General features: G+C 71.8%; 160 protein-coding genes, 5 tRNA genes, 1 pseudogene and 1 riboswitch (1 of these 167 cut by a window edge). Of the genes and pseudogenes, 88 read left to right on the top strand and 78 right to left on the bottom strand.

Features of this window, described 5'->3' with window-relative positions; all coding sequences use genetic code 11:
• Together ACIRGB_RS18350 and ACIRGB_RS18355 are read left to right on the top strand one after the other, a co-directional pair.
• Positions 1-955: the 3' portion of a LacI family DNA-binding transcriptional regulator gene (locus ACIRGB_RS18350; protein ID WP_403865583.1), read on the top strand. The gene continues 92 nt to the left of window position 1, outside the view; 955 of the gene's 1,047 nt are visible here — the last part of the coding sequence; its start codon lies beyond the left edge, outside the window; it ends in the stop codon at positions 953-955.
• 191 nt (positions 956-1,146) lie between these two features.
• Complete coding sequence (locus tag ACIRGB_RS18355; protein WP_403865586.1) at positions 1,147-1,947, top strand: sugar phosphate isomerase/epimerase family protein; 801 nt, start codon at positions 1,147-1,149, stop codon at positions 1,945-1,947.
• On the opposite strand, the gene ACIRGB_RS18360 is transcribed toward ACIRGB_RS18355, so the two are convergent.
• Together ACIRGB_RS18360 and ACIRGB_RS18365 are read right to left on the bottom strand one after the other, a co-directional pair.
• Positions 1,898-2,578: a GNAT family N-acetyltransferase gene (locus ACIRGB_RS18360; RefSeq protein WP_403865589.1), complete on the bottom strand. Its 681-nt coding sequence runs from the start codon at positions 2,576-2,578 to the stop codon at positions 1,898-1,900. The genes ACIRGB_RS18355 and ACIRGB_RS18360 overlap by 50 nt on opposite strands.
• A complete protein-coding gene (locus ACIRGB_RS18365; RefSeq protein WP_403865592.1) occupies positions 2,575-3,513 on the bottom strand; it encodes an EamA family transporter in 939 nt (312 codons plus the stop codon). The genes ACIRGB_RS18360 and ACIRGB_RS18365 overlap by 4 nt, the downstream gene beginning before the upstream one ends.
• 109 nt (positions 3,514-3,622) lie before the next feature.
• Between ACIRGB_RS18365 and ACIRGB_RS18370 the strand changes: the two genes are divergently transcribed.
• Both ACIRGB_RS18370 and ACIRGB_RS18375 read left to right on the top strand, forming a co-directional pair.
• Positions 3,623-4,564 carry a LysR family transcriptional regulator gene (locus ACIRGB_RS18370; protein WP_403865596.1) on the top strand — a complete coding sequence of 314 codons (942 nt, stop codon included), beginning with the start codon at positions 3,623-3,625 and terminating at the stop codon, positions 4,562-4,564.
• A 127-nt stretch (positions 4,565-4,691) separates the two neighbouring features.
• Positions 4,692-6,539, top strand: coding sequence for a glycoside hydrolase family 3 protein (locus ACIRGB_RS18375; protein WP_403865599.1), 1,848 nt, complete (start codon positions 4,692-4,694; stop codon positions 6,537-6,539).
• Positions 6,540-6,780: 241 nt separating this feature from the next.
• Here ACIRGB_RS18375 and ACIRGB_RS18380 read toward each other — a convergent pair whose 3' ends face one another.
• Positions 6,781-8,205: a S28 family serine protease gene (locus tag ACIRGB_RS18380; RefSeq protein ID WP_403865602.1), complete on the bottom strand. Its 1,425-nt coding sequence runs from the start codon at positions 8,203-8,205 to the stop codon at positions 6,781-6,783.
• Positions 8,206-8,445: 240 nt separating this feature from the next.
• Between ACIRGB_RS18380 and ACIRGB_RS18385 the strand changes: the two genes are divergently transcribed.
• Complete coding sequence (locus ACIRGB_RS18385; protein ID WP_403866046.1) at positions 8,446-10,074, top strand: IS200/IS605 family accessory protein TnpB-related protein; 1,629 nt, start codon at positions 8,446-8,448, stop codon at positions 10,072-10,074.
• A gap of 6 nt (positions 10,075-10,080) precedes the next feature.
• On the opposite strand, the gene ACIRGB_RS18390 is transcribed toward ACIRGB_RS18385, so the two are convergent.
• The 3 genes from ACIRGB_RS18390 to ACIRGB_RS18400 all read right to left on the bottom strand — a co-directional run bounded on the left by ACIRGB_RS18390 (position 10,081) and on the right by ACIRGB_RS18400 (position 15,447).
• Positions 10,081-10,473: a hypothetical protein gene (locus ACIRGB_RS18390; RefSeq protein ID WP_403865605.1), complete on the bottom strand. Its 393-nt coding sequence runs from the start codon at positions 10,471-10,473 to the stop codon at positions 10,081-10,083.
• 96 nt (positions 10,474-10,569) lie between these two features.
• Positions 10,570-14,301: an ABC transporter ATP-binding protein gene (locus tag ACIRGB_RS18395; RefSeq protein WP_403866049.1), complete on the bottom strand. Its 3,732-nt coding sequence runs from the start codon at positions 14,299-14,301 to the stop codon at positions 10,570-10,572.
• Positions 14,302-14,424: 123 nt separating this feature from the next.
• The gene (locus ACIRGB_RS18400; RefSeq protein WP_403865608.1) at positions 14,425-15,447 is read right to left on the bottom strand and encodes an esterase-like activity of phytase family protein; all 1,023 of its coding nucleotides are present in this window, start codon (positions 15,445-15,447) and stop codon (positions 14,425-14,427) included.
• A 90-nt stretch (positions 15,448-15,537) separates the two neighbouring features.
• Between ACIRGB_RS18400 and ACIRGB_RS18405 the strand changes: the two genes are divergently transcribed.
• The 4 genes from ACIRGB_RS18405 to ACIRGB_RS18420 all read left to right on the top strand — a co-directional run bounded on the left by ACIRGB_RS18405 (position 15,538) and on the right by ACIRGB_RS18420 (position 18,776).
• On the top strand, positions 15,538-15,912 hold the full coding sequence (locus ACIRGB_RS18405; protein WP_403865611.1) for a hypothetical protein: 375 nt from the start codon (positions 15,538-15,540) through the stop codon (positions 15,910-15,912).
• Between the two features lie 133 nt (positions 15,913-16,045).
• Positions 16,046-16,852, top strand: coding sequence for an SDR family oxidoreductase (locus ACIRGB_RS18410; RefSeq protein ID WP_403865614.1), 807 nt, complete (start codon positions 16,046-16,048; stop codon positions 16,850-16,852).
• Positions 16,853-16,878: 26 nt separating this feature from the next.
• Positions 16,879-17,739, top strand: coding sequence for a helix-turn-helix transcriptional regulator (locus ACIRGB_RS18415; protein WP_403865617.1), 861 nt, complete (start codon positions 16,879-16,881; stop codon positions 17,737-17,739).
• 206 nt (positions 17,740-17,945) lie between these two features.
• Entirely contained in the window at positions 17,946-18,776 is an 831-nt protein-coding gene (locus ACIRGB_RS18420) for an endonuclease I family protein (protein ID WP_403865620.1), read from the top strand.
• A 16-nt stretch (positions 18,777-18,792) separates the two neighbouring features.
• On the opposite strand, the gene ACIRGB_RS18425 is transcribed toward ACIRGB_RS18420, so the two are convergent.
• Positions 18,793-20,484 carry a thiamine pyrophosphate-binding protein gene (locus tag ACIRGB_RS18425; protein WP_403865623.1) on the bottom strand — a complete coding sequence of 564 codons (1,692 nt, stop codon included), beginning with the start codon at positions 20,482-20,484 and terminating at the stop codon, positions 18,793-18,795.
• The gene (gene speB, locus ACIRGB_RS18430; RefSeq protein ID WP_403865626.1) at positions 20,481-21,449 is read right to left on the bottom strand and encodes an agmatinase; all 969 of its coding nucleotides are present in this window, start codon (positions 21,447-21,449) and stop codon (positions 20,481-20,483) included. Before speB ends, ACIRGB_RS18425 begins: the two co-directional genes overlap by 4 nt.
• A 209-nt stretch (positions 21,450-21,658) precedes the next feature.
• On the opposite strand from speB, the gene ACIRGB_RS18435 reads away from it, so the two are divergent.
• Positions 21,659-22,456: a phosphatase gene (locus ACIRGB_RS18435; protein WP_403865630.1), complete on the top strand. Its 798-nt coding sequence runs from the start codon at positions 21,659-21,661 to the stop codon at positions 22,454-22,456.
• Positions 22,457-22,472: 16 nt separating this feature from the next.
• Here ACIRGB_RS18435 and ACIRGB_RS18440 read toward each other — a convergent pair whose 3' ends face one another.
• The 4 genes from ACIRGB_RS18440 to ACIRGB_RS18455 all read right to left on the bottom strand — a co-directional run bounded on the left by ACIRGB_RS18440 (position 22,473) and on the right by ACIRGB_RS18455 (position 26,224).
• Positions 22,473-23,453: a cation diffusion facilitator family transporter gene (locus ACIRGB_RS18440; RefSeq protein ID WP_403865633.1), complete on the bottom strand. Its 981-nt coding sequence runs from the start codon at positions 23,451-23,453 to the stop codon at positions 22,473-22,475.
• 5 nt (positions 23,454-23,458) lie between these two features.
• On the bottom strand, positions 23,459-24,331 hold the full coding sequence (locus ACIRGB_RS18445) for an acyl-CoA thioesterase (protein ID WP_403865636.1): 873 nt from the start codon (positions 24,329-24,331) through the stop codon (positions 23,459-23,461).
• 10 nt (positions 24,332-24,341) lie between these two features.
• Entirely contained in the window at positions 24,342-25,499 is a 1,158-nt protein-coding gene (locus ACIRGB_RS18450; RefSeq protein WP_403865639.1) for an acyl-CoA dehydrogenase family protein, read from the bottom strand.
• 98 nt (positions 25,500-25,597) lie between these two features.
• A complete protein-coding gene (locus tag ACIRGB_RS18455) occupies positions 25,598-26,224 on the bottom strand; it encodes a TetR/AcrR family transcriptional regulator (protein WP_403865642.1) in 627 nt (208 codons plus the stop codon).
• A 105-nt stretch (positions 26,225-26,329) separates the two neighbouring features.
• Here ACIRGB_RS18455 and ACIRGB_RS18460 point away from each other — a divergent pair, with 105 nt between their 5' ends.
• The 10 genes from ACIRGB_RS18460 (at position 26,330) to desD (ending at position 39,319) form a co-directional block, all read left to right on the top strand.
• Positions 26,330-27,946: a carboxyl transferase domain-containing protein gene (locus ACIRGB_RS18460; protein ID WP_403865645.1), complete on the top strand. Its 1,617-nt coding sequence runs from the start codon at positions 26,330-26,332 to the stop codon at positions 27,944-27,946.
• Between the two features lie 53 nt (positions 27,947-27,999).
• Positions 28,000-29,955, top strand: a complete 1,956-nt coding sequence (locus ACIRGB_RS18465) for an acetyl-CoA carboxylase biotin carboxylase subunit (protein ID WP_403866052.1) — start codon at positions 28,000-28,002, stop codon at positions 29,953-29,955.
• The gene (locus tag ACIRGB_RS18470; protein ID WP_403865648.1) at positions 29,952-30,899 is read left to right on the top strand and encodes a hydroxymethylglutaryl-CoA lyase; all 948 of its coding nucleotides are present in this window, start codon (positions 29,952-29,954) and stop codon (positions 30,897-30,899) included. The genes ACIRGB_RS18465 and ACIRGB_RS18470 overlap by 4 nt, the downstream gene beginning before the upstream one ends.
• 5 nt (positions 30,900-30,904) lie before the next feature.
• The gene (locus ACIRGB_RS18475; RefSeq protein ID WP_403866055.1) at positions 30,905-32,065 is read left to right on the top strand and encodes an acyl-CoA dehydrogenase family protein; all 1,161 of its coding nucleotides are present in this window, start codon (positions 30,905-30,907) and stop codon (positions 32,063-32,065) included.
• Positions 32,066-32,194: 129 nt separating this feature from the next.
• Positions 32,195-33,235, top strand: a complete 1,041-nt coding sequence (desE, locus tag ACIRGB_RS18480) for a siderophore-binding protein DesE (RefSeq protein WP_403865651.1) — start codon at positions 32,195-32,197, stop codon at positions 33,233-33,235.
• Between the two features lie 26 nt (positions 33,236-33,261).
• Positions 33,262-34,122 carry a siderophore-interacting protein gene (locus ACIRGB_RS18485; RefSeq protein WP_403865654.1) on the top strand — a complete coding sequence of 287 codons (861 nt, stop codon included), beginning with the start codon at positions 33,262-33,264 and terminating at the stop codon, positions 34,120-34,122.
• 149 nt (positions 34,123-34,271) lie between these two features.
• Positions 34,272-35,714: a lysine decarboxylase DesA gene (gene desA / locus ACIRGB_RS18490; protein WP_403865657.1), complete on the top strand. Its 1,443-nt coding sequence runs from the start codon at positions 34,272-34,274 to the stop codon at positions 35,712-35,714.
• On the top strand, positions 35,698-36,978 hold the full coding sequence (locus tag ACIRGB_RS18495) for a lysine N(6)-hydroxylase/L-ornithine N(5)-oxygenase family protein (RefSeq protein WP_403865660.1): 1,281 nt from the start codon (positions 35,698-35,700) through the stop codon (positions 36,976-36,978). Before desA ends, ACIRGB_RS18495 begins: the two co-directional genes overlap by 17 nt.
• Entirely contained in the window at positions 36,975-37,550 is a 576-nt protein-coding gene (locus tag ACIRGB_RS18500) for a GNAT family N-acetyltransferase (protein ID WP_403865662.1), read from the top strand. The genes ACIRGB_RS18495 and ACIRGB_RS18500 overlap by 4 nt, the downstream gene beginning before the upstream one ends.
• Positions 37,547-39,319 carry a desferrioxamine E synthetase DesD gene (gene desD, locus ACIRGB_RS18505; RefSeq protein ID WP_403865665.1) on the top strand — a complete coding sequence of 591 codons (1,773 nt, stop codon included), beginning with the start codon at positions 37,547-37,549 and terminating at the stop codon, positions 39,317-39,319. Before ACIRGB_RS18500 ends, desD begins: the two co-directional genes overlap by 4 nt.
• 78 nt (positions 39,320-39,397) lie before the next feature.
• Here the strand turns inward: desD and ACIRGB_RS18510 are convergent, their stop codons facing one another.
• Positions 39,398-41,005, bottom strand: a complete 1,608-nt coding sequence (locus ACIRGB_RS18510; protein WP_403865668.1) for a beta-N-acetylhexosaminidase — start codon at positions 41,003-41,005, stop codon at positions 39,398-39,400.
• A 113-nt stretch (positions 41,006-41,118) separates the two neighbouring features.
• Here ACIRGB_RS18510 and ACIRGB_RS18515 point away from each other — a divergent pair, with 113 nt between their 5' ends.
• The 3 genes from ACIRGB_RS18515 to glmS all read left to right on the top strand — a co-directional run bounded on the left by ACIRGB_RS18515 (position 41,119) and on the right by glmS (position 44,220).
• Complete coding sequence (locus ACIRGB_RS18515) at positions 41,119-42,006, top strand: DUF4429 domain-containing protein (RefSeq protein WP_403865672.1); 888 nt, start codon at positions 41,119-41,121, stop codon at positions 42,004-42,006.
• Positions 42,007-42,093: 87 nt separating this feature from the next.
• Complete coding sequence (locus ACIRGB_RS18520; RefSeq protein ID WP_003976012.1) at positions 42,094-42,351, top strand: hypothetical protein; 258 nt, start codon at positions 42,094-42,096, stop codon at positions 42,349-42,351.
• A gap of 51 nt (positions 42,352-42,402) precedes the next feature.
• The gene (glmS, locus tag ACIRGB_RS18525; RefSeq protein ID WP_403865675.1) at positions 42,403-44,220 is read left to right on the top strand and encodes a glutamine--fructose-6-phosphate transaminase (isomerizing); all 1,818 of its coding nucleotides are present in this window, start codon (positions 42,403-42,405) and stop codon (positions 44,218-44,220) included.
• An 81-nt stretch (positions 44,221-44,301) separates the two neighbouring features.
• On the opposite strand, the gene ACIRGB_RS18530 is transcribed toward glmS, so the two are convergent.
• On the bottom strand, positions 44,302-44,829 hold the full coding sequence (locus ACIRGB_RS18530; RefSeq protein ID WP_403865678.1) for a universal stress protein: 528 nt from the start codon (positions 44,827-44,829) through the stop codon (positions 44,302-44,304).
• Positions 44,830-45,131: 302 nt separating this feature from the next.
• On the opposite strand from ACIRGB_RS18530, the gene ACIRGB_RS18535 reads away from it, so the two are divergent.
• The 4 genes from ACIRGB_RS18535 (at position 45,132) to ACIRGB_RS18550 (ending at position 48,012) form a co-directional block, all read left to right on the top strand.
• Positions 45,132-45,422 (top strand): hypothetical protein, encoded by a 291-nt coding sequence (locus tag ACIRGB_RS18535; protein ID WP_403865681.1) that lies wholly within the window; start codon positions 45,132-45,134, stop codon positions 45,420-45,422.
• 386 nt (positions 45,423-45,808) lie between these two features.
• Positions 45,809-46,999 (top strand): helix-turn-helix domain-containing protein, encoded by a 1,191-nt coding sequence (locus tag ACIRGB_RS18540; protein ID WP_403865684.1) that lies wholly within the window; start codon positions 45,809-45,811, stop codon positions 46,997-46,999.
• Between the two features lie 214 nt (positions 47,000-47,213).
• On the top strand, positions 47,214-47,816 hold the full coding sequence (gene orn / locus ACIRGB_RS18545) for an oligoribonuclease (protein ID WP_059300531.1): 603 nt from the start codon (positions 47,214-47,216) through the stop codon (positions 47,814-47,816).
• 123 nt (positions 47,817-47,939) lie between these two features.
• A tRNA-His gene (locus ACIRGB_RS18550) sits at positions 47,940-48,012 on the top strand.
• 129 nt (positions 48,013-48,141) lie between these two features.
• On the opposite strand, the gene ACIRGB_RS18555 is transcribed toward ACIRGB_RS18550, so the two are convergent.
• Positions 48,142-49,197 (bottom strand): LacI family DNA-binding transcriptional regulator, encoded by a 1,056-nt coding sequence (locus ACIRGB_RS18555; RefSeq protein WP_403865688.1) that lies wholly within the window; start codon positions 49,195-49,197, stop codon positions 48,142-48,144.
• A 364-nt stretch (positions 49,198-49,561) separates the two neighbouring features.
• Between ACIRGB_RS18555 and ACIRGB_RS18560 the strand changes: the two genes are divergently transcribed.
• The 4 genes from ACIRGB_RS18560 (at position 49,562) to ACIRGB_RS18575 (ending at position 54,384) form a co-directional block, all read left to right on the top strand.
• Positions 49,562-50,887 carry an ABC transporter substrate-binding protein gene (locus ACIRGB_RS18560; protein WP_403865691.1) on the top strand — a complete coding sequence of 442 codons (1,326 nt, stop codon included), beginning with the start codon at positions 49,562-49,564 and terminating at the stop codon, positions 50,885-50,887.
• Positions 50,888-50,892: 5 nt separating this feature from the next.
• The gene (locus tag ACIRGB_RS18565) at positions 50,893-51,906 is read left to right on the top strand and encodes a carbohydrate ABC transporter permease (protein WP_403866058.1); all 1,014 of its coding nucleotides are present in this window, start codon (positions 50,893-50,895) and stop codon (positions 51,904-51,906) included.
• 12 nt (positions 51,907-51,918) lie between these two features.
• Positions 51,919-52,830 carry a carbohydrate ABC transporter permease gene (locus ACIRGB_RS18570; RefSeq protein ID WP_403865694.1) on the top strand — a complete coding sequence of 304 codons (912 nt, stop codon included), beginning with the start codon at positions 51,919-51,921 and terminating at the stop codon, positions 52,828-52,830.
• A 114-nt stretch (positions 52,831-52,944) separates the two neighbouring features.
• The gene (locus ACIRGB_RS18575; RefSeq protein WP_403865697.1) at positions 52,945-54,384 is read left to right on the top strand and encodes a GH1 family beta-glucosidase; all 1,440 of its coding nucleotides are present in this window, start codon (positions 52,945-52,947) and stop codon (positions 54,382-54,384) included.
• A gap of 54 nt (positions 54,385-54,438) precedes the next feature.
• Here ACIRGB_RS18575 and ACIRGB_RS18580 read toward each other — a convergent pair whose 3' ends face one another.
• The 3 genes from ACIRGB_RS18580 to ACIRGB_RS18590 all read right to left on the bottom strand — a co-directional run bounded on the left by ACIRGB_RS18580 (position 54,439) and on the right by ACIRGB_RS18590 (position 58,220).
• The gene (locus ACIRGB_RS18580; protein WP_403865700.1) at positions 54,439-55,896 is read right to left on the bottom strand and encodes a cellulose binding domain-containing protein; all 1,458 of its coding nucleotides are present in this window, start codon (positions 55,894-55,896) and stop codon (positions 54,439-54,441) included.
• Positions 55,897-56,085: 189 nt separating this feature from the next.
• Positions 56,086-57,519 carry a sensor histidine kinase gene (locus ACIRGB_RS18585; protein ID WP_403865703.1) on the bottom strand — a complete coding sequence of 478 codons (1,434 nt, stop codon included), beginning with the start codon at positions 57,517-57,519 and terminating at the stop codon, positions 56,086-56,088.
• Positions 57,516-58,220 carry a response regulator transcription factor gene (locus ACIRGB_RS18590; protein WP_403865706.1) on the bottom strand — a complete coding sequence of 235 codons (705 nt, stop codon included), beginning with the start codon at positions 58,218-58,220 and terminating at the stop codon, positions 57,516-57,518. The genes ACIRGB_RS18585 and ACIRGB_RS18590 overlap by 4 nt, the downstream gene beginning before the upstream one ends.
• A 119-nt stretch (positions 58,221-58,339) precedes the next feature.
• Between ACIRGB_RS18590 and ACIRGB_RS18595 the strand changes: the two genes are divergently transcribed.
• On the top strand, positions 58,340-58,909 hold the full coding sequence (locus ACIRGB_RS18595) for a hypothetical protein (protein WP_403865709.1): 570 nt from the start codon (positions 58,340-58,342) through the stop codon (positions 58,907-58,909).
• 22 nt (positions 58,910-58,931) lie between these two features.
• Here the strand turns inward: ACIRGB_RS18595 and ACIRGB_RS18600 are convergent, their stop codons facing one another.
• Both ACIRGB_RS18600 and ACIRGB_RS18605 read right to left on the bottom strand, forming a co-directional pair.
• Positions 58,932-59,798: a spermidine synthase gene (locus tag ACIRGB_RS18600; protein WP_403865712.1), complete on the bottom strand. Its 867-nt coding sequence runs from the start codon at positions 59,796-59,798 to the stop codon at positions 58,932-58,934.
• 44 nt (positions 59,799-59,842) lie between these two features.
• Complete coding sequence (locus ACIRGB_RS18605) at positions 59,843-60,223, bottom strand: hypothetical protein (protein ID WP_403865715.1); 381 nt, start codon at positions 60,221-60,223, stop codon at positions 59,843-59,845.
• 284 nt (positions 60,224-60,507) lie between these two features.
• On the opposite strand from ACIRGB_RS18605, the gene ACIRGB_RS18610 reads away from it, so the two are divergent.
• Entirely contained in the window at positions 60,508-61,929 is a 1,422-nt protein-coding gene (locus ACIRGB_RS18610; protein ID WP_403865718.1) for a hypothetical protein, read from the top strand.
• A 148-nt stretch (positions 61,930-62,077) separates the two neighbouring features.
• On the opposite strand, the gene ACIRGB_RS18615 is transcribed toward ACIRGB_RS18610, so the two are convergent.
• Entirely contained in the window at positions 62,078-62,674 is a 597-nt protein-coding gene (locus tag ACIRGB_RS18615; RefSeq protein WP_403865721.1) for a histidine phosphatase family protein, read from the bottom strand.
• A gap of 212 nt (positions 62,675-62,886) precedes the next feature.
• On the opposite strand from ACIRGB_RS18615, the gene ACIRGB_RS18620 reads away from it, so the two are divergent.
• From ACIRGB_RS18620 to ACIRGB_RS18640, 5 genes are all read left to right on the top strand, one after another.
• The gene (locus ACIRGB_RS18620; RefSeq protein ID WP_403865724.1) at positions 62,887-63,876 is read left to right on the top strand and encodes a phosphatase PAP2 family protein; all 990 of its coding nucleotides are present in this window, start codon (positions 62,887-62,889) and stop codon (positions 63,874-63,876) included.
• The gene (locus tag ACIRGB_RS18625; protein ID WP_403865727.1) at positions 63,773-65,011 is read left to right on the top strand and encodes a hypothetical protein; all 1,239 of its coding nucleotides are present in this window, start codon (positions 63,773-63,775) and stop codon (positions 65,009-65,011) included. The genes ACIRGB_RS18620 and ACIRGB_RS18625 overlap by 104 nt, the downstream gene beginning before the upstream one ends.
• Complete coding sequence (locus tag ACIRGB_RS18630; protein ID WP_403865730.1) at positions 65,002-66,663, top strand: hypothetical protein; 1,662 nt, start codon at positions 65,002-65,004, stop codon at positions 66,661-66,663. The genes ACIRGB_RS18625 and ACIRGB_RS18630 overlap by 10 nt, the downstream gene beginning before the upstream one ends.
• The gene (locus ACIRGB_RS18635) at positions 66,660-68,021 is read left to right on the top strand and encodes an AAA domain-containing protein (protein ID WP_403865733.1); all 1,362 of its coding nucleotides are present in this window, start codon (positions 66,660-66,662) and stop codon (positions 68,019-68,021) included. The genes ACIRGB_RS18630 and ACIRGB_RS18635 overlap by 4 nt, the downstream gene beginning before the upstream one ends.
• A gap of 102 nt (positions 68,022-68,123) precedes the next feature.
• The gene (locus tag ACIRGB_RS18640) at positions 68,124-69,152 is read left to right on the top strand and encodes a S66 peptidase family protein (protein WP_403865736.1); all 1,029 of its coding nucleotides are present in this window, start codon (positions 68,124-68,126) and stop codon (positions 69,150-69,152) included.
• A 94-nt stretch (positions 69,153-69,246) separates the two neighbouring features.
• On the opposite strand, the gene ACIRGB_RS18645 is transcribed toward ACIRGB_RS18640, so the two are convergent.
• Positions 69,247-69,573 (bottom strand): ArsR/SmtB family transcription factor, encoded by a 327-nt coding sequence (locus ACIRGB_RS18645; protein ID WP_403865738.1) that lies wholly within the window; start codon positions 69,571-69,573, stop codon positions 69,247-69,249.
• 91 nt (positions 69,574-69,664) lie between these two features.
• Between ACIRGB_RS18645 and ACIRGB_RS18650 the strand changes: the two genes are divergently transcribed.
• From ACIRGB_RS18650 to ACIRGB_RS18660, 3 genes are all read left to right on the top strand, one after another.
• A complete protein-coding gene (locus ACIRGB_RS18650) occupies positions 69,665-70,915 on the top strand; it encodes an MFS transporter (protein ID WP_403865741.1) in 1,251 nt (416 codons plus the stop codon).
• 115 nt (positions 70,916-71,030) lie between these two features.
• The gene (locus tag ACIRGB_RS18655) at positions 71,031-71,597 is read left to right on the top strand and encodes a dihydrofolate reductase family protein (protein WP_403865744.1); all 567 of its coding nucleotides are present in this window, start codon (positions 71,031-71,033) and stop codon (positions 71,595-71,597) included.
• Between the two features lie 104 nt (positions 71,598-71,701).
• Positions 71,702-72,802, top strand: a complete 1,101-nt coding sequence (locus ACIRGB_RS18660) for an LLM class flavin-dependent oxidoreductase (protein WP_403865746.1) — start codon at positions 71,702-71,704, stop codon at positions 72,800-72,802.
• Here ACIRGB_RS18660 and ACIRGB_RS18665 read toward each other — a convergent pair.
• Positions 72,778-74,679: a putative bifunctional diguanylate cyclase/phosphodiesterase gene (locus ACIRGB_RS18665; RefSeq protein ID WP_403865749.1), complete on the bottom strand. Its 1,902-nt coding sequence runs from the start codon at positions 74,677-74,679 to the stop codon at positions 72,778-72,780. The genes ACIRGB_RS18660 and ACIRGB_RS18665 overlap by 25 nt on opposite strands.
• A 284-nt stretch (positions 74,680-74,963) precedes the next feature.
• Between ACIRGB_RS18665 and ACIRGB_RS18670 the strand changes: the two genes are divergently transcribed.
• Positions 74,964-76,316, top strand: coding sequence for a M6 family metalloprotease domain-containing protein (locus ACIRGB_RS18670; protein ID WP_403865752.1), 1,353 nt, complete (start codon positions 74,964-74,966; stop codon positions 76,314-76,316).
• Between the two features lie 293 nt (positions 76,317-76,609).
• On the opposite strand, the gene ACIRGB_RS18675 is transcribed toward ACIRGB_RS18670, so the two are convergent.
• From ACIRGB_RS18675 to ACIRGB_RS18690, 4 genes are all read right to left on the bottom strand, one after another.
• Positions 76,610-76,683, bottom strand: a tRNA-Lys gene (locus ACIRGB_RS18675).
• Positions 76,674-77,270, bottom strand: a complete 597-nt coding sequence (locus tag ACIRGB_RS18680; RefSeq protein ID WP_403865755.1) for a bifunctional DNA primase/polymerase — start codon at positions 77,268-77,270, stop codon at positions 76,674-76,676. Before ACIRGB_RS18680 ends, ACIRGB_RS18675 begins: the two co-directional genes overlap by 10 nt.
• A 112-nt stretch (positions 77,271-77,382) precedes the next feature.
• A complete protein-coding gene (locus tag ACIRGB_RS18685) occupies positions 77,383-77,730 on the bottom strand; it encodes a hypothetical protein (protein WP_403865757.1) in 348 nt (115 codons plus the stop codon).
• 150 nt (positions 77,731-77,880) lie between these two features.
• Positions 77,881-79,446 carry a polysaccharide lyase family 1 protein gene (locus ACIRGB_RS18690; RefSeq protein WP_403865760.1) on the bottom strand — a complete coding sequence of 522 codons (1,566 nt, stop codon included), beginning with the start codon at positions 79,444-79,446 and terminating at the stop codon, positions 77,881-77,883.
• Positions 79,447-79,977: 531 nt separating this feature from the next.
• On the opposite strand from ACIRGB_RS18690, the gene ACIRGB_RS18695 reads away from it, so the two are divergent.
• Positions 79,978-80,361 (top strand): peptidoglycan-binding protein, encoded by a 384-nt coding sequence (locus ACIRGB_RS18695; RefSeq protein WP_403865763.1) that lies wholly within the window; start codon positions 79,978-79,980, stop codon positions 80,359-80,361.
• Positions 80,362-80,443: 82 nt separating this feature from the next.
• Here ACIRGB_RS18695 and ACIRGB_RS18700 read toward each other — a convergent pair whose 3' ends face one another.
• Both ACIRGB_RS18700 and ACIRGB_RS18705 read right to left on the bottom strand, forming a co-directional pair.
• Positions 80,444-81,175 (bottom strand): aspartate/glutamate racemase family protein, encoded by a 732-nt coding sequence (locus tag ACIRGB_RS18700; protein WP_403865766.1) that lies wholly within the window; start codon positions 81,173-81,175, stop codon positions 80,444-80,446.
• On the bottom strand, positions 81,172-82,074 hold the full coding sequence (locus tag ACIRGB_RS18705; protein ID WP_403865770.1) for a decarboxylase: 903 nt from the start codon (positions 82,072-82,074) through the stop codon (positions 81,172-81,174). Before ACIRGB_RS18705 ends, ACIRGB_RS18700 begins: the two co-directional genes overlap by 4 nt.
• A gap of 186 nt (positions 82,075-82,260) precedes the next feature.
• On the opposite strand from ACIRGB_RS18705, the gene ACIRGB_RS18710 reads away from it, so the two are divergent.
• From ACIRGB_RS18710 to ACIRGB_RS18720, 3 genes are read left to right on the top strand one after another with little or no spacing between them, the layout of a single operon-like run.
• A complete protein-coding gene (locus ACIRGB_RS18710) occupies positions 82,261-83,232 on the top strand; it encodes a D-2-hydroxyacid dehydrogenase (protein ID WP_403865774.1) in 972 nt (323 codons plus the stop codon).
• Positions 83,233-83,268: 36 nt separating this feature from the next.
• Complete coding sequence (locus ACIRGB_RS18715; RefSeq protein WP_403865776.1) at positions 83,269-84,651, top strand: amidase; 1,383 nt, start codon at positions 83,269-83,271, stop codon at positions 84,649-84,651.
• A gap of 16 nt (positions 84,652-84,667) precedes the next feature.
• Positions 84,668-85,165 carry a hypothetical protein gene (locus tag ACIRGB_RS18720; RefSeq protein WP_403865779.1) on the top strand — a complete coding sequence of 166 codons (498 nt, stop codon included), beginning with the start codon at positions 84,668-84,670 and terminating at the stop codon, positions 85,163-85,165.
• Here ACIRGB_RS18720 and ACIRGB_RS18725 read toward each other — a convergent pair.
• Positions 85,146-85,640 carry a DUF3830 family protein gene (locus ACIRGB_RS18725; protein WP_403865782.1) on the bottom strand — a complete coding sequence of 165 codons (495 nt, stop codon included), beginning with the start codon at positions 85,638-85,640 and terminating at the stop codon, positions 85,146-85,148. The two genes, ACIRGB_RS18720 and ACIRGB_RS18725, sit on opposite strands and share 20 nt — an antisense overlap.
• Before the next feature lie 107 nt (positions 85,641-85,747).
• Between ACIRGB_RS18725 and ehuB the strand changes: the two genes are divergently transcribed.
• From ehuB to ACIRGB_RS18755, 6 genes are all read left to right on the top strand, one after another.
• A complete protein-coding gene (ehuB, locus tag ACIRGB_RS18730) occupies positions 85,748-86,677 on the top strand; it encodes an ectoine/hydroxyectoine ABC transporter substrate-binding protein EhuB (protein WP_403865785.1) in 930 nt (309 codons plus the stop codon).
• Positions 86,674-87,375 carry an ectoine/hydroxyectoine ABC transporter permease subunit EhuC gene (ehuC, locus tag ACIRGB_RS18735; RefSeq protein WP_403865788.1) on the top strand — a complete coding sequence of 234 codons (702 nt, stop codon included), beginning with the start codon at positions 86,674-86,676 and terminating at the stop codon, positions 87,373-87,375. The genes ehuB and ehuC overlap by 4 nt, the downstream gene beginning before the upstream one ends.
• Positions 87,372-88,022, top strand: coding sequence for an ectoine/hydroxyectoine ABC transporter permease subunit EhuD (gene ehuD / locus ACIRGB_RS18740; RefSeq protein WP_403865791.1), 651 nt, complete (start codon positions 87,372-87,374; stop codon positions 88,020-88,022). Before ehuC ends, ehuD begins: the two co-directional genes overlap by 4 nt.
• A complete protein-coding gene (gene ehuA, locus ACIRGB_RS18745; protein WP_403865794.1) occupies positions 88,012-88,797 on the top strand; it encodes an ectoine/hydroxyectoine ABC transporter ATP-binding protein EhuA in 786 nt (261 codons plus the stop codon). The genes ehuD and ehuA overlap by 11 nt, the downstream gene beginning before the upstream one ends.
• A gap of 181 nt (positions 88,798-88,978) precedes the next feature.
• On the top strand, positions 88,979-89,737 hold the full coding sequence (locus ACIRGB_RS18750) for an IclR family transcriptional regulator (protein ID WP_403865797.1): 759 nt from the start codon (positions 88,979-88,981) through the stop codon (positions 89,735-89,737).
• A gap of 100 nt (positions 89,738-89,837) precedes the next feature.
• A tRNA-Lys gene (locus ACIRGB_RS18755) sits at positions 89,838-89,911 on the top strand.
• Positions 89,912-89,969: 58 nt separating this feature from the next.
• Here ACIRGB_RS18755 and ACIRGB_RS18760 read toward each other — a convergent pair.
• From ACIRGB_RS18760 to ACIRGB_RS18770, 3 genes are all read right to left on the bottom strand, one after another.
• Entirely contained in the window at positions 89,970-90,575 is a 606-nt protein-coding gene (locus ACIRGB_RS18760; RefSeq protein ID WP_159327752.1) for a lytic polysaccharide monooxygenase, read from the bottom strand.
• Between the two features lie 138 nt (positions 90,576-90,713).
• Positions 90,714-91,892, bottom strand: coding sequence for an SPFH domain-containing protein (locus ACIRGB_RS18765; protein WP_403865800.1), 1,179 nt, complete (start codon positions 91,890-91,892; stop codon positions 90,714-90,716).
• A gap of 56 nt (positions 91,893-91,948) precedes the next feature.
• The gene (locus ACIRGB_RS18770) at positions 91,949-93,001 is read right to left on the bottom strand and encodes a peptidoglycan-binding protein (protein ID WP_403865803.1); all 1,053 of its coding nucleotides are present in this window, start codon (positions 92,999-93,001) and stop codon (positions 91,949-91,951) included.
• A gap of 197 nt (positions 93,002-93,198) precedes the next feature.
• On the opposite strand from ACIRGB_RS18770, the gene ACIRGB_RS18775 reads away from it, so the two are divergent.
• The 3 genes from ACIRGB_RS18775 (at position 93,199) to ACIRGB_RS18785 (ending at position 97,472) form a co-directional block, all read left to right on the top strand.
• Positions 93,199-93,272 (top strand) — tRNA-Lys (locus ACIRGB_RS18775).
• 298 nt (positions 93,273-93,570) lie between these two features.
• Entirely contained in the window at positions 93,571-95,538 is a 1,968-nt protein-coding gene (locus ACIRGB_RS18780; RefSeq protein ID WP_403865806.1) for a glycosyltransferase family 2 protein, read from the top strand.
• Positions 95,535-97,472 (top strand): galactose oxidase-like domain-containing protein, encoded by a 1,938-nt coding sequence (locus ACIRGB_RS18785; RefSeq protein WP_403865809.1) that lies wholly within the window; start codon positions 95,535-95,537, stop codon positions 97,470-97,472. The genes ACIRGB_RS18780 and ACIRGB_RS18785 overlap by 4 nt, the downstream gene beginning before the upstream one ends.
• Before the next feature lie 39 nt (positions 97,473-97,511).
• On the opposite strand, the gene ACIRGB_RS18790 is transcribed toward ACIRGB_RS18785, so the two are convergent.
• From ACIRGB_RS18790 to ACIRGB_RS18820, 7 genes and pseudogenes are all read right to left on the bottom strand, one after another.
• Positions 97,512-98,543: a glycoside hydrolase family 6 protein gene (locus ACIRGB_RS18790; protein ID WP_403865812.1), complete on the bottom strand. Its 1,032-nt coding sequence runs from the start codon at positions 98,541-98,543 to the stop codon at positions 97,512-97,514.
• 91 nt (positions 98,544-98,634) lie between these two features.
• The gene (locus ACIRGB_RS18795) at positions 98,635-99,318 is read right to left on the bottom strand and encodes a class F sortase (protein WP_403865815.1); all 684 of its coding nucleotides are present in this window, start codon (positions 99,316-99,318) and stop codon (positions 98,635-98,637) included.
• Positions 99,319-99,320: 2 nt separating this feature from the next.
• Positions 99,321-99,884 (bottom strand): hypothetical protein, encoded by a 564-nt coding sequence (locus ACIRGB_RS18800; protein WP_403865818.1) that lies wholly within the window; start codon positions 99,882-99,884, stop codon positions 99,321-99,323.
• Between the two features lie 103 nt (positions 99,885-99,987).
• A complete protein-coding gene (locus ACIRGB_RS18805; protein WP_403865820.1) occupies positions 99,988-100,767 on the bottom strand; it encodes an HAD-IIA family hydrolase in 780 nt (259 codons plus the stop codon).
• A 108-nt stretch (positions 100,768-100,875) separates the two neighbouring features.
• Entirely contained in the window at positions 100,876-101,931 is a 1,056-nt protein-coding gene (locus ACIRGB_RS18810) for a 2-aminoethylphosphonate ABC transporter substrate-binding protein (protein ID WP_403865823.1), read from the bottom strand.
• A gap of 55 nt (positions 101,932-101,986) precedes the next feature.
• Positions 101,987-102,217 (bottom strand): annotated as a pseudogene (locus ACIRGB_RS18815) (ABC transporter permease); the annotation flags it as partial.
• 120 nt (positions 102,218-102,337) lie between these two features.
• Positions 102,338-103,549: an ROK family protein gene (locus ACIRGB_RS18820; protein ID WP_403865826.1), complete on the bottom strand. Its 1,212-nt coding sequence runs from the start codon at positions 103,547-103,549 to the stop codon at positions 102,338-102,340.
• A gap of 56 nt (positions 103,550-103,605) precedes the next feature.
• On the opposite strand from ACIRGB_RS18820, the gene ACIRGB_RS18825 reads away from it, so the two are divergent.
• The 3 genes from ACIRGB_RS18825 to ACIRGB_RS18835 all read left to right on the top strand — a co-directional run bounded on the left by ACIRGB_RS18825 (position 103,606) and on the right by ACIRGB_RS18835 (position 106,141).
• A complete protein-coding gene (locus ACIRGB_RS18825; RefSeq protein WP_403865829.1) occupies positions 103,606-104,688 on the top strand; it encodes a Gfo/Idh/MocA family oxidoreductase in 1,083 nt (360 codons plus the stop codon).
• Positions 104,685-105,161, top strand: coding sequence for a heme-degrading domain-containing protein (locus ACIRGB_RS18830; RefSeq protein ID WP_403865832.1), 477 nt, complete (start codon positions 104,685-104,687; stop codon positions 105,159-105,161). Before ACIRGB_RS18825 ends, ACIRGB_RS18830 begins: the two co-directional genes overlap by 4 nt.
• A gap of 107 nt (positions 105,162-105,268) precedes the next feature.
• On the top strand, positions 105,269-106,141 hold the full coding sequence (locus tag ACIRGB_RS18835) for an LLM class F420-dependent oxidoreductase (RefSeq protein ID WP_403865835.1): 873 nt from the start codon (positions 105,269-105,271) through the stop codon (positions 106,139-106,141).
• A gap of 134 nt (positions 106,142-106,275) precedes the next feature.
• Here ACIRGB_RS18835 and ACIRGB_RS18840 read toward each other — a convergent pair whose 3' ends face one another.
• From ACIRGB_RS18840 to ACIRGB_RS18855, 4 genes are all read right to left on the bottom strand, one after another.
• Positions 106,276-107,133, bottom strand: coding sequence for a fumarylacetoacetate hydrolase family protein (locus ACIRGB_RS18840; protein ID WP_403865838.1), 858 nt, complete (start codon positions 107,131-107,133; stop codon positions 106,276-106,278).
• A gap of 176 nt (positions 107,134-107,309) precedes the next feature.
• On the bottom strand, positions 107,310-108,023 hold the full coding sequence (locus ACIRGB_RS18845) for a YidC/Oxa1 family membrane protein insertase (protein WP_403865841.1): 714 nt from the start codon (positions 108,021-108,023) through the stop codon (positions 107,310-107,312).
• Positions 108,024-108,142: 119 nt separating this feature from the next.
• On the bottom strand, positions 108,143-108,505 hold the full coding sequence (locus tag ACIRGB_RS18850; protein WP_403865844.1) for a DUF6412 domain-containing protein: 363 nt from the start codon (positions 108,503-108,505) through the stop codon (positions 108,143-108,145).
• Positions 108,506-108,541: 36 nt separating this feature from the next.
• Positions 108,542-109,090: a winged helix-turn-helix transcriptional regulator gene (locus ACIRGB_RS18855; RefSeq protein WP_403865847.1), complete on the bottom strand. Its 549-nt coding sequence runs from the start codon at positions 109,088-109,090 to the stop codon at positions 108,542-108,544.
• A gap of 165 nt (positions 109,091-109,255) precedes the next feature.
• On the opposite strand from ACIRGB_RS18855, the gene ACIRGB_RS18860 reads away from it, so the two are divergent.
• Both ACIRGB_RS18860 and ACIRGB_RS18865 read left to right on the top strand, forming a co-directional pair.
• Positions 109,256-110,671 (top strand): MFS transporter, encoded by a 1,416-nt coding sequence (locus ACIRGB_RS18860; RefSeq protein ID WP_403865850.1) that lies wholly within the window; start codon positions 109,256-109,258, stop codon positions 110,669-110,671.
• A 110-nt stretch (positions 110,672-110,781) separates the two neighbouring features.
• Positions 110,782-111,816 (top strand): SEC-C domain-containing protein, encoded by a 1,035-nt coding sequence (locus ACIRGB_RS18865; protein WP_403865852.1) that lies wholly within the window; start codon positions 110,782-110,784, stop codon positions 111,814-111,816.
• Positions 111,817-111,975: 159 nt separating this feature from the next.
• Here ACIRGB_RS18865 and arr read toward each other — a convergent pair whose 3' ends face one another.
• Positions 111,976-112,386, bottom strand: coding sequence for an NAD(+)--rifampin ADP-ribosyltransferase (gene arr, locus ACIRGB_RS18870; RefSeq protein WP_403865855.1), 411 nt, complete (start codon positions 112,384-112,386; stop codon positions 111,976-111,978).
• A 156-nt stretch (positions 112,387-112,542) separates the two neighbouring features.
• Here arr and ACIRGB_RS18875 point away from each other — a divergent pair, with 156 nt between their 5' ends.
• Entirely contained in the window at positions 112,543-115,692 is a 3,150-nt protein-coding gene (locus tag ACIRGB_RS18875) for a DUF3427 domain-containing protein (RefSeq protein WP_403865858.1), read from the top strand.
• A gap of 417 nt (positions 115,693-116,109) precedes the next feature.
• Here ACIRGB_RS18875 and ACIRGB_RS18880 read toward each other — a convergent pair whose 3' ends face one another.
• Positions 116,110-117,387 carry a hypothetical protein gene (locus ACIRGB_RS18880; RefSeq protein ID WP_403865860.1) on the bottom strand — a complete coding sequence of 426 codons (1,278 nt, stop codon included), beginning with the start codon at positions 117,385-117,387 and terminating at the stop codon, positions 116,110-116,112.
• 186 nt (positions 117,388-117,573) lie between these two features.
• On the opposite strand from ACIRGB_RS18880, the gene ACIRGB_RS18885 reads away from it, so the two are divergent.
• The 9 genes from ACIRGB_RS18885 (at position 117,574) to ACIRGB_RS18925 (ending at position 128,442) form a co-directional block, all read left to right on the top strand.
• Complete coding sequence (locus ACIRGB_RS18885; protein WP_403865862.1) at positions 117,574-118,137, top strand: GNAT family N-acetyltransferase; 564 nt, start codon at positions 117,574-117,576, stop codon at positions 118,135-118,137.
• Positions 118,138-118,338: 201 nt separating this feature from the next.
• The gene (locus ACIRGB_RS18890; RefSeq protein WP_403865865.1) at positions 118,339-119,604 is read left to right on the top strand and encodes a serine hydrolase domain-containing protein; all 1,266 of its coding nucleotides are present in this window, start codon (positions 118,339-118,341) and stop codon (positions 119,602-119,604) included.
• Between the two features lie 186 nt (positions 119,605-119,790).
• Positions 119,791-122,439 carry a hypothetical protein gene (locus ACIRGB_RS18895; protein WP_403865868.1) on the top strand — a complete coding sequence of 883 codons (2,649 nt, stop codon included), beginning with the start codon at positions 119,791-119,793 and terminating at the stop codon, positions 122,437-122,439.
• A 513-nt stretch (positions 122,440-122,952) separates the two neighbouring features.
• On the top strand, positions 122,953-124,521 hold the full coding sequence (locus ACIRGB_RS18900) for an ATP-binding protein (protein WP_403865871.1): 1,569 nt from the start codon (positions 122,953-122,955) through the stop codon (positions 124,519-124,521).
• A 2-nt stretch (positions 124,522-124,523) separates the two neighbouring features.
• Positions 124,524-124,946, top strand: a complete 423-nt coding sequence (locus ACIRGB_RS18905) for a roadblock/LC7 domain-containing protein (protein WP_030180075.1) — start codon at positions 124,524-124,526, stop codon at positions 124,944-124,946.
• Complete coding sequence (locus ACIRGB_RS18910) at positions 124,943-125,296, top strand: DUF742 domain-containing protein (protein WP_403865874.1); 354 nt, start codon at positions 124,943-124,945, stop codon at positions 125,294-125,296. Before ACIRGB_RS18905 ends, ACIRGB_RS18910 begins: the two co-directional genes overlap by 4 nt.
• Entirely contained in the window at positions 125,274-125,975 is a 702-nt protein-coding gene (locus ACIRGB_RS18915) for a GTP-binding protein (RefSeq protein ID WP_403865877.1), read from the top strand. Before ACIRGB_RS18910 ends, ACIRGB_RS18915 begins: the two co-directional genes overlap by 23 nt.
• Positions 125,972-127,204, top strand: coding sequence for a cytochrome P450 (locus ACIRGB_RS18920; RefSeq protein ID WP_403865880.1), 1,233 nt, complete (start codon positions 125,972-125,974; stop codon positions 127,202-127,204). The genes ACIRGB_RS18915 and ACIRGB_RS18920 overlap by 4 nt, the downstream gene beginning before the upstream one ends.
• A gap of 11 nt (positions 127,205-127,215) precedes the next feature.
• Positions 127,216-128,442, top strand: coding sequence for a cytochrome P450 (locus ACIRGB_RS18925; protein WP_403865883.1), 1,227 nt, complete (start codon positions 127,216-127,218; stop codon positions 128,440-128,442).
• 74 nt (positions 128,443-128,516) lie between these two features.
• On the opposite strand, the gene ACIRGB_RS18930 is transcribed toward ACIRGB_RS18925, so the two are convergent.
• Both ACIRGB_RS18930 and ACIRGB_RS18935 read right to left on the bottom strand, forming a co-directional pair.
• Positions 128,517-128,990: a carboxymuconolactone decarboxylase family protein gene (locus tag ACIRGB_RS18930; protein WP_403865886.1), complete on the bottom strand. Its 474-nt coding sequence runs from the start codon at positions 128,988-128,990 to the stop codon at positions 128,517-128,519.
• 102 nt (positions 128,991-129,092) lie between these two features.
• Positions 129,093-129,977: an alpha/beta fold hydrolase gene (locus ACIRGB_RS18935; RefSeq protein WP_403865889.1), complete on the bottom strand. Its 885-nt coding sequence runs from the start codon at positions 129,975-129,977 to the stop codon at positions 129,093-129,095.
• 151 nt (positions 129,978-130,128) lie between these two features.
• Between ACIRGB_RS18935 and ACIRGB_RS18940 the strand changes: the two genes are divergently transcribed.
• Positions 130,129-130,431, top strand: a complete 303-nt coding sequence (locus tag ACIRGB_RS18940) for a hypothetical protein (RefSeq protein WP_403865892.1) — start codon at positions 130,129-130,131, stop codon at positions 130,429-130,431.
• Positions 130,432-130,447: 16 nt separating this feature from the next.
• Here the strand turns inward: ACIRGB_RS18940 and ACIRGB_RS18945 are convergent, their stop codons facing one another.
• The 3 genes from ACIRGB_RS18945 to ACIRGB_RS18955 form a co-directional block, all read right to left on the bottom strand.
• Positions 130,448-130,807, bottom strand: coding sequence for a VOC family protein (locus tag ACIRGB_RS18945; protein ID WP_403865895.1), 360 nt, complete (start codon positions 130,805-130,807; stop codon positions 130,448-130,450).
• 50 nt (positions 130,808-130,857) lie between these two features.
• Positions 130,858-132,372 carry an MFS transporter gene (locus tag ACIRGB_RS18950; protein WP_403865898.1) on the bottom strand — a complete coding sequence of 505 codons (1,515 nt, stop codon included), beginning with the start codon at positions 132,370-132,372 and terminating at the stop codon, positions 130,858-130,860.
• Positions 132,373-132,444: 72 nt separating this feature from the next.
• Positions 132,445-133,815 (bottom strand): DUF445 domain-containing protein, encoded by a 1,371-nt coding sequence (locus ACIRGB_RS18955; RefSeq protein ID WP_403865901.1) that lies wholly within the window; start codon positions 133,813-133,815, stop codon positions 132,445-132,447.
• A gap of 199 nt (positions 133,816-134,014) precedes the next feature.
• On the opposite strand from ACIRGB_RS18955, the gene ACIRGB_RS18960 reads away from it, so the two are divergent.
• Positions 134,015-135,379 carry an SGNH/GDSL hydrolase family protein gene (locus tag ACIRGB_RS18960; protein WP_403865904.1) on the top strand — a complete coding sequence of 455 codons (1,365 nt, stop codon included), beginning with the start codon at positions 134,015-134,017 and terminating at the stop codon, positions 135,377-135,379.
• Positions 135,380-135,446: 67 nt separating this feature from the next.
• Here the strand turns inward: ACIRGB_RS18960 and ACIRGB_RS18965 are convergent, their stop codons facing one another.
• Genes ACIRGB_RS18965 through ACIRGB_RS18980 form a run of 4 tightly spaced genes read right to left on the bottom strand, consistent with a single transcriptional unit; the run spans position 135,447 to position 138,980 of the window.
• A complete protein-coding gene (locus ACIRGB_RS18965; RefSeq protein ID WP_403865907.1) occupies positions 135,447-136,250 on the bottom strand; it encodes a DUF1707 domain-containing protein in 804 nt (267 codons plus the stop codon).
• Between the two features lie 33 nt (positions 136,251-136,283).
• Positions 136,284-137,306, bottom strand: a complete 1,023-nt coding sequence (locus ACIRGB_RS18970; RefSeq protein ID WP_403865910.1) for an ATP-binding cassette domain-containing protein — start codon at positions 137,304-137,306, stop codon at positions 136,284-136,286.
• A gap of 14 nt (positions 137,307-137,320) precedes the next feature.
• Positions 137,321-138,181, bottom strand: coding sequence for an ABC transporter permease (locus ACIRGB_RS18975; protein ID WP_403865913.1), 861 nt, complete (start codon positions 138,179-138,181; stop codon positions 137,321-137,323).
• Positions 138,174-138,980, bottom strand: coding sequence for an ABC transporter permease (locus ACIRGB_RS18980; RefSeq protein WP_403865916.1), 807 nt, complete (start codon positions 138,978-138,980; stop codon positions 138,174-138,176). The genes ACIRGB_RS18975 and ACIRGB_RS18980 overlap by 8 nt, the downstream gene beginning before the upstream one ends.
• A gap of 194 nt (positions 138,981-139,174) precedes the next feature.
• On the opposite strand from ACIRGB_RS18980, the gene ACIRGB_RS18985 reads away from it, so the two are divergent.
• Positions 139,175-141,652 (top strand): transglycosylase domain-containing protein, encoded by a 2,478-nt coding sequence (locus ACIRGB_RS18985; RefSeq protein ID WP_403865919.1) that lies wholly within the window; start codon positions 139,175-139,177, stop codon positions 141,650-141,652.
• Here ACIRGB_RS18985 and ACIRGB_RS18990 read toward each other — a convergent pair.
• The 3 genes from ACIRGB_RS18990 to ACIRGB_RS19000 all read right to left on the bottom strand — a co-directional run bounded on the left by ACIRGB_RS18990 (position 141,646) and on the right by ACIRGB_RS19000 (position 142,867).
• A complete protein-coding gene (locus ACIRGB_RS18990; RefSeq protein ID WP_019325643.1) occupies positions 141,646-141,966 on the bottom strand; it encodes a multidrug efflux SMR transporter in 321 nt (106 codons plus the stop codon). The two genes, ACIRGB_RS18985 and ACIRGB_RS18990, sit on opposite strands and share 7 nt — an antisense overlap.
• Before the next feature lie 31 nt (positions 141,967-141,997).
• A riboswitch (guanidine-III (ykkC-III) riboswitch) is annotated at positions 141,998-142,070 on the bottom strand.
• Between the two features lie 84 nt (positions 142,071-142,154).
• A complete protein-coding gene (locus tag ACIRGB_RS18995) occupies positions 142,155-142,511 on the bottom strand; it encodes a co-chaperone GroES (RefSeq protein WP_003975911.1) in 357 nt (118 codons plus the stop codon).
• Positions 142,512-142,534: 23 nt separating this feature from the next.
• On the bottom strand, positions 142,535-142,867 hold the full coding sequence (locus tag ACIRGB_RS19000; RefSeq protein ID WP_403865923.1) for a DUF3618 domain-containing protein: 333 nt from the start codon (positions 142,865-142,867) through the stop codon (positions 142,535-142,537).
• A gap of 94 nt (positions 142,868-142,961) precedes the next feature.
• Here ACIRGB_RS19000 and bcp point away from each other — a divergent pair, with 94 nt between their 5' ends.
• Both bcp and ACIRGB_RS19010 read left to right on the top strand, forming a co-directional pair.
• Positions 142,962-143,429 carry a thioredoxin-dependent thiol peroxidase gene (bcp, locus tag ACIRGB_RS19005; RefSeq protein ID WP_403865925.1) on the top strand — a complete coding sequence of 156 codons (468 nt, stop codon included), beginning with the start codon at positions 142,962-142,964 and terminating at the stop codon, positions 143,427-143,429.
• A 42-nt stretch (positions 143,430-143,471) separates the two neighbouring features.
• Positions 143,472-143,558 (top strand) — tRNA-Leu (locus ACIRGB_RS19010).
• Positions 143,559-143,574: 16 nt separating this feature from the next.
• Here ACIRGB_RS19010 and rdgB read toward each other — a convergent pair.
• The 4 genes from rdgB to ACIRGB_RS19030 form a co-directional block, all read right to left on the bottom strand.
• The gene (gene rdgB / locus ACIRGB_RS19015) at positions 143,575-144,177 is read right to left on the bottom strand and encodes an RdgB/HAM1 family non-canonical purine NTP pyrophosphatase (protein WP_403865928.1); all 603 of its coding nucleotides are present in this window, start codon (positions 144,175-144,177) and stop codon (positions 143,575-143,577) included.
• A gap of 53 nt (positions 144,178-144,230) precedes the next feature.
• Positions 144,231-144,635, bottom strand: a complete 405-nt coding sequence (locus ACIRGB_RS19020) for a hypothetical protein (RefSeq protein ID WP_403865931.1) — start codon at positions 144,633-144,635, stop codon at positions 144,231-144,233.
• Between the two features lie 194 nt (positions 144,636-144,829).
• Entirely contained in the window at positions 144,830-145,567 is a 738-nt protein-coding gene (gene rph, locus ACIRGB_RS19025) for a ribonuclease PH (protein WP_403865934.1), read from the bottom strand.
• Positions 145,568-145,657: 90 nt separating this feature from the next.
• Complete coding sequence (locus ACIRGB_RS19030; RefSeq protein ID WP_003975905.1) at positions 145,658-145,891, bottom strand: glucose PTS transporter subunit EIIB; 234 nt, start codon at positions 145,889-145,891, stop codon at positions 145,658-145,660.
• Positions 145,892-146,049: 158 nt separating this feature from the next.
• On the opposite strand from ACIRGB_RS19030, the gene ACIRGB_RS19035 reads away from it, so the two are divergent.
• Entirely contained in the window at positions 146,050-147,345 is a 1,296-nt protein-coding gene (locus ACIRGB_RS19035; protein WP_356361527.1) for a PTS transporter subunit EIIC, read from the top strand.
• Between the two features lie 227 nt (positions 147,346-147,572).
• The gene (locus tag ACIRGB_RS19040) at positions 147,573-148,823 is read left to right on the top strand and encodes a PTS transporter subunit EIIC (protein ID WP_403865937.1); all 1,251 of its coding nucleotides are present in this window, start codon (positions 147,573-147,575) and stop codon (positions 148,821-148,823) included.
• Between the two features lie 82 nt (positions 148,824-148,905).
• Here the strand turns inward: ACIRGB_RS19040 and ACIRGB_RS19045 are convergent, their stop codons facing one another.
• The gene (locus ACIRGB_RS19045) at positions 148,906-149,658 is read right to left on the bottom strand and encodes an MBL fold metallo-hydrolase (RefSeq protein ID WP_403865940.1); all 753 of its coding nucleotides are present in this window, start codon (positions 149,656-149,658) and stop codon (positions 148,906-148,908) included.
• A 204-nt stretch (positions 149,659-149,862) separates the two neighbouring features.
• Between ACIRGB_RS19045 and ACIRGB_RS19050 the strand changes: the two genes are divergently transcribed.
• Positions 149,863-150,327 carry a type II toxin-antitoxin system PemK/MazF family toxin gene (locus ACIRGB_RS19050; protein WP_403865943.1) on the top strand — a complete coding sequence of 155 codons (465 nt, stop codon included), beginning with the start codon at positions 149,863-149,865 and terminating at the stop codon, positions 150,325-150,327.
• Positions 150,328-150,334: 7 nt separating this feature from the next.
• On the opposite strand, the gene ACIRGB_RS19055 is transcribed toward ACIRGB_RS19050, so the two are convergent.
• The 7 genes from ACIRGB_RS19055 to clpS all read right to left on the bottom strand — a co-directional run bounded on the left by ACIRGB_RS19055 (position 150,335) and on the right by clpS (position 155,108).
• Entirely contained in the window at positions 150,335-151,285 is a 951-nt protein-coding gene (locus ACIRGB_RS19055) for a PLP-dependent cysteine synthase family protein (RefSeq protein WP_403865946.1), read from the bottom strand.
• A gap of 5 nt (positions 151,286-151,290) precedes the next feature.
• Entirely contained in the window at positions 151,291-151,569 is a 279-nt protein-coding gene (locus tag ACIRGB_RS19060) for a MoaD/ThiS family protein (protein WP_403865949.1), read from the bottom strand.
• 99 nt (positions 151,570-151,668) lie between these two features.
• Positions 151,669-151,764 (bottom strand): putative leader peptide, encoded by a 96-nt coding sequence (locus ACIRGB_RS19065; RefSeq protein ID WP_328657635.1) that lies wholly within the window; start codon positions 151,762-151,764, stop codon positions 151,669-151,671.
• 79 nt (positions 151,765-151,843) lie between these two features.
• Entirely contained in the window at positions 151,844-152,266 is a 423-nt protein-coding gene (locus tag ACIRGB_RS19070; RefSeq protein WP_403865953.1) for a Mov34/MPN/PAD-1 family protein, read from the bottom strand.
• Between the two features lie 95 nt (positions 152,267-152,361).
• Positions 152,362-153,789 carry an amino acid permease gene (locus ACIRGB_RS19075; RefSeq protein ID WP_403865956.1) on the bottom strand — a complete coding sequence of 476 codons (1,428 nt, stop codon included), beginning with the start codon at positions 153,787-153,789 and terminating at the stop codon, positions 152,362-152,364.
• A gap of 351 nt (positions 153,790-154,140) precedes the next feature.
• Positions 154,141-154,749 carry a DUF2017 domain-containing protein gene (locus tag ACIRGB_RS19080; protein WP_403865959.1) on the bottom strand — a complete coding sequence of 203 codons (609 nt, stop codon included), beginning with the start codon at positions 154,747-154,749 and terminating at the stop codon, positions 154,141-154,143.
• Between the two features lie 41 nt (positions 154,750-154,790).
• Complete coding sequence (clpS, locus tag ACIRGB_RS19085) at positions 154,791-155,108, bottom strand: ATP-dependent Clp protease adapter ClpS (protein ID WP_403865962.1); 318 nt, start codon at positions 155,106-155,108, stop codon at positions 154,791-154,793.
• Positions 155,109-155,217: 109 nt separating this feature from the next.
• Here clpS and ACIRGB_RS19090 point away from each other — a divergent pair, with 109 nt between their 5' ends.
• Both ACIRGB_RS19090 and ACIRGB_RS19095 read left to right on the top strand, forming a co-directional pair.
• Positions 155,218-156,564, top strand: coding sequence for a nicotinate phosphoribosyltransferase (locus tag ACIRGB_RS19090; protein WP_403865965.1), 1,347 nt, complete (start codon positions 155,218-155,220; stop codon positions 156,562-156,564).
• 49 nt (positions 156,565-156,613) lie between these two features.
• Positions 156,614-157,201 carry a nicotinamidase gene (locus ACIRGB_RS19095; protein ID WP_159328824.1) on the top strand — a complete coding sequence of 196 codons (588 nt, stop codon included), beginning with the start codon at positions 156,614-156,616 and terminating at the stop codon, positions 157,199-157,201.
• Positions 157,202-157,220: 19 nt separating this feature from the next.
• Here the strand turns inward: ACIRGB_RS19095 and ACIRGB_RS19100 are convergent, their stop codons facing one another.
• Both ACIRGB_RS19100 and ACIRGB_RS19105 read right to left on the bottom strand, forming a co-directional pair.
• Positions 157,221-157,565, bottom strand: coding sequence for a hypothetical protein (locus ACIRGB_RS19100; RefSeq protein WP_403865968.1), 345 nt, complete (start codon positions 157,563-157,565; stop codon positions 157,221-157,223).
• Between the two features lie 146 nt (positions 157,566-157,711).
• On the bottom strand, positions 157,712-160,057 hold the full coding sequence (locus tag ACIRGB_RS19105; protein ID WP_403865971.1) for an immune inhibitor A domain-containing protein: 2,346 nt from the start codon (positions 160,055-160,057) through the stop codon (positions 157,712-157,714).
• Between the two features lie 437 nt (positions 160,058-160,494).
• Here ACIRGB_RS19105 and ACIRGB_RS19110 point away from each other — a divergent pair, with 437 nt between their 5' ends.
• Entirely contained in the window at positions 160,495-160,788 is a 294-nt protein-coding gene (locus ACIRGB_RS19110; protein WP_403865974.1) for a hypothetical protein, read from the top strand.
• Positions 160,789-160,801: 13 nt separating this feature from the next.
• On the opposite strand, the gene ACIRGB_RS19115 is transcribed toward ACIRGB_RS19110, so the two are convergent.
• Positions 160,802-161,443, bottom strand: a complete 642-nt coding sequence (locus ACIRGB_RS19115; protein ID WP_403865976.1) for an RDD family protein — start codon at positions 161,441-161,443, stop codon at positions 160,802-160,804.
• A gap of 387 nt (positions 161,444-161,830) precedes the next feature.
• Positions 161,831-163,210 (bottom strand): RDD family protein, encoded by a 1,380-nt coding sequence (locus ACIRGB_RS19120; RefSeq protein ID WP_403865979.1) that lies wholly within the window; start codon positions 163,208-163,210, stop codon positions 161,831-161,833.
• A 246-nt stretch (positions 163,211-163,456) separates the two neighbouring features.
• Between ACIRGB_RS19120 and ACIRGB_RS19125 the strand changes: the two genes are divergently transcribed.
• On the top strand, positions 163,457-163,885 hold the full coding sequence (locus ACIRGB_RS19125; RefSeq protein WP_403865981.1) for an SsgA family sporulation/cell division regulator: 429 nt from the start codon (positions 163,457-163,459) through the stop codon (positions 163,883-163,885).
• Between the two features lie 13 nt (positions 163,886-163,898).
• Here ACIRGB_RS19125 and ACIRGB_RS19130 read toward each other — a convergent pair whose 3' ends face one another.
• Positions 163,899-165,341, bottom strand: a complete 1,443-nt coding sequence (locus tag ACIRGB_RS19130; protein ID WP_403865984.1) for an FAD-binding oxidoreductase — start codon at positions 165,339-165,341, stop codon at positions 163,899-163,901.
• Positions 165,342-165,433: 92 nt separating this feature from the next.
• Here ACIRGB_RS19130 and ACIRGB_RS19135 point away from each other — a divergent pair, with 92 nt between their 5' ends.
• Positions 165,434-166,846 carry a tetratricopeptide repeat protein gene (locus tag ACIRGB_RS19135; protein ID WP_403865987.1) on the top strand — a complete coding sequence of 471 codons (1,413 nt, stop codon included), beginning with the start codon at positions 165,434-165,436 and terminating at the stop codon, positions 166,844-166,846.
• 23 nt (positions 166,847-166,869) lie between these two features.
• On the opposite strand, the gene hppD is transcribed toward ACIRGB_RS19135, so the two are convergent.
• Positions 166,870-168,015: a 4-hydroxyphenylpyruvate dioxygenase gene (hppD, locus tag ACIRGB_RS19140; RefSeq protein WP_403865990.1), complete on the bottom strand. Its 1,146-nt coding sequence runs from the start codon at positions 168,013-168,015 to the stop codon at positions 166,870-166,872.
• Between the two features lie 126 nt (positions 168,016-168,141).
• Here hppD and ACIRGB_RS19145 point away from each other — a divergent pair, with 126 nt between their 5' ends.
• Genes ACIRGB_RS19145 through ACIRGB_RS19165 form a run of 5 tightly spaced genes read left to right on the top strand, consistent with a single transcriptional unit; the run spans position 168,142 to position 172,408 of the window.
• Entirely contained in the window at positions 168,142-168,633 is a 492-nt protein-coding gene (locus tag ACIRGB_RS19145; protein ID WP_403865993.1) for an Lrp/AsnC family transcriptional regulator, read from the top strand.
• A gap of 29 nt (positions 168,634-168,662) precedes the next feature.
• A complete protein-coding gene (locus tag ACIRGB_RS19150) occupies positions 168,663-169,310 on the top strand; it encodes an ABC transporter permease (protein WP_360999653.1) in 648 nt (215 codons plus the stop codon).
• Positions 169,303-170,574, top strand: coding sequence for a betaine/proline/choline family ABC transporter ATP-binding protein (locus ACIRGB_RS19155; RefSeq protein WP_403865997.1), 1,272 nt, complete (start codon positions 169,303-169,305; stop codon positions 170,572-170,574). Before ACIRGB_RS19150 ends, ACIRGB_RS19155 begins: the two co-directional genes overlap by 8 nt.
• Positions 170,571-171,443: an ABC transporter permease gene (locus ACIRGB_RS19160; RefSeq protein WP_403866000.1), complete on the top strand. Its 873-nt coding sequence runs from the start codon at positions 170,571-170,573 to the stop codon at positions 171,441-171,443. The genes ACIRGB_RS19155 and ACIRGB_RS19160 overlap by 4 nt, the downstream gene beginning before the upstream one ends.
• Positions 171,440-172,408: a glycine betaine ABC transporter substrate-binding protein gene (locus ACIRGB_RS19165; protein WP_403866003.1), complete on the top strand. Its 969-nt coding sequence runs from the start codon at positions 171,440-171,442 to the stop codon at positions 172,406-172,408. The genes ACIRGB_RS19160 and ACIRGB_RS19165 overlap by 4 nt, the downstream gene beginning before the upstream one ends.
• Before the next feature lie 12 nt (positions 172,409-172,420).
• On the opposite strand, the gene ACIRGB_RS19170 is transcribed toward ACIRGB_RS19165, so the two are convergent.
• Positions 172,421-173,200 (bottom strand): S16 family serine protease, encoded by a 780-nt coding sequence (locus ACIRGB_RS19170; protein WP_403866006.1) that lies wholly within the window; start codon positions 173,198-173,200, stop codon positions 172,421-172,423.
• 937 nt (positions 173,201-174,137) lie between these two features.
• Positions 174,138-177,794, bottom strand: a complete 3,657-nt coding sequence (locus ACIRGB_RS19175; RefSeq protein WP_403866009.1) for a DUF6531 domain-containing protein — start codon at positions 177,792-177,794, stop codon at positions 174,138-174,140.
• Positions 177,795-177,854 lie beyond the last annotated feature (60 nt).

Genomic DNA, 177,854 nt, shown 5'->3' on the forward strand with positions numbered 1-177,854 from the left:
CTCCACCCGGGAGCGGGTGCTCAAGGCCGTCGACGAGCTGGACTACGTGCTCAACGGCCCCGCGAGCGCGCTGGCGGCGGCCACGTCCGACCTGGTGGGCATCCTCGTCAACGACATCGCCGACCCCTTCTTCGGCATCATGGCCGGCGCCGTCCAGTCCGAGATCGGCGGCCCTGGCGGCCGAGCGGGCGGCGAGAGACTCGCCGTGGTCTGCAACACCGGCGGCACCCCGGAGCGCGAGCTGACCTACCTCACGCTGCTGCAACGCCAGCGGGCGGCGGCGGTCGTGCTGACCGGCGGCGCGATGGAGGACGCGGCCCACCAGGCGGCCGTGGCGGCGAAGCTGCGCAAGCTCGCGGAGGCCGGGACCCGGGTGGTGCTGTGCGGGCGGCCCCCGGCGCCGGACACCGGGGCGATCGCGCTCACCTTCGACAACCGCGGGGGCGGCCGGGAGCTGACCGAGCACCTGATCGGGCTCGGGCACCGGCGGCTCGGCTACATCGCGGGCCCGGAGGAACGGACCACGACCCGGCACCGGCTTGAGGGCCACCGCACCGCGCTCGCCGCGCACGGCATCGAGGAGGACCCCCGCTGGACGGTCCACGGCCGCTACGACCGGCAGGCCGGCTACGAGGCCACGCTGGAGCTGCTGCGCAGGGACCCGACGCTGACCGCGGTCGTCGCCGCCAACGACACCGTCGCACTGGGCGCGTGCGCGGCGCTGCGCGACTCGGGGCTGCGGATCCCGGACGACGTGTCGGTGGCCGGCTTCGACGACCTGCCGTTCAGCATCGACGCGGTGCCCGCGCTGACGACGGTGCGGCTGCCGCTGGCGGAGGCGGGGGCGCGGGCGGGGCGGGTCGCGATGGGGCGGGAGGAGGCGCCGGCGGGCGGGATCGCGGTGGTGCGGGGGGAGTTGATGGTGCGGGGGTCCTCCGGAGGGCCGCGGGGGTGAGACGGACCGTTGGTTTCACGGGTGCCCGTGTGGGTGCGGGCGTCGCTGGGGGCTGCCGCCCCCAGGCCCCCGCTTCGGCCTGGACGGCCTCGTCCTCAAACGCCGGACGGGCTGGAACAGCCGACGGCGTCACAGAATGTGCCGTAAGTGTCCCCATGTAAAACGCGTGATCGCGGGTACGCTCCGTGGGCATGAAGCTGGCGTTCTCCACTCTCGGTGTTCCCGGACTGCCCCTGCGCGACGTGCTGGGGCTCGCTACCGCGCACGGTTACCACGGTGTCGAGTTGCGCGCCCACCCGGAGGAACCGGTCCACCCGGGCCTGGGCCCGGTCGAACGGGCCGCGGTGGCCGCCGAGTTCAAGGCGGCCGGTATCGAGCCGCTGGCGATCGCGGGGTACGCGCGGGTCGCCGCGCCCGGTGACGACGAGGCCGTGATCGGCGAGCTGCGGGGCCTGCTCGACCTGGCCCGCGACCTGGGCGCCCCGTACGTCCGGGTCTTCCCCGGCGGCGGCACCGAGCAGAGCGCGGACGAGGCCGACGCGGTGGCCGCGCGACGGCTGGGCACGGCCGCCGAGTACGCCACCGAGCTGGGCGTACGCATCCTCCTGGAGACCCACGACTCGCACCGCACGGGCGCCGACGCGATGCGCGTCCTCGGACTGGTCGGACACCGGCAGGTGGGCGCCCTGTGGGACGTGATGCACACCTGGCTGGGCGGGGAGCAGCCCTCCGACACCTACGCGGCGCTCTCCCCGCACCTGGGCTACGTCCAGGTCAAGGACATCGCCTCGGCCGACGACACCACCCCGCTGCCGCTGGGCGCCGGGGTGCTGCCGCTCACCGAAGTGGTGGACGTGCTGTCCCGGCACAGCTGGGACGGCTGGCTGTGCTGGGAGTACGAGAAGCGGTGGTACGAGTCGGCGGCGCCGCTGCCCGAGCTGCTCACGCGGGGCCGCGAGCACCTGGCCCGGCTGCTCGCGGACGCGGCGTGAGCGCGGGCGGTGCCGGTGCCGAGCGCACCCTCTCCTCCAGCCGCTCCCGGCAGCCCGGCCACTCCGCCGCCGTGATCGAGTAGATCGCGGAGTCGCGCAGCCGCCCCTCCTCGCCCGGCGCCGAGGAGCGGGACCAGTTGCGCAGGACGCCCTCGAAGCGGGCGCCCGTCTTCTCGATCGCGGCGCGGGAGCGCTCGTTGCGGGCGTCGGTCTTGAGGTCGACGCGGGCCACGCCCCAGACCTCGAAGGCGTGCCGGAACAGCAGCAGCTTGGCCTCGGCGTTCACGCCCGTGCCCTGCGCGGAGCGGGCCAGCCAGGTGAAGCCGACCTCGACCGCGTCGAGCGCGTCGTCGGTGCGCCAGGAGCGGGGCTCCCAGTAGGCGGTGGTGCCGACCGCGCGGCCGGTGGCGCGGGAGACCTGCGCGTAGGGCGCCAGCCGTCCGGTGGCCGCCCTGGCCAGCTGGGCGTCGAGGTAGGCGCCGACCTCGTCGGGGTCCGGGACCCACGTGAACGCGTAGGTGCCGCGGTCCTCCGCCGCCGCCGTCGCCAGGTCGGCCGCGTGCCGATGGCCCAGCGGCTCCAGGCGTACCAGCGTGCCTTCGAGGACCGGGGCCCGCAGAGTGAATGTCACCGGACGGATTCTTCAGCCGGGGCGGGGAGCCGTCCAGCGAATTCCGGGGAGGTGCGGACGGTGATTCCGGGCCTGCGCCTGCGGCCGGGGGTGAGCGTGGTCAGCGCCACCCCGCCCACCAGCAGGGCCGCCGCGCACCAGCGCAGGGGCGTCACCGACTCGCCCAGGAAGAGCGCCGCCGACGACATGCCGAAGACCGGGACCAGGAGGGAGAACGGCGCGACCGTCGAGGCGGGGTGACGGCGCAGCAGCCAGCCCCAGGCGCCGAAGCCGAAGACGGTCGAGACCCAGGCCACGAAGAGGATCGTGCCCGCCCCCTGCCAGTCCAGGGCGCGCAGGGCCGCGAGGTCCTCGGCGGGGCCCTCGGTGAGCAGGGAGAGGGCCAGCAGCGGGAGCACGGGGACGGTGGAGACCCACACCATGAAGTTCAGCGCGTCGGGCGGGGACGCCTTGCGGGTCAGGACGTTGGACACGCCCCAGGCCGCCGCCGCGCCGACGACCATCAGGAACGCGCCCAGCGGTCCCGAGGTGCCCTCGTCGAGCGCCGCCACCCCGATGCCGGCCACCGCGACCAGCATGCCGAGGGCCTGGACGCGGGAGGGGCGTTCGGCGAGGACCGCGGCGGCGATCACCGCGGTGAACACCGCCTGGATCTGGAGCACCAGGGACGACAGGCCGGCCGGCATGCCCGCGTCCATGCCCACGAAGACCAGGCCGAACTTGGCCACGCCCAGCACCAGCCCCACCGCCACGATCCACTTCCAGGCCACCTTCGGGCGGCCCACCAGGAAGACGGCGGGCAGCGCGGCCGCCAGGAAGCGCAGGGCGGAGAAGAGGAGCGGCGGGAAGTGGTCCAGGCCGATCTCGATGACCGTGAAGTTCACGCCCCAGACGGCGGCGACGAGCACGGCGAGGAAGAGGTGGGAAGGTCGCATGCGTCGAGGATCGACCGGAAGGACCGTGTAGCACCAGCGATGATTGCTGCATGGTTGGATGAAGCATTGCTGTTCATTCAGTCCTCCGTTCCGTTCCTCGGGAGCCGTCATGCTCGACCTCCAGCGCCTGCGCGCCCTGCACGCCGTGTCCGTGCACGGGACCGTCGGGGCGGCCGCCGCCGCGCTCGGTTTCACCCCGTCCGCCGTGTCGCAGCAGATCGCCAAGCTGGAGCGGGAGACCAGGACGGTGCTCCTGGAGCGGGAGGGGCGCGGGGTGCGGCTGACCGACGAGGCCTGGCATCTGGTCGGCGTGGCGGGTGAGTTGCTGGCCCTGGTGGAGCGGGCGGAGACCCGGCTGGAGGAGCGGCGCGGAGTGCCGTCGGGGCGGCTGACCATCGCCGCGTTCGCGTCGGCGGCGCGCGGGCTGCTGCCGTCCGTCCTGGCCGACCTGGCGGTACGCCACCCCGCGCTGGACGCGCGGCTCAGCGAGGTCGACCCGCACCTGTCCGTGGACCTGGTGGCCAAGGGGGCCGTCGACCTGGTGGTGGCGCACGACTGGGACATCGCCCCGCTGCCGGCACCGGCCGGGGTCGAGCAGGCGCCGATCGGGGAGGATCTGTGCGACCTGCTGGTGCCCGAAGGGCACCGCTTCGCGGGCCGGACGGCCGTGCGGCGAGACGAGCTGGGCGGGCAGCGGTGGATCTGCCAGCCGCCCGGACGGGTCTGCCACGACTGGCTGCTGCGGACGCTGCGGGGTGCCGGGCACGAGCCGGACATCGTCCACCAGGCCGACGAGAACCCGACGCTCGTCGCGCTGGTCGCGGCCGGTCTCGGCGTCGCCCTCATCCCCCGGCTGGGGCGCGGCCCGCTGCCGCCAGGGGTGGTGGAGGTCCCGCTCGACCCGATGCCGGTACGGCGGCTGTACGCGCTGTGGCGCACGGGCGCGGCCCGCCGCCCGGCCATCGCGGAAACGGTCCGCACCCTCCGCGCCCACTGGCCGAACGCCGCGGCCCACACCACCCCGCCGCTCCGGACCGCCGACCGGGCCTGACCCGCGCCGAGCGCTTGGCCCGCGCCGCTTGGGGCGACTCGTGTGCGGTCCCTTGACTGGCAGAAACTTCCCGGATATTGGTGACTCCTTGGCAGTTTCCTTCACCAGCCCTCCGGAAGGAGCGCACGTGCACCACAGCAGCACGGCCGGCACGGGAAGCACCGCACAGCCCTCCAGACGTACCGTCCTCACCGCCACGGCGGTCGTCACCGCGGCCCTCGCGGCCGGGGGCGGCACGGCGTACGCCGACGCCCGCAGGCCCGACGACGACAAGCTCCGCGGCCTGATCTCCCGCATGACGCTGGAGGAGAAGGTCGGCCAGCTCTTCGTCATGCGGGTCTACGGCCACTCCGCCACCGACCCCGACCAGGCCGACATCGACGCCAACCTGAAGGAGATCGGCGTCCGCACCGCGGCCGAGCTGGTCGCCGAGTACCGGGTCGGCGGCATCATCTACTTCGCCTGGGCGCACAACACCCGCGACCCGCACCAGATCGCCGATCTGTCCAACGGCATCCAGAAGGCCTCCCTGGAGCAGCCGCGCGGCCTGCCGGTGCTCATCTCCACCGACCAGGAGCACGGGATAGTGGCTCGCGTGGGCGAGCCCGCCACCCTCTTCCCGGGCGCGATGGCCGTCGGGGCGGGCGGGTCGCGCTCCGACGCCCGTACGCTCGGCCGGATCGCGGGCGCCGAGCTGCACGCCATGGGCATCCGCCAGGACTACGCCCCCGACGCCGACGTGAACGTCAACCCGGCCAACCCCGTGATCGGCGTACGGTCCTTCGGCGCCGACCCGCAGGCCGTGGCGGGGCTGGTGGCCGCCGAGGTGGCGGGCTTCCAGCGGTCCGGGGTCGCCGCGTGCGCCAAGCACTTCCCCGGGCACGGCGACACCGCCACCGACAGCCACACCGGCCTCCCGGTGATCACGCACAGCCGCGAGCAGTGGGAGAAGCTGGACGCGCCGCCGTTCCGCGCCGCGATCGAGGCGGGCATCGACGCGATCATGACTGCCCACCTGGTGGTCCCGGCCCTCGACGGCTCCGGCGACCCGGCCACCCTCTCCCGCCCCATCCTCACCGGCATCCTGCGCGAGGAGCTGGGCTACGACGGCGTCGTGGTCACCGACTCCCTCGGCATGCAGGGCGTACGGACGAAGTACGGCGACGCGCGGGTGCCGGTGCTGGCGCTGAAGGCCGGGGTCGACCAGCTGCTCAACCCGCCGGACCTGCCGCTGGCCTGGAACGCCGTCCTGACGGCCGTACGGGAGGGTGAACTCACCGAGGCGCGGCTCGACGAATCGATCCTGCGCGTGCTGCGGCTGAAGGCCAAGCTGGGGCTGTTCCGGGACGCGTACACCAGCCGCCGGGACGTCGACCGGACCGTCGGCACCCGGGCGCACCTGGCCGCGGCCGACCGGATCGCCGAGCGGAGCACCACGCTGCTGGTCAACGAGGGGCAGTTGCTGCCGCTTTCACGCCGGGAGCACCGCAGGCTGCTGGTCGTGGGCGCCGACCCCGCCTCGCCGTCGGGCACGACCGGGCCGCCCACCGGCGTCCTCGCGGGCGCGCTGACGGAGCTGGGCTTCACGGCCACCGCCCTGTCCACCGGCACCGCGCCGTCGGCCGCCGTGATCGACCGTGCCGTCGCGGCGGCCGAGGACGCCGACGCGGTGGTGGTCGCCACGTACAACGTGACCGCGGGCAGCAGCCAGCGCACCCTGGTCACGCGGCTGCTGGAGACCGGGAAGCCGGTCGTCGCGGTCGCCGTCCGCAATCCGTACGACGTCGCCCAACTGCCCGGCGTCCCCGCCTTCCTCGCCGCCTACTCCTGGACCGACGTGGAGGTACGGGCGGCGGCCCGGGTGATCGCCGGGCGGGTGCGACCGCGCGGGAAGCTGCCGGTGCCGGTGGTGCGGGCGGACGATCCGGACACGGTGCTCCTCCCGCTCGGGCACGGGCTGACCTACCGGTCGTAGCGCGGCCCGCGACGGGCGCCGGGGGCGCTCCCGGCGCCCGCGCCCGAAGCCTCCCGCGCGTCCGGCGTGCGCCCGCTCCGGCGGGCCACGCTGGACCGGGGCATCCGGGGGGACGACGTTGGTGCCCCGCCTCGACCGGTCCGTACGTCCGGCTCGGCGGCGCCCGCCCGATGGGCCGTGCCCGGCCGCTGTGAAACGACCGGGCACGGTCACCGTCGGAGACGGGGCGTCCTTACGGGCGTTACGGACGCAGCGCCGGCTCGCGCTCGACGTCCCGCTTGTCCAGCTTGGCGTCGAACGCCGCCAGCGGCCTGGCCGCCGACGGGTTCTCCCGGACCTTGGCGGGGGCGACGTCCGCCCAGTCCAGGATGCGGGCCGTGGCCAGGGCCTTCTGGTCGGGCACCAGACCGGCCACGTTCGCACCGTGGTTCATGCCGGGCGCGGTCATGACGTAGGAGTCACGGGCGCCGTGGCCGAGACGGAAGGGCTCGGCTCCCCACGGGTCGTTCTGGCCGTACACGAACAGCATCTGCCGGGCGTTGTGCTTCACCCAGGTGTCGACGTCCCGCATCGCCCACGGCTCGAACTTCATCGGGATCGAGCGGGGCACGAAGTTGCGCGGCGGCTGGTAGCCGTAGCGGATGTACTTCTTCTCGATGTGCGGGAAGTGGATCGTCGGCGCGCCCAGCTGGGTGCCCGCCTGGTAGTAGTACGGCGTGTACGTCTCCAGGCCCTGGTCCGTGTAGGCGGAGAAGCCGGAGATCGTGTCGACGGAGTCCCAGATCGCCTCGTCGGTGGCGTTCTTGGCGTCGGCCGGGATGTCCGCGCAGTCGGCGAGGGTGCTGTACTGCCAGAAGCCCCACACGTAGTCGAGGACGACGGCCTCGTAGGCGCGGTCGAGGCTGCCGATGGTGTCGAAGGTGTAGCCGTTCTCGGCCGCGTACGCCGCGTACTTCTTCTCCAGCGGCGCCCGGCGCACCAGAGCCTCGCGCTGCACGCCGTTCAGCTTGTCGCGGCACTCGTCGGTGCCGACGCGGGCGAAGAAGCGGTCATAGGCCGAGTCCTCCTTGTTCACCACGTCGTTGGGGGCGACGTAGGCGACGACGCCGTCCATGTCACGCGGGTAGAAGCGCTCGTAGTAGGTGGCGGTCATGCCGCCCTTGGAACCGCCGGTGGAGATCCAGTTCTCCGAGTAGACCGGCTTCAGGGCCTCGAAGATACGGTGCTGGTCGCTGGCGGCCTGCCAGATGTCCAGCTTGGACCAGTCGGCCGGGGCGGGCCGGGACGGCGTGAAGTAGCGGTACTCCATGGAGACCTGGTTGCCGTCCACGATCTGGGTCGGCTCGCGCCGGCTCGGGTTCGTGGAGACGTTGTAGCCGCCGGTGTAGAAGACCGTCGGCCGGTTCACGTCCTTGTGCAGCACGGTGATCCGCTGCTGGAACGTGCCCTTGGACGGGTGCCGGTGGTCCACCGGCTGGGTGTAGTTGAGGACGAAGAAGCGGTAACCGGTGTACGGCTTCTCCTCGATCAGGCTCATGCCCGGTATGGACAGCAGCCGGTCCTTGATGTCGACGGCCTTCGGCTCGGCGGCGGTGGCCGCCCCCGCCGTGCTGACGGTGCCTATGAGCACCACGAGCGCCAACAGCCATCTGAGCGCCTTGCGCATGCACCCTCCCAGTGAAACCGATGTCCGCCGGAAGCTATCGGAGCAAGTCGCGCGAGCACCAGGGTCAGGAACTGCTGCTCGTTGCCTGCACGTGAGTGTGCTCTGGCGCGAATGGGTGAGCACAGTGGCTCGGTTGAGAGGTTCCCAGGTTCGTGGGAACGAGAATCCGCCTGTCGAATACGTGACCTCGGACGAGGATGTTCGTTGAGTGGGGTGGACGGATCGTCACGGCTGGGCGGGGTGGGTGGTGTGCGGAAGATTGCGGCGCCGTTCGTCGTGCCGGGCCCCTCGGGGGTGGCGGTGCGCGCCAGGCTTGGGCAGCTCACCGGTATGGACGTGGACGTACTGCGACAGGTGGGTGCGCATCTGGGCGCGCTGGCTTCCCGTGATCTCAAGGCGCGTTGCCGTGACGGGCTGGGGCATGACGCCGGGGCGTGGGCAGTGCGCAAGCGGGAGTTGACGCCGTTGTCGTCGGCGCGGTGGGCGGGCGCGATCACCAAGGCCTCGCATGATCAGTGGGCGTTGGCCCGCCGTGGGGCCCACGCCCACATCCAGTCGTTGGAGGCGGGGGTGCGGACGCTGCGGCACCGGCTGTCGCTGCCCCTCGGTGAGAAGGGCTCGAAGCACGCTCCGGGTGGGTATCGCAATCGGCGGGAGTGGCGTGCCAAGGCCCGGCGCCTGCACATGCTGGAGGACCGGCTGCAGCGGGCACGCGCGGACTGGGAGGCCGGTCGGGTGCGCGTGGTCCGGGGCGGCAAGCGCCTCGCCCGCGCGCGGCACCATCTGACGGATGCCGGACTGACTGAGGCCGGGTGGCGTGAGCGGTGGGAGGCAGAACGGTGGTTTGTGCAGGCGGACGGGGAGTCCGGAAAGCGCTTCGGGAACGAGACGATCCGCATCAGCCCGGACGGCGAGGTCAGCATCCGCCTCCCGGCTCCGCTCGCCCATCTCGCCAACGCGGCGCACAGCCGGTACATCCTCACCGGCCGGATCCGCTTCGCGCACCGGGGGCAGGAGTGGGCCGACCGCGTCGCGGCCAACCTGGCCGTCGCCTACCGCATCCACCACGACACGAGACGTAGCCGCTGGTACCTGACCGCGTCCTGGAAGAAGTCCGATACCCGCGCCATGCCCCTGGCTGCGGCGCTGGCGCAGGGGGTGATCGGGGTCGACATGAACGCCGATCACCTCGCCGCCTGGCGCCTCGACACCCACGGCAATCCCGTTGCACACCCACGCCGGTTCTTCTACGACCTCACCGGGTCGGCAGACCATCGCGATGCTCAGGTCCGCCACGCCCTGACCCGACTGCTGCACTGGGCCACTTCATGCGGCGTAAAGGCCATCGCCGTCGAGGGCCTGGACTTCACCGCCGAGAAGACCCGTGAGAAGCACGGCCGCAAGAGGCGGTTCCGGCAGTTGATCTCCGGCATGCCCACCGGGCGGCTCCGCGCCCGCCTCGTCTCCATGGCCGACGCCGCCGGCATCTGCGTCATTGCCGTCGACCCCGCCTACACCTCCCGCTGGGGCGCCCAGCACTGGCAGAAACCACTCACCAGCACCACCCGTAGGACGACCCGACACGATGCGGCAAGCATCGCGATCGGGCGACGCGCCCAGGGCTATCCCATCCGGCGTCGGACGGCACCGCCCCACACCCACCAGAGCGATGGATGTGGGCATCGGACCGCCCAGGCCGGACCGGACAGCCCAGAGCGTGAGGGACCCCGCCCCCGTATCCCCGGACCACGGACACGATCCGTGCCACCGGACACGGCGCGAACGCGGGCGACCAGGGCACCCAACACCGCTCGGGGTGCCCGCAGTGCACAGGAATGGGTCCAAGACTCACTCCTGCTCACTGAATAGGAACGGTCAGCAGAGGATCCAGCCGGAGCTGACCGAGGACTTGGCCACCTTGCCGGTCACCCAGACGCAGCGCTTTCCGGCGTGCACGGTCACCGGCCCGGCGCGGTAGGAGAAGCGGCCGGAGTCCACCACCGCCCGGCCGCCGCGGGCCCGCACGCCGACGGACATCTGCTGCTTCTTGCCGGTCTTCTCGGGGACGGTGACGGCGCAGACATAACCGCCGCGTCGGTGGACGAGGACGGAGCCGGTGGCGAAGTGGAGGGTGCGCACCGTGCGGCCGGCGCACCCCGTGGCGGCCTGTGCCTCCTGCGGCATCGCGACGGCGAGCAGCGCGGTGGCGCTCAGCACGGCGATGCCGAGCGCCAGCCGACGGCGAGTTGCGGCACCGGCCCGGCCCACTGCGGTCCTCCTCCGTAGGGCGATCACTGACGACGTACGGATGCGACGTACGGATGTACGGACGCAGGACATGTGTCGCACGGTTGCGCGCCCGCGTCAGTGCAGTGCGCCGACCGGCTCCTCGGGTTCGGACGCGCCGACGAAGGTCCGCCACAGTCGCGCGTAGCGCCCGTCGAGGGCCAGCAGTTCGTCGTGCGTGCCGTCCTCGGCGACCCGCCCGCCGTCCATGACGACGACCCGGTCCGCGCGGGCGGCCGTGGTCAGCCGGTGCGCGACGACGAGCGTGGTACGGCGTCCCGCGACGCGGTCGGTGGCCTGGTTGACCTGGGCCTCGGTGGCCAGATCCAGGGCCGCCGTGGCCTCGTCGAGCAGCAGCACGTCCGGGTCGACGAGTTCGGCGCGGGCCAGCGCGATCAGCTGCCGCTGCCCGGCGGAGAGGTTGCGGCCCCGCTCGGCGACCTCGTGGAGGTAGCCGCCGGTGAGCGTGGCGATCATCTCGTGCGCGCCGACCGCCCGTGCCGCCGCCTCCACCTCGGCGTCGGTGGCGTCCGGACGGCCGTAGGCGATGGCGTCCCGGACGGTGCCGGGGAAGAGGTACGCCTCCTGCGGGACGACGCCCAGGCGGTGCCGGTAGGAGGTGAGGTCGAGGGCGCGCAGGTCCTGTCCGTCGACGGTGACCCGGCCGCCGGTCGGGTCGTAGAACCGGGCCACCAGCTTCACCAGCGTCGACTTGCCCGCGCCGGTCTCGCCGACGAAGGCGACGGTCTGCCCGGCCGGGATGCGCAGGTCGATGCCGGTGAGCGCTTCTTCGTCGTCCCCGTACGTGAAGTGCACGTCCTCGAACGTGATCTCGCCGCGCAGGGACGCCACGTCGAGCGGCTTCTCGGGGGCCTTGGTCGAGGTCGGCTCGCGCAGCAGTTCCTGGATGCGGCCCAGTGAGACGGACGCCTGCTGGTAGCCGTCGAAGACCTGGGAGAGCTGCTGGACGGGTGCGAAGAACAGGTCGATGTAGAGCAGGTAGGCGACCAGCGCGCCGGTCGTCAGCGTGGCGTCGTCGATCCGCCCGCCGCCCACGACCAGGACGGCCGCGGCGGCGGCCGAGGACAGCAGCTGCACGAACGGGAAGTAGATCGAGATCAGCCACTGTCCGCGGATGCGGGCCCGGCGGTAGCTGTCGCTGCGTTCGGCGAACCGCCGCCCGCCGTCGTGCTCGCGCCGGAAGGCCTGCACGATCCTGAGGCCCGCCACCGACTCCTGGAGGTCGGCGTTGACCGTGGAGACCCGCTCACGGGCCAGTTCGTACGCCTTCACGCTGGCCCTGCGGAAGAAGTAGGTGGCGATGATCAGCGGCGGCAGGGTCGCGAAGACGATCAGCGCGAGTTCCACGTCGATCACCAGCAGGGCGACCATGATGCCGAAGAACGTGACGACCGAGACGAAGGCGGTGACGAGTCCGGTTTGCAGGAACGTCGACAGCGCGTCCACGTCCGTCGTCATCCGGGTCATGATCCGGCCGGTCAGCTCGCGCTCGTAGTAGTCGAGGCCGAGCCGCTGGAGCTGGGCGAAGATCTTCAGGCGGAGCGCGTACAGGATGCGCTCGCCGGTCCGCCCCGTCATACGGATCTCACCGGTCTGCGCCCCCCACTGGGCGAGTACGGCGAGCAGTCCGAGCAGCGAGGACGCCCACACCGCGCCGAGGGCGACCTGGGTGACGCCGTCGTCGATGCCGTTGCGGATCAGCACCGGCAGCAGCAGGCCCATGCCCGCGTCCACGGCCACCAGGGCCAGGCTGATCAGCAGCGGGGTGCGGAAACCGCGCAGCAGACGCCGCAGGCCGTACGACGACTCGGGGCGCACCGCCTGTGCCTCGTCGATGTCCGGGGTGCCGTCCGCCGGGGGCAGCGCGTCGACCTGGGCGAGCAGCTCGGGGGTGGCCGGGGTGCCGGCCAGCGCGGTGTCCTTGGGCGCCCGGTCGCCGGTCCACAGCCGGGGCGTGACCCCGCGCTCGGCGTCGAACTCGGCGTCCAGCTCGTCCCGTACGGAGGTGTCCTCGGCCTTTTCGGCCGGGCGGGTGTGGCCGGGCGAGACGCCGCCCAGCTCGTCGGGGTCGGTGAGCAGGCGCCGGTAGAGGGCGGAGCGCTCCTGGAGTTCCTCGTGGGTGCCGAGGTCGGCGAGGCGGCCCCGGTCGAGGACGGCGATGCGGTCGGCGAGGCCGAGGGTGGAGCGGCGGTGCGCGATGAGGAGGGTGGTGCGGCCCCGCATGACCTCCTTCAGCGCCTCGTGGATCTCGTGCTCCACGCGGGCGTCCACGGCGGAGGTGGCGTCGTCCAGGACCAGCAGCCGGGGGTCGGTGAGGATCGCCCGGGCGAGTGCGACGCGCTGGCGCTGGCCGCCGGAGAGGGTCAGCCCGTGCTCGCCGACGGTCGTGTCGTAGCCGTCGGGCAGCTGCGTGATGAATCCGTGCGCCTGCGCGGCCCGCGCGGCGGCCTCGATCTCCTCGTCGGTGGCGTCCGGGCGGCCGTAGGCGATGTTGGCGCGGACGGTGTCGGAGAAGAGGAAGGAGTCCTCGGGCACCAGCCCGACGGCGGCCCGCAGCGAGTCGAGGGTCAGCTCGCGCACGTCGTGGCCGCCGACCAGGACGGCGCCGCGCGTCACGTCGTAGAAGCGCGGCAGGAGCAGCGAGACGGTGGACTTGCCGGAGCCGGAGGAGCCGACGACGGCGAGGGTCTCACCGGCGCGGATCTCGAACGAGAGCCCGTCCAGGACGGGCCGCGGCTCCCCGTCGCCCGTGTCGTAGCCGAAGGCGACGTCGTCGAACTCGACGGTGGCGGGCGCGTCGGCCGGCAGGGTCTTCGTGCCGTCCCGCAGGACCGGCTCGGTGTCGATCAGCTCCAGGACGCGCTCGGTGCCGGCGCGGGCCTGCTGGCCGACGGTGAGCACCATGGCGAGCATCCGGACCGGGCCGACCAGCTGGGCGAGGTAGGTGGAGAAGGCGACGAAGGTGCCGAGGGTGATGTGCCCGCGGACGGCCAGCCAGCCGCCGAGGGCGAGCATGGCGACCTGCCCGAGCGCGGGGACGGCCTGGAGGGCCGGGGTGTAGGTCGCGTTCAGCCTGATCGTGCGCAGCCGCCCGGCGAAAAGCCTGCGCCCGACCTCCCGGAGCTTGCCGGTCTCCTGCTCCTCCTGCCCGAAGCCCTTCACCACGCGGACGCCGCTCACCGAGCCGTCGACCACCCCGGCGACGGCGGCGGCCTGCGCCTGCGCGTACCAGGTGGCGGGGTGCAGCCGGGTGCGGCTGCGGCGGGCGATGAACCACAGGGCGGGGGCGACGGCCAGCGCGACCAGGGTGAGCGGCAGGGACAGCCACGCCATGATCACCAGGGAGATCAGGAAGAGCAGGACGTTCCCGATGGTCATCGGGAGCATGAAGAGCAGGCCCTGGATCAGCTGGAGGTCGCTGGTGGCCCGTCCGATCACCTGTCCGGTGGACAGCTCGTCCTGCCGCCGGCCGTCGAGCCGGGTGATCGCCCCGTACATGTCGGTGCGCAGGTCGTGCTGGACGTCGAGGGCGAGCCGGCCGCCGTAGTAGCGGCGGATGTAGGTCAGGACGTAGACGACGAGCGCGGCGCCGATCAGGAGACCGGCCCAGACGGCCATGTCCCTGGTCTTGTCGCCGATCACGTCGTCGATGATCACCTTGGTGATCAGCGGGACGAAGGCCATGACGGCCATGCCGCCCAGCGAGGCCCCGAGCGCGAGGACGACGTCCTTGGGATTCCGCCAGGCGTACCCCGCCAGTCGTCGCACCCAGCCCCGTTGCGCGTCCACGCCGTGCCCTCCGGTCGTCGTCCTGCTCACCTGATCTACCGGAAGGCACCAACACGGGCGGGCGGGGATTTCATCCCCCCGCAACAATCGGGGGCTGTTTCGGGTGCTGTTTCAGGGGGCGTGTCAGGCGCGTACGCGGAGCCTGAGGAAGCGGGTGGTCTGTACGTCGTTCCGGTTGTCGTCGCTGACGACCAGGACCTCCAGGCGGCCCCCGGAGCGGCCGGTCACGGCCATCCCCTCGAAGTTGTCGAGGAGCGGGTTGGGCTGGGGCTGCTCGGCGGTGGCGCCGAGGGAGGGGCAGTCGGCGAGGTCGGCGAGGAGCCGCTTGTGCAGCGCGGTGCCGCGGCCGGGCCGGTCGGTGAGCTGGAGGCGGACGGTGTTGCCGACTCCGGAGGTGAAGCCGCGCTCCAGGACGAGGAGGCGCCCGTCGGGAGTGGCGGTGACCTCGGAGACGCCGAGGCCGGGGTCGGTCCGGTAGGTGTACCGGGCGCCCGGCCGGAAGTCGCCGTGCCGCGTCCGCTGCCAGGTCTGGAAGCGGACCAGGTCGGCGGGGTCGCCGTCGAGCGGGTACTCCATCGAGGCGAGCAGGGTCCGGCCGCCGGGGAGGAGCGTGAGCCCCTCGAAGCTGCCGTTGGCCCTGGCCCGTCCCGCGGGGGCCGTACGGAGGTCGTCCGGCACGGGCAGGCGGCCGAGCAGCTCGCCGGTGCGGGAGTAGCGGCGGACGGACGGCTCGGTCTCGGAGGTGACCAGGTACGTGCCGTCCCGGTCCGCGACCAGGCCCTCGGAGTCGAGCACGGCGCCGTTCTCGTCGGCGAGGGTGACCACACCGCGCGGCTGAAGGGTCCGCGCGTCCAGCCGGAACAGCTCCGAGCGGTCGGAGAGGGCGGAGAGGTCCGCCAGGGAGCCGCGCCGGCCGGGGGCGAGGGCGGAGAGGTTGCCGACGTAGGTGCCGTCGTAGGTCGTCTTGTCGAGGGCGTCGGTGAAGCCGGTGAGGGAGACGGCGGGCGAGCAGGCGTTCGCCGGGGGCCGCTCCGGCGCGGCGGCGGCCGGTGCGGCGGTGGCCGGTGCGGCGGCGGTCAGGAAGCCGGCCGCGGCGAGGCTCGCGGTGAGGGCGGCGAGGGCGGTACGGAGGGTTTTCGGGCGCATGGCGGTCACCCTAGGGCGAGCGGATGGACGGAAGTTGACCGCTTTTCGAAAGCGGGGATGCGGGGGCTCCGGGATGGCAAGTAATGCTTCATGCCAGAGCAGAGGGAAAGCGGCCAGAGGCTGGCCGGGCGGCTGTACGCCACGCTGCGGGTGCTCAAGTTCATCGCGGATCCCGGCGGCAGCCCCAAACCGACCGTGCGCGACGAGTTCAAGGACAAGGACAGTCCGCGGCAGCGGATCCAGGCCCTGAAGCTGGACCTCTTCGAGGACCTGGTGACCGCCGTCCAGCGGGGCCGGCACGCCAAGGCGATGGCCGAGGTGTTCCGCGCGATGCCCGCAGTGGTGCCGCTGAAGCAGGGCGCCCTCAAGGACAACCTCGGCACCCCCGAACTGGCCGAGTTCAACGCGGGCTACCGCGCCCAGCTCACGACGCTCAAGGGGGCCCTGCCCACACTGCTCGACTGACCTCCGCGTCAGGGAAGGGGGACCTCCCAGTACCCGTATCACCAGGATCTCCCGGACGCCCGAAACCGCTGCCAGCCTGGTCGAGTCGGAAACGCCGGCAAACACTCCACGGACAGGCGAGGTACGGAGACCCATGGCGGACAACCGATTCACCACTCACCCGGAACTCTTCGATCTGAGTGGGAAGCACGCCCTCGTCACCGGCGGCACCAAGGGCATCGGGATGATGATCGCGCGGGGCCTTCTCCAGGCGGGCGCCCGCGTCGTCATCAGCTCACGCAAGGCGGACACCTGCGCGGAGGCACAGCGTCTGCTGTCCGCGTTCGGCGACGTCCAAGCGATCCCCGCCGACCTGTCCAGGCACGAGGAGTGTCAGCGCCTGGCCGATCTCGTCACGGCCGACTCGGACCGCCTGGACATCCTGGTCAACAAAGCGGGAGCGATGTGGCGCGAGCCGCTGGCGACGTTCCCGGACGAGGCCTGGGACACGGTGCTCGACCTCAACCTCAAGTCGCCGTTCTGGCTGGTGCAGGCGCTGCTCCCGGCGCTTCGCAGGGCGGGCACCGTCGATGATCCCGCGCGGATCATCAACATCGGCAGTATCGCCGCCATCCACGTCGCCCAGTCGCCCAACTACTCGTACGCCAGCAGCAAGGCGGCGCTCCATCAGCTCACCCGAGTGCTCGCCCGAGAGCTGGGCCCCCAGCACGTCACGGTGAACGCTGTGGCGCCGGGAGTGTTCCCGTCGCACATGATGGCGGCCACGCTCGATGCCGTCGGGGACACGCTCGCGGCGGCGACCCCGCTGCGCCGGCTCGGCCGCGACGACGACATGGCGGGCACCGCCGTGTTTCTCGCCAGTCGGGCCGGGGCCTACCTCAACGGCACCGTCATCCCGGTGGACGGCGGCATCGCGACGACCGCGTCCGGTACCCCCTGACCGTGACACGGGCTTACGGTGAGCGGATGGCCACGAGAGACCCGCGCACCGAGATCCGGGAGTTCCTCAGCTCGCGCCGCGCCCGCATCGCACCCGAGAAGGCGGGCCTGCCCGCGTACGGCGGCAACCGCCGGGTCAAAGGTCTGCGCCGCGAGGAAGTGGCACTGCTGGCGGGGGTGTCGGTCGACTACTACGTACGCATGGAGCGCGGCGGCCTCGCCGGTGCCTCCGACGGCGTGCTCGACGCGTTGGCCTCCGCCTTGCAGCTCGACGAGGCCGAGCGCGACCACCTGTTCCACCTCGCCCGCCGGTCCAGGACGCCCGGCGGCCCGCACCGGCGCGGACCCGCCGTGACGGTGCGCTCGACACTGCAACAGGTGCTCGACGCGATCTCCCATGCGCCGGCCTGGATCGGCAACGGCCGTTATGACGTGCTCGCCACGAACCGACTCGCCCGCGCGCTGTACGCACCGGTGCTGGCCGACCCGCGACGGCCCGCGAACACGGCGCGGTTCGTCTATCTGAACCCCGAGGCGGCCAGGGACTTCTTCGTCGACTACGACCGGATCGCCGTCGACGTGGCCGCCAAGCTCCGCATGGAAGCCGGCCGCACTCCGCACGACGACGAACTGATCGCCCTGGTCGGCGAACTGTCGTCGCACAGTGAGCTGTTCCGGCAGCGGTGGGCCTCTCAGGACGTGCGGCTGCACCGGTCCGGCCGCAAGCGGCTGCGCCATCCGGTCGTGGGCCGGCTCGACCTGGACGTCGAGTCCCTGGAACTGCCCGCCGAACCCGGCCTGCACCTCAACGTCTACACCGCGGCCGCGGGCACACCGGCCGCCGACGGTCTGGCGCTCCTGGCGTCGTGGGCGGCCGCCCCCGAGTGACCCCGGCGGGACGCACAGCCCGTCCCCGGGCCGACCACGGCCCGTGCGTCGACCGACCCACGGCACACCCGCCCCGGTGGCCCCCGCCCCTCACGGCCGGGGGCCACCGTCACGCAATCGGCACTCTCCGTACACCCCGTCTCCAACATGTCCATGTCACGCTCGTCCTACGACTCCGTTCGACACGCGTAGATCGGACACCCCACATGCTCGCGATACGCACCCGGCGCCGGAAGGCGGCGACCCTCGCCACGGCCGCCGTGCTCGCCTCACTCGCCGCCCCCTCCCTCACGGCGAGCCCGGCCACGGCGACCACGACGGCGAACACGACCACGACGACCAGCACGGACTACGACGCGACGTACTACAAGGACGCGATCGGCAAGACGGGCACGAGCCTCAAGTCGTCCCTCCACACGATCATCAGCGACCAGACGAAGCTGTCGTACTCGGCGGTCTGGGACGCCCTGAAGGCCACCGACGAGGACCCGGCCAACACCGCCAACGTGATCCTGCTCTACTCGGGCGTCTCCCGCGGCAAGTCGCTCAACGGCGGCGACACCGGCGACTGGAACCGCGAGCACGTGTGGGCCAAGTCCCACGGCGACTTCGGCACCGCCACCGGCCCCGGCACCGACCTGCACCACCTGCGGCCCGAGGACGTCCGGATCAACAGCGTCCGGGGCAACAAGGACTTCGACGACGGCGGCAGCGCCGTCGGCGAGGGCGGCGGCAGCCTCACCGACTCCGACTCCTTCGAACCCCGCGACGCGGTCAAGGGCGACGTGGCCCGCATGATCTTCTACATGGCGGTCCGCTACGAGGGCGGCGACGGCTTCGCCGACCTGGAGGTCAACGGCCAGGTCGACAACGGCAGCAACCCGTACATCGGCAAGCTCTCCGTGCTGAAGGCGTGGAACGACGAGGACCCGCCGGACGCCTTCGAGGAGCACCGCAACCAGGTCGTCTACGACGACTACCAGCACAACCGCAACCCGTTCATCGACCACCCGGAGTGGGTGGAGTCGATCTGGTAGGCGCCGCCCCGCCGCGTCAGCCCAGGTGCGTCGGCGCGAACATCCGCAGGGCGGCCGGGAGGACGACCACGGACGGCCCCGGTGCGGCCAGGGCCTTCGCGAGGTCCGTCTCCAGGGCCTCTGGGGACGTGCGTACGCCCGGCACCCCGAACGACTCGGCCAGGGCGACGAAGTCGGGTCCCGGCAGGTCCGTCGCCGCGGCCGTCGGCGTGCCGAAGGCGTCGGTCATGTACGCGCGCAGGATGCCGTAGCCGCCGTCGTCGACGACGAGCCAGGTGACGTTCAGGCCGTACTGGCGGGCGGTGGCCAGCTCGGCGATCGAGTACAGGGCGCCGCCGTCGCCGGAGACGGCCAGCACCGGGTGGGTGGGGTCGGCGGCAGCGGCGCCGAGGGCCGCCGGGAAGGCGTAGCCGAGGCCGCCGGAGCCCTGGGCGGAGAGCAGGGTGCCCGGGGCCTTGGCGTCGAAGGCGGACCAGGCCCAGTAGGCCAGGACGGTCATGTCCCAGAAGGAGGGGGCGCGGGGCGGGAGGGCCTTGCGTACGGCGGCCAGGACGTCCTGCTCCAGGGTGAGTCCCTGGGCGGCGATGCGTGCGCGGACCCGGTTCAGTACCTCGCGGACGCGCTCGGGGGCGGCCGGGTCGGTGCGCTCCCCCGCCGTCTCCAGCAGGGCCTGGAGGGCGAGGCGGGCGTCGGCGTGGATGCCGAGGGCCGGGTGGTTGGACTCCAGTTTGCCGAGGTCGGCCTCGATCTGGATCACCCGGCCGCGGGGCGCGAACGTGTGGTAGTTCGAGGAGAGTTCGCCGAGGCCCGAGCCGATCACGAGCAGGACGTCGGCGTCCTCCAGGAAGTCCGTCGTGTGGCGGTCCTCCAGCCAGGACTGGAGGGAGAGGGGATGCGTCCAGGGGAAGGCGCCCTTGCCGCCGAAGGTGGTGACGACGGGGGCCGCGAGCCGCTCCGCGAGCTGCCTCAGCTTGCCCGAGGCGTCCGCGCGGACCACTCCCCCGCCCGCGATGATCGCCGGGCGCTCGGCGCGGGTGAGCAGGTCGGCGGCCACCGCCGTCAGCTCGGGGCGCGGGGGCAGTTCCTCGGGGAAGGTGTCGCCGCCCGTCACCACGGGGACCGTGGTCTCGGCCAGCAGGACGTCCTGCGGGATCTCCACCCACACCGGGCCGTGCGGGACGGTCAGCGCCGAGACCCACGCCTCCGCGATGGCGGACGGGATCTGGGACTGGCTGCGGGCGGTGTGCACGGACTTGACCACGCCCCGGAAGGAGGCTGCCTGGTCGGGGAGTTCGTGCAGGTAGCCGCGGCGTCCGCCGCCGAGGCCGGCCGTGGGGACCTGGCTGCTGATCGCCAGGACCGGCGCGGAGGCCGCCCGCGCCTCCTGGAGCGCGGCCAGGGAGGTGAGCGCGCCGGGGCCGGTCGACAGCAGCAGCGGGGCCGCCTCGCCGGTGATCCGGCCGTAGGCGTCCGCCGCGAAACCGGCGTTGTTCTCCACCCGCAGGCCGAGGTAGCGCAGGTCGGAGCGGCGCAGGGCGTCGAACACGGCGAGGGCGTGCTGGCCGGGCACGCCGAAGACGGTGGTCGCGCCGAGGGCGGCCAGCGACTCCACGACCAGGTCCCCGCCGGTGCGCCCCGGGGGCGGGTTCAGTGCGGCCTGGGTCTGGGCGGCGGTCGGTCGGAGTACCAGGTCGTGGTCGTGGGTCACTGCGAACGGGCCTCGGCGATCTGGCGGGACATGATCGTGGTCAGTTCGTAGGCGGTGTGGGACGCGGCCACCGACGTGATCTCCGCGTGGTCGTAGGCCGGGGCGACCTCGACGACGTCGGCGGAGACCAGGTTGCAGGAGGCCAGGCCGCGCAGGATCTCCAGCAGCTCGCGGGAGGTCATGCCGCCGGCCTCGGGGGTGCCGGTGCCGGGGGCGTGGGCGGGGTCGAGGCAGTCGATGTCGATGGAGATGTACAGCGGGCGGTCCCCGATGCGCTGGCGCAGCTGGTCGGCGATCTCGTCGGCGCCGCGGCGGTAGACGTCCGCCGACGTCACGATGCCGAAGCCCATCTTCTCGTCGTCGGTGAGGTCCTTCTTGCCGTACAGGGGGCCGCGGGTGCCGACGTGGGAGAGCGCGGAGGTGTCGAGGACGCCCTCCTCCACCGCGCGCCGGAAGGGGGTGCCGTGCGTGTACTCGGCGCCGAAGTAGGTGTCCCAGGTGTCCAGGTGGGCGTCGAAGTGCAGCAGGGCGACGGGGCCGTGCTTCTTGGCGACCGAGCGGAGCAGCGGCAGGGCGATGGTGTGGTCGCCGCCCAGGGTCATCAGGCGGGCACCGGTGCCGAGGAGGTCGTCGGCGGCGGCCTCGATCGTCTCGACGGCCTCGTGGATGTTGAACGGGTTCACGGCGATGTCGCCGCCGTCCGCGACCTGGGCGAGGGCGAAGGGGGCGGCGTCCTGCGCCGGGTTGTAGGGGCGCAGCAGGCGGGAGGCCTCGCGGATGGCGTTGCCGCCGAAGCGGGCGCCGGGCCGGTAGGAGACGCCCGAGTCGAACGGCACGCCCACGACGGCGACGTCGGCGGTGCCGACCTCGTCCAGGCGCGGGAGCCGGGCGAAGGTCGCGGGCCCGGCGTACCGCGGGACCCGGGAGGAGTCGACGGGACCGCGGGGCGTCTCGTTGCTGCTCATGTACTGCCTTCCTTCTTACGCTTCGTCGCGTATGTACTGCTGCCGTCCGACTGTACTGGTGAGCGGGGCAGCCGGTCGTCGCAGACTAGATGGCCCAATTGCCGCCGCGACATGTACATTCCGTCCATACCCGCGCCGGGGACTGGTGGAATCGGCTAGCCCGCCGGGACCGGCTGCTGTCCGGACCGGGGCTGCCTCACAATGGAGCCATGCCGATACTCGGGACACCCAGCCGCGCCGAACTCGCCGAGCACCTCGTCAGGACGCGTATCGCGGGCGACGTCGCCACGCCCCGCGAGAACAACCTCTCCCACTACCGGAAACTGGCCAACGGCGACCGGGGCTTCTGGCTCGGTCTGGAGCTGGGCGACCGCTGGAACGACGAGCAGGACGTGCTCGCGGTGATGGCGGAGCGGGTCGGCGTCAACGACGACCCCGAGCACCGGTACGGCCAGGACACCATCGACCCGGAGCTGACGATCTCCGCCCTGGAGCGGATGGCGGGGCGGCTGCGCAAGGCGGCCGACGGCGGGCAGCGGGTGCTGTTCGCGACCGGTCACCCCGGCGGGCTGCTCGACGTGCACCGCGCCACGGCCGCCGCGCTGCGGGCCGCGGGCTGCGAGATCGTGGTGATCCCGGAGGGGCTGACCACGGAGGAGGGGTACGTCCAGCAGTTCGCGGACGTCTCGGTGCTGGAGCACGGGGCCTCGCTGTGGCACACCCACTCGGGGGAGCCGATGAAGGCGATCCTGACCGGTCTGGAGCGCGCGGGCCGTCCGCTGCCCGACCTGGTGGTCGCCGACCACGGCTGGGCCGGGTACGCGGCCCAGCACGGCGTGGACTCGGTCGGCTACGCGGACTGCAACGACCCGGCCCTCTTCCTCGCCGAGTCCGAGGGCACCCTCCAGGTGGCGGTGCCGCTGGACGACCACGTGGTCAGCCCGCGCCACTACGACCCGATGACGGCGTACCTGCTCACCGAGGCCGGGCTGGCCGGGCGGGAGTAGCCCGCGCCCCGGGCCCCTACGGCCAGGGGTTCAGCCCCTCCGAGCGGCGCTGCGCGAAGCCCGGCGTCGGGTCCAGGTAGACCCGGCGCACCATCGGGAACTCCTCCCGCAGCCGCTGCTCGGCCCGCTCGCAGGCCCACTCGATCTGCGCCGCCGTCGACACGTCCCGGAAATCGACCTTGGCGGCGACCAGCGCCTCCCGCGGCCCCTGCACGAGGGTGGTCAGCTCCAGTACGGCCTCGATGTGCTCGACGGCCACCAGCTCCGCCCTGATCCGGTCCCGGACGGTGCGCGGCAGCGGGCGGCCGACGAGGAACTCGGCGTTGGAGCGGCCCAGCACCCAGGCGACGTACAGCAGCAGGGCGCCGATGCACAGCGAGGCGGCGCCGTCCCAGACGCCGGAGCCGGTGAGCTGTCCGCCGAGCAGCCCGCCCGCGGCCAGCAGCAGGCCGGCCAGGGCGGCGGAGTCCTCCATGACGACGGCCTTGACGGCGGTGTCGGGGGTGCGGCGCAGATAGCGGCCGAAGGTCACCCGGTGGCGGTCGGCCTCGCCGCGGACCTGCCGCAGGCCGGTGCGCAGCGAGTAGCCCTCCAGGAGGAAGGCCACGGCCAGGACGAGGTACGACACCAGCGGGTCGCCGAGGTCCTCGCCGTGGGTGAGCGTGTGGATGCCGTCGTAGAGGGAGAAGACGGCGCCGCCGACGAAGGTGGCGACGGCGGCGAGCAGGGCCCAGATGTAGCGCTCGGGGCCGTGGCCGAGGGGGTGGTCCTCGTCGGCGGGGCGGACGCTGCGTTTGAGCGAGGTCAGCAGCAGTACCTCGGTGACGGTGTCGGCGACCGAGTGCGCGGCCTCGGACAGCATGGCGCTGGAGCCGCTGATCACACCGGCCACCGCCTTGGCGACGGCGATGCCCAGATTGGCGAAGGCGGCGACGAGCACCGTGAAGGTGCTGTCGCCGTTCCGGTCCGCCGCTGCCGTGTCCCCGGTGTCCGCCATGCCCCTCAGTGTTCCCGAGGGACGCGGACCACGCCTTCCTGGACGACCGATACGGCGAGCTGCCCGTCCTGGGTGTGGATGCGGGCCTGGCCGAGGCCCCGGCCGCCGGACGCGGACGGCGACTGCTGGTCGTACAGAAGCCATTCGTCGGCGCGGAAGGGCCGGTGGAACCACATGGCGTGGTCCAGGGAGGCCCCGACGACGTCGCCGACGGCCCAGCCGCCGCGGCCGTGCGCGAGCAGGACCGAGTCGAGCAGGGTCATGTCGGAGACGTAGGTGGCGAGGACGACGTGCAGCAGCGGGTCGTCCGCGAGTTTGCCGTTGGTGCGGAACCACACCTGGGAGTGCGGTTCGCGCGGGGTGCCGAAGTCGCCGAAGGGCGGGTCGTCGACGTAGCGCAGGTCGACGGCCGCGCGCGCCTCCAGGAAGCGCTCGACGGTCTCGACGGGCAGGTGCGGGTAGCTCCGCAGCCGCTCCTCGCCGGTGGGGAGGGTCGCCGGGTCCGGTGCGGGCGGCATCGGGGCCTGGTGGTCGAGCCCCTCCTCGTACGTCTGGAAGGACGCCGACAGCGTGAAGATCGGCTTGCCGTGCTGGACGGCGACGACGCGGCGGGTGGTGAAGGAACGGCCGTCGCGCAGGCGGTCCACGTTGTAGACGATGGGGGCGCCGGGGTCGCCGGGGCGCAGGAAGTACGCGTGCAGGGAGTGCGCGTGCCGGTCCGCGGGGACCGTGCGGCCGGCGGCGACCATGGCCTGGGCCGCCACCTGGCCGCCGAAGACCCGGGGGACGACGGCGGACCGGGAGCTACCGCGGTAGATGTCCTCCTCGATCCGCTCGAGGTCGAGCAGGTCGAGGAGGGACTGGAGTGCTTCGCTCATGTCCTGGGGTCTACAGGCCCATGTTCTTCGCGATGATCGACTTCATGATCTCGCTGGTGCCGCCGTAGATGCGGTTGACGCGGTTGTCCGCGTACAGGCGGGCGATCGGGTACTCGTTCATGTAGCCGTAGCCGCCGTGCAGCTGGAGGCAGCGGTCGATGACGCGGTGGGCGACCTCGGTGCAGAACAGCTTGGCGCTGGCGGCCTCGGCGGGGGTCAGCTCACCGGCGTCCAGGGCCTCGGTGGCGCGGTCGACGACGGCCTCGGCGGCGTCCACCTCGGCCTGGCAGGCGGCCAGCTCGAACTTGGTGTTCTGGAAGTGGGCGACCGGCTTGCCGAAGACGGTGCGGTCCTGCACGTACTGCTTGGCGAACCGGACGGCGGCCTTGGCCTGGGCGTAGGCGCCGAAGGCGATGCCCCAGCGCTCGGAGGCCAGGTTGTGGCCGAGGTAGGAGAAGCCCTTGTTCTCCTCGCCGAGCAGGTCCTCGACGGGGACCTTGACGTCGACGAAGGCCAGCTCGGCGGTGTCGGAGGTGCGCAGGCCCAGCTTGTCCAGCTTGCGGCCCACCGAGTAGCCCTCGGACTTGGTGTCCACGGCGAACAGGGAGATGCCGTGGCGGCGGTCCTCGGCCGTGGGGGCGGCGGTGCGGGCGCAGACGATGACCCGGTCGGCGTGGACGCCGCCGGTGATGAAGGTCTTGGCGCCGTTGAGGACGTAGTGGGTGCCGTCCTCGGAGAGCTTGGCGGTGGACTTCATGCCCGCGAGGTCGGAGCCGGTGCCGGGCTCCGTCATCGCGATGGCCCACATCTCCTCGCCGGTGACGAACTTCGGCAGGTAGCGCTTCTTCTGCTCGTCGGTGGCCAGCATGTTGATGTAGGGCAGGGCGAGCAGCACGTGGACGCCGGAGCCGCCGAACTGGACGCCCGCGCGGGCGGTCTCCTCGTAGAGGACGGCCTCGAACTTGTGGCTGTCCATGCCGGCGCCGCCGAACTCCTCGGGCACGTTGATGCCGAAGATGCCCAGCTCGCCGAGCTTGTAGTAGAACTCGCGCGGCGCCTGGCCCGCGGCGAACCAGTCGTCGTAGACGGGGACGACCTCGGCCTCGATGAAGGCGCGGAGGGTCTCCCGGAACGCCTCGTGGTCCTCGTTGAACACCGTACGGCGCACCGCGCCACCTCCAGGGTACGAAATCTAAGCGCTTGCTCAGACTTCACGGTACCGGTGAGTAGGGAGGAGCGTCCAGACCGGGGCGCGGGTAACCCTCGTCACTCCCCCGCCGCCGGCGGGACCCCCTGCGCCTCGCCCACCGCCGCGAACGCCCCCCGGGCCATCCGGTGCAGCAGGGACGCCGTCACCGCGCGGCCCGGGAGGGAGCCGGCGCGACCCAGGTGGGGGGTGGAGTTCAGGAGGCCGAAGACGGAGTGGACGGCGGAGCGGGCGGCGGGCTCGGGGACCGCCGGGTAGACCTCCCGGAGCACCCCGACCCACAGCTCGACGTACTGCCGCTGCAACTGGCGCACCATCTTGCGGTCGGCGTCCCGGAGGCGGTCCAGCTCGCGGTCGTGCAGGGTGATGAGCGGGCGGTCGTCGAGCGCGAAGTCGATGTGCCCCTCGATCAGCGAGTCGAGGACCGCCTCGGAGCCGGCCGCCCCGTCCGCCTCCGCCAGCCGGCGCTTCGCCCCGGTCAGCAGCGAGTCGCTGATCCCCACCAGCAGCTCGGCGAGCATCGCGTCCTTGCCGGGGAAGTGCCGGTACAGGCCGGGACCGCTGATGCCGACCGCGGCGCCTATCTCGTCGACGCCCACCCCGTGGAAGCCGCGCTCGGCGAAGAGCCGGGCGGCCTCCTTGAGGATCTGCTCGCGGCGGGTGGGGGCGTCGGTTCTGGTGGCCATGGGACCAATTCTAGACAGGGCGGTTAGCGGTCGTTAACCTGAGGGAAATGCGTTAACGCTCATTAACCGATCGACCGATCGACCATCGGGTGAGGGGACCGCAGGATGCACGAGGCACCGGAGCTGACGACGACGGCCGATCCCGCGTCGGAGGCATTTCGGGCCAACGAGGAGGCGCACGCCGCCCTCGTTCAGGAACTGCGCGCCAAGCTCGTGGCGGCCCGGCTGGGCGGCGGCGAGCGGGCGCGGGCCCGGCACACCGCGCGGGGCAAGCTGCTGCCGCGCGACCGCGTGGACACGCTGCTCGACCCGGGCTCGCCGTTCCTGGAGCTGGCGCCGCTCGCGGCCGACGGGCTCTACGACGGAGCGGCCCCGGCCGCCGGCGTCATCGCCGGCATCGGCCGGGTCAGCGGCCGGGAGTGCGTGATCGTCGCCAACGACGCCACCGTCAAGGGCGGCACGTACTACCCGATGACCGTGAAGAAGCACCTGCGGGCGCAGGAGGTGGCGCTGGAGAACCGGCTGCCGTGCCTGTACCTGGTGGACTCGGGGGGTGCCTTCCTGCCGATGCAGGACGAGGTCTTCCCCGACCGCGAGCACTTCGGGCGGATCTTCTACAACCAGGCCCGGATGTCCGGCGCCGGCATCCCGCAGATCGCCGCGGTCCTCGGCTCCTGCACGGCGGGCGGCGCGTACGTCCCGGCGATGAGCGACGAGGCCGTGATCGTCCGCGACCAGGGCACGATCTTCCTGGGCGGCCCGCCGCTGGTGAAGGCGGCCACCGGTGAGGTGGTCACGGCGGAGGAGCTGGGCGGCGGCGAGGTCCACGCGCGGGTGTCCGGCGTGACCGACCACCTCGCGGAGGACGACCCGCACGCCCTGCGCATCGTGCGGCAGATCGTCGCCACCCTGCCGGAACGCGGCGCGCTCCCCTGGGGTGTTCGGCCCGCGGTCGAGCCGAAGGTGGACCCGCAGGGGCTGTACGGCGTGGTGCCGGTCGACTCGCGCACCCCCTACGACGTGCGCGAGGTCATCGCGCGCGTGGTGGACGGCTCCCGGTTCGCCGAGTTCAAGTCGGAGTACGGGCAGACCCTGGTCACCGGCTTCGCCCGCATCCACGGCCACCCGGTGGGGATCGTCGCCAACAACGGCATCCTGTTCTCCGAGTCGGCCCAGAAGGGCGCCCACTTCATCGAGCTGTGCGACCAGCGCGGCATCCCGCTGGTGTTCCTCCAGAACATCTCCGGGTTCATGGTGGGCCGGGACTACGAGGCCGGTGGCATCGCCAAGCACGGCGCCAAGATGGTGACGGCGGTGGCGTGCACGCGGGTGCCGAAACTGACGGTGGTCGTCGGCGGGTCGTACGGCGCGGGGAACTACTCGATGTGCGGGCGGGCCTATTCGCCGCGCTTCCTGTGGATGTGGCCCAACGCCAAGATCTCCGTGATGGGCGGCGAGCAGGCCGCCTCCGTGCTGGCCACGGTCAAGCGGGACCAGCTGGAGGCGCGCGGGGAGGAGTGGCCGGCCGAGGAGGAGGAGTCCTTCAAGGCGCCGGTCCGCGCCCAGTACGAGCGGCAGGGCAACGCCTACTACGCGACCGCCCGCCTGTGGGACGACGGCGTGATCGAGCCCGCCGACACCCGGCAGGTGCTGGGCCTGGCCCTGACCGCGTGTGCCAACGCGCCGCTGGGCGAGCCCCAGTTCGGCGTCTTCCGGATGTGAGGAGGGGACCCATGCAGAACACGAACGGGACACCGGGCGACGGGACGCCGCGCATGTTCGACACCGTGCTCGTCGCCAACCGGGGCGAGATCGCCGTCCGCGTCGTGCGGACCCTGCGCGCGATGGGCGTGCGCTCGGTGGCGGTCTTCTCCGACGCCGACGCGGACGCGCGGCACGTGCGGGAGGCCGACGAGGCGGTACGGATCGGCCCGGCACCGGCGACCGAGAGCTATCTGTCCGTCGAGCGGCTGCTGGAGGCGGCGGCCCGCACGGGGGCGCAGGCGGTCCACCCGGGGTACGGCTTCCTCGCGGAGAACGCGGGTTTCGCGCGGGCCTGCGAGGCGGCGGGGCTGGTCTTCATCGGGCCGTCGGCCGACGCCATCGCCCTGATGGGCGACAAGATCCGGGCCAAGGAGACGGTGCGGGCGGCCGGGGTGCCGGTCGTCCCCGGCTCCAGCGGCAGCGGGCTCACCGACGCGCAGCTCGCCGACGCCGCCCGCGAGATCGGCACCCCGGTGCTGCTCAAGCCGTCGGCGGGCGGTGGCGGCAAGGGCATGCGGCTGGTGCGGGACGCGGCCGTGCTGGCCGACGAGATCGCCGCTGCCCGCCGCGAGGCCCGCGCCTCCTTCGGTGACGACACGCTGCTGGTGGAGCGGTGGATCGACCGGCCCCGGCACATCGAGATCCAGGTGCTGGCCGACGGCCACGGCAACGTGGTGCACCTGGGCGAGCGCGAGTGCTCGCTCCAGCGCCGGCACCAGAAGGTGATCGAGGAGGCGCCGAGCGTCCTGCTGGACGAGGCGACACGGGCGGCGATGGGCGAGGCGGCCGTGCAGGCGGCCCGCTCCTGCGGCTACCGGGGCGCGGGCACGGTGGAGTTCATCGTCCCCGGCGGCGACCCCTCCCAGTACTACTTCATGGAGATGAACACCCGTCTCCAGGTCGAGCACCCGGTGACCGAGCTGGTGACCGGCCTGGACCTGGTGGAGTGGCAGCTGCGGGTGGCGGCCGGTGAGCGGCTCGGGTTCGCGCAGCAGGACGTACGGCTGACCGGGCACGCCGTCGAGGCCCGGCTGTGCGCGGAGGACCCGGCGCGCGGCTTCCTGCCCTCCGGCGGCACGGTGCTGCGGCTGCGCGAGCCGGAGGGCGACGGCGTGCGCACCGACTCGGGGCTCAGCGAGGGCACCGAGGTCGGCAGCCTGTACGACCCGATGCTGTCCAAGGTGATCGCCTACGGCCCCGACCGGGAGACCGCGCTGCGCAGGCTCCGGGCGGCCCTCGCCTCGACGGTCACCCTGGGCGTGCAGACCAACGCCGGTTTCCTGCGGCGGCTGCTGGCGCACCCGGCGGTGGTGGCGGGCGAGCTGGACACGGGTCTGGTGGAGCGCGAGGTCGACGGCCTGGTCGCCACCGGCGTACCGGAGGAGGTGTACGAGGCGGCGGCGGCCGTACGGCTGGAGGCGCTGCGCCCCGGCGGCGACGGCTGGACGGACCCGTTCTCGGTGCCCAGCGGCTGGCGCACCGGCGGCGAGCCGAAGCCGGTCTCCTTCCCGCTGCGCGCGCCGGGACTCGAACCCGTCACGCACACCCCGCGCGGCACCCACACCGTCACCGAGGACCGGGTCGCCGTCACCCTGGACGGCGTCCGGCACACCTTCCACCGCGCCGCCGACTGGCTGGGCCGCGACGGCGACGCCTGGCAGGTGCGCGACCACGACCCGGTCGCCGCGTCCCTCGACCGGGCCGCCCACGCGGGCGCCGACTCGCTGACCGCGCCGATGCCGGGCACGGTGACGGTGGTGAAGGTCGCCGTCGGCGACGAGGTGAGCGCCGGGCAGAGCCTGCTGGTGGTGGAGGCGATGAAGATGGAGCACGTCGTCTCCGCGCCGCACGCGGGCACCGTCGCCGAGCTGGACGTGGCGCCGGGCACGACCGTCGCCATGGACCAGGTGCTCGCGGTCATCGCGCCCGTCGACGACCCGGCGGACGCGAAGGAGGAGACGGCATGAACGCCCCGGAACTGGGCCTGCCGATGGCCGTACCGGCCGAAGGGCTGCCCGCCCGCGTCCGCGTCCACGAGGTCGGCGCGCGCGACGGACTCCAGAACGAGAAGGCGACCGTGCCGACGGCCGTCAAGGCGGAGTTCATCCGGCGCCTGGCCGGCACCGGCCTGACCACCATCGAGGCGACGAGCTTCGTCCACCCCAAATGGGTCCCCCAGCTGGCGGACGCGGAGGAGCTGTTCCCGGCGGTGGCGGACCTGCCCGTCGAACTGCCGGTGCTGGTGCCGAACGAACGCGGCCTGGAGCGGGCCCTCGCGCTCGGCGCGCGCCGCGTCGCGGTCTTCGCCAGCGCCACGGAGTCCTTCGCCAAGGCCAACCTCAACCGCACGGTGGACGAGGCGCTGGCCATGTTCGAGCCGGTGGTGGCCCGGGCGAGGGCGGGCGGCGTCCACGTCCGCGGCTATCTCTCCATGTGCTTCGGCGACCCTTGGGAGGGCCCGGTCCCGGTCCCCCAGGTGGTGAAGGTCTGCCGGGCCCTGCTGGAGATGGGCTGCGACGAGCTGAGCCTGGGCGACACCATCGGCGTGGCGACCCCGGGCCATGTGACGGCCCTGCTCACCGCGCTGGCCGGGGCGGGCGTGCCGGTCTCCGCGCTGGGCGTGCACTTCCACGACACCTACGGCCAGGCCCTGGCCAACACGCTGGCCGCGCTCCAGCAGGGCGTCACCACGGTCGACGCCTCCGCCGGCGGTCTCGGCGGCTGTCCCTTCGCCAAGTCCGCCACCGGCAATCTCGCCACCGAGGACCTCGTGTGGATGCTGCGGGGCCTCGGCATCGACACCGGAGTCGACCTCGGCCGTCTGGTCGCCACCAGCGTCTGGATGGCCGCGCACCTGGGCCGACCGAGCCCGTCCCGCACCGTTCGAGCCCTCTCCCACCAGGAGTCGTGAACACCATGGACCACAAGCTCTCCCCCGAACTGGAAGAACTGCGCCGCACGGTCGAGGCGTTCGCGCACGACGTGGTGGCGCCGAAGATCGGCGACTTCTACGAGCGGCACGAGTTCCCCTACGAGATCGTCCGCGAGATGGGCCGCATGGGCCTGTTCGGGCTGCCGTTCCCGGAGGAGTACGGCGGCATGGGCGGCGACTACTTCGCCCTCGGCGTGGCCCTGGAGGAGCTGGCCCGGGTCGACTCGTCGGTGGCGATCACGCTGGAGGCGGGCGTCTCGCTGGGCGCGATGCCGCTGCACCTGTTCGGCACCGAGGAGCAGAAGCGCCAGTGGCTGCCCCGGCTGTGCTCGGGCGAGATCCTGGGCGCCTTCGGCCTCACCGAGCCGGACGGCGGCAGCGACGCGGGCGCCACCCGTACGACGGCCCGCCTGGACGAGGACACCGACGAGTGGGTGATCAACGGCACTAAGTGCTTCATCACCAACTCCGGTACGGACATCACGGGTCTGGTGACGGTCACGGCGGTCACCGGCCGCAAGCCGGACGGACGGCCCCTGATCTCGTCGATCATCGTCCCCTCGGGCACCCCGGGCTTCACGGTGGCCGCCCCGTACTCGAAGGTCGGCTGGAACGCCTCGGACACCCGTGAGCTGTCCTTCGCCGACGTCCGGGTCCCGGCGGCGAACCTGCTGGGCGAACGGGGGCGCGGCTACGCGCAGTTCCTGCGCATCCTGGACGAGGGCCGGGTCGCCATCGCGGCGCTGGGCACGGGGCTCGCGCAGGGCTGTGTGGACGAGTCGGTCGCCTACGCGAAGGAACGTCACGCCTTCGGCAAGCCCATCGGCGCCAACCAGGCCATCCAGTTCAAGATCGCCGACATGGAGATGAAGGCCCACACGGCCCGCCTCGCCTGGCGGGACGCGGCCTCGCGCCTGGTGGCGGGCGAGCCGTTCAAGAAGGAGGCGGCGCTGGCGAAGCTGTACTCGTCGACGGTCGCGGTGGACAACGCCCGGGACGCCACCCAGATCCACGGCGGCTACGGCTTCATGAACGAGTACCCGGTGGCCCGCATGTGGCGGGACGCGAAGATCCTGGAGATCGGCGAGGGCACCAGCGAGGTCCAGCGGATGCTGATCGCACGGGAGTTGGGGCTGGTGAGCTGAGCCCCGGACGGCCGGGGGCGGGGCAGCGCGGGGGCCCCGCCCCTGGACAAGATCTGAGGTTAGGCTAACCTACCTTCGAATTGTCCCGCGGGGCACGACGCTCCGCACCGTTCGAAGGCAGCCACCACCATGTCCCACGCCAGCGCCACCCACCCGACCCGCCGCGGAATCCTCGCCGCCGGCGGCGCCCTCGGCCTCGGCGCCGTGCTCGCGGCCTGCGGGGACGGCGACAAGGACAGCGGCGGGACCAGCGAGGGCGCCGCCACGTCCGGCCCCTGGTCCTTCAAGGACGACCGCGGCACGACCGTGAAGCTGGACAAGGTGCCGGCGAACATCGTCGCCTTCACCGGCGTCGCCGCCGCCCTCTTCGACTACGGCGTCCAGGTCAAGGGCGTCTTCGGCCCGACCACCACCAAGGACGGCAAGCCCGACGTGCAGGCCGGCGACCTGGACGTGGACAAGGTCACCGTGCTCGGCAACGAGTGGGGCAAGCTCAACGTCGAGAAGTACGCCTCCCTCGCCCCCGACGTGCTCATCACCACGACGTTCGACACCGCGGGCACCCTGTGGTCCGTCCCGGAGGAGTCGAAGGACAAGATCGCCAAGCTCGCCCCGAGCGTGGCGATCTCCGTCTTCGACCGTCAGCTCACCCAGCCGCTCCAGCGCATGTGGGAGCTGGCCGGGTCGCTCGGCGCCGACATGAAGGCCAAGAAGGTCACCGACGCCAAGGCCGCCTTCGACAAGGCCGCCGCCCGGCTGCGCGCCGCCGCCAAGGCCAAGCCCGAGATCCGGGTGCTGGCCGGCTCCGCGAGCCCCGACCTGTTCTACGTCTCCGGCACCAACCTCTCGGTGGACCTGGAGTACTTCAAGGCCCTCGGCGTGAACTTCGTCGAGCCCTCCGAGGCGGCCAAGAAGGCGACCGGCGGCTGGTTCGAGTCCCTGAGCTGGGAGAACGTCGACAAGTACCCGGCCGACGTCATCATCATGGACGACCGCGCCTCGACCATCCAGCCCGCCGACATCACCGAGGGCACCTGGAAGAAGCTCCCCGCGGTCAAGGCCGGCCAGGTCATCGCCCGCTCCCCCGAGCCGATCCTGTCCTACGACAAGTGCACGCCCCTGCTGGACAACCTGGCCGAGGCGATCGAGAACGCCAAGAAGGTCGGCTGACCCACCCCCCTTCTCCGGAGCCCCTCATGACGACGGCCGTTGCCGCCCCGTTCCGTTTCTTCTCCCTCCAGGTCGTACGGACGCGGCGGCTCGGCCCGTCCCTGGCCCGGGTCACCTTCGCGGGGCCCGACCTGCACGCCTTCCGCTCCGACGGCCTGGACCAGTCGCTGTCGCTGTTCCTGCCGCACCCGGGGCAGGCGGAGCCCGCGGTCCCGGTCGAGCTGGGCGAGGGCTGGTGGCAGGGCTGGCGCGAACTGCCGGACGACGCGCGGGCGGTGATGCGCTCGTACACGCTGCGGGCGCTGCGCCGGGACACGTACGGGCACACCGCCGAGATCGACGTCGACTTCGTCCTGCACGGCGTCGCACCGGGGTCGGGACCCGAAGCCGGTCCCGCCGCCCGCTGGGCCGCCGGCGCCGCCTCCGGTGACCGCGTGCTGCTGCTCGGCCCGGCGGTCGCCGACAACCGGGCGATCCGCTTCCGGCCGCCCGGGGACACCGACCTGGTGGTGATCTGGGGCGACGAGACCGCCGTACCGGCCGCCTGCGCGATCGTGGAGGCACTGCCGGCCGGCACCCGTGCCCGGGTGTGGCTGGAGGTGCCGCACGCCGAGGACGCGCAGCACCTCAGGACGGCCGCGGACGCCGAGGTCACCTGGCTGGCCAGGGACACCGGCGGCGGGCCCGGAACGGCCCTCGCCACCCTCAGGGCCGCCCGGCTGCCGTCCGCCGAGCGCCCCTACGTCTGGATCGCGGGCGAGTCGGGGTGCGTCAAGGAGCTGCGGCGGCACTTCGTGGGCGAGCGCGGCATCGACCGCCGGCGCGTCACCTTCGTCGGCTACTGGCGCCGCGGCCTGACGGAGGAACAACTCCGCGAGCAGGGCTGACGCCCCGGCCCCGTGAGGCCGCAGTGACAGCGGTCACCCACAGGTACGCGTTTGATCGACTCAACTTAGGTTAGGCTAACCTAAGTCGAAGCGAGGGCTCTCCGCCCTCTTCCGCCCCTCTCGGACCGTCCCCACCGGAGGACCCCCACATGCGCTCGCACCTGCTCAACGACGCCACCGCGGAGCAGTACCGCCGCTCCGTGACCGAAGGAGTCGAGCGGGTGGCCGCCAGAATCGCCACCACGGACCGGCCGTTCACCGGTGTCACGGTCGACGCCCTCGCCCCCCGCATCGACGGGATCGACCTGGACCGGCCGCTGCACGACACGGCCGCGGTCCTCGACGAGCTGGAGGACGTCTACCTGCGCGACGCCGTCTACTTCCACCACCCCCGCTACCTCGCCCACCTCAACTGCCCGGTCGTCATACCGGCGGTGCTCGGCGAGGCGGTCCTGTCCGCCGTCAACTCCTCCCTGGACACCTGGGACCAGTCGGCGGGCGGCACACTCATCGAGCGCAAGCTGATCGACTGGACCTGCGCCCGCATCGGCCTCGGCCCGGCGGCCGACGGCGTATTCACCTCCGGCGGCACCCAGTCCAACCTCCAGGCGCTGCTGCTCGCCCGCGAGGAGGCGAAGGCCGAGTCCTTCGCCGACCTGCGGATCTTCGCCTCCGAGGCCAGCCACTTCAGCGTGAAGAAGTCGGCGAAACTGCTCGGCCTCGGCCCCGACGCGGTCGTGTCGGTCCCCGTCGACCACGACCAGCGCATGCAGACCGTCGCCCTCGCCCGCGAGCTGGAGCGCTGCGCCGAGGACGGCCTGGTCCCCATGGCCGTCGTCGCCACCGGCGGCACCACCGACTTCGGCTCCATCGACCCGCTGCCGGAGATCGCCGAACTGTGCGAGCAGTACGGCGTGTGGATGCACGTGGACGCGGCCTACGGCTGCGGGCTGCTCGCCTCCCTGAAGTACCGGCACCGCATCGACGGCATCGAGCGGGCCGACTCGGTCACCGTGGACTACCACAAGTCCTTCTTCCAGCCGGTGAGTTCGTCCGCCGTGCTGGTCCGCGACGCGGCCACCCTGCGCCACGCCACCTACCACGCGGAGTACCTCAACCCGCGCCGCATGGTGCAGGAACGTATCCCCAACCAGGTGGACAAGTCCCTCCAGACCACCCGCCGCTTCGACGCGCTCAAGCTGTGGATGACGCTGCGCGTGATGGGCGCCGACGGCATCGGCGAACTTTTCGACGAGGTCTGCGACCTGGCCGCCGAGGGCTGGAAACTGCTCGCCGCCGACCCGCGCTTCGACGTCGTGGTCCAGCCGTCGCTGTCCACCCTGGTCTTCCGCTGCATCCCGGCGGCCGTTACCGACCCCGCCGAGATCGACCGCGCCAACCTGTACGCCCGCAAGGCCCTGTTCGCCTCCGGCGACGCCGTGGTCGCGGGCACCAAGGTGGCCGGTCGCCACTACCTGAAGTTCACCCTGCTCAACCCCGAGACGACCACGGCCGACATCGCCGCCGTCCTCGACCTGATCGCCGGCCACGCCGAGCAGTACCTGGGAGACTCCCTTGACCGCGCTTCCTGAAGCCAGCGCCCCGTACGACTTCGTGGGGATCGGCCTCGGCCCCTTCAACCTCGGCCTGGCCTGCCTCACCGAGCCCATCGCCGAGCTGAACGGCGTCTTCCTGGAGTCCAAGCCGGACTTCGAGTGGCACGCCGGGATGTTCCTGGACGGCGCGCACCTCCAGACCCCGTTCATGTCGGACCTGGTCACCCTCGCCGACCCGACCTCGCCGTACTCCTTCCTCAACTACCTGAAGGAGAAGGGCCGGCTGTACTCGTTCTACATCCGGGAGAACTTCTACCCCCTGCGCGTCGAGTACGACGACTACTGCCGCTGGGCCGCGCACAGACTCAGCAGCGTCCGCTTCTCGACGACGGTCACCGAGGTGACCTACGACGAGAGCGAGGAGCTGTACGCCGTCGCCACCACCTCCGGCGACACCTACCGCGCCCGCCGCCTGGTCCTCGGCACCGGCACCCCGCCGCACATCCCGGACGCCTGCCGGGGCCTGGCCGGCGACTTCCTCCACAACTCCCGGTACGTCCAGCGGCGGGCGGAGCTGGTGAAGAAGAAGTCGATCACGCTGGTCGGCAGCGGCCAGTCCGCCGCGGAGATCTACCAGGACCTGCTGGGCGAGATCGACGTCCACGGCTACCAGCTCAACTGGGTGACCCGCTCCCCGCGCTTCTTCCCCCTCGAATACACCAAGCTGACGCTGGAGATGACGTCCCCGGAGTACGTGGACTACTACCACGCGCTGCCCGAGGACACCCGCTACCGCCTCACGGCCGAGCAGAAGGGCCTCTTCAAGGGCATCGACGGCGACCTGATCAACGAGATCTTCGACCTGCTCTACCAGAAGAAGCTCGCCGGCCCTGTCCCCACCCGCCTGCTCACCAACTCGGCGCTGACCGAGGCCCGGTACGCGGACGGCACCTACACGCTCGGCTTCCGCCAGGAGGAGCAGGGCGAGGACTTCGAGATCGAGACCGAGGGCCTGATCCTCGCCACCGGCTACCGGTACGCCGAGCCGGAGTTCCTCAAGCCCGTGCGCGACCGGCTGCGCTACGACTCCCGGGGCAACTTCGACATCGGCCGCAACTACGCCGTGGACGTCACCGGAGGCGGCGTGTTCCTGCAGAACGCGGGGGTCCACGCGCACAGCGTCACCAGCCCCGACCTGGGCATGGGCGCCTACCGCAACAGCTGCATCGTCCGGGAGCTGCTCGGCCGCGAGTACTACCCGGTCGAGAAGACGATCGCGTTCCAGGAGTTCGCAGTATGAGCCGCATGAGCACCACCAGCACCACCAGCACCACCAGCACCGCCGTCGGGGCGCTGACCCTGCGCCCCGTCGACCCGCTGAAGGACGCCGTCCTGCTGCACGACTGGCTCACCCACCCCAAGTCCGCGTTCTGGATGATGCAGGACGCCACACTGGTGGACGTGGAGCGGGCCTACATGGAGGTGGCCGCCGACGAGCACCAGCAGGCCCACCTCGGTCTGCACGACGGGGTCCCGGCCTTCCTGATGGAGCGCTACGACCCCGCCCACCGCGAGCTGGTCGGGCTGTACGAGCCGGAGCCGGGCGACGTCGGCATGCACTTCCTGGTCGCGCCGACCGACCGGCCCGTGCACGGCTTCACCCGGGCCGTGATCACCACCGTCATGGCCGAGCTGTTCGCCGACCCGGCGACCCGGCGGGTCGTCGTCGAGCCGGACGTCGCCAACACCGCCGTCCACGCCCTGAACGCAGCCGTCGGATTCGTGCCCGAGCGCGAGATCCAGAAGCCGGAGAAGAAGGCGTTGCTGAGCTTCTGCACCCGCGAGCAGTTCGAGAAGGCGGTGTCCGCATGAGCCTCGCCGACGCCGTCGCCCACCTGACCCCCGACCACTGGGAGCGGGCCAACCGCCTCCTGGTCCGCAAGGCACTGGCCGAGTTCACCCACGAGCGGCTGCTGGCCCCCGAGCCCGACGGGGAGGGGGCATACGCCGTCCGCAGCGACGACGGCCAGACCGTCTACCGCTTCACCGCCACCGTCCGCGCCCTGGACCACTGGCAGGTGGACGCCGACTCCGTCACCCGCCACCGCGACGGCGCCGAACTGCCCCTCGCCGCCCTGGACTTCTTCATCGAGCTGAAGCAGACCCTGGGCCTGAGCGACGAGATCCTCCCGGTCTACCTGGAGGAGATCTCCTCCACCCTCTCCGGGACCTGCTACAAGCTGACCAAGCCGCGGCTCACCTCCGCCGAGCTGGCCCGGAGCGACTTCCAGGCCGTCGAGACCGGCATGACCGAGGGCCACCCCTGCTTCGTCGCCAACAACGGCCGACTCGGCTTCGGCATCCACGAGTACCTGTCGTACGCGCCCGAGACCGCGAGCCCGGTCCGGCTGGTGTGGCTGGCCGCGCACCGCTCGCGGGCGGCGTTCACGGCGGGCGTGGGCATCGAGTACGAGTCCTTCGTCCGGGACGAGCTGGGCGCGGCCACCGTCGACCGCTTCCACGGCGTGCTGCGCGAGCGCGGCCTGGACCCGGCCGACTACCTGCTCATCCCGGTCCACCCCTGGCAGTGGTGGAACAAGCTCACCGTCACCTTCGCCGCCGAGGTCGCCCGCGGGCACCTGGTCTGCCTCGGCGAGGGCGACGACGAGTACCTGGCCCAGCAGTCCATCCGCACCTTCTTCAACGCCTCGCACCCCGAGAAGCACTATGTGAAGACGGCCCTGTCCGTCCTCAACATGGGCTTCATGCGCGGTCTGTCGGCGGCGTACATGGAGGCCACCCCGGCCATCAACGACTGGCTCGCCCGGCTGATCGAGGGCGACCCGGTGCTGAAGGCGACGGGGCTGAGCATCATCCGGGAGCGGGCGGCCGTCGGCTACCGGCACCTGGAGTACGAGCAGGCCACCGACCGCTACTCGCCGTACCGCAAGATGCTGGCGGCGCTGTGGCGGGAGAGCCCGGTGCCGTCCCTCCAGGACGGCGAGACGCTCGCCACCATGGCCTCCCTGGTCCACGTGGACCACGAGGGCGCCTCCTTCGCGGGCGCGCTGATCGAGCGGTCCGGGCTCGCGCCCACCGAGTGGCTGCGGCACTACCTGCGCGCCTACTACGTGCCGCTGCTGCACAGCTTCTACGCCTACGACCTGGTGTACATGCCGCACGGCGAGAACGTCATCCTGGTCCTGGCGGACGGGGTGGTGCGGCGGGCGATCTACAAGGACATCGCCGAGGAGATCGCGGTGATGGACCCGGACGCGGTGCTGCCGCCGGAGGTCTCCCGCATCGCGGTGGACGTGCCGGAGGACAAGAAGCTCCTGTCGATCTTCACGGACGTCTTCGACTGCTTCTTCCGCTTCCTCGCCGCGAACCTCGCGGACGAGGGGTTCCTGGAGGAGGACGCGTTCTGGCGGACGGTCGCGGAGGTCACCCGGGAGTACCAGGAGTCGGTGCCGGAGCTGGCCGGCAAGTTCGAGCGGTACAACATGTTCGCGCCCGAGTTCGCGCTGTCCTGCCTCAACCGGCTCCAGCTGCGCGACAACCGGCAGATGGTGGACCTCGCGGACCCGTCCGGCGCGCTCCAGCTGATCGGGACCCTGAAGAACCCGATAGCGGGCCGGTAGACGCGGGCGGCCAGGGCCCGCACGGACGGACGGGCACCCCGGAGACGGTCCTCCGCGGTGCCCGTCGTGCCGTCCGGGTCAGGTCCAGGGCACCTGCGGCGAGCGGTAGTAGTCGATCCCCATCGCCTCCCAGCGCGGTGCCTGCTCGGCGAGCCGCACCTTGTAGGTCTCCCAGTCGTGCGTCGACGCCGGGGACCAGCCCAGCTCGGCGACGCCCGGCAGCCTCGGGAAGGCCATGAAGTCCAGCTGGTCCGGGTCGGACAGGGTCTCCGTCCACAGCGGGGCCTCGACCCCGCGGACCGCCTCGGCCGGGGCGCCCGGCAGATAGGCCGCCGGGTCCCAGTCGTAGGACCGCTGCACCTCCACGTAGCCCGCCCAGGACAGGCCCAGCGGGGTGTCCTTGGTGTACTTCATGTCCAGGTACGTCCGGTCGGCCGGGGAGAGGATCAGCCCGGTGCCGTTCCGCGCGGCCTCGGCGACCTCGGCCTTCTCCGCACCGCTGGTGCGGTCCAGGCCCCAGTACTGGAGGAGCGCGCCCTCGGCCGGTTCGGCGGCGGCCAGCTGGTGCCAGCCGACGACCGTCTTGCCGTACTTGGCGACGATCGGCTGCACCCGCTTCATGAACGTCACGAAGTCGGCCTTCGGCGTGGAGTGCGCCTCGTCGCCGCCGATGTGCAGGTAGCGGCCGGGGGTGAGCGCGGCGAGTTCGCCCAGGACGTCGTCCACGAAGTCGTAGGTGACGTCCTTGCCCACGCACAGGCTGCTGAAGCCGACCTTGGTGCCGGTGTAGAGCGGGGGTGCCACGCCGTCGCAGTTCAGCTCGGCGTAGGAGGCGAGGGCGGCGTTGGTGTGGCCGGGCATGTCGATCTCGGGCACGACCTCCAGGTGCCGGGAGGCCGCGTAGCGGAGGATCTCCTGGTAGTCCGCCTTGGTGTAGTAGCCCCCGGGGCCGCCGCCGACCTCGGTGGAGCCGCCGTAGGTGGCCAGGCGCGGCCAGGAGTCGATGGCGATGCGCCAGCCCTGGTCGTCGCTGAGGTGCAGATGGAGCTTGTTGTACTTGTAGAGGGCGACGCGGTCGATGTAGCGCTTGACCTCGTCGACGCTGAAGAAGTGCCGGGAGACGTCGAGCATGGCGCCGCGCCAGGCGTAGCGCGGGGTGTCCTCGACGGTGCCGCCCGCGACCAGCCAGGGGCCGGGCTGCGCGGTGTCCTTCTCGACGGCAGCGGGCAGCAGCTGACGCAGGGTCTGGACGCCGTGGAAGAGCCCGGCGGCCTTGCGGGCGGTGATGGTGAGGCCCGAGCGCTTGCTGTCGAGGCGGTAGCCCTCGTCGCCGTACGGGCCCTCCGCCAGGCGCAGCCGTATGCCGCCGTGGCCGTGGGAGGTGACGGGGAGTCGGTAACCGGTGGAGGGCCGCAGGAGGTCCGCGAGGTAGTCGCCGACGCGGCGGGCCTCGCGCGAGTCGTCGACGCGGATGCGGGTGCCGGGGGTGATGCGGTACGGGGCGCCGCCGGGGTCGACCGAGGCGGGGGCCGGGATCACCCGGTCCAGCGGGGTCGGTTCCGCGGCCGCCTTCGGGTCCGGGGCGGCGCCGGTGGTCATGGCGCCGACCGCCGCCACCAGCAGCAGCGATCCCAGCAGCCGGGTGATGCGGGGAGTCGTTCTGTGGTGCCGTCGATGAGGTCTCACGTGCGCTCCCTTCGCGAGCCGTGCAATCAGGCGTTCCGAGACGGGGGTTGGGACGGGTGCAGACCACTCTCCCGCACCATCACCGCCCACGGGGGCGGTGAAACAATCCCCGCATGGCGGAAATCATCCAGAAGGACGGAACGTGGGTCTTCGACGGCGACGCCCTGCGGCTGACACCCGGGCGGGACAAGAACGTCAGTCTGCTCCGCAGGGAACTGGGTGAACTGCTCGTACCGCTGGACGCGTTGGCGGGCATATCGTTCGAGCAGGGGAAGAAGTCGGGGCGGCTCAGGCTGCGGCTGCGGGACGGCGCCGACCCCCTGCTGCACGCGACGGGCGGCCGGCTGACCGAGCCGCACGACCCGTACCAGCTCCTGGTGGAGCCCGACCGGTACGGGGTGGCCGAGTACGTCGTGGACGAGGTGCGCAACGCCCTGCTCCTCGACCAGGTCCCGTCCGGCCCGGTGGACGCCTATCTGCTGCCGGGGCCCTCGGTGCCGCTGTCGGTGTCGGCCGGGGACGGGGTCGCGAGCTTCGACGGGGAGCGGGTGCGGCTGGAGTGGAAGTGGCAGGCGGAGGACGCCAAGTCGGCCGCCGGACCGCGCACCCTGCCCCTCGCCGACATCGTCGCCGTGGAGTGGCAGCCGACGGTCGGCCTGGAGAACGGCCACCTCCGGTTCACCGTGCGGGCGGCGCCGAGCAAGGTGCCGCCGAAGTACGACCCCAACGCCGTGGAGCTGTGGGGCTTCAGGAAGGACCCGCTGATGGCCCTGGTGGCCGCGGCCGTACAGGCCCGCCTGCCGCACCCGGCCGCCCGCGCGGCCCTGGAGGAGGCCCGCGCGGCCGAGGAGACCCCCGCACCCGCACCGGCACCGGCCGCCGAGGACGACCACGACGCCCTGCTGCGCAGGCTGCGGGAGCTGGGCGAGCTGCACCGCTCCGGGGTGCTGACGGACGAGGAGTTCACCCTGGCGAAGCAGGCGGTGCTGAAGCGCATGTAGTCACCGCGCCCCACAGCTTCCCCCACTCCTGCCCGATATCGGGCAGGATTCTTGCGCGGACGTCTCTCTTACCCCAGGATCTACCGGGTGCACGACGAACTCGTTGATCATCTGACGCGGTCCACCCCCCTGAGCCGGGGCGAGGCACTGCGCGTGGTCCAGGACGTGCTCGCCTACTTCGACGAGACGACCGAGGAGTACGTCCGTCGCCGCCACCGCGAGCTCCAGGCCCAGGGCCTGGTGAACGCGACGATCTTCGAGCGGATCGAGGCGGAACTGAAATACCGGGCGGTCGCGCCCCCGGAGCTGTCGCTCCGTCAGCTGCGCCGCATCGTCTACGGCTGAGAAGCCGGCTACGGCCGAGAGGCCGAAGAGAGACACGAGGTTTACGGATACATGTGCGGAATCGTCGGATACATCGGCAAGCGTGACGTCGCGCCCCTGCTCCTGGAGGGCCTCCAGCGCCTGGAGTACCGCGGGTACGACTCGGCGGGCATCGTCGTGACCTCCCCGAAGGCGGCCGGCCTCAGGATGGTCAAGGCCAAGGGCCGGGTGCGCGACCTGGAGGCCAAGGTCCCGGCGCGCTTCAAGGGCACCACCGGCATCGCCCACACCCGCTGGGCCACCCACGGCGCCCCCTCCGACGTGAACGCCCACCCGCACATGTCGGCCGACAACAAGGTCGCCGTCGTCCACAACGGCATCATCGACAACGCCGCCGACCTGCGCCGCAAGCTGGAGGCGGACGGCGTCGAGTTCCTCTCCGAGACCGACACCGAGGTCCTCGTCCACCTCATCGCCCGCTCCGAGGCCGAGAAGCTGGAGGACAAGGTCCGCGAGACCCTGCGGGTCATCGAGGGCACGTACGGCATCGCCGTGATGCACGCCGACTTCCCCGAGCGCATCGTCGTGGCCCGCAACGGCTCGCCGGTCGTCCTCGGCATCGGCGAGAAGGAGATGTTCGTCGCCTCCGACATCGCCGCGCTGGTCACCCACACCCGGCAGATAGTCACGCTCGACGACGGCGAGATGGCCACCCTCAAGGCCGACGACTTCCGCACCTACACCACCGAGGGCACCCGGACGACGTCCGAGCCGACCACCGTGGAGTGGGAGGCCGCCTCCTACGACATGGGCGGCCACGACACCTACATGCACAAGGAGATCCACGAGCAGGCCGAGGCCGTGGACCGCGTGCTGCGCGGCCGGATCGACGACCGCTTCTCCACCGTGCACCTCGGCGGCCTCAACCTGGACGCCCGCGACGCGCGCGCCGTGCGCCGCGTGAAGATCCTCGGCTGCGGCACCTCGTACCACGCGGGCCAGATCGGCGCCCAGATGATCGAGGAGCTGGCCCGCATCCCCGCGGACGCCGAGCCGGCCTCCGAGTTCCGCTACCGCAACGCGGTCGTCGACCCCGACACCCTGTACATCGCCGTCTCCCAGTCCGGTGAGACGTACGACGTGCTGGCCGCGGTGCAGGAGCTGAAGCGCAAGGGCGCCCGGGTCCTCGGCATCGTCAACGTGGTCGGTTCGGCGATCGCCCGAGAGGCCGACGGCGGCATGTACGTGCACGCCGGCCCGGAGGTCTGCGTCGTCTCCACCAAGTGCTTCACCAACACCTGCGTCGCCTTCGCGCTGCTCGCCCTGCACCTGGGCCGCACCCGCGACCTGTCCGTGCGCGACGGCAAGCGGATCATCGAGGGCCTGCGCAAGCTGCCCGCGCAGATCTCCGAGATGCTGGAGCAGGAGGAGGACATCAAGAAGCTGGCCGCGCAGTACGCCGACGCCCGCTCGATGCTCTTCATCGGCCGCGTGCGGGGCTACCCGGTGGCCCGCGAGGCCTCCCTGAAGCTCAAGGAGGTCTCCTACATCCACGCCGAGGCGTACCCGGCCTCCGAGCTGAAGCACGGCCCGCTCGCCCTGATCGAGCCCGCCCTGCCGACGGTCGCGATCGTGCCGGACGACGACCTGCTGGAGAAGAACCGCGCGGCGATGGAGGAGATCAAGGCCCGCAGCGGCCAGATCCTCGCCGTCGCCCACCAGGAGCAGGAGAAGGCCGACCACACGATCCTCGTCCCGAAGAACGAGGACGAGCTGGACCCGATCCTCATGGGCATCCCGCTCCAGCTCCTCGCGTACCACACGGCCCTGGCCCTGGGGCGGGACATCGACAAGCCCCGCAACCTCGCCAAGTCGGTGACGGTGGAGTAGGCGCCCGCCTCCTGCCGGAACGGCCCCCGCCCGTGGTGACACGGGCGGGGGCCGTCGGGTCTCCCGGCTTCGTCCGGTCCGTCAGGGGATGACCACCACGGGCCGCTTCGCCCGCTTGGCGAGCCGGCCGGCGACGGAGCCGAAGATCCGGCCGACCAGGCCGTGACTGGAGCCGACGACGATGGCGTCCGCCTCGTACTCCCGCCCCACCTCTTCGAGTTCGTGGCAGATGTCGCCGCCGCGCTCGACGAGGACCCAGGGCACTTCGGCGAGGTAGTCCGCGCACGCCAGCTCCAGGCCGAGCACCTCGGTGCGGTGGTCGGGCACGTCGACGAAGACCGGGGGTTCGCAGCCGGCCCACACCGTGGTGGGCAGCCGGTTGGCGACATGCACGATGACCAGGCCGGAACCCAGCCTGGAAGCCATGCCGATGGCGTAGGCGAGAGCGCGCTCGCTCGAGGTGGAGCCGTCGAAGCCGACGACGACGCCGTGCTGGAAGGCTGGGTCGCACGACTGGCGTGGCTCGTCGGCCGCCAGGGGCTCGGCCGCCGTAGGTTCGGCGACGGGCCGCTTGCGGTCCGCGGGTTCGAAGAATTCGTGACCGGCCATGGCTGTCTCGGCGTTTTTATCCTCTATGGGGGACAACAGTGTGCGGCGGAGCTGTGTCCGGGAATGGTCTTCCCAACCCCATACCCCCAAGGGTACGGCGCCACGCCTCCTTCGCCCAGATCTCGCAGGGGGTCCCCGCGGGATTCACCGGAGCATGCCCGAGAGGGCGCCCGTAACGCAATGGTTGCTGCCCTGTACAGGCGCTTTGCACGGGATTCAACTGTCCGTGACCGTCCGTGACCGGACGTGACCGACGCACCGCGCGGACGTTGATCCCGATGCCGCCACCCCAGGGAGCACCCGTGTCAGGACCGCACCGCACCGCCGACCCGACGTCCGGGCCGTCCGACCGGCCGTCCGACCGGGACGGCGTCACCGATCTCGTCCGCTGGGCGGCGTTCAGTTGCTTTCTCGTCCCCGTCGCGCTCCTCTGGTACGGCGCCTCGTTCGCGGGCGCCGCCGGCACGGCCTTCGGGCTGGCCGCCGTCACCGGCGTCTGCCGGCTGCTGCTGCGGCGTTCCGAGCGCGTCGCGGCCCGCCCGCGGGCCCGCAGGGGCGGTCGGCACACGGGGAAAAACACACCGGTCGACTGACCGGTTTCCGCGCACCGTTCCGCTTCTTTTCAGCCAACTTCCACAGGTGGCGCATCTGCACCCCTCAGCACCCCCAAACCCCCGTTCCACCTGCACGGAAAGGGTCTCGGGACCCCTCCGCACCCTACGTGGATTGGCCACTGACACAAGGCGCACTTCCCAGGGGCGCCCCGGAGTGCAACGCTTCGTGATCGACTGCTTCACGCCAAGTTGCCATGTCGACAATGTCCCAAGTGCCGAACCAGCCACCTCGGCGCGACGGGACACAGTAGATTCGATCTTGACTGTCCAAGGCGGGGGACTCGTGCAGGACCGAGGGGAAACGTGTTGGAGCGACAGACCCGAAGGGTGAAGGGTGCCGCGACCACCGAGGGGGGCTTAGCAGTATGAGCCACGACTCCGCTGCCGCGCCGGAAGCCGCGGCCCGGAAGCTTTCCGGGCGACGCCGCAAGGAGATCGTCGCGGTGCTGCTGTTCAGCGGCGGCCCCATCTTCGAGAGTTCCATACCGCTGTCGGTGTTCGGGATCGACCGCCAGGACGCCGGCGTGCCGCGCTATCGCTTGCTGGTGTGCGCCGGCGAGGAGGGCCCGCTGCGGACCACAGGGGGCCTGGAACTCACCGCACCGCAGGGGCTGGAGGCGATCTCGCGCGCGGGCACCGTCGTCGTACCGGCCTGGCGGTCGATCACCTCGCCGCCGCCGGAGGAAGCGCTCGACGCGCTGCGCCGGGCGCACGAGGAGGGGGCCCGCATCGTCGGACTGTGCACGGGCGCCTTCGTCCTCGCGGCGGCCGGCCTGCTGGACGGCCGCCCCGCCACCACGCACTGGATGTACGCGCCGACGCTGGCCAAGCGCTATCCGTCGGTGCACGTCGATCCGCGCGAACTGTTCGTGGACGACGGCGACGTGCTGACGTCCGCGGGCACCGCGGCCGGGATCGACCTGTGCCTGCACATCGTGCGCACGGACCACGGCAACGAGGCGGCCGGCGCGCTGGCCCGCCGGCTGGTGGTCCCGCCGCGCCGCAGCGGCGGCCAGGAGCGCTACCTCGACCGGTCTTTACCGGAGGAGATCGGCGCCGACCCGCTCGCCGAGGTCGTCGCCTGGGCGCTGGAGCACCTCCACGAGCAGTTCGACGTGGAGACGCTGGCCGCGCGCGCCTACATGAGCCGCCGCACCTTCGACCGCCGGTTCCGCTCACTGACGGGCAGCGCCCCGCTCCAGTGGCTGATCACCCAGCGGGTCCTCCAGGCGCAGCGGCTGCTGGAGACGTCGGACTACTCGGTGGACGAGGTCGCGGGCCGCTGCGGCTTCCGCTCGCCGGTCGCCCTGCGCGGTCACTTCCGCCGCCAGCTGGGCTCGTCCCCGGCCGCCTACCGGGCGGCCTACCGGGCCCGCCGCCCCCAGGGCGACCGCCAGCCCGACCCGGACACCGCGGGCGCCTCCCGGCCCCTGCCCCCGTCCGACCCGCCGGCCGCCCTCCCCCCGGAGAACGCGGTCCCGTTCCAGACCCGCCGCACCGCGCCCCCCATGCCGGCAGGCGCGGCAAGCGTCCCGGGCCAGCGCAGCGCACCGTGAGCCGAGAAGCCGACCGCTCCCTCTGAACGCCGGACGGGCCCTCCCAGCCCGTCCGGCGCCCACGTCCGATGCCGGGCAGGGCACCTCAGCCCGTCCGGCGTTTGAGGACGAGGCCCGTTCAGGGCCGAAGCGGGGGTCTGGGGGCGGCAGCCCCCAGCGACCCCAGCACGGACGCCGGGGACCAAGAGACAGACGCCCCCCGTACAGTGGCCGCATGAACGATCGCATGGTGTGGATCGACTGCGAGATGACCGGCCTCTCGCTGTCCGACGACGCGCTCATCGAGGTGGCCGCCCTCGTCACCGACTCCGAGCTGAACATCCTCGGCGAGGGCGTCGACATCGTCATCCGCCCGCCGGACCGGGCCCTGGAGACGATGCCGGAGGTGGTGCGCGAGATGCACACCGCGTCCGGACTGCTCGCGGAGCTGGACGGCGGCACGACCCTCGCGGACGCCGAGGCCCAGGTCCTGGCGTACGTACGGGAGCACGTGAAGGAGCCGGGCAAGGCCCCCCTGTGCGGCAACTCAGTCGGCACCGACCGCGGCTTCCTGCTGCGCGACATGGCGACGCTGGAGGGCTACCTCCACTACCGGATCGTCGACGTCTCCTCGATCAAGGAGCTGGCCCGCCGCTGGTACCCGCGGGCGTACTTCAACAGCCCCGAGAAGAACGGCAACCACCGGGCACTCGCCGACATCCGCGAGTCCATCGCCGAACTGCGCTACTACCGGGAGGCGGTCTTCGTCCCGCAGCCCGGCCCCGACTCCGACACGGCCAGGGCGATCGCCGCGAAGCACGTCGTGTCCGCCGGTTAGGGGCGCGGGTCCGCCGGGCGGCGGCCTCCGGAAAGCCGGGCGCGAGCACCCCTTCGGACCCTGTACACTTTTTCTCAGCCGGTCGGGAAACCCCGCCACACGGGATTTCGAGCACCGGCCTTGGTGGGTGTAGCTCAGCTGGTAGAGCACCTGGTTGTGGTCCAGGATGCCGCGGGTTCAAGTCCCGTCACTCACCCTGAGTAATCAGCCGGTGGCTCTCACGAGAGCCACCGGCTGATTGCGTGTCAGCCCTCACCCCGCGCGCCGGAGGGCGCCTGGCGCCGACCGGGGCCGCGCACCCCGGCGCGCGGCCCGGCGTACGGCCTCAGGACGACCTGCGCTCCACCAGCTCCGTCGCCAGAACCACCTGGTGCCGTTCCAGGCCCCGCGAGGCGGCCGGGCGGCGGTCGGCGATCTCGGTCAGCAGCAGGTCGATCATCGCGCGGCCCATCTCCTCGATGGGCTGGCGCACGCTGGTCAGCGGCGGCTCCATGTGGCGGGCGATGGCCGAGTCGTCGTAGCCGACCAGCGCCACGTCGTCGGGGATGCGCCGGCCCGCCTCGCGCAGCACCTGGCTCGCGCCCGCCGCGGTGACGTCCGAGGCGGCGAAGACCGCGTCCACGTCGGGCCGGCGGCGCAGCAGCTCCGCCATCGCGCGGCGCCCGCCCTCCTCGGTGAAGTCGCCCGGTTCGATCAGCCCCTCGTCCACCTCGTGGCCCGCCTCCCGCAGAGCGTCGCGGTAGCCGTCGACGCGTCGCTGGGCGCCGTAGACGGCGAGATGGCCGGTGATGTGGGCGACGCGGCCGCGGCCCCGGGACAGCAGGTGCTCGACGGCCGAGCGGGCGCCGCCGTAGTTGTCCGAGTCCACCGACGCCAGCGGTTCCGCGGCCGAGCGCGGGCCGCTGATCACCGCGGGGATCTCCAGCTGGGTCAGCAGGTCGGGCAGCGGGTCGTCGGCGTGCACCGAGACCAGCAGGACGCCGTCCACCCGGTGCGCCGCGAGGTACTGGGCGAGCCGCTCCCGCTCCCGGTCGCTGCCCGCGAATATCAGCAGCAGCTGCATCTCGGTCTCGGACAGCTCGGAGCCGACGCCCTTCAGCATGTCCGAGAAGTACGGCTCGGCGAAGAACCGGGTCTCCGGTTCCGGCACCACCAGGGCGATCGCGTCCGTGCGGTTGGCCGCCAGCGCGCGGGCCGCCGTGTTCGGGACGTAACCGAGCTCCGCGACCGCCGCCTCGACGGCCGCCCGGGTCGCGTCGCTGACCCGCGGCGAGCCGTTGATCACGCGGGAGACCGTGCCGCGGCCGACGCCCGCGCGGGCCGCCACCTCTTCGAGGGTGGGCCGGCCACCGCTCCGACCACGCACTCCGTGGCTTGCCATCGGCTCCGCCTCCCGTCGTCACCCCCGCACTCTGCGGCTGGCCTGGAATTTAACAGGCCGGTCGGGTGTAATGACCGACTCCGGTCCCTCCCCGGCGGTACGGGGGTGTCTCCGCGCCGTTCGCAACGTCCAGTTAACAGGCCGATAACTGAACGCAATTCGCCGCGTCCGCTCCCTTGACACCCCCGCCCGGACCGACGACTCTTCAACACATCACTTGTGGGAGCGCTCCCACACTACCTGGCACATACACATCCCGCACGTTCCCCGCCCGAGCCGCAGCGACGAACGAAACACATGAAGCAGCGGGTCCAACCATGTAGTTGGCCGGGGGGTCGGCACGTCAGGGCAACAGGAGGACGCAATGCGAGCAGCACGCAGAGGATCGGCCCGCAGGGTGGTGGTCATGGCGGCCATCGCGTCGCTGGGCGCCGGGCTGCTGGCCGGCTGTGCCGACGACGGGAACGACGAGGACAACTCGTCGTCGGGCGACAGCAGCGGCAAGACCACCATCACCCTCGGTCTGTTCGGGACGATGGGCTTCAAGGAAGCCGGTCTCTACGACGAGTACGAGAAGCTCAACCCGGACATCAACATCGAGGAGAACGTCACCGAGCGGAACGAGAACTACTACCCCGCCCTGGTGAACCACCTCACCACCAACAGCGGCCTCCAGGACGTGCAGGCGATAGAGGTCGGCAACATCGCCGAGGTCGTCGCCACCCAGGCGGACAAGTTCGAGGACATGTCCAAGGCCGCGGGGGTCCAGAAGAGCAACTGGCTCGACTGGAAGTGGCAGCAGGCCACCGCCAAGGACGGCGCCACGATCGGCCTGGGCACCGACATCGGCCCGATGGCGATCTGCTACCGCAAGGACCTGTTCGAGAAGGCCGGCCTGCCGACCGACCGCGAAGAGGTCTCCAAGCTGTGGGCCGGGGACTGGAACAAGTTCATCGAGGCCGGCGAGAAGTACAAGAAGGGTGCCGGCAAGGACACCTACTTCATGGACTCCCCCGGCGGCCTGATCAACGCCGTCCTCAGCAGTGAGGACGAGAAGTTCTACGACTCCTCCGGCAAGGTGATCTACAAGACCAACCCGGCCGTCAAGGACGCCTTCGACCTGACCGCCGAGGCGGCCGAGAAGGGGCTGGTCCAGTCGCAGACCCAGTTCCAGCCGGCCTGGGACCAGACCATTTCCAACAGCCTGTTCGCCACCGTCGCCTGCCCGCCGTGGATGCTCGGCACCATCAAGGCCAAGTCCCAGCCGGACTCCGCCGGCAAGTGGGACGTCGCCCAGGCCCCGAAGGCCGGCAACTGGGGCGGCACCTTCCTGGGCGTGCCCAAGGGCGGCAAGCACGTGAAGGAGGCGCAGAAGCTGGTCACCTGGCTGACCGCGCCCGAGCAGCAGGCCAAGCTCTTCTCCAAGATGGGCAGCTTCCCGAGCGCGCCCGCCGCGTACAAGCTCCCCCAGGTGACCGGCGGCAAGAACGACATGACCGGTGACGCGCCGATCGGCGAGCTGTTCGCCAAGGCCGCCGAGCAGATCCCGACCCAGGTGATCGGCCCGAAGGACCAGATCGTCCAGCAGGGTCTGACGGACAACGGCGTCATCCTCGTCACCCAGGGCAAGTCCGCGAAGGACGCCTGGGAGAACGCCGTGAAGACCATCGACAACAACCTGGAGAAGTGACCGGAATGACCACCCGGCACGACACCGCCGCGTCCCCCGTCAAGGGGGGCGCGGCCCCGGGCCGCCCGCCCGGCACCAGGGAGTCCGCCGAGGCGGACCGCAAGAGGCGGGCCAGACTCTCCCGCCGCTGGCAGCGGGACATGCGCTGGAGCCCGTACGCGTTCGTCTCGCCGTTCTTCCTGCTCTTCCTCGCCTTCGGCCTGTTCCCGCTGATCTACACCGGCTGGGCCTCGCTGCACACGGTGGAGCTGACCGCGCCCACCGACATGAAGTGGACCGGGCTGGACAACTACACCCGCATCTTCGACGACGAGTTCTTCTGGAACGCCGCGAAGAACACGCTGTGGATCGGCATCATCTCCACGGTGCCGCAGCTGCTGATGGCGATGGGCCTGGCGCACATCCTCAACTACAAGCTGCGCGCCTCGACCTTCTACCGGGTCGTCATGCTGGCCCCGTACGCGACCTCGATCGCCGCGGCCTCGCTGGTCTTCGTGCTGCTCTTCGGCCGTGACTACGGCATGATCAACTGGGTCCTCGACCTGGTGGGCCTGGACAAGATCGACTGGCAGAACGGCTCGTGGGCGTCCAAGTTCGCCGTGTCCACCATCGTCATCTGGCGCTGGACCGGCTACAACGCGCTGATCTACCTGGCCGCGATGCAGGCGATCCCGCAGGACCTGTACGAGTCGGCGGCGCTGGACGGCGCCAGCCGCTGGCGGCAGTTCATCCACGTCACGCTGCCCTCGCTGCGCCCGACGATCCTGTTCACCGTCGTCGTGTCGACCATCGGCGCCTCGCAGGTCTTCGGCGAGCCGCTGCTGTTCGACGCGAACAAGGGTGCCTCGGGCGGCTCCCAGCACCAGTTCCAGACGCTCGGCCTGTACCTGTACGAGCAGGGCTGGGTCAACCAGCACCTGGGCCGCGCCTCCGCCATCGCCTGGGCGATGTTCCTGATCCTCATCGTGATCGGGATCCTCAACGCCGTCATCTCGCGCCGGCTGCGCGCCAGTAGTTAAGGAGAACCGGCCGTGACGACGACCATGACGAAACCCCCGGCCGACGCGGCTCCCGAGCCGTCCCGGCGGGGCCGACGACGTTCCAAGGCGGCACGGGCGGGCGGCACGCTGCACGCCGGGCCGATCGCCTACCTCATCCTCGCCCTGTTCACCATCGGCTCGCTCTTCCCCCTGGTGTGGACGGCGATCGCCGCCTCGCGCGACAACCAGCGGCTCGCCCAGACGCCGCCGCCGTTGTGGTTCGGCGGCAACCTGTTCGACAAGCTCGAGATCGCCTGGACCGACGCCAACCTCGGCGAGGCGTTCCTCAACACCACCATCGTGGCCGGGATCTCGGCGTTCACCATCGTCTTCCTGTCGACGATCGCCGGGTTCGCCTTCGCCAAGCTGCGCTTCCGCGGCCGCAACGCGCTGATGCTGATCGTCATCGGCACGATGATGGTGCCGCCGCAGCTGAGCATCATCCCGCTGTACATGCTGGTCGCGCAGCTGGACTGGTCCGACCAGCTCCAGGCGGTGATCCTGCCGTCCCTGGTGAACGCGTTCGGCGTGTTCTTCATGCGGCAGTACCTGCTCCAGGCGCTGCCCGACGAGATCATCGAGGCCGCGCGCGTGGACGGCGCCAGCAGCTGGCGCGTGATCTGGCACGTGGTGTTCCCGGCGGCGCGGCCCGCGATGGCCGTGCTCGGCATGCTGATGTTCGTGCAGTCCTGGAACGACTTCCTGTGGCCGTTCCTGGTGCTGACCCAGAACGGCAGTCCGACCGTGCAGGTCGCCCTCGCCGGACTGGGCCGCGGCTACACCCCGGACCAGTCCCTGATCATGGCCGGCGCGCTGCTCGGCACGCTGCCGCTGCTCCTGGTGTTCGCGATCTTCGGCAAGCAGATCGTGGGCGGCATCATGCAGGGCGCCGTCAAGGGATGACCCCCGTCCCGGGGGCCGGGCCACCGCCGTCCCGGCCCCGCCTTCCCCCCTCGTACTTCCCCGCGTCGGTCCTCCACGACCCGACCCGCCATGACCCGCATTGGGAGCGCTTCCATGCCTGAGACCGCAACGCCGGTGACCCCGGTGACCTTCCCCCCGGCCTTCCTCTGGGGCGCCGCCACCTCGGCGTACCAGATCGAGGGCGCGGTGCGGGAGGACGGCCGTACCCCCTCGATCTGGGACACCTTCAGCCACACCCCCGGGAAGACGGCCGGCGGGGACACCGGGGACGTCGCGGTCGACCACTACCACCGCTACCGCGACGACGTGGCGCTGATGAAGGACCTGGGCCTGGGCGCCTACCGCTTCTCGGTCTCCTGGACCCGGGTGCAGCCGACCGGCCGCGGCCCCGCGGTCCAGCGCGGCCTGGACTTCTACCGCCGCCTGGTGGACGAGCTGCTGGCCGCCGGGATCAAGCCGGCCGTCACCCTCTACCACTGGGACCTGCCGCAGGAGCTGGAGGACGCGGGCGGCTGGCCCGAGCGGGACACGGCGTACCGGTTCGCCGAGTACGCGCGGATCGTCGGCGAGGCGCTCGGCGACCGGGTGGAGCAGTGGATCACGCTGAACGAGCCGTGGTGCGCCGCCTTCCTGGGCTACGCCTCGGGTGTGCACGCCCCCGGCCGCACCGACCCCGCGGCCTCGCTGCGCGCCGCGCACCACCTGAACCTGGCGCACGGCCTGGGCACGGACGCGCTGCGCTCGGTGATGCCGGCCCGCAACTCGGTGGCGATCAGCCTCAACACGTCCGTCGTGCGGCCGCTGTCGCAGACCCCGGCGGACCTGGCGGCGGCCCGGAAGATCGATGACCTGTCCGGTGGGATCTTCCACGGCCCGATCCTGCACGGCGCCTACCCGCAGACGCTCCTGGAGGCCACCGCGCCGGTGACGGACTGGTCGTTCGTCCAGGACGGCGACCTGGACCTGATCCGCCGGCCGATCGACGCGATCTGCCTCAACTACTACACGCCGACGGTGGTGTCGGCGGCCGACGCCGACTCGCGCGCGCCGCGCGCCGACGGCCACGGCGCGAGCGACCACTCGCCGTGGCCCGCCGCGGAGGACGTGGCGTTCCACCAGCCGCCGGGCGAGCGCACGGAGATGGGCTGGACCGTCGACCCGACCGGTCTGCACGAGCTGATCATGCGGTACAGCCGGGAGGCCCCGGGCCTGCCGCTGTACATCAGCGAGAACGGCGCGGCCTACGACGACAAGCCCGGCGCGGACGGCTCGGTGCACGATCCCGACCGCGTCGCCTACCTGAACGGCCACCTCACCGCGGTCCGGCAGGCCATCGCCGACGGCGCCGACGTCCGCGGCTACTACCTGTGGTCCCTGCTGGACAACTTCGAGTGGGCCTACGGCTACGAGAAGCGCTTCGGCGCGGTGTACGTCGACTACGCCTCCCAGCAGCGCACCCCGAAGTCGAGTGCCCTGTGGTACGGCCGGGCGGCCCGCACGGGGACGCTGCCGCCGCTGGACGCGATCGGCTAGCCCTCCCGGGGGGGGCCGGTGCGGGGGCCCGGCCCTACGGGAAGGAGCCCGGCCCTACCGGTAGGCGGCGAACGCCTTGGCGAAGGCGTTCGGCTCCTGGTCCACGGAGCTGCACGTGGCGTCGGCCGAGGGCTTCGGGCCGCCGGGGCAGGCCTTGTCCCGGGTCGCGGACCACATGGACAGTCCCCCCAGGCCCTTGGCCTCGGCGAACTCCACCAGCTGGGCGGCGTCGCCGACCGTGAAGACCTCACTGGCGACGTCGTTGACGCCGATCATCGGGGTGACGGCGACGGTCTTCCAGGCGTCCGCGTCGGAGCGGCCGAGGACGCCCTTGACCTGGGCCTGGGTGGCGGTGGCGGCCTGCTCGGCGTAGGTGCCCATGTCGCCGCCGTACGCGGGGCCGTAGTCCATCGCCATGATGTTGACGGTGTCGATGTCCACGCCGTTCTTCTTCGCGTCGGCCAGGAGGTCGACGCCCGCCTGGGTGAGGCCCTCGGGCATCACCGGGAGGGTGAAGGAGACGTCCAGGCCGGGGTGCTCCTTCTGGAGCGCGGCGATGGCCTGGGCGCGGCGGGTGTTGGCGGCCGTGTCGGGCAGCGCGCCGCCCTCGACGTCGAAGTCGACCTTGGTGAGCCGGTAGGCGTCGACGACCTTGCCGTACGCCGCCGCCAGCGCGTCGGCCGACGTGCAGGTGGTGCCCAGTTCGGAGCCGGAGGCGCCGCCGAAGGAGACCCGGACGTCGCCGCCCTTCGCGCGCAGGGCGCCTATCTGGCCGGCGACGGCGTCGCTGCCGAGGTCGGTGACGCCGCCCCACTTCGGGGTGCAGCCGCCGCCGTCGGTGACGAAGGCGAGGTGGTACTCCCGCACGCCGGTCGCCTCGGCGTGCGCGAGCAGGTCGAAGGCCGGGTAGAGCGAGGTGTCGACGTACGGCGCGAAGCCGGCGCCCGCCGCGGTGCCGTTGCCGGGGGTGCCGGTGGGTGCCGGGGTGGTGGGGGTGCCGGTCGGGGCGGGCTCGGCGGTGCCGGACGCCGTGGGGGTGGGCGCCGGGGGCTCGGTGGGGCGGCCGCTGGGCTCGGGGGTGGCGCCGGTGTCGGCCGAGCACGCGGCGTCGTCGACCAGGCAACCGGTCGGGTCGGCGGTGCCGTTGACGACGAAGCCGACCGTGACGGACTCGCCGGGCTTCAGCCCGTCCGTGTCCCACGTGGGCGGAGTGACGGTGACGTGCCGGCCGTCGGCCTTCGACTCGGCGTTCCACAGCGAGCCGAGCTTCGCGCCCGAGGGCAGGTCGAACTCCAGCGTCCAGTCCGCCTTCGGCTGCCCGCTGGTGTTGGTGACGACGTACTGGGCGGTGTAGCCCGTCGACCACTCGCTGGTCCTGGTGTAGGCGGCGCCGACCGGGGCCGCCTGGGCGGTGCTGGTGAACAGCAGCGCCCCGCCACCGGCCACGGCCGCCGCGACGAGGGCGCCGATCGCCTTGTTCCTGCCACTGACCTTGCGTCGGTGCGTGCGCATCACGTGCCTGCCTTCGCTGTTCACGTGCCCCCGGCGGAAGGCCGACGGGGGCGGGGTGGGGGTGCGGCAGCACGCTAGCGACCCGGAAACGGGCAAAGAGCCTGATCCGGGCGGGGGTTGGCGATCTTAGGGTGGGCTTAAGGAAGGGATCGGGGCCGATTAATGGTCCCGGCGTCGTCGGGGGCCCGGTCACCGGCCGCGGCCGGCCCCGGCCGCCGAGGTCGGCGTGGGCGTACGGCCCTGCCCGCGTCGGCGTACGGCTCCCCGGTGCCCGCGCCGCGCCGGCGCCGTCCGGCCGTCCAGCTGGATCCAGATCCGCACCTCGGTGCCGCCCAGCACGGAGGAGCCGATGCGTACGTCGCCGCCGGTCGACTCCGCCATCCGGCGCACGATGTCCAGGCCGAGCCCGGTCGAGCCGTCGGTGCCGGAGCCCCGGCCGCGGGCCATCGCCGCCTCGGGGTCGGCTATGCCGGTGCCCGCGTCGGAGACGAGCACGATCACCGCGTCCTCGCCGTTGTGCAGGTCGACGGCGAAGGCGGTGCCCTCGGCGGTGTGCCGGAAGACGTTGCCGAGCAGGGCGTCGAGGGAGGCGGCCAGGTCGGCGCGGGCCACGGGTATGCGCACCGGCCGGTCGGCGCCGGCCACCCGCCACTTGCGGCCCTCGTCCTCGGCGAGCGCGGACCAGAACCCCATCCGCTCCCGGACCACCTCGGCCGCGTCGCACCCGGCGCCGGGACCGGCGGCCGCCGTCTGCGGCTTGGCGTCCCGTGCGGTGCGGATGATGGTGTCGACCTCGCGCTCCAGCTGCTCGACGGCGGCCCGGGTCTGCTCGGCGGCCGGGCCGGCGCCGAGCGAGGCGGCGTTGAGGCGCAGCACGGTCAGCGGGGTGCGCAGCCGGTGGGACAGGTCGGCGGCCAGCTCCCGTTCGTTGGCGAGGAGCTGGACGACCTGGTCGGCCATGGCGTTGAACGCGACCGCCGCGCGCCGCAGTTCGTCCGGGCCCTCCACGGGCACCCGCGCGCCCAGCTTGCCCTCCCCCAGCTCGTGCGCCCCGTCGACCAGGCGCCGCGCGGGCTGCACCATCCGCACGCCCAGCCGGTCGGCGACCGCGACCGAGCCGACGATCAGGGCGGCGCCGACCGCGGCGAGCACCGCCCAGGCGGTGCCGACGCCGTTGGTCACCGCGGACTCGGGGACGTACACCTCGACGACGGCGATCTCGCCGGAGCTGAGCGCGACCGGCTGGAGCAGGGTGGATCCGCCGGCCACCTCGGTGGTGGAGGCCCGCCCCATCTTCCGTACGGCGGCGATGTCCTCGTCGGTGGCACGCTGCCGGCCGAGGTCGGTGGGGCCGCCGTTCTCCGCGTCCCCGGACCCGGCGCCGGGCGCCGGCAGGTGCACGGCCATCCCGGCGTCCGAACCGGCGGAGGCGACGACGCGTTCCAGCTGCTCGCGGTCGGTGGTGATGGACAGGGCCGGGGCGACGGCGGCGGCCTCCCGTTCGGCGTTGGAGAAGGCGCGGTCGCGGGCCATCTCCCGGATGACGAGCCCGAGCGGCACGGCGAAGGCGACCACGACCATCGCGGTGACCGCCAGCGAGACCTTGACCAGGGCCCATCTCATCGCGGTGGCTCCCGTCGTGGTGGCTCCAGCTTCACGCCGACGCCGCGCAGGGTGTGCAGATAGCGCGGCCGGGCCGCGGTCTCGCCGAGCTTGCGCCGCAGCCAGGACAGGTGGACGTCGATGGTCTGGTCGTCGCCGTAGGACTGCTGCCAGACCTCGGCGAGCAGTTCCCTGCGCGGGACGACGACCCCGGGGCGGCCGGCCAGGAAGGCGAGCAGGTCGAACTCGCGGCGGGTCAGGTCGAGGACCGCGCCGTCCAGTTCGGCCTGGCGGCGCAGCGGGTCGACGGTGAGGCCGCCGACCCGCAGGACCGCGGGCGCCGCCGCCTCCGCGGGGCCGCCGCGGGCGCGGCGCAGGACGGCCGCCATCCGGGCCGACAGGTGCTCCACGGAGAACGGTTTGGTGAGGTAGTCGTCCGCGCCCGCGTTCAACAGCCGTACGATCTCCGCCTCGTCGTCCCGGGCGGTGGCGACGATCACCGGCACGTCGGTGATGCCGCGCAGCATCTTCAGCGCCTCGGAACCGTCCAGGTCGGGCAGTCCCAGGTCCAGGATCACCACGTCGAAGCGGACATGGGCGACCTCGCGCAGCGCCTCCAGTGCCGTGCCCACGCTGCGCACGGTGTGCGAGGCGTCGGTCAGCTGCCGGATCAGCGCCGAGCGTACGAACTGGTCGTCCTCGACCACGAGCACACTTGCCATGGGCGGCACCGTACGCCATGCGGACCGACCCGGCCCGGGCCTGTGGACAACTCCGCCCGGACCCGCGTCACACCGCTGTCGGGCGACACGCGTGGGGCGGGTGAGGCAGTATGGCCGCGATGCGCAGAGGACTCGTCCACGTGATCGCCTGGCTGCTCGCCACCGGCGCGGCGGTCACGCTGTCGTGGTGGGGCGTGCACACGGTGATGGCCGGCACGGCCTACGACGCCCCCCGGGCGCTGCCGATCACGGCGGCCGACGCGGGCGTGCGGGACGACGGGGAGGGCGGCGACCGGGAGTCCCCGGCCTCGTCCACCAGCCGGCCCGCACCGTCGCCGTCGCCGTCGCCGGGCAGCCCGTCGCCGACGCCGGGCGGGACGTCCCGCGAGCCCGGCCCCGCCCCGTCGCGCACCGCGCCGTCCACCCCGCCGCCCGAGGACCGGGCGAGCCCCGCACCCGACACGTCCGGCGAGGTCAGGAGTTACGACACCGACGGGGGCCGCGCGGTCTTCGACCTCGGTGCGTCGTCCGCGTCGCTGGTGTCGGCGACGCCGGGCACGGGCTGGTCGATGCAGGTGTGGAAGACGGAGTCGTGGATCCGGGTGGAGTTCACCTCGGGCGCGGACCGGGTGTCGGTGTTCTGCACCTGGCACGACGGGCCGCCGCGGGTGGAGATCGGCAGCTACTGACCCGGACTGCCCCGGTACGGGCTCACTTGAAGACGGACTCCGGCGGCGCGGGCGAGTCCACCGCCACCGCGTCCGTCACGGCCTGGGCGCCGCCGGTGAAGTCGGTGAGCGCGCGGCCGTGTTCCACGCGCGCGGGGTGCGGGTCGGAGGCGGCCCTGCGGGTGAGTTCGGCGAGCGGCAGCGGGTGGTCGGAGGCGACCAGGATCGCGTTGCCGAAGCGCTTGCCGCGCAGGACGGCCGGGTCGGCGACGAGGGCGAGTGCGGCGAACCGGGCGGCGGCGGTGGCGATCTGGCCGCGCAGGTGGGCGAGCGGCGGGCCGTCGGCGAGGTTGGCGGCGTAGACCCCGCCGGGCACGAGCGCGCGCCGCACCTCGTCGAGGAACTCGGTGGAGGTCAGGTGGGCCGGCGTGCGGGCCCCGCCGAAGACGTCCGCGACGACCAGGTCCGCCCAGCCGTCGGGCACCTTCGCCAGCCCGGCGCGGGCGTCGGCGGAACGCACCCGTATCCGCGCGCCGGGGTCCAGGGGCAGCTCCCGGCGGACCAGGTGGACGAGGGCGGCGTCCCGCTCGACGACCTGCTGGGTGGAGCGGGGGCGGGTGGCGGCGACGTAGCGGGCGAGGGTGAGGGCGCCGCCGCCGAGGTGCACGGCCCGGACCGGTCTGCCCGGCGGGGTGGCCAGGTCGATGACGTGGCCGATGCGCCGCTGGTACTCGAAGGACAGGTACGCCGGGTCGTCGAGGTCGACGTGCGACTGCGGGGCGCCGTCGACGAGCAGCGTCCAGGCCCGGGGCCGGTCCCGGTCGGGCACCAGCTCGGCGCGTCCGTCGTCGACGTCCTCGACGAGGGCCTCGGCGGCGCGTCCGCGGCGGGCGTTCCTGGACTTTCCCATCGGCCCATTATCCCGGTCCGTCGCGGGGCCGGGCCCGGCGGTGCTCAGCGGCAGCTGTCCGCGGCCCTGATCAGCCGGGCCGCCTCGCCCAGCGCGGCCCGCAGGACGGCGGGGTCGGTCGCCAGGTCCGCCTCGCCGGGCGGCAGCAGCCAGTCGGAGCCCTCCACGGGCGGCTCGGGCGCCGGGACGATGCGCAGTCCGCGGCCGTCCGTCTCGGTGCAGGTGCTGCCCGGCACGTCCCAGGCGGCGGCGGTGCCCGGCGGCACCAGGAACCCCAGGGTGTCGCCGCCGTCGTCGTGGAGCACCGAGCCCACCCCCTCACCGGCTCCCCGCCTGAGGATGTCGACCGCCTCCAGACCCTGCCGGGTCGGCACGGTGACGACGTCACAGGCGTCGCAGGGGGGATCGCTGATGCTGGTGTCCATCCCGGCCTCCACCACGGAACTCCTCCTCGGACGAGCGGCTCGGGAGTCGGGGGCCTCCCGGTCCACCCGGTTCAACGCGGCGGACCGTCAACGGCTACGGTCCGGGGCCGCCGCAAAGGATGGCACTTCATGGCAGATCGTGGAGGAGATATCCGGTTTGTAGCCAAACAGCGCGTGGTCACTCCGTCACAGCCGGTACGTTCTTGCTCGCCGGAAACAGGGCCGTCGGCCTTGCGCGCCCTCTTCCCGGCATGGTTCGACGGTTCGCACGAGAGGACCCGGCCATGGCGTCGTCAACGGTGACCTCCGCCCAGCCCGAACGGCCCCCGCGGCCGAACCCCGCCTTCAGGCGCTTGCGCGGCAAGCGCTCCCCGGCGGAGTTCGCGGCGGCGGTCCGCCGGGCCGCGCGCGAGATCGGCGAGCGGGTCAGCTGCGACGCGCGCTACATCGGCCGGGTCGAGGCGGGTGAGATCCGCTGCCCCAACTACGCGTACGAGCGGGTGTTCCTGCACATGTTCCCCGGCCGCACGCTCACCGACCTGGGGTTCGCGCCCCGCTCGTCGGTGCGCGGACGCCAGGCGCGCACGACCGGTGAGTCACGAGGGGCGGGTGAGCCGTATGAGACGTATGACACGCACCACCCGCAGGACCCGCACGACCTGTACGAGACGCACGACGACAACGAGGAGAGCGACGTGCTGCGTCGCGCATTCATGACGAGCGGTGCCACGGTGGCCGCCGCCTCGCTGGGCCCCCTGGCACTCGCCCTCGACGCCGCGGCGGCCGGGCGCCCCACGCGCCGGGCCGGGACCGGCGAGGCCGGCGCCCTCGAAGAGGCCGTCCGCCGGATCCGGTTGCTCGACGACCGGCACGGCGCGGACGGCCTCTACCGGCGCGCGACGGCCCCGCTGCGCACCGCGTACGCGCTCCTGGACGCCGGCGCGTCCCGGCAGGCGACCGCGGACCGGCTCTACTCGGGCGCCGGTGAACTGGCGATCTCCGTCGGCTGGCTGGCGCACGACTCGGGGCGCTTCGACGACGCGCGCTCCCACTACGCCGAGGCCCTGGCCACCGCGCGGTTGAACGCCGACGACGGCCTGGAGGCGCACGCCTTCTGCAACATGGCCTTCCTGGCCCGCGACGCCGGCCGCCCGCGCGAGGCGGTACGGGCGGCCCAGGCCGCGCAGCGCGCCGCCCGGCCGTTGGGCTCGGCCCGGCTGATGTCGCTGCTCGCGCTGCGCGAGGCGGGCGGCTGGGCGGGGCTCGCGGACCGCGTCGGCTGCGAGCAGGCGCTGGTCCGCGCGCAGACCTTCTTCGAGCGGGGCGCCTCGGACGCCGACCCCGAGTGGATGAGCTTCTACGGGGAGGCCGAGCTGGAGGGCCTCGAGGCGCAGTGCTGGTCCACCCTGGGCGACTGGCCGCGGGCCGCCCGGCACGCGCGGCGGGCGGCGGACCTCCAGGACCCGCACTTCACCCGGAACCTCGCGCTGTACTCGGCGGAGCTGGCGGACGACCTGGCCCGCGGCGGCCGCCCCGACGAAGCGGCGGGGGCGGGCATGCGGGTCCTGGACCTGCTGGGCGAGGTCCAGTCCTCCCGCATCCACACGATGCTGGCGGGGACGGCACGGGTCCTCCTCCCCCACCGCCGCACATCGGGCGTCTCCGCCTTCCTGGACCGCCACGGAGCCCTACCGCGACCGGCGTAACCGAGCTGCGGGCAATCGTGCCGCTGGGGCGGCACGGGTGGGCGCAGCGGCACCCGGCCAGCGCCGGCCCGCGTCTCCACCCCCGCCCAGCCCCGACGCCGGGCACCGCCGCAAACACCGGCACCGGCACCGGCACCGGCACCACCAGTCAGCCCACCAGGTGCCCCAGGTCGTTCCAGCTCTCCACCGCCGGCTCCCCGTACGCCCACCCCAGCACCGACAGCGACGTCGGGTTCAGCCGTATCCGTGCCCCGAAGGACAGCGGCAGCCCCAGCCACCGCGCCCCGATGGCCCGCAGAATGTGCCCGTGGGCGAAGACGAGCACGTCCCGCTCCGCCTCCCGCGCCCACGCCACCACCTCGTCCGCGCGCGCGGTGACGTCCGCCACACCCTCGCCCTCCGGGACCCCGTCCCGCCAGATCAGCCAGCCGGGCCGCACGGCCTGGATCTGCTCCGGCGTCATGCCCTCGTACGCCCCGTAGTCCCACTCCAGCAGCGTGTCCCAGGCGCGGGCGCGCTCGCCGAAACCGGCCAGCTCGCAGGTCTCGCTCGCGCGCACCAGCGGACTGGTCCGCACCTCCACGCCGGGCAGCCCGTCCAGCGGCGCCCGGTGCAGCCGCTCACCGAGCAGCTTCGCGCCGCGCCGGCCCTCCTCCAGGAGCGGTACGTCGGTCCTGCCGGTGTGTCTGCCGGACAGCGACCACTCCGTCTGTCCGTGCCGGGCCAGCAGGATGCGCGGTGCCATGGAGGGGCCTTTCCGGGAGAAATGTCTGAGGGGACCCCTCCATCATCCCGTACTGTCCGTGCGGGCAACCCGAGGGGCGGCGACCGCGTCTATCCGGTCCGAGGGCGCTTCGCGGGGCGGTCGCGGCGAGGCCGTAGAGTGGCTCGCCCGTGTCCGTCCAGGCGCACGAGTGAGCGAGTGATGAGAAGCGTGAGAAGGGGAGGGCGATCGGATTGCCGCACACCGAGACACCGGGCACCGAGGCGGCCCCGCACCCTCGGCTGCGCTGGTGGACCGAGTTGCCGCTCATCGTCCTCGTGTACGCCTGCTACAGCGCCGGTCGCCTGCTCGTGCGGGGCGACGTCACCGACGCCGTCGACCACGGCCTGGCCATCCTCGACATCGAGAAGGCGCTCCACCTCAACGCGGAGCACCCCCTCAACCGCCTCTTCACGCGCGAGCCGTGGATCGGCGTACCGGCGGACTTCTGGTACGCGTCGCTGCACTACGTGGTCACCCCGGCGATCCTGATCTGGCTCTTCCGCTCCCGCGCGGTGCGCTACCGGGCCGCCCGCACCTGGCTGATGACGTCCACGTTCATCGGTCTCATCGGCTTCACCCTCCTGCCGACCTGCCCGCCCCGGCTGCTGGACGCCGGTCACGGGTTCGTCGACACGATGGCCCAGTACAGCTCGTACGGCTGGTGGGGCGGCGAGGCGAGCGCCCCGCGCGGCCTGGGCGGGATGACCAACCAGTACGCGGCGATGCCGAGCCTGCACGTGGGCTGGGCGCTGTGGTGCGGGGTGATGCTGTGGCGGCACGGCGGCACGCGCACGGCGAAGGCGGCGGGTGTGGTCTACCCGCTGGTGACCACGATCGTGGTGATGGGCACCGCGAACCACTACTTCCTGGACGCGGTCGCCGGTGCGGCGGTGATGGGCGCGGGGCTGTTGCTGACGCCGTTCGTGCTGCGGATCGCGAAGCGGGCGCGGACCGGGCTGACGGCCCATTTCGCACCGGCCGTGGCCGGTCCCGCGAGCGCCTCGGCGTCCGCCCCCGACTCCGCCCGGGACGGCGCGGGTTCCGCGATTGTCAGTGGCGGATGCCAGACTTCAGCGGGTGAGCGATTTCCACGGCAGCGCGAGCAGCGGTTCGGACCAGGGGCCGAGCCGGACCCCGCCCCCTCGGACGCGGGGGACGAGACTCCGGCACCGGCTCGCTGAGCTGCGCGGCCGCGACGTACCGGCCAAGGCGCTGGACGCCCGGGCCCTGGCCGCCCTCGCCGCCAACCCGGGGTGCCGACGGCGCGCGATCCTCGACGGCGCGGGCGTGGACAAGGCGTCCCTGGCCGGTGCGCTGGGCTCGCCGTCGGCCTTCGGACAGTCGCAGTTCGCCCTCACCCGGGGCAACGCCTTCGAGGCGAAGGTCAAGGCGGACGGCGGCGCCGAGTTGCTGCGGCTCGTGCACGAGAAGCTGGACCGGGGCGCCGAGCCGCCCGCAGAGGCCGGGGCGCAGGTGCCGGACCTCTCCGCGACCGGACCCGAGGGGCGTACGGCGCGCACGACGCTGGCCCTGCGCGAGGCCACCGGCGCGTCCGATGCCTGGACGCTGCTCGACCATCCGATGCTCGCCCTGGACGTCGCCGGTTCGCCCGCCTTCCTGGAGCCGGACGCCGTGGTGGTGCATCCGGACGGCAGCTGGACGGTCGTCGAGATCAAGTCCTTCCCCCTGCTGGACGGCTCCGCCGACCCGGCGAAGGTCGGCGCCGCCGCGCGGCAGGCCGCGGTGTACGTGCTGGCCCTGGAGCGGGTCGCCGCCCGCCTCGACCCGGCCCCGCGCGTGCGTCACCGGGTCCTGCTCGTCTGCCCCAAGGACTTCTCCAACCTGCCCACCGCGTCCGCCGTCGACGTGCGCAAGCAGCGTGCCGTCACCGACCGCCAGCTGGCCCGGCTGACCCGCATCGAGGACATCGCCGACGCGCTGCCGGACGGCGTCTGCTTCTCCCCCGAGCTGCCGGCCGAGGAGCTGGCGGCGGCGGTCGAGGCGGTCCCGGCGGCGTACGCGCCCGAGTGCCTGTCCGCGTGCGAGCTGGCCTTCCACTGCCGTGCCCGGTCCCGCGAGGCCGGTGCGGTCACCTCCCTGGGCCGCCCGGTGCGGGCCGAGCTGGGCGGTCTCTCCACGGTCGAGGACGTGCTGGCCGCGGCCCGCGGGGAGGCCGGCGATCCGGACGACCCGGCGGTGGCCGCGCTGCGCCGGGCGGCCCGGCTGCGCGCGGAGGCGCTCGCGACGGCGGGTGCGGGGACCGGCGCGGCGGCGGGTGGCGGTATCGGGGCCGGCGGGGTGGCCGCGTGTCGCTGATCACCACGCTGGCCCGGCTGGAGGCCGTGCGCGCCGGCCGGGCCCAGCCCGCCGCCACCGTCCGGCACCGGCACCTGTCCGACCGTCCGCTGGTCTTCGTGCCGCTGATCACCGCCGGCGAGGCCGGGGCCCCGCTCGGCGCGCTGGTCGGCACCGACCGGGACGCGCCGCACCTGCTGGTCGTGCCGCAGCCCCGCGACCGCGACCTGCGCTTCGCGTTCCTGGCCGACCTGGCCGACATCGTGCTGCCGCACATCGAGGCGTACGCGGAGCGCGTCGAGGCCGCCGAGCGCACCGAGACCGACCCGGAGACGGGCAAGCGGGTCAAGGTCGAGGTCGACCTGTGCGCGGACGCGGCGCAGCTGGTCGTGCCGAGCCGCGCGGGCATCGACTTCGTACGGCTGCTGGGCCGGTCCATGCGCTTTCGCCGTACGGCGGAGCAGGACCCGGAGACCCCGCACCCGGCGCCGCCGCGGGTGCCGCTGCTGGGCCGGTGGCTGACCCACTACGGCGAGCGGGCCCGCGTGCCCGGTTCCGCCCTCCTCCTCGCCATGACCGACCTGCTGGGCCGGCACTGGGCGACCGGGCAGTCCACGCTGGAGGACCAGCACCTGGGGGCCCTGCTCGCGTGGATCGCGCCCGAGGACGCGCCGGAGCCCGGTCTGTCCGGAGCCGAGGCCGCCCGCCGCGCCGAGCTGGCCCGCGACGCCGACGGCCAGCTGCTGTGCCCGCCCGCGGGCCCGGCGACCGACCCGGCCTTCGACAACAAGCTGCTCGCTCCCGCCATCGAGCGCCACGACCGCGCCCGCACCGCGCTGGCCGCCGCCGAGGACGGACTGGAGGCCGACGAGCGGCTCGGCGCGCTCACCGCCGCCGAGCGGGAGATCCGCGCCCTGGTCGACAGCCGGACCCGGCCCACCTGGGACGCGGTGTGGCGGGGCCTGGACCTGCTGCGGGAGCTGCCCGAAGGGGCGCACGCCGAGGAACGCTGGACCCGCGACCGCTGGTCGTTCACCTCCCACCGGGACCGCATCCTGGCCGGTGAGCCCCCGCAGCCGCGCCGCGACGACGCGGTGACGGCGGCGAACAAGCTGGCCACGCGCGAGCGCGAGCAGGCCCGCCTGGACGCCCAGGAGGCGTTGGACGATCCGCTGGTGATGGCCGGGCGGCGGCTGTCCGGGGAGGCGTTCGCGGGCGAGGTCGTCGACGTGGTGATGGCGTACAGCGAGAGCAAGCGGCCCAGTCCGCGCCCGCTGGTCACGGTCCGCACGGACGACCGCCCGCACCTGGGCGAGCGGGTGAAGGTCTACCGCTCGCTGGGCGGCAAGCCCCAGACGGCCGAGTACGTCGGACCGGCGTCCCCCGACGACACCGCCGACGGCCCCGACGGCCCCGACGGCCCCGACGGCCCCGACGACGGCATGCTGGTCCTGCGGATCATGGACAGGATGGGCCGCGGCAAGGAGCCCGAGGCGGGGTCGGTGCCGGAGAAGGGCGACCTGGTCTGCTTCACGCTCTTCGAGCACGAGCCGCGGGGCGGCGCGAAGCTCCCCGACCCGGAGCAGACGCCGTGGACGCACGGCGGCCCGCCCGGTGAGGCGGCCGTGGTGCCGGAGGCCGCCGACGCCCAGACCGAGGAGGACGTGCTGTGACCGCCGAGGCCCTCGCCGCCCCCGCCCCCGCGGGCTTCGACCCGGGCGCGGAGGCCGCCCGCGCCACCGCGGCGATCCTGCACGACACCCTGCACGGCACGGAGCGCGGTGTCGTCGTGGACTCACCGCCCGGCGCCGGGAAGTCCACGCTCGTGGTGCGGGCGGCGCTGGAGCTGGCCGAGGCGGGCCGCCCCCTGATGGTGGTGGCGCAGACCAACGCCCAGGTCGACGATTTGGTGCTGCGCCTGGCCGAGAAGAACCCGGACCTGCCGGTGGGCCGCCTGCACAGCAGTGACGCCGACCCCTACGACAAGGCGCTCGACGCGCTGGCCAACGTCCGCAAGTCGGCGAAGGCCGCCGACCTCGCCGGGCAGGCCGTCGTCCTGTCGACGGCGGCGAAGTGGGCGCACGTCAAGGTGGACGAGCCGTGGCGGCACGCGATCGTCGACGAGGCGTACCAGATGCGCTCGGACTCCCTGCTCGCGGTCGCCGGGCTCTTCGAGCGGGCGCTGTTCGTGGGCGACCCGGGCCAGCTGGACCCGTTCGCGACGGTGGGCAGCGAGCAGTGGGCGGGCCTGGCCTACGACCCGTCGTCCTCGGCGGTGACCACCCTCCTCGCCCACAACCCCGGCCTCCCCCAGCACCGCCTCCCGGTCTCCTGGCGGCTCCCGGCGTCGGCGGCCCGCCTGGTCTCCGACGCCTTCTACCCGTACACGCCGTTCCGCAGCGGCACGGACCACGGCGACCGGAGCCTGGCCTTCGCAGTGCCGTCGGACGGCTCGGGTCCCGACGAGGTGATCGACGAGGCCGCCGCCTCGGGCTGGGGCCTGCTGGAGCTGCCCGCCCGGCACACCCCGCGCACCGACCCGGAGGCGGTGCGCGCGGTGGCGGCGGTGGTCCGGCGTCTGCTCGACCGGGAGGGCCGGGCGACCTCCGAGCGCTCCCCGGACCCCGCTCCCCTCACCGCCGCCCGCATCGCCGTGGGCACCGCGCACCGGGACCAGGCGGCGGCCGTCCGTGCGGCGCTGGCCGACCTCGGGGTGAGCGAGGTGACCGTCGACACGGCCAACCGCCTCCAGGGCCGCGAGTACGACGTCACGGTCGTCCTGCACCCGCTCTCCGGCCGCCCCGACGCCACCGCCTTCCACCTGGAGACCGGCCGCCTGTGCGTCCTGGCCTCCCGGCACCGGCACGCGTGCATCGTGGTCTGCCGCGAGGGCGTGGACGACCTGCTGGACGACTATCCGTCCACGGAACCGGTCCAGCTGGGAACGCTGGTGAAGTTCCCGGACGGCTGGGAGGCCAACCACGCGGTGCTGGCACATCTCGCGGAGCACCGGGTGGCCTGGCGGCCCTGACCACCGCCCCGGCCGCCGGGCGGAGTCCGGGCGGAGTCCGGGCGGAGTCCGGGCGGGGAAATCCCCTGCCCGCCGGCCCCCTGACGTGCCAGAATCCGCCGCATGCCCGTTCGATACCCGCGCCCCTTGCGCCCAGGAGACCGTGTCGCCGTCACCTCGCCGTCCAGCGGAGTCCCCGAAGAACTCCGCGAACGCCTGAACGTGGCGATACGCGACGTCGAGGCACGCGGCTACGAGGTGGTCGTCGGCGCGTGCATGGACGGCTCGGGGCACGTCAGCGCTCCCGCCCCCGCACGCGCCGCCGAACTGATGCGGATGCTCACCGACCCCGACATCCACGCGGTGGTGCCGCCGTGGGGCGGGGATCTGGCCGTCGACCTCGTGCCGCTGCTCGACTGGGACCGGCTGCGCGAGGCCGAACCGACCTGGCTCGTGGGCTACTCGGACATGTCGACCCTCATGACCCCGCTGACCCTGCTCACCGGAACGGCGACCGTCCACGGCAACAACCTGATGGACACCCCGTACCGGACCCCCGAGGGGCTGGTCTCCTGGTTCGACATCGTCGGCGCGCCCCGGGGCCACCGGTTCAGCCAGGTCCCGCCGGGCCGCCACCGGACCACCGGCTGGGACGACTACGCGCTCCACCCCGAGGCTCGCGAGTACACCCTCAACACCCCCGGCGGCTGGACCCGGCTGGACGGGAGCGGAGACCTGGAGGTCGAGGGCCGGCTGATCGGCGGCTGTATCGAGACCCTCTGCAACCTCACGGGCTCCGGCTGCCTGGACACGTCCGCCTTCGCCGAGGCGATGGCCCCGGAAGGGCTGCTGGTGTACGTGGAGGCGTGCGGCGACGACGCCCTGACCATCTGCCGCAACCTGCACGGCATGCGGCTGGCCGGCTTCTTCGACGCCGCGAACGCGGTACTGGTCGGCCGGACCTCGGCCCCGGACGTCCCGTCGCTCACCCAGCACCAGGCCGTGCTGGACGCGCTCGGCCCGCTGGGCGTGCCGATCGTCGCCGACGTGGAGTGCGGCCACGTCCCGCCCTACCTGCCGATCGTCAACGGCGCGCTCGGCCGCCTGGTCCACACCCCGACGCGGAGCGAACTCACCCAGACCCTGGTCTGATGCCGTCCAGCAGGTACACGGCGCGGCGGTCGTAGTCGTCCCGGGCCGGCCGCCCGCCGTGAACTCCGGCCGCGGCGCACCCGAGGCCCGCTGATCAGTTCTCCCGGGCCAGGGCCCCCATCAGCGCGTCCAGCAGGCCGGGCGCCGCGTCCTGCAACGCGTCCCGCCGCAGGCGGTGGCCCCGGGAGGGGCCGACCATGACCGGATGGAAAACGCCCACTTCCACCAGGATCTTGAAGTGGTGGGTGGCGGTGGACTTGTTCAAGCCCTCATAGAGGTCCGAGCAGGGCGCCTCGCCGGCCGGATCCACCGCCAGGCGGCGGACCATTTCCAGGCGTACGGGGTCCGCGAGCGCGCGCAGCAGCTTCTGCACCGCGGCGACAGGCGGCAACTGGTCGGAGGGGATCTCCCAGGGCGGCATCAGACACCACCAAGTTTGACGGGCATCATACTTCTCCCTAGCATTCTCGAAGTACGACGCACATCATACTTCCCTTTCCCCTGGAGTCCTCGTGCGGGCACTCTCCCAGGGCCGGCGCCCCCAGTCATGGAGCTACCCGGCCCTCCTCATCCTGCTCATGCTCGGGCAGGCGACCTCCGCCATCCCCTCACCGCTCTACTCCCTGTACGCCGAGAAGTGGGACTACCCTCCCGTTCTCACCACCGTCGTCTTCGCCGCGTACGGGGCCGTCGCGGTCGTCGCGATCCTGCTGTCCGGCGCCCTGTCCGACCGCTACGGCCGTCGGCCCGTGCTCCTCGTCGCCGTCCTGCTGCTGCTCGCCGGGCTCGCCGTCTTCGTGCTGGCCGCGGGACCCGCGTACCTCGTCGTGGCCCGGATGCTCAACGGCCTGGGCATCGGCGCGATCGTCGTCGTCGGCGGAGCCGCCCTGCTGGACGTGAGCCCCGAACGGGCGGCGCGCAGCGGGACGCTCACCGCCATCGCGTTCAACATCGGCATCGCCGCCGCCGCGCTCGGCACCGCGGCCCTCGCCCAGACCGGCTTCCACCCCCTGCTCCTGCCCTACCTCACCGACGCGCTGATCGGCCTCGTCCTGTTCGTCCTCCTCCTGGTGATGCGCGAACCGCACCCCTCGCCCGGTACCGCGCCCCTGGGATTCCCGCGTCCGCAGGTGCCCCGGGAGATGCGCGGACGGTTCACCTTCGCCGTCATCGGCGCCGGCGCCGCCTGGGCCGTACTCGGGGTCTGCTTCTCGCTGGAACCCTCGATCGCCGCCGACGCCGCGAACGTCGACGGCCCGTTCTTCGGCGGTGTCGTCATCGCGGCCGTGACCCTCGCCGCCGCCTGCACCCAGATCCTCAGCGCCCGCCGTCCGGCCCGCACGGTCGCACTCGTCGGCGACACGGCGCTCGCCGTGCTCATGCTGGCCGGAGTGGGCGCCTTCGCGACCGGCAACGCCGTCGTCATCATCGTCACCGTCGCCCTCCAGGGCGCCGCCTACGGGCTCGCCTTCGGCGGCTCCCTGCGGCACCTCACCGCCGGTATCCCCGCCGAACGGCGCGGGGCCGTCATGTCGATGTTCTACCTGCTCGCGTACGGCGCACTCATCACGCCCACGCTCCTCGTCGGCGTCGGTGCGACCGTCTGGGGCGACACCACGGTCTTCTTCGTCTTCTCCGTGCTCACGGCGCTGCTCTGCTCCTCCGCCGTGGTCGTCGAGCGGGTACGGGAGCGTCGGGGACGGCTCTCCGAGGCCGTCCTGGCGCCGACGACGGAAGCGCGCGAGGTGAACGTCGTCGACTGACCGGCGGCCGCCCGTACGGGGCCGCTCCACCGGGCGCCGGACTCCCGGGACCTGCTGCGGCGCCCGCCCGGCGGCCGTACTGTCGAACCCGACCGGCTACCGAGGAGGCCTTCCGATGCGCAGGGTGACCTATTCGATGAACGTGTCCCTCGACGGCTACATCGCCGACCCGAGCGGTGACATCGACTGGAGCGACCCGAGCGAAGAGGTCTTCCGGTACTGGACGGACGAGATCCGCGAGGCCGGCGTCCACCTGCTGGGGCGGCGGCTGTACGAGACGATGCTGTACTGGGAGACCGCCGACCAGGACGAGTCGCTCGGCGCCGCGGAGCTGGAGTGGGCCGCGCTGTGGAAGGCGCTGCCGAAGGTGGTGTTCTCCAGGACGCTGACGGAGGTCCGGGGCACCCACACCCGCCTGGCCTCCGGCACCCTGGCCGAGGAGATCGAGCGCTGGCGCGCCGAACCCGGCGACGGCGACATCGCCATCGGCGGCGCGAGCCTCGCCGCCGAGGCCGCCGACTCCGACCTGATCGACGAGTACCGGACCATGGTCCACCCGGTCCTGCTCGGCGGCGGCTCCCCCTACTTCCCCCGGCACGAGCGCCGGGTGAACCTCGAACTCGTCGAGTCCCGCACCTTCGGCGCCCACGTCGCCTACCTCCGCCACCGCGTGATCCGCTGACCTGCCGACCGCGGCGCAGCGACCGGGCCGGGGAATAACCGGAGGACCCCTCCTGTTAGTCCGCGCAGCGACCCGAGTACGTCAACCACAGGAGGCACCCCGCCATGGCCGCAGCCGCCGCAGAGGAGATCCGGGGCACCGCCCACGGCAGCGCTCCCGTCCCCCTCTCCGTACTGGACCTGGTGACCGTCGGGGCCGGTCGGACCGCCACCGACGCGCTGCGGACCAGCGTGGACATCGTGCGGCTCGCCGAGGCCCGCGGGTTCCAGCGGTACTGGGTCGCCGAGCACCACTCCATGCCCGGCGTCGCCTCGTCCTCCCCCGCGGTGATCCTGGCCCACCTGGCGGCCCACACCGACCGCATCCGCCTCGGGTCCGGCGGCGTCATGCTGCCCAACCACGCGCCGCTCGTCATCGCGGAGCAGTTCGGGACGCTGGAGGCCATGGCGCCGGGGCGGGTCGATCTCGGGCTCGGCCGCGCACCGGGCACGGACGGGGCCACCGCCGCCGCCCTGCGCCGCACCGACCGGCTGAACGAGGGCGCCGACGACTTCCCGCAGCAGCTCGCCGAGCTGATCCGGTTCCTGGACGACGACTTCCCGGACGGCCACCCGTACGCCCGTATCCACGCCGTGCCGGGGCCCGTGCAGGCCACCTCGCCCGGGGGCGTGCAGTCGGCGCACCGGCCGCCGGTGTGGCTGCTCGGCTCCTCCGGGTTCAGCGCGCGGCTGGCCGGCACCCTCGGGCTGCCGTTCGCCTTCGCGCACCACTTCTCGGCGCAGAACACCATCCCCGCGCTCGACCTGTACCGCGAGTCCTTCCGGCCGTCCGCCGTGCTGGACGCCCCCTACGCCCTCATCGGCGTCGCCGCGCTCGCCACCGACGACGAGAAGGAGGCCCGCAGGCAGGTGCTGGCGGCCGCGCTGAACATGGTGCGGCTGCGCACCGGGCGCCCGGGGCTGGTGCCGACGCCGGAGGAGGCCGAGGCGTACGACTTCAGCCCGATGGAGGAGGAGTTCGTGCGGTCCTGGAACGCCAACGTCATCCACGGCACCGCCGACGAGGTCCGCTCCGGCCTCGACGATCTCCAGAAGCGCACCGGCGCCGACGAGCTGATGCTCACCGCCAACGCCCACGGCGGCGACGTACGCCTGCGCTCCTACGAACTGATCGCCGACGCCTACGGGTTGCCGACGCCCGCCTGAACCCCGGCGGGGCCGCCGGGTCCCGCGTGGCCCAGCAGCGCGGAGATGCGGTCCGGTGCCACCGGCCGGGAGTAGAGCCAGCCCTGGCCGGTGTCGCAGCCGATGCGGCGCAGCCGGGTCGCCTGGTCCGAGGTCTCCACGCACTCGGCGGTGACGGTCAGGCCCAGCCGGTGGGCGAGCTGGACCATCGCCTCGACGATGACCTCGTCGGCCGGGTTGGCCGCCTCACCGGCCCCCGCGTCGGAGACGGCCGCGTACTGGAAGCCCCGGACGAACGCGCCGTCCAGCTTCAGCACCGAGACCGGCAGCCGGCTGAGGTAGGCCAGGTTCGAGTAGCCGGTGCCGAAGTCGTCGATGGCGATGTGCACGCCCATGTCGCTGAGCGCCTTGAGGACCTGGAGGGGGCGCCCCGCCGAGCCCATCACGGCCGACTCCGTCAGCTCCAGCTGGAGCAGCTCCGGGGCGAGGCCCGTCTCCTCCAGGGTGCCGGCCACGTCGGCCACCAGGTCGGAGTCCCAGACCTGGCGGACCGCCACGTTGACGCTGACGAAGATCGGCGGCTCGTCCGGATGGGCCAGCTGCCAGCGCCGGGCCTGGTGACAGGCGGTGCGCAGGATCCAGCGGCCGAGGGGAACGATCGATCCATCCTCCTCCGCCAGTGCGATGAACCGATTCGGCGCCAGTACGCCGAACTGAGGATGATTCCAGCGGATGAGCGCCTCGACGCCCCGCACCCGGCCGTCCGCCATGCCGACCAGCGGCTGGTACTCGAGGGCGAACTCGCCGCGCTCGATGGCCGGGCGGAGGGTGGCGGCCAGCGCCTGGCGGGTCATGCGGTGGGCGTTGCGCTCGGGGTCGAAGAGGGTCCAGCGAGCCCGGCCGTCGGCCTTGGCCCAGTACAGGGTCGTGTCGGCGGCCTGCATCAGCGCGGTGGGGGTGGTGCCGGCGGTGTGGCGTTCGACGACACCGACCGAGGCGGTGACCGACAGCCGCCGGTCGGACAGCTCGAAGGGCGGCTGGAGCGCCGCCAGGACCGCCCCGGCCAGGTCGGCGAGCTGGTCGGTGCCGGTGGAGTCCTCCACCAGCAGGGCGAACTCGTCACCGCCGAGCCGGGCCACCAGGGGCGCGCCGGACCGGGGGTGGGCGGCCTCCTCCGCGCACCTGGTCAGCCGTTCGGCCACGGCGGCGAGCAGCCGGTCGCCGACGCGGTGGCCGTGGGTGTCGTTGACGGCCTTGAAGCCGTCCAGGTCCAGATAGCACACGCCGATCCGGCCGGTGCCGCCGTGCTCGTACGACTCCGCCTCCAGCGCGGCCGTCAGGCGTTCGAAGAACAGGGCGCGGTTGGGCAGCCGGGTCACCGGGTCGTGCATCTGGAGGTGGCGCAGCCGGGCCTGGAGTTCGCGCCGGGCGCTGACGTCGGCGACGGAGAGCAGCAGGCCGCCCGGAATGTCCCCGTCGCCGGAGGCCCGGGATTCCCCGGAGTCGGCCAGGGGCTCGACCGTCACCTGCGCCCACAGGGAGTGCCCGTCGCCCCGCTTCAGCCGTCTGGTGCAGCGCAGCCGGGGCCGGTGGCCGCGCAGCACCTCGCGGTAGGCGTGCCAGGTGCCGGCGTCGGAGGCGAGGTCGACGAGGTCGGCCGCCACGCAGCCGGCCAGCGCGGCCGGGTCGGTGCCGAGCAGGGTGCCCAGGGTGTCGTTGGCGCTGACGACCAGGCCCTCGGCGTCGACGACGGCCATGGCGAGCGGGGCCGCGGTGAACACCGATCGGTAGGTCGGCGGCTCCGTACGCCCGGTACGAGGAGCCAGACCGTCGTCACTCTCTGTGACCGCCGGGCCGAGGTCTGCCGCGGTCGCCGGCCCTTCGGAGGTTCCGTTCACCGCTCGCTCCCGCAGTGCCTCGATCTCTGTTCGTGCTCTGTTCGTGCAGGAAAGTGTGCCGATCATAGAGGCTGACACCGGACCCTTCCAGCCGCCGTCCCGCGTTCCGGACCGCGCGACCCCTCCGGCAGATCGTTTCTGCTCACACCTGGACGGGTCCGTTACGCCTCCGACCAGTTGTTACGTTCCGTGAGTGTCTTCGAGGTGTCGTCCGGCGGAACTCCGGCGAAATCCCGGCCGGCTCACCCATCCGGTGCAGGCGAACAGGGCGCAATACGACAATCATGCACAAGCTGGACGCGGTGTCCCGTCGACCGCGTCCGGAGGTTCATGTGCCGCGCCAGCTCCCCCTGAGGCGATCTCCCCGGGAGGCGGGCACGGCGCGGGCGGCGCGGTCCAGGCTGCGCAGCACCGCCGCGCTGTGCACGACGATGTCGGCGCTCGCCGCGACCTCGCTGATCACCGCGCCCTCGGTCGCCGAGCCCTTCTCCCCGGAGCCCTGCGCGCTCCAGCGCACCGACGTGCACCACTCCGAGGGCCTGGACACCTGGAACGCCACCTATCCGCGGCCCGCCCGCACCCTGGACGCGGTGATGGTGTTCCTGTCCTTCCCCGACTCCCAGCCGCTGACCTCGCCGGCGGAACTGGCCGCCGACCACTTCCCCGCCACCGGTGACTTCTTCCGGCGCGCCTCCTACGGCGCCTTCACGCTCCGCCCGCACCCGCTGCGGGACTGGGTCCGGATGCCGAGCCCGTCGACGTCGTACGCCATACGGCGCGACTGGAGCCCGCGGCACCGGGCCGCCTATCTGCGCGACGCGCTGGCCGTGTCCGACCGGCACGTCGACTTCTCCCGGTACGACGTCGTCTACTTCGTCGCGGACCCGGACGCGCCCGGGGTGGACTCCGACGCCACGAAGGTCGTCAACCTGGACACCCCGATGCGGGCCGACGGCACCGACATCCGGCGGGTGGTCACGGTCTTCGAGAACCATCCGCCGGACCGGCTGGTCCTGGCCCACGAGACGGGGCACGTCTTCGACCTGCCCGACCTGTACCACCGGCCGGTGGACGGCGAGGGCGACTGGGACACGCACGTCGGCGACTGGGATCTGATGGGCAGCCAGTTCGGGCTCTCCCCCGACCTGTTCGGCTGGCACAAGTGGAAGCTGGGCTGGCTGCAACCCCGGCAGGTGGCCTGCGTGCGGGGCGGCGAGCCGACCCGGCTGACGCTGGAGCCGCTGGGGGCGGGGCCCGGGGTGGTGGTGACCGGCACCGCCGGCGCGCCGGCCTTCGGCCTCGGGCGGGGCACGAAGCTGGCGGTGGTGCGCACCGGCGCGGGCAGCGCGCTCGCCTTCGAGGTGCGCACGCCGGTGGGCAACGACGTCTCCTCCTGCCGGGCGGGGGTGCTGGTGTACCGGGTGCACAGCGGGGCGGAGTCCGGAGGCGGGCCGGTCGAGGTGGTCGACGCCCACCCGGGCACCGATGCCTGCTGGGCCGACTCGGTCTACCCCCCGCTCGCCGACGCCCCGGTGGCCCTGGGCGAGAGCTTCACGGTGCCCGGCGACGGCGTACGGGTGAAGGTCGAGGACCGCACGGAGTCGGGCACCTGGACGGTACAGATCACCCCCGGCTGACCGCCCCTCCCCGGACCCCACGGCCCCCGCCCGAGCCGACACCCCGGCCGCAGCAGACACACCCGGGCCAGCCAACACCCACAGCCCGCGGCGACACCCACGCGAACCAGGCCCCCCGGCACCCCACCCGTCCCCGGACCACGCAACCCCCTGCGCGAGCCCACCACCCCCGGGCCACCGCGCGAGGGGGGTGTGGGTGGCGAAGCCCCCACACCGCGCGGCGAAGCCGCGCAAAAACAACGATGGCGAGACTGGTTCGCGCTTTCCGCGAACACGCCTCGCCATCGCCATCGTGCGCCGCCAGGGACTCGAACCCCGGACCCGCTGATTAAGAGTCAGCTGCTCTAACCAACTGAGCTAGCGGCGCCTGCTGACGTCGTAGACCTTAGCACCCTGGTCGGCGGGAGGAAAAATCGAAATCCGCACCGCCGCGCGGGCCGCCCGCACGGCCGCCCAGAGCAGGATCTCCGGGCCGGGCAGCCACGGCTGGCGGGTGTCCGGGGCCACCAGCCAGCGGGACCCGGAGCGCGGGGGCGCACCCGCGGGGGCCGGTACGGTCACCGTGTCCCCGGCGCCGTGGCACAGCAGCGGTGGCACCTCGCTCCTGTGGCCGTCCTCCCGGCCGCGGGCGCCCCATTCCTCCCAGTCGAGCAGCGACGGCAGCCGCTGGGCGGTGCCCGGCGCGGCGAACAGCAGCATCCGGCCGCGGAACTCCGCCACCGGGCCCGAACCGGGGCCGTCGTCCCACAGCCGGTCCAGCATCCGGCGGCCGAAGATCGCGGGAGCGCTCACCACGTCGAAGGCGGAACCGCAGGGCAGGACGACCGGGGCGTCGGGCCGCTCCTCCCAGAGCGAGAGCGTGCTGCGCGGGTACGCGCCCGCCGAGGCCAGCCAGGCGGCGCCGTCCGAGGTGACGTCAGAGACGTGGGGCGTGGCGTTGCGTGTGCTGCTCATACCGCAGATGTCTACCCGGCGTGAGGATACCGCTCCACCGGGTTACCGGAAACGGGGACACGACGCCGGGGAAGGGAGTATCTTGCCCAGCCCCCTGTCATATGCGCGCCGGTTACTCGGCCGGTTCGCCGCGCATCAGGTCCCGTCCGAACTCGACCATCTTCTTGGCGTAGTCCTCGGTCCACTCGGCGCGCTCGGCGATGTCGGCGGCCGTCAGTCGGTCGAACCGCTTCGGATCGGCCAGCTGCGCCGCGGCGATCGCCTGGAACTCCATCGCCCGGTCCGCCGCCGCGCGGAACGCGTGGGTCAGCTCGGTGGCCCGCTCCAGCAGGGCCCGGGGGTCGTCGATCGACTCGAGGTCGAAGAAGTGCTCGGGATCGGCGGCCGCCTCCGTCGGCTCGAAGAGCAGGGGCGCGGGGCGTAGCCGCGGTTCGTGCCGACGCGGCGTGGGCTCCGCCATGTCTTCTCCTCCTCGTACGTGACGACGGCCCGTCCCCGGGTGCGGGGGCACTCCGGTGGAGTGGGCCACCGTCCATTGTCCCGCGCCCGCGCAAGAGGGCGGGGCGTGCCCGGACCCGCGATCCGGTCACACCCCGCCCGCCGGGCCGCGTCAGCCCGCGTACGTCTCGAACTCGGCGATCTTCGGAGTGCCCGAGGCGCCGGTGATCTCGAAGGTGATCTTCTCCAGCGAGACCGGGGAGAAGCCGATCACGCCCGCTCCGCTGCCGGCGGCCAGGACGGTGCCGGTGGCGTGGTCGACGACGCGGTAGGAGCCGATGGTGCCCTCGGAACCGGCCGCCTCCCGAATGGTGACCTTGGCGACGGTGGTGGCGGAGGACCACTTGACGGAGATGGAACCGGTCGTGCCGGCCGGGGACCAGTACGTGCCGAGATCACCGTCGCGCACGTTGCCGTAGCTGGTGCCGCTCGCCTTGGACGAGCCGTCGGAGCCCGCCCCGAGGCTCAGGTTGGTCCCGCTCGGCGGATCGGTCGGGTCCGGGTCCGTCGGGTCCGTCGGATCGGGGTCGGTCGGGTCCGGGTCGGTGGGGCCGGTCGGGTCCGGGCTCTGCGGCGTGCAGCTGCCGTCCGACACCTTCAGCCCCTTGTTCGCGCCCGCCGTGGCGCTCACGACGGACGGCACGCAGGAGGCGTCGTCGAGGCGGTAGGAGTACGGGACGGACACCGTGGTGGTGGACTGCGGGTTCGGACCGGCCGGGTTGTTGTCCTCGCCGGGCTCGGACCAGGTCACGTTGTCGAAGATGTTGCCGCTGACCTGCCAGGTGCCGGCCTGGTCGGTGTAGAAGGTGCCCAGGACGTCCTTGGAGTCCTCGAAGTAGTTGCTGTCCACCTTGGCCCTGGCGCCGGCCCGGGAGTTGATGCCGGACTCGTTCAGGCTCTTGTAGTGGTTGTTGTACATGTGGGCGATCCCGCCGCGCAGCAGGGGCGCCCGGGAGTCGATGTTCTCGTACAGGTTGTGGTGGAAGGTGACGTAGCCGTTGGAGCGGTCGCTCTCGCTGGACCCGATCAGTCCGCCGCGGCCGGAGTTGCGCAGGACGCTGTAGGACAGGGTCACGTACTGGGTGTTGTCCTTCATGTCGAAGAGGCCGTCGTAGCCCTCCGACTCCCCGCCGGAGGCCTCCAGGGTGGTGTGGTCGACCCAGACGTTGCGGACGTCGCTCTCCATGCCGATGGCGTCGCCGCCGTTGGAGGTGGGCGAGCCGGACTTCTTGACGTTCCGTACGGTCACGTTCTGGATGACGATGTTGCTGGACTCCCGGATGTGGATGCCCAGCTGGTCGAAGACGGCGCCGCCGCCGACCCCGACGATGGTGATGTTGCTGACCTGCTTCAGCTCGATCTTGTCGGCCGCGGTGCTGCAACTGCCGCCGGACACCTTGCTGGTGTTGCCGTGGTTGATGGTGCCCTCGACCTCGATGGTGATCGGGGTGCTGCTGCTGGCCCGGCCGCACAGGGCCTGGTGGATCGCGGTGCCGGTGGTGGCCCGCACGGTCTGCCCGCCCGCGCCGCCGGTCGTGCCGCCGTTCTGGGTCGCGTAGCCGGTGGCGCCGCCGGCCGCTGCCGCCGCCTCGGGCATCGTCAGCACCACACCGGCCGCGGCCGCGAGGGCCAGCGTGCCCAGTGCCGCTTGGAGTCGCAGCGCGACTGGTCGTCTCATCCTCGGTCTCCCCTTCGCCTTCACATGCCGGAACGGACGCCGTGGCGTGATCATGACAATCACACGCTGGCGGAAAGCGCTTTCTCGGCGTGAGAATAGGGGGGTCTTCGGGAGCTGACAAGGGTTCAGACGAGTAGCCGATGGTTCAGATTCACGCTCAACGTCCACTCACATGAACGACCGGCGCTCGATGTGCGTCACGCCCGGAGCTGCGGTACGATCATCTTGCCTGATCACGGGGACCAACTCCCCGCACCGGGCACTGCGTTGGTGGTCCAAGGAAAGACGCCCCACTTCCCGTGGGGAAATGCAGGTGCAAGGCCTGCCCAGCGCTCGATGAGAACCCCGGTTCCGCTCACGCGGGACCGGGGTTCTTCCGTGTCGGCCCCCGGTCCCCGGCCCCGCGCCCGTGCGTACCGCGCCGGTTTACCCGGCCTACCGCGCTCGTTGTCGCCCCCTCGTGGGATGCCACGGCCGCCCCCGCCTCCTAGCGTTTCCGGCGACCGATCCGTCCACGGAAGGGATAGGACCATGCGGGGGAAGAAAGCACTGGTGATCTTGGCGGTCTGCGGTTCGCTGCTCGGCGCGGCCGGCACCGCCGCCGCCGCTCCGGACGCCGGCGCACAGCGGGCCGCTGGCCCCGGCACCCGGTACTGCGGGCTCTACGACTTCATCGGATACGCCTGCGGCTACTACGACGGGAGCCGCTACACCGACTACGGCGACCGGGGCGCGCACGTGAAGGAGATCCAGGCGCTCCTCACGTACTTCGGGTACTCGGTCGGCCGCTACGGGATCGACGGCGAGTTCGGCTCGGGCACGCGGTCGGCCGTCAGGGCGTTCCAGCAGCACAACAGGATTGGCGTCGACGGCATCGTCGGCCCCAACACCTGGAGGGCCCTGCGGACGCCCTGACCGGTCCGGCGGCACCGGGGGCGGGGCCGGAGCGGGGAGCCGCCGCGGCCCCGCCCCCGGCCCGGTCCCCGGCGCACCCGCCTCAGGCCTGCACCACCGGCTCCCGCGTGAACAGTGCGCCCAGTTCCGGCGCGTTGACCCGGCGGTCGGCCAGGCGCAGGCCCTCCCAGACGGTGACCTGGTTCGCGGTGAGGACCGGCTTGCCCAGCTCCTTCTCCAGCGCCGGGATGTGGGCCGCCGTGTGCAGGGCCGTGTCCGGCAGGAGCACCGCCTCGGCGTCCGGGCGGTCGGCGGCGCGGGCCAGCGCCAGCACCTCCTCCTCGGTCCAGGTGCCGACCTCCGCCGCGGTGATGACGCCCGAGCTGACGACGTCGGCCACCTCGATGCCGGCGGCGCCGAGGAAGTCCGCGAAGAGCCGCGCCACGTCGTCCGGGTAGGTGGCGCCGATCGAGACCCGCCGCGCCCCGACCTCCTTCGCCGCGTGCACGAAGGCGAAGGAGGTGGACGAGGCCGGCATCCCCGCCGCCCGGGCGAGGGCGCGCACCTGTGCGTGGGCGCCGTCCCAGCCGTGCACGAAGCTGCCGCTGGTGCAGGCCCACACCACGGCGTCGGCGCCCGCCAGCCGCAGTTCGGCCACGCCCGCCTCCAGCCGCCGCGGCGAGCCCATCTCCAGGAGCGCGTCCACCCGGTGGGCGTCCTCGCCGATGTCCGTGTGCACCAGGTCCACCCGGATGTCGGCGCCCAGGAGCTGCTCGATGCGTGGGTAGTCGTCCTCGCCGGAGTGGCCCGGGTACAGGAATCCCAGTGCTGTCATGTCCACCCTTCCTGCTGCTGTTCGGTGTCCGGGCCGTCACCGACGCCCGGCATGTCCGCCGCCGCGGGTCCGACCGGGCCCGCCACCGCGGGGTCGACGGGACCCACCGGCCCCACCACCGCGGGACCGGCCGCACCCGCCGCCGCGGGGCCAATGCGCGCCGCCGGATCGGTCAGCGCCTGGTACGGCCCCACCGCACGGGTACCCAGTCGGCGCAGCGCCGCCCACATCGTCACTTGGTTGGCCGAGATCACCGGGATGCGCAGCTCGGCCTCCAGCTGCGGGATGACGTCGTAGGTGGGGAGGTTGGTGCAGGAGATGAACAGGGCGTCCGCCGCTCCGGGCGCGGGCACGGCCCGGCGTGCCATGTCGGCCACGTCGCGGTACGGGACCTTCCAGATGTGCCGGGTCAGTCCCATGAAGGCGCAGCCGGTGACGGCGACGCCGGCCTCGGCGACGTACGCCTCCAGCGCCCGGGTCACGGACACGGTGTATGGCGTCACCAGCGCGACCCGGCGCACGCCCAGCTCGGCCAGCGCGTCGAGCAGTGCGCCGGAGGTGGTGACGGAGGGGACCGCGCCCGCCCAGGTCATCGCCTCGCACATGGCGCGTTCCCCGGTGATGCCGCCGACGAAGCTGCCCGAGGTGCAGGCGTAGGCGACGACCTGGGGCGCGATGGCGTTGAGGGTGCGCACCGCCTCGCCGAGGGTCTCGTGCTCGCTGACCATCCGGGCGAGGTCCAGACTGACCTCGACGGGCACGAACGGCGTCCGGGTCACGTGCAGTGACACGTCGTCGGGCACCCACCGCCACAGCTCACGGTCGAGTGCGAAGTCGAACGGGGCGACCACGCCGACCCCGCGTTGCGGAGCTGGTCCGCCGAGAAAGGAGATGTCCATGGCACGCACCGGCCTCACACTGAGGAAGGAGAGGGCAACGCACCGTTACGCACGGCCGTGTTGACGAAGGTAGGTTCCGGTGCGAGCGTGGTCAATCCGCTCGCGTCACTCCCTGGTCAACAGCCGGTTAACTTCCGCGTCACCACCCGAACCGCCCGCTTCCACCGACCGGAGACAGGCCCGCCGATGACCACGTTGCCGCCCGCGCCGACTCCCCTGCCGACCCTGCTCGTCCTGGACGCCGAGCCGCCGCCCCGGCTGGGCCGGCTGACCGGCCGGGCCCGGATCGAGCACGCCGACGCGGCGACGCTGGCCGAGCGGCTGCCGCACGCCGACGTCCTGCTGGTGTGGGACTTCACCTCGCACGCGGTGCGCGAGGTCTGGCCGGGCGGCGGCCCGCGCCCGCGCTGGGTGCACACGGCGAGCGCCGGCGTGGACCATCTGATGTGCCCGGAGCTGGCCGCGTCGGACACGGTGGTGACCAACGCGCGCGGTGTCTTCGACCGGCCGATCGCCGAGTACGTCGCCGCGCTCGTCCTGGCGATGGCCAAGGACCTGCCCAGGACGCTGCGTCTCCAGGGCGAGCGGACCTGGCGCCACCGGGAGTCCCTGCGGGTGGCCGGAACCCGCGCCTGCGTGGTGGGCTCCGGGCCGATCGGCCGGGCGATCGCGGGCACGCTGGAGGCGCTCGGCGTCACCACCGCGCTGGTCGGCCGCACCGCGCGCGGGGGTGTGCACGGCCCGGAGGACCTGGACCGGCTGCTGGCCGGGGCCGACTGGGTGGTGGCGGCGGCGCCGCTCACCGACGACACGCGCGGCATGTTCGACGCCCGGCGGTTCGGGCTGATGCGGCCCTCCGCCCGATTCGTGAACGTGGGGCGGGGACCGCTGGTCGTCGAGGACGACCTGGTCGAGGCGCTGACCGCGCGCCGGATCGCGGGCGCCGCCCTGGACGTGCTGAACCACGAGCCGCCGGCGCCGGACAGCGCCCTGTGGACGGTGCCGGACCTGATCGTCTCGCCGCACATGAGCGGGGACACGATCGGCTGGCGGGACGAACTGGGCGCGCAGTTCGTGGAGTTGTTCGAGAGCTGGGTGGCGGGCGGACCGCTGGCCAACGTGGTCGACAAGAAGCGTGGATACGTGCCCGGACACTGACGTCGCCGACGTCACCGACCCGCGGGAGGGTGCCGCATGACCGACCTCACCGAGCTGACCGCCGTACAGCTCGTCGACGGCTACCGCGAGGGCGCGTTCAGCCCCGTCGAGGCCACCCGGGCGGTCCTGGAACGGGCCGAGCGGATCCAGCCGGAGGTGAACGCCTTCGTCCGGCTGACCGGTGAGGAGGCGCTGGACCAGGCCAGGCGGGCCGAGGAGCGGTGGCGCCGCGGGGAGCCGTGCGGTCGGCTCGACGGGGTGCCGGTCACGGTGAAGGACATCCTGCTGACGCGCGGTCAGCCGACCCTGCGCGGCTCCCGGGCCGTCTCCCCGGACGGTCCCTGGGACGAGGACGCGCCGTCCGTGGCGCGGCTGCGCGAGCACGGCGCGGTGTTCGTCGGCAAGACCACGACGCCGGAGTTCGGCTGGAAGGGCGTGACCGACTCGCCCCTGTCCGGCGTCACCCGCAACCCGCACGACCCCTCCCGTACCGCGGGCGGTTCCAGCGGGGGCGCGGCGGCGGCCGTGGCGCTCGGGGCGGGGCCGCTGGCGCTGGGCACGGACGGCGGCGGCAGTGTGCGCATCCCGGCGTCCTTCTGCGGCGTCTTCGGCCTGAAACCGACGTACGGCCGGGTGCCGCTGTACCCGGCGAGCGCGTTCGGCACGCTCGCGCACGTCGGTCCGATGACCCGGGACGCGGCGGACGCGGCACTGCTGCTGGACGTCATCGGCACCCCGGACGCCCGGGACTGGTCGGCGCTGGGCCCGGCCCCCGGGTCGTACACCGAGGCCCTGCCGGGCGGGGTGCGGGGGCTGCGGATCGCGTACTCGCCCTCGCTCGGCGGGCAGGTGGCGGTGCGTCCGGCGGTGGCCGGGGCGGTCCGGCGGGCGGTGGAACGGCTGGCGGGTCTCGGCGCGTACGTGACGGAGGCCGACCCCGACTTCACGGACCCGGTGGACGCCTTCCACACCCTGTGGTTCAGCGGGGCGGCGCGGGTGGTGCAGCAGCTGCGGGCGGGGCAGCGGGAACTGCTGGACCCGGGGCTGCGGGAGATCGTCGGGGCGGGGGCGCGGTACTCGGCGCTGGACTATCTGGCGGCGGTGGACGTCCGGATGGAACTGGGGCGGCGGATGGGCGTCTTCCACCGGGCGTACGACCTGCTGGTGACGCCGACGCTGCCGATCACGGCGTTCGAGGCGGGGGTGGAGGTCCCGAAGGGGTCGGGGCAGCGGCGGTGGACGGGGTGGACCCCGTTCACGTATCCGTTCAACCTGACGCAGCAGCCGGCGGCGACGGTGCCGGTGGGCACCGACGGCGACGGGCTGCCCGTCGGCCTCCAGATCGTCGCGGCCCGGCACCGCGACGACCTGGTCCTGCGGACCGCGCACGCGCTGTATGAGGCGGGGGCCGCCTCATGACCGCCCGGAGCGCCGGTTGAACGCGGAGACGGTCATCGCCGTGGCCGCCACCGTCATCGCGCTCGGATCGCTGTGGGTCAGCTGGGCCCAGACCAGGGCGACCCGGCTGCACAACCGGCAGTCGGTCAGACCCCTGCTGCGGATCCGGCGGATACACCAGGACGACATGGTCGGGCTGAAGCTCGTCAACGCCGGGCTGGGTCCCGCCGTCGTGACGCGCAGTGTGGTGCGCCTGGACGGCACGGCGGCCGGGGAGTGGAACCGGGAGGTCAAGGGGGCGCTCTTCGCCCCCGACCTGTGGCCGAAGACGTACTCCCTGAGGGCGGGCTCCGTCGTGCTCGCCGGGCAGGAGTCGTTCCTGGTGCTCCTGGACCGGTCCAGGAGCACCGGTGCCGACCGGCTCCAGGAGTTCTGGGACCTGATCGAAGGGCGGCTCGTCATCGAGATCGAGTACGAGTCGTTGTACGGCGGTGAGGGGTTCTCCGTGTCGTCGGCTACGCCCGGCGGAAGCTGAGCGTCTCGCCCGCCGCGCCCGTGCGCCACAGGTCGTTGCAGGCTTCCGCCATGGTGTCCAGGCCCTCCGTGATGCGGCCCCAGACGGTGCCGGGGACCCAGCCGACGTCGCCGTTGAGCAGGAGGTTGTTGCGCTCGTAGAACAGGGCGAGGTCGACGAGGGTGGTGCCGGGGCGGACCTCGCGGTCGTAGCCGTACGCCTTGGTGCCCAACTCGGCACCCGCGAAGGCGAAATAGCACAGGTCGCCCGGAATGGGGGTTACGGTCGGATTCTCCAGCGGGGGTTCGGATGCCGCGAAGGGCGGGAAGAGGGCATAGATCTCGTTGCGGGCGTATTTGGCGTGGTAGACGTCGCCGCCGAGGGGGAGCGCGTCCCAGACGGCCGCGCAGGTGATCGGGGCCCGGTCGTCGAGCAGTTGGGCCGTGCAGGAGATTCCGCGCTTGACCAGCGAGACTTCGATGTAGCGATCAGCCATGCCCTCCATGGCAGTGCCCCGCGGGCCCGCGGTCAAGGGCGCGGGGCCGAGGTATCGGACTGAAAAAGATCGGCATAACCCGCCCCCCTTCGGGTAGCTGCGCGCCCATGGCTCCACCACACAGAACCCCACCATGGGGTATATCCGACCGAAGGTCCAGGACAGCCGGGCCCACTCGCCGGTCGCTGCTCGCGGGGGTCGCGGCGCTCGGCGCACTGGGGGCGGCCGGCTGCTCGCGGGTGGCCACCGCTTCCGGCGTCGAAGGGGGTGACCTGCTCGACCGGCTGCGGGCCCAGGGCGTCGCCCGGCTCGGCATCGCCGGCGAGATCCCCTTCGGGTACATCGACAAGAACGGCGAGCTGACCGGCGAGGCGCCGGAGCTGGCGAAGGTGATCTTCAAGCGGCTCGGAGTGGACCGGGTGCAGCCCGTGCCGACGGAGTTCGGCTCCCTCATCCCCGGCCTGGCGTCCCAGCAGTTCGACGTCGTGGCGGCCGGGATGTACATCAACGCCGACCGCTGCCGGCAGGTCATCTTCTCCGACCCCGACTACCAGATGCTCGACGCGTACATCGTGCGCAAGGGCAATCCGCTCGGGCTGCACGACTACCAGGACGTCGTCAAGAAGAAGGCCAAGTTCGCGACCGGCACCGGCTACGCCGAGATCGCCTACGCGGTGGAGCACGGGTACAAGGAGGACGACATCCTGATCGTCCCCGACCAGGTGGCCGGACTCAACGCCGTCGAGTCCGGGCGCGTGGACGTCTTCGCGGGCACCGCGCTGACCGTCCGTGAAGTGGTGAAGAAGTCCGGCAAGGCCGAGGCGACCGAGCCCTTCGCGCCGATCGTCGACGGCAAACCGCACGTCGACGGCGGTGCTTTCGCCTTCCGCCCGGACGAGACCAACCTGCGGGACGCGTTCAACGTCGAGTTGCAGAAGCTCAAGAAGAGCGGCGAGCTGCTGCGCATCCTCAAGCCCTTCGGTTTCACCGAGGAAGAGATGACCGATCTGACCGCGAAGGAGCTGTGCGGCGGATGACCTCGGGACTGTGGGAACTCGTACTCCGGGGTGTCTGGGTCACCGTCCAGCTGCTCTTCTTCAGCTCGTTGCTGGCGGCGGCCGTCTCCTTCGTGGTCGGCGTCGCGCGCACCCACCGGCTGTGGATCGTCCGCTTCCTCGCGGGCTTCTACACCGAGGTGTTCCGCGGGACCTCCGCGCTGGTGATGATCTTCTGGGTGTTCTTCGTGCTGCCCCCGGCCTTCGGCTGGCAGCTGGTGCCGATGTGGGCGGGCACGCTGGCGCTCGGCCTGACCTACGGGGCGTACGGCTCCGAGATCGTGCGCGGCGCGCTGGCCGCGGTCGACCCGGCGCAGAAGGAGGGCGGCATCGCGCTCAGCTTCACGCCCTGGCAGCGGATGAGGCTGATCCTGCTGCCGCAGGCGGTGCCGGAGATGATCCCGCCCTTCTCCAACCTGCTGATCGAGCTGCTCAAGGGCACCGCCCTGGTCTCGATCATGGGCATGGGCGACCTGGCCTTCAGCGCCAACCTGGTGCGTCTGGCGCTCCAGGAGAGCGCGGAGATCTACACGTACGTCCTGCTGATCTACTTCGTGATCGCGTTCCTGCTCACGCGGGTGATGCGCGGCCTGGAGAAGAAGCTGAAGGCGGGCGTCGGGAAGGCCCCGCAGAAGAAGACGGCGGCCGTGCGCGTGCCCGAGGGAAGTGGTGTGTCGTGAAATGGGACTGGAGCGCGGTCTCCGACTTCATGCCGCACTTCTGGGACGGCCTGCTGGTCACCCTGCAGATCCTGGTGCTCGGCTCGCTGGTCTCGTTCGGCGTCGGCCTGGTGTGGGCGCTGCTGATGCGGGTGCCGACCCGCTGGGTGACCTGGCCGGTCGGTGTGGTCACCGAGTTCATCCGGAACACCCCGCTGCTGGTGCAGCTGTTCTTCCTCTTCTACGTGCTGCCCGAGTGGAACATCACCTTCTCGGCGTTCACCACCGGTGTGGTCGCCATCGGGCTGCACTACTCGACGTACACGATGCAGGTCTACCGGGCCGGTATCGAGGGGGTGCCGGTCGGTCAGTGGGAGGCCGCGACGGCGCTGAACCTGCCGACGCGGCGGACCTGGACGGCGGTCATCCTGCCGCAGGCGATCCGCCGGGTGACCCCCGCCCTCGGCAACTACGTGATCTCCATGCTGAAGGACACGCCGCTGCTGATGGCGATCACGGTGCTGGAGATGCTGGGCGAGGCACGGCTGTTCTCGCAGCAGAACTTCCAGTTCACCGAGCCCCTGACGGTGATCGGCGTGGCCTTCATCGTCATCTCCTACCTGGCCTCCCTTGCCCTGCGAGCCCTGGAGCGACGCCTTGCCCACTGACACTCTCCCCAACCCCGAGAAGAGCCCCGAGCGCAGCTCCGGGGAGCTGATCCGCCTGGAGCAGGTCACCAAGCGGTTCGGGGACAACACCGTCCTGGACCACCTGGACTTCTCCGTCGACGCCGGCAAGCACGTCACGCTGATCGGCCCGTCCGGTTCGGGCAAGACGACGATCCTGCGGCTGCTGATGACGCTCCTCAAGCCCGACGAGGGCACGATCACCGTGGACGGGCAGAAGCTCTTCCCGGCGACCGAGAAGGAGCGGCGCGAGGTCCGCAAGCAGATAGGGATGGTGTTCCAGCAGTTCAACCTGTTCCCGAACATGAGCGTCCTGCGCAACATCACCGAGGCGCCGGTCACGGTGCTCGGGATGCCCAAGGACGAGGCGGTGGAGCGGGCCAAGGGCCTGCTCGACCTGGTGGGCCTGGCCGACAAGTGCGACGCCCGGCCGGCCCAGCTCTCCGGCGGCCAGCAGCAGCGGGTGGCGATCGCCCGGGCGCTGGCGATGCGCCCGAAGGTGCTGCTGCTCGACGAGGTGACCTCGGCGCTCGACCCGGAGCTGGTCGCGGGCGTGCTCGACCTGCTGCGGGACATCGCCCGCAGCACGGACATCACCATGCTGTGCGTGACCCACGAGATGAACTTCGCCCGGGACATCTCGGACCAGGTCCTGATGTTCGACTCGGGCCGGGTCATCGAGGCCGGAGCGCCGGAGAAGATCTTCAGCGAGCCGGAGCACGACCGGACGCGGGAGTTTCTCAGCGCGGTCCTGTAATTGCGCGGCGGGCCTGCCCCAACGACCGAGGTCGCGCCGCTGGGGCAGGCCATCGGCATATGCCGGTGGGCCTGCGTCGCAGATGAGGGCCCCGGAATCCGGTCAACACCCCCTCACGGGGCGCCTCTTGGCGGCTATCGTGAACGCAGGGATGCACCAGCGAGCGCAGGGGGAGACCACCGTGGCGCTGCAGCACCAGCCGACCGCGCCGCACCACTCGGCCCAGGACGCCCTGCGCGTCCTGGAGACGGTGGCGCGGCACACCTCCGGTGTCACCGACACCGAGATCGGCCGCGGGAGCGGCCTCGACCGGGAGCGGCTGACCACGCTCCTGCGCATGCTGCGCCGCGAGGGCTACGTCGAGCAGACCGCCGACGGCGCGTACGTCACCGGGGAGGCCCTGGCCCGCCTCGGCTCCGCCCACGGCCGCGAGGAGGCCCTGCGCGAGAAGCTCCAGCGCACCCTGGACCGGCTGCGCGACTCGGTGGGCGCCGCCGTCTACATCAGCCGGTACGTCGACGGAGAGGTCAGCGTCACCCAGTACGCCGACAGCCCGGCCACGCCCCGGGTGAACGAGTGGGTGGACTTCCGCGCCTCGGCGCACGCCACCGCGGTGGGCAAGTCCCTGCTGACCCAGCTGGACCACGCGGGCCGCCGCGACCACCTGTCCCGGCACCGGATGGCCCGCCTGACCTCGCGCACCATCACCAGCGACAAGCTGCTGCTGTCCCGGCTGGAGTCCCAGCCGGCCACCGTGCCCGTCCTCGACCTCCAGGAGTACGCGGTGGGCACGGTCTGCGCGGCGGTGCCGATCACCGCCGGTTCCGCCGTGGGCTGCCTGGCCCTGTCGCTCCCGGTCGAGCACGCGCACCGGCTGCGCCGGGCCGCGGACGAGCTGAACCGGAGCGCGGCACCGGTGCTGCTGTCCCTGGCGATCTAGGGGCGTCCGGCGGCCGGTCCGGGACTGGTCACGAGCACGGCCCGGGACCGGGTAGTATTTTCGTCGTCGCCGACCGCGGGAAGCGGACGGCGGGAGTCATGCGCCGCTAGCTCAGTTGGTTAGAGCAGCTGACTCTTAATCAGCGGGTCCGGGGTTCGAGTCCCTGGCGGCGCACAGCGGAAGGTCCCCCTCGCTCCGGCGAGGGGGACCTTCGTCCGTTCAGCGCGCCCGTTCAGAAGGTGACGTCCGAGCACGCGTAGAACGCGTTGCCCGTGTCGTGGACCGTCCACACCGCGAGGATCACGTGGTGCCCGCTCAGCCCGGACGGCAGCGTGCCGCTGTGGGAGAGCGTGGCCGGGGGCTGCTTGCCGCCGTAGGGCACCGTGAAGAACGGGGTGAGGTTGAGGTCGGACCGGGCCAGGTTGTGGTCCTGGTTCCAGCCCGGCTTGGTGACGTAGTACTTGAAGTCGGTCGTGGCGTGCCGGGCGGTGAACTGCCAGCGGAAGGTGTAGCTCTGCCCGCCGTTCACCCGGGTGGTCGGCCACGCCTGGCCGTTCGGCTGCTTGGGGCTGTCGAGCGCGGCGAACGACCCGTGGCCCGCGGAACAGATCTTCCCGTCGGCCGGCCCGGAGGCCGGGAAGCCCTTGGGACCCTCGACGCTCTGCGGCTCCCACTGGATGGCGCCGCACCCGCCGACCGTGCCGTTCTGGCACACCTTCTGCCGGCTGACGGGCAGGTCGGTGTAGCCGTGACCGCTGGCGCCGCCGGACGAGAGCACGAGGGCTCCGGTGGTCGCCATGCCCAGCGCGGCCGCGTACAACTTGGTCCTGGTGCGCATACTGCTGCTCCCTGTGACGTGTGGGGAAGTTCAGTGAGCCGTGCAGGTCTAGACCAAGTTCAGATTATGGCCGCGAGTTGAACATGTCCATACCAAAGGCGGAACCCGCTGCCCGCCCGCGCCGGGCAGCCGGACGGGTCAGGCGCCCGTGTCCCCGCGCCCCGCGCAGAACGCCACCGTCAGGTCCTTGACCAGCACCTTGCGCTCGTAGTCGTCCAGTTCGACCAGCCCGCGCATGGTCAGCCGGGTCACCGTGTCCTCCACCGAGTCCACGACCGAGGTGAGCACGCTCGCCCGCTGCGCCGCGTCCAGCGCGGCGATCCGGCGCCGGTGCATCGCGGCGGCGACCTCGGGGGCGTACTCCACCCGGACCGGCCGCACCGAGAACACCTCCAGGCCGACCGGCGCCGCGTCCGCCGCCACCAGCCGGGTCAGCGTGTCGCCGGCCACGTCCGCCGAACTGCGGACCGTGCCGAGCGGCTCCACCGGGACCCGGGCCAGCGCCGCCTCGACGCACTCGCGCAGATACGTCTCGTGGTCCTCGACGCCCAGCGTGGCCTTCGCGGTGTCCCGCACCCGCCAGACCACCAGCGTCACCGCCCTGAGCGCGACCCCGTTGCCGTCCGCCGCGGGCATCGGCTCGCTGCGCCAGTGCCGCAGCCGCACGTCCACCCGGCGGCGCAGCAGCAGCGGGTTCACCCACATCAGGCCGGTGCGGCGCACCGTCCCCCGGTAGCGGCCGAACAGACCGAGCACCCAGGCCCGTCCGGTCCGGCCCCGGGCGAGCCCGCCGAACCCGAACATCCCGAGCGCCCCCGCCGCCGCGTACGCCGCCCACTGCGCGGGTCCGAGCCCGGCGCCCGCGGACACCGGCAGGCCCAGCGCCTGGGCCGCGAGCGGCGGCACCAGACCGGCCCACCAGGAGGTGGCCGCGCACCCGGCCGCCCCGCACAGACCGGCGGCCACGCCCGCGGCGCCGGGCAGCACCCGGGCCGGACGTTCCGTCAGCTCCGGGTCGATCCGGGGCGCGGGACGCGGTCGCGCGGCGGCGGGGCGCCGGATGCCCGGCCGCTCGCCCGACCGCTCCCCCGGCCCCTCGCGCCGCGCGATGACCGCGGGCCGCACCGGCACCGGCGCCGGGGCGGGGTCGTCGCGGAACAGCAGGTGGACCGGGATCTCGGTGGTGGCCTCGTTGTGGATGAGCCGGGCGGGCCGCTGACCGGTCGCCGCCGCGGCGCCGGGCCCCTCCGGCACCGGGGCCGGAACCGTGCTCTGCGGCTCCGGGGACGATGTCGTGGACGTCGTGTTCGTACTCATGCGTGCTCCAGCCTCCGCGCCAGACGCGTCATGAACGGGTGATCACCCCGGTGCGGTCAGGAGAAGAGCCGCCGCCAGGTCTCCGGGCCCGGGTGTCCGTCCGCCGCTCCGCCGCGCCAGCCCTGGGCGCGCTGGAACGCCTGGACGCCCCGCCGGTCCGCCTCGCCCCAGCGCGGACCCGGCCCCTTCGTGTAGTGCGTGCCGAACCCCTTCTTCACCAGCTGCCTGCCGAGCCGGGTGACGTACGGGTTGTCCGCGCCCGGCCCGAACCACGCCCGGCCGGGGTATCCGGCCACCCCGTGGGAGGCGGGGCCCGCGGCCCCGGGCGGCGCCTCCTCGGCGCCCGCCGTACCCGCCTTGCCGGCCGTGACCCCCTTGTAGCGGTACGGCAGGTACTTGGCGGAGTTGCTCCAGTAGGCGTAGGGCGTGTCGAGCTTGCGGGTGTGCGGCGGGGTCTGTTCGTACGCCGTGTAGGCGGTGTGCGTGCCGTCCGTCCAGCCGCCGAAGATCACCACGTGGGAGCCCTCCTGGGGATCGGACGCGTTGTGGAACAGCAGGATGTCGCCGGGCTGGAGCTCCTCCTTGGTGATGCGGTCGGCGACGGTGGCGAGGCTTCCGGTCCATTCGTTGGCGGGCAGCTTCCAGGCCATCGACACGAAGCCCGAGCAGTCCTGCCGGTACCCGTCGGACCAGTAGGAGGTCAGGCTGTACGGGACCTTCGCGGCCACCCAGGTCCCGGCCCGGTCGATGATCTCCGCACGGGTGATGCCGGCCAGTTCCGCACCGGCCGGGGGCGCCGCGGGCCGGCCCGTCCCGCCGTGCAGCGGGGTCCGGGGCCCCTGGGGAGTGCCGGGCTCGTCACCCGCGGGGACGCCCGGCCGATGGGGTGCGTGAGCGGCCGCCGGGAGCGCCGCCGCCGGGCCCGCGCCGAGGGCGGACACGGCGGCGGCGGAAGCGGCGGCGGTGGCCACGACCAGCGCGCGGCAGGCCGCCGGATGGGCGAGCGCGCGGCCTGCCGGGGAGTGCGGCAGAACGCGCCGCCAGTGCCGGCAGCCGGCGCAGTCGCAGTCGCTCGCGGGCTCGATCTCCTCGAATACGGGAGTCTCCATGCGATTCCCCTCACACTCCCGGTCCGGATGTCCGCGGCGGTGCACTTCGGTACATGTCGGTCAGTTTCTCAACTGTCCACATCACGCGCATGTTGACGGTCCGAATGATGTACCCGGCCGGTGCGACCGGCGGGCGGGGCGGCGGACGGTGGTCCGGAGCACCGGTCGGCATCCGGTAGAGTTGTGCAGGTCAGCAGGCGCCGCTAGCTCAGTTGGTTAGAGCAGCTGACTCTTAATCAGCGGGTCCGGGGTTCGAGTCCCTGGCGGCGCACCGACGGTCGAAGGCCCTCCGTATCACACGGAGGGCCTTCGGCGTACCCGGAGCCGGGACGCCTTGCGATCATGACGAACGCCGTAGAACCCTGGTCCGGTTGCGGGGCCGGGCACCGAGGCGACGCCGGGGGCCGCCCGCAACCGGGGGCTGCCATTCCGTGTCTATATAAGGTGTGCATGCCGTGGTGAAAGCTACCCACCACTGACACGTCCGTGACGGTCGAGGGGGACCGGATCAGGCGAAGCAAGCGACGAAAGACGAAACACGCATGACCCGCGTGTGGGGGGAATGACTCATGACGTCGACGCCGACGGGCGCCGGGCCAGACCACGACCCGTCCCAGACCACCCAGCTCAGGGTGCCCGGGCACCGGACCTGGAACACCGGTTCGTTCCGCCGGATAAGGAAGACACTGCCGAAGTACGACTACGAGCACTACAGCCGCCTCGCGGGCCCCCTCACCCAGCCCGACCCGGACACGCCGTACCGGGTGCAGTACCGCTCGCTGATCTCGCAGGAGCCGCACCGCATCCGGGTCGCCCTGATGCTGGCCGCCGCGCCGCTGCTGTCCCTGGTGCTGCTGGTCTGGCTGCTCCAGCCGGAGCACTGGACGGAGCGCGACTACGTGGCCTTCGACTGGCTGCCCGCGCTCGACATCGTGATGCTCGTCGCGATCGGGCTGATCGAGCTGTTCCGCTGCCTGAACGTGCTGTCGAACGCGCACGCCACCCTGGTCGCCCGCGACCCGGTCCCGGTGGTGCCCGAGACCGGCACCAAGGTCGCCTTCCTCACCTCCTTCGTGCCCGGCAAGGAGCCGCTGGAGATGGTGACGAAGACCCTGGAGGCGGCCGTGAAGATCCGCCACCGCGGGCCGATGCACGTCTGGCTCCTCGACGAGGGCGACGACCCGGAGGTGAAGGAGGTCTGCGCGCGCCTGGGCGTGCACCACTTCTCCCGCAAGGGCGTCGCCCAGTGGAACCGGAAGAAGGGCCCGCACCGCGCCCGGACCAAGCACGGCAACTACAACGCCTGGCTGGAGGCGCACGGCGACGACTACGACTTCTTCGCCTCCGTCGACACCGACCACGTGCCGCTGCCCAACTACCTGGAGCGGATGCTCGGTTTCTTCCGCGACCCGGACGTCGGCTTCGTCATCGGCCCGCAGGTCTACGGCAACTACGACAACCCGATCACCAAGGCCGCCGAGTCGCAGCAGTTCCTCTTCCACGCGCTGATCCAGCGCGCCGGCAACCGCTACGGCGGGCCGATGTTCGTGGGCACCTCCAACGCGGTGCGCATCAGCGCGCTCAAGCAGATCGGCGGCCTGTACGACTCGATCACCGAGGACATGGCGACCGGCTTCGAGATGCACCGCCACAGGAACCCGGCCACCGGCCGCAAGTGGCGCTCGGTCTACACCCCGGACGTGCTCGCGGTCGGCGAGGGCCCGAACGCCTGGACGGACTTCTTCACCCAGCAGATGCGCTGGTCGCGGGGGACCTACGAGACGATCCTCAAGCAGTACTGGAAGGGCTGGTACTCGCTGCCGCCGAGCAAGCTCTTCAACTACACGATGATGATCATCTTCTACCCGATGTCGGCCCTCAACTGGATTCTGGCCGCCCTGAGCTGCTGCCTGTTCCTGGGCCTGGGCGCATCCGGCGTCAACATCGACCCGGCGGTCTGGCTGATGCTCTACGGCAACGCCTCCGCGCTCCAGATCGGCCTGTACGTCTGGAACCGCCGCCACAACGTCTCGCCGCACGAGCCGGAGGGCTCCGGCGGGGTGGCCGGCATGATCATGTCCGCGCTGTCGGCGCCGCTGTACGCGAAGGCGCTCATCGACTCCGTGCTGCGCCGCAAAAGCAAGTTCGTGGTGACCCCGAAGGGCGACTCGGCCAGCCCGGACACCCTGTTCGGCACCTTCCGGTACCACTGGTACTTCATCGTGGTCTTCGCCGGTTCGATCGCCGCCGGCCTCGCCCTCGGCCACGCGCACCCCGCGATGATCATCTGGGCGACCTTCGCGCTGCTGATCACCGCGTCGCCGATGTTCGCCTGGCGCCACGAGCTGAGGAAGACGAAGAAGCGGCCACCGGTCGCGGCGGCAGAGCCCGCACCGCCGGTCCCGTCGCCGCAGCCGCCCGGACGGCACGCGGCGCACGCACCGCAGCAGAGAACCGACTGGGCCGCCTCCGCCGACGGGGGCGACGACCAGACCATGCAGATCGCCCTGGGTGGACTTGGGGGACGTAAGGAATGAAAGACCGTGCCGGCCGCCGCCGCGCCCGTCGCTTCGCGATAGGTACGGCGGTGGTACTAGCGCTGGCCGGGATGAACGGGCCGTGGCTCTACCGCTTCGGGACCGAGAAATACCACCAGTACGAGATCAACAAGCCGGAGTACAAGGCCGCCAACGGCAAGTGGGAGATCATCGAGTTTCCCGAGAAATACCGGCAGAACACCATCCACGCGGCGCTGCTGCGCACCGGCAAGGTGCTGATGGTCGCCGGGTCCGGCAACAACCAGGACAACGCCGACGACAAGCAGTACGACACCCGGATCTGGGACCCCGTCAAGGGCACCGTCAAGAAGGTGCCGACGCCCACCGACCTGTTCTGCACCGGGCACACGCAGCTCGCCAACGGCAACCTGCTGATCGCGGGCGGCACCAAGCGGTACGAGAAGCTCAAGGGCGACGTCACCAAGGCCGGCGGCCTGATGGTCGTCCACAACGAGAACCCGGACCAGCCGATCACGCTCCCGGCGGGCACCAGGTTCACCGGCCGGGAGAACGGCAAGACCTTCGTCTCCAAGGACCCCGTGCTGGTGCCGCGTGCGAAGAAGGTCTTCGACCCGGCGACCGGCGCGTTCGTGCGCAACGACCCGGGCCTCGGCCGGATCTACGTCGAGGCGCAGAAGAGCGGCACCGAGTACGAGACGGGCACGGAGGACAACTACCGCGTCCAGGGCCTCTCCGGTGCCGACGCCCGCAACACGTACGGCATCGCGCAGAAGCTCGCCCTCGACAAGAAGGACTTCCAGGGCATCCGGGACGCCTTCGAGTTCGACCCGGTCGCCGAGAAGTACATCAAGGTCGACCCGATGCACGAGGCCCGCTGGTACCCGACGCTCACCACCCTGGGAGACGGCAGAATCCTCAGCGTCTCCGGCCTCGACGACATCGGCCAGCTGGTCCCGGGCAAGAACGAGATCTACGACCCGGAGACCAAGAAGTGGACCTACACCGACAAGGTCCGCCAGTTCCCGACGTACCCGGCGCTGTTCCTGATGCAGAACGGCAAGGTCTTCTACTCGGGCGCGAACGCCGGCTACGGCCCCGACGACGTGGGCCGCACCCCGGGCATCTGGGACGTGGAGACCAACAAGTTCACCGAGGTCCCCGGCATGAGCGACGCGAACATGCTGGAGACGGCGAACACGGTGCTGCTGCCGCCCGCGCAGGACGAGAGGTACATGGTGATCGGCGGCGGCGGGGTCGGCGAGTCCAAGCTGTCCAGCGAGAAGACCCGGATCGCCGATCTCAAGGCGGACGACCCGAAGTTCGTGGACGGGCCGTCACTGGAGAAGGGCACCCGCTATCCGCAGGCCTCGGTCCTGCCCGACGACAGCGTGCTGGTCTCCGGCGGCTCGGAGGACTACCGGGGCCGCGGCGACTCCGACGTCCTCCAGGCGCGGCTCTACCACCCGGACACGAACGCGTTCGAACGGGTCGCCGATCCGCTGGTGGGCCGCAACTACCACTCCGGGTCGATCCTGCTGCCCGACGGACGCCTGATGTTCTTCGGCTCCGACTCGCTCTACGCCGACAAGGCCAACACCAAGCCGGGCACGTTCGAGCAGCGCGTGGAGATCTACACGCCTCCCTACCTGTACCGGGACTCGCGGCCGGATCTGTCCGGTGGTCCGCAGACCATCGCGCGCGGTGGGTCGGGGACGTTCACCTCGCGTGCGGCGGCGACGGTCAAGAAGGTGCGGTTGATCCGGCCGAGCGCGTCTACGCATGTCACCGACGTGGATCAGCGGTCCATCGCGTTGGACTTCGAGGCGGACGGGGACAAGCTGAAGGTGACGGTGCCCGGTAATAAGAATCTGGTGCAGTCGGGGTGGTACATGATGTTCGTGACGGACGGGGAGGGGACGCCGAGTAAGGCGGAGTGGGTGCGAATTCCGTAGCGCTGCGCGGCTCGGCCGTTGGGGCACGGGGACACGGCGTCATCCAGTGCCCTCGGCCAGTTTCAAGGCGTACTCGGGGTACCACTCCCCCGCCTTCGGGCCGCCCTTGCATGCGCCGTCGGACTCTCCGGGGCGCTTGACCCAGAGGTAGGCGTCGACCAGGGGGTCGGCGGTCTTCGTCGTCGGGGTTTCGCCGAGGGCTCGGCCCGGGGGGTTGCACCAGCGTTCGTCGGGGGCGCCCTCGGTGTAGGGGCCGTTGCCGTTGCGGCTGGTGTCGATGACGAAGTGCTTGCCGCCCACCTTGGCGGAGAGCTGCTTGCCGTAGGCGATCGAGTCCTCGGTGGTGTAGAAGTTCGACACGTTGACCGAGAAGCCGTCGGCCCGGTCGATGCCGGCCCGCTTCAGGGGGTCGAAGATCTGGTCGGGGTGGCCCCAGCCGGCGTTGCCCGCGTCCAGGTACACCTTGGTGTTCTTCAGGGCGCCGAGCTTGGCGATCGCGCCCTTGAGGAGGTCGTAGCGCTCCTCGTGGAACTCCTGCGGGGTGCAGCCGTCGACGAGGTGGAGCACCGCGTCCGGTTCCAGGACGACGGTGGCGGCGCGGTCGCCGATGCCCTTGGCGACGCCGTCGACGAAGGAGCGGTAGGCGTTGCCGTCGGCGGCGCCGCCGCTCGAGTACTGGCCGCAGTCGCGGTGCGGGATGTTGTAGAGGACGAGCAGCGCGGTGCGGCCGGCCTCGTCAGCGGCCTCGGTGAAGCCGCGGGCCTGCTCCTCGGGGTTCTCCGGGCTGATCCACTCGCCGGTCGGCTGCTGGGCGATCTTGCGGATCTGTGCGGCCTGGTCCTTCTTGCCGTCCTCGGCGAGGGAGGCGGCCTGCCGGGCCGCGGTGCCGTCGGGGTTGACCCAGAACGGGCCGGCCTCCTTGGGCTGTTGTGTGATCCCGGCGTCCGCGCCCTTGTCGTCCCCGTCGCCGGACGAGGAGCAGCCCGCGAGCAGCAGGGCCGCCGCTCCGAGTGCCGCCGCCGACGCAGCCCGCCTCCTGGACGTGTTTCCGGCCGGCTTGCTGCCGTACATCCAACCCCCCTGGGTGCACTGTTGCGAGGCTCAATCCTGACATACGCGGCCTGGGCCCCCGCGGTTCCCGGACCGGGGGGCGGGCGCTGTGCTAAGAGACGGTTCCGGTCAGGTAGGCGGAGACGACGACGTTGGCCGTGTAGCTGCCGGTGGTGTGGTCGAAGGTGCCGCCGCAGGTGATGAGGCGCAGTTCGGCGCGTTCCGTCTCGCGCGGCCCGTAGGCCTGCCGGGCGTCGAAGCCGTCGCGGGTGAGGACCTGGACGTCGTCCACGGTGAACTCGGCGACCTCGGCGTCGGCGCGGGCCACCCGGATCGTCTCGCCGGGTTCCAGGGTGCTCAGCTCGTAGAAGACGGCGGGCCGGGTCTCGGTGTCGACGTGGCCGACCAGCAGGGCGGTGCCGGCCGCTCCGGGGGTGACGCCGGCCGCGTACCAGCCGACGGTGCCGGGCCGGTCGAAGGGCGGGGGCTCGATGGCGCCCTTGCCGTCGAGGCCGCGGGCCACCACGGGGGCGTCGATGCCGAGTTCGGGGACGTCGAGCCGCTGCGGCCGGGCGTCGCCGAGCGGGGCGTGGGCCGGGGGCAGGGGTATGTCGGGGGGCCGGCCGGCCGCCGCCATGTCGCCGGTGGCCGGCCGGGATATGCCCTCGCGCACGTCGGTGGCCTCGCGGCCCCACAGCCACAGCCCGAGGAGCAGCACCGTCCAGGCGATGCCGGTCACCAGGCGGCCGCCGGGGGCGGCGGTCGGTGCGGTGTCCCGCGCGTGCTGTCCGGACATGGTCAGCCCGTCCCGCTGCTCCGGCTGCGGGCGCTGTGCAGCGCCACGGCGACGGCGGCGATGCCCGCGAGCACCAGGCCGGTCACGGTGTGCGCCGTGCCGGGTGACGCGGAGCGGGCCTGCTCCGCGCTGTCGGCGGCCAGCCGCGCGGTGCCGCCGCCGCCCGCGTCCACCGGGGCGACGGGCGAGGCGGGTGCGGTCGGCCGGGTGTCCGGGCGCCGGTGCTCCTCGACGGTGATGGTGCCCTTGCGGGCCCGGTCGCCGCACTTGACCTGTACGGCGTAGGCACCGGCCCGCACGGTGGTGCGCACCCGGCTGGAGCCGACGAGGACGCCGTCGCCCTCGGCCAGGCCGAGCCGTACGTCCGACTCGAACGCCGCGGACACGGCGACGGCCGTCTTCTCGGTGCAGTCGGGTACGCGGAGCGTGACGTCGGTGCCGGGGGCGGGCGAGGACGGTGTCACGGAGACATCGCCGCCGTCCGCCGCGTGGGCGTGGGCCGCCGGTGCGCACAGCACGGTGGCCAGCGCCGCTCCGGCACAGAGCGTGACTTTCAGTGAGCCCATCGTGTACCTCCAGTTACCTGGAGGCTGCCCCGCCCGGCCCGTCACCGCATCCTGCGCGGGGGCGGGGCTGCTCCGATCGGGTCACGCGGAGCGCATCCGCGTTTCAGACCCGTTCCACGAGGTCCGCGATGGAGTCGAGGACCTGGGACGGGCGGTACGGGAAGTTCTCGACCTGCTCGGGCCGGGTGAGGCCGGTGAGGACCAGGAAGGTCTGCATCCCGGCCTCGATGCCGGCCAGCACGTCGGTGTCCATGCGGTCGCCGATCATCGCGCTGGTCTCGGAGTGGGCGCCGATCGCGTTGAGCCCGGTGCGCATCATCAGCGGGTTGGGCTTGCCGGCGAAGTACGGCTGCTTGCCGGTCGCCTTGGTGATCAGGGCGGCCACCGCGCCGGTCGCCGGGAGCGGTCCCTCGGCGGAGGGGCCGGTCTCGTCGGGGTTGGTGCAGATGAAGCGGGCGCCCGCGTTGATCAGGCGTACCGCCTTCGTCATGGCCTCGAAGGAGTAGGTGCGGGTCTCGCCGAGGACCACGTAGTCGGGTTCGTGGTCGGTGAGGATGTAGCCGATGTCGTGCAGCGCCGTGGTCAGCCCGGCCTCGCCGATGACGTACGCCGAGCCGCCGGGCCGCTGGTCGTCCAGGAACTTGGCGGTGGCCAGCGCCGAGGTCCAGATGGACTCGATCGGCACCTCCAGGCCCATGCGGCGCAGCCGGGCGTGCAGGTCGCGCGGGGTGTAGATCGAGTTGTTGGTGAGGACCAGGAAGGGCTTGCCGGATTCGCGGAGCCTCTTGATGAAGGCGTCGGCGCCGGGGATCGGCACGCCTTCGTGGATGAGGACCCCGTCCATGTCGGTGAGCCACGACTCGATGGGCTTGCGGTCTGCCATGTGCTCGGTCTCCTGCCTGGGCGGTCCTGCGTGCGCCTCAGCCTAAACAGTGCCGGATCTTGAGGGAACGCTCGTCTCAGCTCCCGGTCGGCTCGGCACCCGCTCTCCTCAGCTGCCCGTCGCCTCCTTCCAGGCGTCGATGTAGGAGGTGAGGTTCTCCTCGATGTCCTTCCAGTCGGGCTCGAAGACCTCCACGCCGTCCATCAGCCGGGTGAGGGCGCGGGCGTTGGCGTCGGTGGCCTCGACGTCCTGGCGGGCCGCGAAGCCGCCGCCGATCTCGCTGACCTGCCGCTGCGCCTTCCGGCCCAGCAGGTAGTCGAGGAGCTTCCTGCCGTTGTCGGTGTGCGGGGCGTCGGTGACCAGGCCGGCCGCGTAGGGCAGGGCGAAGGTGGTGGGCTTTCCGCCCTCGCGGGCCGGGAACCAGATGCCGAGGTTCGGCATGGACTTGGACTGGGCGTAGTTCATCTGGACGTCCCCGTTGGCGACGAGCAGTTCGCCCTTGTCCACCTTGGGGGCGAGCTTGCCGGTGGAGGCGGCCGGGCCGACGTTGTTGGCCTGGAGCTTCTTCAGGTACTCCATGGCGGGCTGCTCGCCGCCGAAGTCGTGCATGGCCTTGATGAGGACGGCGGTGCCGTCGCCGGCGACGCCGGGGGTGGAGTACTGGATCTTGTTCTCGTATGTGACGTCGAGCAGGTCCTCCCAGGTGGTGGGGGCCTGCTTCAGCGCCTTGGTGTGGTGGACGAAGCCGAAGTAGTTGTTGACGACGGCGGTCCAGGTGCCCGTCGCGGACTTGTCGGCGCCGCTGACCCGGTCGGCGCCCTTGGGGGCGTACTTCTGGAGCAGGCCCTTGGTGTCGGCCTGCTGGATGAAGGGCGGGAGGGTGACGAGGACGTCGGCCTGCGGGTTGCGCTTCTCGCGGAGGGTGCGCTGCACCATCTCGCCGGAGCCGCCCTCGACGTATTCGACCTCGATGCCGGTCTCCTTCTCGAAGTCCTTGAAGACCTGGTCGTACCAGCCGTCGCCGTTCTCGCCCTTGAGGCCGTCGGCGCTGTAGACGGTGACGACGTTCTCGTCGGAGGCGGCGGAGGTGCCGGAGCAGGCGGTGAGCGGGACGGCGAGGACGGTGAGGGCGGCGGCGAGCGGCTTGCGGGCGTTCCTGGGCATGGCGACGTGAACTCCTTGCGGGGTCGGGGCGGGGGTGGCTTCGGCGGATACCGGGTCAGCGGTACGAGGCTCTGGTGCGGAGCCGGGAGACGGCGAGCAGCACCAGCAGGGTGGCCGTCATGAGGACCACGGCGACGGCGGAGCCGGTGAACAGGGCACCGCGGTCGGTGGCCGCGTAGATCAGGACGGGCAGCGGGGTCCAGTCGGGCGGGTAGAGCATCATCGTGGCGCTCAGCTCGCCCATGGACAGGGCGAAGCAGAGGCGCCCCGGGGCGGCCACTCGGGACCGGGTGCCGGGTTCCGGCTCAGCGGGGTTCCGCGAACTTACCGCCGTCGTGACCGCCCTCATGCCGGGCGCGAGCATCGAGCACCGCGCCGCCCACACCGTGAAGGGCGCCCCCGGCGTTCAGCTGCCGTCCCCCCGCCCGAACAGCGGGGCCAGCAGCAGTTGGGCCGCACCCTCCGCGACCCCGCGCGGCCCGCCCGGCGCGAGCCGTACGGGTACGGCGTCGTCGTGACCGCCCTCGCGCCGGGCGCGGGCGTCGAGGACCGCGCCGACGCCGTGGACGAAGGCCTCGGGCGCGGCGGCGACGGTACGGCCGCCCAGCAGCACCAGGTCGATGTCCAGCAGCCCGGCGAGGTTGGCGGCGCCCGTGCCGAGCACTCTCGCCGCCTCCGCGAGGTCCCCGCGGGCGACGGCGGCGAGGCACAGGGCCTCTATGCAGCCCCGGGCGCCGCAGGTGCAGGGCGGCCCGTCGAGCTGGACGACCTGGTGCCCGAACTCCCCGGCACCGGTCCTGGCACCCCGGTGCACGCCGCCGCCGAAGACGAGACCGGCGCCGAGTCCGGTGCCGAGGTGCAGGTACGCGAAAGACCCGTCCCCGGCCCCGTCCTCCCCGCCGACCGCCAGGCCGAGCGCCGCCGCGTTGGTGTCCTTGTCGACGACGACTGGCACGCCCAGCCGCCGCTCCAGCGCGTCCCGCAGCGGGTAGCCGTCCCACTCCGGGAAGCCGGTGACCCGGTGCAGCACCCCACGGACGTGGTCCAACGGCCCCGGAAGGGCGACGCCGAGCCCGAGGAGAGTGGGAACGGCCGCGAGAACACCGCCCGGCGACCGAACGCCCCCCGCGTCGGCCGCGCCCAGCCACTCCGTCGTGAGTTCCTCCGCCGTCCGTGCCACCTCCTCCAGTACGGTCTCCGCGCCCGCGCCCAGGTCCAGTGGGGCGCGTCGTTCCCCGATCACGGTGCCGTCGAGGTCGACCAGCACCGCGCGCAGCTCGTCGCGGTCCAGGTGGACGCCGAGGGCGTGGCCCGCCCCGGGTACCAGGCGCAGCACCGTGCGCGGCTTGCCGCCGGTGGACGCGCGGCGTCCGGCCTCGACGGCCAGGCCCTCGCCCCGGAGCCGGGCGGTGATCTTGCTGACCGCCTGCGGGGTGAGCCCGGTGCGCTCGGCGAGTTCCAGCCGGCTGATGCCCTCGGCGCCGGCGGTACGCAGCAGGTCGAGCACCAGGGCGGTGTTGTGGCTGCGCGGGGCGCGCAGGTTCGCGCCGCCGCCCACGCCCGTACCCGTACCCCCGCCTGCGCCGATCCCCGTACCTCCGCCGTTGCTCCTGTTCACGCCCCCATTGTCCCCGGCGCTTGCACTTTGGCAACACCGTTGCGAAAGTAGGACGCATGACTGGTACTCCTCCCGGCAATCCCCCTCTGCGCGTCGGCCTCGTCGGCTACGGCCTCGCGGGTTCCGTCTTCCACGCCCCGCTGATCGCCGCCACCGAGGGCCTGGCCCTGGACACGGTCGTCACCTCGAACCCGGAGCGGCAGCAGCAGGCCCGCGCCGAGTTCCCGGACGTGCGTACCGTCGCCACCCCCGACGAGCTGTTCGACCGGGCCAGCGAGCTGGACCTGGTCGTCGTCGCCTCCCCGAACAAGACGCACGTACCGCTCGCCACGCGGGCCCTGGAGGCCGGTCTGCCGGTCGTGGTCGACAAGCCGGTGGCGGGCACGGCCGCCGAGGCCCGCGCGCTGGCGGCGCTGGCCGAGGAGCGCGGTCTGCTGCTCTCCGTCTTCCAGAACCGCCGCTGGGACAACGACTTCCTGACCCTGCGCAAGTTGCTCGCTGAGGACGCGCTGGGCGACGTATGGCGCTTCGAGTCCCGCTTCGAGCGCTGGCGGCCGAAGCCGAAGGGCGGCTGGCGCGAGTCCGGCGACCCTGCGGAGATCGGCGGCCTCCTGTACGACCTCGGCAGCCACGTCGTCGACCAGGCCCTGGTCCTGTTCGGCCCGGTCACGCAGGTGTACGCGGAGTCCGTGGTCCGGCGGGCGGGCGCCGAGGCGGACGACGACACGTTCCTCGCGCTCACGCACGCGAACGGCGTCCGCTCCCACCTCTACGTCTCCTCCACCGCCGCCCAGCTCGGCCCCCGTTTCCGGGTGCTCGGCGCGAAGGCGGGCTACGTCAAGCACGGCCTCGACCCGCAGGAGGCGGCGCTGCGCGAGGGCAAGCGGCCGGGCCCCGGCTGGGGCGAGGAGGACGAGTCGCTGTGGGGCCGCGTCGGCGCCGGGGACTCCCCGCTGACCGGCGGCGGGCAGGTGGCGGCGACCGTCGCGGGCGACTACCCCGCGTACTACGCGGCCGTGGCCAACGCCCTGCGCGAGGGCGGCCCGAACCCGGTGGACGCGCTGGAGGCGGCCGCCGCCCTGGACGTACTGGAGGCGGCCCGCCGATCCGCCCGCGACGGAGTGGTGGTGTCCCTGTGAGCACGGCTCCGACGACACCCACCGTGGCGGAGCTGGAGGAGCAGGAACGCCGCCTGGTCTTCCGCCGGTTCACCCACGACGACGCGTGGGCCCTGGGCTCCCTGCTGGTCGAGCTGGCCCGGGAGCGCGAGGCCCCGGTCGCCATCGACATCCACCGCGCCGGACAGCAGCTCTTCCACGCCGCGCTGCCCGGCTCGACCCCCGACAACGACGCCTGGATCGCCCGCAAGCGCCGGGTCGTGGAGCGGTACGGCTCGGCGTCGTACCTGGTCGGCTCGCGTTTCCGGGCCAAGGGCACGACCTTCGAGGAGTCCTCGCGGCTCGACCCCGACACCTACGCGGCGCACGGCGGCTCCTTCCCCCTCACCGTCGCGGACGTCGGCGTCGTCGGCGCGGTGACGGTCTCCGGGCTGCCGCAGGTGGAGGACCACGGGCTGGTCGTCGAGGCGCTGGAGCGGTTCCTCGGCGAGTAGCCCGACCGGCCCCGGACAGGCGTGGTCGGGGAATCAGCGGTGGGTACCCGTGGTTGTCTGGCAGACACGCAGGATGATCACGGTGCCCACCGGAGGGATCGCAAGCGATGAACGAGGCGACGGTTTCCCTGAAGGAATCGGTCGGACGGTACGGCGTCTGGAGCGGCGGGTTTCGCTCCGATGACCCGGAGGGCGCGGCCGAACGCGCCGAGGCAGCAGCCGAGTTGGAACGGCTCGGCTTCGGCGCCCTGTGGCTCGGCGGCAACACCGCCGCCCGGCACGCCGCGCCGCTGATCGGGGCGACCGAGCGGATCGTGGTCGGCACCAGCATCCAGAGCATCTGGGAACACAAGCCGTCCGAGGCGGCGGCGAGCTTCGCCGAGCTGGAGGTCTCCCACCCGGGCCGCTTCGTGCTCGGCCTCGGGGTGAGCCATGCCCCGATGGCGCAGGGGTACCGCCGCCCGTACTCGACGATGGTCGGCTACCTGGACGAGCTGGACCGGGCCGGGATGCCTTCCGGCCACCGGGTGCTGGCCGCGCTCGGCCCGAAGATGCTGGACCTGTCCCGGGACCGGGCGGCGGGCGCCATCCCGTACCTGGTCACGCCCGAGCACACCGCGCAGGCCCGCGAGCGGCTCGGCGAGGGCGCGCTGCTGGCCCCGGAGTTCAAGGTCGTCCTCGACTCCGACCCGTCCCGCGCCCGCGCGACGGCCCGCGCCTATCTGGCGATGTACCTGAAGCTGCCGAACTACACGAAGAACTTCCTCAACCTCGGCTTCACCGACGCCGACGTCGCCGGCGGCGGCAGCGACCGCCTCATCGACGCCGTCTTCGCCTGGGGCGACGAGGCCACGGTCCGCGCCCGCATCGACGCCTTCCTCGACGCGGGCGCCGACCATGTCGCCCTCCAGCTGGTGGAGGACGACATGACCCGCCTGCCGAGGGAGGGCTGGCGCAGGCTCGCTTCCCTGCTGACGTGAGAGAACGCGCCCCGAAGGGGCGCGCGGGGCTGTGACATGAGCGGTTCCGCCACGTGGCGCGACCGGCCGCAGTCGGCCCGCGGCCGACTGCGAACCGCACTCCCCGGCGCCCCTCCCCCACTCCGGCGGAGCGCCTACGCGTTCTTCAGCTCCTGCCGCTGCCGCCCCAGCCCCTCGACCTCCAGCTCGACCACGTCCCCGGCCCGCAGGTACGGCTTCGGCTCGGGCTGCCCCATCGCCACCCCCGCCGGCGTCCCGGTGTTGATCACGTCACCGGGCCGCAGCACCATGAACTGACTGACGTACCGCACGACCTCCCCCACGGGGAAGATCTGCTGGGCGGTCGTCCCGTCCTGCTTCAGCTCGCCGTTCACCCACAGCCGCAGCGGCAGCCGCTGCGGATCGGGGACCTCGTCGGCGGTCACCAGCCACGGGCCCAGCGGGTTGAACGTCTCGCAGTTCTTGCCCTTGTCCCAGGTCCCCCCGCGCTCGATCTGGAACTCACGCTCGGACACGTCGTGCGCGACCGCGTACCCCGCGACACACGCGAGCCCCTCCTGGGCCGACTCCAGGTAGCGGGCGGTGCGTCCGATGACGACCGCCAGCTCCACCTCCCAGTCGGTCTTGGTGGAACCGCGCGGCACGAGCACCGTGTCGTGCGGGCCGACCACCGTGTCCGGCGCCTTGAAGAAGACGACCGGCTCGGCGGGCGGCTCGGCCCCGGTCTCGCGGGCGTGGTCGTGGTAGTTCAGCCCGATGCACACGATCTTGCCGATGCGTCCCACCGGCGGCCCGACGCGCAGCCCGGTGCCGTCCAGGGCGGGCAGCTCACCGGCCGCGGCGGCGGACCGTATCCGGTCGAGCGCGCTCTCGTCGGCGAGCAGGTCGCCGTCGATGTCCGCCACGACGCCCGACAGGTCCCGCAGGGTTCCGTCGGCGTCGAGCAGCGCGGGCCGCTCCGACCCCGCCGTACCGACTCGCAACAGCTTCATGATCCCCAACTCCTCGATCGCGGGCAGCCCGCCCGACGATGCGCGACCTGGGTGCGGCAGCGACGCGACAGCCATCGGAGGACTGGTCGATCCTCCAAGGCCCGGTTCCACTCCGCAATACCCCGTTCACGTACTGGACCGTAGCCGCGCGGCGCCCCGACCCGCCCCGCCCGCGCTCAGCGGTAGAGCACGGCCCGCTCGACGGCGCTCCACGTCGTACTGGTGACCACGTACAGCGCGGCGGCCAGCGGCACCACGGCCACGGTGACGAGGGTGAAGAAGGACAGGAACGGCATGACCCGGGTGATCGCGCCGACGCCCGGCACCGCCTCCCCGTCACCGGCGGGCAGCACCGGCCGGTCGGCCATCGTCCGCCTGGTGAGCCGGTAGCTGAAGGTGGCGACCCCGGCGACGACCGCGAACAGCGCCACGTACACGAGCCCGGCGCCGCCGGTGAGCCCGCCGTCCCCGAACGCGTCGGCCCACCGCCCGCCGAGTGGGGCGGCCAGCAGCCGGTGGGAGAGGAGCTCGTTGGCCTCGCCGCCGATCGTCGAGCTGGAGAAGAGGTGGTCGAGCAGGAAGAACGCGGGGATCTGGCAGAGGCTGGGCAGGCAGCCCGACAGCGGGGAGACCTTCTCCTCGGTGTGCAGTTCCAGCACGGCCCGCTGGAGCTTCTCGGGGTTCTTCGCGTGCTTGCGGCGCAGTTCGGCGATCCGCGGCTGGAGTGCGGTGCGCGCCTTCTGCCCGCGGGCGGCGGCCCGGGAGAGCGGGTGGACCAGGAGCCGTACGAGCGCGGTGAACAGGACGATGGCGGCGGCCGCGGCGGAGGCGCCGAACAGGGGCTGGAGCAGGTCGGCGAGGTGCTCGACCATGTTGGCGAAAACGGACATGGGTGGGTGAACCCTCCGGGGGTCTCGTCGTACCGGTGACGGTGACGCCGGTGAGGCCGGCGCATGGCGGCATGACGACACGACCCGCGCGGGGATGTGCCCTGGTGGAAGGGGGTGCCCTACGCGGCGGTCGCCGGGAGGGCGCGCCCGGGCGCTCGGGGCCTGCGGCGGCCGGGCGCGTCGGGATCACGTTGGGGCAGGAAGGCCGTCCGCAGGTCCCGGTCCCTGATGGCCGTCCGCACCCGGGTGGGTGGCACGGCGGGCGCGCAGCGTGCGGCGATGACGGCGCACACGGCGAGCGCGGAACCGACCGCGGCGGTCGCGGCGAGCGCGACGGTGGCGGAGAGGCTGCCGACGTCGACGAGCGCGACGGGCAGCAGGACCAGCAGCAGGACGAGGAGGGGGCGGAGGAGACCGACCGGGCGGAGCACCGGGGCGGCGGTCGGGCCGTTCCGGCCGTTCCGGCTGTTCGTCGGCGGCATCGGCAACTCCTCCTCCCGCGCGCGTGCTTGTCCCCGTTATACAGGACGACGTGGTGCGGGACCCTGCTCGGTCTCGATCGGCCGGAGCAGCCTCCGGGGACCGAGCAGCGCCCGGCTGACCGGGTCCGCCGGGTCGGGGTCGAGCCCGGGCCCCGGCCGCATGTCGATGTCGCGCACGGCGACGAGGCTCCCGCAGGCGGGGCAGGACCCGTGGGGACTGAGTTCGGTGCCGCAGTCGGCGTGCCAGAAGGTGCGCATCGGCTCGCCGCCGAGCTGCTCGCGCCCCCAGATGCCGAGCGCCCGCAGGGCGGGCCACAGGGCGATGCCGCGCTCGGTGAGGACGTACTCGTCCCGGGGCGGCGACTCCTGGTACCTGCGCTTCTCCAGGATGCCCTCGGCGGTGAGCGCCTGGAGGCGGTTGGCCAGGACGGCGCGCGGGATGCCGAGGTGGACGAGGAAGTCGTTGTACCGCCGGACGCCGTAGAGCGCGTCGCGGATCACCAGCAGTGTCCAGCGCTCGCCGACGACCTCCAGCGCGCGGGCGATCGAGCACTCCTGCGTCGCGTAGTCCTTGCCCAGTGCCATGCCGTCCACTGTAGCCACTTTCCGCCATGAGGTTCAGTCATCGAACCGATGGTGCTAGGTTGGCTCGCCTCAGGTCAGTTCATTGACCGAACTCACTAGCTGGACCCACCTCCACCCACTAGCTGGACCACCCTCCGTCGAGCCATCGAGAGCGGACCTCCCCTCATGAGCGACACCGGCACGGACTTCCCCACCGCCCCGGCACCCGCGACACCCGCGGCAGCCGCGCCACCCGCGGAACGGGCCTCGCCGCCCCCGCACCCCGGCCGCACCCTCGCCCTGACCAGCGCCGCGACCGCCGTGGCCCTGATGGCGTTCACCGCGCCGATGGTCACGCTCCCCGAGACCGCCGCCGACCTGCACACCCCGCTGTCCGCCCAGGCCTGGCTGCTGAACGGCACCCCGCTCGGCCTGGCCGCCCTGCTCCTGGTGGCCGGCAGCCTGGCCGACGACTACGGGCGCCGCCGGCTCTTCGTCTCCGGCACGCTGGCCCTCGGCGTCACCACCGTCCTCGGCGCCTTCGCGTCCACGACCTGGCTGTTCACGCTGGCCCGCATCGCACAGGGCGCGGCGAGCGCGGCGCTGCTGGCCAGCAGCCTCGGCCTGCTCGTCCACGCCTTCCCGACCCCGGCCGGGCGGTTGCGCGCGACCGGCGTGTGGGGCGCCTTCGTGAGCGGCGGGATAGCCGTGGGCCCCGTCCTCGTCGGGGCGCTACCCGACTGGCGGGTGGCGCACGGCGTCCTCGGCGCCGCCGCGCTGGTGGTGGCGGGGCTCGGCGCGCGGGCCCTGTCGGAGTCGCGCTCACCGCGGCCCGGCCGGCCGGACCTCGCCGGGGCGCTGACGTTCGGACCGGCGCTGGTCGCGCTCGTGGCGGCGCTGACGCTGGGTCGGGACGGGTGGCTGCGGGCGCCGGTGGGCCTGCTGCTGGCGGCGGCCGTACTCCTCGGCGCCCTGTTCGTCGTACGGGAGCGCCGCGCGGCCGCCCCGATGATCGACCTGGCGCTGCTGCGCCGCCCGCTCTTCCTGGCGTCCTCCGCGGGCGGGCTGTTCACGGGCCTGTCGGTGATCGGCTTCTTCAGTTTCCTGCCGACGGTGCTGCAACGGGCGCTCGGCCTGTCCCCGATGGACACGGCGCTGCTCTCCCTGCTCTGGGCCGGTCTCGCCTTCGCGGTGGCCCTCCAGGCCCGCCGCATCGCCCACCGCGTCTCCGCGCGCCACCAGTTGACCGTCGGTTTCGCCCTGCACGCGGTGGGCGTCCTGACCATGCTCGGCGCGGTCGGCGCGGGCTCCTGGGCGCGGCTGCTGCCCGGCCTGGCGCTGGCGGGCGTCGGCAGCGGCCTGCTGAACGCCGCGCTGCCGCTGCTCGCGGTGGAGTCGGTACCGGCGGCCCGCGCGGCGATGGGCTCGGGCGCGCAGCAGACGTTCCGCTACATCGGTTCGTGCGCCGGGGTCGCCCTGACGGTCGCCATCGCGACGTCGGCGGGGAGCCCGGGGGCGGGCACGGACGTGGCGCTGTGGGTGTCGGCGGGGCTGGCCGTGGTGGCGGCGGCGCTGGTGGGAACGCTGCGGGAACGGCACTGAGCGGGCCGACACCACCCGGGCCTTCTCCGGCCCCGCTCCCCGGCCTCCGGCCGGGCGGCGCCCCCCGGGGAGGCTGACCCTTGTCACCTCACGGCAGTACGGTGTCCCCCATGCGCCCCGACACGCCCGCCGAGAACGTCGACCACGCCGCCGAGGCGGCCCGCCTGGAACGGACCGCCGGCCTCTACCCGGAGGACGCCGAGGCCCTGCTCCTGCGCGCCGCCGCCCACCGGGAACTGTCCGGCGACCGCCCGGCCGCGACCACGCTCTACGACCGCCTGCTGTCCTCCGAGACCTCCGCTCCGCTGGACAACCCGTCCCTGGTCCGCGCCCTGAAGGCGTCGAACCTCTGGGAGTACGACCACGAGGCGGAGGCCAGGGCGATCATCGACGGCGTGCGTGCGGCGTCGCCGCGCGACCCGGCCCCCTGGGTGATCGTGGCCGAGGCCCTGGAGTCGCACGACGAGCTGGAGGCGGCGCACGAGACGTTCACGGAGGGCGCCCGCCTGCTCCTGGCGGACGCGGCGGAGCCCCCGTACTCCACGCACCCGCTCCTCTACGGCCGCCACCGCGTCCGCAGGATGCTGGGCCTGGCCCACGACGAGTGGGACACCCTGGCCGACACCCTGCACTCGATGCCCATCTCCCTGGACGAGCTGCACGACCCGAAGCGCGTCTGGTCCCTGGGCTCGGACAACCCGGCGGACCTGGAGGCGGAGATCTCCCGCCTGCGCGCCGAGCTGGGCGCCTACCGCGAGGCCCTGTCCCGCCCGTTCCCGGTGGCCATGCTCCACTGGCCGGCCGACGAACTGACGGAACTGACGGAGGCGTACCCCTCCCTGTCCTCCGAGTACCCCTCGTACGACGACCACCTGGCGTCGATAGAGGCGGCCCTGCGCGAACTGGCCTCGTCGGGCACCCCGAACCTGGGCGTGGTCCCGGGCACGGTCCCGTCCTACGAGGCCTTCGCGGCGTCGGAGGGCGCGTCCCCGGCCGACCCGACGCTGCTCCCGCAGTACGCGACGACCCTGGCGGCCCGGGGCCTCGCGGTGGCCTGGCCGCCGCAACGCGGGGCGGCGTGCTGGTGCGGGTCGGGACGCACGTACGGGGAGTGCCACGGGGAGGACGTCACCGGGAACCGATGAGACACGGCGCCGCCGGGCGCCCACCACGGCCGGCGACGGCTTCTCCTCCATCACCCTGACCCGCGCCCTGAACGCCAAGCACCCTGCTGCTGGACGGGTTGACGGGGTTTCTGGAGGGGGCGGGGCGAAGGGCTGACCGCCTGACCGCTCCCGCTCGCGTCAGTTGATGATCTCGGCGCGCCCCTCCAGAACCATGGCGGCCAGCCGCTCTCGCCACATCTGGAGAGCTTCGGGAGTCTGCCGCGCCCAGTCGGTGACCTCACCGACGACCCGCAGCGGCTCCTTGCTGCGGTAGGAGCGGGTGGGATTCCCGGGGAACTTCTTGTCGGTGACGTTCGGGTCGTTCTCGAACTCCCCGGTCGGCTCGACGACATACACGCGCGGTTCCCCGTCACCGGCGGCAAGCTCGGCGGCGAGGCCCGCGCCGTCGCGCAACGCGGTGAAGTAGATGTGGTTCATAAGGACCTCGGGCCGGTAGTTCGAAGGAAAACCCGCGGTGAGGTGATCTCCGACCCGCAGATCGGCCTTCGTGCCGTGAAAGAAGGGTCCCTCGTCCAGTACCTCGTCCATCGCGGCAGGGTACCAACCACGCTGCCGCGACCACGGGCCGTTCACGATGCTCCCGACGCCGATGATCGGACTGAATACCGCCGGTCACTCCGCCTCGGTGTCAGTGGCTCCTGCTACAACTGCCTCCACATCGACGTGGTGCTGAAAGGGGTCGGGGTGGAGCAGCCGGGGAGTCCGGAGGGGCCGGTCGCGGGGGTCTACGAACAGTTGGTGACGGATCGCGTGCGCGGTGATCTGGATCGGCTGGAGACCGCGGGCTGGAAGGCCGTCGAGGCCGAGGTCGGTGCAGAATCGTCACCCCACGTGCTGGCCCGCCACATCGGCGACATAGTGGCCCGCCATCTCAACCAACTCAGGCCCGAAGACCGAGTTCCCTTCGCAAATCGCGTTCTTGAGTCCCTGGCGGCCGACGTCGGTGAGCAGAGCGGTGCGGAGCCCGTCAGCACCATCGTCGAAGGGCCCCGCCAGTTGCTGGCGCTGGCAGAGCAGGAGGCGCCGGGCGCCTATGCGATCCGCCCGCTCACGCCCCTCTCCGAAACATCCCTTCTCACCAACTCGCCTGAAGACCTCAACCTGGGCGCGGAGCTGCGGGCCGAGTTGGCCACAGCGGATCGCATCGACCTGCTCTGCGCATTCGTGAAGTGGTACGGCATCCGCGTGCTGGAGGACTCGCTCCTCGCGGCGAAGGAGCGGGGCATCCCGATCCGGATCATCACCACGACCTACATGGGGGCCACGGACCGCCGCGCGCTCGACCGGCTCGTGCGCGAATTCGGCGCCACCGTGAAGGTGAATTACGAGACCCGATCGACGCGGCTGCACGCCAAGGCATGGCTCTTCCGGCGCAGGACGGGATTCGACACGGCGTACGTCGGCAGCTCGAATCTCTCCCGTGCCGCGCTGCTCGACGGCCTTGAGTGGAACGTACGCCTGTCGTCGGTGGCCACACCGGCGGTGATAGACAAGTTCGAGGCCACCTTCGACGCCTACTGGAACGACGTGGCGTTCGAGACGTACGACCCCGATCGCGACGATGAGCGTCTCGACGCGGCGCTGGCCCAGGCGGGTGGCACGGCGTCGCCCACCACATTCCAGATCAATCTGTCCGGTCTCGAAGTGCGCCCTTTCCCGCACCAGCGGGACATGCTGGAGCGACTGAGCGCTGAGCGTGAAATCCGGGGACGGCACCGCAACCTGTTGGTCGCAGCCACCGGCACCGGGAAGACCGTGATGGCGGCGCTCGACTACCGCGAGCTGAGCCAGCAGGGGACCTCCGGTCGACCCAGGCTGCTGTTCGTGGCGCATCGCAAGGAGATCCTCAAGCAGTCCTTGCGTACGTACCGTGAGGTGCTGGCCGACGCCTCGTTCGGCGAGTTGCTGCATGGCGGCGCCGACCCGCAGGAGTGGAACCACGTCTTCGCCAGCGTCCAATCGCTCAACGTCCAGAGGCTGGAGCAACTGGCGCCGGATCACTTCGACGTCATCGTCATCGACGAGTTCCACCACGCCACGGCCAGCACGTACCGACGGGTGATCGAGCACTTCACACCGAAGGAGTTGCTGGGGCTCACCGCCACACCCGAGCGGATGGACGGGCTCAACGTCCAGGACGAGTTCTTCGATGGCCGTATCGCCGCCGAGATGCGGCTTTGGGAGGCCCTGGAGAACGACCTGCTGTCTCCCTTCCACTACTTCGGCATCCCGGACGGGACCGACCTCACCAACCTCACCTGGCAGAAGGGTTCGTACGCCGATCAGGAGCTGGGGAATCTCCTGACGGGCAACGACGCGCGAGCGCGCATCATCGTCAAGCAGATCCAGGCGAAGATCTCCGACCCCGGTGGGATGCGCGCGCTCGGCTTCTGCGTCACGAAGGCACACGCCCACTTCATGGCCGACTACTTCCGCAAGGCCGGATTCCAGGCCGCTGCCCTCGACAGCGACTCGTCGGCGGAGGTACGCGCCCGAGCACTGTCCGACCTTCAAGCCGGCGAGCTCCAGGTCATCTTTTCGGTGGACCTGTTCAACGAGGGGCTCGACATCCCTGACGTGGACACCCTCCTTCTGCTGCGGCCCACCAACAGCGCCACCGTCTTCCTCCAGCAACTGGGGCGAGGATTGCGGCGCACGGAGACGAAGCCGGTGCTCACGGTCCTCGACTTCATCGGACAGCACCGAGCGGAGTTCCGTTTCGAGGAGCAGTTCCGGGCCATGACCAACCTGTCGCGCAATCGGTTGGTCGAGCACATCGAGCGGGGCTTTCCCCAATTGCCGTCCGGCTGCCAGATCATCCTGGAGGGCAAGGCGAAGAAGCTGGTCCTCGACAACATCAGGACCCAGTTGGCCGCCACGGTGAAGACCCTGGTGAAGGAGGTCAAGGAGTACAGCACTCCGCTCCTCGCCGACTACCTCCGCGAAAGCCGCCGGGAGATCAAGGAGCTGTACAAGAGCAGCAACTCCTGGACCCTCGTACTGCGCCGTGCCGGTCTGGCCATCGAACCGGCTCCGCCGGGCGAGGAGGAGCTGCTCAAGCGGGTCCACGCTTTCCTGCACGTGGACGATCCCGAACGCGCTCGGGCTTACCTGAGCCTCTTGGCAGATGACGCCCCGCCCTACGAGGAGCTCGACCAGGCCGGTCAGGCTTACGCCCGCATGCTGTTCTTCAACCTGTGGGACAACGCGGGCGGGTTCACCAGCTATACGGAGGGCCTCGCGGCACTACGCCCACAGCGAGCTCTGAGGGACGAACTCCGGCAGGTGCTGTCGTACGTCATCGACCGATCCGACCATGTCCCGATCCCGCTGTCCGATGGCCTGGGCACCCTGCCGCTGAAGGTGCACAGCGCGTACAACCGGTCGGAGATATTGGCCGCCCTCGGCATCGCCCGGTTCGGTGGACGGATGCCGAGATCCTTTGCCCAGGGCGTGCAGTGGGCGGAGGAGTTCCAGACGGACGCGCTGCTGATCACGCTTGAGAAGGACGAGAAGGACTTCTCACCCACCGTCCGGTACAAGGACTACGCGATCAGCCCGAACCTCTTCCACTGGGAGTCGCAGAACGCGACTTCCCCCGATTCCGCCACGGGCAGGCGCTACCAGCAGCACGCCGATCGCGGCACCCACGTCCTGTTGTTCGTGCGCCGCTACGCGAACACGGACACGGGTAAGCCCCAGCCGTGGATGCTCCTGGGACCGGCAACCTACGTGGAGCACACCGGAAGCAAGCCGATGGCGATCACCTGGCACCTCGATCACCCGATCCCGGCCGATGTGTGGTCCTACTCGGCGGCGATCCAGGCGAGTTGATGCATTTACGTCGGCCCATGGTGATGGCGTTGATCGCGGCCTCCGCCGCCGTAGCCGCCGCCAACCGGCTCCGATCGATCGACTCCGGCGTGGGCCCCGAACCGCTGTACAGGCTCAGTACGTCCGCGGCTCTCGCCAGCCGCGGCCTCGGCATGTGCCGCCGTTCGGCTCGGGTCGCGTCCATGCGGAACTCGCACCAGGTCACCTTGCGATCACCCGAGAGTTCCACGCCCCATCGGTCACTCACGGCGTCGACCAGCGTCATCCCCCGGCCCGCCTCCGCATCGAGACTCGCGCACGTGAGCGTCGGGAGGGCGCCGGCTCACGCGTTGCTGCGTCACAGCGGCTCGCACCGCGGGTGGACGGCGACGGACGACGGCCGCCGCATCCACGACTCCCCCAGCCCCGTGCGGGCCGTCAGACTCCGGTCAGGTTGAACGTGCCCGTGCCGTCCTGCCTGCCGGTGGAGTACTGGCGTAGGAACTCCCCGTCGGCGTACCGGTCGTAGCCGATCATGGAACCGGTGTACTTGTTCTGCACGCCGATCTTCGAGCTGCCGGGTACGTCGCGGTAGATGTAGAACCGCTGGAGGTCGTCCTCCGCGCAGGAGGCCGTCATCAGGACCGCTCGGTCGGTGGCCGCGTTCCCCGGGGTGATGGTCGCGCACCCGCCGTTGCCCCAGTTCCACAGGGATGCCTCAAGGACCCCGTCCTGCTCCGTCACGTTGCACAGGCGCCAGTTGTCCAGGTGGGCGCTGAAGATGGTCGAGGGCCGCAGCCGGACACCGTCGTCCGCCAGGAGCGGCGCACCCCAGGACAGGGGCTTGCCGGGTACGGCGATCTTGTACGCCTCGGCCGAGCAGTCGAGGGCGGCGCGCGCACGGTTCCCGGTAGCCCCGGGCTGTTCGGTCACGGTGTCACCGGTGGCAGCCGGGTCGGCGGCGAGGCGGGCCTGCTTCTGCTGCGCCGTCGGCGCCACCGCACCCGCCCGGTGGTCTGTCGACGCGGTGGCGGAGCCGCAGTCGAGGAGGGCTTGTGCCTTGGCCATGATGCTGTCGGCGGGCACGCTGTCCTGGCAGCGCACCGCGCCTTCCTCAAGGGTGGTGAAGGTGGTGAAGCTGCCGCTGCCGGGCCCCTCGGTCCACTCCAGCGCCCAGCTTCCGTTGTCCTGTTGGGCGCGGTTGCAGTTGAGGCTTCCGTACGTGCCGGTGACCTTCTTGGTGCCCTTGTAGAAGCCGTAGTAGCCCGGCTGGGTCAAGTTCCAGGTGACCGAGTTCGACTCCTTGCTGGTGGAGGTGTATTCGAGCTTCACATCCAGACCGACGGCCGCCTTGACGTTGCTGAGCGCCTCGACCGCGAAACTGGTCTCGATCGTGTCGTTGAGGCCGACGGAGACCGCGATGACCGTCGTGGTGTCGGTACTGACGGTCTGCTGGCCGGTGGTGCCCTCGGTGACGTACCAGCCCTTGAAGTGGGTGATCGTCGGCGACACTTCGGTGGTCTTGATGTACGGGTGCCGGGTGCCGAGGTCGGCCGCCGTACAGCTGTCGCCGGGCCGGGGCGCCGTCGCGCCGGAGGGTGCCGCGGCGGCCGGTGAGGCGGCGAGGCTCGTGGCGGTGACCGCCCACGCGGCCGCCGCGGCCGTCACCGCCACGAGTGATCTGGCCACGCGGCTGACGGGTCCTGTGGAACGCATCGTTTCCTGTCCCCCTGTGCGTATGTGTCCGGTCGGGGTGAATGTAGCGGCCAACCAGGGCGATGGCGTGAGGGCCTAACTAGCCACAAATGCCTACGGAGGGGCCTATTCCGCGCCCCTGGTGCGGCTGCTGCCGGGGCGAAATTCGCTGTCCCTCCCGCCCCACGGCGCCCCAGGATGACCCCCATGACTCTGACCACCCCCACCCTGCGGACCGAGCGCCTGCGGCTGCGCCCCTTCACCGACGCGGACGGTGACCGTCTCTTCGCGCTGCACAGCGACACCCACGTGATGCGCTACTGGGATTCCCCGCCGTGGACCGAGCGGGCTCGCGCCGGGCGGTTCGTGGAGATGTGCCGGACGATGGCGGACGAAGGCACCGGGGTGCGGGTGGCCGTCGATCGCGCCTCCGACGGCGCCTTCGTCGGGTGGGTCTGCCTGGTCGAATGGAACCCGGTCTACCGCAGCGCGTCGCTGGGCTACTGCCTCGACCCGGCGATGTGGGGCCACGGTTACGCGACGGAGGCCGCGCACGCCCTGCTGACGTGGGCCTTCGACACGCTGGACCTGAACCGGGTCCAGGCCGAGGCGGACACGCGCAACGCGGCCTCCGCCCGGGTGCTGGAGAAGCTCGGGTTCGTGCGCGAGGGGACGCTGCGGGAGGACTGCGTCGTGAACGGCGAGGTGTCCGACTCCTGGGTGTACGGGCTGATCAGGCGGGAGTGGCGGCCCTCGACCATGCCGGTGTGATCGCGCACGTCGTCGAGGACGGTGGGTTCAGGACGGCCGGGCGGTCCTCGGCCGTCACCGGGGGTTTTCCCCACCGCCGTTCCGGATGACCGCCCCATCGTGTCGGCCGGCGCCGCTCGGGCATCGTGAACCGCGACGACGGGCGGGCTCCCGAGTTCGTTCCGCAGCAGCGGTGTTGCCGCGACGACGAGGGGTGGACATGTGAACAGGCTCAAGCGTGCGCGGGGTTCGGCGGTCGCGCTGGCCGTGGTGGCCGGTGTGTGGGGAGGCACCCTGCCGGGGTACGCCGCGACCACGGCAACCACGGCCGACACCGGCACCGCCACCGCGCAGTCCGTAGCCACCTCGCCGTCGGCCCACACTCCCGACGCTGCCCGACTGCCCGCGATCATGCACCGGTTGACCACCGTAGACGGCGCCCCCGGCGCGCTCGTCGCGACGCGGAACCGCACCGGCAGCGCGGTGCTGACCAGCGGCGTCGCGGACATCCGCAGCCAGGCGCCGGTGCGCGGGGACAGCAGGTTCCGGATCGGCAGCATGACCAAGCCCTTCGTCGCCACGGTCGTGCTCCAGCTCGTGGGCAGGCACCGCGTCGATCTCGACGCCCCGGTGGAGCGCTACTTGCCCGGTGTCGTCCGCGGTCACGGAAACGACGGCCGGATGATCACGGTCCGTATGCTCCTCCAGCAGACCAGCGGCCTGCCCGACTACCTGGACTATCTCAACCCGCAGGACATCCTCGACGATCCGCTGGCCCACTACGAGACCGGCGACCTGGTGAACCTGGCGCTCGCCCACCCGCCGACCTTCGAGGAGCCCGGTGGGAAGCCGGGTTCCGAGTGGAACTACTCCAACACCAACTACCTGCTGGCGGGCATGCTCATCGAGAAGGTGACCGGACACGCGTACGGCGAGGAGATCGAGCGGCGGATCATCGAGCCGCTCGGCCTGGAGGACACGTCCTTGCCGGGCGATGCCACCTCGATCCCCGGGCCGCACCCCCGCGGGTACGCCCGCCCGGGCGAGGACGCGCCGCTCGTGGACATCACCGCGTTCAACCCCTCCGTCGCGGGCGCGTCCGGCGAGATGATCTCCAGCGGTGCCGACCTGAACCGCTTCCTGGACGCCCTCGTCCGCGGCAAGTTGCTGCGTCCCACCCAGCTCAGGGCGATGATGCAGACCCGGCCGACCGGCGGTGACGACGGCCGGGCCTACGGCCTGGGTCTGGAGAGCCGGCCGTTGCCCTGCGGCGGCCTCTCCTGGGGCCACGGCGGCGACACCTTCGGCTACCAGACCGCGGGCGGCGCCACGACCGACGGCAGGCAGGCGACGGTGATGGCGACCGTCGACCCGGGCGGGACGGACGCGCAGGACGACGACATGGAAGCCGCCGTACGGGCGGGGCTGTGCGACCTCCCCCGGGGACGTGCACCGGGCGGTGAGAAGGGAAGCCGGGGTACGAGCTGATCGGCCGTTGCTTTCCCGCGCGGCTCCTGGCGTTCCGGTACCGTCCGGGACCGTCCCGCGGGCTCACGTACACGTGGGCGACGCGTTCCGCACGTGTCCCTGAAGTGTTTCCCCGCCACACCCCTTCTGTTCGCCGTGCCTGGCTACCTTCGCGTGGCCCGGTCCGGCAGCAGGAGAGGTATGTCCATGAGCGCCCCTGTCCAGCGCACCTCCGAACGGCCTTCCGCGGCCGCCCTGGCAGTGGCCCGGCAGCGTCGGGAGGGAGCGAGGACCGGGAGTTCGTCCGGGTCCGGGACCTCGGCGGAGCAGGCGTTACTCGGGCTCCAGTCCAGCGCGGGGAACCAGGCGGCGGCCGCCACGGTGCAGCGCGTCAGGGGCAGGACGCTGGAGCGAGCCCCGGGGACCGACGCCGCCCGCCCCGGCTCGGCGCCCGGCGCCCGGCGCGTCCCCGCCGCTCCCACCCGGCGCGGCTCCGAGTCCGGCACCCACGGCATGGAAGCCGACCCCGCCCTCCGGGAACAGGCCACCGCCGCCAGGCGTGCCGCCCTCGCGGCCGGATTTCCCCCTTCGGGCCGCACCCGACGCGGCTCCGACACCGACGCCCGGCCCGGCCCCGCCGCTCCCACCCGACGCGGCTCCGAGTCCGGCACCCACGGCATGGAAGCCGACCCCACCCTCCGGGAACAGGCCACCACCGCCAGGCGCGCCGCCGAGGAGAAGGCGGCTGCCGAGGAAGCGGCAGAAGTACGACGTCGCGTGCGCGCGGGGGGCGAAGCGGCAGCGGCCACGGCACGGAACCGCAACACGGCGAGAAGGGCGGCCGGCGAAGCAGCGGCAAAGGGAGCGCGTCTCCTCGAAGAGGCTGAAGCAGCCGCGGCGGAGGCAGCGGAGACAGAGCGACGACGTCGTGCGGGGGCGGAAGCGGCGGCGGCCAAGGCACGAGAGCGCATCGCGGCAGCCGAAGCGGCAGCGGCGGAAGAAGACCGGCTGCGCCGCGCAGCAGAAGCAGCGGCAGCGGCAGCGGCAGCCGAAGCCGAAGCCGAGGCAGATCGGCGCCGCCGTCTCGCAGAAGAAGCCCGCCCGGCCGTCGTGGCGGGGACACACACCCCCGTCGAAGAGCAAGAAGCAGCACACACCACCGTCGAGGACGTCACGCCGACGCCCGAGGAACGCGCGGCCAGGGACGCGCGCCTCGCCGAACTCGCGGCCCGCTTCACCTCGTCGGGCCGCCCGCGACGCGGCTCGGACCTCGACGTTCGGCCCGCCCCCGCCGACCGCACCCGGCGCGGCTCCGACTCCGGCATCCGGTACGCGGAAGTCGGCACCGAACCTCGGGAACGCACCGGCACGACCAGGGACGACACGAGCACCACCGCCGGGGAGGCAGACCTTCCCGCCGAGGAGGAGGCACGCCGCTCCGAAGAACGCGCCGCCGCCGAGGCCCGCTCGGAGGTCAGAAGTGATCGCTTGAAGGCCGTCGCCGAGAACGCGGACCAAGGCAAGAAGCTCCTCGAGCCCACGGACGCCCTGGGCAAGGGCGTCCAGGCCCCCACCGCCGCCGGCCTCGGCCAGGAGGCCACCGAAATGCAGGCGGCCGCCCCGAAGAACGACACCGCGGCCGCCGCGGGTGCTTCCGCCCTGAAACACGACGCCTCCGCCGCCGGGGTCTCCGGCGCCTCGCTGAGCGCGGTCACGGAACTCCTCTCCTTCGGGGCCAGCGTCGCGGATTCGTTCAGGAACCTGAGGACGGCCCTGCGCAAGGGCAGCGGCGCCGGCTACCACAACGCGCACAAGAAGGGGAAGACCAAGGCGACCGACGCGGGCGTCAGTGTCTTCAGTACGGGCGCCAACGCCGGCACCATCGCCAAGGAGGCGGTCAAGCTCCAGGGCGTGGCGAGCACCGCGGCCTCCGCCGAGGCGAGCGGTGTGCTCAGCGGCGTCGCCGGGCTGGCGAAGAGCATGCGGGCCCTCTACAAGACCAAGGGGGCGGCCGAGAAGTACCGGGGCCTGAGGAGACTCAAGAACGAGAACGCCGGCCACTCCGCACTGCTGATCCGGCTGGCGACCGAGGCGAACACCGCCCAGCTGAACGCCGACACCGCGTACGCGGCCGTCGAGGCGGCGAGGAACAACCGCGAAGGCCGCACCGCGGAGGAGTGGGCGGCGGACATCAGGGCCGCCGGGGCCGACTACGAGGCGGCGTCCCTGGTCGCGGCCCGGGCCAAGGTCGCCCACCTCAGTGCCGTGCGGGACCTGGAGACCCTGAACAGCACCACGGACCTCGCGAAGCGGAAGCAGGTCACCAAGGTGGCCAAGGAGATGGGCGGCGGTGTGCTGGGCGAGGGCCTGAAGGGCGCGGGCGGCATCACCACCGTGGCCGTCGTCGCCACCGGAACCCTGGCGTCCAACCCGGCCGGCTGGATCCTGGCCGCGGTGGGGGCGGGCCTCGTCCTCGGCACCGCCGCCTACAAGGGAGGCCGGGCAGCCTACGGGCGCTTCCAAGAGGCCCACCACCCCGAGCGCTACACGCCGGAGGGCGAGGACATACCGGTGGCCCAGCCCACCTGGGAATCGCTGCAACACGCCATGAAGTTCTGGAAGAAGATCACGAGGTACAAGCGCCAGCTGGCGGCGCACAAGATCTACAGCATGGTCTCCAACCCCCACACCGATCCCGCCCTGCGCGACTCGGCCCTGCAACTGCTGGTACTGATCAAGGCCGGTCCCGACGACCACAAGCTGGAACGGGACGAGTGGGAGGCCAGGCTCATGAACCCGGCCGAGAAGGCCGACTGGATCAAGGAGATCACCGACCAACTCAGCTCCGGATCGTGACGCGACGAATCGTGACGCGACGGGGCGGGGCGCGGCGGGAGCCGGGGGCATGCGGTGCCGGCTCTCGAAGCCGCCACCGGGGCGACCGACCGGTCTTTATCAACGCACCGCTCGCCGGGCCAACTCCCTTTTCGGCCAAAGGGGTTCGGCCGTCATCCGCGCATTTTTCGCGTCAAACCCCCGGCGGTGCCGGGCCGTGCTCACGAGGCCGACACGACGCATGAGCACAACGTGAGCACAAGCGGTATGGTCCCTTTCCGTACGTCGAACGCCGGTCGCGGATACGGGAGTTCGAGGCGCCTCGGGACGCTCGGTCCCGTTCCGCTTCGAGTCCGCGTCATCGGCGCCCCCTGCTCGTACCGGCCCTCGCGTGTCCCTGGGAGATCCATGTCGTGCTCCTTCGCCGTCCTCCGCATCGCTGCCCGCTCCGCAGCACGGGGTGGCCGCGGGAGACACCGGTCCGCTCCGGCCCGCTGAGCGCCCGACCGACGGCTTCCCATCCGTGAGGACCTGATGACTGAACTGATAGTGACCGCCACCGCCGTGCTGGCGGTGGCCGGAGTCGGGGCCGCGTGGTACTTCCGGCGCAAGGGCGGGCAGGCCCGGCGCCGGGCCGAGCAGCTGCGCGAACACGCCGACCGGCTCACCCTGCAACTCGTCGCGGCCGAGCAGTGCGTGGGACACCTCGCGACCACCGTGATCCCGGCGGCGGCGCAGGCCGGGCCCGGCGGCGCGGGCCCCGAGGGCGCGCTGCTCGTCCCCGCGCAGCTCGACGGGACACCGCTCGCCGAGCGGCTGCGTGCCGTACCCGGCGCGGTGGCCGCGGCGGTGGGGGACGTACGGGCCCAGGAGCGGGCGGCCGCCGAACGGGCCGCGGCCCACGCCGCCGACCGGATACGGCAGGACACCGAGCGGCAGATCGCCCAGGTACGGCGCGAGTCCGTCGGCGTGGCCCGGGCCGCCGTGCGCGGCTTCGCCAACAACATCGTGGCCCGCTCGGCGCGGCTGGGCCGGGCCGTCAGCCAGGGTGTACGGCGGCACATCTCGGACGAGGCGTACGCGACGCTCGTGGAGATCGACCACCTCGCGCAGCAGATGCTGCTCACCGCGTCGGGGTACTCGGTGCTCGCCGGGGACAAGCTGTCCCGGCGCTGGCCCGCCACCACGTTGACCGACATCGTGCGCGCGGCCATGGGCCGGATCGAGGGGTACGAGCGGATCAAGCACCCCGAGATGGGCTCCGTGGTGGTCGAAGGGCGCGCCGTGGAGGCGGTCGTGCACGCCCTCGCCGTACTGCTGGACAACGCGCTGCGCTACTCGCCGCCCGCCGCCAGTGTCCACGTCTCGCTGGAGCAGGGGCACCACGCCTGCTTCCTGATCGTGGACGACGCCGGGCTGCGCATGGACGACGAGCGGCTGCTGTGGGCCAGTGACGTGATGTCGGGCGAACAGCGCGACGACATCACGCGTCTTGGCGCCCACCCCCAGACCGGGTTGCGGGTCGCGTCCCTGCTGGCGGAGAACTACGGCTTCCGCGTCGAACTGACCGCGCCCAACATCTACCAGGGGACCCGGGCCATGGTCGTCCTGCCGAAGAACCTGATCGTCGACCCCGGGACGGCCCAGCCGGCGCCGCAGGCGGCGTCCCGGCCCCTCGCGCCCCCGGCGCCCGCCGACCCGCCGCAGACCGCGCCCGCCGGTCCGCCGGAGGCCGCCCCCGTCCCCGCGCGTGCGGCGGCCCCCGCCGCCGAGCCCGTGCCCGAGCCCACCGCGGCGCACGCCGCCGCCACCCCCGCGACCGCCGCACCCGCGGCCGCCGCACCCGCGACCACCACCGCCAGCGGTCTGACCGTCCGCCGGCGCTCCACCGCGCCCACCCCCGCGCGGCGCCCCGCCGCCCCCGACGACACCGGGCCCGGCCGTCCCGCCGTCGCCGCCGCCTGGGCGGCCGGCACCCGCCGCGGCCGGGACGGGGAGCAGCCCTCGCCGGCCTCCGCCGACACCGCCCGCACCACCCCGCACACCACCCACTCCGCCGCCCGCACCACCCCCCACGACGCCGCTGACGACGAAGGACACTGATCGTGCAAGACACACACACCAACGGCCTGGGCTGGCTGCTGGACCAGGAACTCGGCAGCGTCGAGGGCGTCCGGTACGCCGTACTGATGAGCAGCGACGGGCTGCTGAAGGCCCGCACCCGGACGATCGGCCAGGACGACGGGGAGAAGTTCGCCGCGCTGACGGCGGCGCTGCGCGCGGCGGGCAAGGCCTGGGACGAGTTCACCGGCGGCGCGGGGATGCGGCAGCTGCTGATCGAGTCGGTCGGCTGCATCGGCCTGACGACGACCGCCGCGAAGAACACCATGCTGTCGGTGTGCACGACCGGTCCCGACGCCGACGTCGGGCTGATCTCCCACCACATGGTGCGGCTCGCCACCCGGGTGGGACACGAGCTGGCCACGGAGGAGCGGGTGCCCGTCGCGGACGGCGGCTCACCGGTATGAGCGGGCCGCGGCGCGATCCCGACATGGTCCGGCCCTACGTCCGCACCGGGGGCCGGGTCCGCGCACGCCAGGACGTGCGCCTGGAGAGCGTGGTCATCGCCGCGACCGGTCCCACGGACACCCTCGGCCTCGACGCCCGCCGGGTGATGCGGCTCTTCGCCGGTGCGGAGGGCGGTCTGGCCGTCGCCGACATCGCGGCCGCGCTGGAGCTGCCGCCCTCCACGGTGCGCATCCTCGTCTCCTCGCTGATGGACTCCGGCCACCTCTCCAGCCCGGTCGCCGCGACCGACGACCAGCCCGACTTCGACCTGCTCCAGGAGGTACTCCGTGGACTTCGCTCCCTCGTCTGACCGGGCCGGCCGGGCGGACCGGACCGACGAGTCCGCCGGGGCCGAAGGTGCCCACCGGTCCTCCCGGTCCGAGCCGTCCGGCCGGTCCGTCACCTACGTCCCCGCCACGGTGACCCGCTCGGCCAAGATCGTGGTCGCGGGCGGTTTCGGCGTCGGCAAGACGACCTTGATCGGCAGCGTCTCGGAGGTGCGGCCGCTGCGGATGGAGGAGCCGATCACGCAGGCCAGCGCCGGTGTGGACGACCTGCGCGGCACCCCGCACAAGACGACGACCACCGTGGCGATGGACTTCGGCCGCATCCACATGGCCGGCGGCCGGCTCGCGCTGTACCTGTTCGGGCTGCCGGGGCAGTCCCGTTTCCAGCCGCTGTGGGAGGACCTGGCCGAGGGCGCCCTCGGCTGTCTGGTCCTGGCCGACACCCGCGACCTCGACGCCTCCCACGACGCCCTCGGGCTGCTGGACGGCGCCGGGATTCCGTACGCCGTCGCCATCAACACCTTCCCCGGTGCCCCGGGTTACCCCGAGGCGGAGCTGCGCGAGGCGCTGGCCCTGGAGCCGGCCACGCCGCTGACGTACTGCGACGCCCGCGACCGCTCCTCCTCCCTGCATGCCCTGATCACGCTCACGGAGTACCTCTCCGCGCACCGTTCAGCCGCCCTCCTGGAGTCCCGCCGATGACGTTGCCCTCCACCGAGACCGCGCCGCCGCGTGAGCCGGGCCGGATCGCCCTGTACGCCCCGGAGTTCGCCGCCGACCCGCACGCCGCCTACCGGAGGATGCGCCGCACCCACGGTCCGCTGGTCCCGGTGGACCTGGCGCCCGGCGTCCCCGCGACCCTGGTGATCGGCTACTACCAGGCCCGCCGCATCCTGAACGACCCGCTGCACTTCCCGGCCGACCCGCGCGCCTGGGAGAAGCTGATCCCGGCGACCTGCCCGGTGCGGCCGATGATGGAGTGGCGGCCCAACGCGCTGCGCTCGGGCGGCGCCGAGCACGCCCGCTACCGGGCGGCCAACACCCAGGCCATCGACCAGGTCGACCAGCACGGGCTGCGGGCCCTCGTCGAGCAGGTCGCCGACGGTGCCATCGACGGGTTCCGCGCCGTCGGCTCGGCGGACCTGCTCACCCAGTACTCCTTCCCCATCGCCTTCCGCGTGCTGAGCGCGCTGCTCGGCTGCCCGGACGAGATCGGGCAGCGCATCGCCGACGGCATGGCGAAGATCTTCGACACCACCAACGCCGAGCAGGGCAACCTGATCCTCGCCCAGGCCGTGTCCGACCTCGTGACCCTGCGCCGCACCCACCCCGGCGACGACATCACCTCCCGGCTGACCCTGCACCCCGCCGGGCTGAGCGACGAGGAGATGAGCCACCAGCTCGTCACGCTCTACGGCGCCGGGATCGAGCCGCTGACCAACCTGATCAGCAACACCATCCTGAAGATCCTCACCGACGAGGAGTTCTCCGCGGACCTGCACGCCGGGCTCTCCACGGTGCGCGACGCGCTCGACGCCGTCCTCTACACCGACCCGCCGATGGCGAACTACTGCATCTCCTATCCCCCGTACCCCATCGACGTGGAGGGCGTGCTGCTGCCGGCCGACCAGCCGGTGGTGATCTCGATGGCGGCCGCGAACAACGACCCGGCCCTCACCGAGGGCGTGCCCGCGGGACAGCACGGCGGCAACCGCGCCCATCTGGCCTGGAGCATCGGCCCGCACACCTGCCCGGCCCGCTCGCACGCCTACCTCATCGCCGAGACCGCGGTCACCCATCTCCTGGACGCGCTGCCCGAGACGGACCTCGCCCGTCCCGCCGCCGAACTGACGTGGCGCCCCGGCCCGTTCCACCGCGCCCTCGAATCCCTGCCCGTCACCTTCCCCGCCGCGCAACCCGCCGCACACTAAGGAGCCAGGCCATGGCGACCCAGCAGCCCGCCCTCGTCCTCGACCCGACCGGCGCCGCTCCCCACGCCGAGCACCGCACCCTGCGGGAGGGCGGCCCGGCCACCCGGGTGGACGTCCTCGGGGTCGAGGCCTGGTCGATCAGCGACCCCGTCCTCCTGAAACAGCTGCTCACCAGCCCCGACGTCTCCAAGGACGCCCGGGCGCACTGGCCGGCCTTCGGCGAGGTCGTCACCACCTGGCCGCTGGCGCTGTGGGTGGCGGTGGAGAACATGTTCACCGCGTACGGACCCAACCACCGCAAGCTGCGCCGGCTGGTGGCGCCCGCCTTCAGCGCCCGCCGCGTCGACGCGATGCGGCCGGCCGTCGAGTCCATGGTGACCGGGCTCGTCGACCGGCTCGCTCAGCTGCCCGCGGGTGAGCCGGTGGACCTGCGGCAGGAGCTGGCCTACCCGCTGCCCATCGCGGTGATCGGTCACCTCATGGGCGTGCCCGAGGACCGGCGCGCCGGCTTCCGCGCCCTCGTGGACGGCGTCTTCGACACCACCCTGGACCAGGCCGAGGCGCAGGCCAACACCGTGCGCCTGTACGAGGTCCTGGACCAGCTCATCGCGGCCAAGCGCGCCACGCCGGGCGACGACATGACGTCCCTGCTCATCGCCGCGCGGGACGACGAGGGGGACGGCGACCGCCTCTCCCCCGAGGAGCTGCGCGACACGCTGCTGCTGATGATCAGCGCCGGGTACGAGACCACCGTCAACGTCATCGACCAGGCCGTGCACACCCTGCTGACCCGTCCCGACCAGCTCGAACTGGTCCGCAAGGGTGCGGTCACCTGGGGAGACGTGGTGGAGGAGACGCTGCGCCACGAACCGGCGGTCAAGCATCTGCCGATGCGGTTCGCGGTCAGGGACATCCCGCTGCCGGACGGGCGGACCATCGCCCGCGGGGAGGCGATCCTCGCCTCGTACGCCGCCGCCAACCGCCACCCGGACTGGCACCAGGACGCCGACACCTTCGACGCGACCCGCACGGTCAAGGAGCACCTGGCGTTCGGCCACGGCGTCCACTTCTGCCTGGGCGCGCCGCTGGCCCGCATGGAGGTGACCCTCGCGCTGGAGAGCCTGTTCGGCCGCTTCCCGGACATCCGCCTCGCCGATCCGGCCGAGGAGCTGCCGCCGGTGCCCTCGCTGATCAGCAACGGTCACCAGCGGCTCCCGGTCCTGCTGCACGCCGGCTGAGCGGCGCGCCGCGGGACCGGGGGCCGGGGAGCCGAGCCGGGGTAGCCGGGGACCGACGGCCGGAGCCGGTGGGCTCAGCCGAACATCCCCGGCACGTAGTCGCCGGCCGGCTGCTGGGTGATGACGTTCAGGCGGTTGTAGGTGTTGATGACGGCGATCAGGCCGACGAGGGCGGTGAGCTGCTCCTCGTCGTAGTGCTTCGCCGCGTTCGCCCAGGCCTCGTCGGTGACGCCGCCGGAGGCGTCGGCGAGGCGGGTGCCCTGCTCGGTCAGTTCGAGGGCGGCGCGCTCCGCGTCGGTGAACACCTTGGCCTCCCGCCAGGCGGCGATCAGGTTCAGGCGCAGCGAGGTCTCCCCGGCCTTGGCGGCATCCTTGGTGTGCATGTCGAGGCAGAAGCCGCAGCCGTTGATCTGGCTGGCACGGATCTTGACCAGCTCCTGGGTCGCGGCCGGCAGCGTCGAGTCGCCCACGGCCTTGCCCGCGGAGTTGATGTGCCGCAGCAGCTTGCCCGCGAGCGGGTTGGTGAAGAGGTCGAGACGCGCTTCCATGATGGGTTCCTCCGTCGTCGCCGGGTTGGTCGTACACCGCTACGACGGATGCCGGCGGCGCGGTGTGACAGGCCGGGGCGCGGCCCGCCTGTGACCTGCGTCTCACCCGCTGCGGGTGGTGCGTTCCAGCAGCCGGCCCAGGGCCTCGGTCACGGCGGCCGGGCGTTCGTCCATCACCCAGTGGCCGGCGTCGTCCAGCATCGTCAGCTCGGCGCGGGGCACGGACCCGGCCAGCTCGGTCGCGATGGCCGGGCTCAGATAGGGGTCCGCGCGGCCCCAGACGACCGCCGTCGGGCAGCCGATGTCCCTCAGCCGCCGGCGCAGTTCGGGGCGGGCCGGGGTGCGGTAGTCGCCGAAGTAGTGGAGCAGCCAGCGGCGGCCCTCGGGCTGGGCCATCCAGCTGACGTAGCCGTCCAGGACGTGCGGGTCGAGGTGCCCGGCGCGCACCAGCGGCGCGAGGGCGCGGCGGTGGAGGACGGCGTACGGCAGGTGCCGGGCCGGGCGGCGGAGCACGGGGCTGCGCCCGAGGAGGCTGATCAGGCTGAACGCGGCGTACCAGCGGGGGGTGAAGGTGGCGTGCGCGCGGCTGTTGAGGAGCGCCAGCCTGCGCACCCGGCCGGGGTGGTTCTCGGCGAAGCCGAGGGCGAGGAAGCCGCCGTAGTCGTGGCCGGCCAGGTTCACCGCGTCCAGCTCCAGCGCGTCGAGGAGCCGGCCGAGCCGGGCGACCTCCGTGTCGTAGTCGAAGGACAGGTGCAGGGGGCGCTCGGAGGCGCCCCAGCCGAGCAGGTCCGGCGTGATGACCCGGTGGCGGGCCGACAGGGCCGGGACCTGGTGGCGCCAGCACCGGTGGTCGGCGGGGTAGCCGTGCAGCAGCAGGACGGGCTCGGCGTCCTGCGGTCCCGACTCCCAGCAGGCGACGCGGGCGCCGTCCACCGTGACCGTCCGGGGGCGGGGCGGGTCGTACGTACCGGGACGCTGTGTGGTCATCTGACTCCTTAGGGTGCTCATCCCCCCAACGGAGCGGATACCCGGAAGTGTCACGATCAGGGCTCGGTGTTCGGCCGAAAGGGGCGGGGATTAGCCTCGGTCCCGACAAGTCGGTACGGCCGGCGTCGGTCCGGCGGAGCAGGAGGCAGACATGGCGAAGGTTCCCAGCGCGGTGGTCGCCGCGGGCGGTCTCGTCGGCGGGTACGGCGTGGCCCGCTGGACGAAGAAGCGGCAGCTGGGCGGCGTCGTGCTCGCCGTCGCCGGGGCCGCCGCCGCGCAGCAGTGGCGGGCGCGGGCCGGCGGGCGGGCCGCGGGCGCGCTGACGGCGGCGTACGTCGCCGGGTTCGCCGGGTCGCACCCGCTGGCCAAGAAGGTGGGCGCCTGGCCCGCCGTGTTCGGTGCCGCGGGCGCCGTCGCCCTGGCCTCGTGGGCGGTCGCCGACCGGCACGCCTGACCGCCCGCGGCGCCGGTCAGGAGCGGTGGGTGAGCACGTTGACCACCCGGCCGTTGGGGTCCCGTACGAAGAAGCGCCGTACGCCCCACTCCTCGTCCCGCGGCTCCCGTACGATCTCGGCGCCCGACGCGACCACCTGGGCGTAGACCGCGTCGACGTCCTCGACCTCGACGCTCAGGTCGGGGACGACGGGCGCCGTGCGCTCCTCGGTGAAGAGGCTGATCTGGGCGGTGGGGTTGGACGGGGAGGCCAGGGTGGTCACCCAGCCCATGTCCATGACCTCCTCGAAACCGAGCAGGCCGTAGAACTCACGGCTGGTGTTCCACTGCCCCTCGGCCTGGACGTGGATGTTGGGGACGATTCTGCGGATGGTCATCGGGGGCTCCTCGACGTCGGTGCCGGGTCGGGCCGGCGGCGTGTGCGACGCTACGCGGTCTTCGCCGCGGAGTCCGCCGTCCCCGACGCGTCCGGTGCCGCCGTCGACAGCGGTTCCGCGATGTCCTCCAGCGAGCGGCGTTCCGCCTTCACCGCCAGGAACGCCGCGACCAGCCCGGCCGCGCACATCAGCCCGGCGCCGATCTGGAAGGCCAGGACGGTGTCGCCGACCACGCCGGACTCGGTCAGGTCGGCGAAGAGCAGCGGGCCGCTGATACCGCCGGCGGCGGTGCCGAGGGCGTAGAAGAAGGCGATGGCCATGGCGCGGGTCTCCATCGGGAAGATCTCGGAGACCGTCAGGTAGGCGCTGGAGGCGCCCGCCGAGGCGAAGAACAGCACCACGCACCAGCAGGCCGTCATGGTCGTCGCCGTGAGCGAGCCCCGGTCGAAGAGCCAGGCGGTGCCGAAGAGCAGGATGCCGGAGAGCAGATAGGTGCTGGAGATCATGATCCGGCGGCCGACGGTGTCGAAGAGCGGGCCGAGCAGCAGCGGGCCGCAGAAGTTGCCGGCCGCGATGACGGCGAAGTAGTAGCCGGTGGAGCCGGTCGGCACGTCGAAGAACGTGATGAGGATGGTGCCGAAACCGAAGGTGATCGCGTTGTAGAGGAAGGCCTGGCCGATGAAGAGGGACAGGCCGAGGACCGCGCGGCGCGGATAGCGGCCGAAGACGGTCTTGGCGATCAGGCCGAAGCCGATGCTCTTGCGCTGGTGGATGGTGATCTCACCGGCGGGCGGCGGCAGCTTCTCGCCCTTCTCCCGCTCGATCTCCCGTTCGACGGAGGAGACGAGGGTGTCCGCCTTCTCGCCCTGGCCGTGAATGAACTGCCAGCGCGGGCTCTCCGGGACGTGCCGCCGCACCAGGAGGATGACCAGGCCGAGGACCACGCCGAGGGCGAAGCTGAGCCGCCAGCCGACGTCCTTGGCGAAGATGCCGGTGTCCAGCATCACGATCGACAGCAGGGCACCGCCGATCGCGCCCAGCCAGTAGCTGCCGTTGATGATGAGGTCGACCCGGCCCCGGTAGCGGGACGGGATCAGCTCGTCGATCGCGGAGTTGATCGCCGCGTACTCGCCGCCGATGCCGAAGCCGGTGAGGAAGCGGAAGAGGAAGAACCACCAGGACTCGAAGGAGACCGCGGTCAGCGCGGTCGCCACCAGATAGACCACCAGCGTGATCATGAACAGCTTCTTGCGGCCGTGCCGGTCGGTCAGCCAGCCGAAGAACAGGGCCCCGGAGCACGCCCCCGCCACGTACAGGGCGGCGGCCAGGCCGGTGATCTGGGCGGAGCTGATGTCCAGGCCGCTGCCGTCCTCGGCGATGCGCCCGGCGACGTTGCCGACGATCGTGACTTCCAGGCCGTCCAGGATCCAGACGGTGCCCAGACCGATCACGATCATCCAGTGCCAGCGCGACCAGGGCAGCCGGTCCAGGCGGGCGGGGACGGCCGTGGTGACCGTCCCGGTGGAGGCGGGCACCGGACCCGACGACGACGCTTGTGCTGTCATGGCTCCCTCTCCGTCGAGCGAACGCCTCACGTGTGCCCGGCACCGCGGGGAACACGCCCGCCGCACCGGGAGCTACGCCCCCAGGATGCGGGAGACCGTGTAGATCAGCAGCCCGGCCAGGGAGCCGACCACGGTGCCGTTGATGCGGATGAACTGGAGATCGCGGCCGATGTTCGCCTCGATCTTCTTCGTGGTGTGCTCGGCGTCCCAGCCCGCCACCGTGTCGGTGATCAGCGAGGTGATCTCCTTGCGGTAGGTGGTGACGACGTACACCGCGGCGCCCTCCACCCAGCGGTCGACCTTGCCCTGCACCCTGGCGTCGGAGGCCATCCGGGAGCCCAGGGACAGCAGCGAGGCACGCACCCGCAGCCGCAGCTCGCTGCGCTCGTCCTCCGCCGCCGAGACGATCATGGACCGTACGGCCGTCCAGGCGGACGCGATCAGATCCTGGACCTCGCCGCGGCCAAGCACCTCGGTCTTCAGCCGCTCCACCCGCGCGCGGGTCTCCGTGTCGGACTGGAGGTCGGCGGCGAAGTCGGTGAGGAAGCGGTCGAGGGCGCCGCGCGCCGGGTGGGCGGGCATGTCGCGCATCTCGGTGACGAAGCGCAGCAGTTCCTTGTAGACCCGGTCGCCGATCTTCCGGTCCACGAACCGGGGGGTCCATCCGGGCGCCCCGCCCTGTACGGCGTCCATCACCGAGTCGCCGTGCAGGATCAGCCAGTCGTGGGCGCGGGAGACGATCAGGTCGACGGCGCGCTTGTGACCGCCGTCGGAGACCACCCGGTCCAGCATCTTGCCGATGCCGGGGGCGATCTCCTGCGCGTCGGCACGGCGCGTGATCGCCTCGCCGACCACCGCCTGGACGTCGGAGTCGCGCAGCACGGTGAGGGCGCCGCGCAGGGCGGCGGACAGCTCCGCCGTCACCCGGTCGGCGTGCTCCGGTACGGCGAGCCAGGCGCCGAGGCGGCTGCCGATGCCGACGGCGCGCAGCCGCTGGCGCACGACCGCCTCGGAGAGGAAGTTCTCCCCGACGAACTCGCCCAGCGAGACGCCGAGCTGGTCCTTCTTCTTCGGGATGATCGCGGTGTGCGGGATGGGGATGCCGAGCGGATGGCGGAAGAGCGCGGTGACCGCGAACCAGTCGGCGAGCGCGCCGACCATGCCGGCCTCGGCGGCGGCCGACACATAGCCCGCCCAGGCGCCCGCGCCCCGGTGGGAGGCCCACTCGGCCAGGACGTAGACCACGGCGACGAAGAGCAGCAGACCGGTGGCGGTGAGCTTCATCCGGCGCACGCCGCGGCGCTTGACCTCGTCGGCCGGGCTGAAGGACGTCATCGCGCGGTCGCGGACCGCCCCCGCGCCGGTCGCAGCGGCCCCCGCGCCCTCCCCGGAACCACCTGTGGCCCCCGCGCCCTCGGGAAGTTCCGCCTTCGTGCGTTCCATCCGCTCCACCGTTCGCTGATACGTCCCTCACACATTGTCCCTTCCTGACCGACTCCCGGAACGGAACACAAGTTCCCGGCGTCTGTCCCGGGAGAGGGAACGCCCGGGGCTCCTGCGGCCTTTCCTCCGCCCATGCCGCATCATGGGTTCATCGGACCGGAGCCTCGGGGCTCCCCTCGCCCGAGGAGAACAGAACAGCATGACCCGGGGTCGTGACGGGGGTGCGGGGGCGCCTCCCACCAAGCACCGTGCCCTGCTCGCGGCGATCGTCACCTTGATAGTGGCGATCTCCGCGGCGATATTCGCCGGAGCGTCCGCGGACGACGGCACCAGGGACCACGCAGCACAGGCCGGAGGCCGTCTCCCACGGGGTGACGCCGCCCCCGCCTCCACCGGCGCCTGGGTGGGCGCCTGGGCCACCGCACCGGCCGCGGCCGAGCCGGGCACCGAGGCGACCGGCATGGCGGGCCGCTCCGTGCGCAACGTCGTGCACACCTCGGTCGGCGGCACCAGCGCGCGGATCACCCTGTCCAACGTGTACGGCCAGTCGCCGCTGACCGTCACGCACGCCTCGATCGCCCTGGCCGCGGGGCCCGGCACGGCCGCCGCGGTCGCCGACACCATGCGCGTGCTGACCTTCGGCGGCAGCACCAGGGTGATCATCCCGCCGGGCCGTCAGGTGATGAGCGACATCGCCCGCATCGCCATCCCCTACGGGGCGGACGTCCTGGTCACCACGTACTCCCCGGTCCCGTCCGGGCCGGTGACCTACCACCCGCAGGCCCGGCAGACCAGCTACCTCGCCGACGGCGACCGCACGGCCGACGTCACCGCCGTCGCGTACACCACCCCCACGCCGTACTGGCGCTACCTGACCGCGCTGGACGTGCTGAGCCACGAGGCCGACGGCACGCTGGTGGCGTTCGGCGACTCGATCACCGACGGCCTCGGCGCCGAGACCGACGCCAACCACCGCTGGACCGACGTCCTCGCCGCGCGCCTCCACGAGGCGGCCGGCACCGGCCGGGACACGCCCCGCTACAGCGTCGTGAACGAGGGCATCAGCGGCAACCGGATCCTGACCGGCAGGTCGGGCCGCCCGGCCGACAACCCGAGCGGGCTGAGCCGCTTCGAACGCGACGTGCTGGAGCGCACCAACGTCAGGGCCGTCGTCATCGCCCTCGGCGTCAACGACATCCTGAACAGCCCGGAACTCGCCGACCGCGACGGCATCCTCACCGGCCTGCGCACCCTCGTCGACCGGGCGCACGACCGGGGGCTGCGGGTCGTGGGGGCGACGATCATGCCGTTCGGCGGCCACCGCGGTGACACGAAGGCCCGCGAGACGATGCGGCAGGAGGTCAACGAGGAGATCCGCTCCGGCCGCGTCTTCGACACGGTCGTCGACTTCGACAAGGCGCTGCGCGACCCGTACGACCCGCGCAGGCTCCGCTCCGACTACGACAGCGGCGACCACCTGCACCCCAGCGACAAGGGGTACGCCCGCATGGGCCAGGTCCTCGACCTGGACGCCCTGAAGGGCGCGGCCCCCGTGGCGGCATAGCCCACCGCCCGGGGCCGGGCAGCGCTCGGGTGCCGGGGACGACCGGGGGCCGGGGCCGGGGTGGCGCTCAGTTGTCCCGGTGCCGGTCGCGTTCCCGCTCCAGCTCTCGTTCGCGGCTCCCGCCGTGCAGGTCGTGCAGGTCGTGGCGGGAGGCGTCCAGCCCGCTGCCGCCCGCGCCGCGCCCCAGCCGCTCCCGCTCCTGGCGGCGCTCCAGCTTCTCCTGCCGACGCTCCTCCTTCAGCCGCAGCCGCTCCGCCCGCGTCACCTTGCGCTCGACGCCGACGCCGCCCCAGAAGGCGAAGCCGGTCACGATCACGCGCGGGGCGCCCGGGTCGCCCGGGACGCCCTCCTCGCCGTGGTCGAAGCCGCCCATGATGCCGAGGCCGCGCACGACGACCTCGATGCCCGGCGGCACGACCACCTGCGTCCCGCCCATGATCGCGACGCAGTTGATCACGACCTCGCCGGCCGAGAAGTCCGCCTCGCGCAGGTCGATCTCCCCACCGCCCCAGAACGCGAAGCAGTTGAACCGCCTCGGCACCGTCCAGCGGCCCTTGCGCTGGAAGCCGGACATCACGGCGACCGCCCAGGTCGACGAGGGCTCCGCGCCGGTGATCCGCCCCGCCCAGCCCCCGTCCCGCTGGGGCTCCTTGGTCATCGACACCCGGGGCGCCGCGGGAGCCCCGCCGACCGGCAGGTCCCGGGTGATCGGCGCCAGTTCGCCGTACGTCCGTGCGCTGTAGGTGGCGTCCAGCCGCTCCTCGAACTCGGTCATGTCCAGCCGTCCCTCGGCGAGGGCGTCGCGCAGGACCTCGGCGACTCGTTCACGGTCGGCGTCGGATGCGCGGAGTTCCGGGGCGTCGTCGGTCATGTACAGCAGCCTACGAGGTCCCCGCGCCCGGCACTACGCGCCCGCGCGTTCCGCGTACATCTTCGCGATCACCGACTCGATGTCCGGCTCCCGCACCGACAGGTCCACCAGCGGATACTCCGCCGCGATCCGCGCCACCAGCCCCGCCGCCGACGCCGACGCCGGGAACGCCAGCCACTGCCGCGGCCCCTCCACCCGCACCACCCGCGCCGGCTCCGGCGCCTCGATCGGCGGCAACTCCCGTTCCAGGTCGACCACCAGGGTGCGTTCGCTCTCCCCCGCCTCGTGCAGGCCGTCCAGGGGGCCGTCGTACATCAGCCGCCCGTGGTCGATGACCATCACGCGCGAGCAGAGCTGCTCGATGTCCTGGAGGTCGTGCGTGGTCAGCAGCACCGTCGTGGCGCGCTCCGCGTTCAAGTCCCGCAGGAACCCCCGCACCTTGGCCTTGGAGACCACGTCCAGGCCGATCGTCGGCTCGTCCAGGTACAGCACCTCGGGGTCGTGCAGCAGCGCCGCCGCGATGTCGCCGCGCATCCGCTGGCCGAGCGACAGTTGCCGCACCGGCACGTCCAGCAGCTCCTGGAGCCGGAGGAGTTCGACGCAGCGGTCCAGGTTCTCGCGGTAACGGGCGTCCGGGATGCGGTACATGCGGTGCATCAGCCGGTAGGAGTCGATCAGCGGCAGGTCCCACCACAGCGTGGTCCGCTGCCCGAAGACCACCCCGATGCGGTGCGCCAGCCGGGTCCGCTCCCGGGACGGGTCGATGCCGGCCACCCGCAGCCGCCCGCCGCTGGGCGTCAGGATGCCGGTGAGCATCTTGATCGTCGTCGACTTCCCGGCGCCGTTCGGGCCGATGTACCCGACCATCTCGCCCCGCGCCACCGTGAACGACAGCCCGTCCACCGCCCGCACCTGCCGCCGCTCCCGCTTCAGGAACCCGGTCTTCCTGCGCACGTCGAAGACCTTCTCCACGCCGTCCAGCTCGATGAAGGCCCTCGCGTCCCCCTCCGTCACGGTCTCCGCCCCTGACTCCGCCGTCTGCGCCGTCTCCGCCATCTCCGCCACCTTCGTCAGCTCCCCGTACTCCGGTACGAACGCAGGCCCGCCCGCCAGGCCAGCCCCGCCAGCGCACAGCAGGCCGCGGCCACCAGCGGCGGCGTGAACGCCACCCACCCGGGCAGGTCCAGCGGGTACGGCCGCCCCAGCACATAGCTGGCCGGCAGCCAGTTCACGAACGCCAGCGGCACCACGAACGTCGCCCCGCGCACAAGGTCCAGCGCGAACACCGTCGGCGGGTACTGCAACATCGTCGTACCGCCGTAGGTGAAGGCGTTGGACACCTCCGAGGCGTCCTGCGCCACGAACTGGAACGCCGCCGCCGCCACGAACACCGCGCAGAAGATCCCGGCCCCGCTGAGCAGCGCCACCGGCATCAGCAGCAGCTTCGCCGCCGTCCAGTCCACGTCGACGACCACCAGCGCGTACCCCAGCACCAGCAGCCCCTGCACCACCCGGCCGAGCCGGCGCAGCCCGAACCGGTCCGCGGCCACCTGCGCCAGCACCGGCACCGGACGCACCAGCAGCGTGTCCAGCGTCCCGTCCCGCACCCGGCGCCCCAGCCGCTCCATCGAGCCGATCGACAGGTCCGCCAGCCCGAAGGACACCGCGGACAGCCCGTACAGGAACGCCACCTCGGGCAGCGACCAGCCGCCCAGCGCGTCGACCCGGGAGAACATCAGCAGGATCGCCACGAAGTCCAGCGCGGTCATCGCGAAGTTCCCGAACGTCGTCAGCGCGAAGGACGTCCGGTACGCCATCGTCGACCTGATCCACATCCCGGCGATCAGCCCGTACGCGCGCACCCCCTCGACGATCCGCCCGCGCCGCACCTCCGCCCCGGCCGCCTCGGCCGCCCGCGTCACCTCAGCCACCCTGGACCACCACCCGTCGCGTCGCCGCCGACTGCACCAGCCGGCCCAGCGCCAGCAGCGCCACCGCCCAGGACGCCTGGAAGGCGAAGGTCCCCAGCGGGTCCGCCTCGCCCAGCAGCACGTCCGCCGGCGCCTGGAGCAGCGACGACCACGGCAGCGCCCGCACCACCTCGCCGAGCACCCCAGGGAACACGTTCAGCGGCAGCAGCATCCCCGAGCAGAACAGCCCCGCCAGCCACGCCATCTGCGTCACCCCGGTGCCGTCGAGCAGCCAGAACGCCGAGAGCGCCACCAGATAACGCAGCGCGAAACCCACCAGCATCGCCAGCCCCAGCGTCACCAGGAACGCCGCCCACACGGACACCTCCCGCGGCAGCGCCACCGGGAAGAACAGCGCCCCGAACACGAACGGCACCACCCCGCGGCCCAGCAGCTGGAACAGCGCCCGGCCCACGTCCGCCGCCAGCCACCACAGCTGGAGGTCCGCCGGCCGGTACAGGTCGACGGCCACATCACCCGAACGGATGCGCTCCATCAGCTCGTCCTCGAAGCCGCCGCCCCCGATGGCCAGCGCCGCCAGCAGCGCCTGCCCCAGCCACACGAAGGTCACGGCCTGCGCCTGGTCGTACCCGCCGAGCTGCGGTTTCTCGTCCCACAGCGCCAGATAGGTGTACACCAGGATCAGCCCGAAGACGGTGTTGGTGAACACCCCGGCTGCGGTGGCCGCCCGATAGGTCGCGTACCGTCGGAATCCACCCGCCGCGACGGCCGCGTACAACCGGCCCGAGCCCGTGCGCACTGCCCCTCCCCTCCCGACCGGCACCAAAGCGCAGGAGCCTAGTGCGCCCGAGGGGGCCGCTGCCACGGAATTTCACGGGTGTGCCGTCGAGTGGGAACGGAACCCACGGTGCGAGAGTCTTCTCCTGAAGAACTCAGACGTTCCGAAAACCGTACGAAGCGAAGCAGCAGCCGAAACAGGAGTCCGTGCACGAGATGAGCGACGAGCCGCAGCCGCAGCCGCCGAACCAGGACCGGGCCCCGAGAGAGCCACAGGCGGCCGGCGAGGGGCACCCGGCGGAGCCCGGAACACCGGGAACGCCGGACGCGTCCGGGAAGGCGAAGAAGCCCAAGCGGCCCAAGCGCACCGGATGGCGCCGTCTGATCCCGACCTGGCGCATCGCGCTGAGCACCGTCGTCATCGGCCTCCTGCTGATCGTCGGCGGCTTCTTCCTCGGCTACCACCTCGTCCAGATCCCCGCCGCCAACGCGCTCGCCACCAAGCAGTCCAACGTCTACCTGTACGCCGACGGCAGCGTCCTCGCCCGCGACGGGGAGGTCAACCGCGAGAGCGTCGGCCTCGCCCGCATCTCCAAGGACGCCCAGCACGCCGTCCTGGCCGCCGAGGACCGCGACTTCTACACCGAGTCCGCCATCGACCCCGGGGCGATGGTCCGGGCCGGCTGGAACACCGCCACCGGCAAGGGCAAGCAGTCCGGCTCCACGATCACCCAGCAGTACGTCAAGAACTACTACCTGGGCCAGGAGCAGACCGTCACCCGCAAGGTGAAGGAGTTCTTCATCTCGATCAAGCTCGACCGGGAGAAGAGCAAGAGCGAGATCCTCGAGGGCTACCTCAACACCAGCTTCTTCGGCCGCGGCGCCTACGGCATCCAGGCCGCCGCCCAGGCGTACTTCGGCGTCGACGCCAAGGACCTCACCGCCGCCCAGGGCGCCTACCTCGCCTCGCTGCTCAACGCCCCCAGCCAGTACGACGTCGTCGCCCACCCCGAGAACCGGCCCGCCGCCGAGGGCCGCTGGAACTACGTCATGAACGGCATGGTCGACAAGGGCTGGCTCAGCCCCGCCGACCGCGCCGCCGCGAAGTTCCCCAAGCCCAAGCAGTCCACCATCTCCACCGGCATGTCCGGGCAGCGCGGCTACGTCGTCAACATCGTCAGGAACTACCTGGTCGAGAACGGCGTCGTCGACGAGGAGGAACTCGGCCGCGGCGGCTACCGCATCACCACCACCCTCCAGAAGGACAAGCAGAACGCCTTCGTCAAGGCCGTCGACGACAAGCTGATGTCCCAGCTGAACCAGAAGGAACGCAAGGTCGACACCTACGTCCGCGCCGGCGGCGCCTCCGTCGACCCGAAGACCGGCAAGGTCGTCGCGATGTACAACGGCATCGACTACGTCAAGCAGTACACACCCAACGCCGTCCGCCGCGACTTCCAGGTCGGCTCGACCTTCAAGCCCTTCGTGTTCACCTCCGCCGTCGAGAACCACTCCGAGACGCAGAGCGGCGAGACGATCAACCCGAACACGCGCTACGACGGCACCAGCGAACGCCCCGTCCAGGGCTGGAGCGGCGGCCGCTACGCCCCCGAGAACGAGGACCACCGCGACTACGGGCACGTCACCGTCCGCGAGGCCACCGACAAGTCCGTCAACGCCGTGTACGCCCAGATGGCCGTCGACGTCGGCTCCGACAAGGTCAAGCAGACCGCCATCGACCTCGGCCTCTCCAAGAACACCCCCGAGCTGACCCCCTCCCCCTCCATCGCCCTCGGCGTCGCCACCGCCAGCCCCCTGGACATGGCCGAGGCCTACGCCACCCTCGCCAACCACGGCAGGCACGGCACGTACACGCTGGTCGAGAAGGTCATGAAGGACGGCAAGCAGGAGGTCGAGCTGCCCGAGCGGCGCGAGCACCAGGCCGTCAGCCGCGAGGCCGCCGACACCACCACGTCCGTCCTGCGCAGCGTCGTCCAGAACGGCACCGCCACCGCCGCCCAGGCCGCCGGCCGCCCCGCCGCGGGCAAGACCGGCACCGCCGAGGAGGACACGGCCGCCTGGTTCGCCGGCTACACCCCGGACCTCGCCACCGTCGTCGCCGTCATGGGCCAGGACCCCAAGACCGCCGCCCACAAGCCCCTCTACGGCGCCATGGGCCTCGCCCGCATCAACGGCGGCGGCGCCCCCGCCGAGATCTGGGGCCAGTACACCCGCAACGCCCTGAAGGGCGAACCGGTCAGCGACTTCGACCTCCAGCTCCAGGACGGCGCCGACGTCACCGCGCCCCCGTCCGGCGACACCTCGGACGAACCGGGCGACGGCGACGAGAGCGGCAGCGGCGAACCCGACGAGAACTCCACCGGCGACCAGAACGGCTCCGGCACCGAGACCCCGGGCGACTCCGGCAGCAGCACCGCGCCCGGCGACTCCGGCGGCACCGAGTCCGACCCCCCGTCCACCGGCGGCGGCACCCCCACCACGGGCGGCGCCAGCACCGAGCCGGGCCCCACGGGCGGCGGCGACGGAGGCGGCGACGGAGGCGGCGACGACTCCTCGAACGGCGGCGGTACGGGGCCGGGGCCGGGCGGCGGGGACAGCAGCGGCGCGGGCGGCGGGGACACCGACGGCGCGGGCACCACCGCCGGCATCCCCGTCACACCCCGGCGTCAGTGACCCGAGGTCGCCTTCAGACCCACCACGGCGACCAGCAGCAGACAGATGAAGAAGATCCGGGCGGCGGTCGCGGGCTCCCCCAGCACCACCATGCCGAGCACCGCCGCCCCGGCCGCGCCGATGCCCACCCACACGCCGTAGGCGGTACCGATGGGCAGCGTCCGGGCCGCGTAGGACAGCAGCATCATGCTCGCGACGATCCCGGCGCCGGTGAACACACTCGGCCACAGCCGCGTGAAACCGTCGGTGTACTTCATCCCGATCGACCAGCCGACCTCGAGCAGACCGGCGACGACGAGCAGAACCCACGCCATGACAGGCACCTCCGTGAACGAACTGAACGGTGGTGCGTCGTCTTTTCCTTCAACCCGGTACGGCGCGTCTCGTCGGGGTCCTCCCCAAGGTAGCAAAGGAAGGGGAAAGGGGCTGGTGACACCGGTCACCAGCCCCTTGCCTGCCGTCCTGCTCCTGCTCCTGCTCCTGCTCCTGCTCCTGCTCCTGCTTACAGATACAGGCCGGTGGAGTCCTCCGACCCCTCGAACCGGTCCGCGGCCACGGCGTGCAGATCACGCTCGCGCATGAGCACGTAGCCCACACCCCGCACCTCGACCTCGGCACGGTCCTCCGGGTCGTACAGCACCCGGTCGCCGGGCTCCACGGTCCGTACGTTCTGCCCGACCGCGACCACCTCGGCCCAGGCCAGCCGCTTGCCGACGGCCGCCGTGGCGGGGATCAGGATGCCGCCCCCGGAACGCCGCTCGCCCTCGCCGGTGTCCTGCCGCACGAGCACGCGGTCGTGCAGCATCCGGATGGGCAGCTTGTCGTCCTGGGGACCGTGCTCGTTTCTCTTGGCGCTCACGCCCTGAACCTACCTGCCCGCGCTCAGCGCCTGCGCCGCCGGGTGCCGCCCAGGGCGAGCAGCCCCACGACCCCGGCCACCACCAGCGCGACGGGCACGACCCGCTCCAGCCGGGGGGCGCCCTCCTCGTCCACGAACTGCGACTTCACATCGCTGACCACCCGATTGACCTGGACGTACGCCCGGCCGAGGGTGTGGTCGACGCTGGAAGCGACCTTGGCCTTGGCATCGTCGACGAGCGTCTTCGGATGCACCCGCATCCCGAGCTCGTCGAGCGTCTCGGCCAGCACCTCGCGGCGGCGCTTGATGTCCGCCTCGATCTGCGCCGGGGTTCTGATGTCCGACGTGTCCGCCACCGTACGCCTCCGAAGTCTGCTCTGACGCTGTCCCGGACAGTCTGTCAGCTACTCGCTCCTCCGCACTGTCAGGACCCCCCGTTACGCTGGATCGATGAGCGAGCGACTCCAGCCCGGGGACACGGCCCCCGCCTTCACCCTCCCGGACGCCGACGGCAACGAGGTGTCCCTGTCCGACCACCAGGGCCGCAAGGTCATCGTCTACTTCTACCCTGCCGCGCTTACCCCCGGCTGCACGAAGCAGGCCTGCGACTTCACGGACAACCTGGAGCTGCTGACCGGCGCCGGGTACGACGTGCTCGGCATCTCCCCCGACCAGCCGGAGAAGCTGGCCAAGTTCCGCGAGGCCGAGTCCCTGAAGGTCACCCTCCTCGCCGACCCGGACAAGAAGGTCCTCGACGCGTACGGCGCCTTCGGCGAGAAGAAGAACTACGGCCGCACCTACCAGGGCGTCATCCGCTCCACGATCGTCGTCGACGAACAGGGCAAGGTCGAACGCGCCCTGTACAACGTCCGCGCCACGGGCCACGTAGCCAAGATCATCAGGGACTTGGGGATCTGACGGCGCTGCCCGACCAGTAGCATGGCCGGGCAGCAGCGCCGGGCGGCCGTGGTGGAATTGGCAGTCACGCTGGGTTTAGGTCCCAGTGGGGTAACTCCCGTGAGGGTTCGAGTCCCTCCGGCCGCACCAGTACGTTTCCGGCTGCTCAGCCGAGCAGCTCCCGCACCGCCGGTACCAGGGCGCGGAACGCCTTGCCGCGGTGGCTGATCGCGTTCTTTTCCTCCGCCGTCAGTTCCGCGCAGGTGCGGGTCTCGCCGTCGGGCTGGAGGATCGGGTCGTAGCCGAAGCCGTTCGTGCCGGCGGACTCGTGGCGCAGCGTGCCGCGGAGTTGGCCCTCGACCACCCTCTCCGTGCCGTCGGGCAGGGCCAGGGCCGCCGCGCAGGCGAAGTACGCGCCGCGGTGTTCGTCGGCGATGTCGCCGATCTGGGCGAGGAGGAGGTCGAGGTTGGCCTTGTCGTCGCCGTGGCGGCCGGCCCAGCGGGCGGAGAAGATGCCCGGAGCGCCGTTCAGGACGTCGACGCAGAGGCCGGAGTCGTCGGCGACGGCGGGCAAGCCGGTGGCCTGGGCCAGGGCGTGGGCCTTGAGCAGGGCGTTCTCGGCGAAGGTGACGCCGGTTTCCTTGACGTCGGGGATGTGCGGGTAGGCGTCCGCGCCGACGAGGTCGTGGGGCAGGCCCGCGTCGGCGAGGATGGCCCTCAGTTCGGTGATCTTTCCGGCGTTGCGGGTGGCGAGGATCAGGCGGGTCATGGGGGCCAGTATCCCGGACCCCCGGCCGCTTTCCGCTCCCCGCCTCCCCGCCCCTACGGCGTGCAGACCTTCGTCAGTTCGCCCGCCGCGTCGGTGACGGGGCTGAGGTCGGGGGTCTCGTCGCCGTTCCGCACCGAGGTGCGGACGTTGCCGACGGCCTTGTCGAGGTCGTCGACGGCCTTGTCGACGTCGGTGTTGTCGGTCTGGTCGCCGATCTTGTCCAGGTTCTTCTCGATGGAGTCGAGGGACTCCTCCCACTGGGTGGGGTCGTCCGCGTTCTCCACCGCCTGCTGGAGTTCGGTGACGCTGTCGGCTATCGCGTCGGCCGTGCGCACGCAGTCGAGTGCCTTGTCGACGGCGTCGCAACCGGTGGTGAGGCCGGCCGTCAGGGCGATGGTCGCCGCGGTGGCGACGGCGGTGGCGGTGCGGCGAAGGCTGCGCTGGCGGCTCGCGGCCATGGGTCTCGGTCCTCCCCTTGGGACAGGGCCGGACGGCCCGTCTGCGGTGCGGCGTCGGGCGTACGGCAGGGACTGTTGCCGTACGCCCGTGGTGCTGTACTGCTAGGGACGCGCCGTCGGGCGGCCGAGTTGCGTGTGCGGCCGCCTTTCCTCGAGGCGTTTTTGGTTCTCCCTTTACCTCGCGCGGCGGGTCCTCAGCGTTCGAGGACCGTCTCGAGTGCCTTGCGCTGGAGCTCGGCCAGTTCCGTGCAGCCCGCGGCGGCGAGGTCGAGCAGGGCGTTGAGTTCGTCGCGGGCGAAGGGCTCGGCCTCGGCGGTGCCCTGGACCTCGACGAAGCGGCCGTCGCCGGTGCAGACGACGTTCATGTCGGTGTCGGCGCGGACGTCTTCCTCGTAGCGCAGGTCGAGGAGCGGGGTGCCGTCGACGATGCCGACGGAGACGGCGGAGACGGTGCCGATGAGCGGCTTGCGGTTGGCCTTGATCAGTTTCCTGCCCTGGGCCCAGCCGATGGCGTCGGCGAGGGCGACGTAGGCGCCGGTGATGGCGGCGGTGCGGGTGCCGCCGTCGGCCTGGAGGACGTCGCAGTCCAGGACGACGGTGTTCTCGCCGAGTGCCTTGTAGTCGATGACGGCGCGCAGGGACCGGCCGATGAGGCGGCTGATCTCGTGGGTGCGGCCGCCGATGCGGCCCTTGACGGACTCGCGGTCGCCGCGGGTGTTGGTGGCGCGCGGCAGCATGGCGTACTCGGCGGTGACCCAGCCTTCGCCGCTGCCCTTGCGCCAGCGCGGGACGCCTTCGGTGACCGAGGCGTTGCAGAGGACCTTGGTGTCGCCGAAGGAGACGAGGACGGAGCCTTCGGCGTGCTTGCTCCAGCCGCGTTCGATGGTGACGGGGCGGAGTTGTCGGGGGGTGCGGCCGTCGATGCGTGACATGCGGGTGAGCCTAGCGGCCCATGGGGAAGGGGCCTGTCCCGGAGTGGGAAAGGCCCCTTGCCGGTGAGCCGGTGGGCGTGAGCCGGTGGCTCACATCATGTCTTCGATCTCCGCGGCGATCGGGTCGGCGTCGGTGCCGATGACGACCTGGATGGCGGTGCCCATCTTGACGACGCCGTGGGCGCCGGCGGCCTTGAGGGCGGCTTCGTTGACCAGCGCGGGGTCGTTGACCTCGGTGCGGAGTCGGGTGATGCAGCCTTCGATCTCGTCGATGTTGTCGATGCCGCCGAGGCCGGCGACGATCTTCTCAGCCTTGCTGGCCATGTTCGTTCTCCCTGATCCGAGCCGCTTTGTCGCAGTAACCCACAGTTGGCCCATCTTCGCGAGCGGTCATGCGGTGCGTACCGAATGATGGCGTCACGACGGCGGTGCCGTCTGTCAACTGGTCTACACCAGTGTACCGGCGACCGGATGGAGACCGGATGAGTGCCGAGAGTGCGGTCAGTCCCGCCCGCGCCCGTTGGAACACGGCGTTCCAGGGGTTGCAGAAGATGGGTCGCAGTCTTCAGTTGCCCATCGCGGTCCTGCCCGCCGCGGGCATTCTCAACCGGCTGGGGCAGCCGGACGTGTTCGGGGACGACGGTCTGGGCTGGACGAACGTCTCGAAGGTGATGACGGGCGCGGGCGGTGCGCTGCTCGACGGGTCGCTGGGGCTGCCGCTGCTGTTCTGTGTGGGCGTGGCCATCGGGATGGCGAAGAAGGCCGACGGGTCGACGGCGCTGGCCGCGGTGGCGGGGTTCCTCGTCTACTACAACGTGCTGCGGCAGTTTCCGGAGGACTGTCCGGAGGGGTCGAAGGTGGTCCCGCAGATCGGTTGCCAGGTGACCGACGGTTCGGGCGAGGTGACCGCGTTCGTCTTCCAGAATCCGGGGGTGTTCGGCGGCATCGTGATGGGGTTGCTGACGGCGTACTTCTGGCGGCGTTTCCACCGGACGAAGCTGGTGGACTGGCTGGGCTTCTTCAACGGGCGCCGGCTGGTGCCGATCATCATGGCGTTCGTGGCGATCGTGTTCGCGGCGCTGTGTCTGTGGGTGTGGCCGCCGATCGGTGACGCGCTGGAGAGTTTCAGCGACTGGATGACCGGGATCGGCGCGTGGGGCGCGGGTGTGTTCGGTCTGGCGAACCGGGCGTTGCTGGTGATCGGTCTGCACCAGTTCCTGAACGTGCCGATGTGGTTCCAGTTCGGTTCGTACACGAAGCCGGACGGCACGGTGGTGCACGGCGACATCAACATGTTCCTGGCGGGCGACCCGGACGCGGGTCAGTTCACGACGGGCTTCTTCCCGATCATGATGTTCGCGCTGCCGGCGGCGGCGCTGGCGATCACGCACTGCGCGAAGCCGCACCGGCGCAAGGAGGTCGGTGGCCTGATGCTGTCGGTGGGGCTGACCTCGTTCGTGACGGGGATCACGGAGCCGCTGGAGTACTCGTTCCTGTTCATCGCTCCCCTGTTGTACGCGGCGCACGCGGTGCTGACGGGTGTGTCGATGGCGGTGACGTGGGCGCTGGGGGTGAAGGACGGGTTCAGCTTCTCGGCGGGGCTGATCGACTACGTCATCAACTGGAACCTGGCGACCAAGCCGTGGCTGATCATTCCGATCGGGCTGGGGTTCGCGGTGGTGTACTACGTGGTTTTCCGGTTCGCGATCACGAAGTTCGATCTGAAGACGCCGGGAAGGGAGCCCGAGGAAGAGGTGGAGGACGTCACCAAGGTGTAGACCTGTTCACGTCCTCACGTACCCTTTGAGGGTGGTCTCGCGAAGGCCCCCGGACCCTCGGTCCGGGGGCCTTCGCCGCGCCCTCGCACGCGTGTGAGCAGGGGACTTGACCGTGCACCGCGCGTAGCGGCCCGGTCGCGGAATCACGGGTTCCTTACGCCGCCTTCATCGTGCTACAACAGGTCTACACCACTGAGTGGTGTAGACCACCACCCGATGGAGGAAGCATGAGCACCGCCACCGACACGGCGGCCCCCGCAAAGAAGCGGGGATCCGGTCTTTTCCAGGGGCTGCAGAAGGTAGGACGCAGCCTCCAGCTCCCGATCGCGGTTCTTCCGGCGGCGGGCATCATGGTCCGGCTCGGCCAGGACGACATCTTCGGCAAGGACGGTCTCGGCTGGGACAAGGTCGCCGCCGTCTTCAACAACGCGGGCGGTGCCCTCACCGGCTCGCTGCCGATCCTGTTCTGCATAGGCGTGGCCATCGGTTTCGCCAAGAAGGCCGATGGCTCGACCGCGCTGGCAGCGGTGGTCGGCTTCCTCGTCTACAGCAAGGTGCTCGAAGCCTTCCCCGTCACCGATGCGGTGGTCAAGAACGGCCAGGACGTCGCCGCGACCTACAACGACCCGGGTGTGCTCGGCGGCATCATCATGGGTCTGCTCGCCGCCGTGCTGTGGCAGCGGTTCCACCGCACCCGGCTGGTGGACTGGCTGGGCTTCTTCAACGGGCGCCGACTGGTGCCGATCATCATGGCGTTCGTCGGCATCGTCGTGGGTGTCTTCTTCGGTCTGGTCTGGGAGCCCATCGGCGACGGCATCTCGAACTTCGGCGAGTGGATGACCGGCCTCGGCTCCGGCGGCGCGGCCCTCTTCGGCGGCGTGAACCGCGCGCTGATCCCGGTCGGCATGCACCAGTTCGTGAACACGGTGGCCTGGTTCCAGCTCGGCGACTTCACGGACGCGGCCGGTCAGGTCTGGCAGGGCGACATCCCGCGCTTCCTGCACGGCGACCCGTCCGCGGGCATGTACCAGTCCGGCTTCTTCCCGATCATGATGTTCGGTCTGCCGGCCGCCGCCCTGGCCATGGCGCACACCGCCCGCCCCGAGCGCCGCAAGGCCGTCCTCGGCATGATGGTCTCCCTCGCGCTGACCTCGTTCGTCACCGGTGTGACCGAGCCCATCGAGTTCTCGTTCATGTTCATCGCGCCGCTCCTGTACGTCATCCACGCGGTGCTCACCGCGGCCTCGATGGCGATCACCTGGGGGCTGGGCGTCCATGACGGCTTCAACTTCTCGGCCGGCTTCATCGACTACGCCCTGAACTGGAGCCTGGCCACCAAGCCATGGATGATCATTCCGATCGGTCTGGCCTTCGCGGTCGTCTACTACGTGGTCTTCCGCTTCGCGATCGTCAAGTTCGACCTGAAGACCCCGGGCCGCGAGCCCGAGGAGGAGATCGAGGACCTCACCAAGGCGTGAGCTTCGGCCGTACGGCGTGACGAAGGCCCCGGAACCGCGAAGGTTCCGGGGCCTTTTCGCCGTCGTACCGGGTGTCGCGGGCTCAGATCTCGTACACCGCGCCCGCGGCGGCGACCTCCACGGTCCCGTCGTACACCTCGCGCGCGTCGGCCAGGTTGACCGCGGGGTCGGTCCACGGGGGGATGTGGGTGAGCACCAGGCGCCGGGCGCCGGCCCGGGCCGCGCTCTCGCCCGCCTCGCGTCCGTTGAGGTGCAGGTCGGGGATGTTCTCCTTGCCGTGCGTGAAGGCGGCCTCGCACAGGAACAGGTCGGTGTCGCGGGCGAGTTCGTCCAGCACGGGGGTGGTGCCCGTGTCGCCGGAGTACGTCAGTGAACGGCCGCCGTGCTCGACGCGGATGGCGTAGGCCTCCACGGGGTGGGCGACGCGCTCGGTGTGCAGGGTGAACGGGCCGGCTTCGAAGGTGGAGGGCTTGACCGTGTGGAAGTCGAACACCTCGCTCATGGAGGAGGCCGAGGGGGTGTCGGCGTAGGCGGTGGTCAGCCGGTGCTCGGTGCCCTCGGGTCCGTAGACCGGGAGCGGGGCGCAGCGGCCGCCGTCGTGCCGGTAGTAGCGCGCCACGAAGTAGGCGCACATGTCGATGCAGTGGTCGGCGTGCAGATGGCTGAGGAAGATCGCGTCGAGGTCGTAGAGACCGCAGTGGCGCTGCAACTCGCCGAGGGCACCGTTGCCCATGTCGAGGAGCAGCCGGAAGCCGTCGGCCTCGACGAGGTAGCTCGAGCAGGCCGATTCCGCGGACGGGAACGACCCCGAGCAGCCGACGACGGTGAGCTTCATGAAGCAGAAACCTCCGCTGGCGCGTGTGGAGAGACGGGGGTCGTGCGGTCCGTCGAGCGTAAGGCGCAAAACCTGCGGTCGCTCCTCCGCCAGGGGCCGTTGTGGGCGAACTCACCTGCGGGATCACCGGTTCGGCTGGAAGCGGGGCGCGCGGGGCCCTGGAAGGGGCGCGCGGTCGTGGCGCGCGCCGGTACCGTCGTCGGTATGGACACGTCCTGGTGGCTCGTCTTCGCGGCGGTGGTGCTGCTCGCCCTCGTCGCCACGGTCGTCGACGGCTGGGGCCGGGGACGGCGACCGCCCCGGCCGGGCGGCGTCCGACGGCCGCCGGGGCGTCCCGGAAGGCCGGGAGGACGGGCGGTCCGGCCGCGCCCCGCGGAGATCTGGTGGGCGAACGTGCCGTACGAGGACTCCGGCGGCGCGAAGGACCGGCCGTGCCTGGTGATCTCGGTGCGCGGACGGCGGGCGCTGGTCGCGAAGATCACCACACGTCACCGGGACGGCCGGGCCGGGGTGATCACGCTGCCGCCGGGTTCGGTCGGCGACGCGCGGGGGCGGACGAGCTACCTGGAGACCGACGAGCTGCGCGAGGTGCCGGTGGGTGACTTCCGGCGCCGGGTGCGGGTGGTGGACCCGGCCCTGTGGGACCGGGTCCGTCACCTCGCGCGGTAGGGCTCGCTCAGGCCCAGAGCTGGCCCTGGAGGGTTGCGATGGCCTCTTCGGTGGTGGCCGCGGTGTAGACGCCGGTGGAGAGGTACTTCCAGCCGCCGTCGGCGACGACGAACACGATGTCCGCGCTCTCCCCCGCCTTGACCGCCTTGGTGCCGACGCCGATCGCGGCGTGCAGGGCGGCGCCGGTGGAGACGCCCGCGAAGATGCCCTCCTGCTGGAGCAGCTCACGGGTGCGGGTGACCGCGTCGGCGGAGCCCACCGAGAAGCGGGTGGTGAGGACGGAGGCGTCGTACAGCTCGGGGACGAAGCCCTCGTCGAGGTTGCGCAGGCCGTACACCAGGTCGTCGTAGCGCGGTTCGGCGGCGACGATCTTCACGTCCGGCTTGTGCTCGCGCAGGTAGCGGCCGACGCCCATCAGGGTGCCGGTGGTGCCGAGGCCCGCGACGAAGTGGGTGACCGAGGGCAGGTCGGCGAGGATCTCGGGGCCGGTGCCGGCGTAGTGGGCGCCGGCGTTGTCCGGGTTGCCGTACTGGTAGAGCATCACCCAGTCCGGGTGCTCGGCGGAGAGTTCCTTGGCGACCCGGACGGCGGTGTTGGAGCCGCCCGCGGCCGGGGAGGAGATGATCTCCGCGCCCCACATGGCGAGCAGGTCCCGGCGCTCCTGGGAGGTGTTCTCGGGCATCACGCAGACGATGCGGTAGCCCTTGAGCTTGGCGGCCATGGCCAGCGAGATGCCGGTGTTGCCGCTGGTCGGCTCCAGGATCGTGCAGCCCTGGGTGAGGCGGCCGTCCTTCTCCGCCTGCTCGATCATGTGGAGCGCGGGGCGGTCCTTGATCGAGCCGGTCGGGTTGCGGTCCTCCAGCTTGGCCCAGATGCGGACGTCGGCGGACGGCGACAGCCGCGGCAGGCGCACCAGAGGGGTGTTGCCCACCGCGGCCAGCGGGGAGTCGTACCGCATCCCGATCAGGCCATACCGCCGGCCACGGCCGGCAGGATCGTGATGCTGTCGCCGTCGCCGAGCTTGGTGTTGATGCCGTCGAGGAAGCGGACGTCCTCGTCGTTCAGGTAGACGTTGACGAAGCGGCGGAGCTGCTCACCCTCGACGATGCGGGCCTGGATGCCCGTGTGCCGGGTCTCGAGGTCGGCGAGGAGCTGGGCGAGGGTGTCCCCGGTGCCCTCCACCGCCTTCTGGCCGTCGGTGTACTGGCGGAGGATGGTCGGGATGCGGACCTCGATGGCCATGGCTGAGTGCTCCTGTCGGAAGTTTGTCGTGGGTTCGTAGGGCGCGCGGCGGCACACGTCAGCACGCCGCGGCGCACGGCCGTACGGCGGCAACGAAGATCAACAGATGGCGCTTTTCAGCCTGCACAGGTCGACGTGCAGCCGCGCCACGAGCAGCGTGCCCGGCGCCTTGTCGCTCACGTCGAGAAGAACCATGGGCTCATCGTATCGATTCCCGGTCCGGCATCCGGAGTGTGATCTCACCTCTCGGACCATTTTCGTCCACTGAATGAGATCAGTACGCCTCGACGACCTTGACCTCCTCTTCCGTGACCTCCCCCGCCACGATGCGGAACGAGCGGAACTGGAACTCACCGGCACCATCGGTGTCCGCGGTGGAGACGAGGACGTAGTGGGCGCCGGGCTCGTTGGCGTAGGAGAGGTCGGTGCGGGAGGGGTAGGCCTCCGTGGCGGTGTGCGAGTGGTAGATGACCACCGGCTCCTCGTCGCGGTCGTCCATCTCGCGGTAGAGCTTGAGGAGGTCCTGCGAGTCGAATTCGTAGAAGGTGGGCGAGCGGGCCGCGTTGAGCATCGGGATGAACCGCTCGGGGCGACCCTCGCCGGCGGGACCGGCCACCACGCCGCACGCCTCGTCGGGGTGGTCCTCGCGCGCGTGGGCGACGATCTGGTCGTACAGGGCCTGGGTGATGGTCAGCATGCGGCCAGGATAAGCAGACGGGCCCCTGCGTACCGGTGGGTGGTACGCAGGGGCCCGCATGCCGGACATCCACAGCAGTGGACGCCCCGGGTCCGTCAGCCGACCTTCTCGAACTCCGGCTCGCCGGGCCGTTCGGTGATCTGCGGGTTGCGGCTCTTGAGCACCGCCCAGCCGATGCCGAGGGCGACGGCCCAGCCGGCCATCACGTACAGGCAGACGCGGGCGTCGGCGTCGTAGGCGATCAGGCAGGTGACGAAGAGCAGGAAGGCGATGGCGATGTAGGAGCACACCGAGCCGCCCGGCGCCGGGAAGGAGGAGGCGGGCAGGCGGCCCGCGACGACCTCGCGGCGGTAGCGCACGTGGCTGATCAGGATCATCAGCCAGGTCCAGATGCCCGCGGCGGTGGCGACGGAGGTGACGTAGCCGAACGCCTTCTCGGGGACGAGGTAGTTCAGGACCACGCCGATGGCCATGAAGACCACCGAGACGGCGATGCCGAGGGCCGGGGTCTTCGTCGAGGACAGCTTGTTGAAGACCTTGGGGGCCTCTCCGTTGTCCGCGAGGGTGCGCAGCATGCGGCCCGTGGAGTACATGCCGGAGTTGCAGGACGACAGGGCGGCGGTGAGCACCACGAAGTTGACGATGCCCGCGCCGGCCGGGATGCCGATGACCGCGAAGGCCGCCACGAAGGGGCTGACGCCCTCGGCGAACTCGGTCCACTTGACCACCGCCAGGATGACGGTGAGGGCGCCGACGTAGAAGAGGGCGATGCGCCAGGGCAGGGTGTTGATCGCCTTGGGGAGGGTCTTCTCCGGGTTCTCCGACTCACCCGCGGTGACGCCGACCAGCTCGACGGCGAGGTAGGCGAACATGACGCCCTGGAGGGTCATCAGGGACGAGCCGATGCCCTTGGGGAAGAAGCCGTCGAACTCCCACAGGTTGGAGACGGCGGCGGTGTCACCGGCCTGGCTGAAGCCGAAGGTCAGCACGCCGATGCCGATCACGATCATGCCGATGATGGCCGTGACCTTGACCATCGAGAACCAGAACTCGATCTCGCCGAACAGCTTCACCGAGATCAGGTTGGCCGCGAACAGCAGCACCAGGAAGACCAGGGCCGAGACCCATTGCGGGATGTCCGGGAACCAGTAGTGGATGTAGATGGCGGCGGCGGTGAGTTCCGCCATGCCGGTGACCACCCACATCAGCCAGTACGTCCAGCCGGTGAAGTAACCGAAGAAGGGGCCGAGGAACTCGCGCGAGTACTCGGCGAAGGAGCCGGAGACGGGTCGGTAGAGGAGCAGCTCGCCGAGCGCCCGCATGATGAAGAAGATGATCACACCCGCGAGGGCGTACATGAGGATGATGCTGGGGCCGGCCTTGGCGATGTTGGCCCCGGCGCCCAGGAAGAGGCCGACGCCGATGGCGCCGCCGATCGCGATCATCTGGACCTGGCGGCTGTTGAGACCGCGCTCGTAGCCCTCTTCGGGGGCCTTGTCCGTGTCGACCTGCGCAGAGGTCATGTGTGGTGCGCCTTTCTCCATGCCGACCCGGGCCTTGACTCGGCCTCGGATCGGGTCTCGATCCCCCCGGATGATGGAGCTGAGCGGGCCTCACATCCCGCTCGGTGCCTGGCCGGCGGTCTGCCGGCTCGGTGGCGCACCCGGCCGAACATTCGGGTGGTGTTCGCCGGGCGGTCGTGAAGATTTACCACGACGGCGGCGCTGATCACAGGGGCGGACTGTGACGTGTCACACAGGGAGGAGCGGACAAAAGCCGCGCCTGCGGGGCAAAGGTGGCGCGGCTTTGACGGGATCGTTATCCGGATTTGAGGCTCCGCTGAGCGGACACGGAGAGTGGCTAATCCGCCCCTCTCAGGGCATAAGGGTCGCGACCAGCGACTCCTGGAGCCCGCCGAGCCACAGGTACGCCATCACCATCGGCTTGCGCGGGTCCTCGTCGGGCAGCCGGTAGAGCAGGTCGGTGTCGTCCTCGTCGGCGATCTCCAGGCGGGAGCCGATCGCCAGCCGCAGGTCGTTCAGGGCGCGCAGCCACTGCTGGGACTCCTCGGGCGACAGCTTCAGCACCGCGCCCTCCTCGCCCGCCGACGCCGAGGAGAGGGCGTCCAGGGTGCGGACCACCGCCAGCGCGTTGTCCCGCTTGCCGGCCCGCAGGTCGTTCTCGGTGTAGCGGCGGAACTCCGCGGAGTGCGCCCGCTGCTCCTCGGCCTCCTTGGCCTGCGGGGCGCCCTCGGGGTCGCCGTAGGCGTCCGGGAACAGGCGGCGCAGCACCGGGTCGGAGGGCGGCTCGCTCGGCCCCTCGGCGAACAGCTCGGCGAGCGGGTCCTCGGAGGCGTCCTCGGCTGGCCCGGGGCCGATCAGCTCCAGGAGCTGCACGGCCAGCGAGCGGATGATGGAGATCTCGACGTCGTCGAGCGCGACGGCCGCGCCGCCGCCGGGGAGCGGTTCGAATTGTCCGGGCATGAAGGCGATTCAGCTGCTTCCGTCCTGCGGGCGGGCGTGGGTCATTTCCGGTCCTGCTGGAGGGTGGCCCACAGACCGTAGCCGTGCATGGCCTGTACGTCCCGCTCCATCTCCTCCCGGCTGCCGCTGGAGACGACCGCCCGGCCCTTGTGATGGACGTCCATCATGAGCTTGGTGGCCTTGTCCTTGGAGTAGCCGAAGTACGTCTGGAAGACATACGTCACGTAGCTCATGAGGTTGACGGGGTCGTTGTGGACGATCGTCACCCAGGGCACGTCGGGCTCGGGTACGGCGAAGACCTCCTCCGCCGACTCGGTCTTCTCGATCTCCATGGGTGCGGCTGCCGTCACAAGCCCCATGCTGCCACCACAGGGGGGCACCCGCACAAACGGGCCTGTGGCGGGCGCCACGCGAACCGGACGGCCATCGAAATCGTCAGAGTGACGAAATGGGGGTACGATCCGTCGTATGAACACAGCGGACCTTGGGCTGCCGGTGGACGTCCCCTCGACGGCGCTCTTCACGGACCAGTACGAGCTGACCATGCTCCGAGCCGCGCTGAAGGCCGGTACGGCCGGGCGGCGGAGCGTGTTCGAGGTCTTCACCCGGCGACTGCCGGACGGCCGCCGCTACGGCGTCGTGGCGGGCACCGGGCGGGTGCTGGACGCGGTGGAGAACTTCCGCTTCGACGCGGGCGTCCTGCGCTTCCTGCGCGACAAGGACATCGTCGACGAGGAGACCCTGGACTGGCTGGCGCAGTACCGCTTCAGCGGGGACATCTGGGGCTACCCCGAGGGCGAGGTGTACTTCCCGGGCTCGCCGATCATGCGGGTCGAGGGCACCTTCGGCGAGTGCGTGCTGCTGGAGACGGTGATCCTGTCCATCCTCAACCACGACTCGGCGATCGCCGCCGCCGCCTCCCGCATGTCGTCGGCCGCCGGCGACCGGCCGCTGATCGAGATGGGCGCCCGCCGCACCCACGAGCTGGCCGCCGTGGCCGCCGCCCGCTCGGCCTACGTCGGCGGCTTCGCGACCACCTCCGACCTGGCCGCCGGTTTCCGCTACAACATCCCCACCGTCGGCACCTCCGCCCACGCCTTCACCCTGCTGCACGACCACGAGCGCGACGCCTTCCGCGCCCAGGTGGACGCCCTGGGCCGGGACACCACGCTCCTCGTGGACACCTACGACGTCGCCGAGGCCGTCCGTACCGCCGTGGAGGTCGCCGGGCCCGAACTGGGCGCGGTGCGCATCGACTCCGGCGACCTGCTGCTGGTCGCCCACCGGGTGCGCCAGCAGCTCGACGAGCTGGGCGCCACCGGGACGAAGATCGTGGTGACCTCGGACCTGGACGAGTACGCCATCGCCTCCCTGGCGGCGGCGCCGGTGGACGCCTACGGCGTCGGCACCCAGCTGGTGACCGGCTCCGGGCACCCGACGGCCTCGATGGTCTACAAGCTGGTCGCCCGCGCCGAGTCCGGCGCGGAGGGCGCGCCGCTGGTGCCGGTGGCCAAGAAGTCCAGCGGCGGCAAGACCTCCATCGGCGGCCGCAAGTGGGCCGCGCGGCGCCTGGACGCGGACGGGTACGCCGAGGCCGAGGTGGTCGGCACCGGGCCGGTGCCCGACGCGCTGGCCGACCGGCAGCTCCTGGTCGAGCTGGTCAAGGGCGGCGAGGTCGTCGCCCGCGAGCCGCTGGACGCCGCCCGGGACCGGCACGCCGCCGCCCGCGCCAACCTCCCGCTGTCCGCCACCCAGCTCTCCCGAGGGGAACCCGTCATTCCGACGGAGTACGCACACGGGGGCTCGGGTAGCTAAAGCTGGTGCCCCCCAACCGCACATCCGACCCAGTCGAAGGACACCGACCATGCGCCGCGCCTTGATCGTCGTAGACGTGCAGAACGACTTCTGCGAGGGGGGCAGCCTCGCCGTGTCCGGCGGTGCGGACGTGGCCGCCGCCATCACCGAGCTGATCGGGCAGGCGCCCGCCGGCTACCGCCACGTGGTGGCCACCCGCGACCACCACGTCGCCCCGGGCGGCCACTTCGCCGACAACCCGGACTACGTCCACTCCTGGCCGGCGCACTGCGTCGCCGGCACCGAGGGAGTGGGCTTCCACCCGAACTTCGCCCCCGCCGTCGCCTCCGGCGCGATAGACGCCGTCTTCGACAAGGGGGCGTACGCGGCCGCCTACAGCGGCTTCGAGGGCGCCGACGAGAACGGCACGGGCCTCGCCGAGTGGCTGCGGTCCCGCGAGATCGACGAGGTCGATGTCGTGGGCATCGCCACCGACCACTGCGTGCGGGCCACCGCCCTGGACGCCGCCCGCGAGGGCTTCCGTACGCAGGTGCTGCTCGACCTGACCGCCGGAGTGGCCGTGGAGACCACCGAGCGGGCGCTGGAGGAGCTGCGGGAGGCGGGCGTGGAGCTGTCCGGGAAGCCGGTCGTGCAGTAGCGCCCCGGGGCCCGGCCGCCTACGTCTGGGCGGTCGGGCGTCTGAGCAGGGTCCGGATCGGGTGCCACAGCTCCTGGACCAGGTCCGGGCCGCCCACCGCCCCCGCCACCGGTGCCGTGCGCCATATCAGGCCGTCCGGGTGGTGCAGGACCGCGGTGACCTCGTCCGGGGACGGCGGGGCCGCGTTGCCCCGCAGGTAGACGCTGCGCAGCCCCAGGTTGCGCAGCCTGGTCAGGGCGCGCGCCCGGTTCTGGGCGTGGACGAGAAAACGCACGCTGCCGGCGCTCGCCGGGGCGGGGCTCGGCAGGTTCAGTGCCACCACCACCGTGCCGTTCGGCAGCTTGCAGAAGCCTCCTGCGGCCATGCGGTCATACCCCCGTGTCAGCCTGGGTCGGTCCGGGCGCCGGGCCCGGTGTCAATAAGAGAACCACAGGACGCACCTAAACACGGATCGGCGGCGACCCGCCAGGGGGTCACCGCCGATCATGCTCTGACCTGGGCAGATGCTAATTACCTGCCCGCGGGGCCAACCTCCAGCTCGATCGTCGAGCCGTTCTTGGCCTCCTTCAGGATCTTGATCTTCGTGTTGGTGTCAGTGATCTTGACACCGCCGGTCGGGTTCGCCGGGTCGTAGTAGTCGTTCTTGCGGTCATTGAAGACCGAGACACCCTTGGAGCCCGGGATGTACTTCGCGACGTCCGCCTTGTGCAGCGTCATGCCGTCCGTGCGGTAGAGGCTGAACGGCGAGTCGTACGCCTGCATGCGGTTGCGCATGAGGGTGCCGTCCTTCCACTTCAGCGCGGTCGGGTGCGAGTCGATCGGCAGGACCAGGCCGGTGCCCGGGTGCTGGCTGGTGTTGTTGTCCGCCTGGGAGGTGTCCCACTTCCAGATCAGCAGGCCGTTCTGGTACGCGTAGTGCTCGACCCAGTTCGGGCGCTCCGAGAAGCCGAAGTTGTACGGGCCGGTCTTCAGCGTCTTGTCGTACGACTCGTACTGCCGGTTCTCGGCGATGTAGTACTGCGCGTACTCCTTGGTGAAGGAGGCGCCCTTGCGGGTGAAGCCGTTCGCCGTCCACGCGGCGTCCTGGGTCTCCGCGTTGTCGGTGAAGAGCGTCGCGCCGTCGGCGGTCACCGCGATCCGGTCGGCGGTGAAGCCCTTCATCGCCAGGCCGCCGTCGGTCTGGTAGCGGAAGCGCAGGTCGATCTTCTTGCCCGCGTAGGCGTCCAGCGGGTAGACCAGCTTGCCGTAGGCGTCGACGGTGCCGCTCAGGGCGGGCTTGTCGCTGCCGTCACGCTGGATCGGCCGGCCGTCGAAGGTGCCGTCGATCGCGGTCCAGTTGGCGCCGCCGTCGGTGGAGACCTCGGTGTAGAGGAAGTCGTAGTCGGCCTCGATGTCGTACCAGCCGTCCAGGGTGAGGGAGGCGGACGACTTGCCGGTGAGGTCGACGCTGCGGCTCAGGGTGTTCTTGAGGTCGTTGCCGCTGCCGCTCCACCACTGGGTCTTGCCCTCGGCGGGGGTCACGATCTCGGTGGTGACCTCCTCCTTCGGCAGTTCGACGACCAGGCCCTGCTTGTGCTTGGTGTTGTACTCGGCCAGGCCCAGCTTGTGCCAGGAGTTGACGCCCGCCTTGGCGGTGTCGTAGTTCAGCCAGCCCAGCTGGAGCTTGTCCCAGGCGTTCATGTCGCCCGGCAGGTCGCCGATCTCGTTGCGGCCGGTGCCCAGCCACGAGCCGGACGACATCAGCGTCCAGAAGCCGGTGGAGTTGTCGCCGCCGGCCGTGTCGTAGTGGTCCGGCAGGCCGAGGTCGTGGCCGTACTCGTGCGCGTAGACGCCGAGTCCGCCGTTCTCCGGCTGGATGGTGTAGTCGCCGACCCAGATGCCGGTGTCGCCGATCTGGGTGCCGCCGAGCTTGTTGTCGGCGGGGCCGGTGGCGCCGGCGTCGGTGCCGAAGGCGTACCAGCGGTGGGCCCAGATCGCGTCCTCGCCCTGCGCGCCGCCGCCGGCGGACTCGTCCTCGCCGGCGTGCACGACCTGGAAGTGGTCGATGTAGCCGTCGGGCTCGTTGAAGTCGCCGTCGCCGTCGAAGTCGTAGCGGTCCCACTGGTCGTACTGGGTCAGCTGGGACTTGATCTGGGCGTCGGTGCGGCCGGCCGCCTTCTGGTCCGCGACCCAGGCGGTGACGCCGTCCTGCACCGCGTACCAGGCGCAGTTGTCGGGGTCGCACTTGTTGGAGCCGTAGCGGGCCTCGTTGTAGGGGACCTTGACCCAGTCGGAGACCTCGCCGTCGACCGAGTAGCGGCCGGAGGACTGCTTCTCGTAGTAGGTCTTGACCGAGTCGACGCCCTTGCCGGAACCGAAGTACAGGTCCTGGAAGTGCTCCTGGTCGTAGTCCTCCTGCCAGGCCGTGGAGTTGTCCGTCTTGCGGTTCGGCTTGGCTATCTGGTTGTGCAGCGGGCCGGGGGTGCCGCCGTAGCGGCTGTCGACCTTGTCGCCGAACTCGACCAGGATGGTGAAGATCTTGTCGGTCTTCTCCCGGCCCAGCTCGACGTACTTGGCGTCGCCCTTCTTGCTCTTCAGCTGGACGACGTTGGAGCCGTCCTTCTTCTTCACCGAGGCCTTGCCGGATATGACCTGGTTCAGGGCTTCCTCACGCTGGGCGGCCTGAGTGTCGCTCAGGGGGCCCTTGAGGTCGTGGGAGCGCGTGGTCTTGTCCGGGCCGGGGTCGTGGCGGTTCACGGCCTCCGGCCGGGACGGCGAGTCCGCCTGCGCCACGCCGGCCGCCGAGAGCGTGGCGGTGGCGGCGGCGAGTGCGACGGTGGTCGCCGCGGTTCTGAACGTCCAGGATCTTCTGGTCACTTGAGTTCCTCCCCCGCGTCCACGCGCGCGGATGGGGGGACCAGGACATGGCAAAGTCCGCGCACACGTGCTCAACGCGTGTAGTCAAGTGACGACATTTGACTAGAGGTTCGGCGGAAAAGACAGACCTTGACTTGAGCAGAACAAGTGCACTATGCGGAGTCGCCGTTCGCTTTGCGGACACCCGATCGTGACCTTCGGCCGGTCCCGCGGGCGCCGGCCCGGGCCCGACGGGCGCGCGGGACCGTCCACTTCCCGGACGTCATGAATCCGTGCGCCCCCCGTGCATCGGCCGTGCCGGTTAGGTCGTGCTTACCGCTGGTTCCACTCGGGCACACAGCGGGTTAGAGTCGCTTGGCGGAACGCCCGGAAGCCGGCGGAATGCCAGGCCCACAGCCCGTCTCACCCCATGATTGTCTTCCGAGGACACGATGGCCATGCCCCGTCCGACTGCCGCCCAGTTCGCCTACGGTTCGTGCACCGTGATCTTCTCGACGCTCGCCATGCTGCTGCTGTCGCAGACGAGTTCGGGTCCCGGAGTCGCCCTCATCGCCGTCGCGGCCCTCGCCCTCGGGCTGCTGGTCGCCATGACGGTCCCCCAGCCCAGGACGCGCGCGGTGACCACCGCGCCGGCCCACCGGTTCAGCGCGGACCGGGAGCCGGTGCGGGTGCCCACGGGGGCCCGGGTCTCCGCGGGCGCGGGCGAGGCCACGCGCGGGCGGGCCGCCTGAGCGTCCGTGCCCGTCAACGGGCGCTGACCACGACCGTCTTGGCCGCCTTGTCGTGCAGGCCCTGCTTGTAGGGCCGGTCGAAGAAGCTCCAGCCGCCCGCGATGATCGTCCACACGCAGGCGCAGCAGAAGGCGAACGGGATCCACAGCACCAGGGCCCGGATCAGCGACGTCTGCACGGAGGGCGTCGCCCCGTTGTCCAGGTTGGCCACCCGCATCCCGAGCCACTTCTTGCCGAGGGTCTGGCCCGTCCTCGTGGTCATGTAGGTGTCGTACGCGATGTAGAGCACGGCGGCGATCAGGGACTGCCCGAAGGACTTGCCGACGGAGACGTCGTCGCCGTCCACCGTGTACTCCTGGACGTTGAAGGCCCAGCTGAGCAGCCAGACCACGATGCCCACGAGGATCATGTCGACGATCCGCGCGAGCGTGCGCCGGCCGCTGTCGGCGAGCGGGGGCATCCCGGCCAGCGGATCGCCGGGGTGGCCCCCACCGCCGTACGGGCCGCCGCCGTAGGGGCCGCCGCCGGGAGGGGGCCCACCGTAGGGACCTCCGCCGCCGGGGGGCGGGGGCGGGTTGTCGTAGGGGTTCTTCCTCAGCGGGTCGTCTTCCGGCGGCTGCTGCCCGCCGGAGCCGGGGGGCGGTTCGCTGCTCATGTCCCGAGTGGACCTCGGGGTCTACAACGGCGCATCCGGCGAGCGGCCGTCCGGAGTAGTGCGGGTGCGTGGGGGCTGGCCGCGCCCCTTGAGGGACGTGCACTGGACGCCCCTGAAAGGGGCGCGGGGAACTGCGCGAGCAACCACAACGCACCCGCACCCGAGGACGAGACCCGCGCTCCCCCGACCCCCCCCGCTCAGCTAGGGGGTGTCGTTTGGATCAGGCCGGCTCCGGGCGACGGTGCCTTGTTCCCGACCCGAGCGGGGTCTGGTGCGTGCAGCTGCAAGGCGGAGGAGGGCGACAGGGCGGAGCCCTGGCAACCGACGACAACGCCGCAGATGTGCGTGCCAGACCCCGCGACCCCGGCAAGATCCAAACGACACCCCCTAGCCCGCGACGAACGTGTTGGCGGCCTTGTCGTGCCAGCACTGGTGCCACGGGCGGTCGAAGAGGCACCACGCGACGCCGACCACGCCGACGGCCAGGAGGCCGGGGACGCTGTAGACCAGCCAGCGACGCAGGGCCGCGCCGAAGGACGGCGGTTCGTGGGCCTCGATGTCCCGCACCTCCAGACCGAGCAGCCTCTTGCCCAGGGTGCGGCCCCACTTGGCGGTGGGCAGCGCCTCGTAGACGACGCCGAAGAGCAGCAGGACGGCGAGCACGATGCCCAGGTACGTGGACGTCGTGCCGTCCAGCAGCCAGACCGTGACGGTCTCGCCGGACAGCTTGGCCTCGTCGATCTTGTCGTTGACGTGGTCGATCGCCTTGGCGCCGAGCGGCACGGCGGCCACGGCGGTGACGCCCGCGAGGACGACCGTGTCGATCAGCCGGGCGGCCAGCCGCTTGCCGAGCCCGGCGGGCCGGGCCGCCGCCTGGCGCCGGGCGGCGGCCTGGAACACGTCCTCGACCGGCGGCTTCCACGGTGCGACGGGCTGCTCGTCGCCGCCCGCCCCGGCCAGCCGGTGCACCTGCTGCGCCCAGGAGGTCTGGCCGCCGCCGGGACCGCCCGCCGCGACCGGCGCGGCGGCGGGCTGCTGCTGCGGCGGCGCTTGGTGCGGCACCGCGGGGGCGGCGGGCGTCGCAGGAGCCTGCACGGCGGCGGCCCGGTCGGCGGCCGCCTTCCCGGCTCCGAACCCGGGCCCGGAGCCGGGAGCGGGAGCGGGGCCGCCCTGCTGCGGGCCCGGGCGCGGGGTGACCGCGCGGAAGGTCATGGTGCCCTCGTCCTCCGCGGCGGCGGGGGCGTTCCGCCGACCCGCCGCCGGGCGGCGGAAGACGAAGGTGTCGCCGGCCTGTTCGTCCTCCGCCCCCGCTTCCGCCTCCGGTGAAGGAGAGGCGGCGGCAGCGGCCTGCTGACCGGCGTCGGCGGGCGGTGCCTCCTGCCGGGCGTGCGGAACCCTCGGGTCCGCGGCCGGCGCCATGCCCGGCCAGGCGACGGGCTGTTCCGGGGCGTCGGCGGGGCCGCCGGACGGGCCGGAGCGGTCGGCGGCCCAGGCGGTGGCGGACTCCGGACGGCTGCCGTGCTGGGACGCGGCGGCGGGCGGGTCCTCGACCGGGTCCTCGTCGAAGAAGTGCGGCCCGGTCTCCTCGACGGAGGGCCGCGCGCCGGGCGGAGGCGCGAGCGGTTCGCCGTCCTTGGGGGCGGGGCGGCTCGTGCCCGCCACCCAGGAGGCGCCGTTCCAGTACCGGACATATCCGGGGATGGACGGGTCCGGGTAATACCCTTCGCGGGGCCGGTCGTCGCCGGGGGCCGGGGTGGGGGCGCTCATGTCCGTCGTCCCGTATCTGCTCGGGGGTTGGTAAGGGGGCCTCAACATCTATCAGACGGGCGCAATCCGCACCGCCGGTCCCGCCGTACCCACCCCTTTCCGGGCAACCTCGTGCCGGGACCTTCACATCCGGGCCGCGTCCTGGTCCGGGGCGGGGAAAACAGTTCCCCGAACCCGCGTAATGCTCCGGCCCCCGGCCGCTCTCCCCGGGCAAGGACCGCACGAGACCCGGGAGAGGAACCCGCCATGCACCCCAACCCCACCGGCCCCACCGTCGTGGAACGCGAGCTGGAGCTGAGGCTCGTCCTGTCGCCCGAGAGCGGCATCCCGGTGCCGGCCAGGCTCGGCTACCACACCGACGATCCCTACGCCGTCCACATCACCTTCCACATCGACTCCGGCCGGCCGGTGCACTGGACGTTCGCCCGCGATCTCCTGGTGGAGGGCGTCTTCCGGCCCTCCGGACACGGGGACGTGCGGGTGTGGCCGTCGAAGGCGGAGGGTCGCAGCGTCGTGCTGATCGCGCTGACCAGCCCGGACGGCGACGCCCTCCTGGAGGCGCCCACGCCCCAGGTGTCGGCCTGGCTGGAGCGGACCCTGCGGACGGTGCCGCCGGGGACCGAGGGCGCCTGGCTCGGGATCGACGACGGGCTGGCCGAGCTGCTCGCCCGGTGAGGAGCGGCGGCGCTCAGAAGAGCTTGCCCGGGTTGAGGATGCCCAGCGGGTCGAAGACCTGTTTCACGGCCCGCTGCATCTCCAGGCCCACCGGGCCGATCTCCCGCGCCAGCCACTCCTTCTTCAGGACGCCCACGCCGTGCTCGCCGGTGATGGTGCCGCCCAGTTCCAGGCCGAGCGCCATGATCTCGTCGAAGGACTCCCGGGCCCGCCGGGACTCGTCGGGGTCCTGGGCGTCGAAGCAGACGGTGGGGTGGGTGTTGCCGTCGCCCGCGTGGGCGCAGACGCCGATGGTGAGGCCGTACCTGGCGGCGATCCGCTCGGTGCCCTCCAGCATGTCGCCGAGCCGGGAGCGGGGCACGCACACGTCGTCGATCATCGTGGTGCCCTTGACGGCATCGAGCGCGGTGAGGGCCAGGCGCCTGGCCTGGAGGAGGAGTTCGGACTCGGCCGCGTCCTCGGCCGGGACCACCTGCGTGGCGCCCGCGGCCTCGCACAGCGCGCCGACGGCGGCGAGGTCGGCGGCCGGGTCGGTGGTGTCGAAGGCGGCGAGCAGCAGCGCCTCGGTGGTCTCCGGCAGACCCATGTGGGCGAGGTCGTTGACCGCCTTGACGGTCGTACGGTCCATCAGTTCGAGGAGGGAGGGGACGTGCCCGCCCTCCATGATCCGGCAGATCGCGTCGCAGGCGGCGGACGCGGAGGCGAACTCGGCGGCCAGCACCAGCTGCTCGGGCGGCCGGGGGCGCAGCCCGAGGACCGCCTTCACGACGATGCCGAGGGACCCCTCGGAGCCGACGAAGAGCCGGGTCAGGTCGTACCCGGCGACGCCCTTGGCGGTGCGGCGGCCGGTGGACATCAGGCGGCCGTCGGCGAGGACGACGTCGAGGCCGAGGACGTACTCGGCGGTCACCCCGTACTTGACGCAGCACAGGCCGCCGGAGGCGGTGCCGATGTTGCCGCCGATGGTGCACATCTCCCAGCTGGAGGGGTCCGGCGGGTAGAAGAGGCCGTGTTCGTGCACCGCGCGGGAGAGCGTGGCGTTGACGACGCCCGGTTCGACGACGGCGACGCGGTCGACCGGGTTGATCTCCAGGATGCGGTCCATCTTCGTCAGGGACAGGACCACGCAGCCGTCGGTGGCGTTGGCCGCGCCGGACAGGCCGGTGCGGGCGCCCTGCGGGACCACCGGGACGCGCAGCTCGCTCGCGGTGCGCATGACGTGCTGGACCTCCTCGACGGTGCGCGGCAGGACGACCGCGGCGGGGGCGCCGGCCGGGCAGAAGCTCGCCATGTCGTGGGCGTAGGAGGCCGTGACGTCGGGGTCGGTGAGGACGGCTGCGGCGGGAAGACCGGCGAGCAGGCGGTCGACGAGGGTGCTCCGGTCGCCGGGGGCGCGGTGGACCGTCGCGGCCGCGCCGTCTTCGTCGCGGGGCGCTTCGATACGGCTCATGATCACAGCGTCGCACCCGGGGCCATCGGTGTGAACCCCGTGGCCGGCATCCCCCACCCTGCCCGGTGTGATCGTCGTATGGGCGCACAGTGAGCGCCATGGACGCCATGCAGAGGGAGACCGGACCCGGCCGGCGGTCGCGCCGCGGGCGCCGGGTGCTGATCGCCTCCGTCGCCGGGGCCGCCGTGCTCGGCGGGGTCCTCGTGCTGCTCCCCGGGCAGGGCGGCGACGCTCCCCCGCCCGCGCCGGGGCCGGCGGCGCTGGCGCGCGGTGCGGTCACCACGGGTGCGCCGGCCGCGCTCGGGGACCTGGCGGCGCTGATCGGCGACCGGGAGACCCACCTGCGGGCGCATCCGCTGGACGGCGCGTCGTGGGCGGTGCTCGGCGCGGCCTACGTCGAGCAGGGCCGCCGTACAGCGGACGGCGCGAACTGGCCGAAGGCCGAGAAGGCGCTGCGCACCTCGCTGAGGACGGGCCCCGAGCGCAACCCGCAGGCCCTGGAGGGGCTCGCCGCGCTGGCGGTGGCGCGCCGGGACTTCCCGGCGGCGAAGAAGTGGGGCGAGAGCGCGGTGCAGGCGGCGCCGAAGCGGTGGACGGCCCACGCGGTGCTGATCGGCGCGTACAGCGGGCTCGGCGACGACAAGGGCGTGGGCCGGGCCCTGGACAAGGTGATGGAGCTGCGCCCGGGCGCTCCGGCCGTGGGTGCGCTGGCCGCGGCCGTCTACCGGGACCGGGGCTGGCGGGAGGACGCGGCGGCCCGGATCTCGGACGCGGCGGCGGCCGCCGAGGCACCGGCGGAGCGGGCGGCGTACCTGGAGCAGGCCGGGCGGCTGGCGTTCGAGCGCGGGGACCGGGAAGAGGCGCTGCGGTTCTTCCAGGAGGCGCTGCGCACCGACCCCGACCAGCGGGCCGCGCAGGCCGGGCAGGGCCGGGTGCTGGCGGCGCTGGGCCGGACGACGGAGGCGCTGTCCGCGTACCAGGCGGCGCTGGCCAAGCGGCCGAGCACCGAGTACGCGCTGGAGCTGGGCGAGCTGTACGAGTCGCTGGGCCTCGGGCAGGCGGCGCGGGTGGAGTACGACCTGCTGCGGGAGCGGGCCCGGGACGCGGAGGCGGCCGGGGCCGACGAGCAGCTGGTGCTGGGGCGGCTCGACGCCGACCACGGCGATCCGGCGGCGGCGGTGGAGCGGCTGCGGACCGAGTGGGGACGGCAGCCGGGGACCGCGGTCGCCGACGCGCTGGGCTGGGCGCTGCACCGCACCGGTGCGGACGAGGAGGCGCTGGAGTTCGCGACGATCGCGACCGACGGCGACAAGGGCGGCGGGGTGCGCAGCGCGCTGTACGTGTTCCACCGGGGCGCGATCGAGCACGGGCTGGGGCGGTCCGGGCCCGCGCGGCGGCATCTGCGGGAGGCGCTGACCATCAACCCGTACTTCTCGCCGCTGCTGGTGCCGGAGGCCAAGCGGGCGCTGGCGGAGCTGGGCGAGCCCCCGGTGGAGGGCCCGCCCGACTGACATCTGCTGTTGTGGAGCCGGTGTCAGAGGTTGCCGCGCTTCTCCTGCTCGCGCTCGATCGCCTCGAACAGGGCCTTGAAGTTGCCCTTGCCGAAGCCCATGGAGCCGTGGCGTTCGATCATCTCGAAGAAGACGGTCGGCCGGTCCTGGACCGGCTTGGTGAAGATCTGGAGCAGGTAGCCGTCCTCGTCGCGGTCGACGAGGATCTTCAGCTCGCGCAGGATGTCGACGGGCACCCGGGTCTCGCCGGCCCACTCGCCGAGCGTGTCGTAGTACGAGTCCGGGGTGTCCAGGAACTCGACGCCGGCCGCCTTCATCGCGCGGACGGTGGCCACGATGTCGTTGGTGTTCAGCGCGATGTGCTGGACGCCGGCGCCGCCGTAGAACTCCAGGTACTCGTCGATCTGGGACTTCTTCTTGGCGACCGCGGGCTCGTTGATCGGGAACTTGACCTTGAGGGTGCCGTCGGCCACGACCTTCGACATCAGCGCGCTGTACTCGGTGGCGATGTCGTCGCCCACGAACTCCTTCATGTTCGTGAAGCCCATGACCTTGTTGTAGAAGCCGACCCACTCGTTCATGCGGCCGAGTTCGACGTTGCCGACGCAGTGGTCCACGGCCTGGAAGACGCGCCGCTCGGGCGGGGCGACCATCGGCTTGGCGGGGACGTAGCCGGGCAGGTACGGCCCGTCGTAGCCGGTGCGCTCGACGAGGGTGTGCCGGGTCTCGCCGTAGGTGGCGATGGCGGCGAGGACGACGGTGCCGTGCTCGTCCTTGACCTCGTGCGGCTCGGCGAGCGAGCGGGCGCCGTGCTCGACGGCGTAGGCGTGGGCGGCCCGGGCGTCCGGGACCTCGATGGCGAGGTCGACGACGCCGTCGCCGTGCTCGGCCACGTGCTGGGCGAGGAAGCGGCCCCAGTCGGTCGCGGGCTTGATCACCGAGGTGAACACGAAGCGGGCGGAGCCGCTCTCCAGGACGTAGCTCGCGGTCTCCCGGCTGCCGTTCTCCGGTCCGGAGTAGGCGACCAGCTTCATGCCGAAGGCGGTGGAGTAGTAGTGCGCGGCCTGCTTGGCGTTGCCCACGGCGAAGACGACCGCGTCCATTCCCTTGACCGGGAAGGGGTCGGCCTGCCGGGCGGTGTCGGGAGTGTGGTGTGTGGTCTGCGTCATAGCCGCAGGTTCTCCCCTGTCCGCAAGGTGCGCAATAGTTTGCGTTTTCAGTGGGCAACCTGACCAGTGATACGCCGGTCGGGGCAGGCGATCTGTACAGGATGACCAGCCGGGAGGGTGAGGGGTATGGCGGGTACGGGGATCGACCGGCTGGACGGCCGGATCATCTCGCTGCTGGCGCGGGAACCGCGGATCGGGGTGCTGGAGATGTCCCGGCGGCTCGGGGTGGCGCGCGGCACCGCGCAGGCGCGGCTCGACCGGCTTCAGTCGAACGGAGTCATCCGCGGATTCGGTCCCGAGGTGGACCCGGCGGCCCTCGGCTACCCGGTCACCGCGTTCGCCACGCTGGAGATCCGGCAGGGCCAAGGAGCCGACGTACGGGCGCACTTGGCGCATGTGCCGGAGGTCCTGGAGCTGCACACCACGACCGGCACCGGGGACATGCTGTGCCGCCTCGTGGCCCGCTCGAACGCCGACCTCCAGCGGGTGATCGACCGGGTTGTCGGTTTTGATGGCATCGTCCGGGCCGCCACGGCGATCGTGATGGAGAACCCCGTTCCGCTGCGGATCATCCCGCTGGTGGAGCAGGCGGCCGGGGACAGCGACGGACAGGACTGAGCTGGACCCGATCCCGGAGGTGAGCGGACGTGAACTTCTGGGACTTCCTGGGCAGCCGCCACCAGCAGTTGCTCGCCGACGCCTACCAGCACGCCAGCGCGGTCTTCCAGTGCATGGTGGTGGCGACCCTGCTCGGGGTGCTGATCGGCGTCCTCACCTACCGCAGCGACTGGGCGGGGAACGTCGCAACCCTGTCCACGTCGGCCATCCTCACCATCCCGTCGCTGGCCATGATCGGTCTGCTCATCCCGATCGTGGGCCTCGGCGTGCCGCCGACGGTGACCGCGCTGACCCTGTACGGGCTGCTGCCGATCGTGCGGAACTCGATCGTGGGCCTGCGCGGGGTCGACCCGGCGCTGGTGGACGCCGCCACGGGCATCGGGATGTCGCGTCCGGCGCGGCTGCTGCGGGTGGAGCTGCCGCTGGCCTGGCCGCCGATCCTGACCGGCATCCGGGTCTCCACGCAGATGCTGATGGGCATCGCGGCGATCGCCGCCTACGCCTCCGGGCCGGGCCTCGGCAACGAGATCTTCCGCGGGATCGCCTCGCTGGGCAGCAAGAACGCGCTCAACCAGGTCCTCGCGGGCACGCTCGGGATCATCGTCCTGGCCCTGCTGTTCGACGCGGCGTACGTGCTGCTGGGACGGCTGACCATTCCGAGGGGGATCCGTGTCTGAGACAGCGGAGTCCAGGGCCGGGAACGGCCACGAGGGCACCACCGGCGCGACCATCGAGCTGGAGTCCCTCACCAAGCTCTACCCGGGCAATCCGCAGCCCGCCGTCGAGAACGTGTCGATGGAGATCAAGGCCGGGGAGACGGTCATCTTCGTCGGCCCCTCGGGCTGCGGGAAGTCCACCACCCTGAAGATGATCAACCGGCTGATCGAGCCCAGCGGCGGCCGCATCCGCATCAACGGCGAGGACGTCACCGACATCGACCCGGTGAAGCTGCGCCGCAAGGTCGGCTACGCGATCCAGTCCTCCGGTCTCTTCCCGCACATGACCGTCGCCCAGAACATCGCGCTGGTGCCGAAGATGATCGGCTGGTCCAAGTCCCGCATCCGCTCCCGGGTGGAGGAGATGCTGGACCTGGTCGGCCTGGACGCCGGGGAGTTCCACGGCCGCTATCCGCGCCAGCTCTCCGGCGGCCAGCAGCAGCGGGTGGGCGTGGCGCGGGCGCTGGCGGCCGATCCGCCGGTGCTGCTGATGGACGAGCCGTTCGGCGCGGTGGACCCGATCACCCGGGACCACCTCCAGGACGAGCTGATCCGTCTCCAGCACGAACTGCACAAGACGATCGTGTTCGTCACCCACGACTTCGACGAGGCGATCAAGCTGGGCGACCGGATCGCCGTGCTGCGCGAGCGCTCCCACATCGCGCAGTTCGACACCCCGGAGGCGATCCTCACCAACCCGGCGGACGACTTCGTCTCCGGCTTCGTCGGCGCGGGCGCGGCCCTCAAGCGCCTGAACCTGACCCGGGTGCGGGACGTGGGCATCACCGACTACCCGACGGTGACCGTGGAGGACCCGCTCCAGCACATCTTCGACCGGCTGCGGGAGTCGGGCACCAACGAGATCCTGCTCCTGGACCGGCGCGGACGCCCCTACAAGTGGCTGCGGCGCGGGGACCTGATGCGGGCCAGGGGCTCGCTGGCGCGGGCCGGAACCCTGGTCCACGACACGGTGACCCGGGACGCGACGCTGCGGGACGCGCTGGAGGCGGTGCTCACCGACAACGCGGGGCGGGTCGCGGTCACCGGGCGGCACGGCGCGTACGAGGGCGTCGTCGACATGGAGACGCTGATGAACTCCGTGCACGAGCTGCTGGAGGCCGACCGGCTGGACGCGCTGGAGCACCAGCACGACCTGGAGGAGACCCGGGCCGCGCAGACGCACACCGAGCAGGAGGGCTTCGGCGAGGTCGGAGGCCGCGCGTGAGCGGCTCCTCGCGTCCCTCCCCCGGCCGCCGCCCCGTCGGCGAGCACGAGGTCAAGGGGCTCGCCTTCCGGGACGAGGGCGGGGACGAGGATGCGGGCGCGGCTCCCACGCCGTCCCCGGTGGCGGCGGGACGCCGGGTCGGCTGGCGCAAGCTGACCTTCCTGCCCCTCGTCCTGATCGCCGTACTGCTGGCGACCTGGCTGTGGTTCCGGCAGGCGGACCTGGACGCGCTCAGCCGGAACGCGCTGGGCAACGGCCAGGTCACCAAGGCGCTGTGGCAGCACGTCCAGCTGACGGTGATCTCCACCTTCTTCGTGCTGATCATCGCGATCCCGCTGGGCATCCTGCTCACCCGCACGGCGTTCCGGAAGGCCACCCCGTTCGCGATGGCGTTCGCCAACATGGGCCAGGCGACCCCGGCGATCGGTCTGCTGGCGCTGCTGGTGATCTGGCTGGGCATCGGCCGCAGGGCCGCCCTCATCGGCATCATCATCTACGCCGTCCTGCCCGTGCTCTCCAACACCATCGCCGGTCTGAAGGCGAACGACCCGACCCTCCTGGAGGCGGCCCGCGGCATCGGGATGTCCCCGCTGGGTGTGCTCACCCGGGTGGAGCTCCCCCTGGCCGTCCCGCTCATCCTGGCCGGGGTGCGCACGGCGCTGGTCCTGAACGTCGGTACGGCGACGCTGGCGACCTTCGGCGGCGGCGGTGGCCTGGGCGTGCTGATCACCACCGGCATCACCAGCCAGCGGATGCCGGTGCTGGTCCTGGGCTCGGTCCTCACCGTCGCCCTGGCGCTGCTGGTGGACTGGCTGGCCTCGCTGGCGGAACTGCTGCTGCGTCCGCGGGGCCTGGAGGTGGGCACATGAGACGGCGTACCTGCTGGGCGCTGGCCGCCGTACTCCTGTCCGCCTCCGCCGGGTGCGGTCTGACCAGCGGCTCCCCGATGGTCGACGACGTGGAGCCGGGCACCATCGGCAAGGGAAAGCCGCTGGAGGGGGCCGATCTGACGGTCACCTCGAAGGAGTTCACCGAGCAGCTGGTGCTCGGCGCGATCATGGGCATCGCCTTCGAGGCGGCCGGCGCGGAGGTACTCGACCGCACCGGCATCCAGGGCTCGGTCGGCACCCGCGCGGCGGTCGAGAACGGCGACGCCGACGCCACGTACGAGTACACGGGTACCGCGTGGATCACCTACCTGGGCAACAGCAAGCCGATCCCCGACCCGCGCCGGCAGTGGGAGGCGGTGCGGGAGGCCGACGCCAAGAAGGGCCTGACCTGGCTGGAGCCGGCCCGCCTGAACAACACGTACGCGCTGGCGATGAACCAGGCCAACTACAAGAAGTACAAGACCAAGACCCTCTCGGAGGTCACCGCCCTGTCGAAGTCGGACCCGGGCGCGGTGACGCTGTGCGTGGAGGGCGAGTTCGCCAACCGCGCGGACGGCCTGCCGGGCCTGGAGAAGGCGTACGGCATGTCGCTGCCGGCCGCGAACATCACGCAGATGGACACCGGCATCATCTACACCCAGACCGCGAAGGGCGCCTGCACGTACGGCGAGGTGTACACCACCGACGGGCGGATCAAGTCCATGAACCTGGTGGTGATGGAGGACGACAAGAAGTTCTTCCCCAACTACAACGCGGCGCCCATGGTCCGCACCGCGACCCTGAAGAAGTGGCCGGCGATCGCGTCCGTCCTGGACCCGGTCACGAGGGCGCTGACCAACGACGTGGCACAGACCCTGAACGCGAAGGTCGACGTGGACGGCGAGGACCCGCACCAGGTGGCGCTGGACTGGATGAAGGAGAAGGGCTTCGTGACGGAGGGGTAGGGTCCGGTCCGCTCAGCAGGCGGGGACGCCGCCCTTCCCGCTCTCCAGCGCCTTGAGGGAGTCGACCGCGCCCTTGAGCGTCGTCACCGGGATCAGCCGGAGCCCCTTCGGCAGCTCGGCCTGCGCGTCCGAGCACTCCGCCTTCGGTACGAGGAACACGGTGGCCCCGTCCCGCCGGGCGGCCTGCGTCTTGAGCGGCACCCCGCCCACAGCACCGACCTCGCCGCCGTCGGTGATGGTCCCCGTCCCGGCGACGACCTTGCCGCCGGTGAGGTCACCGGCGCCGAGCTTGTCGACGATGCCGAGCGAGAAGAGCAGCCCGGCGCTGGGCCCGCCGACGTCCTCCAGCCGCAGCTCGACGTCGACGTCGTCCTTGTCCAGCCGGAGGTAGCGGAGCGCGGCCGTGGTGGCGGAGACCTGCGACTCCTTCATCTGCTCCTGGTTGTACTGCTCGATCTCGCTCACGTCGTCGCCGCTCGGGTACACGGCGTCCCGCGGCATCACGGCCCGGTCGGTGTCGAACCAGCTGCCGAGCACGTCCCCGAGGTGGACGCTCGCGTCCGGCCCGGTCGCCTCGATCGTCGTCATCCGCAGCTGCCCGCTGGTCTCGTGCGTCGGCGCACCGCTGATCCTGATCACCTCGGCCCCCCGGTTCTCGCCCAGCACATCGGCCGTCAGCCCCGGCTGCGCCACGGAAAACGGCAACGGCGCGAACACGGCGGTCGCAAGCAGCGCCACCACGGGCAGACCACAGACGGCGAGGAACTGAGAACGCGTGAGACGAGAGAGCACGGGGTCAATCTAACGGGCTGCTGCGACTCCGGCTGCGGACGGTCGCGCATCCCCCACCGCTACGCGAGGTCTTGGTCACACAGCGCACAGACGAGCACTCCGTCCCTGATCACGTTCCAGTTGTCGCAGTATTGACATTTTCTGAAATCAATCGGATGCGTGTAACACTCTCCGTGAATAATCCCGGCACTGTCGAGTGCTCGAGCCACAGCACTCCACGAGCTCACATCTGGGCAATAGCCATTAGATTGATTACTGATGTAGCACGCTTCCCATGGGGGCCTGCCGCCGCTGGATCTAAATCCGATCTCTCCGGCAGCAAGAACCGGGGAGCCACCCGAACACTCGACATGCTCCGACCTTCTAGGAGCGAGGAGCAGGAAGCCAGACGCATTCACGACATAAGTGAATGGTTCATTCAGTTCGGATGCATGCCGCTGGGCAAGAAAACTATTCAGGTCGTGCAGGCTTTCAACCCTGAACCCTTCCTCTCCCGTCACACGCTCCATTATTTCGGGCGGACCAACGTACTCGTATCGCGGCGCTTCCATATCACTTCGCACGAATCATTGGAACTCTCGAAGCGAGACAACTGGCACTTCCGATCGAGAGAAATCGACCGCCACATGGGCCAGCGCTCGCGGCGTCCCCGGACCCCAGGCGTTCCAGCCCGGACTGAAGAAGTGGTCAGTCAAGACGGGTCCACTTGAAGTTTCACGTACGCTGCCCACCAGGAACGCATCAAGGCGACGAAGGAACTCGGCCACAGCAGACCCCTCGCTCACCTCCCCAGTGGACCAACACCCCAACCACGTCACCTCTCGATTTCGCTCACGGCTCCGAAGGCACACCCACTCTTCCCCACCCCCTTCCGTCCTCTCGATCACATCGGCGACCAAACCTGCCGCGCTGGGCATCAATACAGAAATCACATGAATCACGTCCGAATCGCGAATTCGATCAGCATTTCAGGGTCCATCTCTCCAGCGCCAATCCTTCTCACAATTTCCGCGGTGCGGTGATGTCCTCCGGTTATATGAATCTGGGATCCCGGGAAGCGCGGTGAGTCACCAGGGCCCCAATCCCTGAATCCGCTGATGGGATCATTCCCTTGCGGCCCACCGAACCTTGTCAAATCTTCGTTGGGAAGATTCCTCACACCACCGTGTCCTGCTACCTCACCTCCGTACATCTGAGCCTCTGTCAGCGGGTGGCTTGCGATTCTGTTTTCGACCAGCTCGCCAGCTCGCACATAGAATCTATCGTAACGAGAGTGAATGGGCAGATCAGCCAAGGATTCGTTAGGGTACGGAGAAAGCCCTAGCGGGTCCGCGGATGTAAGCGGATTTGCTACGTATCCTCGCACATTTGGTGCGGGCTCCAGCCCCAGCGGGTCACCGGTGACGTACCGGGCCGTTTCCGGATCGTAATGACGGAAGTAGTTGTAGTGCAGGCCCGACTCGGGATCAAAGTACTGACCGGGGAAGCGGAGCGGAGTGTAGGCGGTCGCGCCGACCGCCCATGCTGTCACCCCCCACACGCTGCTTCGAGCGCGCCAGGAGACCCGGCCTTCCTCGTCGAGAAGCTCGGTGGGGGTGCCAACCAGGTCGGTGACGACCGCGAAGAAGCGGGAGTCAATCTCTTCCTGGGGCGCATTGGCCACGGTGATGCTCTCGCTCTGCGCCACGAGACGTTGGTCTTTATAGTCCCAGGTGAGGGTGATCGCGGTGTGGGAATCGGCGGACGTAGTCGTCTGTTCGCAAAGGACCGAGCCACCCCAAACGAAATCAATGCGCTCGATCACACCACCGTCATCCGCCAGACGGAGCTTCGCCGTGCGGCGCCCCAACGGGTCGTACTCGTAGCCCCAGCGCGCGCCGTCCGGCGTTGTCACCATCGTAAGACGGTCCTCGGCGTCCCACTCATAGCGCCAGGTGTCGGGTTTGTGGGACAGGCGCGTTCTCTGGCGGAGGGTTACTCGCCCGAGAGAGTCGTACTCGTACCGGACCCGACCGGCGCGAGCAACACGAGTACCAACGTACGAACGAGGGCCCAGCGCGTCCTCACCGGAATGAGCTGCGGGCCACTCGGCCAGTTTCTGGTTGCCCACCTCATCGTATGCATAGCGTTCGGTCCAACCCGTTGCGCGCACCGCCGTTACCCGGCCTACTTCGTCCAGATCGAAGCGTCGATGTCCCGCGGCCTGATCGTCTATGCACACGACATGACCATCTGCTCGATATCCGAACGAGCGCGACTGGACAGACCCACTTCGTGCGGATATGAGCTGCCGACTCGCCAGCCGTCCCACAGGGTCGTAGGCAGATTCCATGACGAGGTCACCCGAGATGCGGCGGGTCAGCTCGAGGCCGTTCTGATCGTGGGAGAATTCAACTGTTCGACCTGCGACGACCATGGAAGAGACCCGGCCGTCCTCACCGTGACTCCAGGAGGTGTGGGCGCCGCTGGGTGTTGTACGGGAGATTCGACGGCCCATGAGATCGTACTGGTGCGAGAGGGAGCGGCCGTTGAGCGCCTCTTCGAGCACCCGGCCGGCGCTGTCACGGCGGAGGGTGAGGATCATGCCTGGTGAGGCGGCATGCACCAGGCGATTTGCCCGGTCGTAGGCGAAGGTCGTACACCGGTCCGCAGTACGTTTGCGCGTGATTCGCCCGAGCGCGTTTCTCTCGAAAAGCGTTGTCTGGCCGAGCGCGTTCTCACGGACAGTGACACGCCCCGCGGCATCATACTTATATCCGACGGTCAGGCCGTCGAAGTCCGTCTCGGAGATGACGTTGCCTGCCGCGTCGTAGTGGTAAGTCCAGGTCAGACCTCGCGGGCCGGTTACCCTCGTGAGTCGCAACCCGGAATCATGGTCGAACTCGTAACGAGAACCGTCCGGTCCGGTACGGGCTGCCAAGAGGTCGAAGTGCGTGAACTCGAAACTCGTGGTCCCCCCGGTGGGATCCACGTGACGGATGCAGTTTCCTTCACCGTCGTAAGACCAAGACTCGGTGGTTCCGTTCGCGTCGGTTCTGCGCAGCAGCTTCCCCTCGACCGACCACACGAGCTGGGTCTCCGCACCGTCGGGCCCGGTGATCGTGGTCGGTAGGCCGAAGGAGTCGCGCTCGTATCGGGTGACACCACCCGAGGGCGCGGTGATGACGACGGGGAGGCCCGCCCGGTCGGTTTCGATCGCAGTCGTGTCGCCCACCGCATCGGTGACGGACGTCAAGCAGCCCGTGTCGTCGTAGCGATAGCGAGCTGTACCACCTGCGGGATACGTGACAGAAAGCTGGTTCCCGCGCTCGTCATAAGTCCAACCGTGGACCTCGCCGTCGTACCCGACGAGCCTCTCGGGCAATCCGAGGTGATTGTACTCGACCCAAGTTTCACACCCGTCGGACCGAGTCGCCGTGAGTACCTGCCCCAGGGTGTTGACCTCGAATTCCGTGCGATGACCGAGTTCATCCGTCCGGGCCACAATGTGGTGGTGGGCGTCGTATTCAGTTTGGACCAGTCCACCCAGGGGGTCGATTTCGGCAATGACCTGCCTGTTGCCATTGACCACGAAACGCGATATCGAATGCTCGGCAGTGGTCAGTGTGGTAATCCGGCAGTCCGGCCATGCGGGGTCGGCGACGTCGTATTCGAGACTGATCGCAATGTGCCCGGCTTGGCCTCCCTCTCGCACACAGCGATCCTTGTGATCGTAGCTGTAGTGGTAACTGCGGTTGTTGGTGTCGGTCCACGCCGTTATACGCAGACGCTCATCATAGGTAAAGCGCAGCGGGAGCCCGGATGAGCCGATGGTCTCGGTCAGATTCCCGTCGGTGTAGCCATAGCGCTTGATGACGATGTCCGCACCGCCTTCAGCCCCACCGGCCAGGCTGAGAGCCGTGACTCTTCCTTCGTCCGTGGTGAGTTTGAGGTGGTAGCCGCCGGAGTGGCGAATCGAGAGCGGAGTGCCGTACTCGTCGTAGTCGAAGCTGATCGAGTGTCGGTTGCGATCGGTTATGCGATCCATTAGAGCTACACCGTCGGCGTTGGGGTGAGCGAAGTAGCGCGTGTGGCCGCTGAGCGGGTCTTCGATGCGGTAGCCACCGGCCTCCAGGCGGCTGAGTGGCCGACGGGGCCCGGCCTGGGGCATCACCGAGACGTCCGGGCTCCCCGGATGGGGGTAGATCAGGACGAGACCGTCCTCCGTGACGAAGGCGATGCCCGCGTCATCGACTTCGAGACGCTGGTCGATGGTGGACGCCCAGGTCGGTCCGAACCACCAGCCACAGCGGTAGTCGGAGGCGACCCGGCGCGTGAACGACAGGGGCAGCAGTGCCGGCAACATGACGTCCGTCTGCGGCAGGTACATGGCCCCAGTGGCCATGTCGACGGGGTCGCTGCCCTTGGAACGAACGACGGACTTGACGCGGTTGTACGCCCCTTTTGCACCGTCGGCGACCATGCTGCGGGCGTTTTTGCCCAGGCCACGCAACGCCAGCCCCATGCCTTTGAGGCCGCCCTTGATCCCCTTCACGGCCGCCATGCCACCCTTGAGTCCTTTGGCGAGTCCGCCGAGGGTGGTGAGGCCCTTCATGCCGGGTATGCAGTCCAGCGCGGCCAGTCCCACGTCCCACAGGGATGCTTGGCCCTTGCT

The organism is Streptomyces sp. NPDC102490 (genome assembly GCF_044765285.1).
Classification (GTDB): Bacteria; Actinomycetota; Actinomycetes; order Streptomycetales; family Streptomycetaceae; genus Streptomyces.

Bases quoted from the DNA above. Each gene is read 5' to 3' on its own strand.
- ACIRGB_RS19045 (WP_403865940.1), bottom strand. From the start codon at position 149,658: ATGAAGCTCACCGTCGTCGGCTGCTCGGGGTCGTTCCCGTCCGCGGAA.
- orn (WP_059300531.1), top strand. From the start codon at position 47,214: ATGAACGATCGCATGGTGTGGATCGACTGCGAGATGACCGGCCTCTCG.
- ACIRGB_RS18610 (WP_403865718.1), top strand. From the start codon at position 60,508: ATGGCGTCGTCAACGGTGACCTCCGCCCAGCCCGAACGGCCCCCGCGG.
- ACIRGB_RS18970 (WP_403865910.1), bottom strand. From the start codon at position 137,306: ATGGCGGAGACGGCGCAGACGGCGGAGTCAGGGGCGGAGACCGTGACG.
- ACIRGB_RS18920 (WP_403865880.1), top strand. From the start codon at position 125,972: ATGACGTTGCCCTCCACCGAGACCGCGCCGCCGCGTGAGCCGGGCCGG.
- ACIRGB_RS18940 (WP_403865892.1), top strand. From the start codon at position 130,129: ATGGCGAAGGTTCCCAGCGCGGTGGTCGCCGCGGGCGGTCTCGTCGGC.
- ACIRGB_RS18845 (WP_403865841.1), bottom strand. From the start codon at position 108,023: ATGTCCGTTTTCGCCAACATGGTCGAGCACCTCGCCGACCTGCTCCAG.
- ACIRGB_RS18710 (WP_403865774.1), top strand. From the start codon at position 82,261: ATGACCACGTTGCCGCCCGCGCCGACTCCCCTGCCGACCCTGCTCGTC.
- ACIRGB_RS18400 (WP_403865608.1), bottom strand. From the start codon at position 15,447: ATGCGCCCGAAAACCCTCCGTACCGCCCTCGCCGCCCTCACCGCGAGC.
- ACIRGB_RS18800 (WP_403865818.1), bottom strand. From the start codon at position 99,884: ATGGGCTCACTGAAAGTCACGCTCTGTGCCGGAGCGGCGCTGGCCACC.
- ACIRGB_RS18640 (WP_403865736.1), top strand. From the start codon at position 68,124: ATGCCCGTTCGATACCCGCGCCCCTTGCGCCCAGGAGACCGTGTCGCC.
- ACIRGB_RS18850 (WP_403865844.1), bottom strand. From the start codon at position 108,505: ATGCCGCCGACGAACAGCCGGAACGGCCGGAACGGCCCGACCGCCGCC.
- ACIRGB_RS18405 (WP_403865611.1), top strand. From the start codon at position 15,538: ATGCCAGAGCAGAGGGAAAGCGGCCAGAGGCTGGCCGGGCGGCTGTAC.
- ACIRGB_RS19065 (WP_328657635.1), bottom strand. From the start codon at position 151,764: ATGGTTCTTCTCGACGTGAGCGACAAGGCGCCGGGCACGCTGCTCGTG.
- ACIRGB_RS18460 (WP_403865645.1), top strand. From the start codon at position 26,330: ATGCACGAGGCACCGGAGCTGACGACGACGGCCGATCCCGCGTCGGAG.
- ACIRGB_RS18670 (WP_403865752.1), top strand. From the start codon at position 74,964: ATGCACAAGCTGGACGCGGTGTCCCGTCGACCGCGTCCGGAGGTTCAT.
- ACIRGB_RS18770 (WP_403865803.1), bottom strand. From the start codon at position 93,001: ATGGAGACTCCCGTATTCGAGGAGATCGAGCCCGCGAGCGACTGCGAC.
- ACIRGB_RS19145 (WP_403865993.1), top strand. From the start codon at position 168,142: ATGGCGGGTACGGGGATCGACCGGCTGGACGGCCGGATCATCTCGCTG.
- ACIRGB_RS19050 (WP_403865943.1), top strand. From the start codon at position 149,863: ATGGACACGTCCTGGTGGCTCGTCTTCGCGGCGGTGGTGCTGCTCGCC.
- ACIRGB_RS18825 (WP_403865829.1), top strand. From the start codon at position 103,606: ATGACTGGTACTCCTCCCGGCAATCCCCCTCTGCGCGTCGGCCTCGTC.
- ACIRGB_RS19095 (WP_159328824.1), top strand. From the start codon at position 156,614: ATGCGCCGCGCCTTGATCGTCGTAGACGTGCAGAACGACTTCTGCGAG.
- ACIRGB_RS18645 (WP_403865738.1), bottom strand. From the start codon at position 69,573: ATGCCGCCCTGGGAGATCCCCTCCGACCAGTTGCCGCCTGTCGCCGCG.
- ACIRGB_RS18695 (WP_403865763.1), top strand. From the start codon at position 79,978: ATGCGGGGGAAGAAAGCACTGGTGATCTTGGCGGTCTGCGGTTCGCTG.
- glmS (WP_403865675.1), top strand. From the start codon at position 42,403: ATGTGCGGAATCGTCGGATACATCGGCAAGCGTGACGTCGCGCCCCTG.
- ACIRGB_RS18465 (WP_403866052.1), top strand. From the start codon at position 28,000: ATGTTCGACACCGTGCTCGTCGCCAACCGGGGCGAGATCGCCGTCCGC.
- ACIRGB_RS18485 (WP_403865654.1), top strand. From the start codon at position 33,262: ATGACGACGGCCGTTGCCGCCCCGTTCCGTTTCTTCTCCCTCCAGGTC.
- rdgB (WP_403865928.1), bottom strand. From the start codon at position 144,177: ATGACCCGCCTGATCCTCGCCACCCGCAACGCCGGAAAGATCACCGAA.
- ACIRGB_RS19135 (WP_403865987.1), top strand. From the start codon at position 165,434: ATGGACGCCATGCAGAGGGAGACCGGACCCGGCCGGCGGTCGCGCCGC.
- ACIRGB_RS19030 (WP_003975905.1), bottom strand. From the start codon at position 145,891: ATGGCCAGCAAGGCTGAGAAGATCGTCGCCGGCCTCGGCGGCATCGAC.
- ACIRGB_RS18365 (WP_403865592.1), bottom strand. From the start codon at position 3,513: ATGCGACCTTCCCACCTCTTCCTCGCCGTGCTCGTCGCCGCCGTCTGG.
- ACIRGB_RS18565 (WP_403866058.1), top strand. From the start codon at position 50,893: ATGACCACCCGGCACGACACCGCCGCGTCCCCCGTCAAGGGGGGCGCG.
- ACIRGB_RS18785 (WP_403865809.1), top strand. From the start codon at position 95,535: ATGAAAGACCGTGCCGGCCGCCGCCGCGCCCGTCGCTTCGCGATAGGT.
- ACIRGB_RS19115 (WP_403865976.1), bottom strand. From the start codon at position 161,443: ATGAGCAGCGAACCGCCCCCCGGCTCCGGCGGGCAGCAGCCGCCGGAA.
- rph (WP_403865934.1), bottom strand. From the start codon at position 145,567: ATGTCACGCATCGACGGCCGCACCCCCCGACAACTCCGCCCCGTCACC.
- desA (WP_403865657.1), top strand. From the start codon at position 34,272: ATGCGCTCGCACCTGCTCAACGACGCCACCGCGGAGCAGTACCGCCGC.
- ACIRGB_RS18760 (WP_159327752.1), bottom strand. From the start codon at position 90,575: ATGCGCACCAGGACCAAGTTGTACGCGGCCGCGCTGGGCATGGCGACC.
- bcp (WP_403865925.1), top strand. From the start codon at position 142,962: ATGAGCGAGCGACTCCAGCCCGGGGACACGGCCCCCGCCTTCACCCTC.
- ACIRGB_RS18925 (WP_403865883.1), top strand. From the start codon at position 127,216: ATGGCGACCCAGCAGCCCGCCCTCGTCCTCGACCCGACCGGCGCCGCT.
- ACIRGB_RS18690 (WP_403865760.1), bottom strand. From the start codon at position 79,446: ATGAGACGACCAGTCGCGCTGCGACTCCAAGCGGCACTGGGCACGCTG.
- ACIRGB_RS18500 (WP_403865662.1), top strand. From the start codon at position 36,975: ATGAGCCGCATGAGCACCACCAGCACCACCAGCACCACCAGCACCGCC.
- ACIRGB_RS18540 (WP_403865684.1), top strand. From the start codon at position 45,809: ATGAGCCACGACTCCGCTGCCGCGCCGGAAGCCGCGGCCCGGAAGCTT.
- ACIRGB_RS18955 (WP_403865901.1), bottom strand. From the start codon at position 133,815: ATGGAACGCACGAAGGCGGAACTTCCCGAGGGCGCGGGGGCCACAGGT.
- ACIRGB_RS19125 (WP_403865981.1), top strand. From the start codon at position 163,457: ATGCACCCCAACCCCACCGGCCCCACCGTCGTGGAACGCGAGCTGGAG.
- ACIRGB_RS18910 (WP_403865874.1), top strand. From the start codon at position 124,943: ATGAGCGGGCCGCGGCGCGATCCCGACATGGTCCGGCCCTACGTCCGC.
- ACIRGB_RS18950 (WP_403865898.1), bottom strand. From the start codon at position 132,372: ATGACAGCACAAGCGTCGTCGTCGGGTCCGGTGCCCGCCTCCACCGGG.
- ACIRGB_RS18990 (WP_019325643.1), bottom strand. From the start codon at position 141,966: ATGGCGTGGGTTCTGCTCGTCGTCGCCGGTCTGCTCGAGGTCGGCTGG.
- ehuC (WP_403865788.1), top strand. From the start codon at position 86,674: ATGACCTCGGGACTGTGGGAACTCGTACTCCGGGGTGTCTGGGTCACC.
- ACIRGB_RS18420 (WP_403865620.1), top strand. From the start codon at position 17,946: ATGCTCGCGATACGCACCCGGCGCCGGAAGGCGGCGACCCTCGCCACG.
- ACIRGB_RS18475 (WP_403866055.1), top strand. From the start codon at position 30,905: ATGGACCACAAGCTCTCCCCCGAACTGGAAGAACTGCGCCGCACGGTC.
- ACIRGB_RS18880 (WP_403865860.1), bottom strand. From the start codon at position 117,387: ATGCGTTCCACAGGACCCGTCAGCCGCGTGGCCAGATCACTCGTGGCG.
- ACIRGB_RS19090 (WP_403865965.1), top strand. From the start codon at position 155,218: ATGAACACAGCGGACCTTGGGCTGCCGGTGGACGTCCCCTCGACGGCG.
- ACIRGB_RS18945 (WP_403865895.1), bottom strand. From the start codon at position 130,807: ATGACCATCCGCAGAATCGTCCCCAACATCCACGTCCAGGCCGAGGGG.
- ACIRGB_RS18595 (WP_403865709.1), top strand. From the start codon at position 58,340: ATGCGCAGAGGACTCGTCCACGTGATCGCCTGGCTGCTCGCCACCGGC.
- ACIRGB_RS18860 (WP_403865850.1), top strand. From the start codon at position 109,256: ATGAGCGACACCGGCACGGACTTCCCCACCGCCCCGGCACCCGCGACA.
- ACIRGB_RS18895 (WP_403865868.1), top strand. From the start codon at position 119,791: ATGAGCGCCCCTGTCCAGCGCACCTCCGAACGGCCTTCCGCGGCCGCC.
- ACIRGB_RS18370 (WP_403865596.1), top strand. From the start codon at position 3,623: ATGCTCGACCTCCAGCGCCTGCGCGCCCTGCACGCCGTGTCCGTGCAC.
- ACIRGB_RS18985 (WP_403865919.1), top strand. From the start codon at position 139,175: ATGAGCGACGAGCCGCAGCCGCAGCCGCCGAACCAGGACCGGGCCCCG.
- ACIRGB_RS18935 (WP_403865889.1), bottom strand. From the start codon at position 129,977: ATGACCACACAGCGTCCCGGTACGTACGACCCGCCCCGCCCCCGGACG.
- ACIRGB_RS18355 (WP_403865586.1), top strand. From the start codon at position 1,147: ATGAAGCTGGCGTTCTCCACTCTCGGTGTTCCCGGACTGCCCCTGCGC.
- ACIRGB_RS18410 (WP_403865614.1), top strand. From the start codon at position 16,046: ATGGCGGACAACCGATTCACCACTCACCCGGAACTCTTCGATCTGAGT.
- ACIRGB_RS18865 (WP_403865852.1), top strand. From the start codon at position 110,782: ATGCGCCCCGACACGCCCGCCGAGAACGTCGACCACGCCGCCGAGGCG.
- ACIRGB_RS18960 (WP_403865904.1), top strand. From the start codon at position 134,015: ATGACCCGGGGTCGTGACGGGGGTGCGGGGGCGCCTCCCACCAAGCAC.
- ACIRGB_RS19120 (WP_403865979.1), bottom strand. From the start codon at position 163,210: ATGAGCGCCCCCACCCCGGCCCCCGGCGACGACCGGCCCCGCGAAGGG.
- ehuB (WP_403865785.1), top strand. From the start codon at position 85,748: ATGGCTCCACCACACAGAACCCCACCATGGGGTATATCCGACCGAAGG.
- ACIRGB_RS18445 (WP_403865636.1), bottom strand. From the start codon at position 24,331: ATGAGCGAAGCACTCCAGTCCCTCCTCGACCTGCTCGACCTCGAGCGG.
- ACIRGB_RS18515 (WP_403865672.1), top strand. From the start codon at position 41,119: ATGGCGGAAATCATCCAGAAGGACGGAACGTGGGTCTTCGACGGCGAC.
- ACIRGB_RS18590 (WP_403865706.1), bottom strand. From the start codon at position 58,220: ATGGCAAGTGTGCTCGTGGTCGAGGACGACCAGTTCGTACGCTCGGCG.
- ACIRGB_RS18965 (WP_403865907.1), bottom strand. From the start codon at position 136,250: ATGACCGACGACGCCCCGGAACTCCGCGCATCCGACGCCGACCGTGAA.
- ACIRGB_RS18615 (WP_403865721.1), bottom strand. From the start codon at position 62,674: ATGGCACCGCGCATCCTGCTGGCCCGGCACGGACAGACGGAGTGGTCG.
- ACIRGB_RS18715 (WP_403865776.1), top strand. From the start codon at position 83,269: ATGACCGACCTCACCGAGCTGACCGCCGTACAGCTCGTCGACGGCTAC.
- ACIRGB_RS19040 (WP_403865937.1), top strand. From the start codon at position 147,573: ATGAGCACCGCCACCGACACGGCGGCCCCCGCAAAGAAGCGGGGATCC.
- ACIRGB_RS19110 (WP_403865974.1), top strand. From the start codon at position 160,495: ATGCCCCGTCCGACTGCCGCCCAGTTCGCCTACGGTTCGTGCACCGTG.
- ACIRGB_RS18805 (WP_403865820.1), bottom strand. From the start codon at position 100,767: ATGGCAGACCGCAAGCCCATCGAGTCGTGGCTCACCGACATGGACGGG.
- ACIRGB_RS18795 (WP_403865815.1), bottom strand. From the start codon at position 99,318: ATGTCCGGACAGCACGCGCGGGACACCGCACCGACCGCCGCCCCCGGC.
- ACIRGB_RS19035 (WP_356361527.1), top strand. From the start codon at position 146,050: ATGAGTGCCGAGAGTGCGGTCAGTCCCGCCCGCGCCCGTTGGAACACG.
- ACIRGB_RS19070 (WP_403865953.1), bottom strand. From the start codon at position 152,266: ATGCTGACCATCACCCAGGCCCTGTACGACCAGATCGTCGCCCACGCG.
- ACIRGB_RS18840 (WP_403865838.1), bottom strand. From the start codon at position 107,133: ATGAAGCTGTTGCGAGTCGGTACGGCGGGGTCGGAGCGGCCCGCGCTG.
- ACIRGB_RS18575 (WP_403865697.1), top strand. From the start codon at position 52,945: ATGCCTGAGACCGCAACGCCGGTGACCCCGGTGACCTTCCCCCCGGCC.
- ACIRGB_RS18660 (WP_403865746.1), top strand. From the start codon at position 71,702: ATGGCCGCAGCCGCCGCAGAGGAGATCCGGGGCACCGCCCACGGCAGC.
- ACIRGB_RS18885 (WP_403865862.1), top strand. From the start codon at position 117,574: ATGACTCTGACCACCCCCACCCTGCGGACCGAGCGCCTGCGGCTGCGC.
- ACIRGB_RS19075 (WP_403865956.1), bottom strand. From the start codon at position 153,789: ATGACCTCTGCGCAGGTCGACACGGACAAGGCCCCCGAAGAGGGCTAC.
- ACIRGB_RS18530 (WP_403865678.1), bottom strand. From the start codon at position 44,829: ATGGCCGGTCACGAATTCTTCGAACCCGCGGACCGCAAGCGGCCCGTC.
- ACIRGB_RS19055 (WP_403865946.1), bottom strand. From the start codon at position 151,285: ATGCGGTACGACTCCCCGCTGGCCGCGGTGGGCAACACCCCTCTGGTG.
- ACIRGB_RS18680 (WP_403865755.1), bottom strand. From the start codon at position 77,270: ATGAGCAGCACACGCAACGCCACGCCCCACGTCTCTGACGTCACCTCG.
- hppD (WP_403865990.1), bottom strand. From the start codon at position 168,015: ATGACGCAGACCACACACCACACTCCCGACACCGCCCGGCAGGCCGAC.
- ACIRGB_RS18855 (WP_403865847.1), bottom strand. From the start codon at position 109,090: ATGGCACTGGGCAAGGACTACGCGACGCAGGAGTGCTCGATCGCCCGC.
- ACIRGB_RS19100 (WP_403865968.1), bottom strand. From the start codon at position 157,565: ATGGCCGCAGGAGGCTTCTGCAAGCTGCCGAACGGCACGGTGGTGGTG.
- ACIRGB_RS18555 (WP_403865688.1), bottom strand. From the start codon at position 49,197: ATGGCAAGCCACGGAGTGCGTGGTCGGAGCGGTGGCCGGCCCACCCTC.
- ACIRGB_RS18655 (WP_403865744.1), top strand. From the start codon at position 71,031: ATGCGCAGGGTGACCTATTCGATGAACGTGTCCCTCGACGGCTACATC.
- ACIRGB_RS18600 (WP_403865712.1), bottom strand. From the start codon at position 59,798: ATGGGAAAGTCCAGGAACGCCCGCCGCGGACGCGCCGCCGAGGCCCTC.
- ACIRGB_RS19080 (WP_403865959.1), bottom strand. From the start codon at position 154,749: ATGCCCGGACAATTCGAACCGCTCCCCGGCGGCGGCGCGGCCGTCGCG.
- ACIRGB_RS18790 (WP_403865812.1), bottom strand. From the start codon at position 98,543: ATGTACGGCAGCAAGCCGGCCGGAAACACGTCCAGGAGGCGGGCTGCG.
- ACIRGB_RS19165 (WP_403866003.1), top strand. From the start codon at position 171,440: ATGAGACGGCGTACCTGCTGGGCGCTGGCCGCCGTACTCCTGTCCGCC.
- ACIRGB_RS18930 (WP_403865886.1), bottom strand. From the start codon at position 128,990: ATGGAAGCGCGTCTCGACCTCTTCACCAACCCGCTCGCGGGCAAGCTG.
- ACIRGB_RS18435 (WP_403865630.1), top strand. From the start codon at position 21,659: ATGCCGATACTCGGGACACCCAGCCGCGCCGAACTCGCCGAGCACCTC.
- ACIRGB_RS18705 (WP_403865770.1), bottom strand. From the start codon at position 82,074: ATGGACATCTCCTTTCTCGGCGGACCAGCTCCGCAACGCGGGGTCGGC.
- ACIRGB_RS18440 (WP_403865633.1), bottom strand. From the start codon at position 23,453: ATGGCGGACACCGGGGACACGGCAGCGGCGGACCGGAACGGCGACAGC.
- ACIRGB_RS18415 (WP_403865617.1), top strand. From the start codon at position 16,879: ATGGCCACGAGAGACCCGCGCACCGAGATCCGGGAGTTCCTCAGCTCG.
- ACIRGB_RS18810 (WP_403865823.1), bottom strand. From the start codon at position 101,931: ATGCCCAGGAACGCCCGCAAGCCGCTCGCCGCCGCCCTCACCGTCCTC.
- ACIRGB_RS18765 (WP_403865800.1), bottom strand. From the start codon at position 91,892: ATGAGTACGAACACGACGTCCACGACATCGTCCCCGGAGCCGCAGAGC.
- ACIRGB_RS18560 (WP_403865691.1), top strand. From the start codon at position 49,562: ATGCGAGCAGCACGCAGAGGATCGGCCCGCAGGGTGGTGGTCATGGCG.
- desD (WP_403865665.1), top strand. From the start codon at position 37,547: ATGAGCCTCGCCGACGCCGTCGCCCACCTGACCCCCGACCACTGGGAG.
- ACIRGB_RS18605 (WP_403865715.1), bottom strand. From the start codon at position 60,223: ATGGACACCAGCATCAGCGATCCCCCCTGCGACGCCTGTGACGTCGTC.
- ACIRGB_RS18835 (WP_403865835.1), top strand. From the start codon at position 105,269: ATGAACGAGGCGACGGTTTCCCTGAAGGAATCGGTCGGACGGTACGGC.
- desE (WP_403865651.1), top strand. From the start codon at position 32,195: ATGTCCCACGCCAGCGCCACCCACCCGACCCGCCGCGGAATCCTCGCC.
- ACIRGB_RS18900 (WP_403865871.1), top strand. From the start codon at position 122,953: ATGACTGAACTGATAGTGACCGCCACCGCCGTGCTGGCGGTGGCCGGA.
- clpS (WP_403865962.1), bottom strand. From the start codon at position 155,108: ATGGGGCTTGTGACGGCAGCCGCACCCATGGAGATCGAGAAGACCGAG.
- ACIRGB_RS18580 (WP_403865700.1), bottom strand. From the start codon at position 55,896: ATGCGCACGCACCGACGCAAGGTCAGTGGCAGGAACAAGGCGATCGGC.
- ACIRGB_RS18685 (WP_403865757.1), bottom strand. From the start codon at position 77,730: ATGGCGGAGCCCACGCCGCGTCGGCACGAACCGCGGCTACGCCCCGCG.
- ACIRGB_RS18780 (WP_403865806.1), top strand. From the start codon at position 93,571: ATGACGTCGACGCCGACGGGCGCCGGGCCAGACCACGACCCGTCCCAG.
- arr (WP_403865855.1), bottom strand. From the start codon at position 112,386: ATGGACGAGGTACTGGACGAGGGACCCTTCTTTCACGGCACGAAGGCC.
- ACIRGB_RS18470 (WP_403865648.1), top strand. From the start codon at position 29,952: ATGAACGCCCCGGAACTGGGCCTGCCGATGGCCGTACCGGCCGAAGGG.
- ACIRGB_RS18700 (WP_403865766.1), bottom strand. From the start codon at position 81,175: ATGACAGCACTGGGATTCCTGTACCCGGGCCACTCCGGCGAGGACGAC.
- speB (WP_403865626.1), bottom strand. From the start codon at position 21,449: ATGAGCAGCAACGAGACGCCCCGCGGTCCCGTCGACTCCTCCCGGGTC.
- ACIRGB_RS19060 (WP_403865949.1), bottom strand. From the start codon at position 151,569: ATGGCCATCGAGGTCCGCATCCCGACCATCCTCCGCCAGTACACCGAC.
- ACIRGB_RS19175 (WP_403866009.1), bottom strand. From the start codon at position 177,794: ATGAAGGGCCTCACCACCCTCGGCGGACTCGCCAAAGGACTCAAGGGT.
- ACIRGB_RS18725 (WP_403865782.1), bottom strand. From the start codon at position 85,640: ATGGCTGATCGCTACATCGAAGTCTCGCTGGTCAAGCGCGGAATCTCC.
- ACIRGB_RS18455 (WP_403865642.1), bottom strand. From the start codon at position 26,224: ATGGCCACCAGAACCGACGCCCCCACCCGCCGCGAGCAGATCCTCAAG.
- ACIRGB_RS18585 (WP_403865703.1), bottom strand. From the start codon at position 57,519: ATGAGATGGGCCCTGGTCAAGGTCTCGCTGGCGGTCACCGCGATGGTC.
- ACIRGB_RS19020 (WP_403865931.1), bottom strand. From the start codon at position 144,635: ATGGCCGCGAGCCGCCAGCGCAGCCTTCGCCGCACCGCCACCGCCGTC.
- ACIRGB_RS18380 (WP_403865602.1), bottom strand. From the start codon at position 8,205: ATGCGCAAGGCGCTCAGATGGCTGTTGGCGCTCGTGGTGCTCATAGGC.